The organism is Aliiroseovarius halocynthiae (assembly GCF_007004645.1).
Taxonomy (GTDB): Bacteria; Pseudomonadota; Alphaproteobacteria; order Rhodobacterales; family Rhodobacteraceae; genus Aliiroseovarius; species Aliiroseovarius halocynthiae.
The window spans coordinates 111,824-325,932 of the sequence record NZ_ML660020.1; the positions used below are offsets into that span (position 1 = coordinate 111,824).

The window sequence follows — 214,109 nt, forward strand, 5'->3', positions numbered from 1 at the left end:
GCCTTCCGTGCCGTGAAGCGCGAAGACCCGAAGGGCGAGTTCGTCAAGAAATACGATCTGAGCTGCCTGAAGCAGGTCTATCTGGCCGGTGAACGCGCCGACCCTGACACAATCGTCTGGGCGCAGGAACAGCTGAATGTTCCCGTCGTGGACCACTGGTGGCAGACTGAAACCGGCTATGCCATCGCGGCCAATCCAATTGGCATCGAGGAGCTGCCGATCAAGCTGGGCTCGCCCTCGGTTCCGATGCCGGGCTTTGACGTGCAGATTCTGGACGAAGGCGGCCACCCGATGCCCGCAGGCGAGCTGGGTGCGATTGCCATCAAGCTGCCCCTGCCCCCCGGCACACTGCCGACCCTGTGGAATGCGGAAGAGCGGTTCAAGAAAAGCTATCTGAACACCTTCCCCGGCTATTACGAGACAGGCGATGCGGGTTACATCGACGAAGACGGCTATGTCTATATCATGGCGCGCACCGATGACGTGATCAACGTGGCGGGCCACCGCTTGTCCACCGGCGCGATGGAAGAGGTCCTGGCCTCACACCCCGACGTGGCCGAATGTGCCGTGATCGGCGTGACCGACCAACTGAAAGGCCAATTGCCGCTGGGCATGGTCTGCCTGAACGCAGGCACCGACCGCCCCGACGAGGAAATCTCTGCCGAATGCGTCAAACTGGTGCGCGAGAAAATCGGCCCGGTTGCCGCGTTCAAGCTTTGCGTCGTGGTGGATCGTCTGCCCAAGACGCGCTCGGGCAAGATCCTACGGGCCACGATGGTGTCGATTGCCGATGGCAAGGAATACAAAATGCCCGCGACCATCGACGATCCATCCATTCTGGACGAGATCAAGGACGCGCTGGCCTCGCTCGGATACTAAGTCTGACCTGACAAACAAAAAACGCCCCCGATCTCGGGGGCGTTTTTTGTTACACGAACTGCTCGCGGATCAGGCGTTCTTCCAGCCCATGTCCGGGGTCAAACAGGATACGATGCGCGATATCCCCGCAGGACCGGATCTCGACCGAGACCACGTTCGGAACACTTCGGCTGTCCGCATCGGCCATCACGGGGCGTTTGTCGGGCTGCAGAACATCAAAGCGCACCACGGCATTCTTTGGCAGAAGGGCACCACGCCAGCGCCGCGGTCGGAACGCGGCCATCGCGGTCAGCGCCAACACATCCGATCCAATCGGCAAAATCGGTCCGTGTGCGGAATAGTTGTATGCGGTCGAACCCGCAGGCGTACACAAAAGCGCGCCGTCGCAGACCAGCTCGCCCAGACGCACGCGCCCATCGACGCTGATCTGAAGTTTCGCAGCCTGTGGACCGGCACGCAGCAGGCTGACCTCATTGATCGCAAGCGCCTCGTGTACTTCGCCATCCACACATTCGGCCCGCATCGACAGCGGGTTGATGACCTCTTCTTCCGCGACGATCAGGCGATCGATCAGCCCATCAGGCACGTATTCGTTCATCAAAAAGCCAACCGTGCCGCAGTTCATGCCATAGACCGGGGCCGGAAGGTGCTGTGTATTGTGAAGCGTATGCAGCATGAAACCGTCGCCACCAAGGGCGACAATAATGTCGGCCTGATCCTCGGCAATATTCCCATAGCGCGACACCAATTCGTCAAGTGCTGCCTGCGCGATGGTCGTATCACTGGCAAGGAACGCGATTTTTCGACTCATGCTAAATGTCCCGATTGGCGGTCTTCGTTTCCGAAACAATCACATGTTTCCACAAATCACCAGATAATGCCGCGTCTTTCCGCCGCCGCGTCGCTTTCTGGTCTTTGCGACAGGTAGTGTTTCCGATAGGAAATCCACAAATCGGACCTTAATTGAAGGAAGACGCGCATGACTGCCACCCGTGACCAAGGTTTCTTTACCGAATCCCTCGCGACCCGCGACCCCGAGCTGTGGGGCTCGATCACAAATGAACTGGGTCGTCAGCGCGACGAGATCGAGTTGATTGCATCCGAGAACATCGTTTCCGCCGCCGTAATGGAAGCGCAGGGTTCGGTTCTGACCAACAAATACGCCGAAGGCTATCCCGGACGTCGTTACTATGGCGGCTGCCAGTATGTTGACGTGGCCGAGAACCTTGCCATCGACCGCGCCAAGGAACTGTTTGGCTGCGAATTTGCCAACGTTCAACCGAACTCGGGCAGTCAAGCGAACCAAGGTGTGTTCCAAGCGCTGATCAAGCCCGGCGACACCATTCTGGGGATGGACCTGTCGGCCGGTGGTCACCTGACCCACGGGGCACGTCCGAACCAGTCGGGCAAGTGGTTCAACGCCGTGCACTACGGTGTGCGCAAGCAAGACAACCTGATCGACTATGACCAGATCCAGGAACTGGCGACCGAGCACAAGCCCGCACTGATCATCGCCGGCGGTTCGGCCATCCCACGTCAGATCGACTTTGCCAAGTTCCGCGAGATTGCTGACAGCGTTGGCGCTTACCTGATGGTCGACATGGCCCACATCGCGGGCCTGATCGCGGCTGGCGAGCACCCCTCGCCCTTCCCGCACGCCCATGTGGCCACCACCACCACCCACAAGACCCTGCGCGGTCCGCGCGGTGGCATGATCGTGACCAACGACGCCGACATCGCGAAGAAGGTGAACTCGGCCATCTTCCCGGGCATCCAGGGTGGTCCGCTGATGCACGTGATCGCCGGCAAGGCTGCCGCCTTCGGTGAAGCGCTGCGCCCCGAATTTAAAGCGTACCAGAAACAGGTTCGCGCCAACGCGGTTGCCCTGGCCGATCAGCTGGTCAAAGGCGGTCTGGACATCGTCACCGGCGGCACCGACACCCACGTTCTGCTGGTGGACCTGCGCCCCAAAGGCGTGACCGGCAACATCGTGGACGCAGCCCTTGGTCGTGCCCACATCACCACCAACAAAAACGGCATTCCGTTCGACCCGGAAAAGCCCACCGTGACCTCGGGCATTCGTCTGGGTACGCCCGCTGGCACCACCCGCGGCTTTGGCGAAGCCGAGTTCCGCGAAATCGCTGATCTGATCATCGAAGTCGTTGACGGTCTGGCCGCCAATGGTCCGGACGGAAACGCCGATGTAGAAGCTGCGGTGCGCGGCAAAGTGGCCACCCTTTGCGCCCGCTTCCCACTGTATCCGAACCTGTAACTCAGGTCTCAAACAACAAAAAGCCCCGGAGAGATCCGGGGCTTTTCTTTTTTCAAGGCTGCTTACTTGTCGTCGGAAATAAACTCTTCCAGCAGTTTTTCGTGCTTTGCATCCTCAATCCGCTGAATGCGATCTTCGCTGGCGCGCGTGTCAAAACGATATTTTACAAGGTTAATCAGCGACAGCGTCAGCAGCACGATCCCCATGCCCCAATAGCCCTTCGTCGCAAGTGGAACATCCACCGATTTGTACAGTGAAAGTGCCAACAGAAGATAGGCAGCAATCACTCCACCTGCGTTCAAAACCATAATCAACCAAGTATCGTTGTGTGTCTTTTGCATTGTCTTATTCCTTCAGGTCCAAGTTCGTTACTTCGCGGCTTTCAAGCGTTCCAAAACGCTTGCGCCAGTTGCTTTTGTCCGGTCGCCGAAACCCGCATCCTCAAGCCGGTCGGCGACATTGTGATGGGCCAGGTCCTGATCAATTTCCCGCAGGATCTCGGCCTGTTCGAACGGGTCATCTTCGTTCAGCACGTTGTGGATCAGCTCTTCCGCCTCTTCCAAGGCTCCTGCCCCAGACAAGGTTGTCGCCAGCTTGTGATGTACGCCTGCCTCGACCCGTGAAGCACGCGCTGCAATCGCACCCTGTTTCAAATCTGTGATACGCCGGTTCACCGTTTCGACTGAGGCACGCAAACGGATCACCCGCGCCTCTAGCCGTTCCTGCGTTGCCAAACGTGTGGCACGTTCGTTTTCCAGTGACGCGATGGCCGTTGCGGCCTCTTGCGCCAGCTTGTCGCGCTTGGCTGCCAGCGCCTCGGTCGCGCGTGTTTCAAGATCAGTGATGCGACCGGTCAGCGTGTCGACCATCCGCTCTTCCGTGCGGGCGCGCTGGGTCAAGGCGGCCAAACTCATCTTCGCAGCTTTGAGCCCCTGATTGGCTTCTCGAATTTTCTGGTCGATCAGCTCGATCGAGTATGTCTCTCGCACCCGCTCTTCTGCGCGGGCGTTTGCCCCATCAAAAAGTGTCTTCAAAGTTCTGAACATCTGCGCCTCCAGTCTCGTGAACAACGTTCATACAATACAGATAGCAAATCATGAACATCGTTCAAGAACAATTTTGAACGATGTTCATAATTTTTTAGGAATAGCTTTAATGTCAGATACTTAGTTCGCAGAACCTGTCAGTTCGGTCAGGGTTTTCTCGATCATCAAGGCAATCATTTCCTTCGGAACACCCGAGATTCGCTGTTCCAGACCCAGCAAAACGATTCCATGGACCGACGAAAACAGCGCGCGCGTCATTAAGGCAATTTCCTCTGCACCCCGCGTAGGCCACAAATCGGCCAGCGTTTCCGAGATATTGGCGAACAGCTTGTCCAACTCGGCCTGATACCAATCGGGCACCTCGGCAACTGTCATGTGCAAATCGAACAGCGCTCGCCAGAGGTTGGTGTGTGCGGCGGCAAAATCCAGATATGTCTGCGACATCGCAATCAACACCCGCTGGGGTGATTGCCCCCCTGCCAAATGACGACTTTCAGCAATGTCCCGCCCCATCGCCAGGAAAGTTCGACCATTCACGGCCATCACCAGCGCATTCAGATCCTCAAAGACATTATAGATGGCACCTGTTGCACAGCCGACATCCTTTGCCAACTCGCGTGCTTTGATCGCGCCCGCTCCATCGCGCTTAATGCGCTCTTCTGCCGCCTCAATCAGGGCCAAACGCAATGCTTCGCGCCTTATTTCGCTTTTCCGTACCATGCATGCCCCACATTTGAACCACGTTCAGAAATAGCGGGACATCAAATCAGAGCAAGGGAAAATTCACTCAGCTGCCCAGATACCACATAAAACATGCCACCAATCCTGCCACCAAAAGCAGATTGAACGACAGGCTTGCGGTCCAGTTCAGAAAGATGTTCTTGCGGCGCCGCCACGGGTCAATTGACAGAAGATACCGCTCTATATCGGATGCAGCCAGATCCAACGCCGCCTCATCCAATTGGCGCAGCAACCGGGGATGCTCTGCCCGCGATGTTGCATCAACCAACATCTGGCCCTTCACCCGCAAATGTCGTGGCAACAAGCGCCCTGCCCGGCGCAGCTTGGCATCGAAGCTTTTGCCCCGAACATCCAACCGCTCCTCCAATAGCTGGGACAGCCGCTCTGTTCGCGCTGCAATATCCAATTCTATCCCCGATATGCCTTCCTCAACGGCGGCAAGCATAACTGCATCTCACATGGATCGAAAACCCAAAAGCGATATGCGTCAGTTCCGGGTTCAATCCGTGTGCGCATCACGGTATCAGAGCTTATGCTTACGATGCAGACATTCGGGGAAGACACCACCCGCCCGCCCATCCTGATCGTGCACGGGCTTTTCGGCTCGGGCCGGAATTGGAATGTGATTGCCAAGCGCCTGTCGGATGAACGGCGCATTGTTTCCGTTGATATGCGCAACCACGGCGACAGCCCGCAATTCGCGACGCAAAGCTATTACGACATGGCCGAGGATCTGGCGAAGGTTGTGCGCCAGATCGGCGGACAGGCCGATGTGATCGGACATTCCATGGGGGGCAAGGCGTCGATGATCCTTGCGCTTGATAACGGTGCCTTGGTGAACCGGCTTCTGGTGGCCGACATCGCTCCGGTTCCGTATGCCCATAGTCAGCAGTCGATGATCGAGGCGATGCGCAGCATTGACCTGAGCCGTGTGAACACGCGCGCAGACGCTGATCAACAGTTGGCACAGGTTCTGGATGACGTGTCGGTGCGGGCCTTCCTGCTACAATCCCTGAATGTAAAGGCGCGTCAGTGGAAGCTGAACCTGAACGTGCTGGAGGCTGAAATGGCCAAGATTGTTGGCTTCCCGGATGTCTCGGGCACGTTTACTGGGCCCACATTGTTTCTGGCGGGTGCAACCTCGGACTATGTCCTGCCTGAACATCGCCCCACAATCAAAGCGCTGTTTCCAGCCGCCAGACAGGCCAAAATCCCGGGTGCGGGCCACTGGCTGCATGCAGAGAAACCGCGCGAGTTTGAAGCAGCCGCGCGCAGTTTCTTGAATCACCCCGCCTAGCAAAACAAAACCCCGCATCAAGGCGGGGTTTTTTAGATGCGCTTACGATTGACGTGTTGTCTTAGTGCGTCCACGGACCACGGCGGTTGGTGGCAAAGTTTTCACCATAGCCGCCAGCACGGATATTCTGTTTGCGTTTATGCGGCTCTGTGACCGTCGCTTCGATCCCATGCTCTTTGGCATAGTCCAGTGCGGCGGCCTTACTTTGGAACTTCAGGCGGACTTGGCTTTGCGTGTCCGACGATCCTGTCCAGCCCATAAGTGGATCAATCTCGCGCGTCTCATCAGCGGCATATTCCAGCACCCAAACCTTGGTCTTTCCCATACCCGACGACATTGCATTGCGGGCGGGCTGATAAATACGAGCACGCATTCGGCATCTCCTTGCAGATCTGGGATGGTTATCCGTCAACCGCGCCTGCATTTCAAGGCGGAATCAAAGGCGTGCAGCAGCTGAACGTTTACGCTGCGATAATCTCGGTCAATTCGATATCCGTGAGTGCGGCGATGAGGTGAGAGCAGAGTGACTGCCGGTAACGACGAGGGAGCGAGGGGTGGGGTGGGTGTATCGTCGCCACCGGCAGTCCGTTCTGCTGCTTGCCTAATCACGCTAGCGCAGCGGTTGCACGACCACAAGCGCTAAATACACTTCGAATTGAAAAAATTCACACGCAAAGTGCATTTTTTATTCTTTTTTTACAGATGCTTAGCTGGCTCTCTTGCAAATCAAGAACCACGAGATGATTGAAGATTACATCATCTTATGATTGCTAGGAATTGTAACATCCAAGCAATCTTTTAGCTTTGTGCCACCATACTCTTCCAATTTAGTTAACACGGCAATTCACCAAAAATGGGGAGATACGCGAGGTTTCATAGCATCGCCCACTTGAAGAAGAACAAAAAGTGACCATTCTGGAAGGAACGGAGAGATTCGCATGACCCATGACGCACAGCCCCACAGCCCCCTGACGAACCCAACCATGGCCCCGATTGCCCGCCCCAAGTTGGAAGGCGGCAAGCGGTTTGTCATGCATACACCTTTCCAACCAGCGGGGGATCAGCCCACGGCGATTGCCGAATTGAAAAGCGGCATTGAAAATGGCGAGCGCGATCAGGTGCTTTTGGGGGCGACCGGCACAGGCAAAACCTTCACGATGGCCAAGATCATCGAGGAAACCCAGCGCCCTGCGATCATCCTAGCGCCCAACAAAACCCTCGCCGCCCAGCTTTATGGCGAGATGAAGGGCTTCTTCCCTGACAACGCGGTCGAGTATTTCGTCAGCTACTACGACTATTATCAGCCCGAAGCCTATGTCGCGCGATCGGACACCTTCATCGAGAAGGAAAGCCAGATCAACGAACAAATCGACCGGATGCGCCACTCGGCCACGCGGGCGCTTCTGGAACGTGATGACGTGATCATCGTGGCGTCGGTCAGCTGCATCTACGGCATCGGCTCGCCCGAGACCTATACCGCTATGACCCAAGACATCACGGTGGGCGAGGAATACGACCAACGCGCCATGATGCGCGATCTGGTCGCCCAGCAATACAAACGCAACGACAACGCGTTTCAGCGCGGATCGTTCCGCGTTCGCGGCGATAGCCTTGAGGTCTGGCCCAGCCACCTTGAAGATCGCGGTTGGCGCTTTTCCTTCTTCGGGGAAGAGCTGGAAAACATCACCGAATTTGACACGCTGACCGGGGCCAAGACCGATACGCTGGACAAGGTGCGCATCTATGCGAATTCACACTATGTGACGCCGACGCCCACGCTGAAGCAGGCCATCCAAAGCATCAAACAAGAACTTGCGCTGCGCCTGAAGCAGTTCGAAGACGAAGGCAAACTACTGGAAGCCCAGCGCATCGAACAGCGCACTAAGTTCGACCTTGAGATGCTCGAGGCCGCCGGGTTCTGCAACGGGATCGAGAACTATTCGCGCTATCTGACGGGCCGCGCGCCGGGCGAACCGCCCCCCACCCTGTTTGAATACATCCCCGACAACGCGATTGTCTTTGCCGACGAAAGCCACGTGTCCGTGCCGCAAATCGGCGGCATGTATCGCGGTGACTACCGGCGTAAATTCACTCTGGCCGAACATGGGTTCCGTCTGCCGTCCTGCATGGACAACCGCCCCCTGAAGTTCGAGGAATGGGACGCCATGCGCCCGCAATCCGTCTTCGTGTCCGCAACACCCTCGAATTGGGAGCTGGAGCAGACCGGTGGCGTCTTCGCTGAACAGGTCATTCGCCCCACGGGCCTTCTGGACCCCGAGGTCGAAATCCGCCCCGTTGAAATGCAGGTCGACGATCTGCTGGATGAGGTGCGCAAGGTGTCGGCCAACGACATGCGCACGCTGGTCACCACGCTGACCAAACGCATGGCCGAAGACCTGACCGAATACCTGCACGAACAGGGCATCCGCGTGCGCTATATGCACTCGGATATCGACACGATCGAACGGATCGAAATCCTGCGCGACCTGCGTCTGGGCGCGTTCGATGTGCTGGTCGGCATCAACCTCTTGCGCGAAGGCTTGGACATCCCCGAATGCGGGCTGGTCGCCATTCTAGACGCGGATAAAGAGGGATTCTTGCGCTCTGAAACCTCGCTGGTGCAAACCATCGGCCGTGCCGCCCGAAACGCCGATGGCCGCGTCATCATGTATGCCGACCGCATCACAGGATCGATGGAGCGCGCCCTGAAGGAAACCGAACGTCGGCGCGAGAAACAACATGCCTATAACGTTGAACATGGCATCACGCCCGAGACGGTGAAGAAGAATGTCGAGGACGTGCTGGCCGGGCTTTACGACGGCGACACCGACATGTCCCGCGTCACCGCCACCATCGACAAACCCATGGTCGGCGACAATCTTCTGACCCATCTGGAGGGCCTGAAAGCCCAGATGCGCAAAGCGGCCGAGAACCTCGAATTCGAAGAAGCCGCCCGCCTGCGGGATGAGGTGCATCGCCTGGAGGCCGTAGAGCTGGCCGTGGCGGATGACCCCCTTGCGCGGCAGTCTGCGATTGAGGCGGCTGGCGAGGCTGCGCAGAAGGCCAAGGGGCGCTCAACGGCAGGGAAGCCGGGGCAACGGGCTGGGCGTGGGAAGAAGAGATAAAGTAACTTTAGTTTCGAACAAGGAACCAAGCTTTGGAAATTTTGATTTTTGTTCTGCTTCTTGTTGTCGCTTTCGCAGGCCTCGATACGCTTCACCCTAGAGCTTCAGAAGCATTGTCCAAAGTCTTGCGCGCCGAAGGCATCTCCTCCACTCGAACCGGGGACCCCATCGACGGAATAATCGGTAAAAGCGCGTTCATTATCTCGCTACTTTTCAGCAATAGAACTGGCATCTCGATTAGAGCATGCATGGTTTTTGTACTACTTGTCACAATCCTGTCCGTCCGTCTGTCCGTCTCCGCAGGAAACGTAGAATTTCGCAGCCTGGGCGAAATTCTACGTCACTACACATGGTCGAATACTCTTAGTACAGCGCTCATCTTCCTATTCGCCACCATAAACTGTTGGTTCAGCGTTTTCATAATGACTGCCGTTCATTTCATTTGGCGGACCCGGAACATAGCAGGGATTTGGCGCGTGATAATCGAGTTTCTCATATCGAGTTCTCCAAACGTGACCATTATGATGGTCTCGCTGGCATTTTCTGGGTATATGGGTATTGATATCAACAGCGGCCTTAGTGGCGGGTTTCAGATTGCCCGAAGCAGCATAGAAAATAACTCACTGCAATTTGTACACATTATTCTTTTCATCGCGAGTGGCGCGCTCGTCGGGCTGTCCGTTCCTGTTGCAACAACATCAGTACATATACTGGGAATATGTTTAGTGATTGGGGCAAGAACAGCGGTAAAAATACTACAGCCAGTATTCGTGCTCGGCCATAAATTAGAACTCAGCGTTTATCGTTTTCCTTTCACGTTTCTAGCAATGCTCGCCTCAGCTAGTGTCGCGCTCCTTGATTTGGTCTGGGGCTAGCCAGCGCCGCAATCAACTAACAGCATCAAAACATGGCCGGAAACACCACCCCTCACGCAAGCCCAAACCACCCCGAGCGGCACCTCAACCGGCCTCTCGCCTGTCGCCCGGAAAATCGCCTCGGCCAGAGCAGGCGCTGCGGGCGGAACGGGCAACGCCCTCACCAACGGATTGTATGTTTATGATCCCAGCTGTGGAAAGTACCTATGCGCGAAGCGCCAAAAAACTAGGCTCACAGCGTGAGCCACCAGATACCATGAGGGCGCGCCGCAGCGCGCCCACTTTGTAAAATCAGATCTTAGCTTACGCTGGCCATACGCAAACCTGCGCGCGATGCGGTGGGCAGGTCCTTTAGCATCGCAGCGATCGACGACCGCATGGTGGTATATAGCTCCAGCGCGTCTTCGATGTCGTCAAGATCCTTGCCGCCGTCCACCGACGGGTCCGTCTCTTGCGCGGCGATTTCCTTTAATCGCAGGGTCACGGTTTCGTTGCCGATCTCTTTGCCCTTCATCTCTTTCAGATAGGCCTCCAACGACGGAGCAGCCGGGCGTTTCGCGCCTTTCGCGATCGCATCCCAATAGACACCCAGAACAATCGCATGGGCGCGATGCAGGTGGAACGCGGCAGCCGTCGGCATATCAAACGCAATGCAGCGCATCGCCTGATCCAGATCTGTCACCGCATCCGGAGCCTTGCCGGTCACGGAAGCCGGAAATGCCAGATGGCCGCGCTCGATCAGGATAGACGTGTCAAAGGCAGATTTCTGGTCGACGATGAAAATCTCGGCCTCGGACAGAGTGGCTTCCAGCTCGGCCTGGAACGCCATATAGCAATCGCGGACATCGACAACCAGTTCGGGCGTAGGTGGGGTCGCCCCCGCACCGTCACGCATGCAGAATTGAAGCAGTTTCTGCATGCGGCTGTATAGCTCTACCGACACAGCTTCGAGGTTCGGAAGTTGCTCGACACTGCTGGCAACGAACTCCTCGACGCCCTTCATGGCGTCCTGCACAATCGCACGCACTTCGTCGCATGTTTGCGGCTGACCGCCTGCGTCCTGACCGGTTTGCAACTTCAAGATATCGGCGGTGCTTTGCCCCAGAGCGTACAGATATCCAACTTTGATCTTATTCATGTGAGCAATCCTCTCTTCGTCCGGCGCAGAACAATACGATGAATTCATTTCGTCAATGAAATCAAATAGCGTGTGCAATGGCGGCGTTCACTTTACACTAAAGTGATACACTTTAGACGCACCTGCATGCGGCCACACACAACCATAGGATCAATCAGCGGTGTGGAATGCCACCCTCCATCGAGCAAGAATCACCACAAAGCACGCCTCCATTTCTGAAGGCGCACCATCATGTCGGCCATGCTAAAGCTTGGAATCCAGCTGACTGCGATCATGCGAAGTCGAAGGACTCTCCGAACGGCATCTGGGTTGGGCGCTCTCCGGTCGCCCGGAAAATCGCCTCGGCCAGCGCAGGTGCGGCTGGCGGGACCGGGGGTTCGCCGACGCCGGTCACATAGTCCCGGTTCTCCATCCCGCGCACGAAAATCTCAGGCGCTTGGTTGTTGCGCAGGCCTTCGAAGTCAAAGAAGTTCTCTTGCTCGGCCATGCCATCGGCATAGGTGATCTGGCTGTTGATCGCGTGGCCCAGCCCCCAGATCACGCCGCCTGCGACGAGGTTCTCAAAATTCACGGGGTCCACGACTTTGCCCACTTCGGCAGCGACCCAGACTTTGTCCAGCTTGATGCCGTCCTCGCCATTGGTGATCTCGATGATCTGCGCGCAGGGGGTACCGAAGGATAGGCAGAAGGCCACGCCGCGGGCTTTGTTTGCGGCCAGATCTCCGCCCCAGCCCGACATCTCGGCCACGGCTTCCAAGGTCTTGCGCGAGGGGTCATCCGTCATCAGGCGCAGGCGTTCCTCGACCGGGTCCGCGCCGGCCTCGTGGATCAGCGCATTCAGGAAGTTTTCGTGGAAGAACCCGTTCTGCGACGCGCCAACAGAGCGCCACGAGCTGACCGGCCCAAGCTGCGGCGCGCGGTATCCTGTCACGCGATAATTCGGGATCGCATAGGGTTGATCCCATAAGGCCTGCGTGATTGTGGTGTCGGGACCGGGAACCGGAAAGCCCTGCCGTTCCACCATCTGACTGTCCATGACCGAGGGTGAGGCGACCTTGATCTCCATCGCGGTCACTTTGCCGTCAGCCACAGCCCCCCGCCCGCGCATCATCGCGATTGGCCGGGTGAAGTCCTGAAGCGTATCTTCCTCGCGCTTATAGGTCAGTTTGACCGGCGTGCCCTTCATCGCCATCGCAAGTTCGGTCGCGCGTTTCACCACCTCGTCTTCCAGACGATGTCCGAAACTGCCGCCCATCATCAGGATGTGCACATGCACGTCATCGGCGTCCATGCCGGTCATCTTGGCGACACTGGCTTGCGTCATGCGCGGGATTTGGTTGCCGGTCCAGACATCGACGCGGCTGTCCGTCACCAGCACGGTGGCGTTCATCGGTTCCAGCGGTGCGTGGGCCAGATAGGGTGCGCGGTATTCGACCTCGACCGTGGCGTCTGCCCCGTCTAGATCGCCGTCATCGCGCGGGGTTGCATCCGCGTCGCCAGTGTCGATTGTGTCTGCCAGCACCTGCCAGTGTTGATCTTGTTCCGCCGGATAGGGGGCACTGTCCCATTCCACTTCAATCGCGTCTACCGCCTGAAACGCACGCCACGTGTTGTCGGCAATCACGCCCACACCGCCGGTGACAGGGATCACCTTTTGCACGCCGCGCATGGTTTCAACCTCGGACGCGTCGAACGAGATCATCTCGCCGCCCTTGCGGGGGTTCACGCGGACGGCAGCATGCACCATGCCATCCATCCGCATGTCGATGCCATAGCTTTGCGTGCCAGTGGATTTCGCCACCATATCCACGCGTTGCATGGGCTTTCCGACCAGACGCCATTGGGTCGAAGGGCGCAGGGTCACATCTGTCACCGGTGCGATCTCGGCAGCCTTCGCAGCCAGCGCCTGATACGGGATCCGTTTGCCGTCTGGCAGCACCACCGCGCCGCGTTCAGTCTTCAGCTGCGTGACCGCCAAGCCAGACATATCGGCCGCGGCGGCCTTCAGTGTCTCGCGAGCGACGGCGCCCGCGGCGCGAAGCTTTTCGAACCCGTCAGGCACAGTGGTCGAGCCGCCGGTGATCTGCATCCCCATCAGTTTGACGACTGCCCCCATAAAGCCGCGCATCCCCTCGGCGACCGCGCCACGATCTGTCGATGGGAAGGGAACGCCCTCGCCCGCGATGGCAGTGTTCCAATAGGCGGCTGAAGGTGGGCCGGGATCGACGTTGATCTGGTCAAGCTCGATGTCCAGTTCTTCGGCGATCAGCGCCGCCTGAACCGAATACGCCCCTTGCCCTTTGTCAGCACGTGGCGTGATCAGTGTGACGCCATCGGCATTGATCAACACATAAGGCGTCAGCGCAGCTTCGCCCTGCGCCAGATCATCATCCAGCGGATTATCCACGGGCTGTTTGTATTTGTAATAGCCAAAGGCGACCCCGCCCAGAATGGCGGCCGAGCCGACAAGAAAGGTGCGGCGGGCGATGGTTCCGATACGTCCCATGATCAGCCCTCCTGCAGCGATTGCGCGGCGGTTTTCACAGCTGCACGAATACGGGGATAAGTGCCACAACGACACAGATTGCCAGACATTGCATCGTCAATGTCTTCGTCCGTCGGGGCCGTGTTGTTCGCCAGTAAATCAGCGGCCTGCATCATCTGCCCACCCTGACAATAGCCGCATTGCGCGACTTGATGCTTCAACCACGCCGCCTGAACCGCGTGCATCTCGCTGGGGTTACCCAGACCTTCGATTGTTGTGACAGGCCCGTCAATGTCCCCAACCAACGTCTGACACGACCGCACAGCAACCCCGTCCACATGCACCGTGCAGGCCCCGCAGGCAGCAACACCACAGCCATATTTAGGCCCGTCCAGCTTCAACTCGTCCCTAAGTACCCACAAAAGTGGCATGTCATCTTCGACATCCACATCGTGCATGACACCGTTCACAGAAAGCTTCATCGCGTTGATCCTTTGGCTAGTGGGGTTACACATCGCGTCAACTTGAGCGGTCACTTAATGACCCTCGGTCATTTACATTGTTCATAGAAGAATCGTTAACGCAACCCCCAAATATCAGGCGCGACTAGATGACGAACCGGTAATTGCGATGGTCTCGAACCAGGCAACTGGCGAGAAAACTGAGGTGTTCGTGACCAGCCTCCCCGCGCGCGCCTCGCTCATGAGGAGAGTCTGCAGGTCGGATTTTCCTACTCCTCGATTTCGGCTTGGGTAAGCTTGGTGGGCGCAGGGTCCTCAAATTGTTCAAGCGTCCGACACGTTCCTGCGGACGCCTGATTTCCGAACGATGAGTGCAGTCTGGCATTGTTGTGTTCCTAGCGTCAAAACGCCTGCTTTCTGCATGCATTATCTAGGCTTCAAACATCTCTTGGTTCAGCGGTTCAGCGCGCAGGATGCCGTTGAATAGCGTGATGAACGCATTCTGCTGCAGATTGCCCAGGTCGATGTTCAGATTGGATTAGCCATCTTGATCAAGTGTTGGGTGATTGGCTTTCCAGTTGGCTTTGGGCTGACTTTTTCTGTTGAGCCTGCTAAGTGCATGCCTTTGCAACAAAGGTTTGAACAATGACACTTTCAAGAACCATAGCCGAGGAGCTTGTTCGTTCGATCCACAAATTTTCAGACAGGTGCGCATTGTCGGATACGCAGCGCCAAATCAGTTACGCAAGGCTTGGCCAGTATGTTTCTGATTTGAATCTGCGCCTTCATGGCCATCAGGTGATCGGAATCTTCGGAGCGCCTGGCCTGGCAATGTCAGCCAGCGCTGTAGCCTGCGTCATACATGGTCGCCCGTTCGTGCATCTCGACCCGGCGATGCCGCAGATGGTGCTGCACAACATCCTGTCTGAGCTCAAGGTCAGCCTGGTGATCACCTGTGAGGGCCTGGAAACCGGCCAACTGCCACGTGACTGTATAACGATTGAAGCGAAAGCGCTTTTGGCTGAGGCGCCGGCCGCACATGCTCCAATTTTCACCGAACCTGTTTTGCCCACCGACCCGATTTACCTCGTAGCGACCTCTGGCACCACCGGACGCCCGAAATGTATCCCAGTGTCGCAGGACGCGGCCTTCTTGTCTTATGAATGGCGCGACACCTATACTCCATATACACCTGACACCCGCGTTGGCATTTATGTCTTTGCCATCTGGGAAATGCTCCGCCCCCTTCGCAAGGGAGCAAGCCTGTGGTTTCCGGACGCAGGAACTCTGTTTGCCCCGGCCAATCTGGCGGATTTCCTGATCCAGAACAGCGTCGACGAAATGCTGTTCACACCCTCGTTCTATGGCACCTTCCTGAACGCATTGCCTGCGGACAAAGCCACTGAACTGCCTTTGTCCCGCGTCATCTTAAATGGAGAGGTCGTCAACGACGATCTGATTGCGGCGTCTCTGCGTAAACTGCCAAACGCTGCGTTGTGGAACCTCTATAGTATTTGTGAAACGCATGACATCTGCATATCACAATTAACCAGTCCAACCGGCGACGCACCTGCGTCAGTAGGCATCCCCATGCAACATCTGCGTGCTGTCATTCTGGACGAGTCCGAAATCCCCTGCCCTATTGGCACCTCTGGTCAGCTTTACTTCGAAGGGCCGCGGATGCTTGGCCAAGGCTATGTAAACCGCCCGGAAGAGACCCGGCTTCGATTTCGGGAAATGACGATAGAGGGCCGTGAAGTCCGGCTTTACGATACGGGGGATCAAGCAAAGCAAACCGAAGATGGTACGCTTTATATCGAGGGCCGCATTGCGCATATGCTCAAGCTACGGGGTTTCTCGATCCAAACACGCGAACTTACTGACACAATGCGAGAGCGGTTGGGATTTTCGAGCGCGGCACCTTGGGTGGCAGAAGTTGGTGAGCGGGGGCAAAGCCTGATCTTCTACTTTGCCGCAGATACCGCGCAAGCTGCCCGCAACGCAACCAAGTGGGGGCTTGAGTTTGGCATCAACCGCATTCCCGCAACGCTGGCTGCAGAGCTGCGTGAGGCGCTGCCGCATTATTGTATCCCATCCTATCTTGTGCAGATGGACGCGCTTCCTCTTCATCCGGTTTCTGGCAAGGCTGATGTGCGTGCCCTGCCGCAAATCACGGACACCTTGCGTGGGGGTCATTCTGAGGACGCTGTGATCCTTGCCGCTGCACGTGCACTGGCCTGTGCACCTGCCGATATCGACCCCGCATTGAGTTTCCACGCCCAGGGCGGCGACTCGCTGATGTGTGTAAACCTGATGTTGGATCTTGAGAACACCTATGGCTTGCCGATTGATTTCGATCTGGCAATGAATGTCCCCCTGCACCGGATTGACCAATTACTGACACAAGAAGCTGACGCGGCCTCGCCTGTCGAGAACTTCGATCGACCCGGCATTCTATTGACCGGTGCCACCGGTTTTTTGGGAGGACACGTGCTGGCGCAAGCGGCGCGTGGTTTGCCTGAGGACGAAATCGTCTATTGCCTTGTGCGCGATAAAAACCGGAGCGCCCGGGATCGGCTCGACCAAGTAGCCAAAACCTTTGGTGTGGCTCACAGCCGCTATGTAATTGTACATGGCACGTTGGATGCGCCCTATTTCGGACTGGCACGCGAGAGTTATTCTGAGCTCGGGCAAGCGGTTACAAAAGTTGTGCATTGCGCCGCGATGGTGAACCTCGCAATCGGGCGGCAAGAAATGTTGGATTGGTCCGCACGCGGAATGACCACAGTGCTAGAGTTTTGTCGCGACGCTCAGGCAGATCTGCGGTTCACGTCTTCAACGGCGGTGTTCCCAGATCGCGGCGGGCCTTGGCCTGAGGGCTTAACACCCGTTTGGGAGGGGTGCACAGGCTATGGGGCGGCCAAGATTGCCGCCGAGGACACCATCCGCGCGTCTGGTATTTCATCGGCGATTGTGCGCTTGCCGTCGCTTTATGATCTGAACACAGCGAACCAAAGGGACATCTACGAGATCATCTTAGCTGCGTCGTTCAACGCGGCGCATATGCCGAAGGGGCTGGCTTTTCCAATGGTCGACGTTACCGCCGCTGCGGCGTTCCTGCTTGGCGACATAGCAACCTCAGAAGCGCCGATTTACAATCTACTTCCTGACCAACGCATCACGCCCCAAAGCCCGCACACTCTGGAAACGGGTGATTGGCTCGACGCTGTGGAACTGGACGCAGGAATTAAGAAAGTTATCTCCGAATTCCCGGACACAATGTGTGCTGATGCGCGGTTTGAAAATGCCGCCGCCCGCGCCGCCTGGAAGCGGATCAGCGATAAACCATTCGAAAGCATCAGCGACTCCGAGACCCTGCTCACGCTCCGTCAGAAAGCCTACCAGGGCGAACCTGCGTTGACCTCGAAATCCGACATCGTCAAAGCGCGCGCCGCGTCACTGGCCAAATAAGCGGCAAGCTCGGCGACTTCTTCTGGTTGCACCAATTGGTTTTGCGGGTTGGATTTGGCATATTCCGCACGCACCTCTTCAAGGCTTTGGCCGGTTGAGGCAACATCAGCGTCGATGAACTTGCGCAGCATCTCGGTCTCAACCCAGGTTGGGCTGATCGACACACAGGTCACGCCATGTTCAGCGCCCTCGAGGCTGACACTGCGTCCCAGCCCCAAAAGGCCAGCTTTTGAGGCGCAATAGGCCGCGTTGTTCGCCATGCCTGTATGAGCTGCCATGGAGGCGAGGTTGATGATCCTACCCCAGCCCGCAGATGTCATATACGGCATCACCGCACGGATCATACGAAAGGTTCCGCTGAGATTGATGTCGATTTGATCGTCCCAAACATCATTTGGGTGATCAATTATTGCGGCCTCGTCATAGACCCCCGCAGCGTTGACCAAAATGTCCACGCCCCCTTGCTTTGAAACGACGTCAGCAACGAAGTTGTCCACGCTGTCGGGCAATTGCACGTCTAACTCCGCGGCGGTGATACCCGCGGACCTCGTGCCGAGTTTCTCAGCAACATAGGCTGTATCCGCCGCACGGCGTGCACCGACAAACACCGATGTTCCGTCGCTCGCGAGCCTGCGTGCGATTGCCAACCCCATGCCCGACAGTCCGCCCGTTACGATTGCGGTCTTGGATTTCAATGACATTCTGTTCCACTTTTTTACCGGTCTGCTCTTGCAACACCTTAAGCTAGAAAGATGCAGGACTTACACCGCAATTCGACCCGTTGTGGGTGAAGTGGGCAGAATAAGTCACCTCGTTAGGTGTTTGACCAACCTTTCAAGCCCCACAAATCGAATCTGCTCACATCCTATCGTTTCTTCCGTTCCGTATTCCTCGTGGAAAGAGCCTTGTGGACACCGGCAAGGATTGTGCATCCGATCCCGCAACCGGTTTTTGATCAAAAGTCCAGGGACATCCGCCAGATTCGAGCAGGGTTTTAAGTCAGCCGCGAAGGCGCCCTTTTCGATTCGCGCTCTAGACTGGGCGGCCCGCCCAAATTTGGGGGGCCGAACCAATCCGGAAAATGTACTTCATTTTCCCCTACATGAAGAGCATTGGGTGTCATTCGAAAACAGCCAATTACTATATCGAGTTACGTCTTTAGCCTCCACTAACCGAGAGATGCGCAACTTGTGAGGCCGCCATCCACAACAATTTCCTGTCCGACGACAAAAGAGCTTCGCTTTGATGCTAAGTACAGTACTGCATCTACTTGATCAGATACTTCGCCCATGCGATTTGCTGGAGTGGCTGCGGATACAAAAGCCCTCGTTTGTTCGATTGCCTCGCCCGTAAGCCCCAACTTGTTGAAGATTGGAGTGGCAGTCGGACCCGGACTGATAGCGTTCACGCGGATACCTCTCGGCGCAAGCTCCGTCGATAAAGTTGAAACAAGCGACTTTACCGCTGCTTTGCTCGCCGCATATGCAACTGAATTTGGTTCGCCCATTTGATTGGCGACTGAAGTAGTCAAAATAATGCTAGCTCCGTCATTTAGATGCGGTAATGCAGCAGCAATCGTATTCACCGTGCCATGAAAATTGACGTCCATAACTTGCTTGAAATTTGCGGGGTCATGGCCTTCAAAGGGCGTAAACGCGGCGATGCCAGCATTTGCAAATAAGACATCAAACTGACCATTATGATGGGCTGCATCAGCCATGAAAACCTCAAGAGCCGAGCGATCGGTGACATCGCAGCTCCGACCAAAAACCTCCAGCTCCGCAACGCTTTGCGCAAGAGTCGCCTGATCACGACCTAGAATTGCGACCTTAGCGCCATCGGCTCGGAATGATTTAGCGGCGGCACGGCCGATGCCTGAATTTCCGCCAGTTACAACAATGGATTGGTTCTCAAAGCACATGGTTCTGTTCCGTTCTTTGGTTGATTTTGAGGATGACTACTAAGCGCAGCGCAATAATTGAAATTCATAGACATGATCTGTACATTCACACCATGAATGACAAACGCCGATTACGTAGCCTTGACCTCAATCTTCTGGTGGTCTTTGAAGCCGTTTATCGCGAACGGCATGTGACGCGTGCTGCGGAAAAGCTGGGCATGTCCCAACCTGCAATGTCAAACGCCTTGCAACGCCTAAGATCCACCCTAGGCGATGAGCTGCTAGTTAAATCACCCGCGGGAATGGAGCCGACAGAGCGTGCAGTCGAGCTAGCGGTGCCCATTCAAGGAATCCTTGCAGAGCTAGAAGATCTGCTCGCCAATCGGAGATTCGATCCTGCGACTGCGAAGGGTACCATAACGATAGCTGCAGTTGACTATTTCAACGTCATTCTGTTGCCGCCACTGATGCAAGTTCTCTCGGATCAAGCACCCGGCGTCTCTTTGCGCATCACCCCGACCAATGGCCGATCCTACGAGCTTCTTGACGTGAGCGAAGCAGATCTTGCGTTGGCAAGCTTTGGCGACGTGCCAGTTCGCTTCCAAAAGGATGTCCTGCGAAATGAGGGATATGCCTGCGTTTTGCGTCGCGACCACCCCGCACTTCTGTCGAACGGATTAACGCCAAAACGGTATGCCGAACTACGCCACATCCTTCACAGCCCTGGGAAAGACACACGTGGGAGCACCGATCAGGCGCTTGCGGTCCTCGGCAAGCAACGCCATGTTGCCCTCACGGTAAGCAGTTTCATCCACGCCGAAAGCATCCTAACTGTGACTGATATGATTTTGACAGCACCTCGAAGTGTTGCGGCAAGGCTTGCAGAAAACCCGGCTCTCACGACCATACCTTGCCCGGTTGCGGTTGATGCAAATGTCCAGCAGTTAGAGATGCTTTCTCATACAAGGCTTGGGAAAAGACCCCTGGTCGCCTGGGTGAGGCAGGTCCTTTTGGAGATAGCTGCTGTTGATCCGCAATAGGTGACGTTGAAACTCTCAAAGAACGCATAAAGCGGGATTGAGGAAGGCGTTCCCGATCAGAGTTGCGAGATAAACGCAGACCCTCGCGCGCGCAAAGTCGGTTTTTGAGCTCTTCGCGTTCATCAGATACGAAGCAGCATTGCACTAAGGAAGCTGGAGTAAATCTGGGTGGCAATCGAAGAGAAATGAAAAGCAACAATGAATGCAGATAGATCAACAAAAACAGCCCCATAAGGGGTTAAATGAGTACCAACAGAATTGAATGAAGATGGCGGGTGGCGGAGACGAAGGGATTCGAACCCTCGAGACGGTTTCCCGCCTACTCCCTTAGCAGGGGAGCGCCTTCGACCACTCGGCCACGTCTCCGTCGACCCGTTTAGCTTTGTCGCCCGGCAGGGGCAAGGGTCAAATAGCACTTTTAAGTCGGATTTCCGATTTGGATCTGTTTCAGCAAAACTGCCCAGCGCTTGACCCGCCGCCTATTGAAGGCTTTCCTAGGGGGAACGCCCACCACGAGCAGGGCTAATTTTCTTATCTGGTAAATGATTGCGAGGGCACAATGACCGCTGAATTCATGCTGATTACGTTTACCCTGTTTCTGGCAGGGGTGATTGCCGTTCCCATCGCCTCGCGTTTTGGGTTGGGGTCGGTGCTTGGCTATCTTGTGGCAGGCATAGCGATTAGCCCAATTTTACATTGGGCGGGTGCGGATGTGATTGCGCTTCAGCATTTTGCGGAATTTGGCGTGGTGATGATGCTGTTCATTGTCGGGCTTGAGATGAATCCCAAATCATTGTGGGAGATGCGCAGTCGAATCTTTGTGCTGGGCGGACTGCAGATTGGCATCACGACCGGTGCGGTTCTGGCCATCTCGCTGGCTTTTGGGCTGCCGATGACCGTCGGGCTGGCAATCGGTTTGGTGCTGGCGCTGTCTTCGACCGCGATCGTGAACCAGACTTTGCGCGAAAAGGGGCTTCTGCGTTCAGATGGTGGGCAGGCCAGTTTCTCGGTCTTGCTGATGCAAGATATTGCGGTGATTCCAATGCTGGCGCTGATCCCGTTGTTGGCGATGCCTGAACTGGGGGACGCATTATCGCACGCTGCGGATCATGGCGATGGTCATGGCGGTGGGCTGAACCTTAGCCTCGTCGACGGATTGAACGGCTGGCAAACGGCGCTGGTCACATTAGCCGCGATTGCCGGGGTGATCTTCATCGGAACCTATCTGACCACACCCATCTTCCGATTCGTCGCCAAGGCGCGCCTGCGCGAGCTGTTCGTCACCACGGCACTGATGATGGTTCTTGGCATTGCGCTGTTGATGACGATGGTGGGCCTGTCCCCCGCGCTTGGTACGTTCCTGGCGGGCGTCGTTATGGCGGGCAGCGAATACCGGCACGAGTTGGAAAGCGATATCGACCCGTTCAAGGGCATCTTCCTTGGCGTATTCTTCATCACCGTGGGTGCCGGGATTAACTTCGGGCTTCTGGGCAGCAATTTCGCGCTGATCATTGGACTAACCCTTGGCCTGATTGCGCTGAAGGCCGGCGTGTTGATGGTGCTTGGGCGAGCATTCAAACTGCAAGGGGGCGACAAGTGGCTGTTTGCCCTTGGACTGGCGCAGGCCGGTGAATTCGGGTTCGTGCTTTTGTCCTTCACCGTGGCAAACGCGGTGATACCGCAGGACATCGCAGACCTTCTGCTTCTGGTCGTCGCGCTGTCGATGCTGCTGACCCCTGCCCTGTTCATCCTCTATGATCGTGTAATTGCCCCAAGATACAGCAACCAAGACGAACGCGAAGCGGACGAGATCGAAGGCGAAGCGCCCATCATCATTGCGGGCCACGGCCGCTTTGGCGGTATCGTGAACCGCACGCTACGTGGGGCAGGCTATGACACGACCGTTTTGGACTATTCGTCCGAGCAGCTGGAAATGCTGCGCCGCTTCCACATCAGTGTCCATTTCGGGGACGCCACCCGCCCCGATCTGCTGCACGCTGCTGGCATTGACGAGGCAAAAGTCCTGGTCATCGCCATTGATGACAAAGAGGCAATCACAGAACTGGTCCGATATATGGTCGAACATCACCCGCATGTGCATCTGGTTGCCCGCGCCATCGACCGCAATCACGTCTATGACCTTTGGTCTGTTGGGTGTCGCGACATCATTCGCGAGACCTATGACAGCTCGATCCGGGCCAGCCGCTCGGTCTTTGAAGCGCTTGGCCATACGCGCCCACAGGCAGAAAAGCTGTTGGCCGAGTTTGAAGCTGCCGACCGTGAAGTCATGCTGGATCTGGCTGGGCTTTACGACATCAACATCCCACCATTTGAAAACGAGCCCTACATGGCGCGCGTCGACGAGATGATGGAGGAATGGGAAGAACAGCTGCGTGGTCGGATGCAAGACATCAAGGCAGACAAGCCCACGGAATCACCCGCAGAATAACGCGGTGTGTATCGTTGTTCAGATATGATTCTGGGGATGGTGCGGTCGGCGGGAGACAGCACACCGCACCTCAAGTATCTGATTTCATTTTCATATTCCCTGCCCGCGATACTCCTTTTGTAGCGTGACGTTGTAGCGCTTCGCAATAGAAAATGACCGCTCAACCTAATTGTTGGTGGACCAAGCTTGGATCGCTTTGTTGGGTGCGCAGGAGAGGAACCGGGGCTGACAAACATTTCAAACCTAGCGGAAAGCGCGTCAGATGACCGCTGCACGCGGCCATTCACCCAGCTTCATTTACCAATCGCAATGGAAGCGACAATCAACGAACCAAAGGAAACAATTGCCGCCACGACGGCGAGGAATTCCATTCGCCGCTGCGCTGCTATGTTCTCTTTGGTCCCGATCGCCGAACTCATTTGATTCAAAAACTCTCGAGTGCCTCGGTCGTCTTCGAGAAGCTTCCGTGAAAGGCGCTCTGTAAATGATCTTAAACCATCCGCGCTCTCTAGTTTTTTATCGGCACCGAACCCAGAGTGATAGCTAAAACCACTTGCGTTTATGCGGAAAGACACCTCATCTTTCGCCAACGCCAACGCCTCTTGAGCTACAGCGGGTATGCCTACGAACCGCCTGAAGAAGCTACTGATTCTGTCAACATCCTGAGTTGACCGCCGCGCCTTTGAAACCGTCGCAAAAGACTGGCGTGTCTCTTTCAGGTCCCTCAACAGCTCACTGAGATAGGCAGTGAACGCATAGTGCGGGATAATTCCTTCCAACTCATTCAAGGCAGTCATCGCCTTCCTGTTAAGTGAGATTTCCACCACCTCTTCATTGGGTTCACTCGACGCCTCCCAGCGTTGAGCGACAGTAATATGATTCGGCAAAGTTTCTTGATACCCATTACGCATGGCATAACCCAAAGAGGGATTTTCGTTGTTCAGCCAAAAATCTGAGCTTCGTCCAATCCCCACGAACCGAGACCAGTGCCTCCAACCTCGTTTTATTTCAGTGTCATGCTCAAATGGAGTAAACCCATCGAGAGACAAGAACTCCGCTGTAGGAAACCGTGTATCTTCGCAATGCTTCGTGAAAAACCCGGGGAAGTTTTTTGCAAACCAAGCAATGCCTAGGTTGCGGTATTTTTCTCTGACTAGTCCGACTCGTGTCTCTTTCTCAACTTCTACGCCCTGCACAGCGTATCCGCCTGTTCTACGATTGGGGGAGTAACGAGTTTCTGCAGGTCGATTGATTTCATGTAGGTAATCTCGTGAGGCTTCATCTGATAGCATAAACGCAACTGTCATGCACGTAACAGAAGGAGTGAGCTGTGTAAGGCGAACCCAAAGTGACGAAAACTCGATTGGAAAATCCGCGGTATAACAAACTCCTAAGAAGTCCTTAACTTCCCGTGGTCGAACTACGTGACCCAAGGATAGCCATCCCCCATGACCATAAAGGCGCTGCTCTTTGATCCACTCAATATTCACGTCAGTTAGGGTCGAAATCCTATCTTTGCCCCAACCGATCTTGATGAGGTCTTCATATAGGGCTTCAATCTCATTGGGGCCAAAAATCTCGCTCACAACGATACATCCGAGTTGAAGGTTCTCACCCTCTTTCAAACTACTTTCCAGATTAGCCTGAGCATCACGTTTTCTGATGGACTCCTTTTCACGACGGTATGGATTGGGAACCGTATTCGGGAAGCGCGCATGGACTCGCCAAGCTAGTCTATTAAATCTGCGTCTCCACTTCTTCTCTGGGACCTTTTCAACTCCGGCATTCTTTTCACGCACAGTACTGTCTATTTCGTTCGACACTTCGTCATTCATATCAAAAACCATCTGCTAAAACTGATCGCGTTACTTTCTCATCCAGATTCGCAACCGGAAAAGGTGTTTAAAATTAGTTTAGACAATCTGGAAGAGAGAGACGACCACCCGAAGGTGGCCGCGTTTGGTTTAGTGAGAGAACCTCGGAAGTTCTCCTCCTATCGTGTTGAGCACATTCCGAACCACGAAGGCGTTCTGAAAGAAGAGCGTGGAAGTCAGCGCCCGGTAGTCCTGTTGGCTGAAGTCATAGTCCGACCTCAGGATTGACGATGTGACACCCGAAGCTCCCTTCCGAAGGTTCACGATAAGGTCATATGTAGGGTTCCCTAGGATGCCCGAAGCAAGGCCTCTTGAGCGATACGAGAACACCGGGTCCAAACCACCGAACCCGACGACCTCATCCACCCCCATAGGGATGAACGAAGAGAACGCAGCTCGCTGGAAGCCAGCCTTAGCGATCTCTTCAGGAGCCAGTCGCTTCTCCAACCACTCGCCCTTATCCGCCCTTCCCTGCGCATTCACGGCCTGTTGAGCCGCGTAGAACAGGGAACCGAACAGCATGGACGTTGCATAGCTCGAGAAGGTTTCCCAATCCCGGTGATGCAGGCCCGAGAGGAGCTGCTTGGTGTAGGCTGCCAGCATGAACGAACGGAACTGCGCGATGGTCTTGTACATCTCGTAGCTCATGAAGTCAGGCATGTTGCCGATGTCGTTCTCTTGAACGGACTTCTTAGCCCAGCGGTCCACGCCGTTGATGAACGTGTTCTTGGCGTCGAGATCGTCCCATTGGTCGATGTTGATCTTCGCCACCTTCTTCCCGAGGAGACCTTGAGCTTCCTTCACGTGCGCTTTCAACTGCCCGTTAATTCGCTCGATCATCTCATCGGAAATGCCCATCACACGGAGACGCTTGGTGTTGATCTTTCGACCGCCATTAGCGTTGTCCATGAAGCGCTGTACGAGAACCCGAGAGTTCATCCGTTGAAGCACCATGTTGACGTGAGCCATGCCGGACGCCACAGAGGTCACCTTCTTACCCTGTTGAAGGGCGTAGTCGGCTTTCTGCAGTTTCGACGCGGAGTGGTTTCGTCCTTCGAACGTACTGCCGTGGGCATCGTCCATCTTCACGCTAGGGCTGTGACGGGTCAGGTCAGTGCCGAAACCCCAGACCGCTTCGATCTCGTTGAACAGCTCATCCTTGAACTCACCTTTACGCATGCCCTTAAAGACACCCCGAAGGGCTGGCATGTGCTGCAGCATGTTCTTCATACCGCCCTGTCCGAGGACGTTGCCGATCTCAGCCAACTGAGCGACACCCAGCTGACCGCCAATGCGGATGAAGTTGTAGTCCCGAAGGAACCGCAGTGCTTCACGCGAGTTGGATGGAGGCTCGACCGCAATCCCCTTCACGGACTTGTAAAGGTTATCGAGACGGCGGAACTCAGTAGCCTGAGCTGACTGAGACAGCTTCGAGTTTTCTGCGATGTAGCCCTTAACGGTTTCCCATGAGGGAGCGTGTTGGGGCATGTCGCCGTTCTTCCCGGCCACCTTGAAGTGACTGAGGGCTTCTTCGATGAACCCCGCCCCGAGGACGGAGCGTGCGTAGTTCGTGAAGAGCTGTTCGACATCGTTCTCAAGGAAGTCTTCAATACGGATTGTTGAAGTGGTCCCATCGGCGTTACGCAGGTCGAACGTCGTGGTCTCATCCAAGTCCAGACGCATCTTGGCGCTTGCCATGCGGCCTTCTTCGCCAGTGTCGCGGGTGAACCGTACCTTGTCGCTGATACGGGCAACCTCATCGGCCCCCATTCCGGCATCCAATAGCATCTCCTGAAGAACTTCTGTGTCTAGGCCGCTCAGTGCTTGGTTCATGTCGAAGTGACCATACTTGCGGGAGCGTATGGACTTCACGTAGGCGGCACCAATATTCAGAGCATCCTCATAGTCGAGGGCTTCCGTCGCCATGGCACGGCCTGCATTCCGAACGCGCCATTTCTCATCGGCACTCAGAAGAGACTTCGCCATGAGTTGGTTAACGTTCCCCTGCCCTACACGTTCAATGAGATCGTCAAGCGCCTCTACGCGATGTTTACGGGTCAGGTAGTTGTAATTGTCCTTGATGTCGTTGAACCCTCGAATGTTCTTCTCGCGTCCGAACTCCAAGAGCGACTTCATCTCCGCCTTCACTGTGGCCGCAACCTTCTGGATGTGCGGGTCGAGACCAGCGTCCAGCTCACGGCGCACGGCACTACCGACAGCGTTGTTGAACTTGGCACGGGAGGCAGGACCACGTTGATACCAGCTAAGGCCTTGCTCCTTCGCCCACGCATTCCACTCGTCATTGTAGACGTTGTAGAAGCGAGCCATACGAACGCGCATCTCACGGGCGGTTTGCTCGGAGGCACTACGCACGTTGATGGTGCCGTTGGCATTCCCGACACCGTCCTCTGCGAGAAGGCCCGCAACTTGACGGGTGATGCCGTTATCGGATTGCTTCAGGATACCCACACGGTCGATACGGGCTTTACCCATGGCAGACTTCGGAGCGTCGTAGTTGTCCAGAGCCACTTGTTCTGCAGCCGTCAGGTCCACGTCAGGTTGCACCCGAGCCGCCCCAACAGAGCCGTCAGGAACGCCTGTGATTGCCGCGCGAGCTGCCAGAGGGGCTTCCACCTCTTCGGCTGCGCTAAGGGCTTTCTCAAAGGCACCCGAGAGCGCGATGTCGTCGTAGGTTCGACCAAAGGCACCTACAGCGCCGCCCAGCACGAAGCCAGCCGCAGCTGCAAAGCCCACATTTTCCCACTCTTGGAGCGGGTTCTGTGAAACCAAGTAGCCTTCGATACCAGCGTTGACCGCAGCGCCCGCTGTACCAGCACGAAGAAAGCGGCCCAGCTTACCAGCCTTTGCAGAGTAGATCACAGGAGCAGCTGTGCCCTCAGTGGCGATAGAAGCCAAGATAGCTGCAGGGTCCAAGAGCGCCGCGCCGAAACGTAGGCCTGTACCTGTCCAGCCCATCTCATTGAGCTTCTGGTCGATCACGTAGGTCCGTTTGATTTCCTGCGACAACGCCTGAGCGTGTGCTTCTGACGTCGCCTCTGACAGAGCCATCTGGTAGTCTTCAGGGAGACCCGCAGAGGCTTGTGCCCAGAGGTCTTCGGAGAACTGGAAGTTGGAGGTTCGAACTCTTCCCGGTTCATCTGACGCAAGACGCTCGAGCTGATAAAGCCCTCGTCCATCGCCATCTCAGCACCTTCCCAGAAGGTCGGTGTCCAGTGGGGGGCGACAGCTGCGTCCTTCTCGTCCTGCTTCGAACGATACCGCGCAGTGGGCTTGTTCACGCCTTCCAAGTCAGCGCCGTTATACGTGGTTGAAGGGTCCAGTTCCGAGAGCATGAGGGCACGCTCGTCTTGCGCTGAAGCCACGCCACCACGGGCAGCAGGCATTCCAGCCTTTGCTGTCGCCCCGAAGTCGAAAGGCGTGCCGTCGCGGGAAGCGTTCATTGCCTGCTGGACAACGTCAATCGCCACACGGGAGGCGTTAAGGCCATCCTTATCGTAGTGGCTACGGCCTCGTTTAGGTCCGGTGAAGCGGGGGAGCGCCGCCCATTCCATTGAGAGGTTGTCTGCGAAGTGGCTGTCGGACATTTGTCCCGAGGCCCACTTACGGTAGCCGCGACGGTTCAACAGGTGCATTCCCATGCGGTCCTGCATCGCCGCGTCAAACATCTCGTCGCCTGTCAGGGCCATCTCTTCCACGACGCCGTTGAACGTCTTGGTGATCATCTGATAGCCGCCGATAGCAACACTTTTGGAACCCGCGCGAGCCGCCTTACGTTGCCACTCTTGGACTTCGCGGACGGTCATTTGAGTTGGGGCTTTAGGGGGTGTGAGGGTGGCGTAACGGGAGTAGTCGTCATAGCCGTGTTCGGTCTCCGCCCCTCGAATGAGTTGAAGGAGCGCAAGATTGGTTGGAGTATCGGTCATGTGAGGAACCTTGTGTGTGGAAAAACTGTTATTAGCTTTGGTCTCGATCAGCAGCTTCGCCGCCAAAATCTTCGCGTTTGAGGAGGATGTGCAGGCCTTCAGCAATGGCGGCACTCATCACCTCAGGCTTGCTGATTGGACGACCCGTTGCAGCAAGGAAGCGGGCGCGGATAAGTTCAATGACCGCTATATCTGAAGCGCGCACGGTCATTGCCACCCAGCCACGTTTTGCCGGGTCTCGCGTTTTAGAACGGTCGATTACATCCTGTTGGGCTGTCTCAACTGCCTGCGCACCAAACAAGCCGCGCGCCTTTTCCGCCAAGCTTCGTGAGAATTTTGAGCGAAGTTCGTATGATCTTTTCATGTAGGAGTTCCATAGCAATGCCACCCCAACTGAGGACAGCTAGGGCGGCTAAAGGGTTACGTTTTGAGGTGTGCGACTAAGCGTTGGTCGTTCGGATATGATCGAACGTGCCTTGGGCAATCAGACCCTGAAAGTGTTCTGCTCCCTGCTTGGTAATGAAGGTTTGCGGGAAGCCTTGAGCCGTGTCGCGGCGGACGAAGAGTTCATCCATGTGCTTTGCATAGGGAATATTCCGACTGCTCCCCCGGTTAAACAGGTAGTCCATTTCCCTGAGAGCTTCTGTGAACTTGTTCTTTCTGAGGCCCGATTGTTCGGCAAATTGGGTTAGCCCTATGGTGTCGTGACGGGACCACCGGGCCTCGTAGTCAGCAACCTTCGGGGCTTGTTCGGCGACCTTTACGAGGGCAGCATCGCGCTCTGCGGTAATTCGTTCGACCTTACGTGAAAGAATTTGCATCGCCTTCATGACGAACTCATCTTCGCTCATCTCGCCGGACGCCACCTTCTCCTCATCTAGAACATACGCGCCATCTTTGCGAACTGCTGGCAAGACGTCGGCAGTGACCCATTCCTGAAAATCTTTGGCAACAGACTTATCACTGCGCATGAGTAAGGTGTATAAACCGCTCTCGGAGATCACAGTCATAGGCTGTGGCCCGCCCGGGGTATGAAATCGTTTCTTATCCTTGTCAGCGCGTCGGAGTTTCATCAGCCAGTTCGCGCGGTTATTCTTTTGCACGCCGAAGATATTCAAGACGTCTGCAGCGACGAACCACGGCTGACCTTCATCCTCACAGACGCGGATGTCATGGTCGTGGAAGTTGAAGATGTGCGGTGATTGTGTGTGGATTCTCATGCGGTGGTTTCCGTTGAAGTGTGAAAAAGGGATACCCGAGACCAAGGCTTTCGGTTCTCTAAGGGCATTGTTGGGGGATAATTGACGGGGCCTGAGGGTGGTCTGAATGTCTGATAGGAACTGATCGCCCTGCCAAAGGCGTAAGCAGACACAGATGCAGTTAAGCGTACACAGCTTCAGGGGTGACCTAAGCCACCCCATCCACCGTCACACACAGAGGAACCAACTCTGAGTACAATGTCCGACCTTGCAGACACTGGACACAATGTTGGGTTGGATTGGTGGTCTGCTGACACCAACACGTCCTCAGGAAGCATCGCCTTTGCTGTGTTGCCTTGGTGGTGATCTTGGAGGAGGAGAACACCTCTACTCCACCTTCATCACATCGCTCGGTACACCAGCATCCCACTTGCTGACTAACCAGATGCTCTGGGGCACCAGCAGGTACACCTTAAGGTAACCTTCACAGGGACTTAGGGCATAGATGGGTGAGAATTGATAAGTTGTTTCTTATCAAGGCGTTGCGGGGCGTTATTGATGCCTCACAGCCTCCTGTCTAAGCCATTGATATCATTGAACTCCGCCAACGGCGGAACTCAAAGCCCCCAGCGATCAAGTGAAGCCTCCGCCTTGGCCGGGTTTTCAGCAATGCGGATAACTGCATGGCGATTCAAACCAGTCACCTTAGCAATCGCCGAGTGCCCTTGCCCCGCGTCGATTAGCGCCTTCACATGCTCGAAGGTGTCTCTCGTGAAGCTGGGCTTCCGTCCCTTGAACTTCTCGGGCGAAACGGCCTTGTGGTGCGCAATGCCAGCTGCCTGAGCCTCTTTTGTGACTTGCGCTTGCACCGCTGCCTGCGCCGCCATGAAGCCTATCAGAGCGTCTCTCACAGCCATGTCCGTGGGCGTCTGAGGGCTAGCGTCAAAGACCATACCATTGATCACCGTCTTGATGGTCACCCCCCGCCCTAGGAATTCCCGTATGGTCTCCGTCACGTCGCCGTAGTTGCGCCCCAAACGGTCCACCCAGCGGACCACTAACGTGTCCCCGTCACGAAGCATGTCAAAGAGGCGTTTACCGTTTTCCCTCTCAGCTAATCGGGTGCTGACACCGGAAGTGCCATGGTCAACCACCACATCATCAATCTGAAAGCCAGCTTTTCGCGCCTGTTCGAGCTGATGCTCGCTGGTCTGTTCTGACGTGGATACGCGGGAGTAAAGGATGGTCTTCGACATGGGAGCTTTCTGTTCGTTAGGGTTATGCTCGCTGAGCTAAGGTGTTCACAAGCTGATTGCAACCCTAACGAACAAAAATTGTCGGGCGTTCAGATATGTGCGCTACAGCATACTCTAGTGAACAGCCAAGCACACGGCATCGTCTGCTACGTTATGGTTGGTGAAGATCAGGCTACTACGAGGAAAGAACATCATGACCTCCCCTACTTCTTCCTGAACAATGCGGAACCGAGAGCGAGTTGCCTCACGTAACACTACTAAACCGAAGCGACCGAGACGAATTGAGAAGAGAACCATGATGTGAATCCTTATGGGTTGTATGAAGGCACGCCGATGGTGCCCTTAGAATCCATATGATTCATGTGCGATTGTCAGTCAACCCATTGTTTTATATACACTTATGGAGACTTCCCGCCTTCGAGAACACTCCGCAACAAACATCGCATTCTGTTGTTTCGTGAGAACACCGCCACCCCCACCGGGGGGATTTCGTAGGCCCCTATATATATCTCGGGGAGACAGATTTTTGCGGTGAAATAAAACGGAACCTGAAGATGCGCTATACTTGGGGCGTTCACGGCTTGGGCAACTTCAACCAGACTATGAAGCTTACCATGAACAAGGCTCCAAAGGCTTGAGACACGAAATGCGAGTAGCTGTGTGCGAGCGCGCTGGCTACCAAGAATCCAAAAACTGCAAACTCCGCCTGCTTTTGTCGTCTTTCCTGTCTTTCTCTCACCTCAGGGCTTACCTTAAACCGAGATAAAGGGGTGGCGTTCGTGTCTTTCGGCAATGTGTCGTCGGGAAACGTACCGCCAGTGGTTTGGTCTGATGCAACCGCTGTGAAGCTGCAATCGTCATGGCGCGGTCTGCAATCGGCCAGAAAATCTTCGAGTCGCTCAAAGCCTCCACTAACCTTTAGCGCCAGACCTTCTGGCAACGGCTTCTTCAAGTCTTGAACAATATCGAAAGGGACCCCGAGCTTCACCTCGGTCCCACTGTAGTCATAGTTTTCCTTCCAGAAGCTGACTGTACGGGCACCCCTAATGGCTTTCTTCAGGCTTGAGCCTTGAGGCACCTCCACTCGCTTAACGCCAGCGTAACGGTAACAATCAACCGCCGACAGGTACAACTTGAACCCATCATGCGCCCAGCGGATATAGTCGTTGGTCTTTGGGTCGGTAAATGCACCAATATTGCGCTTTTCGGTTTTCAACACAGCACCTCGCGTTCTTGGACATTGGATATTCCTTACAAGAAGTTCAGACTTAAGAGATTTTCAGGATGTTCAGAATGCGTTGGAGGTTCTCCTCCGAGAACCCGTAGGTATGTTGGATTGCGCACTCGATTACGTTGAACGCTTCCCGACTTCGTGGGGCCTTCTTCAGGGCCACCTTCGTCAAGCTTTCAGACAGCTCTTTAGTCGTCAGCTGCTTGGCCTGCTTCTCAGGCTCCACCTTCCCAATCTCTTTCTCGATCTCGTCAAGTTTCCTTTGGGCATTGTTACGCTCCCCTTCCGTGGCCGATGGGTCGTCGCGAAGGGCGCGTAGACGTTCGACCTTACGGAGGTCGTCAAGAGTGGCTGAACGGGTTTGTTGAACGGGGGCCTTAGGGGTTTTCCCGAGGGCGAGGACTTCGCGGATGGAGGCGCAGGCTTCGAAATCGGCAACGCGTTTCCGTTTTGTGTCTGCGATCTTGATATAGTTACGCGCATGGCGCTCGCTGAACGAACACCACTGCTCGACCCATGGGATGAACTCCCCGTGTTTCAGCTCTGCCTTCTTCTCGATGAGCATTTCGCCAATGTCAGCCGCGATCTTCTTCATCGACCTCTCGTGCGCAGCGATAACTCGATGTTTGGCGTTGATGATCGACGCTATGGCAGCGTCAGGGGTTAGGGCCAGACGTGTATCCATCGTCCTCTCCTTCGGTTTCGGGATTGAGGTGCAATGGTCAAATATGTAGAGTTCCGCCTTCTTCCCGATCAGCCTCCGCCAAATGACTTAGCCATCCCACCACAAAACGCCCCGAATGCATCTGCAATCTTCCAGTAGGAAGAATCAGGGGCGGGCGGTCGTTCCACAGCCATTTTTTCGACTCTCGCCACACGTTCGTCGATGTTGTCCCCTTCGGGCACTTCGATCTCAAACTCGTCTTCGGTTACCGCAACCATTGCGCTCAACGCAGACAAGCGTTCGTCTCGCTCCTCATCGGTTTGGGAATGCCCTCTGACAAAGTCAGGGAGAGAAGCGAATTCGTTATCGGCAGGAAGTCTCTTTAGGGTAGTAGAGACCTCTCTAGAGTCTTTGATCAAGTTTGCGACACGCTTGCTGTTATTGAGGAATTTGGCGACTTTCTCTGCTTCATGCTTACTGTTAGCCACTACGGAGAATGTCAGTTTGAAAGTTCCATATCCAACACTGCTGCACCTGTATGTTACATTGGACAGCTTTGCCGCGAAAGCCATTTGAAACGCTATGACACCTGCGTCAACATCACGACAGGAGTTGAAGTGTAGGGTGAACACCGGCCCGGGGTCAGTCCTGAAATACAGGGTCTTCTTTTCTCCCTCCAAATACAGATAGTTCTGAATGAATTTTTTTATATCTGTGTATCGGGACAACGCAGTTTGATAGTTAGACATGATTTTCTCCACGGCACCTTAGAGCGCCTAGCAAAAATTCAAAAACAATGGAAGCAGCAGCTCCGGTCTTCCTTTGATCAACTAGGGTCGAGCAGCCCCCCCAATACTCTGTCGAAAGTTACGTGCACTTGTAGCGCTGAAACTCAACCATTGCGCACGCCATATCCTGTAGCGTCGGAGTCTCGTAAAGCGCCCCTACACGCCCATCGGAATGCCCACACATTGCATCCCGAATACGCTGCTCAATTCCTGCCCTTGCGGCCCGCCTTTTGAAAGTATGACGCCAAGCATGGTTTGGGCTAATCCGTTTATCTGTGACTCCCTGCTTCCTGACCCAAGCTCCTAGCTTATTGCGGACAACTACATGCGCTGGGCGTGGTGGCTTTAATGGGTCAATCGTTTTGGCCTTCGTCCCGTCATGAAAGAGTGGCCCGGGGCTGCTTTGCCGAACGAATTCTATTACGCCCTGTTCTATAAGGTGGCTGTGAAGGGGCACTTTACGGAAGGACCCGCCTTTCACCGTACCTGCGTCAGGCGTAATTTCTATGAACCAGAAGCCATCCTTGTGCTGATGGAAGTCTTGCTTGCGGAGCTGAGTTATCTCGCCGCTTCGGGCACCAGTATAGGCACACAGCCAAGGGACCCATCTATATGCAGCCCTGAGCTTCTCTCCAGTCCTCTGGGAGACAGGTTTAAGGCTGGCGTTAAGGAGGGTTGATATTTCCTCATCCGTGAACTCCCGGTCGCGGGTTTCAACCTTCTTGCCGCCAGCAACCTTCAACCCGTCGAACGGATTGTCTGCAATCTTCTTCTGGTTTCGCACCCATTCGAACACGGTGCGTGCAGAGGACAACCAGATTTCGTTGATAGTGCGCGTCCCTCTACCATCACCGACAAGCGCATTTTTCCACTCAACGGCGTTGGCATCCGAAAACAAGACGATGTCGCGTCCCTCATGATATTTATCCAAGTTCTCAAAAACACCGCGCCAACGGTTCACTGTCGATACAGCAGGTTGTCTCTCCTTCACCCACCCCTCGAACGCACCCCAAATAGTCAACCCAGCCAGAGTCTCGGAAGCAGGTGCTTTAGTGAAGGGAGTGGGGCGCGGATACTTTGCTACACGTTGGTCTGGGCCATAATCACCACCCGCACGCCTTTTAAGCACATATAAAGCTGCGTCAAAGTCGCCCTCCATTGCCGCCAGCAGCTCCGCCTTCTCGTCACCGACAAGCGTTATGCCCTCGCTCGCCAGAAAGATGTCGATTTCAGAACGAGTGGCAATGAACGCAGCGACCCTAGCAGCGTGTCTTGGAGAACGCTCTTTCGCTTCCTCGCGGTCAATATCCAATGACGAAAGCGGACCTGCAACGCTATCGACCACCTGAAGGTATCCTTCATGGATACTTTCCAGTGCCTCCAAAGGTAGTTCGATATGCTCATCGTTCTTGGCCGTAAACCACTCATACCAGCGGCCAATCAGGGCGTGCTGCTGGCGCATTGATAGCTTCTTAATCTCCGAAGGGTTTGATGCTCGTAGACGTTCAATTCGCTCTTCGACTTCAGCAAGCCAGTCTGAGAACTCGATCTTTGCGCGATGGACGGGAAGTTCCGCAGGCCGCCGAAAGCGTTCTTCCTGAGAGCGACCGAAGGCAAGCTTATAGGATTCCCGCACAGCTGAAGGGATGCCTTTGCGGGCAAACCAATCGCCGTTCTTATCGCGTTTCAGAGAGGTCATTTTGATCGTCATTTGTAGCGCCCTTTGTAGCGGGCGGGCAAACACAAACACCTGAAATAGCTTAACTATTTGCAATCTCAGGAGAAACCAGAAGCCTTGGTGCGGTCGGCGGGACTCGAACCCGCACGAGTGTTACCTCACAGCGACCTCAACGCTGCGCGTCTACCAATTCCGCCACGACCGCATGTCAGGCTAGGTGACGCGCTTCATAGCGAAGGGTCCGGTTGTTGTGAAGACCAAAACCGACGCAGGAAAAGAATTTCGTCAGGCTTTTTGACATGTGCCCCCGCAGGTGCCAAATGACAGGGATGAACAACGCTTTGGATATGCCCCCCGTCACGTGGGAAGTCGCCACCGATCTGGTCGACTACGAGACCGCCGTCGCGCGAATGGAAGCCCATGCTGATGCCATGGCCCGCGGCGAAGCAGAAGAGTTGATCTGGCTGTTAGAGCATCCGCCGCTTTACACGGCGGGCACCTCGGCAAACCCGCGGGATCTGGTCGCGCCGGACCGCTTCCCCGTCTACGAAAGCAAGCGCGGCGGACAGTATACTTATCACGGCCCGGGTCAGCGGGTGGCTTATGTCATGTTGGATGTCGGAAAACGCGGGCGTGACGTGCGTGCCTTTGTTGCCGCGCTTGAAGAGTGGGTGATCAAAACACTGGCCGAATTCAACGTTACCGGCGAACGGCGCGAGGGGCGCGTGGGTGTTTGGGTCGTGCGCGATGACAAACCACTGACTGCGCTGGGGCAACCACCTGAAGACAAGATCGCTGCAATTGGCGTGCGCTTACGTAAGTGGATCAGCTTTCATGGCATTTCGATCAATGTGGAACCGGACCTCGAGCATTTCTCGGGTATCGTGCCCTGCGGGATTAGCGAACACGGGGTGACCAGCCTTGTGGACCTGGGTCTGCCAGTGACCATGAGTGATCTGGATGTTGCCCTGCGACGTATCTTTGATGACGTGTTTGGCGCAGAACAGCAGTGAATTCAGCTATTCTCACCTGCGACATAGGTACACCTTCCAATTCAGGTGAATATGTCGCAGGTTCCCCCAGAATTCGCGTCAACTGGCGCATGTGATCAAGCAAGAGGACTACTATGAAAACGATTCTCTCATCCGCAGCCATGATCATCGCTCTGTCCGGCACTGCGTTTGCCGAAGGCGATGCCACCAAGGGCGAAAAAGACTTCAAGAAATGCAAATCTTGCCACGCCATTGTCGATGACGCAGGCGAAGTGATCTTCAAAGGCGGCAAGACTGGCCCGAATTTGTATGGTGTTGTTGGTCGTCAGGCCGGCACCGTGGAAGGCTTTAAATATGGCAACTCGATCGTCGACGCCGGTGCGGCGGGTCTGGTTTGGGATGCTGACAACCTGGCCACCTATATTAAGGACCCCAAAGGGTTCCTGAAAGAAACCACCGGAGACAGCAAAGCCAAATCGAAGATGACCTTCAAATGGGGCAAGCCTGAAAACATCATCGCCTATCTGGCCACTTTCTCGGCTGAAATGCCAGCCGAAGGCGAAGCCGCGGAAGCCGAATCGGCCACCACCAACTAAAAACTCGGCCAGCCGGTCGCGTTATTGCGCTAACGGTGCGTCCCGAACCGAAATTCCCGGTTTGGGACGCATTTTTTTTGGCATTTCGCTGTAATGCAGCGTTGCCCCTGACCCGCCTCGCATATTACACACGTTAAAAAGCCGGGTGGGGTGACTCCCTGCCCTGTCCTCGTTAACCCCAAAGGGAGGGATATATGGCGGACGCAGCCATCCACGACCATGACCACCACGATGATCGTGGTTTCTTTACCCGGTGGTTCATGTCGACCAACCACAAGGACATTGGTATTCTGTACCTGTTCCTTGCAGGTCTGACGGGTTTCATCTCGGTCGCATTCACCGTCTTCATGCGCATGGAGCTTATGGAGCCCGGTGTTCAATACATGTGCCTTGAAGGTGCTCGTTTCATCGCAGACGCAACTGCGGAATGTACGCCAAACGGACACCTGTGGAACGTGATGATCACGTATCACGGCGTCCTGATGATGTTCTTCGTCGTCATTCCGGCGCTGTTCGGCGGGTTCGGCAACTATTTCATGCCGCTGCACATTGGTGCACCGGACATGGCCTTCCCTCGCATGAACAACCTGTCGTTCTGGCTGTATGCCACGGGTGTTGCACTGGGCGTTGCCTCATTGCTCGCTCCGGGTGGTAACGACCAGCTTGGGTCTGGTGTCGGTTGGGTTCTGTACCCGCCGCTGTCCACGACCGAAGGCGGATACTCGATGGATCTGGCGATCTTCGCGGTCCACGTTTCCGGCGCGTCGTCAATCTTGGGTGCGATCAACATCATCACCACGTTCCTGAACATGCGTGCCCCCGGCATGACCCTGTTCAAAGTGCCTCTGTTTGCTTGGTCGATCTTCGTGACCGCATGGCTGATCCTTCTGTCGCTGCCAGTTCTGGCGGGCGCCATCACCATGCTTCTGATTGACCGTAACTTCGGCGGGACATTCTTTGATCCTGCTGGCGGTGGCGACCCGATTCTGTATCAGCACATCCTGTGGTTCTTCGGACACCCAGAAGTGTACATCGTGATCCTGCCGGGCTTCGGTCTGATCAGCCACGTCATCGGCACCTTCGCCCGCAAACCGATCTTCGGCTACCTGCCGATGGTTTGGGCGATCATCGCCATTGGCGCCATCGGTTTCGTTGTGTGGGCACACCACATGTACACCGTTGGTATGTCGCTGCAGCAGCAAAGCTACTTTATGCTGGCCACGATGGTTATCGCGGTGCCAACAGGCGTTAAGATCTTCTCGTGGATTGCGACGCTTTGGGGTGGTTCGATCGAATTCAAGACACCGATGCTGTTCGCGTTCGGCTTCCTGTTCCTGTTCACCATCGGCGGCGTGACCGGCGTGGTTCTGTCGCAGGCTGGCGTCGACCGTCTGTATCACGACACCTACTATGTGGTTGCACACTTCCACTATGTTATGTCGATTGGTGCGGTGATGTGTATCTTCGCAGGTATCTATTACTGGATCGGCAAAATGTCCGGACGTCAGTACCCTGAATGGGCTGGTAAGATCCACTTCTGGACCTTCTTCATCGGCGTGAACCTGACCTTCTTCCCGCAGCACTTCCTGGGCCGCCAAGGCATGCCCCGTCGTTACATCGACTACCCGGAAGCATTTGCCTACTGGAACAAGATCAGCTCGTATGGCGCGTTCATCTCGTTCGCTTCGTTCGTGTTCTTCATCGGCATCGTGTTCTACACGCTGACCCGCGGCAAACGCGTGACCGAGAACAACTATTGGAACGAATACGCGGATACGCTGGAGTGGACACTGCCCACCCCGCCGCCAGAGCACACCTTTGAAATCCTGCCGAAGCAGGAAGAGTGGGATAAAGGCCACTCGCACTAAGGTGAAACTGAATAAAGAAAAGGCCCGGATCTTCCGGGCCTTTTTTTGTTTCTGATGGGTCAGTCGATTAAGGCAGATCCAACTGGTACAGATCCTTTCCCCAGCCATCTGCGCTTGTCCGCGCTCGAATCACGATGGCGGTCGTCCCTTCGGGCACGACAACTCCGGACAAACTGCGGGTAAAGGGCTGCTCGTTCACATGCGGATGAGCGAGCACGCGAGTTCCTAGAACTTCGCCATCCTCGGTTTCGACCCGCCAACCGTCTGCATAGTCATCCCATCCCGTTTCGGCATGGCGCAGTGTGACGCTGAAACTCCACCCCGACGCGCTTGCCCGCGCCGCCGCCCCTTCGATCACCGCGTCATCTGCAAACGCGGGACCTGCCATGAGGGCCAGCCCCAGTAATACTGTACGCATCGCACTCTCCTGTCTTTGCCTCACCTTGCCCCCAGTAAGACACAAAGACCAATCACAACGCAGCGAGCATTCGACCTGACAGGCTTGCCAAAGGCTCGTCACATTTGCGAAAACTTACCTGTTCAGAAAGAGGTTCCCGATGCCCTATGAATGGGTCCAACCCGACGGGCCAGACGCCCCCAAAGCCGAGCTTCACCTGTGGCCCTATCGGTCCCTGCCCCGGCGCGGTTTTGTGTGGATCATGGGGATGGGGTTCGGACTGATGCTGCTGCCCCTGTTAGGCGTGGTGGGAACGATGGCCCTTTGGGGGCTCCTTCCCTTCGGACTGGCCGCTTTGGGCGCGTTATGGTTCTTCATCGAAAAAAGCTATAAAGACGGCGAAATCCTTGAAGAGCTGCGCATCTGGCCAGATCACATGACACTGACCCGTCATGGCCCGCGCGGCGATCTACAGGAATGGGAGGCGAACCCATATTGGGTCACGGTTCACCTGCATAAGAACGGCGGGCCCATCCCGGACTACGTCACGCTCAAGGGCAATGGTCGCGAGGTCGAACTGGGCGCTTTTCTGTCAGAAGAAGAACGCCCTGCCCTGCATGATGAGCTGTCGCAGCGCCTGGTCGAACTCAGATCATACTAAAGCCCCATACGCGCTTCGTCCGGTGTGCGATAGAAAATACACTCGTACCGCGCTTCCATCGTCTGTTCGACGTTGTCCCAGTAGCTCTCCATATCTTTAAGCAATTTTGCACGCTCCTCGACATTCCTTTGATCGATCACGTCCTTAATTCGTGGAAGGAACAACGGGTAATACTCTTTGCGCTGTTGGTTCGCATACCCGTGCGCTTTTTCACCTCGCGCCCAAACTTCCTCGTCGCTGCTGCCCGGCTTGCAAAGATAGTGGAACACTTTATTTGGCTCGTTCGCTTTGAACGTTACGCGCTTGTATCCGTCATAAGGTGGAACTTTATAGGTTGGGGTTACACAAGCGGTTAGTGCAAGCCCGGCGACAACAAACAACAATTGCTTCAATTTGATCTCCAATAGAAAAAGGCGCCCAAATCCAGGCGCCTCCACTATCAATAAAACTTAACGATCCACAACCCAATTCAACCCAGCTTGGCCTTCACCATTGGTCCAGCTTTACCGAAATCCATCTGGCCGGTGTATTTGGATTTAAGTTCACCCATCACTTTACCCATGTCTCGGATGCTTTCAGCCCCCACTTCTGCAATGGCTGCAATCACGGCGGCTTCGGCTTCGTCATCTGAAAGCTGTTTTGGCAGGAAATCCTCGATCACCTTGATTTCGGACAGTTCCTTTTCGGCCAACTCCAGACGTCCACCTTCTTCATAGGCCCGTGCGCTTTCCTGTCGCTGCTTAACCATCTTGCCAAGAATCGCCAAGACATCCGCATCCGAAACTTGCGTGTCTTCGCTTTTCCCCCGCAGGGCGATGTCCTGATCCTTGATTGCGGCATTGATCAGCCGAAGCGTCGTCAGCCGCTCGGCATCCTTGTTTTTCATGGCCGTTTTCAGGGCGTCATTCACCCGGCTGCGCATGTCCATGGGTCCATCCATATTCTGTGGCATTCACGAAGACCGATCTTTACCCAAAACCGAGATGTCAATCAACAGCTCTGTTAGACGCTAACAATGTAAGGCCATCGGACGTGAGACTCCGGTCGTCAAACGCAGTATGGAATGCTCGACCAGAACAAGCCTTGCTAACCCGCGATAACTCTCCAAGTGGAAGCAACCCTGAAATTCATAGTCGCCTTGGCATCAATGCAACTGCCACTGCTGCAACGATGATCATGATCATCCCCGCCCATCCCATAAGATGTGGCAAAGTAGCAAATAGCAAGAAGTCGAACGTCAGCGCCCAAATGAGACCCGTATAGTCGTATGGCGCGAGCATACTGACCCGAGTACGGGCCACAGCTTCGCTTGATGCAATATGCCCTGCACCGCCCAATAAACCTGCAAGCGCCAACCAGCGCATTTCGGTCCAGTTCAACTCGGACCAACCAAATAGCAACGTTGACAGGCCAACGCATGCAGAAATGATCGCAAAGGAAAATGCGATCGCCGACGCGCTTTCAGTATGGGTCATTTTCTTGATGTGGACCCGCACAAACGCCATAGTCAATGCATAACCAAGGGCTGCAGAAACGCCAATCCACATGCGTTCTTCGGGGGCCTCCAGCGCGTCCCAAAGCACGAAGAGAACACCAACAAAACCAATGGTAACCCAGATGTACAAAGACTTGGGCGGATCTTCCTTGAGAAGAAATGCCGCCAAAGGCACGGTCAATACCGGCGCAAGATACGCAATGGCCTGTACATTGGCGACCGGGAGGTAGGCCAAGGATACGAAGGACAGAAACATAGAGAATGCCCCAAAAAGGCCGCGCGTAACGTGAAGCCCCAAGCGTTTGGGTACAACGCCGTGTGGGAAAGCCCCAATCAGCCAAACATAAAGAGTGATCGGAATAAGGGCCGTGATCGAGCGCCAGAACATGATCTGGCCCACGGGAACGGTCTGAGCCGCGGTGTGTACAGCCGCCGACATCGCCGTCATCAGAAAGACCGATAACACACGTAGAGTAATTCCTGAAAAGTGGCTCTGCTCCATCTATACTAATCCCTTGAACAGCCACATGTTAGCGCTACCATAATCATTGTTACCGTTTTGTGTCGCTGGATACTTTTAGCCAAAGAATTACTCTTTATTGGCCCGACCTCTGTCGGGTGGGCCAGTTAACGAGTGTGATGGACAAAGGCCCACTCGGCTTTCACAGTATTTAGCGTGAAACACCGCAGCCAATGGGGCGGCCAATATATCAAGACCTACAATCGCAGCATTACCGCCGATCAATGCATCAATCAGAGTGGTTAACTGATGCGTCGTGAAAATCAGTACATTGCAGCCCTTGACCCGCCCCGGCCGCGACACTAGGTTCGCGCCAATTTGTCGATCGGGAGTCGCCCAATGTCCGCTGCCACCGCCCTTTCTCAGGAAAATGCCAAACCCACCGCCTGTCTTGCCCTTGCTGACGGCACGATCTTCTACGGTCACGGGTTCGGAGCCACCGGCATCACCACCGCCGAGCTGTGCTTCAACACCGCCATGACCGGATATCAGGAAATCATGACCGATCCGTCCTATGCCGGGCAGGTTGTGACCTTCACCTTCCCTCATGTCGGAAATGTCGGCGTGAACCCGGAAGATGATGAAACCACCGACCCGGTTGCCGCCGGGATGATCGTGAAGTGGGATCCGACCGAGCCGTCGAACTGGCGTTCGACCGAACGACTGGTCGACTGGCTGGCCAAGACCGGCCGCATCGGGATCGGAGGCGTAGATACACGCCGCCTGACCCGCGCCATCCGCCACCAAGGTGCTCCGCACGTTGCAATTGCCCATGACCCGGACGGCAATTTCGACATCGAAGCCCTGATTTCCGAAGCCCGCGGGTTCTCGGGTCTTGAGGGGTTGGATCTGGCCAAGGAAGTCACTTGCGCCCAAAGCTATAAGTGGAACGAGATGCGATGGGCATGGCCGGATGGCTATCCCAAGCAGGAAAACCCGCGCCACAAGGTCGTCGCGCTGGACTTTGGCGCCAAGCGCAACATCCTGCGCTGTCTGGCGTCGGCTGGCTGCGATGTCACCGTCCTGCCCGCCACTGCAACGGCAGAAGAGGTTCTGGCCCAAAATCCCGACGGCGTATTCCTGTCGAACGGCCCCGGCGACCCGGCTGCCACTGGCGAATATGCCGTACCAATGATCAAGACCATTCTGGGCACGACCGACCTGCCCGTCTTTGGCATTTGTCTGGGCCACCAGATGCTGGCGCTTGCCCTTGGCGCACGCACGATCAAGATGAACCACGGCCACCACGGTGCTAACCACCCGGTCAAGGACAACGACACTGGCAAGGTCGAGATCACATCGATGAACCACGGCTTTGCGGTCGACACGGCCAGCCTGCCAGAAGGTGTGATCGAGACGCACGTGTCGCTGTTTGACGGCTCGAACTGCGGGATCCGTATGGAAACCCGCCCTGTCTTCTCGGTTCAGTATCACCCCGAAGCAAGCCCGGGGCCGATGGACAGCTATTACTTGTTCGAGCGGTTCTCGGATGCGATGGACGCCCGCGCGGGCGCGTGAAGGGCAGCGTGGCCTGCAGGACGCGCGAACTTATATAAAATTGCACTTTTTACACATGATGGCGGGTTGGTTAACCCGCCATTAACCATTCTGGACCCAAGCTCGTCGGGTCTGACAGCCTAACGAGCATAAAATGCCATCCTCAAAATTGCGTATCGTCCATTCGAATGATGCGGTTTCGGTTCAGGCAGGGATCGAAGAAGCACGTGCATTCGGATCGCACAGGGCCCGCCCGGCCACCCCAGTGCAGCCTTCTAACGCGCCTGCGCGACGTAAACCGCTGGGTCAGCTTCTTGTGGAAATGGGCGCTTTATCTCCCGAAAACCTAGCCATGGCCGTGGCCTTGATGGCACGCGAAGATGCCCGTTTTGGCGATATTTTGCTGTCCAACGGATGGATCAGGAAGCCCGATCTTTATGCAGCGCTGGCCCTTCAATACAATTGCGATATTGCCGACCTGGCTACCCAACACCCAGACGTGCGTCTGATCGACCAAATCGGGGCTGAATTTTGCATCCAGAATGGCATCGTTCCCTGGAAACGCGCCGGGGCTGCGACCATTGTAATCTGTGCGCGACCCGATCAGTTTGAGAGCCTTTCAAAGTCATTCCCTGCCACGTGGGGTGAATGTTATCTGGCGATCGCACCCGAGGAAGACATCCATTCGGCTTTGATAAACCTGCGCCATCGCAGCCTTGCACAACGCGCCGAAAGCCGGGTGGCCGAAGAAGACAGCTGCCGCAACTGGCGACAAGCTGCGGTGATGCGGTATGGGCTGGCCGTCATTGCTGCACTCAGCGCAGTGTTCATCGTGTCCAGCTTTGCAGGCTTTGCAGTCTTGGTCGGCTGGGCGGTGCTGACTTTGATTCTGAACTCGTCCTTGAAAGCCATCGCAGCCTGGCAATTCTGGCGCCGCAAACACGACCCTGAAGCCACATTCGTTACAGCGCGATCAACGCAGGGGTTCTTGAAACTGCCGACTGTCTCGATCCTTGTCCCGCTCTATAAGGAACGCGAGATCGCCGGTCGCTTGGTGAAGCGGCTGGAACGTCTGTCATACCCGCGCGAGCTTCTGGACATTTGTCTGGTGGTGGAAGAGGACGACGCACTAACACAGCAGACGCTTGCGCACTCTGACCTGCCACGCTGGATGCGCCAGATCGTTGTGCCCCGTGGCATGGTCAAGACCAAGCCACGCGCGATGAACTTCGCATTGGACTTCTGCAAGGGCTCGATCATCGGTGTATATGACGCCGAAGATGCCCCTGACCCGGATCAAATCCACAAAGTCGTTCGCCGGTTTTCTGAACGCGGGCCTGATGTGGCTTGCTTGCAGGGGAAACTGGATTTCTACAACGCCCGCACAAATTGGCTAAGCCGTTGTTTCACCGTGGAATACGCCACATGGTGGGGTCTTGTTCTGCCGGGCGTCGAGCGGATGGGGTTTGCCATCCCACTGGGTGGCACCACGCTGTTTTTCCGCCGTGCCGCCCTTGAGCAACTGGGTGGCTGGGACGCCCATAACGTGACCGAGGACGCGGATCTTGGCATTCGTCTAGCCCGGCGCGGATATCGGACCGAGTTGATCGACACCGTGACCGAGGAAGAAGCCAATTGTCGTGTCTGGCCGTGGATCAAACAGCGTTCGCGCTGGATCAAGGGCTATGCGATGACCTATGGCGTCCACATGCGCAACCCGCGCCAGCTGCGCAAAGAGCTTGGCTGGTGGAAGTTCGCAGGCTTTCAGATCCTGTTTCTGGGCGCGCTGTCCCAATTCCTTCTGGCCCCAATCCTGTGGACCTTCTGGGCCTTCCCACTGGGCCTGCCCCACCCGCTGCGCGGGGTCGCGCCGCACAATCTTCTGGTCGTCTTGGGAACGGTTTTCATGGCAGCCGAACTGCTGACAATCACAGTCGGCGTGCAGGCGGTCAGCAACACGAAGCATCGGTGGCTAAGATACTGGGTCCCAACCCTGCACTTCTACTATCCGCTGGCGTCACTGGCCGCGATGAAAGGGTTTTTCGAAATCATGACCAAGCCCTTCTACTGGGACAAGACCCAGCACGGAAAGTTCGATCAGCAACCAGCCACCAAGCCGCCCGAGGTCGAGATCACTCTGACAGCGACGAATCCAGCTTGATCCGTGTCTCGAACGCAAGCGAAATGTGTTTGCGCAAAGCGTCACGCGCAGCATCCTGATCGCGGGCCTCAATTGCCGTCACAATGGCATCATGTTCGGAAATTGCATCCTCGCTGCGCCCTTCGGCGGCCAGAGATGTTGTTGCCAACAAAGCCATCGAGCGATGCACCAGATCCAGCTGCTGCACCAGATAGCGGTTATGGGATGCAAGATGCAGCTGCTTGTGAAACCGTCGGTTGGCGCGGGCCAGCGCGGCTGGGTTGTCCAACAAAAGCCGGTCTTCCTCGACCATTTCACGCAGAACGCGAATTTCTTCTGGGGCAGCGTGCTGTGCAGCCAGTGATGCTGCCAACCCCTCAAGTTCGGACCGCACGACGTAAAGTTCCGCCAACTGGTTGTGATCCAAAGACGCCACAATCAGGCTGCGACCGTCACGGGTCAGAAGCGACTGAGTTTCCAGACGCTGCAACGCTTCGCGGATCGGCGTGCGTGAAACACCAAACCGTTCCGCCAGTTCGTTCTCGACCAAACGATCGCCGGGTTTATAGGTCCCCGTATCAATCGCTTCGAGGATCATCTCGTACGCGTCGCGCTGCCCTTGTTTACCCTCAGCCAACATCTATTCCTTCCCGGCCCGTCTTGATCCGCACAGATAAGCACGCCGCCCCGCCCATGGCAAACACAACCACGTGTCGCGTCGTCGCATGGGGCACTTTCGTTGAATAAGACCTTTAACCTGCCATCACGGCGGACTACCTTCAGCGCATGATCGCAGATCTTTTTTCACATGTCAGTCACTGGGTGTTCGACTTGGACAACACGCTGTATCCCCCGCGGGTTCGGCTGTTTGACCAGATCGAAGTGCGCATGACCAACTGGGTCATGAATGAACTTGGCGTTGATCGTGCCGAGGCTGATCGCCTGCGGCAAACCTACTGGCGCGAACACGGCACGACGCTGGCCGGCTTGATGCGCGAACATGATGTGGATCCCGGCCCCTATCTGCACGACGTGCACGACATTTCCTTTGATGCGCTCGAGCCTGACCACGATCTGGCCAGCCACATCACCAACCTGCCGGGGCGCAAAATCGTCTATACCAACGGCTCTGCCCCTTATGCCGAACAGGTTCTTTCTGGGCGCGGATTGTCGGGGCTTTTTGATGCGGTTTACGGTGTCGAACACGCGGATTTTCATCCAAAACCCGACCGCGCCGCATTTGAGGCCGTCTTCGCCCGAGACGGCGTGAAACCCGATGTCGCGGCCATGTTCGAAGACGACCCCCGCAATTTGGCGGTGCCGCACGAACTGGGTATGAAAACCGTTCATGTCGCACCGGCGCCGGAACCGGCGGATCACATTCACCACCACACGGATGACCTGACTGCGTTTTTGAAGCAGTTGGTAAGATAGCCGAAGGACACGCCATGACCGAACATCGTGCTGACATCTTCATTTCTGGCGGCGGGATCGCCGGTCAGGTCACGGCAGCGGGCTTTGCCGCCGCCAGGTTCAGCGTGGTCATGGCCGACCCCTTCGTGCCCGTCACCACAGCAAATGAAGAAAAATCCGACCTTCGATCGACCGCTTTCCTGCGCCCAGCACGTCAGCTTTTCGACCGCGTGGGCCTGTGGCCGCGTTTGAAAGATCACGCCAAGCCGCTTGATCAACTGGCGGTCATCGACACGACCGGCTGGCCACCCGAAATTCGGGATCGTCGCGTATTTCGCTCGGACGATATGGGCGACGATCCCTTTGGTTGGAATCTGATGAACTGGGTCGTCCGGCGCGAGATCTGGACATATCTGCAAGAGCAACCTCTGATCACGCCTCTTTACGGCACGGGCTTTCGTTCGATCGTCCAACGCACAGACGAGATCATTGTCACGCTGACCAATGGCGACCGCGTTCGCGCCCGCATGGGAATTGCAGCGGATGGCAAGTTTTCCCCCCTGCGTGAGACGGCGGGGATCACCGTGTCCACCACGCGCTATGGGCAGAAATCACTGGCCTTCACCGTCACGCATGACCTGCCGCATGGCAACATCTCGACCGAGATTTATAACGAAGGCGGACCATTCACCATTGTGCCCCTGCCCGACATGGGCGGCAAACATGCCTCGGCGATCGTGTGGATGAACCAAGGTCCACGTGCGGTCGAATTGATGAATATGGACGTGCCAGAATTCGAAGACGTGATGTTCCAACGATCAACCGGGCTGTTGGGGCGGATGCATCTTCAGGGCAATCGCTCGGTCTGGCCGATCATCACGCAGACGGCAGACCAGCTGACCTCGGGTCGCGTGGCCGTGGTCGCCGAGGCCGCCCACGCGCTCCCCCCCATCGGGGCGCAGGGGCTGAACACCTCGCTGAACGACGTGATCGCCCTGCTGGAACTGGCCGAGGCAACTCCAAACGCCCTTGGTGATCCCGCGATGATGAAGGCCTATGACGCGGCACGCGGCCCCGACATCGCACGTCGCGCCCGTGCCATCGACCTGTTCAACCGCGTCACGCGCTCGGGCGATGGCGTGATGCAAACCGTGCGGCTTCTGGGCTTGAAAGCGGTGCATGATGTGGGGCCCATGCGCAAGCGCGTGATGCGTGCAGGGCTTGGCCCAAACTGACCTGCCTGCGGCACGCCGCCACATGACTGGATTGTCGCATTCCCTTCCTGAACACATGCAGGATACGCATCGCGAAACGTGAACAGGAGACATCAACATGGCCACTGAACTGACAGCCGAACAGAAAGCAAAAGACGCGCGCGCCGAGAAGGTCGCGTGGCTGATCATCGTCGCGATCATCGCAACCCTTGGCGGTGGATTTCTAGCCTTGGGACTGGCCGGAGTGGGTTTGGTCGCCGTGGGTATGGTGCCCGTTATTTATCTGCTTTTGATCATCATGGCAGGCGGCAAGGGGTAAACCCGGCTTCCAATTTGAAAACGGCGCATCACAGGGATGCGCCGTTTGTCTTTACAGAACTTTTGTCAGCACATCCTTCAGACGTGCGACACTGGCATCGACATCGTAAAGCTTGTCCAGACCAAACAGCCCAAGACGGAAAGACGAATAGTCATCGCCTTCGTCCACCATCAGGGGCACGCCTGCGGCAATCTGCACACCTTCTGCGGCGAAGGCCTTGCCCGCCTTGATGTCAGGATCTGCGGTATAAGACACGACCACCCCGGGTGCCTCGAACCCTTCGGCGGCCACAGATTTGATACCGTTATCAGCCAACAGGGCGCGGACACGGCGGCCTTGCTCCCACTGGGCATCGCGCAGTTTTTCGAACCCGTATTCCTTGGTTTCCAGCATCGTATCGCGGAAGGCGCGCAGCGCGTCGGTGGGCATGGTCGCGTGATAGGCATGCCCACCACCTTCATAGGCTTCCATGATCGACAGCCACTTGCCCAGATCCACCGCAAACGAGGTCGAGGTCGCGGCTTTCGCCATATCCCGCGCGGTGTCGTTCATCATGACAATCCCGGCAGACGGCTGCGCCGACCAGCCTTTCTGCGGGGCCGAAATCAACACGTCCACACCGGTCGCCTTCATATCAACCCAAGCACAGCCCGAGGCGATGCAGTCCAGCACAAAGATCCCGCCAACCGCATGCACGGCGTCGGCCACGGCAGAGATATAGTCGTCCGGCAGGATCATGCCCGACGCGGTTTCCACATGCGGGGCGAACACAACATCCGGCTTCTCGTCCCGAATTCTCGCAACGACCTCATCGATCGGGGCTGGGGCAAATGGCGCATCCGGGGCGTTGCCCACGCGGCGCGCTTTCATCACGGTCTCTGCGGACGGGATACTACCCATCTCGAAAATCTGGCTCCAGCGGAAGGAAAAGAACCCGTTGCGAATGACCATTACACGCTTGCCGGTTGCAAACTGGCGGGCCACGGCCTCCATCGCATAGGTGCCCCCGCCGGGAACAAGCGCGACGGCATCAGCATTATAGACCTCTTTCAGGGTGGCCGAGATGTCGGTCATCACGCCCTGAAATGCCTTCGACATATGGTTCAGGGATCGGTCGGTAAATACGACCGAAAACTCAAGCATCCCATCGGGATCAATATCGGGCAGAAGTGCGGACATATTGGAGCTCCTTCACAGTTCGTGAACAGCGTGACCCAGATTGCCGGCACAGGGAAGAGGTCAAATAGGCCCAGGGCGCCGTTCTTCGGACAAAAGCACGTTGGCTTCGACGTCTCCGACGCCGGGCATGGTCATGATCCGGCGGCGCAGCACCCGTTCGAAATCCGAGATGTCGCGGGCCACGACACGCAGCCGATAGTCATACAAGCCCAGCACATGTTCGACCGTCTGCACTTCCGGGATCGCCGACACCGCGCGTTCGAAGTCGTCCAAACTGACGCGCCCCTTTGTGGCGAGTTTTACACCCAGAAACACGGTCACACCAAACCCCAGAGCCTCGCGGTCCAGATCCAAACGCCGTCCCGCGATCACCCCTAGGTCCGACAAGCGCTTGATGCGCCGCCACGCTGCCGGTTGGCTCAGCCCGACCTCGCGCCCCAAGGCACCGGCCGATTGGGTGGCGTCTTCGGCAAGAAGGCGCAGAAGGGCCATATCTGTCTCGTCAAACTCGGTCATAGCGGTAGGCTTTCGTCCGATTTGATCCGCGCCACATGCATCAAGGCTTCGATATCTGCGATATGCGGAAGTGCTAAAATCTGATCGCGATAGATACCTTGGTAATGCGGCATGTCGCGGGCGATGACGGACAGGCGGACATCGACACGACCAACAAAAGTTTGGATCTCGATCACTTCCCGGATATCACGCGCGGCATCGATGAAGTCATCAAATGCGCGGGGCTGTGTCTTGTCGAGCGTCACGCGCAGACTAACCTCGACCTCATACCCCAAGGCACGCCAATTAATCACGGCACGTGGGCCGCGCAGGATCTTCTGATCACGCAGTCGCTCGACCCGACGCGATAGGCGCGCGGCGGACAGACCCATCCGGTCTGCCAGCTCAGTCCCGCTCAAGCCCGGGTCCGCCTGCATTTGTCTCAGAATACGCCTGTCGAAGTCATTTAGCATGATTCTGTCATTATCATACTATCTGACGAATAGTTAACCTCAATAATGCGCGAAGTTTACCACCCAATCATCTCGAACACCGCAAATTCATGCCTATGATGCGACCCAGAACGAAAACCCATGCAACGGAGCACCCGATATGCGCGTTTACTACGATCGCGATTGCGACATTAACCTGATCAAAGACAAAAAAGTTGCCATCCTGGGCTATGGCTCGCAAGGCCACGCCCACGCGCTGAACCTGCGCGACTCGGGTGCCAAGAACCTTGTTGTGGCCCTGCGCGAAGGCTCGGCATCGGCCAAGAAGGCGCAAGCTGAAGGTCTGGAAGTCATGGGCATCGCCGAAGCGGCTACTTGGTGTGACGTCATCATGTTCACCATGCCCGACGAACTGCAGGCTGAGACTTATAAGAAATACGTACACGACAACATCAAACCTGGTGCAGCCATCGCATTTGCCCACGGCCTGAACGTCCACTTCGGCCTGATCGAGCCGAAAGAAGGCGTCGACGTGATCATGATGGCCCCGAAAGGCCCGGGTCACACCGTTCGTGGCGAATACGTCAAAGGCGGCGGCGTTCCTTGCCTTGTCGCTGTTGACACCGACGCAACCGGCAAAGCGCTGGAAATCGGCCTGTCGTACTGCTCGGCCATCGGTGGCGGCCGCTCGGGCATCATCGAAACCAACTTCCGCGAAGAGTGCGAAACCGATCTGTTCGGCGAACAGGCTGTTCTGTGCGGCGGTATCGTTGAACTGATCCGTTGTGGCTTTGAGACTCTGGTTGAAGCCGGTTACGCACCGGAAATGGCTTACTTCGAGTGTCTGCACGAAACCAAGCTGATCGTTGACCTGATCTATGAAGGCGGCATCGCGAACATGGATTACTCGATCTCGAATACCGCAGAATACGGCCAGTATGTCACCGGTCCGCGCATCCTGCCCTATGAAGCCACCAAGAAAGCCATGAAAGAATCGCTGGAAGACATCCAGACCGGTAAATTCGTGCGTGACTTCATGCTGGAGAACGCTGTTGGTCAACCCACCATCAAGGCATCGCGTCGTCACAACGACGAGCACCAGATCGAGGTTGTCGGTAAGAAACTGCGCGACATGATGCCTTGGATCTCGGCTGGTAAACTGGTTGATCAGGAAAAGAACTAAGACCTGAACACGGTCACGCGATGGGTTGATTTCCATCGCAACAAAAGATCAAGTGGGGCGTCCGATTGCGGGCGCCCCTTTTTCGTTGAGAGCACCAATGACAGACAACCCTACATCCCGCGATTGGGCGGGCGTCGTGACACTTGGCCTGATCTGGGGCGGCACATTCATGGTCGTGGCCATAGCGCTAGAGGGTTATGGCCCAGTGACCGTTGCCACCGCGCGCACCACGCTGGGCGCATTGGCGCTTTGGGTGCTGATGCGTGCCACGGGAAAGAGGATGCCGGAATTCAGTGCAGCCCTTTGGTGGTCGATTACGATCATCGGGATACTCTCGACAGCCTTGCCGTTCTTGTTGTTAAGCTGGGGGCAGCAATACGTACCGTCGGCCTTTGCCGGTCTCTCCATGGCAGCGATCCCTTTGATGGTGTTGCCTTTGGCCCATTTCTTCTCGGACGAGCCGCTCAACGCGCGTAAATTCATCGGCGTGACGCTTGGATTTAGCGGCGCTTTGGTTTTGATCGGACCGGGCCTTGCACAATTGGGGCAAGGCGCTGAACCGTTGGCGCAGCTGGCCTGCATTGGTGCGGCGTTCTGCTATTCTGTTGCCTCGATCCTGACCCGGCGCTGCCCCCCGATTGATCCGGTTGTCTTGGCCACACTGACGCTTGTGGTTGGGTCGGTGATCCTACTGCCCATCATGCTGGCAACAGAAGGCTGGCCCGCGTGGGAAGGCACGCGACCCGGCCTTGCCATCGTCGCATTGGGGCTGCTCCCCACAGCGTTGGCCACCCTGCTGCGGGTGGCAATCATCCGCAGCGCCGGTTCGGTCTTCATGACGCTGGTGAACTACCAAGTGCCCGCATGGTCGATGGTGTTCGGCGCTTGGATCCTATCCGAGGCCCTGCCCCTGCGATTTTTCGCGGCCCTTGCGCTGATCTTGACCGGGCTGGCCATCAGCCAGTGGTTCAGCCTGCGCAAGATGCTGGTCGGGCGTTAAGCGGTCGCGGCTTCGACCTCGGCCACGATCCCGTCCACGACTTCAGACAGAAGCGCGTCATCTTCGCATTCTGCCATCACGCGGATCAGCGGCTCGGTGCCGGACTTGCGGATCAACAGGCGCCCCTTGCCGTCTAGCTTCGCCTCGGCATCGGCAATCGACGCTTTGACGCGCTCTGCCTCAAGCGGGGTCTGACCCAGCGTATAGCGGACGTTCTTTAGAAGCTGTGGCACCGTCTCGAACACCTGACACAGCTCAGAGGCGGGCTTGCCTGTTTCGATCATACAAGCCAGAAACTGGAGCCCGGCCAGAAGGCCATCGCCTGTGGTGGCATAGTCGGTCATCACGATATGGCCGGACTGTTCACCACCAAGATTATAACCACCGGCGCGCATCGCCTCGACCACATGGCGATCGCCCACTTTGGTACGCAGAAGTTCCAGCCCCTGCGCGGCCATGTGGCGTTCCAGACCAAGATTCGACATCACGGTCGCGACCAGCTTTCCGCCGCTCAGGCGACCCTCGGACGCCCAATGTGACGCAAAAAGCGCCATGATCTGATCACCGTCGGCCACACGGCCTTTTTCGTCGATGATCATGATGCGATCCGCGTCGCCGTCCAAGCAAATGCCCAAATCCGCGCCCGTTTCGACCACAGTACGCGCGGCAAGTGCGGTGTCTGTTGACCCGCAGCCTTTGTTGATGTTGGTCCCGTCGGGCGAGACCCCGACCGGGATAATGTCGGCGCCCAGCTCCCACAACGCATCTGGCGCTGCGCGATAGGCCGCACCGTTTGCGCAGTCGATCACAACCTTGATCCCGTTCAGACGTTTATTCTGTGGGAACGTGGTTTTCAGATATTCCATATAGCGCTGGCGAGCTTCCTCGATCCGTTTGGCGCGGCCGATATTCTGGGACTGCACAGGATCCACGCCCTCATGCACCAGCCGCTCGATCTCGGCCTCGTCCTCGTCCGACAGCTTAAAGCCGTCAGGTCCAAAAAACTTGATGCCGTTGTCATGGAAAGGGTTGTGTGATGCCGAGATCATGATCCCCAGATCCGCGCGCATGGAATGGGTCATCCGGCCCACAGCGGGCGTCGGCACAGGCCCCAACAACAGCACGTTCATCCCCGTCGAAGTCAGCCCCGCAGTCAGTGCATTTTCCAGCATATAGCCCGACAAACGCGTGTCCTTGCCGATCACCACCCGGTGTCCGTTCGAGTGGTCACGGCGGAAGTGGCGCCCCGCAGCGGCCCCCAGCTTCAACGCCATTTCGGCTGTCATAGGCCACGAGTTTGCCAGCCCGCGAACCCCGTCGGTTCCGAAGAGTTTTTCGACCATTCTGCTGCCCTCGTTCTTACTTTTTATCGGTCATGGCTGCATGAAGAAGCAACGCCTGCCGTGTTTCAAATGTGTCATGGACCCGCAAAATCTGCATGCCTTGCGCAATGCCGTGCATCGCAACGGCCACGGATCCGGCGACCCGATCACGGGCCACTTCGGCCTGCCCGATCGTGCCAATGAACCGCTTGCGCGAGACACCCAACAGCACCGGAAGACCCAGATCATGTAGCAGTGACAGGTTACGCAGCAAAGTCACATTGTGTTCCAGAGTCTTACCAAAACCGATGCCGGGATCGGTGATAATCCGCTCGCGCTTGATGCCTTTACCCTCGGCAAAGGTGATGCGTTCTTCCAGATAATCCATCACATCGAACAGCACATCGTCATAGCGCGGATCGTTCTGCATATCCTCGGGTCGCCCCTGCGAATGCATCAGGCAAACGGGCACGTCGCGTTCGGCCACAAGGTCTGCAAGCTCGGGATCGAAGGTAAATGCCGACACGTCATTCACGATATCCGCGCCCGCATCCAACGCAGCCTCTGCCACACGAGCCTTCCGCGTATCGATCGAGATCGGCGTGTTCACCCCCGCCGCGCGGATCGCTTCGATCACGGGGGCAGTTCGGCGGATTTCTTCTTGAACATCAACCTCTTCGGCGCCCGGACGGGTGCTTTCCCCACCGATGTCCAGAATATCCGTATCGCCCGCCATCTGACGTGCGCGGGTGACTGCGGCCTCGATCGTATCCAGTTCGCCGCCATCCGAAAAACTGTCAGGTGTGACATTCAGAATGCCCATCAGGCGCGGCTGATCCATGGTCAGCCCGCACAGCGTTGGGCGTGGTGCGCTTAGGCGGGTGATCGCTGCGTCTTCAAGATCTGACAGATCGACAATCGTCTCTGCCCCTCCGCGCTGGCGTTCAAGGGCCTGGTCAAACCACAGACTGCGATTGCCACAGAGTTTATGGCCAGAAAACGGCCGTCCTGAACGGGCGATCGGTTGAATGCGCCGGGTCATAGTAGATCCTCCAACATCACAGATTGTGACGAGATACCGGGAATATCGCGCGCCGGACAGCCCACCCAAAGAATCTGGCAGGCGTCAACCTGTTGCGCAAACCAAAGCGTCAGGTCCGCAAGATCGGTCGATACGGGGGCGTCCACCGCATCCAGCACCATCTTTGATGGCGCCCACACGCTGAGCTGCCCATTTTTCAGGCCCCAGTCCAGCTCTGTCCGCGTTCCTACGGGCACAGAACGCGCGTCGTCAGCCGCCAGTCGCCACGCTGCCTGATCCGCCTGCAAAAGTGCAATGTTTCGGGCGGGCCAGCTGTCTGTCGCAGTGGGCAGATCGGCATCGACCACCAAAATGGTTGGCACGCCGTCTTGTTCCAGTTGATCAAGGAATGTCCCCAACCCATGCGACTTCAGGGCAGTCGATGACAGAAAAGTTAAAATCGGAGCGGGCGTATCATCTGTCCCAGCCGTGCCCGATTGACCGGACCGGTCGCGCACGATCTCGACCCCTAGTTTTCCGGGGCCGCGATCCAGCTTTTCGATCCGTACGAACACGCGCTGCGGTTGCGGCGCGTGCAGCAACCGTTGCGCAATCCGTTCCGCCAGCGTTTCCAGCAGGTTCAGACGTTCCGCATCAAGCTCGGCCATGATAGCTTCGGTAATTGTGTCGTAGGACAGGATGTCATCCACGTCATCCGTCTGGGCACCGCCATGATCCGAGACCTCGACAACAACACTGAAGCTTAAGCGCTGCGTCACGCCACGCTCGGCCTGAAAGGCGCCAATTTCCACGTCAACCACGTGATCACGCACCGAAATACGGTCTGCTGGCACATCGCCGGCCATAGCCCGCGCGCGCGCCTCAAGATCAGAAAAAGCCAAGCTGGCGTCGGTCATCACATGTCCCCTTTGAACTTAGCCGGACCATGCCTTGAACACGCCGCGAAACGCCAGCGTAAAGCGACGGATCGGCGTGATCAGGCGTCTTTAGCCAGGCATCCGGTAAAACCGGTGCACCCCAATCGACGCGGTTTTCTGGAAGCTGCGCGCCCAGCGGGGTGATACTGCAGTGGTGTGGTAATGCGTTGCGCCATCGGTCAGATCGCGCGGCGCACCATCTATCATTGCGCGCGCAATGCGGCTCAGGCGGTCATAAATGGCATGTTCGCGGATCACTTCGGCACGTCCATCACAAGTATAGGTAAACTGACAAGCGTATCGCTTGCCCGTCCCTTGATTGATTACACCACAAATAGTGCCTGGGAAACGAACATGGTCCACACGGTTCAAAATGACCTCGGCCACGGCGAACTGCCCCTCGATGGTCTCGCCCCGCGCTTCGAAATAGAGAGCTTCCGCAAGGCACTTAAGTTCAGCATCTTGTGTAGGTGCGGGTTGTGCTGTCAGCCAAGCAACCGAGCGTTCAAACCCATTCGCAGCCTCGTCCGAAACTTTGGGAAGTATCGAAATCGCGTTCAGTTTCTCGCCACCCATCACGCCAAGGCCAAAATGCTCCTGCAGCAGCGCGTCGCGGAATGGGTTCGGAGCGATGTCGGATTCAGATGCTTGAAGAGGCGCGACCACCCCCACGACAATGACGACAAAGGCACATAGTTGAGGTTTCCACTTGATACGCATCGAACAATACTTCCCAGACAATTGCGTCGGGACACTTAGGTACTTGTCGCCCTTACGTCTACCCCTCGCACCAACTAGGTTTCAGAAGGTTTCGGAGATGTGATCGCCAAATGCGCCGCCGCCAAACGTGCCACTGGCACCCTGAACGGCGAACACGACACATAGTCAAACCCTGCATCGCGGCAGAAACGGATGCTTTCTGGATTGCCCCCATGTTCGCCACAGATAGAAAGGGTCAGGTCAGAATTCTCGGCCCTGCCGCGTTCCGCACCCATCTGAAGCAACTCGCCCACGCCATCCGCGTCCAGCATGTGGAACGGGTCTTCGTCATAGACCCCCTGCGCCACATATTCGCCCATGAACCGCCCCGCATCATCGCGCGACAGGCCATATGTCATCTGGGTCAGGTCATTCGTACCGAAAGACATGAAGGCCGCGTGTTGCGCAATTTCGCCGGCCCGCAACGCCGCGCGGGGAGTTTCCACCATGACGCCCAGTCGATAGTTGAAATCTGCCCCTTGCTCGATCCGAACCGCCGCAGCGACCGCATCGACACGTGCTTTGACGATCTCGACCTCGCGCTTGGCCGAGACCAGAGGGATCATCACTTCGGGCACCACCGGGTCGCCAGACTTTGACGCCTCGATCGTCGCCTCGAAAATTGCACGCGCTTGCATGTCATAGATCTCGGGGACGGTTACGCCCAAACGCACTCCCCGCATACCCAGCATCGGATTGAACTCACGCAGGCCCGCCACACGGCGTTCGACGTCTTTCATCGGCAGATCCAATGCCTCGGCCAATTCACGCAGACCTTCGCGCCCATGGGGCAAGAATTCGTGCAAGGGTGGGTCAAACAGGCGGATGCAGACAGGTTGCCCCTGCATGATCTCAAACAGCTCGGTGAAATCCGCGCGTTGCATCGGAAGCAGGCGGTCAAGCGCCGCACGCCGGTCGTCGGTGTGATCGGCAAAGATCATCTCGCGCATGGCCAAAAGGCGGTCGTCATCAATGAACATGTGCTCGGTCCGGCAAAGGCCAATCCCTTCGGCGGCAAACATCCGGGCATTACGCGCATCCGGCGGCGTATCCGCATTCGCGCGCACGCCGATATCGCGCAGATCATCGGCCCATGTCATCAGGGTCTGGAAGCTTTCCCCCAATTCCGGTGGCAGCATATCGACACCACCTACAAGGGCCTCGCCGGTGCTGCCATCAATCGTGATCACATCGCCTTCGCGCAGAGTTCGGCCATCTGCGGTCTGCACGCGTCCCTTTCGCTTGTCCAAAATCAAATCGCCCGCACCGACCACGCAAGGCAGACCCAGCCCGCGCGCAATCACCGCTGCATGGCTGGTGATTCCGCCGCGAATGGTTAGGATACCGTTGGCAGCGTGCATCCCACGGATATCCTCTGGGCTGGTTTCACGGCGTACCATAATACAATTTTCACCCTGTGCAGCGAGCGTCTGAGCAGCGCGAGCGCTGAATACGATCTTGCCAGTTGCCGCACCCGGGCTGGCGGCGATGCCTGTGACGAAATGGTCGCGTGCGCCTTCGGGATCAATCTGATTGTGAAGCAACTCGGTCAATGCGCGGGGCGGGATGCGCAACACGGCATCTTCCCGGCTGATTATCTCGTCCTTGGCAAGCCCAACCGCAATGCGCACATTTGCACGCTCGGACCGCGGGACGCGCACAGCATCCAGAATGAACAGCTCTTCGTTTTCAATGGTGAATTCGATCACCATCTCTTCGCGCAGCCGGGCGCGGCAAAATTCTCCGTACCGGACGAGGTCTGCGAAATTCTGGGGCAGAACCTCTTCGATCGAACGGCCACGCGGATCCTTGGTCAGATACATGACGTCACGATCTTCAGCATCCGCCAGCGCGTCGCGCCCTTGGCTTTTGCACAGATAGCGTCCGCGGATTTCACGGTGCCCGGTGGTGCCGTTCACAAACTGAATGACCCCTGAACCGCAAATCCCTTGCCCGACGCCCAGCACCATCTTCTGCACCACAAGCCCAAGCCCTGCATCAGCAGGCGCACCTTTGGCCTGACGCAGCAGGCGCGCAGTTGTGCCCTCCCATGCGCGCGCCATCGAACGCAGGATCTCACGCAGCTGCTCGGCAGGGTCTTGAGGGAAATATTCGTCGGTCTCTTCTTCGTACAGGTCCAACGCTTCGCGCAGCGTATCCGCGGTGGGCGTCGTCAGTGCGTCGAATTCGTCCGGGTCCAGACGCCCGACATTGACCGCATAGGATTGGATGAAACGCAGATAGAGTGCGTTTGCCGCCGTTTCGCCATGGGATTCAATCAGGCGTGCATGAACCTTGTCATTCATGCCGATGTTCAAAATGGCACCCGGCCCGCCCCAGTCAGGGTCTTCCGAAGACGGGCGAACCGAGACCAGCGGATCGTCGCCAAATAATGCAAGCATCGCGCCCAAATCGGGCAGATCCCCGGCAGACACGCCGTGTACCGCATCAAAATCCAGTGCCACCGTACGCGGAACTGGCATGTCCAGCCGGATCAGCCGTTGCAGGCACTTCGCCCGCCCGCCATGACGCGCGGTGTCAATCGCCGCCGTTGGGGTGATTTCCGTGAAGCCCAAATCTCGATTTTTCTGCACTGCAGCACCGCCTTTCACCCACACCATAACGCGGATCATCTGTCACACAAGGGTTACATGCTCAGTGCGGATGGATACAGGGATGGGGGCGCTGCCCCCGCCTGATTTCCGGGGGAATTCAGGCTCCCCCGGGATATTTTCGACAAGAAAAAGCGGTTAGCCTTCGATCTTGGACAGGTGAGCCACGCCGGACGTGATCGTGCGGATGCGTGATAGCAGGTTCAGGCGGTTGCGCCGAATGACCTGATTGTCCGCGTTGATCTGCACGGCTTCAAAGAAGGCATCAATCGGCGCGCGCAGGGCGGCCATAGCGGTCATGGCGGTGGCGAAATCCTCGGCCTTCATCGCGGGGGTGATGGCGGCCTCGGCTGCGTCAAGGGCTGCGAAAAGCGCCTTTTCGCTGTCATCTTCCGCGAATTTCACATCCGCACCATAGGAGTATTCAACCCCGTCTTTTTCTTCGGCTTGCGTCAGGATGTTGGAGGCGCGCTTCACGCCTTGGATCAAGTTCTCGCCGTCGTCGGTGGACAGGAAGGTGGCCAGCGCCTCGGCCCGTTTCACCAGCAGCGTCAGGTCATCATTTCCGGGCATCGCAAGGCAGGCGTCGATCACGTCGTGACGGATGCCTTTGTCTTTGAGGTAGACTTTGAGGCGGTCGTGGAAGAAGCCCAAAAGATCGCTGGACGTATCCGGCAGGCTTTCTTTAACCGCTTCCAGATGTTTGGACAAATCGCCATCAAAGTGATCCAAGATTGTGCGAATGGCGGCGCCGAACACACCGTGATCTGCAATTTCATTGTCCAAATCGCGCAGCAAAGCTGTACGGACATCTCCGTTTTCGTTCAGCGCGATTTCGTGCCGCAGCAGTTGCGCGTCAAACAATTTATCCAGCTCGATGCGCAATCCGTTGTCCAGTACCAGCCGGATGACACCCAAAGCCGCACGACGCAGCGCAAACGGGTCTTTCGAGCCGGTTGGCTTCTCGTCAATCGCCCAGAAGCCCGTCAGCGTGTCCAGCTTGTCAGCCAACGCGACGGCAACAGACACGGGTGCGGACGGCACGTCATCGGACGGACCAAGCGGCGAGCGATGTTCGCTGGCTGCATTCGCAACCTCGACCGGGTGGCCGGCGGGACCCGCATAGTATTTGCCCATCAAGCCCTGAAGCTCTGGAAATTCATAGACCATTTCCGAGGAAAGATCAGCCTTGGCCCAGCGAGCAGCTTTTTGGGTCAGATCAGCATCAGCAGATACGGCAGGCGCCAGAGCGCTGGCCATGGCGGCGATACGCTCAATCCGATCAGATTCTGTACCCAGCTTGTTGTGGAATGTCACGTTGCTCAGGCTGTCCAGCCATGGCTGGCCGCCAGCTTCGGCAACGCGAATGTCATTTTCCCAGAAGAACTTGGCGTCTGCCAGACGGGCAAACAGCACTTTCTGGTTCCCGGCCAAAATGGTCGCGCCATTATCGGCGGTTTCAATATTGGCGACAGTGATGAATTTTTCGATCCGGTCGGTTTTCGGGTTCTTGACCGAGAAGAACTTCTGGTGCTCGCGCATCGAGGTCTGAAGCACCTCGGGCGGCAGGTTGATGAAATCATCCGCAATGTCGCCCATCAGCACAACGGGCCATTCGACCAGACCGGCGACTTCGGCCAGCAGGCCTTTGTCGTCAACGATTTCCAGCCCTTGGGCAAAGGCGGCGTTCTGGGCTTCGGCCCAGATGTGATCGGCACGCTCGGACGGCGACAGGATCACCTTTGCGGCTTTCAGCTTGGCCTCGTAGTCGTCGAACCCGGTGACGGAAATTGCCCCTTTCGACATGAACCGGTGGCCCTGTGTCGTGTCGCCGGATTTAATCCCGTCAATGTTGAGCGGCACCACCGAAGCACCTGCCTCGTCCGACAGGATGCACAGGATCGAATGCAGCGGACGCACCCAACGCAGGCTGCCGGTGCCCCAACGCATCGACTTGGGCCATGGGAAGTTGCGAATGGCAGCTTCCAGCACCTCGGCGATGATGTCAGCGGCCGGACGCCCCTGCTTTTCAATGGTGGCGAAATAGACCGGGCCTTTGGGGGTATCACGCTCTTCCAGTTGCTCGCGGGCCACGCCTGCACCGCGCAGGAAACCTTCGATGGCCTTGTCCGGCGCACCCACTTTAGGGCCTTTACGCTCTTCGCGCGTGTCAGGCGATTGCGCCAGCAAGCCTTCGACCGCCAGCGTCAGGCGGCGCGGCGTCGACAGGGAAGCGGCGCCCGCATAGGTCAGGCCAGCCTCGACCAGTCCATCGGTCAGCAGTTTTTTCAGGTCCTCGGCCGCCCGCACTTGCATGCGCGCCGGGATTTCTTCGGAAAAGAGTTCAATCAGCAGGTCAGGCATGGTGCTTACTCGCTATATTTTTCGTTCAGCTGGTGCCAGGCATAGCCGCGGCCATCGGGGAAGATTGCGACCACGCGGTCGACCCCGTCACGGATGTTGCGTTCGCCCAGAAAGGCCAGTGCCTCGCCATTCTCAAGCGCAGCGCCAATGGCTGTCGCGTCGAAGCAGTCAAACCAACCGGGGGCGGTCAAAGGGGTGGCTCTTTCGTAGGGCTCGAAAGTTTCGGTGAGCATGGCAAGGCTCATCGTGGTGGTGAAACAGCTGCGATAGCGCAGGGGAGAGCTGTCGGCGTCGATCCCTTCAAAGCTGTCATACAGCACGATTTCAGGCTGTCCGGTCACCAGATTGGTCATCCGAACGCCATCCTCGGCCGAGACTTCGTCGTAGAAGGCGTAAAGCTGCAACCAATAGATCGCAGCGCCAGCAACAAGGGCAATTCCCACTATAAATATCCCTACCAGACGGCCGCTCACGCCGCGTCCCCTTCGGCGGTCCAGCCACCGGCGCTGGTTTGAACAAAGGCATCGGCACAGAGTTTGGCCAAAGTACGCACGCGCCCGATATAGGCCTGACGCTCGGTGACCGAGATTACGCCACGCGCATCCAGAAGGTTGAACAGGTGCGAGGCCTTGATGCACTGGTCATAGGCCGGGTGCGCCATGATGATCCGCTTACCCGTTTTGGGATCCACATGCTCTTGCGCGAGGATCGCCTGACATTCGGCCTCGGCCTCTTCGAAATGGCGTAGCAGAACATCCGTGTTGGCCACGTCGAAATTCCAGCGCGCGTATTCTTCTTCGGTCTGCTTGAACACGTCACCATAAGTCAGCGCAATCGGTGTTTGCGGATCGTTATAGGGCATGTCCATCACGTGATCGACGCCCAGCACATACATGGCCAGACGCTCCAGACCGTATGTCAGCTCGCCCGAGACTGGTTTACAATCGTGGCCGCCGACCTGCTGGAAATAGGTGAACTGGCTGACTTCCATCCCGTCGCACCAGACCTCCCAGCCCAGCCCCCAGGCGCCCAGCGTGGGGCTTTCCCAGTCGTCCTCGACGAAACGGATATCATGTATATCCATATCGATGCCGATCGCTTCCAAAGACCCAAGATACAGCTCTTGCAAATTGGGCGGGCTGGGTTTGATCAATGTTTGGAACTGATAGTAATGCTGCAGGCGGTTCGGGTTCTCGCCATAGCGACCATCCGTCGGGCGGCGCGACGGCTGTACATATGCTGTGGCCCACGGTTGCGTTCCCAGCGATCGCAATGTGGTTGCCGGGTGGAATGTGCCTGCGCCGACTTCCATGTCATAGGGTTGCATCACCGCGCAGCCTTGCTGTGCCCAGTAATTCTGAAGCCGCAGGATGATGTCCTGAAAGCACTTTGGTTTCGTGTCGGTCTTGGCCATGGCGCTGCCCTGAGCTGGTTTTTGCAAAGTCTGCCACTCAATAGGCGTTGGGTGTGTAAGGGTCAACGCGGGAAACGGCCCAAAGGGTTGGGTTTTCCCGCCCCATGAACCTATTAATTTCCGAAAGGCGGCACCGCGATATTGACCTAGCAGGGGGCCGATGTGTTACTTGCGCGAAATTCAGACAATTTCGCCTTTATGGCCACGAGGATCCATGACCAAACAATTTGCCTTTGCATTGGCCACCGGCCTTCTTCCTGCAGTATCAACGGTCGCGGCCACCAGCGTCACCGCCTTTGTTGCCGCACAGCCCGCCATGGCACAGCAAGTATCGAACGCACAGTCGGTGCGCTGGATCCAGGTCGAGGCACAACCAACCTTGCGTGAAGCCGAGGCGCGTGCACGTGCCTATGCTGGCCGGCTTGAAGGCGTAAACGGGTTCCGACTGGGCAGTAATTGGTATGCAATCGTTCTTGGGCCCTACACCGAAAGCGCGGCTGAACTGCAACTGCGCAACCTAAAAAGTGCAGGCCTTATTCCCGCCGACAGCTTCATCGCGTTCTCGAACCAGCTCCGTCAGCAATATTGGCCTGTTGGAGCCTCCAGCCTAAACGTCGCCCCGGTCGAGGCACCTGCACAGACGCAGGAAGCCCCCCAGCCCGAACCGGTTGCGGTTGCCCCGACCACGTCAACAGAAGCGGTCGTCGGGCTACCTGACGAAACCAAACGCGAGGCGCAAGTCAGCGAACGCGCACTGGATCGGGACGCGCGCAAAGCACTTCAAGTCGCGCTGCAATGGGAGGGCTACTATACCTCGACCATCGACGGTGCGTTCGGCCCGGGCACCCGGCGGTCTATGGCCGCGTGGCAAACCGACTACGGCTACGAGCCGACCGGCATTCTGACCACTAGGCAGCGCGCTGTGCTTATGGACAATTATCAATCTGTATTGGCTGTCCTTGGCATGGCCCCGTACGAGGACCAGACCGCAGGCATCTCGATGGCCATCCCCGCAGGTATGGTTGAATTCGACCGCTATGAAGCACCCTTTGTGCACTTCAAAACCAAAGATGGCAGCGATGTGCAGCTTGTTATGATCAGCCAGACCGGCGATCAGAACACTCTGTTTGGTCTCTATGACATCCTGCAAACGCTCGAGATCGTCCCCACCGGTGGGCCGCGCGAGCGTGGCAAGAACGGGTTCACCATCGAAGGTGAGAACGACAAGATCAGCTCGTTCACGCAGGTCAAACTTCTGGATGGCACCGTAAAAGGCTTCACGCTGGTCTGGCCCAAAGGCGACGACAAACGTCGGGCTCTGGCGCTTGGCGATATGCGGGCAAGCTTTTCGTCACTCGGCGAACAAGCACTAGCTGACGACGCTGGGCTGGACGCGTCCACACAAAGCTTAGATCTTTTGTCGGGCCTTGAAATTCGCACGCCTGACCTGTCCCGCTCGGGCTTCTATGTCGACAACAAGGGCCATATCCTGACCACCACCGAGGCCGTTCAGTCCTGCGCCCGCGTGTCGGTCAATGACGCGTTTGATGCGAATGTCATCGCCTCGGACGAGGCACTGGGTCTTGCCCTTCTGGAACCGGCATCGGCCCAAGCTCCGATCGCGTTCGCATCTTTTGTAAACGCCGAGCCGCGTTTGAAATCTGACGTGGCCGTTGCAGGCTTCTCGTACGAGGGGCGTCTCAGCGCGCCCAGCCTGACTTTCGGCACGCTCTCGGAATTGACTGGCCTGAACGGCGAAAGCGAGCTGACACGTCTGACGCTTGCCGCCCTACCCGGAGATGCGGGCGGACCGGTTCTGAGCACCAGCGGATCGGTCATGGGTATGCTGTTGCCCGCAAGGGGCACAAATAGCCGAACCCTTCCAGCGGACACCAGCTTTGCAACGGATGCGAACACGGTCGCCGCATTCCTGTCCGCCCATGGCATCACGGCCAGCACCACGGACAGCGTTGCATCGGTCGATCCGGTCGAACTGAACATGAAAGCCGCCGACATGACGGTACTGGTCAGCTGCTGGAACTGAGCGCCCCCTAACGTCAGATACACAAAGGCTCGGGCATGTTGCACCGGGCCTTTTTTGTTCAGCAAAGCGTCAACCCCGCCAGAACGTCACCGTAAACAAGACGAAAACGGCCAACAGCTCGAGCCGTCCGATCAGCATCGCCGCGATCAGTATCCACTTGGCGGTGTCGCTTAGCCCCGAGAAATTTCCGGCAGGCCCGATCTGGTCGCCTAAGCCCGGGCCGATATTCGCCAAAGCTGCCGCTGCTCCAGAAATAGATGTGGTAAAGTCCAGCCCGGTCAAGCCAAGCGCTACGGCGGTCACCCCCAAGGTCGCAACAAAGAACACAAAAAACCCCATGACCGAGGACAGAACCTCTTCATCCACACGGCGACCGCCATAGCGGGGCGTAAAAATGCCGTGGGGGGAATGGATCGACTGGATCTGCGCTTTGATCGATGACAACAAAAGCTGATAGCGGAAGATCTTGATGGAACAGGCGGTCGATCCAGCGCATCCGCCGATCAGACCGACGAAAAAGAACATTACCACCGGGAAGCCGCCCCACAGCATATAGTCTTGCGAGGCATAGCCGGTGCCCGTCAGGATCGACGTCAGGTTGAACAGAGTTTTGCGCAAGGCTTCTTCGCTGAACTGCCCGGCAGCCAGCCAACGCCACAGCGCCATGATCAGCACGATCACCACCAGCGTCATGAAAAATGCGCGCACCTGCGGGTCGTGCAACAACGGGCGCGCTGTGCCCTGAAGGATCTGAACATAGCGCACAAAAGGAAGTGCCGCCAAAAGCATGAACACAACGGCGGCGTATTCCGCCCCTGCCCCAAACGCACCGAACGAGGCATCATAATTAGCATACCCACCTGTCGCGATGGTCGTCATGGCATGGGTGATTGCATCGAAAAAACCCATGCCCAGCGAAAAATACACCAACGCGCACAGCGCTGTCAGTGTGAAATAGATGACCGAGATACGTGACGAGATCTCGGTCGCGCGGGGCAGGATTTTCCCAAACGTATCAAAGCCCTCGGACCGGAAGATTTGCATGCCGCCAACGCGCAGTTCCGGCAGAAATACCATTGCCACAACAATGATGCCGATGCCGCCAAACCACTGCAAAAGCCCACGCCAGAACAAAAGTCCCTTGGGAAGATCATCCAGGCCCGACAGAACGGTTGACCCGGTGGTGGTCAGACCTGACATGGCTTCGAAAAACGCGTCCACCGGGCGGGCGTCCAGCTCGCCCAAAGCAAAGGGCAGCGCGCCGAAGATTGGCAGAGCGACCCACACCCCGGTGGTCAGAAGGAAGGTCTGCTGAATCGTCAGCCCCTTGCCGACGCCGTTAGCCGTCGACAGGGCCATCGATCCACCGATTAGCATGGTCACCATCGCACTTTGCAGAAAGACCTGCCAATCCGGATTGCTATCCAGAAGGTCAACCACAACAGGGATCAACATCGTGACCCCAAGAACGGCGACAAGAAGCCCGATAACATAGATAACTGGTCGCAAATCCAACATAATCGCAGGGTTGGCCCCCTGCGCCTGCGGTGTCAAGCGTCGTTAGTGTCGTCGCGGCTTAGACGTACATCAAATCCTTGAACACATGGCGGACGATGTCATCGCGCTTCAAGCCAAGCTTCGCCAGTTCGTCGTCACTCATGGACCGCAGAGCATCAACTTGACGCATACGCGACGAGTTTTCACCTGCAGCGATCATGGCGCGGCCGAATGCCGCGAAAAACGTGCGGAGAGCCGAACCCAGTGAAAATGCCGGAGCTTGGATGGTCGTTGTTTGCGTAGCCATTGGAAACCTCTTGAAAAAGCTATTAGGTTTCCTCCCTGCTTGCCAATTTAGGTAAGCATCCCTGACACAACAATTGCAAATTCCACAACCCTGCTATGCGCGAGGTATCAGCCGACGTGAAACAGGGTCGAGAACAGCTTCGGATCAAAGCTTTCCGCTTCGAACGTGTCGCCTTCGATCAAAATCGACACGGCGTCATGACTATGCAGGCTTTCCTGATGGCTGGCGACGATGCGGAAATCTCCGATCCGGTCATCCTGCTGCAATTGCTCGCAGAACAGGCGCGCGGCGTCTTCCACGAAAATCGGATTTGCGGCGTTCAGCTCGGCAAAGGCCTGTTCGTCTTCACGCTTGACCATTACCTGCGTTTCAGTGGGAACAGCGATGCGGCACAGATCAATCAGATCTTCAAACCAAAGCGTGCCGGTGGGCTGATGGATCTTCTCAACCGAGATCCGCGCGACCGAGCGCTGCGAATGCGGCGTGGCCAACTGCCCGCGCATTTGGCGTGCGTGCTCAGACAGCTCCAGCGAACAGGGGCAAGTCGAGCTGTACACATAGTCCAGATGGATGAACTTTCGGCGCTTACCACGGTGCTCAACCAGCTCCAACGCAATGTCGTAATACTGATAGCCAGACAGGCCCGAGCGCAGGCTTTCCACCCGTGCAGGATAGGAAAAGCGCATTTCGATCCGCGCGTCCAAGCTTTCCAGATCCGTCTTGTAATCGTCCAGCGCGGCTTCGATCACATCAAAGCTGAAGGTCTTTTCAGCATGGCCATAGAAGCTGCGCATGATGCGCGACATGTTGATGCCCTTCTTGCCGGCCTCAAGACTGACTGTCCCGGTGACAGCGGTTTCCAGTGTGACGTCCGATCCGTCACGCGTGTGATAGCGGATGGGCAGACGGAAATTGGAAATGCCGACGTGCTGGATGTGCCGCTTCGCCCCTTGGATCAGGCTGGCGGGGCCGTTCTGCAGGTCTGGCATCGACGCCTTGTAATCCGCATCCGGCGCAAAATCGTCCGGATAGATTCGGCTGAGTTCAGGATAGTTCGGAAGATCGGCTGATGGCAGAAGACGCGCAATGGCCGGGTCCAGCGCGGCCACTTCCACCGGGTCCGCCTTGGCAGCCCAGTTGCGCAAAACTTCAAGAGCATCCTGTGCCTGCGCGGTATCCACCGCGTCCCCGCCCTTGCGCTTCATTTGGTTCATAGCGAACCCCCATCCTGCTGCCGCACGCCTATAACATAGTCATTTGACACATAAACGCCAAACGCGATGGGCGAAATGCGACAGATCAGGCTGCGTCCAAGCCGTTCGAAAGATCCGCGATCAGATCGTCGACGTCTTCAAGCCCGATCGACAGGCGCACCAAACCATCCGAGATGCCCAGCATATCTTTCTGGTCTTGCGGAAGGCGCTGGTGGGTCGTGGTCGCCGGATGGGTCGCGATGGATTTGGCATCCGCGAAGTTGTTCGAGATCGTGAAGATCCGAAGCGCGTTCAGGAAGCGGAAACAGGCCTCTTTGCCGCCATCCACCTCGATGGCCAGCACTGTCCCGCCCGAGGGCGCCTGCTGGATTGCGATGTCGTATTGCGGGTGCGACGGATGGGTCGGATAGCTGATACGCGACAATTTCGGATGACCCTGCAGCGCATCGGTCACTTTCAGCGCAGCATCCGCCTGCGCACGCACGCGCAAGTCCAGCGTTTCCAGCGCTTTCAGATGGGTCCACGCGGCGAAAGGATTGATCGCGCCGCCAGTGTGTTTGACATAGGTCTCGATCGGGCCACGGATCAGCTCGCGTGAACCACAGATGGCGCCACCCAACATGCGGCCTTGGCCATCAACGTGCTTGGTCGTTGAATAGACCACAAGATCGGCGCCCATTTCCGTCGCATAGGAAAAGATCGGTGTCGGCATGGCGTTGTCCACCACGACCAGAGCACCGTTCGCATGGGCCAGCTTTACCACATGGGCCAAGTCGATCACTTCAAGCGTCGGGTTCGAGATCGCTTCAAGGAAAACAACTTTGGTGTCCGGACGGATCGCGTTTTCCCACGCCTGATTGTCGGTGCCGTCAACCAGCGTGATTTCCACGCCGAACCGACCCAGAATATCTTCGAGCACATAAAGACACGAGCCAAACAGCGCGCGCGAAGACACAACGTGATCGCCTGCCTGCGTCAGCGCCATCAGCGCACCGTTCACCGCAGCCATGCCGGACGCACAGGCGAACGCGTCTTCCGTGCCTTCCATCGCCGCAATACGGTCTTCAAACATACGGTTGGTCGGGTTGCCATAGCGTGCATAGATGAACTCGTCCGGGCCGCTTTCGATAAAGCGCTGCTCGGCAGCTTCCGCCGTCGGATAAACAAAAGCCTGCGTCATGAACATGGCCTCGGACAGCTCATTATACTGGCTGCGACGTACACCACCATGCACGGCTTCGGTGCGTTTACCCCATTTTGTCATCGCGCGTTCCTTTCGCACAAAAAAACCCCCACCGCAGCGAGCGTCGGGGGATTACAGCACGGGATGCCCCGTCTACCCTGACCTCTTTAGCAGAATGTTTTACGAGGCCCGCAATCCGGTGGACAAATCGCCTCGGGCATAGCCCTAGCGCCTGCAAACTAAGGCGTCAAGAGCCACCAAAGAAAGGCTCGCCACATCGTGAAAACTGCATGCTTGCCATTTCGCGGAGGAATGCCATGTTCTGAAGGACGCGAAAGGAAACACGATGTCCAACCCCATTGAACTTTACTATTGGCCGACACCTAACGGCTGGAAAATCTCGATCGTATTGGAAGAGATGGGCCTGCCTTATGAGGTGAAGCTGATCAACATTGGCGCGGGCGACCAGTTTGCGCCCGGGTTTCTGAAGATCGCACCGAATAACCGGATGCCCGCGATTGTCGATCCGGACGGGCCAGATGGCGCCCCCATTTCGGTGTTCGAGAGCGGGGCAATCCTGCAATACCTCGCCCGTAAGACCGGACAGTTCTATGGCGAAACTGAACGTGATCGCGTGGCCGTCGAAGAATGGCTGATGTGGCAAATGGGAGGGCTGGGGCCGATGGCCGGTCAGGCGCATCACTTCCTGAAATATGCCCCCGCAATGGATCCGCCGCAGGATCTGCCCTATGCCAAAGACCGGTATCGGGCCGAAGTGGCCCGTCTTTACGGTGTCATGGATCGGCGTCTGGCGGGGAACCGCTATCTGGCAGGCAATTTCTATTCAATTGCGGATATGGCCTGCTGGGGCTGGGCATCGTTGTGGGAAGGTCAGCAGCAGGACCTTAGCGACAAGCCGAACTTAACGCGCTGGCTGGACGAGGTCGGCGCACGCCCTGCCGTTCAGCGTGGTCGCGCCGTGGCGGCCGATAATCGCAGCAATTTAGAAGATGACCGAAAGGCGCAGGACCTTCTGTTCAAGCGCTAAGCGCGCTCATGGTACCGGGTGGCTCACAGTGTGAGCCTGGGGGGCTCTGCCCCCAGCGCTCGCCGTCCGGCAAGCGCTTCCCCCGGGATATTTCAGACAAGAAAAAGTCAGGAGATCTCTTCGTCGCTTCCGAACCGTTTGAACAAGCCGGCCTGCGACATGAAAAATCCGAACGTGGCTGCGGGCAGACCAAACGTTTTGAAGTTCACCCACGCATCGGTCGACATCATGCGCCAGATCGCCTCATTCGCGACGGCGAGCAGCAGGAAGAAGATTGCAAGCCTCTTGGTCAGAAGCATCCAACCCTCGCGCTCTAACGGCAGGGCTTTGTCCATAACCGCCTCAAGATAACTTTCGCCCCGCATCAAGCCAAAGCCCAGAAGGCCTGCAAACAGCAGATAGATCATGGTGGGCTTCATCTTGAAAAACCGTTCGTCATTGAACCAGATCGACAACCCGCCGAAGCCGACAACCAGAACAAGCGTCACAATCTGCATTTTCGACAGATGGCCGGTCAGTTTCCACATGGCCAGCGTGGTCACGACCAGAACCGGGATAAACATAGCTGTGACGGCAACAAAACCCGAATACTCGGTGCCTGCAACCATAAAGCTCTGGTCTTTTAGGAACGTGTAGGCCGCGAAGAACAGGATGATTGGTCCATATTCCAATGCGCCACGCAGGGCGGGATTTACCTGTTTCTCTGACATGGGGTCTCCTTCATCCGCCCATTTCCACTAGCACGGCACCTGCCGCGATCAAAGCCATCATCACCAATCGGCGCGGGCCCACCTTTTCGCCCAGCACGATCCAGCCGATCAGGGCCGCAAACACCGTCGAGGTTTCGCGCAACACTGCTGCTTCGCCAACGCTGTCCAGCCGTGTGGCCAACATGATCGAGCCGAAACTGGCAAACGCCACAAACGCCCCCAAAATGCCGCGCCCCATCAAGGGGGAAAGTGCAGGACGCGCGGCCATTCCCCTGTATCTAAGGGCTGCGATGACTGGCATGAAGAACCCGTCGATAAAAAAGAACCACGCAAGGAAGGTAAACGGGTCCGCCGTTGCCCGGATGCCATAGGCGTCATAGGTCGTATAGGCTGCGACAAAGCCCCCCGTCAGAACAGCCATCGCGAGCGCGGGTTTCAGTTTGTCACGGCCAAGCGGCCAGTGGCGCAGGTTATAGGCGGCAAGCGCGAATATCCCGGCAACAAGGGTCAGCACGCCACCCCATTGGATCAAGGTGAACGTCTCTCCGAACAGAAACCCGGCGCCGATCACCGTGAACAGCGGGCCGGTACCGCGCACCACAGGGTAAACGACGGTGTAAGATCCAAGCACATAGGTATAGCTTTGCGCCAGCTTGTAGCCCACGTGGATCAGCCAAACGACGGCGAAGATCGGCCACATATGCGGTTCAGGCCACGGAACCACAAACAGCGCAAAAGGCGCGGCGATCAGGCCATAGCTGAAATCAATCGCGCCACGCGACAGCCACGGATCATGGCGTCCCTTTTGAAGCGCACCAAAAAGTGCGTGCAGAAAAGCCGCCGAAAGAGCGAGGATCAGCGCGAGCGTCCGCCCATCCGCCGTCCCCTCGAGCGAGGTGAGCCAAGCGCTCATCCCGGATCAGTCCGTGATGCCGATCAGCGCGCGGGCAAATTCTTCGGGATCGAAGGGGGCCAGATCGTCGATTTGCTCTCCCACGCCAATCGCATGGATCGGAAGTGCGTACTTGTCGGCAAGCGCCACCAAGACGCCCCCCTTTGCGGTGCCGTCCAACTTGGTCATCACAAGGCCCGACACATCCGCGAGATCCTGGAACGTACCGACTTGAGACAACGCGTTCTGGCCCGTCGTCGCGTCCAGAACCAGAAGTGTATTATGCGGCGCGGTATCGTCTTTCTTCTTGATGACGCGGACAATCTTGGCCAGCTCTTCCATCAGGTCCGAACGGTTTTGCAGACGTCCCGCCGTGTCGATCATCAACAGGTCGGCGCCGTCCGCTTCCGCCTGCGTCATCGCATCAAACGCCAACGATGCGGGGTCTGATCCTTCGGGCGCGGTCAGCACCGGCACGCCGGCGCGGTCACCCCAAACCTGCAGCTGCTCGACCGCAGCGGCACGGAACGTATCGCCCGCCGCAATCACGACCTTCTTACCGGCGGTAGTAAACTGACTGGCCAGCTTCCCGATGGTGGTGGTTTTGCCTGCACCATTGACGCCGACAATCAAAACGACCTGAGGGCGTTTTGGATAAAGCGGAAGCGGCACGGCCACGGGCTCCATGATCCGTGTGACTTCCTCGGCCAGCACGGCCTTGATCTCATCCACAGAAAGCCTTTTGCCCAGATACCGTTCCGAGATATTGGCGGTCACACGCATTGCGGTGTCGACGCCCATATCCGAGGTAATCATCAGGTCCTCAAGGCTTTCCAGCATATCGTCGTCAACGGTCCGACGCACGACCTTCTGTGCTTCGCGACGCCCAAGCATACGGCCCAAAAGACCGGGTTTCGCAGTGTCCTGAGGCGCGGGGTCAACAAGCGCATCAACCGGTTCCGGCGAGACTTTAATCGGCGTTTCAACGACGGCAACAGGCTCAGGCTCAGGCTCAGGCTCAGGCTCAGGCTCAGGCACTGCATCTTCGACAGAAACGGGTACGTCAACAGGCGCGGGGTCCGGCGTCTCGGCGGTGGCATTCGCCTCTACCGCGGGCTCGTTGGCCTCGATCAGCTCTTCCTCGCCGCCGTCATCGACGATCGCCTCAAGCCCTTCTTCAAGCTTCGACGACGATTTGAACAACCGGTCCTTCAGTTTCGAGAAGAATGCCATGCGAGCGCCCCCATAGTCCCTTTGCTTTCCAAGTAAGGTACATTGAGGGCGGATGGAAGGGGGCAGACTAACTGATCGTGGGGGGCGCAATTCCACCCAGAAGGATCAGCACCTGCCCAGTGATATAGAAGCCCCAGATCGCATAGCCCGCTTTCAGTCGGTGGTGATAGGTGTCTGACATCCGAAACAGGCTGATGGCCAGAATAACGTCCGAGATGATGAACAGCCCTGCGCCAATCACCGTCCAACCTAAGGGCAGAGCCAGAGCGGTCAGTCCCATCACGCCAATGATGATCACATAGATCCGCACCGGCCATTGCAAATGCCCCGTATGGGTCGCCAGCCACAGCTCGGTCGAGACCATCAGACCAACCAGCACAAGTGCTGGAATGGTTGCGGTCGAGAACGCCTCGTAGATCGGGGCACCAGACAGGCCCAGAAAATGCAGGATGTACAGCAGATGCGCCAAGGCGAAGGCGGACAGGCCGTACAGAAACGGGCCGTCCCCGTCGCGTGACAGGCCGAAATCGCCAAGGGCCGACAGAAACAATCCGGCGACCAAATAGGCGGATCCCCCCCCCAGATAGGCCGCCAGCGAGAAAGCCAGAAGCGGCAGGGTCTTGATGATCGAGCGCGGCCATGTGGGCGCGCGCGATGTCAGCGGGAAATAGGCCAGCGAGATCAGCAGACCAAGGATAAGGGGCAGTTGGGCCATATCTTTGCGTAGTCCAAGTCAGTTAACGACGCGTTGACCACCGCCAACACGCGCCCAGCCAACCCGCGCATGACGCGCGGGTCAAGCTTGACGTAACCGCAATTGGAAGATCAGACTTCGTTCGGGAAGTGCTTCATGGTCAGTCGGATCGGGTTCGGCGCAGCCTGCCCCAAACCACAGATCGACGCATCAACCATGGTCTGGCTTAGCTCTTCCAGCAGATCTTGATCCCACTTATCCGCCTGCATCAGCTTCACAGCTTTCTCGCAACCGACGCGGCAAGGGGTACACTGACCGCAGCTTTCATCCTCGAAGAAGCGCAACATGTTCAGCGCGGCCTCTTTCGCGCTGTCCTTGTCGGACAGGACCACAACGGCGGCCGAGCCGATAAAGGTGCCATGCGGCTGCAGCGTGTCGAAATCCAGCGGGATGTCGGCCATCGACGCAGGCAGAAGACCCGAGGAAGGACCGCCCGGTTGATAGGCTTTGAAGCTGTGGCCCTCTGCCATGCCACCACAGGCTTCGATAATATCGGTGATGGTCGAGCCTGCGGGCAAAAGATGTACGCCCGGATTGGCCACGCGGCCGGATACGGAATACGAGCGCAGACCTTTGCGGCCATTCTTCTCGACCGAGGTCAGAATTTCCGGCCCTTCGCGCATGATGCGCGCAACCCACAGCAAGGTTTCGACGTTGTGCACCAAGGTCGGGCGATTGAAGATACCGACCTGCGCCACAAAGGGCGGGCGGTGGCGTGGTTCGCCACGCTTGCCTTCAATCGATTCGATCATCGCGCTTTCTTCGCCGCAGATATAGGCACCCGCGCCCCGGCGCAGATCGATATAGCCGGGTTCCACGATGCCAGCGCCTTCCAGCGCCGCAATCTCGCAACGCAGAATTTCCAGCACAGCAGGGTATTCGTCGCGCATATAGATAAAGCAGGTCTCAGCCTCGACCGCCCAAGCGGCGATCAGCATGCCTTCCAGCATCAAGTGCGGGGTACGCTCTAGATAGTAGCGGTCTTTGAAGGTGCCGGGCTCGCCTTCGTCGCCGTTCACGGCCAAATAGCGCGGACCTTCATTGGCGCGCACAAAACCCCATTTGGTGCCCGACGGGAAACCCGCACCACCAAGGCCACGCAGACCAGCACTCAGAACGGTTTCCTGCACGTCCTTCCAGTCACCACCATCGCGCAGCTCGGCCAGTTTGGCGTAGCCGCCTTCAGCTTGATAGGCTGCCAGATCCTGATAGTCGGGGATATGGGCGTGAGTGTCATCCGATTGGATCGCAGCTACGGTTTTGTCAAACGTGGCGTGATCAATGTGGTTGTGGCCCAGTTCCAGAACCGGCGCAGTATCGCAACGGCCCATGCAGGGCGCACGCACGACGCGTACCTCTGAGGCATCCAATCCGTCTTCAAGTGCCTTTTGCAACGCCTCGGCACCGGCAAGCTCGCATGACAGGGAATCACAGACCCGGATGATCAGCGCGGGCGGTGGGGTTTCGCCTTCTTTCACCACATCGAAATGGGCATAGAAGCTGGCGACTTCGTAAATCTCGGCCTGCCCAGTACCCATTTCCTGCGCCAGTGCGCGGATATGATCGGCCGACAGGTGGCCGTATTCATCCTGAATCAGGTGCAGGAACTCGATCAGCAGGTCCCGCCGACGCGGTCGGTCACCCAACAGCGCCTGCACACGCTCCAGCGCATCCATATTCAGCTGACGGCCCTTGGGCGTCCGGCGCCCTTTGCCTTTGCCCGATTTCCAGATGCCTTTTTTCTCGTCCAGCGCCATGATGTTCCCCTTGAAGCACAAGAATATCATACCGTCCGCCTCAAAAGACGCGCCATTCAAAAACGACACACCCACGACGGATTGCGCAGAACATGATTTTCAAGTTTACATGCAGTACCAAACATTAACCGTCCGAGGTGACAAGTGTCTCATCCACTTAGGCTTTTCGCCATCGCAACAGGAATTCCTGCAGCTCTAATCATCGCCGCCAGCTTTCTTGGCGGCTTTTTCTGTCTAATTTTAATACTTTACATGACAGTCATAGCCGCTGTTGCAGATCTGGCTCTACGTCGCACCGCCCCAGCGCTGACTGAAAGCAGCGTTGCCAAGGACGCCGATCGGCTGTCCCTCATCATTGCCGCGTCGCACACGATCACGCTTGTCCTTGTAATTGTCGCATTTTCCGGCGTCACAGGCCTGTCGGGGTGGGAACGTCTGGGCCTGTTCCTAGGGGCCGGGATGTACTTCGGGAAGGTCTCAAATGCCAATGCGCATCTGTTAATCCACCATACCGACAGGCGAATGCGTTGGCTGGGAATCGGAATTTTCACCTCGTTTCTCGCTGGGCACCTCAATTCGTCACACCTGAAAGTACATCATCATTTTGTTGCAACTAAGGATGACCCCAACACCGGACAGATCGACGAAAACTTCTATCACTTCCTCCAACGCGCGTGGGTTGGCGCATTTATTGCTGGATATGAGGTCGAAACACACGAGCTGGAGCGCGCCGGGCGTAGCACACTACGGAACCCGTATATCGTTTACGCAGCAGGCGGGCTGACTATGGTAATTCTGTCGATGATCCTAGGCGGCTTCTTTGGTTTCGTAGGGTATCTGTTCCTATGTGCCTATGTACAATTTCAGCAGTTACAAATTGACTTTGTCCAGCATTACGGCCTGCAGCGCGCCGAGCTGGCGGATGGCACACTCGAGCCAGTTAGCCAACAACACAGCTGGAACTCGTGCCACTGGTTTACGTCCCATATGATGCTGAATGCACCTCGCGCCTCTGCCCACTATGCCCAACCGACACTTCGGCACCCGGCGCTGCAACCGCCTGAGGCGTCGTCGGTTCCGATGCTCCCATATTCACTGCCATTCATGACTTTCCTAGCTCTTTTCCCGCCAACATGGGACCGCATCATGGATCGGGCTTTGCTTAAATGGATTGAAATGAAGCCACAAACACCGTCACCGGAAACCACGAATAACCTGGTGACACCAGCACCAGTTAGGGACGCCGCAACGCCTGAAATAGAAATGTCTGATATAGACAAGACGATATCGGACATGATGATGCGCCAGTAATTACCCGCCAAGGGGGAGCCTTGAATAGCATTCCCCCTTGTTAATCAGCAATCCGGGCTTATTCTTCCAACTGACATAAAAGATGGAACATTGTGTTCTAATAGGCTGCTAGGCAAGTCAAAGGCACAGCGCTTTGGACACCACAGACAGCGAATTTTCAGGGGGCCTGAACGTGTCAGAAAACGGATTGCAGAAAACTGCGTTCTTCATGCTGGTTGCGCTGATCCTCTATGTGTCGATCATGGGGGGCGCGTAATGGCACAGCGATTTGGGGGCGAATTCAGCCCCGGCGGACAGCCAAAGAAAGCCCCACCCGCGCGTGGCCCCTTTGATGGGCAAGAACCCGCGCGCAGCGCTGGGCGGGTGAACTTCCTGTTTCTGGCGCCCCTGCCCCTTGCCATCCGTGCGTTTTTTCAGCCACCGGCTGAAATGGCTCTGACGCTTGTTGCGTTCGGCCTTTTGATCGCTTCGGCTTGGTTGACCCGCGACGGAGTCATTGCGCATCAAGCCTATGACGCGCGTAAGATCGCCCGCCGCCCGGCCATTCCCCGCAAGCTTTTCGGGGCTGCCCTGATGGGGGCGGGTTTGGCTCTGGTCGGGTTTGCCGGGGGCTCGGTTCTGAATGCCGTGATCTTTGGCGCGCTTGGCACCGGTCTGCACCTGGCTGCCTTTGGTCCCGACCCCATGCGCAACAAGGGTGCCGAGGGCGTTGACGAGTTTCAGACAGACCGTGTCGCCCGCGCCGTGGGCGAAGCAGAAAAGCACTTGGACGCTATGCGTGACGCCGTGTCCCGCATTCGCGATCGCCGGGTCGAGGCGCGGCTGAACCAGTTCATCGCCACCGCCCGCGACATGTTCCGCACCGTGGAAGACGACCCGCGTGACCTGACATCGGCCCGCAAGTATTTGGGTGTCTATCTGCTGGGTGCACGTGATGCGACGACCAAGTTCGTCGATATCCACCTGCGCGACCCGCATGGCGGCGCTCTGACAGACTATGAAACCCTACTGGATGATCTCGAGGCGAATTTCGCCGCGAAAACCAAGCAATTCCTGAACGACGACCGCAGCGACCTTGATGTCGAAATCGAGGTGCTACGCGAAAGACTGGCACGCGAAGGCGTGCGCACCGAAGAATAAGTGACGAGGACAATTTCATGACCCAAACCACCCGCGAAAAAGCACAGGCCGTGCTGGCCGAAATCGAAGAAGCCACTGCCGTGGTCTTGCCCGAACCGTCGACTGCCCTGGTTCCGCTGACTGAAGCAGACAAGCCCACCAGCGCTGAAATTCAAAAGCGCATGGACGAGATTGACATGGCCAACAGCCAGTCGATCATCGAATTCGGCTCGGCCGCGCAGTCCGAGTTGCAGGTCATCAGCCAAGACATGCTGCAAGGTGTGCGCAACAAGGATGCGGGCCCGGCGGGCGACAGCCTGCGCAACATCGTCACCACCATCCGTGGGTTCTCGATCAGCGAGTTGGACATGCGCCGCAAGCGCAGCTGGTGGGAGAAACTACTGGGTCGCATGGCGCCAGCAGCCAAGTTCATGGCACGCTATGAAACTGTGCAGGGTCAGATTGACAAGATCACCGACAACCTGCTGAACCACGAGCATGTCCTGCTGAAAGACATCAAGTCCTTGGACAAACTCTACGAAAAAACACTCGATTTCTACGATGAGCTGGCGCTGTATATCGCGGCGGGCGAAGCCAAACTGGCCGAGCTGGACGACACCATCATCCCTGCCAAAGTGGCAGAGGTTGAAGCCGCCCCTGAAGATCAGGGCGTTGTCAAAGCGCAAGAACTGCGCGACCTGCGTGCCGCGCGTGACGATTTGGAACGCCGCGTACACGACTTGAAACTGACCCGTCAGGTAACAATGCAGTCGCTGCCCTCGATCCGTTTGGTACAGGAAAACGACAAGTCCCTGGTAACCAAGATCAACTCGACACTGGTGAACACCGTACCGCTGTGGGAAACTCAGCTGGCGCAAGCCGTCACCATCCAGCGTTCGGCCGAGGCCGCGGCTGCGGTGAAAGACGCAACCGACCTGACCAACGAACTGTTGACCGCCAACGCCGAAAACCTGCAAGAGGCCAACCGCATGGTCCGTCAGGAAATGGAGCGCGGCGTCTTCGACATCGAAGCCGTCAAGTCGGCCAACGCCACCCTGATCGCCACGATCGAGGAAAGCCTTGCCATCGCGGACGAAGGAAAGGCCAAACGTGCCGAAGCCGAAGAAGAGCTGGTGAAGATGGAGGCCGAGCTGAAAAACACGCTGGCCGCCGCCAGCGCACGCGGCACCGCATCTGGCCACAATCTGGCCGAAAGCGTGTCGGGCAGCTAAGGCCGGCACACCCCAGAAAGGCAACGTGGTGAGCAGATCCGCATTCCAGAACCTTGTAAGGGCCGTCGTTGCATCGACGGCCCTGACTGCTGTGGCGGCCTGCACTCTGCAACAGACTCCGCCTACGCCTGCGCCTCCTCCTGCGCCTGAAAAACCCATTCCGCAATTGGTGATCGACACTCCAAAAGACAGCAGCGCCTATCTGCGAAACTATTACGCAAGAATTCAGGCCACCCGTCTGGTTCATGATCAATTGCGCGGCGATGGGGGGGGACCGGATACGCCCTTCACAGAAGCGATGTTGGCGCGCAACTTTGAACGCATTGCCTTCAACAGCGAATACAGCAAAGTCGAAGAGCGCCGGATCACCAAGGAACATCCGGTGAAACTGACCCGCTGGTCCAAGCCGGTACGCTTCGCACTTAGCTTCGGGGACGGCGTATCCGAAGAACAACGAGGCGTCGACCGACAGGTTTTTACGCCCTATATCGCTCGTTTATCGCGATTGACGAACCACCCCATCAGTGCGGTGTCCGAAACCGTTCCGCTGGGGGTGAATTTCACTGTCTTCATCCTGACCGAGGATGACCGCCGCGCCATCGCACCCGCGTTGCGCCGCACAATGCCAGATATCAGCGACGCGGACCTGCATGACGTCATTAACATGCGCCGCGACACTCAATGCGCCGTGTTTGCACGCGATCGCGGCAACGACAACCGCATTGACCGCGCCGTGGCCGTGATCCGGGCCGAGCTGCCAACCCTGATGCGCGCGGCTTGCCTGCACGAAGAGTTGGCGCAAGGACTGGGCCTGCCCAATGACAGCCCGTCCGCCCGCCCCTCGATCTTCAACGATTCCGACGAATTCGGGCTTTTGACAAACCATGACGAGCTCTTGCTTCAGATGCTCTATGACCCGCGCCTTCAGCCCGGGATGGGCGCAGACGAAGCCCGCCCGATCTTTACCAAAATTGCAGCCGAACTTATGAGCGGCTCTGTGTGACCCCATTTGCCCCCTAGGAGGATTTGACCATGGGTATTCTTGATTTTCTGACCGGTGAATTCATCGACGTCATTCATTGGGTGGATGACAGCCGTGACACGATGGTCTGGCGGTTCGAACGCGAAGACCACGAGATCAAATATGGCGCGAAGCTGACTGTGCGCGAAGGTCAGGCGGCTGTGTTCGTGCATGAAGGTCAGCTGGCGGACGTCTTCACGCCGGGCCTGTACATGTTGGAAACCAACAACATGCCGATCCTGACGACGATCAATCACTGGGACCACGGCTTCAAATCGCCCTTCAAATCCGAGATCTATTACGTCAACACGACCCGCTTCAATGATCTGAAATGGGGCACCAAAAACCCGATCATGCTGCGCGATCCCGAATTCGGCCCGACCCGTATCCGCGCATTTGGTTCGTATTCGGTGCGCGTCTCTGATCCGGCACGTTTCTTGGTTGAAATCGTCGGCACCGATGGCGAATTCACGATGGACGAGATCAGCTTCCAGATCCGCAACATCATCGTGCAGGCGTTCAGCCGCGTGATCGCAGGCGCTGGCATTCCCGTTCTGGACATGGCCGCCAATACCGCCGATCTGGGCAAGATTGTCGCAGCCGAGATCACGGGCATTGTCGCTGAATACGGCTTGTCGATCCCCGAGTTTTATATCGAGAACATCTCGTTGCCGCCGGCTGTGGAAGAGGTCTTGGACAAACGCACCTCGATGGGCATCGCAGGCAATCTGGACAACTACATGAAGTTCAACGCAGCCGAAGCGATGGGTGCCGAGAACTCGGCCATGGCGTCGTCGATGGGTGCTGGCATGGGGGCAGCCATGGGTATGGGGATGGCAGGTCAGATGCAGTCTGGCCCGTGGGGCGCTGCCCTTGCCGCCCCGCGCGCACAAACGCCACCGCCTCCCCCACCCGTTGAACATGTCTGGCATGTCGCCGAAAACGGCGAAACCAAAGGACCATTCTCAAAGGCCGCGATTGGCCGCATGGCCGCTGCAGGCAGCCTGACCCGCGACAGCCACGTTTGGACACCGGGCCAAGACGGCTGGATGCGGGCCGAGGATGTGGCCGAGCTGGCGCAGCTCTTCACCATTCTGCCCCCGCCCCCGCCGGGTGCGTGATCTGGTTCAAGAACGAAAAGGGGCGGCCTGTCGGGTCGCCCTGCCCTACGCATATCTCTGACAAGGTTTCCCCGGATGGCCTTTCCGCGCGAAGACACCCAGACACCGATCGAAGAACACCGCTTTCCCTGCGACCAGTGCGGGGCAGATCTGCGGTTCGACCCTGAACACAACCAGCTGACCTGCGACCATTGCGGTTTCAAAGCTCCGATCGAGGATCGCCAGCCCCCGCAGACGGTCATCCGCGAGCTGGATTTGAAACGCGCACTGTCGGCTGATCTGCCTGATCACGAACTGGAAGAAACCCGCGTGGTGGCCTGCCCCAACTGCGCGGCTCAGTTTGAATTCGACGCGGCCACCCATGCCGCCGAATGCCCGTTCTGTGCCACGCCCGTGGTGGCGGACACGGGCACGCACCGGCATATCAAACCCAAAGGACTTGCCCCGTTCGAGATCGAAGAACGCGAGGCCCGCAAGGCCATGACCAATTGGTTGGGACGGCTTTGGTTTGCACCAAATGGGCTTCAGGACTATGCCCGCAAAGGGCGCAAGATGACGGGCATCTATGTGCCCTACTGGACCTTCGATGCGGACACGAAGACGCGATATGCAGGCCAACGTGGCACCGTACACGAGCGCACCCGCACCGTCACCGTGAACGGAAAACGCGAACAGCGCACCACGCGGCACGTTCGGTGGACATCCGTATCAGGCCGTGTTGCGCGCTTCTTTGATGATGTTTTGGTGTTGGCATCGAAAGGCCTGCCGAAGAAATATACAGACGCGCTGGAGCCATGGGATCTGTCGCGCCTTGAACCCTATCGCCCCGAGTTTCTGGCCGGTTTCCGCGCCGAGGGCTATACCGTCGAGCTGGATGAGGGCTTTACCGAGGCACGCGATTATATGAATCGTATCATCCAGCGGGATGTGAGATTTGATATTGGGGGGGATCGCCAGCGTATCACCTCGATGGATACGGATATGTCCGGCCTGACCTTCAAACACATCCTGCTGCCGGTTTGGCTGGCGGCCTATAAATACCGCGGCAAGACCTATCGCTTCGTGGTGAACGGGCAAAACGGCCGGGTGCAGGGGGAACGCCCCTATTCGGTCTGGAAAATTACCTTTGCCGTAATTTTGGGACTGATCGTGGCCGGCGTCATCGGCTATCTGTCCGCCCAAAACCAATAGAGAGCATTCATGGATCCCGATCAATTTGACGCACTGATGCGCGCGCGCCATTCATGCCGCGCGTTTCACCCGGATCCAATTCCGTCGCCGGTGATTGAACAGATCCTGTGGTCAGCGCAAAAGGTACCAAGCTGGTGCAATGCGCAACCGTGGCAGGTCGACGTGACCACCGCGCCCGAGACTGACCGCCTGCGCGAAGCCTTCTATGCCCATGCGATGGACACCGCGCAGACACCAGATGTCGACTGGCCCAGCGCCTATACCGGACTGCATCAACGCCGCAGCAAGGCTTGTGGCTTACAACTTTATAGAAGCGTCGGTGTGACACCCGGGGATCGTGCGGCATCAGGTCAGCAGATGCTTGAGAACTTCCGCTTTTTCGGTGCGCCCCATATCGCCCTGATCACCGCGCCTGTCGAACTTGGCCCCTATGCCTATCTGGATTGCGGAGGTTTCGTGACCGGGTTCTGTCTGGCCGCAACCGCACAGGGCGTCGCGACGATTCCGCAAGCCGCCGTGGCCGCTTTCGCGCCCTTTCTGCGCGACTGGTTTGACCTGCCCGAAGATCGCGTGATCCTGTGCGGTATTGCGTTTGGGCGCAGTGACGACGACCACCCTGCCAACAGCTTCCGCACCAAACGGGCGGAGTTGGGTGAATGGGTCCATTGGCATGGAAAGGACACCGAATGAGAGCTTTGATACAGCGCGCAAGCGAGGCTTCCGTCCGCGTTGACGGCGAGATCGTTGGAGAGATCGGCCCCGGCCTTCTGGTTCTGGTCTGCGCGATGGAAGGCGACACCGAGGCGAATGCAGACACGCTGGCGGCCAAGATTTCCAAGCTGCGGATTTTCAAGGATGACGCAGACAAGATGAACCGGTCTTTGCTGGACACGGGCGGCGCGGCTTTGGTGGTCAGCCAGTTCACGTTGGCGGCAGATACGTCACGCGGGAACCGTCCGGGGTTTTCAACCGCAGCCCGCCCGGATGAAGGCGAACGGCTGTATGCGTATTTCTCCGATCAACTGCGCGGGCATGGAATCGAGGTCGCACAAGGTCGTTTTGGTGCCGACATGAAGGTCTCTTTGGTGAACGACGGACCTGTCACGATTTGGATGGAATTTTAGGCTGATGGTGGCTCACGTTGTGAGCCTTCGGGGGGCGTTGCCCCCACGCGAGGCCCATCTGGCCCTCGCGCTCCCCCAGGATACTTTCGACAAGAAAATGAAGACCTAGTATCCCGCCTTCTTATCGACCAGATGCAAATAGGGTTCCTTGGCTTCGCCGCGGCGGATATTTTCAGCAATGACTTTGGCGGCTGTATCAGGCCGAGTATCTGACGCGATATGCGGCGTGACGGTCACTTTCGGGTGAGCCCAATAGGGATCGTCATCCGGCAAAGGTTCAACCCGGAACACATCCAGTGTCGCATGACCGATATGGCCGCAATCCAGCGCATCCAGCAAGGCAGCGTCGTCGATCAAGGGGCCACGGCCCGGATTGATGATCACCGCGCCTTTCGGCAGCATGGAAATTCGTTCGGCATTCAGAACATTCTCGGTCGCTTTGGTGGCGGGCAGCAGAAGGACCAGGATGTCCGAGCTGCGCAGCACCTGCTCTAACCCGTCATCGCCGTGCAGGCAGGTCACGCCGTCGATGGACTTGGCACCTCGGCTCCAGCCTGAGACTTGGAAGTTCAGATGGGTCAGTGCTTTGGCGGCAACCCGCCCCAGCTCTCCCAACCCCAGAATGCCAACGCGACGATCCCGCGCCAGCGGCGGCGCCAGACGCCCCCAAGCGGGGATGGAGTTGTGAATATCCTGATCCATCTCCAGATGGTGACGCAGGACATGGCCGACCACCCATTCAGTCATGCCCTCGCTTAGCCCCTGATCCACCATGCGCGCATAGGGTTGGGTCAGCGTCGGATTATAGACGATCCGCTCGACCCCAGCCCAAAGGCCCAACACGGCCTTGGCGCGGGTGAAAGGCGTGAAATCCTGAAGCGCGCTATTGGGATCATAGACGATATAGTCCACCTGATCAGCGGGCAGATCACAGGTCAGGGTGGCTTCGATCTGGATGGCGTTCAGCGCATTGGTGATTTCACGCTGATAGATCTCCCACCGTTTTGGGTTCCCTGCGTACAGGATATTGATGCTCATCACTTTTGTCTCGCTCTGTGCACATGCGCGCTTTGAACCAAGCCGAAACCGACCAGTAGAACCAGCATGGCAGATCCGCCATAGCTGACCATCGGCAAGGGCACCCCAACCACCGGGGCAAGGCCCATCACCATGGACATGTTCACCGCAAAGAACAAGAAAAAGGTGACCGCGACCCCAAGGATCAGAAGCGAGCTAAACCGGTCTTTGTTCTGGAAGGCCGAAATGGCGCAGAAGGCCAGGATCAACACATAAAGCGTCAGAAGCGACACACCGCCAAGAAAGCCAAACTCTTCCGCCAAAGTGGTGAAGATGAAGTCGGTATGCTTCTCTGGTAAGAAGTTCAGCCGAGACTGCGTGCCTTGCATGAAGCCCCGTCCGGTCCATCCGCCAGATCCCAAGGCGATCTTGGATTGGGTAATGTGATAGCCCGCCCCAAGCGGGTCTGATGACGGGTCAAGAAATGTGTCGATCCGGCGAAACTGATAGTCTTTCAAAAGCTGCCAATCCGTGCCACGGGACATGAACACAGACGTCACCAGCCCAACACCCGAAGCGATGACCGCCGCGAAGTACCACAGGCTGACGCCTGCCAGAAACATGATGACGCCTCCGCCTGTGACCAGCAAAATCGAGGTCCCCAGATCCGGCTGACGCAGCACCAGAAAAGTGGGCAGCATGATCAGAATGACGGGCAGCAGTACCCAAAGTGGTCGCGAGACCTTCTTGACATCCAGCCAGTCGTAATAAGCAGCCAGCATCATCACCAAAGTGATCTTCATCAGCTCAGACGGCTGCAATCGCATGAAGCCAAGGTCGATCCAGCGCTGAGCGCCCATGCCGACCGATCCTATGACCTCGACCAAAACCAGCAGAACAAGCGAGATCAGGTATCCCAGCCCGGCCATGTTGCGCCAGAACCAAATGGGCACCATCGCGATAACAAACATCAGAAACATACCAAGGGCAAAGCGCTTCATCTGCGCCATTGCCCATGGATCCATCTTGCCCCCGGCAACCGAGAACAGCATCAGGAAGCCGACGCTTGCAACAGCCGTCAACAGCAGCACCAAAGACCAATTCAGATACAGGACTTTCCGCAGACCGGACGGGACGTATTTGACGTTGTATTCAAGATAGCTCATGCGCGCCCCTCGGCGGCTTTTTCCCGCTCAGCATGGGGCATTTCCAACATTTCTTCGATATCGCGCTGGCGCGACCGGATCGTTCCACGCTGGTTTGAGGGATACGCTTCAAGCGGAGGCTGGCCCTGATAGGCCGCCTGCAACATCACGTCACGCGCGATGGGGGCAGCGGCCTTTGACCCGCCGCCGCCATGTTCCACAACGACCGTCACAGCATAGCGCGGGTTGTCGTGGGGCGCATAACCGACAAACAGCGCGTGATCGCGCCGTTCCCACGGTAAATCTTCGTTGCGGAACACACCCCGCGCGCGCTCGGCGGTGGTGATGTTACGCACCTGACTGGTGCCGGTTTTACCTGCCATACGCATATCATCGCCGACGATCTTGGACCGTCCCGCCGTGCCGCGCCGGGCATTCACAACTTCGTACATGCCTTGGCGGATCGCTTCTAAATGACTGGTGCTAATATCCAGCGGACCATCATTGCGTACCGGAGTTTCAACCCCGTTGACCGACCGCACAAGTCGCGGATGGATCGCCTGCCCGGTCGCAAGGCGGGCCGTCATTACCGTCAGTTGCAGTGGTGATGCCAAGACAAACCCCTGCCCGATGCCGGCATTCAGACTGTCCCCCACGACCCAATCGGCCCCGCGTGCTTCGCGTTTCCAGGCTTTGGTCGGGATCAGCCCCTGCGCCACAGCGGACAGAGGAAGGTCATGACGCTCGCCCAATCCCAGCTTGCGTGCCATGGCCGAGATTTTCTCGATTCCAACTCGTTGGGCGATTTCATAGTAATAGATATCACAGCTTTCACGCAGGCTTTTTGCCAGATCGACGGGCCCGTGCCCTGCACGTTTCCAGCAATGGAAGCGACGCGAGTGAACTTCGACATGGCCATTGCAACGGATGGTTTCATTCAGGTCAATCACGCCATCCTCAAGCGCGGCAAGTGCCGTCACCATCTTGAAGGTCGAACCGGGCGGATAGGTGCCCTGCGCCGGTTTCGCGGCAAGCGGGCGGTAAATGTCGTTGATCAGCGTGTTGTAGTCCTTGCTGGAAATCCCACGCACAAATTTGTTGGGGTCGAAGGTCGGTGCGGACCCGATCGCCAACACGTCCCCCGTTACCGTATCCATCACAACAGCGGCCGCACTTTCCCCGGCAAGACGCGCCTGAACATAGGCCTGCAGGTCTGCATCCACGGTCAGCTGGATGTTGTCGCCTGCGCGACCTTCCTCTCGGCCAAGCTCGCGCATCTCGCGACCGACCGCGTTCACTTCAACCTCGCGCGTGCCGGCAGATCCGCGCAGATCCAGCTCCATCTTTGCTTCAACGCCGCTTTTCCCAATCTGGAAGCGCGGGATTTGCAAAAGAGGATCCGGGTCAACCAGTTTAGAAAGATCATAGTCCGAAACCGGTCCGACATAGCCGATCACATGGGCAAAATCATTGGCCCGAGGGTAAAGCCGGGACAAGCCGACTTCGGCAGTGACACCGGGCAGCGCAGGGGCGTTCACCGCGACCTCAGCGACGTCTTCCCACGCGATGCGGTCGGCGACTGTGACGGGAACAAATGGGCTGCGGCGGCGCATCTCGTCCAAAGCGCGCCTCACGTCTGCGTCGTCAATCCAGACGATCTTGCGCAGGCGGGTCAGCACGGCTTCGGGGTCGCCAGCATCTTCGCGCACCATCACGATGCGATAGTTCTGCTCGTTTCCTGCAATCAGCACCCCGTTTCGGTCATGGATCAAGCCACGCGCCGGCGGGATGAGCGAAAACTTCACGCGGTTTTCTTCCGCCAGATCACGATATTCGTCGGCCTGCTCGACCTGCATATAGCGCATCCGCCCGACAAGCATCGCCGCGAATGAGACTTGCAGCCCGCCCAAAAGCAAGCCACGCCGTGTGATTTTTCGGGCGCTGGCTTCAGTATCTGCGGGGGAACGCTTCACGCGGCCTGTCTCCTTACCGGGTCGTCACCGGGTTGCAGCTTTTGCACCCCAAGCACGAAAACTGACAGGAACACCACCAACGGATAGATCGCAATAGTGGTCAGGAACTGTAGCAATGCGCGACCAACTGGGATCTGTTCGACAAAAAAGACCATCAGCAAGATCCGCTCGCCCAGAAGCATCCCCAGAAGAACAGCAGCAACTACGCCGAGTTCGATCAGGAAGGGTTGCTCGCGCAGGCCAGGTTCGCGACGGCGCAGCACCTCAAGCCCAATAACCGCCATCAGCGCGCCGACGGCTGGGATGTCCTGATACATCAGATCCGTCAGGAAAATCAGCATGGCAACCAAAAAAATCGGAACGTAATCCGGGCGGCGCAGCATCCAGGCCATCACGAAAGCCATGAAAATGTCCGGGCCGGGAAAACGCCCCGCGCTGAGGTCCAGCGGCAAAAGTCGCACGAACAAAAGGCCGGCTGAGATCGCGACCAACAGCCCCCAAAAAGCCCAGCGCAAAAGCGTGACGCGGTCGGTCATTCACTACCTCCCTCCTCAGAGGTCGCGGAGGCGTCTGAAGCAAGTTCGTCTTCGACAACAGGGGTTGGCGGCGCAGCGGGCGTGGACACGATCAAACTGCCCTCGCCTTCAACCATCTCGCCGGGGTGGCTGCGCAACACGCGCAGGAACTCCATCCGTTCGTAATCCGCAGACAGCCGCACGCGCAGGCGACGGTCGCTGCCCAACGCCACATGGCCCACCAATAGACCCGCCGGGAACACCCCGCCATCGCCCGAGGACACAACGCGGTCACCGGGGCGAACTTTTTCAGGGCTTTCCAGAAATTCGATGGGAGGGGCGGCGGAATTGTCGCCCACCAACAACGCGTTCTGCCCAGACGGCTGCACCATAATCGGAATGCGGCTGTTGCTGTCGGTCAGAAGGATCACACGGCTGGTGCGTTTGCCAACACCGGCGATCCGCCCGGCCAATCCCAGCCCATCCGTCGCGGCCCAGCCATCAACCACACCATCCCGGGTGCCGATATTGAGCAGGACGGATTGACGGAAAGGTGATCCGCTATCTGCCAGAACAACGCCCGTGACAAAGCTGAGCTGCGCATCCAGCCGCACATTATTCAGGTTCAGAAGCTGAGCGTTCTCTTGCTCCAGCTGAAGCGCGGCTTCCTTCCACGCTTTCATCTGCTGAAGTTCGCGGCGCAGCTCTTGGTTCTGTTCGTAGATCCGGGTGTAGGACTGAAAATCCTCGACCATGCCGACCAGTTTGGTCACAGGCACAAGCGCCCAGTCGAAGCTGGGGACAACCGTGTCGATCAAATTGGCACGAAAGCGTTCAACCCGAGGGCTGTCGATCCGCCAGATCAGAAAGATCAGAAACAGGACCAGCATCAACAGGCCGACAAGCAGCCTGCGCAGCGGAGCGCCGTATTCCTCGGTCTGGTTTGGTTTGCGTGCCAATCTGGCCTCCGGTTACCCGACGGGCGCGCCCCACCGGCGGGGCAGACCCGATCAGCTGTCGTAGTCGATGACGTGGCGCAGCTGTTTTTCAAACTCAAGCGCTTTGCCAGTACCCAGCGCAACGCAGTTCAGGCTTTCATCCGCGACCGAGATCGACAAGCCGGTCTGTTCGCGTAAGGCAAGATCCAGCTCACCCAGCAACGCACCGCCACCGGTCAGCATCACGCCGCGGTCAACAATGTCAGCGGCCAGATCGGGCGGCGTGGCTTCCAAAGCAGTCATCACAGCTTCGCAAATCTGCTGCACCGGCTCGGCCAACGCTTCGGCGACCTGCGCCTGGCTGATTTCAGTTTCTTTCGGAACACCGTTCAGCAGATCGCGACCACGGATCTGGATTGAGGTGCCACGCCCATCATCGGGCATCCGCGCGGTACCAATGGTGGTCTTGATACGTTCGGCGGTGGTTTCGCCGACCAAAAGGTTCTGCTGGCGACGCAGATAGTTAATGATCGCATCATCCATACGGTCACCACCCACACGCACCGAACGCGCATACACAATGTCACCCAGCGACAGAACCGCCACCTCGGTCGTTCCGCCGCCAATGTCCACAACCATGTTCCCGGTCGGATCGGTGATCGGCATGCCTGCTCCGATGGCAGCTGCAATCGGCTCGGCCACCAGACCGGCACGACGGGCGCCTGCCGACATCACCGACTGGCGAATGGCGCGCTTTTCAACCGGAGTCGCCCCATGCGGGACACAAACGATAATCTTTGGCTTCGAGAAGGTCGTGCGGCGGTGTACTTTGCGGATGAAATTCTTAATCATCTCTTCCGCGCTATCGAAATCTGCGATGACACCGTCGCGCATCGGGCGGATCGCCTCGATCGAGCCCGGCGTACGGCCAAGCATCAGCTTAGCGTCTTCACCCACGGCCAAGACTTTCTTCACACCGTCCTTGACATGATAAGCGACCACCGAGGGTTCGTTCAGAATGACGCCTTTGCCCTTCACATAGACCAGCGTATTCGCGGTCCCAAGGTCAATCGCCATATCCGACGAAAACAAACTCGAAAGCCCTGCCATTTGGATGCCTATCCCGTTCATATGTACGTATTCGCCCGCGACTCTACCCGAATGCAGACCCATGGATGTATAAGCGTCGAAGCGCTGTGGTGAAAGCCCTAATAAAGACACGCAAGCGGCTTATCGCCAAGAACGAAGGAAATTCGTACAATTGGCGAACGGCTCCCCATAGATGAAGCACCGGGCTTTCACTTCTCGAACAAAATGCTCATGCGGGCAATTTTCATCGCCCGCATGGGGATTTCTGATCAAACGCCCTCGGGCTTGGTTTTATCGCGGCGCGTGATCAGGTTGTTCAGGGCGTTCACATAAGCCCGAACCGATGCCAGAATCGTATCCGTGTGCGAAGATTGGCCCGTTACGATCTTGCCGCTCTCTTCCATCCGCACAGACACAGTGGCCTGCGCATCCGTCCCTTCGGTTACGGCATGCACCTGATACAGCTGCAACTTGGCTTCATGCGGGAAGATCATTTTCACACAGTTGAACGCTGCGTCCACCGGACCATCCCCATCCGAAGTCACTTTGTGTTCGACCCCGTTTACGGTCATGGTCAGGTCAGCAGTGTTCTTTTCTTCACCGCCCGCAACCACACGCAGGGATTTCACCTGCAACTGGTCGTTGGCATCGTCGGTGCCGTCGGTCATCAGGGCGACCAGATCGTCGTCGAACACCTCTTTCTTCGTGTCGGCCAGATCCTTGAAGCGCACAAAGACGTCTTTCAATTGGTTGTCGCCCACCTCAAAACCCAGATCATTCAGCTTGGCCTTCAACGCCGCGCGGCCCGAGTGCTTGCCCAAGGGCAAGGACGTCCCGGCCAGACCGATATCCTCGGGACGCATGATCTCGAAGTTTTCGGGGTTCTTCAGCATGCCGTCTTGGTGAATGCCGCTTTCATGCGCGAAAGCGTTCTTGCCGACGATGGCCTTGTTATATTGCACCGCAAAGCCCGACACCTGCGCCACGCGACGCGAGATGTTCATGATCTTCGTGGTGTCGATCTGTGTCTGGAAGGGCATGATGTCGTTGCGCACTTTCAAGGCCATCACGACTTCTTCCAGCGCGGTGTTGCCGGCCCGTTCGCCCAGACCATTGATGGTGCATTCGATCTGGCGCGCGCCAGCCTCGACAGCGGCCAAGGCGTTGGCGGTCGCCATCCCCAAGTCGTTGTGACAATGGGTGGCAAACACGATTTCATCCGCGCCCGGCACACGTTCCAGCAACATACGGATCAGGTCAGCACTTTCACGCGGGGCGGTATAGCCCACGGTGTCGGGGATGTTGATCGTCGTGGCACCTGCTTTGATGGCAATCTCGATCACGCGGCACAAATAGTCATGCTCGGTCCGGGTTGCATCCATTGGCGACCACTGCACGTCATCCACCAGATTGCGCGCGTGGCTGACGGTTTCGTGGATCAGGTCGGCCATTTCATCCTGCGTCAGGTTGGGAATGGCGCGGTGCAGAGGAGAGGTGCCGATAAACGTGTGAATGCGCGGCTTGGCTGCTTTGCGCACGGCCTCGGCACAGCGGTCGATATCTTTGAAGTTCGCGCGGCTCAGGCCGCAGATCACCGAATTTTTGGAGTTTTCCGAGATCTCGGAAACAGCCGCGAAATCGCCTTCAGACGCAATCGGAAAGCCAGCTTCGATAATATCGACGCCCATTTCGTCCAGCATTTCAGCGATTTCCAGCTTCTCATCATGCGTCATGGTCGCGCCGGGACTTTGTTCGCCGTCACGCAAAGTTGTGTCGAAAATCAACACGTGATCCGAAGGATTGGTCATGGTCTTGGTCTCTTTAAATAGAAGTTCTTAGCCTTGGTGGCCCATAAGGTTCGGGCCGGTTCGTGGCGCGGTCGGCGTGTCCCCTGAGCGGTCGCGCCTAAACGGCACGCTCAGAGGCGGCTAAGTAGTAGCAGAAGGCCCACAGCAGGGCGGAACGTGATATGTTTCTGCGTATTCATGGCCGCGACTATACGGAGGTTTGATCCAAGTTAAAGCCCTTTTTTCGCGAACTCGCACGAATGGGCATACGGGATCGCGGGCAATCACTCGCCCGCTGCCGTCTCTTCGGCGGGGTCCTCTGTTGCGGCGGTGTTGGTCCCAGCCGTCGACGCGGCCCCCGCTGCAGCGGCGGCCGCAGCCGCAGCTGCGCTGTCCAACGCCGGGGGGGGCGCGGCCGTGACGGCGTCGGCAAGCAAGCCATTCACCCAAGCGCCTTCGTCCCGGCTTCCGTCCGCGCGGATCACAACACCCTGGCCGTTGCGCTTGCCGTCCTTGAACGCACCTTCATAGCGGTCACCACCTGGATAGGTGGCAACGCCCTGCCCATCAAACAGACCCGCACGCCAGTCGCCTTCATATCGAAATCCATCCTGCGTCACGAACACGCCGCGCCCGTCGCGCTTGCCGTCCACAAATGAGCCCTCATATGTCGAGCCATCCGCCAATGTTGAAACGCCTTGCCCATGGAATTGGCCGGCTTTCCATCCGCCAGAGTAATTCGCTCCATCCAGGGTCACCAAGGCGCCCTCTCCGTCAAAGAGCGCATCTTTGAATGTCCCTTCATAACGGGAGCCATCGGTAAGTAGGGCTACGCCCTTGCCTTCGATCACACCACGGGCCCACGCGCCCTCAAAACTGCTACCGTCAGGATAGGTGATCATGCCCTTACCATCGGCCAACCCAGAACGAAACTGACCTTTATAAATCGAACCGTCGGGATAAGTGACTGTGCCCTGACCTTCGATCACGCCAGCCACCCAGTTGCCTTCATAGCGATAACCATCCGTACCAGTAAAAACACCATGCCCGTGCCGCTGATCGGCATCAAAGCCGCCTTCGTAGCGATCTCCGTTCGCATAATTGACGGCCCCCGCACCCTGACGGGAACCGGCTTGGAACGCGCCGGAATAAACGTCTCCATTTGCTTGAGCCAGCGTGCCTGCACCATCCATCTGGCCCTGCGCCCAACTGCCCTCATAGATCATGCCGTCAGGCTGGGTCAGCTTACCCTCACCGTCGCGCTCACCTCCGCGCATTTCGCCTTCATAGACAGATCCGTCAGCATAAGTCGAGCGTCCCCTGCCCTCTTTCACACCAGCAACCCAGTCACCTTCGTAGACATAGCCCGAAGGGCTTTGCAGGCGGCCTTGTCCGTGATGCATCGCGTTGCGAAAGCCGCCCTCGTATTGAATGCCATTGGCGTAGATCGCCTGCCCCGACCCGTTGATCTTGCCATCCACCCAGTCGCCTTCGAAACTTGCACCGTCTGCAAAGGTAATCTTGCCGAACCCTTCGGGTTTGCCCTTCACAAAGCTGCCCTCATAAACCGAACCATTGGGAAAACGCGCGATACCTTGGCCCAAGATTTCGCCGTCGATAAACTCGCCTGTGTATTGATAGCCCGAGGGCAGGGTCAGCTCGCCCATCCCGTGCTGCAACCCGCCCTTGAACGTCCCCTCATAGACCGAACCGTCTTCGTATTGCCTGGTCTCAACCTGAGCCACAGCAGCTGCTGGCATCAAAAGCGCGAGGGTCAGCATTCTGCGAAGACCGATCAGGGGACGTTGCATCTGAAACCTCGTGCAATTTCTGTGGTTTGTTCTTGGACGGCCGAAGCACGTTTGCGCACAGACTATGCCGTCCCCCAAGCCGAGACAACGCTTTTCCCGCGCCACCTCTTTAACCTGCGGCCAAACCTGCTACATCTGTCGCGAAGGATCCCCGGCCCGTTGTCGGGAAAAGGACTGCGCGATGAGTGATACTTTCCGCCTGACACTGGCACAACTGAACCCGACCGTGGGTGCGATTGCAGCGAACTGCGACAAGGCGCGTGCGGCATGGCATCAAGCCAAAGAGGCTAGCAGCGAGATGTTGGCCCTGCCCGAGGCGTTTGTGACCGGTTATCAGACACAGGACCTGGTCATGCGCCCACAGTTCTTCCGTGACGCGATGAGCGCGGTCGAGACGCTGGCAAAGGATTGTGCGGATGGGCCAGAAATCGGCATCGGCGCGCCCTATCACGATGGCGAAAATCTGTATAACGCCTATTACATCCTGAAGGGCGGCAAGATCGCGACGCGCATTCTGAAACAGCGCCTGCCCAATTTCACCGTTTTCGACGAAGAACGCCAATTCGCTTCGGCCGACCCGCAAGGCCCGTATGCGCTGGGTCCAATCCGCATTGGCACCCCGATCTGCGAGGATGCCTGGTATGCCGAAGACGTCTGCGAAACGCTGGCCGAAAGCGGGGCCGAGTTCCTGCTGATCCCCAATGGCTCGCCCTATTACCGCAACAAGTTTGACGTGCGACTGAACCACATGGTGGGTCGCGTAGTCGAAACCGGCTTGCCGCTGATCTATCTGAACATGGTTGGCGGGCAGGATGATCAAGTCTTTGACGGCGCGTCCTTCGCGCTGAACCCGGGCGGCGAGCTGGCATTCTGCATGGCCGATTTCGACGAAGAGATCCGCCATGTTGATCTGATCCACACGGATGACGGCTGGCGCATCCAACCGGGACACATCACGCCTTCGATCGATGAGTGGGAGCTGGACTATCGCGCCATGGTCGAAAGCCTGCGCGATTATATGGGAAAAACCGGGTTCAAGCAGGTGCTGCTGGGCCTGTCCGGCGGGATCGACAGCGCCATTGTGGCGACCATCGCGGCAGACGCGCTGGGACCAGAGAACGTGCGCTGCGTGATGCTGCCCTCGGAATACACCTCACAAGCCTCGCTGGATGACGCCAAGGACATCGCGACCCGTCTTGGCTGCACCTATGACTTTGTTCCGATCAAAGAGGGCCGCGACGCGATCACCAATACGCTTGCCCCTTTCTTCGAAGGCACCCAGCCTGACGTGACCGAAGAAAACATCCAGTCCCGCCTGCGCGGGCTGCTTTTGATGGCGCTGTCCAACAAGACCGGCGCGATGCTTTTGACCACCGGCAACAAATCCGAGGTCGCCGTGGGTTATGCCACGATCTATGGTGACATGTCGGGCGGCTATAACCCGATCAAGGACCTGTATAAGACACGCGTGTTCGAACAATGCCGCTGGCGCAACGCCAATCACCGCGATTGGATGAAAGGCCCGGAAGGCGAGGTCATCCCGGTCTCGATCATCGACAAGCCGCCCTCAGCCGAACTTCGCCCGGACCAAAAGGACGAGGACAGCCTGCCGCCATATGACGTGCTGGATGCAATCCTTGAAGGGCTGATTGATGTCGAAAAATCCGTGGCTGAATTGGTTGCGGAAGGGTTTGACAAGGCAACGGTCAAAAAGATCGAGCACCTTGTTTTCATCAGCGAATACAAACGCTTCCAGTCCGCACCCGGCACCCGCCTAACCATGCGCAGCTTCTGGCTGGACCGCCGTTATCCCATTGTGAACCGCTGGCGGGACGACAGCTAGGACGTCCCTGCATGCACTTACAAAATGTCGGCGAACTCGTCTGGAAGCTTCACGATCGAGTTCTTTCGTATGCTACCCGGCTTATTCCACGCATGAATCGGACGCAGGACTGACATTTTTCGGCGCGCGCGTGTGAATGCGGCGTTGCCGTCTTCGGCTGGCTCTTTGCGAATCTGCTGAAATACTTTTTCGCGCCGCTCTTGATGCGCGCTCCAACCTTGGGACACACGATCGTCGCCCATCCCAATAACCTTTGCGATTTTAGCATCGATCATTCCGGTGTGGATCATGAAAAGATTCGGATCGATACGGAAGTTCCTGCCCTTAATCCGGTGCATTCCACTGCCCCAATTGAGGGGTTTAAACGTGATACTTGGCTTCGTATACCGCGACGCAAGTTGCGCATATTTGCGTTGCGCCAACCAGTTGCTTTTCGGATCAATCTCGCCTTCATTATCAAGATGTTGAATCACATCCAGACCAAGCGCCGACAAGCTTTCGACCCCATCCACAGCACTCAGATACTCGGCCAGCGACACATTCGCCCGTGGATCCACCACTATGAATTCGTCAATATCTGTAGCAATTACCGCGTCATACCCTTGCATGAATAAAGTCCGCGCCTGTGCTGAAAGATAAGCAGCGCGGCGTTTTTCGCCAGGCACACGTGGCATCGGGCGATGAGGGATCGCAGTGAAATTCACATCCGTATCACGGGGGTGCGATTCATCAGCACCATCCAGGGTCACAAACAGGTTTTGCTCACCGAACTGTTGGCCATAATAGTCAATCCATTTTGGCAGAAAGATCCCACCATTCCGAACCGTCGCAATTACCGCGATGTGTTTCATGTCAAACCAGCCCCCAAGGCGATTTAGGTCGCTTGCGTTTTCAGATAATTCCACTTCGCCTGCAACCCTAGACTTCAAAATACGCTAGGGATGGTGTCTTCGAAGTCATAAACTGGACCATTTCGGCAGATTTGAGCTAGAATTCCCCTATGTCAGGAAACAAAACCCAACCAAATGACGCCGATGTCTCGCGCTTCATATGTGGCGTAGAACCCGCCGCGAAACGCTACGACGCTGAAAAACTCGACCAGCTTTTTCGCGACATCACCGGGTATCAGCCCGTGATGTGGGGACCGTCCATCATCGGCTATGGGCAGTATCATTACACCTATGACAGCGGGCGCAAGGGTGACTTTCTGGCCACAGGATTCTCACCCCGCAAGGCGCGCCACTCGATCTATATTATGCCGGGATATGCAGATTACGGCGACGTCCTATCGCGTCTGGGCAAACACAAAATGGGCAAGTCCTGCCTTTACGTGAATAAGCTGTCCGATGTTGATTTGGACGTTTTGGCCGAACTGATCCGCACGGGACTGTCGGACCTGAACAAGAAATGGCCCGTCCAACCGACCTGATTGGCGACTATTGCCACCAGTGATCAATGGCCGAGACGTCCGCTGTCGACCAACCGAAATGATGTGCAAACTCGCGCACAACAATATGGGTCACGAACTCGGACAGCGTGACGTCACCGCGCACAGAGTATTCATCCAAGATGGGCCGCCTAAACAGCCAGATCGCATCCGTTCCCATCTGCTGATCACTGGCGGTTTTTTGGGCCAAAGGCACACCAACATACGCACCCGTCAGCCCATAACTATCCGCGACATCCAGATCGGCCAGCACGCGCGCATCCGGGATCTCGGCCACGTGGATTGAAACCCGAAGGGCCGCCTCGGCAAATTGGTCAGGCAGATGGGCACGGGCCTCAAGCGCCAAGTGCTCGATCTGCGCCAAACTGGGGGCAGAAAATGTCACCATAGGGAATATTATGGACAATTATCCGCCAATATGAAAGAGGGACCGGCAAGGAGATCAACCATGACCACCACCCGTTTCGCCCCCTCGCCCACCGGCTATATCCACGTGGGCAACCTGCGCACCGCGCTGTTCAACTATCTGATCGCTGCCAAATCGGGTGGCCAATTCATCCTGCGCTTGGATGACACAGACCCTGAACGCTCGAAGCAGGAATATGCAGACGCGATCATGGAAGATCTGGAATGGTTGGGCCTAACTTGGGACCGCGTCGAGAAGCAATCGGACCGTCTGGGCCGGTACGAGGCCGCCGCGCAAGAGCTGCGCGACATGGGCCGGTTCTATGAGTGTTTCGAGACCCCGACCGAGCTGGACCTGAAGCGTAAGAAACAACTGAACATGGGCAAGCCGCCGGTCTACGACCGCTCGGCGCTGGCCCTGTCGGAGGATGAAAAGGCCAAGCTGCGCGAAGAGCGCGGTCAGGGCCACTGGCGTTTCATGTTGGATCACGAGCGGATCAACTGGACCGACGGCATTCTGGGCGACATCTCAATCGACGCGGCATCTGTGTCGGACCCGGTGTTGATCCGCGGTGACGGGCAGTTTTTGTACACGCTGGCCTCGGTCTGTGATGACATCGACTTCGGCATCACCAACGTGGTGCGCGGGTCCGATCACGTGACCAACACTGCAACGCAAATCCAGATCATTCAGGCACTTGGCGGAGCCCTGCCAAGCTTCGCGCACCACTCGCTTTTGACCGGACCACAGGGTGAAGCCCTGTCCAAACGTCTTGGCACGCTGGCCATCCGCGATCTGCGCGAGCAAGGCGTGCAGCCGATGGCACTGCTCAGCCTTCTGGCCCGTCTGGGATCGTCACAACCTGTCGAGCTGCGCAGCTCTCTGGAAGAAATCATCGAGGGTTTCGACCTGTCGACCTTCGGCGCGGCCCCGACCAAGTTTGACGTGCAAGACCTGTTCCCACTGACCGCCCGCCACTTGGCTTCTCTGCCGGTTGAGGCCGTGGCCGATAAGCTGGATGCGATTGGTGTTCCCGCTGATATGGCCGAGGCCTTCTGGTCCGTCGCCCGCGAGAACATCACCACGCTGGGTGATCTGGAGGGCTGGTGGGTCCTGTGCCGCGACGGCGCCGAGCCACTGATCGACGAAGAAGATCACGAGTTCATCGCGCAGGCCATGATGTTGCTTCCCGACGGCCCCTATGATGGCGATAGCTGGTCGAACTGGACCAAGGACGTGAAAGAAGCCACAGGCCGCAAAGGCAAAGGCCTGTTCATGCCGCTGCGCAAAGCCGTCACCGGCATGGAACGCGGCCCGGACATGTCATCCCTGATGCCGCTGTTGCAAGTGGTGCGTGCCAAAGGCTGATCGCACAATCGAACCCAAAGAATTCGCCGCGCCTTGTGTGCGGCGTTTCTTTTTTGCGGATCAATGTTAATCCTTTTAAGATTCACCTTGATTGCGCTAACAAATCTCGCTTAGGATGTGTCCAGAACAAAGCCGACACCCATTGATCACCTCTTAGAAGAAGAAAACGCGATGAATCAGACTGCGTCAAACTTGCCCCGCCTTGGCAGCATCGCTGCCTTCATTTGCGCCGCGACCTACATCTATGGCTTCGCAGTTTTCCTTGCCGTGCTCGAACCTGCCGGGTTCTCTGCACCCGAAACGAATGCCGAGCAGTTGATCGCGATTCTAACCCAAAATGCCGCGCTGATTTCGTCGTGGTACCTTATTATCTACGTCCTGAACGCCATCGCGCTGACCGTGCTTGTCGTCGCGCTTTACGCCACAAGCCATGCAACTCAGCCTGACTTGGCCAAGCTGTCCGGCGCGTTTGGATTGATCTGGTGCGTTCTGATCCTTGGGGCGGGCATGATGGCGAATGTTGGGCTAAGCACCACGCTTGGCATAGAAGACCCGGTTGAAGCCGCGCGCATGTGGCGCGTCGTCACGACCGTCGAGAACGGGATTGGCGGCGGCAATGAAATCGCCGGGGGCGTTTGGATCATCGTGACCAGTCTGGCAGCGCGCGCTTTTATCTCGCCTGCTCTTCGCTGGACCGGAATTGTTATCGGCGCTTGCGGTTTGATGACCATGATCCCACTGCTCGAACCCGCTGGCATGGTCTTTGGCCTTGGTTTCATCGCATGGTTTGTCTGGATGGGATTTGCCTTGCGCCGTATCTAAAGCGTTCTTAGGCACGTATACGCGCCGCTGCTGGTACGGCTAAGAAGGTGCACAGCCGCACAATTCCTGTGCGCTCTTCTCTCTGGTACCCATCGTCTATCTGCGTCATGCTGGCCGACAGCAAACAGGTAAGGTGACGATCATGGCTGAAGCACAGGCGAAATTTCTGGAAGGCAGCCTGCTGAGGCACATCACCGTGATGTCTCTGACATCCTCGGTCGGGCTGATGGCCATTTTTTTGGTCGATCTGGTCGACATGATTTTCATCTCGATGCTGGGTCGGGACGAGCTGGCCGCAGCGGTTGGCTATGCGGGCGCGCTCTTGTTCTTCACCTCATCCTTCGGGATTGGCATGTCCATCGCAGCGGGCGCATTGGTGGCGCGGGCCTTGGGTGAAGGAGAACCACATACAGCGCGTCGTCGGGCCGCAACTGCGCTGTTCTATGGCATGATCATCGGGGCGGTCTTCGCGGCCGCAGTCTGGTATTACACCCCCAACCTCGTGGCTCTTCTGGGCGCATCTGGGGACACGCTGGAACTTGCAACATCCTATCTGCGGATCATTCTGCCAAGCCTGCCCATCTTGATTGCAGGTATGGTCGGTGGCGCAATCCTGCGTGCGCATGGCGACGCAAGGCGCGCCATGATGGCCACCATCGGCGCAGGCGTTGTGAATGCGATCCTAGATCCCATCCTGATTTTTGGCCTTAACCTGGATCTGACAGGGGCCGCACTGGCGTCTGTGGCCGCACGCCTGACGATGGCAGCAATGTCGATTTATCCGATTTTCAAGTTCTACGGCGGGCTGGATCGCCCCACACAGGCCGAGTTCCGTGTGGATTTTCCCGCCATCGCCACCATCGCCCTGCCTGCCATCTTGACCCAGTTCGCCACACCTGTGGGACAAGCTTACGTCACCAGATCCATGGCCGAGTTCGGGGAAGATGCCGTGGCAGGGATGGCGATCATCGGGCGTCTGGTTCCCGTTGCTTTCGGGACCATCTTTGCGCTGTCCGGGGCAATCGGCCCGATCGTTGGGCAAAACTACGGCGCGGGAAAAATGGATCGGGTGCGTGGGTCGATCCGCGACGGGCTGCTGTTTGTCTTGGTGGTCACGCTGGTCGTCACGGCGATCCTCTATTTGGCGCGTGGCCCGATTGCGGATCTTTTCAACGCAGAAGGCCTAAGCCGAGAGCTGGTCTTCTTGTTTTGCGGTCCGCTGGCGCTGGCATGGTACTTCAACGGCGTGATTTTCGTCACCAACGCGAGCTTTAACAACCTTGGACACCCTTTCTATTCGACGTGGGTAAACTGGGGTCGCCAGACCCTTGGCACCATCCCATTGGTGATGATCGGTGCGGCCTATTGGGGTGCACCCGGCGTGTTGATCGGGCAAGCCATTGGCGGCGTGGCCTTCGCGGGGATTGCGATGATCCTGTCAGCCCGTGTCCTGCGCAAAGCCGAGGCCGGTCTATACTCCGGCACCGCGCATCCGTACCAGCGACAGACCCGCCTAATCTCGCTGTTTCACAACCGCCGATAAGCGCGACAGGCCCGCGTCCACCAAGGCAGTTTCCTCGGCGCTTAACACCTGCGCGCGCGGATAAACCGGGTCCGTCCGGTCGTTCAGGATGGGCGCATGCCATCCCTCGGTCGTTTCGAAGAAATGGGTAACGCCATCCAGACCAAATTCGCGAAAATAGCCCTGCACCACCACATCCAGATAGGACAGCAATACCGGATTATCATCGGTCGGCGCGTGGTGTTCGCCGGGTGCAATGGCATAGATCGCCACGTCCAGATCCCCGCCATCATGGCGTATCTCTGATCCCAACGGCACCCGTGCATAGGCCCGTTCGCGTTCGTCCAATGCCGTCCAATCCGCGTTTGGAACCGACGCGATCAACCCCTCGATATACTCGGCACTGTCCGGCACCGCCGTCAGATAGCACAGCGCCCGATGCGGCGACCTGCGCCACGCCCGATGCCAACCCGTCACCTTGGCGGCACGCGCATTCGAATAGCCATGCGTCTGCCGGTTCACCAACGAACCATAGCCAAAGAAATGCGGGTCAGCGGAAACGTCTTTCATTCCGACACCATGGCACCCGCATGCCACGGAATACAAGCACTTGCCGCCCCGGCAGCGCGGCGATACGTTTAGACCAAATTCCCTGAGGAGGCCCCCAAATGAAATTCACCGAAGAACATGAATGGCTGCGCGAAGAAGACGGTCTGTACGTTGTTGGCATCACCGCCCACGCGGCCGAGCAGCTGGGCGATGTTGTCTTTGTCGAACTGCCCGAGGCGGGTGACACTGTCTCTAAGGATGACGAGGTTGTGGTGATCGAAAGCGTCAAAGCCGCATCCGACATTCTGGCCCCGCTGGACGGCGAAATCGTCGAAGTGAACGAAGCCATCGTGGACGAGCCCGGCAAGGTGAACGATGATCCAGAAAACGACGCGTGGTTCTTCAAGATCAAAGCCTCGGACACCAGCCCGCTGGACGACTACATGGATGAAGCGGCCTATAAGGACTTCATCAGCTAAATCCGGCAGCTAGACGGAAAAAGGCGCGAACCAGATCGGTCCGCGCCTTTTTTCATGTCAGCTTTTCGAGCGTTCCAGCATTCCAAACAGATCGCGAGGATCATCAGGGTCTGCCAGCATATCAAGGCGGGTGAAAAACGCCGTTCCTTCGATCGCTTTCGAGATATAGCGCAGGGCCGAGAAATCCTCGATCGCGAAGCCCACGCTATCAAACAGCGTGATTTGCTTGTCACTGGTGCGTCCTTTGACCTGCCCCGTGATAACCTGCCACATCTCGGTGACGGGATGGCCCGCATCCAGCTGCTGAATCTCGCCCTCGACCCATGTCTGTTCCGGGTACTCCACGAAAATGTCCGAGCGCAAAAGGATATCGCGGTGCAGTTCCGTCTTGCCGGGGCAGTCGCCGCCAATCGCGTTGATATGCACCCCCTCGCCGACCATGTTGTCGGTCAGGATCATGGCGTTTTGCTTGTCTGCGGTGCAGGTCGTGATGATCTGCGCGCCCTCCATGCTTTCCTCGCCGCTTTTGCAGGGCACGACATTCAGGCCCAGCCCCGCCAGATTCCGCGCGCATTTCTCGGTCGCAGCAGGGTCGATGTCATACAGCCGGACCGTGTCGATGCCGCAGATCGCCTTGAAGGCCAGACACTGGAATTCCGACTGCGCCCCATTGCCGATCATCGCCATCGTGGTTGCGCCCTTGGGGGCCAGATGCTTGGCCACCATTGCGCTGGTCGCTGCCGTGCGCAATGCGGTCAGCACTGTCATCTCGGTCAACAGTTTCGGATAACCCGTATCCACATCCGCCAGCAGCCCGAACGCCGTCACGGTCTGCAACCCTTCCTTAGTATTCTTGGGGTGTCCGTTGACATATTTAAACCCATACATCTCGCCGTCCGAGGTCGGCATCAGCTCGATCACACCCACATCCGAGTGGCTGGCCACGCGCGGCGTCTTGTCAAACAGCTCCCACCGTTTGAAGTCATTTTCGATCTCGGTCGCGATGTCACGCAGAACCGTTTCGATCCCGATATGATGAACAAGGCCCATCATGTGCTCGACAGACACGAAAGGAACATAGGCAAGTTCGGAAGGAAGAGGCGGCATTGGGCGCTCCTTAATAGCTGGTTGTGAAACGGTCGAGCACCCGGCGGCCAAACAGGCTTGCCGTCAGATCGACCATCAGGCGCGCGGTGCGGCCACGTTCGTCAAGAAAGGGGTTCAGCTCGACCAGATCGAGCGAGGTGACAAGGCCGCTGTCATGGAGCATCTCCATGATCAGATGCGCCTCGCGGAAGGTGGCGCCGCCGGGGACGGTGGTGCCGACGGCGGGCGCGATTTCTGGCTCGATGAAATCAACATCCAGACTGACGTGAAGCAGCCCGTTTGCCTGCGAGACCTCGTCAAGGAATGGACGTAAGATCCGCGCCACGCCATGTTCGTCAATCGCGCGCATATCATGGGCTTGTACGCCCGAGCTTTGCAAAAGCTCGCGCTCTTCGCGGTCGACGGATCGCAGCCCCATCATGCACAGTTTCTGCGGATCCAGTACGGCAGGCAGCGGCTTACCCAGAAGATCAGGGAATCCGTCCAGCCCACAGGCAAACGCCATGGGCATCCCGTGGATATTCCCGCTGGGCGAGCTGGCAGGCGTGTTAAAATCGGAATGCGCGTCCAGCCACAGTACATATTGCGGACGCCCCATCTGGGCCGCTGCGGCCACATGTCCCGTTACCGTACCAAGGGCCAGCGCATGATCGCCACCCAGATAGATCGGCAGCGTATCCGCCCCCGCCAACGCAAAGGCATGATCATGCAGGCTTCTGGTCCAGCCGGCGACCTCGGGCAGGAATTTCAGGTGGTTATGCTCGGTCTCGATCGGGCCGGTGTCCACCCGTTGCGCATCACCTAAATCGGTGACGTTGTGCCCCAGCGCGGCCAGCTCTTCTGCCAGCCCTGCGGTGCGATAGGCGTCTGGCCCCATGATACATCCGCGTCGCCCGGCGCCTTCCTCAAGCGGGACGCCAAGAAGGTGAATATTGGTCATGCGGTGGCTCCTTCAGGTCTGGGGCTAAGATGAATACCGGCAATGGTGCAGCGCACGGATCCCCCAGCCATTTCAAGGGTGGGGATATCCAAGGGCAGGATTTTCAGGCTGGCTTCGATCCGCCAGCGTTGCTCGGGCTCAAGGGCTGCCAGCGCACGCGAGGACATGGCCAAGATACGGCCATCCTTGCCCTGCAACTCAATCGCATTGCCCGCAAATTCCGCGATCTGCTTTTGCGTCAAAGCAATCACGTCGCGACCGCCCCGCGCCAACCGCTCGTGCACCACGTCGCGCCGGGCGGGATCAAGGATTGTGTCCAAGCCAATCAGTGCAACCTCGGTGCCAATGCACATCAAAACGTTGGTGTGATAGATCGGCAGGCCATCCCCGTCATAGGCGTCAAACACCATAGGTTCATAGTTGAAATGCGTGCAGAACCGTTCCAACAGAACTTCGCTGGTGCGCTTGGACCGCGCGGCATAGGCGACGCGTTCCACGTGATCCAGCACCATTGCGCCAGTACCTTCCAGAAACAACTCGTCCTGTTCCAGCCCGGAATAGTCGATGATATCTTGCACCCGGAAGCGCGTCTTGAGCATCTCAAGCACGTCCTGCCGCCGCTCGATCCGTCGGTTTTGCGAATACATTGGATAGACAGCAACATGTCCGCCGGGATGGGTCGAAAACCAGTTGTTGGGGAAGACCGCATCGGGGCGATCATCGCGCGGGTCTTCAAACAGGTTCACCTCGATCCCTTCTTGACGCAGGGCTTCGACCATACTGGTCACTTCATCATAGCCACGTTTGACAAGATCCTTTGACGCGACATCACTCGGCGCGGTCTGAAACCCATTATCCTGCGCCGTTTCCGCATTGGGCTGGAAATGGTGCGGGCGGATCATGATGACGGCACTTGGGGCCTGAAGCGATGTCTGAGGCATTATGGTCTCTGTTCGCGGAAGAGGTTGTGAACAGTCTAGCAACCGATAATTTTTCAGAGATATGTCACTAATGTTCTTTTGAAGCGTATATTTTTGACAATTTGCTATTACCAACTTAACAATTTGTTATGCATATCTTTGATGACCTCGACCGTGACCTGATCTCGATCCTACGTGAAGACGGGCGTGCCCCGATCTCAAAACTTGCAACCATCCTTGGCGTATCCCGCGCAACGGTTCAGTCACGTCTGGATCGACTGCTCGACAGCGGCGCGGTGCTGGGCTTCACCATCCGCGCGCGTCAGGATCATGGGCCAGATGGGGTGCATGCGATTATGATGATCGAGGTTTCAGGTCGATCCACAACCGCCGTGATCAAGCGCCTGCGTGGGCTGCCCGAACTTCGGTCTCTGCATTCAACCAATGGAAAGTGGGATCTGGTGGCGCAATTGACCGCTGACAGCCTGACCGACTTCGACCGCGTCCTGCGCGACGTCCGTGTGGTCGAAGGGATCACCAACAGTGAAACCAGCATCTTGCTGAGCACCGTGTGACCTTGACCTGCCCGTCTGCAATAATCATATGCGTATAGCGGAATATGAATGGAGCCCAAGATGTCCAACGCTTTGAAAATGACCTGTCTGGAATGTGGCGCGGTGAATCGCGTGCCGAAAGACAAACTGTCGGCAGGGCCAAAATGCGGAACCTGCGGGGCCAAACTGAATGACGGCAAGGTCAGGCAGCTGGATCCAGCGACACTGGTCAAGGCTCAGCGCAATGACGATACGCCGCTTTTGGTGGACTTTTGGGCACCGTGGTGCGGGCCGTGCCGGATGATGGCGCCCGCGTTCGAGCAGGCTGCGCGGGCGGTCGCGCCTCATGCCCGGTTTGCCAAGATCAACACGGAAGACCACCCAAATGCCTCGCGCAAGTTTGGCATTCGCGGAATCCCCGCGCTGATCTTATTCCAGAACGGCAAGGAAATCGCCCGCCAAGCTGGCGCTGTCCCCGCCCCAGCGATCGAGCAGTTCGTACGCAATAAGGCACGATTCTGACCAGCGCCATCGCGGACATCACTCTACTGGATTTGTGCGGTTGGGAGCTATAAAGCTGCCGCAGCACTTATCAGAGTATTTCTGTCAGCTACCTTTACCTTACCCGGCCCACGCCCTACAACGCCGGGAAACAGGAGCCGCCAGATGCGCAAAACATCTTTCCTGATGGCCCTTGCCGCCGTCACATCGCCATGTCTCGCCGAGGATCTTGGCCCGTGGGGCGAACCGCATTTGACACCCGCACCGCGGACCCAGGCTGAACGTGAGCGCATTCAGGCGGCCACAGCTTCACCGACCGACTTTTCAGCCCCGAACAGCTTCGAGGTCCGAAGCGCAGGGGCAGCGACGCAGATGGATCCGCAGCCGCGTGCGCTGTTTTCGACCCCCTTCCCAAATTTGCCAGCCGATCAGAAGCTCGACTTCACCTTGGGCGAGGCGATGTTTGAGAAGCTTTGGGTTCAGGCACCTGCCTCGACTATTTCATCCGACGGGCTTGGCCCGCTGTACAACACCCGCGCCTGTTCGGCATGTCACGTGCAGGACGGGCGCGGTTTTGTGGCAGATCCTCAGGATCACAAGGGGCTGGTTCTGCGTCTTTCTGTCCCGGGTAAGGGCATGCAGCCCGAACCAAATTATGGCTTTCAGCTGCAAACCCGTGCCATTTCGGGCCACCACGCCGAAGGGCAGCTTTCCATCACCTATCAGGAAACGCCTATCACGCTGGGTGACGGCACAATCGTGATGCTTCGCGCCCCACATTATGCGGTGCACGATGGTGCGCATGGGGATCTTGCCCCGGACGCTATGACATCGCCCCGGATCGCACCACAAATGATCGGGCTGGGCCTTCTTGAAGCCATTCCCGAAGCTGACATTCTGGCACAGGCCGATCCCGATGACGCGGACGGAGACGGCATCTCGGGGCGTCCAAATGTTGTCTGGTCACACATATTTGACCAACCGATGCTGGGCCGCTTTGGTCACAAGGCTGGCAACCCAACCCTGCGCCAGCAATCTGCCGATGCAGCAAACGGGGACATCGGCTTGTCCTCGACGTTGTTCCCCAATCATTGGGGCGATTGCACGCAGGCACAGGTGGATTGCCGCACCGAGCGTCACGGTGGAACGGAAGCGCAAAACGGTGTCGAGCTGGGGGACAAAGCGCTTGACGTTCTAACCACCTATGTCGCCGCATTGGCACCGCCTGCGCGACGAAACGCAAGCAACCCCGACGTCCTGCGTGGCAAAGAGCAGTTCCACGTCGCTGGTTGCGCGGCGTGCCACACTCCGGCTTTCGTCACCCATCGCCTGCCCGACGATCCGGCACGATCCTTTCAACTGATTTGGCCCTATAGCGACATGTTGTTGCATGACATGGGAGAGGGGCTGGCAGATCACCGCCCAGAATGGCAAGCTAGCGGGCAAGAGTGGCGCACGCCGCCTTTGTGGGGAATCGGCCTGACGGGCCAGGTGAGCGAGCACTCGACCTTTCTTCACGATGGGCGCGCGCGCTCACTGCTTGAAGCCATCCTGTGGCATGGCGGCGAAGCGAAGGCCGCGCGGGACACCGTGCGCTTTATGGACCCGTCTGACCGTGCTGCGCTGATCACATTTCTGGAGTCGCTCTGATGCGCCTGCTTTCCATCGTTGCTGCCTGCATTTTGCCCGCACAGATATTGACCGCTCAGGTCGCCCCCCGTGTAGACCATTCCGAAATCGCGGATCGCGTATTGACGGTGTTCGACCGCCAGTTCGGCGCGTTTCGTGATGAAAGCGCGGCGCTAGCCGACACTGCTGTGACCTATTGTGACGGTGGCGCACGTGAACCGGTTCTAGACGCCTTCGATGCCACATGGTTGGCTTGGGCCCCGCTGGATGCCTATCAGTTCGGCCCGATCGAACAGCAGGCCGCCGCCCTTACCGTTAACTTCTTTCCAGACAAGAAGAATTTCACCGGCCGCGCGCTGCGTCAGCATCTGAAACGGCCCGAGGCCGAGCAGGGCGATGCAGCCATCGTGGCAGGATCAAGTGCAGCATTGCAGGGGCTACCTGCAATCGAACGTCTGCTGTTTGAGGATCTGCCAACGTGCCCTTCTTTGGTTGGTGTGACCGGCAATCTGGCCCGGATCGCGCAAGACCTCCATGACGGGTGGTTCGCATCCGAAGGCTGGGCAGAGCTGGTGCGCGCTGCGGGGCCTGAAAACCCTGTCTATTTGTCAAATACCGAGTTCACCAAACAGATCTACACCGCACTCGGCTTCTCGATCCAGCGACTGCGCGAGCACCGTTTAGGCCGCCCGCTTGGCACCTATCAACGTGCTTTCCCAAAACGGGCTGAAGCTTGGCGTTCCGGGCTGACCAACCAGATCATGATTGCCCAATTGGACGGTATGATCGAGGTGATCAATCTTGGCTTCGCGGGCGCGGTTTTCAATCCGTCGCGCGCATGGGTGGTGAAGGTCATCAAAGACACGCAGACCCGCGTGGACGCCATCGGCGCGCCTTTGCTCGACGCTGTTGAGGATCCGCAAATGCGCGTGCGCATCGAGGGCATCATGTCCAAGCTGGAATACCTGCGCCTTCAGATGGACGAGGATATCGGACCCGGCCTTGGGGTCGAAACCGGCTTCAGCGCAGGCGATGGGGACTGATCCATGGATCGCCGTAATTTCTTTCGCAGCGTGGTGGCAGGGCTTGGCACCGCCGCCCTGCCCTTGCCCGGCTGGGCCGACGCAGGCGCACCCGATTTCGTGACCGCCGGGAATAAACCCGACAACTCGACTTGGTTGGTTGGGCTGACTGCCACGGGAGATGTACGTTTCCAGATCCCAATCCCCGGACGCGGCCATGCCGCTGCACTGCATCCAACCGGCCCCCAAGCGGTTGCCTTCGCCCGGCGCCCTGGGCGTTTCGCCGTTATTATTGATTGCGCTGAGGGGACCGAGGTCGCACGCCTGAACAGCCTTGATGGGCGGCATTTCTATGGCCACGGCGCGTTCTCATCCGATGGGTCTTTGCTGTTCACGACCGAGAACGACTTTGATGCACCTGCTGGTGTGTTGGGCATCTGGGACACGACCGACGGGTATAAACGGATCGGAGAGGTGCCATCCGGTGGCATCGGGCCGCATGAAATTCTGGCTCTGCCGACTGGCGGCTTCGTGGTTGCCAATGGCGGCATTCAAACCCATCCCGACATGGGGCGCGCGAAGCTGAACCTGCCCCAAATGCGCACCAACCTGACCTATCTGGATGCGGCAGGTAAGATCACGGCACAAGCAGAATTGGCGGGCGAATTGCACCAGAATTCAATCCGTCACATCGCCTTGGATCAGGACGGTGATGTGGTCGCAGCGCTGCAATGGCAAGGACTGCCCACCAAGAATGTGCCCTTGGTCCTGCGCCACACACGCGGCGAAGACTTGAAGCTGCTCACGCACCCGGACGAACGTCAGTTGAAGCACTATGCAGGATCAATCGCGACCTGTGCCGAGACGGGCGAAATCGCTGTGACTGGTCCGAAAGGCAGCCATGTGCTATTTTTCAACAAGGATGGCACGCCCAACGGATCGTCACAGCACGGTACAGCAGCCGGCGTCGCGCAATCCCGAACCGGCGGTCTAATGATCACCCGTGATGGCGGGTTGGTACTTCGCATGAACGGCACGGAAACGCTGATCCCCGTCGGGGGCGACTGGGCGTGGGACAATCATCTGGTGCCCATATCCGTCTAGCAAAACGGCGCGTGGGTACGAAATCGCCCGCATTCCCCTTATGTGGCGACCACCGATGCATCATCTTGACCACAACTCAAATAAGGAGAACACCATGTCCCTTCTACAATTGCTGCAACAAGCGCAAAACGGTCAGGGCCTGTCGGCACTGGCAGAACAGGTTGGTCTGGATCAGACACAGGCCGGGGATCTTACCAGCCTTTTGGCACCTGTGATCGGCAAAGCTGCCAAACAGCAAGCCGAAAGCGGCGGGCTGGACAGCATTCTGGGTGCGCTGAAAGGTGAAGCACAGGCAGGAATGTTTGACGATGTTGCACAAGCTGCCAGTCCCGAAGGTGCTGCGCAGGGTGCAAATTTCCTGAACGGTCTGTTGGGCGACAACGGCACCAATGCGCTGGCCGAACAAGCAGCTGAACGCACTGGTATTGGTATGGAACAGATCATGGCCTTCCTGCCTGCACTGGGTGCGATGGCACAGGGTGGTCTGCAAAAACAGATGCCCGATGCGTCGATCGACGCGCTGCAAGCGGCGCAATCTCAGGGCTCGAGCGGCGGCTTGATGGGGCTTGTCGGCGGTCTGCTTGGTGGAAACCAGCAGGGCGGTCCTGACCTGTCTGCTTTAACATCGCTTCTGGATGCTGATGGCGACGGGTCCGTCGTCGACGACATCATGGCAAAGCTGTCAAAGTAACCGCTAGTCCAGAAACTCCCAACTGTCTGCCCCGTCAAAGTGGCGGACAGTTAGCGCGTTCATGACCTCAAGCGGGGCCATGCGCAAATTGACCGCGATCCGGTCCTGATCGGTGTTCTTGCCCGGCCCCCAATGGGTAATGCACCCACATGTTTTACAGGCATGGAAGTCGATCATGTGATCGCCCCAGCTGTAGGTTTTCGTGTGGTTCTGCCCAGATAGGATGGCACCTTCATTTGGAGGGCAATGCGCCCACAATGCGCCATATCGGCGGCACATCGAACAATTGCACGAAACGACAAATTTAGGCGCGCTAACCTCGAATGTGACCGCACCACAATGACATGACCCACTGATTTTCTCCTCCATCTTTGTCTCCTCAAAATGTCAACGGGACGGTCGCAAAAAAGAGAACAAAAGACAAACAAATAATTGGGTGGCCGTCTCGCCATCAGTGTTTCGACAGCAACAAACGCGCTTCCAGATCGCTGATAAGATAGCTGTCGTCAGCACTGAATCTTTCAATCAACAAGCGATGCAGATCTTCGAAATTTGCGGGATCAATCCAACCGATATGCCAATTCGTTTCATGATCTTCGCCCTCTTCAATCGCGCTGACAAAACGCCAATAGTCAGCAACGACCGCTTCAGGAACGCCCAGCACAATTAACGCACGCTTGTGTGTTTCCAACCATTTTTCGCGTTCTGTCGGGGCTGACCTTCGATAGCTCATAGTGGTTCTGTTTTTTCAGTTATCGGGCATGGCTCATCCGATCACAGCCCCGCAACGAGGGCAAACAAAAAACGGCCCCACTTGGGGGCCGTTCTCATCCAGTTTTCAAAGCGATCAGCCGTTGACGCGGATCGTTTCGTTTTTCGGGTCATAGGGGCTGTCTACGGTGACTTCAGCGTCATACAGTTCGCCCATGATTTTCACCTTCAGCTTCTGTCCCGAAACTGCCAGCTCGGGCGAGACATAGCCCATTCCGATCGACTTCTCGAAAGCCACCGAATAGCCACCCGAGGTCAGACGGCCCACTTTGACGCCATCCAGGAACAGCGCTTCGCTGCCCCACGGATCCGCATCATCCGGCCCATCGATCAACAGCGTGCAGCATTTGAAACGCACACCGGTTTCGACCATGGCTTCTTTGCCGTGGAAGTCTTTTTCCAGATCGATAAAGCGCGGCAGGTCGGCTTCGGCGGGGGTCGCATCGCGGCCCAGTTCGTTGCCGAATGCACGATAGGATTTTTCCTGACGCAGCCAGTTCTGGGCGCGGGCACCAACCAGCTTCATGCCGTGCTTTTCGCCTGCTTTGTTCAGCAGGTCCCACAGATAGTTCTGCATCTCAATCGGGTGGTGAAGTTCCCAACCCAGCTCGCCGGTATAGGCCACACGGATCGCGTTCACCGGGCACATGCCCAGTTCGATCTGCTTGGCGGACAGCCATGGGAACGCTTTGTTGGTCAAAGCGTTTTCAGGGTCTGCATCGACGATAACCTCTTTCAGAACGTCACGCGATTTCGGACCGGCGATGGCGAAGACGCCCCACTGGGTCGTCACGTCCTGAATCTCGATGTAGCCAAACTCGTCCATCTTGTCCTCGGCCGCCTTGCGCAGGAAGTCGGCGTCGTACTCGGTCCATGCACCGGCCGAGACGAGGTAGTAGTTGTTCTCGCCGTTGCGCACGATGGTGTATTCGGTGCGGGTGGTGCCTGCCGATGTCAGCGCATAGGTCAGGTTGATGCGACCAATACGCGGCAGTTTGTTACAGGTGAACCAGTCAAGGAACTGGGTTGCACCGGGGCCTTTGACAACGTGCTTGGTGAAGGCAGTTGCGTCGATCAGACCAACGCCTTCACGGATCGCTTTCGCCTCGTCCACAGCGTGCTGCCACCAGCCACCGCGACGGAAGCTGCGGCTTTCTTCATCATAGTTCGCAGGCGCGTCAACCGGGCCGTAATAGTTGGGGCGTTCCCAGCCGTTGACCCAACCGAACTGAGCACCTTTTGCTTTTTGGCGGTCATAGGCGGGCGCGGTCCGCAGCGGACGACAGGCAGCACGTTCTTCATCCGGGTGGTGCAGGATATAGACGTGCTCATAGCATTCTTCGTTCTTGCGCGCTGCGAACTCGGTGGTCATCCAGTTCGACGAATAGCGCTTGGGGTCAAGCGACGCCATGTCGATTTCGGCTTCGCCATCGACCATCATCTGGGCCAGATAATAGCCAGTGCCGCCAGCCGCGGTGATACCAAAGCTGAAGCCTTCAGCCAGCCACATGTTGCGCAGACCCGGTGCCGGACCCACCAGCGGGTTGCCGTCAGGGGTATAGCAGATCGGTCCGTTGAAATCGTCTTTCAACCCGCTTTCCGCACAGGACGGCACGCGTTCGGCCATCGCCATGTACTGATCCGCGATCCGGTCCAGATCCAGTGGGAACAGGTCCGCACGGAAGCTGTCTGGCACGCCATGTTCAAAACGAGCCGGCGCGCCGTGTTCATAGATGCCAAGGATCCAGCCGCCGCGTTCCTCACGGGCATAGCTTTCGTTGTCGGCGTCGCGCACAACAGGGTGCTCGGGGTTGCCAGCTTCGCGCCACTTCACCAGCTCGGGATCGGTGTCCATAACGATGAACGTGTGCTCAACCGGGATGGCGGGCATCTTGATGCCCAGCATCTTCGCGGTGCGCTGTGCGTGGTTGCCCGAAGCGGTCACGACATGCTCGGCAGTGATCACGACCTTCTCGTCGCTTTCGATCAGATTGCCACCTTTTTCGACCATCTTGGTGCAGGTGACTTCCCAGTGCGTGCCGTTCCAGTGGAAATCATCGGCCTGCATCTTGCGCACGATTTCAACGCCACGCTGACGGGCACCTTTGGCCATCGCCTGCGTCACGTCTGCCGGGTTAATGTATCCGTCTTCGGTGTGATACAGCGCACCCTTCAGGTCGCCGGTTTCGATCAGCGGCCAGCGCTCTTTGATCTGATCCGGGGTCAAGAATTCGTAGTTGATGCCAACCGTATCTGCGGTCGAGGCATAAAGCTTGAACTCGTCCATACGATCTTCGGTTTGCGCCATACGCAGGTTGCCCACAACGGCAAAACCAGCATTCAGGCCTGTCTCGGCTTCCAGCTCCTTATAGAACTTGACCGAGTAGTCGTGGATGTGGGTCGTCGCATAGGACATGTTGAACAGCGGAAGCAAACCGGCGGCATGCCAAGTCGAGCCCGACGTCAGTTCGTCACGTTCGATCAGCATCACATCGTCCCAGCCAGCTTTGGCCAGGTGGTAGGCAATCGCCGTGCCAACGGCACCACCGCCGACGACAAGCGCTTTTACATTGGTTTTCATGGGGCGACTCCCTTGGGAAAAATCTGTTGCATTATAGATGCCGAAAGGTGGGGCCAAGGTCCGAACCTGCCCGACCTTACACAGAATGAAAACGACATGAGCGGCGGATTCAACGCTTTAGGGCGTCGGCCAACTGGTCCACCGGGATCACGGGGGTGATCAACGCCTCGATTTCCTTTCGCCGTGGATGGTCCGGCACGAACAGCGTCATACAGATATAATCCTCGACCAGCGCGGCCTGCCCTTCGAAATTGTAAGACAGATAAGCGCCGGGTTCGCGTCCCGGCCAATAATAGGGGTCCCCCGGCTGGAAGCTTTCAGCACCTGATTTGAAGGGCGTATAGCCAGTGCGCTCGCGGTTTTGCCATTGCCAGACATGGACCAGTTCATGCGCCATCAAAAGCGCATGTGGCATCGGCAGGCTTTTCGGCCAGCCTTCGAACATGTCGTCACGGTAAAAGTCGCGTTTCAGATAGATCTGATTCCACAACACGAACCCCGCCGGGAATGTCCATTTCCGATCGGGTTGCGCCACGCGGTCACAGATCGTTTTCGGCAGCTTGCGCGGATCGGCTTTGGGCGCACTTGCCGGAATGGGTTCTGGCTTGGGAAGCGGCAGAACCCCGATCCCCGCACGGACGCGCACCTTGCTGGTGTCCAAAGATTCGCCGAACAGGACACGAGACATCTCGACCTCGTTCTCAGATAACGGGCGCGAGCAGGCCGCCAAGCAGACAAACGCGACAAGAATGACGTATCTGATCATCTCAACGCCCCTCTGACTGGGGTTTCAATGCGTTCCGACGGGCGGCGCGCACCTTGGCGCCAGTATAGATCAACCCAATGACCAGCCCGATCATCCCACCCAGATACGAAGTGTCGTGCAACATCGCCGCGCGCCCGTATCCGATGGGATCCTTGGCAGCGGTTGGCACCGGGATATGGTCCATTGGTGGGTCAAATGCCAAGCTGACCAGGCCAAGCGCAAAGGTGATCGCAACAACAAGCATGGCAGCACGAAGAAAGACGCGCCGTGTTTGCGCAGACGACGGGATTCCCAGCGACATGACCGCAATCGGAATGCCGATCACCAGGCCCATCCACCAGCTGGCCTGCCATCCAACATAGGCGGCACCCACGCGACTTTGCAGCAAGTCAGGGATACGGAACTGCGGAAATTTCAGCGCATAGAAATAGTCAGGTCCGATCGTAAAACTGATCTGGTTGTGCACGATGCCATAGGCCCCAGCCAGCACGCAGGCAAAGCCAACCATCAGGGGAATGACCAGAAGGCGGCGCATGGCGGATTACAGCGTCCCCGGCACGACCTGATCGGGTGGACGGTGGCCGTCGGCGAAGGTTTTGATGTTGATCAGAACCTTCTCGCCCATCTCGACGCGCCCTTCGACGGTGGCGGATCCCATATGCGGCAAGGCCACCACGTTGGGCAGGTCGCGCAGACGGGGGTTGATCTCGTTCCCGTGCTCGTACACGTCCAGACCAGCGCCTGCGATCTCGCCCGCGCGCAGCATCCGGGTCAATGCGTTCTCGTCTATCACTTCCCCGCGCGACGTGTTCACAATCACAGCCTCTGGCTTCATCAGCTTAAGTCGGCGTGCGTTCATAAGATGGAAGGTCGAGGGCGTGTGCGGGCAGTTGATGGAAATCACATCCATCCGCGCCACCATCTGATCAAGGCTTTCCCAATAGGTCGCCTCGAACTGCTCTTCGATCTGCGGATGCAGGCGACGTCGATTGTGGTAATGCACCTGCATACCAAAAGCACGCGCGCGGGTTGCGACGGCCTGACCGATGCGGCCCATGCCCAGAATGCCGACGCGGCGTCCCTGGATACGGTGGCCCAACATGGCGGTTGGAGACCATCCGGCCCATTCGCCGGACGCCATGGTGCGAATGCCTTCCGGAAAGCGGCGCGTGACCGCAAGAATCAGCGCAATGGCCATATCCGCCGTGTCATCTGCCGACACGCCGGGCGTATTTGACACCAGAATGCCGCGCTGTCGGGCTGACCCGACATCAATATGATCGACACCAGCACCGTAATTGGCGATCAGACGCAGCTGTTCGCCAGCCCCGGCCAGCATGTTTGCGTCGATGCGATCATTGATAGTCGGTACCAACACATCGCACCGTTTCATCGCCTCTGCCAGCTCGGCTTGGCTCATCGGTTGATCATCATCCCGAAGCTCGACATTGAAGAGTTCCATCATCCGGGTCTCGACAACCTCGGGCAACCGTCGCGTCACAACAACACTTAGACGTTCAGCACTCATGCAAGCCCTCCCTACGGCTTTTCTTTTGCGCGTGTCCCTGCCAAAGTGACAAGGAACGAGGCAAGGTACAAGCTCTCTCCGGATCGCAGACGAAATAAAATTGCGCGAACGGGGTAGGCAGCAGGAGATCAGCGTGAGACTTCGAATAGGCATCCGTTTTGCGGCCCCTGTTTTGGCTGTGTGTATGGCTGTGCAGGCCGGATTTGCGCAGTCAAACGCGACGGATGAACGCGGCGCGGTCACCAACCTGCCAATCCCCCGTTTCGTGTCCCTGAAAGGGGGCGAAGGCAATGTCCGGCGCGGCCCATCGCTGCGCCACCGGATCGACTGGGTGTACAAACAGCGCGGCATGCCGCTGCGCGTCATCGGCGAATACGAACATTGGCGACAGGTGCAAGATCGCGACGGCGTCGGCGGATGGGTGCATTATTCGCTTTTGTCGGGCGCACGTACGGCGATTGTGGATCAAGATCTTATGCCGCTTTACAGCCGTGCTGACCCTGAAAGCCAGATTAATGCCTATCTCGAGGCGGGCGTCATTGCGCGGATCGAAAGCTGCGGGCCGGTTTGGTGCCGCCTGAAGGCAGATGGCATTCGGGGATGGACCACCAAAGAAACGATCTGGGGCGTCGGCCCGGATGAAGAGATCAAATAACCGCCAAAGCTTGCACCCCCTGCCCCTGTAAGCTAGCCCAGAGCAATGAGCAGACCCGAGAACACCAAACTGAACCTGTCCGCAGGTGCCGCATCTGCGCTTGTTGCGGTCACGCTTGTGGCGTTGAAGCTGTGGGCGCTAGGCGAAACGCAAGCGTTGTCCGTCGCCGCGTCGCTGGCCGACAGCGCAATGGATCTGATGGTGTCTTTGGGGGCGCTCACCGCGATTTGGTACGCCGCGCGCCCGGCGGATGAGGATCACGCCTTCGGCCATTCTTCAGCCGAGGATCTTGCAGCACTGGGGCAAAGCCTTTTCATCATGGTTTCTGCCGGGATCATTGCTTGGGCGGCCGTCGCGCGCCTGCTGTCGGGCGAGCCCGCCCCGATCATGTCCCATGAAAGCGGCATTGTTGTCATGGTGATATCCATCGTGCTGACGCTGGCCTTGGTCTTGTGGCAGCGCCATGTGGCGACACGCACCGGGTCTGCGGTGGTCAAGGCGGATAGCCTGCACTATCTGGGCGACCTTATTCCCAATATCGGCGCGATCCTGTCCTTATGGGCCGCCGCCTGGTTCGGGATGGAACAGATTGACAGCGTCGTGGCCATCGGCGCAGCCCTCATGTTGGCGGTTGGCGCGTTGCGTATCTTCAAGACCGCATGGGATGGGCTGATGGACCGCGCCGCCGATCCCGCCGTGATCGAAGGGGTCGAGGCCATTGCCCGCGACCACCCCGGCATCCACGGCTTTCACGATCTAAAGACGCGCCGGTCGGGCTCGATCACCTTTATCAACATGCATATCGAGCTGGATGGCAAGCAAACGCTGGACGAGGCGCATTCCATCGGCGCCAGCCTGCGTCGCGCCATCCTGCGCGCTTATCCGAATACGGATGTGCTGATCCACAAGGATCCGGTGGGGGTCGAAACGCATCCGGACGACCCCCAAAAAGGTTAAGCCAACCCGCGACCTTTCAGAAGCGGTTCAACACCGGGCAAACGACCCCGGAACGCAGTGTACAAGTCCGCCGCATCCACCGACCCACCTTTCGACAGGATATGGTTTTCCAGCTTTTCGGCCATCGCCGGATCGAAGGCATCACCGGTTTCGGTAAAGGCATCAAAGGCGTCTGCGTCCATCACTTCGGACCACATATAGCTGTAATAGCCCGACGAATATCCGTCGCCTGCAAAGACATGGGCGAAATGCGGCGTGGCATGGCGCATACGGATGGCAGACGGCATGCCAATGCGTTCCAACGTCTCTGCCTGTGCCTGCATTGGGTCAGCGGGCGCTTTACCGTCATGGAAATCCAGATCCACGATGGCCGAGGACAGGAACTCGACCGTCTGGAACCCGGTATCATGGGTCGACGCCGACAGCAGCTTATCCAATAGTACTTTCGGCATCGCCTCGCCCGTCTTGGAATGGGTCGCGAACTTGCCCAACACCTCGGGGACTTCCAACCAGTGTTCGTAAAGCTGGCTAGGCAGCTCGACAAAATCACGCGCAACCGAGGTGCCCGAGATCGACGGATAGGTCACATCCGACAGCATCTGGTGCAGCGCATGGCCGAACTCGTGAAACAGCGTCCGCGCGTCGTCCCAAGACAGAAGCCCGGGCTGGCCATCCTCGGGCTTCGCGAAGTTGCAGACATTCACCACGATGGGGCGGATATCACCCGCCAGTTTCTGCTGGCTGCGCATCGCCGAACACCACGCACCCGAGCGCTTCGACCCACGGGCAAAATAGTCACCCACGAAAACCGCGATATGCTGGCCATTCCGCGTCACGTCCCAAGCGCGGGCGTCCGGGTGATAAAGCGTCACGTCCAAGGGCGCGAACTCCAATCCGAACAGGCGGTTGGCGGTGTCAAACGACGCCTCGATCATCCGGTCAAGCTGCAAGAACGGCTTGATCTCGGCTTCGTCCAGATCATGCTCTGCCTCGCGCCTACGTTCCGCGTAAAAGTGCCAGTCCCATGGCTCCAGATCGCCGTTATGGCCATCTGCATGCAGCATGTCTGTCATTCGCGCCGCGTCTTTGTTCGCGGCATCCCGTGCTGGCTCCCACACCTGCATCAACAAATCACGCACCCGGTCGGGCGTACCTGCCATCTCGGTTTCCAACTTGAACGCCGCGAAACTGTCATACCCCAGCAGGTGCGCCCGTTCCTCGCGCAGTTTCAGCGTTTCCGCCGCAATCGCACGGTTATCGGTGTCGCCTCCATTCGCACCGCGGGCGGTATATGCCTCGTACGCTTTCTGACGCAGATCACGGCGCGTAGAGTGCTGCAAAAACGGGGTGATGACCGAACGCGAGAGCGTCACAGCAGGCCCATCAACGCCCTTCTCCGCACCAGCGGCACGGGCCGCGTCCAGCACGAACTTAGGCAATCCGTCCAAGTCGCCTTCGCCCAAGGGCATGAACCAACTGCGTTCATCTGCCAGAAGATTCTGCGTGAACTCGGTTCCCAAGGTCGCAAGGCGCTCCAACACCTCTTTCAACCGATCGCGATCCGCCCCTTCCAAAAGCGCGCCCGAGCGCACAAAACGGCGGCGAGTCAGCATGAGCACACGGGCCTGTTCATCCGTCAGACCCAACGTCTCGCGCGATTGCCACAAGGCTTCGATCCGCTGAAACAAATCCGCATTCATCGTCACCTCGGACGAAAACACCGCGAGCAGCGGGGAAAACGTGCGCTGCAACTCTTCCCGTTCGGGCGTGCTGTCGGACCCCGCCACATTGTAAAACACTCCCAACACCCGATCGAGCGGCGCGTCTGCAAGTTCCAACGCTTCAATTGTGTTACCGAATGTCGGCGCTTCCGGATTGTCTGCAATCGCAGCAATCGCCCCGCGGGTTTCGTCCAATGCGGCATGAAACGCCGGTTCAAAATCGGCATCCGAGATCAGATCAAACGGCGGCAGCTCAAAGGGCGTGTCCCAAGCGGACAGAAGCGGATTGGTCATAAGTGTCTCCTTTGAGGGGAAGCTAGTGGGAGCAGCTGGGGATTGGAAGGGGGGGCTGGCTTGAACGATGTTTCGAAAACGCCGCCCTCTCGATAGCTTGTCCGAAATGCGATCCATGATCCATAAATCAAAATCACGCTAGCTTGGATGGACACCCTTACGCTCAAGCTCCGCTTCCCACCTATCCAATCGGCGCTGCGCAAAATCGCGAACCGCAGAGTTCTCGGATCGGGCAAGCCGTTCAAGTGCAGCCAGTGCGTCAGTCGTTCCAATATCCGCAAGCGCCCATGTGCATTTACGCGAGAACGAAAAACCGTCATCCCATTGAAGGTGCTCCGGGATATCGATGGCCCGTTTTTCAAGCACAGCCACCGCATCGCAGCAGCGCAATTCCTGAATATACTGAACTATGTCCTCATGCGGAAAGAACCAGTCTTCTTCAAGCGCGCGTGTCAGCAGGGCACAGACTCTGTCTCTTGGCTCAAATGTTGGCGCATCTACCAAGGCTTCCTCGAAAGCTAAAGGATTCTTGTCTGCAAACGCCGCTTCCAGGGCTTCGATCTTTGTACGCACGACCACATCTGGCTGTGTTGCGCAATCAAGGACCCCAGTTGTCACATCCCGGCCCGGAAGCCGCCCGAACTTTTTCCGTTGTTTTTTGAGCCAATTCACCCACAGCATACGCACCCATCCCGCCGCTTCGTCTTGATCACCCGCGTTTCCGCATACATCGCATCATAGATCAGCATCCGGCCGCGCAGTCCTTCGCCCGCGCCGGTGATCTCTTTCACCGCTTCCGTCGCCATGATCCCGCCGATGATAGCGGGCAGCGGGCCAACAACGCCAGCTTCGGAACAGCTGGGGGCCAGACCCGGCGCGGGGGCTTCGGGGAAGATGCATTGATAGCACGGGGCACCATGGGTCGGATCGAAGGTGGACACCTGCCCTTCCCACTGGCTGAGCGCACCGCCAATGACGGGTTTTCCCAGTTTCGCGGCCACGCGGTTCACCAAATAGCGTGTCTCGAAATTGTCCGAGCCTTCAAGGATCAGGTCATACTCGGCCAATAGTTCAACTGCGATGTCTTCCGTCAGGCGGCGGTTATAGGGGCGGACCTTGATCGCGGGGTTTTGGGCCTTCATTGCGGCTTCGGCCGAGAAGACCTTTGGCGTGCCAATATCGGCATCGCGGTGGATGACCTGCCGTTGCAGGTTGGAATTGTCGACCACATCGTCGTCGATCAGACCAATGGTTCCCACGCCCGCCGCGGCCAGATACAACAGCACTGGCGAGCCAAGACCCCCGGCTCCAATGACCAGCACGCGGGCCTCTTTCAGCGCAACCTGCCCCGGCCCTCCGATCTCGCGCAGGACGATATGGCGGGCATAGCGGTCCAGCTCGGTATCGGTGAAGGGCCCATCATCTGTGCCTGCCGTTGGTGCAGCGGGCACACGGGATTTCAACCACGCCAAACCGCGCCCATACAGTGCAGCCAGACCAATGGCCGCGAAGAACACGGCCCAGATTGTGAAGTTCCCCCCCAACCCGGCTGTGATCGGGTTGCCCTCGGGCAGAACCGAGAAGCTCAGCAGAATGACCGCGGCCAGCAACCCAGTCAAATACCAGCGCTGCGACTTGGTGAACCGCAAATATGCGCCGCCAAGCCAAATCAACGCCAGTGTCAACAGCACCCAAGCCATATCAGCCGCGCCCTGTGGACCCAAATCCACCTGCACCGCGCTGGGTGTCACCCAAAGCGTCAACCAACGCATAGTCCGCCTGCACGACGGGCGCGACGACGGCCTGCGCGATGCGATCACCATGACCGATTGTAAAGGGATCGGCACCCAGATTGATCAAGATCACCCCAAGCGGCCCGCGATAGTCGCTGTCGATCGTGCCCGGCGCATTGGCCAGCGTCACGCCATGTTTCGCAGCCAAGCCGGACCTCGGGCGGATTTGCATCTCGAACCCATCGGGAATTTCCACGCGAAGACCCGTGGGCACGATGCGGCGCTCCATCGGGGCCAAGACCCAGCCAGCGGCGCGGTCCGTTTCAGGAAGATTGGCACGAAGATCGGCACCTGCGGCCCCAGCGGTTTCATAGGACGGCAGCGCGATGGATACATCCGCTCCCTCGTCACGAACTAAATTGATCTGTGGCATCAGCCCCTCGTTTTTCTTGTCTCAAATATCCCCGCCGGAGGCACAGACCTAACCCGCTAACGCATCCGCAATGCGCGCGGCCAACTGGCGGGCGACATCATCTTTGCCCATGCGCGGCCACACATCAGCACCATCGTCCGAAATCAACGTCACCGCATTTTCCGACCCGCCCATGATCCCCGTCTCGGGACTGACGTCATTGGCCACAATCCAGTCACAGCCCTTGCGCACCCGCTTCGCTGTGGCATTGGCCATCACATCATCCGTTTCAGCAGCGAAACCCACCACCAGCGGCGGGCGCCCTTTTTTCATTTGGCTGACAGTGGCCAAGATGTCCGGGTTTTCAGCGAACTCCAACACGGGCAGGCTGCCTTTTGCATCTTTCTTGATCTTGCTGTCGGATGCAGACACCACGCGCCAATCAGCGACGGCTGCTGCAAATACGGCTGCATCCGCTGGCAAAGCGGTCTGAACTGCCTCCAGCATCTGTTGCGCAGATTGCACTTTGACCACATTCACGCCGTCGGGTGGCGGTACATCCGCCGGACCAGTCACAAAGGTCACGTCCGCACCCAACGCCGACAATGCACGCGCCAAGGCGGTGCCCTGCGCCCCGGATGAACGGTTGGCGATATAGCGCACCGGATCAATCGGCTCGTGCGTCGGGCCCGAGGTCACAAGCACATGCTTACCCCTCAAGGGACCATCCATCAGCGCGGCCTCGACAGCCGCCACGATTTCCAGCGGCTCGGACATGCGGCCCGGGCCGAACTCGCCACAGGCCATCGCGCCTTCATTTGGGCCAACGAACAGCACGCCGTCACCTTTCAGCAAGTCAACATTGCGCTGGCACGCAGGGTGTTCCCACATCCGCACATTCATCGCAGGCGCAACCAACACGCGTTTATCGGTCGCCATCAACAGGGTCGAGGCCAGATCATTCGCCAGCCCCCCGGCCATCTTGCCCAGAAGATCCGCCGTCGCCGGGGCAACTACCACCAGATCGGCCGCGCGGGACAGTTCGATGTGGCCCATCTCGGCCTCGTCCGTCAGATCAAACAGATCCGTATAGACCTTGTTCGCCGCCAACCCGGATGCAGATAGCGGCGTCACGAATTCCTGCCCTGCCTTGGTGATAACTGGGGTCACCTCGGCCCCGCGTTCACGCAGACGCCGGATCAGGTCCAGAGATTTGAAGGCCGCAATGCCGCCGCCAATAATCAGAAGGATGTGTTTGCCTGCCAGCATGAGGATCCCCTTTGAAGTACATCCAAACAGTTACGGGAGCACGGCCCGCCTTTCAATGGGCGGTTTTATTTGAACTGCGCGCATGGGTCGTCGCGTTCGGGCGCAAGGGCGTCCAGAATGATGTCAAACCCGCCCTCTGGTGCAACGTCATCTTCGCCCTGTCCAACCACAGCCACTGTCACATCCGGTGCAACCCGCGCCAGATAGCTTGGCACACCCCAATCCCTTCGTGCGTGGCCGTTGCCGGTGATGACCACGACAGGCCCGCCAGTGTCGCCCAGCGCCCGCACCACACCCGCTGCCAATGTGGCATCACGCAGGCGCTGCACCTCGATCATGCCACCCATCATCTCGCGCGGCATGGCTTCGCAATGGGCTTGGAATTGAAGTTCGATTCGTTGGGCCTGCTGCGCCTCTGGCAACGCCTCGGTCAGGCCATAGGCCATAGCATCCCCTTGAAAATGCGCCTCAACCCCGTCGGAATAGGTTGCGCGGGCTGCATCGCGATCCACACCAGCCCCGACAATCGGACCGGCATGGGCCCGAAAAACCGGCAGATACATCTGATAATCCGGCCAACCGCTCTCGGCCCAGGCATCCGCATAGCCCGCCGGATCTGCTGCCAGCTTATCGGCCTCGTCCTGCCCCAGCATTTCGACCACAAGCGCATTCGGGACCAATGCCTGCACGATCTGCGCCTGCACCTGATGATGCGTCGGGTTGTCATGCACCTCACCCACGATCACCACGTCAGCCCCTTTCAGGCGCGACAGATCATCGGCGGACAGGGTCGCATCTTGGGCGAAAACTGGGGCGGCAAGCGGGATCAAAGCGACGAAAGCGTATTTCATGAGGCGACGCTAGAACGACCCGCCACATGTCTCAAGCGCTTTCACCTTGACGCAGTATGGGTCGCGATGTCACGTCAGATGGATGAGCATGACACTTCCTCCATTGACCCTTGTTCTGGGCGGCGCAGCATCCGGCAAATCGGACTATGCCGAGCAGTTGGTCGCGGCCACGGACCGCCCCATGTTGTATATCGCGACGGCGCAATCCTTTGACGCCGAGATGGACGACAAGATCGCCCTTCATCAAGCGCGGCGCGGCGCGGGCTGGCGCACGATCGAGGCTCCGCTGAACGCGGCTGACGCCTTTGCCTGCGCCGAAGAATCCGAGGTTGTTTTGTTTGATTGCGCAACCATGTGGCTGTCCAATCAGCTATTCGCCGAGAGTAATTTAGGTGACGCAGAAGTCGCTTTGTTCAGCGCAATTTCGGATTGCAAGGCCCCTGTCGTCATCGTCTCGAACGAGGTCGGCGCGGGCATCGTGCCCGAAAACGCCTTGGCGCGACGCTTTCGTCAGACGCAGGGCGAGCTGAACCAGCGCATCGCCCAGCGTGCGGATCTGGTCGTGACCGTGATGGCCGGGCTGCCCTTGGCTCTGAAGGGTACCATGCCCAGCGGTGCATCATGAGCACGCCGGTCACATGGTGGTGGGTGCGCCACGGTCCGACGCATGCCAAAAACATGGTGGGTTGGCGCGATCTACCGGCAGATCTGTCCGACACGGAGGCTTTGGCGCGTTTGTCAGGTCACCTGCCCGACGGTGCGGCTGTGGTCTCAAGCGACCTCATCCGCGCGGTGGCGACAGCTGATGCCATCGACACAGGGCGCACACGCCTGCCGCACACCCCGGACCTGCGCGAGTTTCACTTTGGCGACTGGGACGGGCTGGGCTGGAAAGAGGTCGCGGACCGCGACCCCGAATTGTCACGCGCCTTTTGGGAAACGCCGGGCGATCACGTCGCACCGGGGGGGGAAAGCTGGAACCAGCTGGCCGCGCGGGTGTCGGGCGTCGTGGACGGGATGAACCGCGCAGGCCACGCAAACATTGTTGCGGTGGCCCATTTTGGCGTGATCCTGACCCAGATTGCACGGGCGGGTGGGATGACCGCCTATCAGGCGCTGGGGCATAAAATCGACAACCTGTCCGTGACGCGTTTGCACTGGGATGGGGCTGATTGGTCAATCGGGGCAATCAATCACCTGCCGTGAAGACGCACGTCACAAATTTGAAATTGCGCACTGCAGTCATCACGCTAGGTTAAGCGTATGCGTTATGACCTTTATATTGGCGACCAGACATTTTCCAGTTGGTCGCTTCGCGGATGGCTGATGTTCGAAGCGTTCAACATCCCCTTCCGCACCCATATGGCAGGCCTGTATAGCGGCTCGTTGAAAGAAGATTTGGCCGAACTGGCCCCGGCGCGGTTTGTCCCCGCCATGCAGACGCCCGAAGGTTTTCCAGTGGGCGACACGTTGGCCATGGCCGAAACATTGGCCGAGAACCACCCCGAGGCGGGCCTGTGGCCCAAAGATCCTGAGGCCCGCGCCTTAGCGCGATGGTTGGTGGCCGAGATGCATTCGGGTTTTGGCGCGTTGCGCGGCGATTGCCCGATGCAACTTTTGGGCTTCGTTGACGGCTTCAAACCATCGGACGCCGTGATGGCAGATCTTGCGCGGATCGAGGAACTTTGGTCGATCGCCCGCAAAAAATTTGGTCGCGAGGACAGTCCGTGGCTGTTCGGAGACTATTCGCTGGCGGATGTGTTCTATGCGCCGGTCGCAGCGCGGATCGCAGGGTTTGGCCTGCCGGTCAGCGCGGATGCACAAACGTATGTGGCAGCACATCTGGCCGACCCGGTGTTCCGGCGCTGGCGGGCGGTGGGGCTTTTGAAATCCTATGATCCCGTTCCGTATATCGATGGTATGGCTGTCTCGGCGTGGCCCGGCCCGACCCCGCTTGCCGCCAAAGCCTGTGACGGTCCATCGATCAACGACATCTGCCCTTATTCGGGCGATCCGGTTACGGACTTTATGGAACTTGACGAGCAGGTATGGGGCTTTTGCAACCCCGGATGCCGCGACAAGACCGTGAATGATCCCGCAGCCTGGCCTGCCTTTATGGACATGGTGTCTGCACACAACAGTTAGCCGACGGTTAACCTTTTGCTAACCATGCCGATCTAGCCTGCCTGAAAAAGGGCAGGTTGGATCATGGTGGCACGCATCAGCACGGTGGCGTTTGAAGGGATCGACGCCAAGATTGTCGAAGTCGAATGCGCCCTGTCACCGGGTCTGCCCAGCTTCGCCATCGTAGGGCTGCCAGACAAGGCAGTGTCTGAAGCCCGCGAACGGGTCCGGGCGGCACTGGCGGCAATGTCAGTCGCCCTGCCCCCCCGCAAGATCACCATTAACATGTCGCCCGCAGACATGCCCAAGGAAGGCTCGCATTTTGACCTTCCGATAGCGTTGGCCCTGTTAGCCGAAGCGGGATTGGTCCCACGCGAAGAATTGTCGGGCACGTTGGCCATCGGAGAATTGTCGCTGGACGGATCCTTGATCCCGGTCTTAGGGGCACTTCCAGCCGCTTTGACGGCTGCTGAGAACGAGCTGGACCTGATCTGCCCCAAAGCCTGCGGGGCAGAAGCCGCGTGGATTGACGCCACCAAGGTTCTGGCTGCCGACAGCCTTGCGGGCGTTTTGCAGCACTTTACCGGGCAATCTCCCATCGCACCTGCATCGGCCGGACACGTTACGACGTCTGTGACATCAAAAGACCTGTCTGAAGTCAAAGGACAAGAACGGGCCAAAAGGGCGCTCGAGATCGCCGCCGCAGGACGTCATCACCTGCTCATGGTTGGGCCACCGGGTTCGGGCAAGTCAATGTTGGCGGCACGGCTTTCCGGTATCCTGCCGCCTTTATCCGCGCGCGAAGCGCTTGAGACCTCGATGATTCACTCTGTATCGGGCCTGTTGGATGCAGGCGGCATTTCGCGGACGCGCCCCTTCCGTGCGCCGCATCATACGGCGTCAATGGCGGCAATTGTCGGCGGGGGGCGTGGCGCAAAACCCGGCGAGATCAGTCTGGCCCATAACGGCGTCTTGTTCATGGATGAGTTCCCCGAGTTCAACCGCCAGACACTGGAAACGCTGCGCCAACCGTTGGAAACCGGAGATGTCACGGTTGCACGGGCCAATGCGCATCTGCGCTATCCCAGTCGGTTCCTTCTGGTGGCCGCCGCCAACCCCTGCAAATGCGGGTATCTGACCGATGCTGGCCGTGCCTGCAATCGCGCCCCCAATTGCGGCGCGGATTATATGAATAAGATATCAGGGCCGTTATTGGATCGGTTCGACCTGCGGCTTGAAGTGCCCCCAGTCAGCTTTCAGGATCTTGATCTGCCCGCAACCGGCGAGCCATCCGCCACCATCGCCGCCCGCGTCGCCGAGGCACGGATGCGACAGACCGAACGCTATGCCGACCAGCCCGATGTCACGACAAATTGCGATATCGAGGGGGATCTTCTGGCGCAGGTTGCGACACCTGATCAGGATGGGCGCGAAATTTTGAACAAAGCGGCTGATCGCTTTGGCCTATCGGCGCGTGGATATCACCGCGTGCTTCGCGTGGCGCGTACGGTTGCGGATCTGGACGGGGCGGATCATGTGGGTCGCAGCCATGTCGCCGAAGCCTTGGGCTATCGTTTGGTCGGTCCAGCCGTGTGATCGTCAATGGCCGCTTTGATGGCCTGCGCGATGGATTGAATGGATTTATTGGCCTCGGGTAACTGCCCCGCAAACATCTGCCAAACATGAGGCAGACCGTCGGCTTCTTGCAGATCAACGCGCACGCCCTGTTCTTCAAGGACGTTTGCCATGCGGCGGGCATCGTCCAGAAAAATCTCGGATCGGCTGACTGTGATCAGCACCGGCGGCGCCCCCGTGAAATCCGCAAACAAAGGGCTGGCACGAGGATCGCGGGGATCGGCACCATCCAGATAGAAGGCGGCCAATTCCTCCATCCGCTCGGCCGGCAAGACAACCTCGGTGGCGTCATTATCGCGGATGGATGCACCACTTGTGGTCAAATCCGTCAATGGCGACAAAGCTATCGTCAGCAACGGCTTCGGCAGGCCCAGCGCCATGATCTGCGACAGCAGAACAAGTGCTAGACCGCCACCGGCGCTGTCTCCACCCAGCACAATCGCGCGATCGGGATGGGCTTCAATCACGTCACGATAGATTGCAAGCGCATCGTCGGGTGCTGCGGGGAACGGATGTTCCGGGGCCAGTCGATAGGCGGGCAAAAGCGCGCGCAGCCCGGCAGAGCGGGCCATTCGCGCGACCAGGTTGCGCACGGTTCTGGGTGACCCGAAGAAATAACCACCGCCGTGGAAGTACAGCAAGATCGGCGCATTATCGGGTGCTCGGGAGCCGATCTCCATGACCGGGCGGGACATATCATGCCACGTGTATTTTGTACCGCGTGGCGGATGAAGGGAAAGCCGCGCCACACGTTCGAACCGTTTCCGTACCCGGCCAACGTTATCGGGCGAGGCACGGGTCAACGCCGGGCGTTCCGTCAGGCGCAGCCAAAAGTTCAGGGGGCGACGTAACCAGCTCATGCGCAGCGCGCTTCAATAGCCTGCCAAATCTTCTCGGCAACATTTGTGCCGTCGAAACGTTCAAGCTCTTGAATGCCGGTCGGCGAGGTCACGTTGATTTCGGTCAGATAATCGCCAATCACGTCGATGCCGACGAAAATCTGGCCTTTCTCGCGCAGAAGCGGACCAATGGCGGCGCAGATTTCAAGGTCGCGTTCGGTCAGGCCGATCTTCTCGGGCCGTCCGCCCACATGCATGTTCGAGCGCGTCTCGCCCGCCGCAGGCACCCGGTTGATCGCGCCGACGGGTTCGCCATCCACAAGGATCACACGTTTGTCGCCATTCGACACGTCAGGCAGAAATTTCTGTGCAATCAGCGGCTCGCGGTTGATGCCAGCGAACAGTTCGTGCAGCGACGCAAGGTTGCGGTCGCTTTCATCCAGACGAAAAACGCCCGCGCCGCCGTTGCCGTAGAGCGGCTTCAGGATGATGTCGCCATGCTGCGCTTTGAAGGACTTCAGCGTCTCGTAATCACGGGCGATCATGGTGGGGGGCGTCAGGTCGGGGAACTGAAGCACCAGCAGTTTTTCGGGATAGTTGCGCACCCAGAACGGGTCATTCACCACCAGCGTCTCTGGGTGGATCATATCAAGGATATGTGTCGTGGTGATATAACCCATGTCGAAGGGCGGATCTTGGCGCAACCAGACCACGTCCATCTCGGCCAAATCCATGTCTTGCAATTCGCCCAAGGTGAAATGATTGCCCTGCTCGCGGCGAACCGTCAGCGGCCAGCCACGCGCGATCACGCGACCCTCGCGATAGGACAGCTGATCGGGCGTATAGTAAAACAGCGAATGCCCGCGTGCCTGTGCCTCTTCCGCGATGCGAAACGAGCTGTCGGCATTGATGTCGACATGGTCGATCGGGTCCATTTGAATGGCAATTTTAAGCGACATGGGCGGGCTCCGTCAAAATTCAGTCCCCCATAAATGGGGCAGAGCGCCCTGTGGTGCAATGGGCTTCCCGCCCGAAACTTTTTTAGATCAATGTCCCAATGCGTTCTCTAGGATTTGAACTTCGCCCGCGCCGTTCACAAGGGCCACGTCAAACCGACTGGGGGTCAGATCGCCCTTGGGTTCGTCGCACAGGAATTCAGCCGCTGTCTGATACAACCTTTTGATCTGGGCCGCAGACAATGCTTCTGCAGCGCGCAGGAAGTCACGGGATTTCTTGACCTCGACAAAGATCACTTCGTCGCGGTTGCGCACGATCAGATCAATCTCACCCCGCTTACCACGCCAACGTCGACCAACTACTTGCTGCCCACGCCCCTTGTAGATACGCGCCACACTGTCTTCGGCAGCAATGCCAGACAGATATGAGACCTTTCCGCTCATCCATCCCGGCCCATGGTCAGGGCGGTCTGATAGACTGTGCGTCGCGGTAAGCCGGTGGCCTGAGTCACCATCGCGACGGCATCTTTCATGCTCATCTCTTTCAACGCAGTCCCCAGCATTTGTTCCAGATCCACATCTTCCGTATTCTCTTCTGCCTGCCCCAGCACCAACGCAATTTCGCCCTTCAGGGTCATGTCAGAAATCTGGTCGCTTAGTTCCTGCACGGTTCCGCGCCGAATTTCTTCGAACTTCTTGGTCAGTTCCCGGCACACAGCAGCGGGGCGTAGTTTGGCGTCAGTCGAACATAAATCGGTTAGCAGCCGGTTAATGCGCTTGGGGCTTTCATAAAGGATAAGCGTTGCGGGGATGGCCAGCAGATCGGCCAGCCATTTCTGGCGTGCGCCTTTGGCGGCAGGCGGAAATCCCGCAAAGCAGAACCGGTCCGAAGGCAATCCCGACAGGCTGAGTGCCGTAATGGCAGCCGTTGCCCCCGGAAGCGCCGTTACAAGAGCGCCGCCTTGCGCCACGTCGCGCGCCAAGGCAAAGCCGGGATCCGCCACAAGCGGGCTGCCCGCTTCGCTGGCATAGGCAACAGATTTCCCCTGCGCGATCAGCTTCATTATCCCATCACGCCCCGCTTGCCCAGAATGATCGTGATAGGCAATCAACATGCGGTCGCCCAAAGCAATTCCATGGATTTCCATCAGCTTACGCGTGGTCCGCGTATCCTCGGCCGCGATCACATCTGCCGAGGCCAGCACATCCAACGCCCTAAGCGTGATATCGCGCGCATTTCCGATTGGGGTCGCCACCAGATAAAGTCCGGGCTCAAGGGGAGTTCTGTCGGGTTTCACACTGGACCTGTCTGTTCTGAGGGTTATTATGTCACTGTCTGTCGGGGTGCGAAATGCCTCGCCCGGGAAAGGAATTTATATGTTCGCTGTTTTCGCACGCACCCGCAAGGCGCTGGGTGCATTTACCATCTTTGCATCACTCACTGCCCTTGCTGCCTGTAACGTTCCAAATTCGACAGGCGGTCCAAGCATTAACACCAATAAGCCCGTGCCAGTGGCCCTTCTGGTGCCGTCAGGGTCCGGATCCGCCAACGATGCCAGCCTTGCCAAATCGCTTGAAAACGCGGCCCGTCTTGCCATGTCCGAACTGTCCGGCGTGACCATTGATCTGCGCGTATACAGCACAGCAGGGAACGCGAATCAGGCAGCTTCGATGGCGACCAAAGCGGTTAATGACGGGGCAAAAATCATTCTTGGCCCGGTCTTTGCACAAAGCGCCAACGCAGCAGGTGTCGCGGTCTCGCGTCGCAATGTGAATGTGCTGAGCTTTTCGAACAATCCCAGCATTGCAGGTGGCAACGTCTTTATTCTGGGCAACACGTTCCAGAACACCGCCAATCGCCTGACACGCTATGCTGCCCGTCAGGGTAAAGGGAAAATCCTGGTAGTGAACGGCAATGATCAGGCCGAAGCACAAGGCCGTGCCGCCATCCAAGCTGCGATCCAGAATTCGGGCGCCTCGCTGGCAGGTACAACGTCATTCGAGCTGTCGCAAAACGGTATCGTGAACGCCCTTCCAAAGATCAGCGCACAGGTGCGCAGCTCGGGCGCTCAGTCGATCTTCCTGACCTCGGGCACGTCTGGTGCACTGCCATTCTTGGCAGGACTTCTGCCAGAAAACGGTGTGAACCCTGCAAACATCCAATATATCGGCCTGCAACGCTGGGACATTCCCGCCAATGCGCTGTCACTGCCCGGCCTTCAGGGTGGCTGGTTCGCAATCCCGGATCCCGCGCTTAGCGGTCGTTTCTCGGGCCGTTACCAAGCCCGCTATGGCGCTGCGCCGCATCCGATCGCCGGGTTGGCCTATGACGGCATCGCTGCAATTGGTGCGCTGGTCAAAGCAGGCAAAGCCAACGCGCTGACCACGACCGCACTGACACAACCGCAGGGCTTTGTGGGCGTGAACGGGATCTTCCGTCTGCGTGGCAATGGCACCAACGAACGTGGCTTGGCCATCGCTCAGATCCAAAACGGTTCTGTTGTGATCATTGACCCTGCGCCCAGAAGCTTCTCCGGTGCCGGATTCTAAGGCCGACCGGATACATCCGGACCAAACGGTGGGGCGGCTTATCTGCCCTGCCGATGACATTCTGAACGAAGCTGCCCTGTGGCAACGTCTTGACGGCGCATTCGAAGATGCCAAGGACGCGGCCGCAATCCGCAAGTTGACCGTGGCCGAGCTGCGCGCCTGCATCAAAGCAGGCCGCACCCGGATCGCAGAATCCCTTGCCGAAGCGCCCCTTAACGCCCATCCGGCCACAGCAGCTTATAGCCATCTAACCGATTGCATCGTGCGCTGCGTCCACCGTGTCGCGACCGAGCGTTTGCACCCCCTGCCCGTCCCGACCAAATCTGAACGGATCGCCGTGATTGCTGTGGGCGGCTATGGGCGCGGCGAAATGGCGCCGCAGTCCGATGTCGATCTGTTGTTCCTGACGCCCTACAAAATCACGCCTTGGGCCGAAAGCGTAATCGAAAGCATGCTTTACATGCTGTGGGACCTTCGACTGAAAGTGGGGCACGCTTCGCGCACGATCGACGATTGCCTGCGGCTGGGGCGCGAAGACTACACCATCCGCACAGCGCTGTTGGAACAACGCCCTGTTTGCGGTGACGCCGAACTTGCCCATGATCTGGATGATCGTCTGTGGAAAGACCTGTTTGACGGCACCTTGGCCGAGTTCATCGAAGCCAAACTGGCAGAGCGGGATGCGCGTCACGTCAAGCAGGGACAGCGCTATGTGGTTGAACCCAACGTGAAAGAGGGCAAAGGCGGGCTGCGCGATCTGCAGACGCTTTTCTGGGTTGCAAAGTATCAATACCGCGTCGCACACCAGTCCGAGCTTGTCTCGAAAGGTGTGTTCACCGAGGACGAGTTTGAAACTTTCCGCGACGCTGAAAGCTTCCTGTGGGCGGTGCGTTGCCAATTGCACCTTCTGACCAATCGCCCTTCTGACCAATTGTCATTCGATCTGCAGGTCGAGGTCGCCGACCGGCTGGGCTTCAGAGACACGGAAGGCCGCCGCGCGGTAGAACATTTCATGCAGGCCTATTTCCGGCACGCCACTCAAGTCGGCGATCTGACCCGGATCGTGCTGACCGCGCTGGAAGCGCAGCATCTTAAGAAAGAGCCGCGCCTGCTGCGCATTCTCAAACGGCGTCGCAAGCTGAAACACGGCTTTGTTGAACGACAGGGGCGCTTGGATGTAGCGGACGAGGCCGCGTTTCTGTCAGACGGCTTGAACCTTTTGCGTGTGTTCGAGGAGGCCTTGCGCACCGGAATGCTGATCCATTCGCATGCGATGCGCCTAGTCTCACATAATCTACACCTGATTGATGACGAGACGCGGCAAAACAAAGAAGCCATCCGCATCTTCCTTGACCTGCTTCTGAAGCACGGCAACCCGGAACGCGCGCTCAGACGGATGAACGAGCTGGGCGTTCTGGCCGCGTTCATCCCTGAATTCGAACCCATCGTCGCGATGATGCAGTTCAACATGTATCATTCCTACACTGTGGACGAGCATACGATTCAGGTGATCTCGAACTTCGCGCAAATCGAACGGCACGAGCTGGATGATGAGCTGCCAATCAGCTCGGAGATCCTCGACAAAGGCGTCAATCGTAAGACCCTGATGGTTGCGATGCTGCTGCATGATATTGGCAAGGGCAGGTCGCAGGATCACTCAGTTTTGGGCGCCAAGATTGCCCGCAAAGTCGCCCCGCGTCTGGGGATGACACAAAGAGAGTGTGAGACGGTCGAATGGCTGGTGCGCTATCACCTGTTGATGTCCGATATGGCGCAAAAACGCGACATTGCCGATCCGCGCACAGTGCAAGATTTTGCTAAGGCGGTACGCTCGGTCCGGCGGCTGGATCTGCTGACCGTGCTCACCGTCTGTGACATTCGCGGGGTCGGTCCAGACACATGGAACAACTGGAAAGCTACGCTGATCCGCACGCTCTACAACCAAACGCGTCGCGTTCTGGAAGACGGAACTGAAGCGCTGAACCGCGAAAGCCGCGGGGCTGACAGCAAACGTGCATTGCGTAAAGCGCTGGCCGACTGGAAGCCAAAGGATCTGAAGACAGAAACCGCCCGGCACTATGACGCCTATTGGCAAGGTCTGCACGTTTCGGCACATATCGTCTTTGCCCGTCTTCTGCGCGACATTCCGGACAACGAAGTCCGGATCGAACTGGAACCGGATCAGGATCGCGACGTGACTCGCGCCTATTTCGTTCTGGCCGACCACCCGGGCATCTTCTCGCGCCTTTCGGGCGCGCTGTCATTGGTCGGCGCAAACATCGTGGATGCACGCACGTATACATCGAAAGACGGCTATGCGACCGCCTGTTTCTGGGTGCAGGATGCCGATGGCAATCCGTTCGACGTGGCAAAGCAAAAGCGCCTGACCCAGATGACCCATAAAATCTTGAAGGGCGAGGTCGTCGCCCGCGAGGCCATCGCAGGGCGCGACAAGATCAAGAAACGCGAACGCGCCTTCAAAGTGCCAACGACCATCACTTTCGACAATGACGGGTCCGAGATCTATACGATCATCGAGGTCGACACCCGCGATCGCCCCGGCCTGCTGTATGATCTGACCCGAACGCTGGCCGATGCGAATGTCTATATTGCTTCGGCCGTGGTTGCGACCTATGGCGAACAGGTGGTCGACAGCTTCTATGTCAAAGATATGTTCGGCCTGAAATACTATGCCGAGCACAAGCAAGACCTGCTGGCAGGCAAGCTGCGCACAGCAATTGAAAAAGGTGTAGAAAGGGCGACCGCATAATGGCATCACGACTGGCGCGCGGGTTTATGACGGTCGGTGGCTGGACCATGGCCAGCCGCATCCTTGGCTTCGTGCGCGACATCATGATCGGCGCATTTCTGGGATCGTCCGCAGTGGCCGAGGCCTTCCTGATTGCCTTCTCGCTGCCCAACATGTTTCGCCGCTTCTTTGCCGAGGGCACGTTGAACGTGGCCTTCGTGCCGATGTTCGCCAAGAAACACGAAGGCAATGACGGCGCGCTGGAGTTCGCGCGTGATGCCTTCGCTGGACTGGCCTTCATTCTGGTGATCTTTTCCATCGTGGCCCAGATCTTCATGCCCGCATTGGTCTATGCCATGGCCTCGGGCTTCACAGTGGATGACCGCTTTGATTTGGCGGTCACCTATGGGCGCATCGCCTTTCCTTATATCCTGTTCATCTCGCTCGCGGCCCTTCTGTCGGGCGTCTTGAACGCCACGGGGCGCTTCGTGGCGGCAGCCGCCGCGCCGGTGCTTCTGAACGTGATCTTCATCGCCGCCATGCTGGTTGCAGATCTTGCTGGGTTCGACATTGGCACCGCTCTGGCGTGGACCGTCCCCGTCGCAGGGATTGCCCAAGTGGCGCTGGTCTGGATCGCCGCCAGCCGCGCCGGATACCGCTTGATCCCGCGTATGCCGCATATGACGCCCGAGCTGAAACGACTGGCCATCATCGCCGCCCCCGCAGCGCTGGCGGGTGGCGTTACCCAGATCAACCTTCTGGTGGGCCGTCAGGTCGCCAGCTTCTTCGAGGGCGCGGTTGCGTGGCTTTATTATGCAGACCGCCTGTATCAACTGCCCTTAGGCGTGGTGGGCATCGCCATCGGCATCGTGTTGCTGCCAGAGCTTTCGCGCAACCTGCGCGCGGGCGACATGGCCGCCAGCCGCGAAGCCCTGAGCCGCGCGGGCGAGATGTCGCTCGCGCTAACTATTCCTGCCGCTGTGGCCCTGATTGTGGTCCCGACCCAATTGATCGAAGTGCTGTTCCAACGCGGCGCTTTCACTGCAGACGACACTGCCCGCACCGCATTAGCCACCGCCATCTATGGCGTCGGCCTTCCCGCCTTCGTGCTTCAAAAGGTGCTGGCCTCTACTTATTTCGCACGCGAAAACACCCGCACACCCTTCCATTTTGCGCTGGTCGGCATGGTGGTCAACGCTGTACTCGCCATTGGTCTAAGCTATCATCTGGGCTTCATCGCCGCCGCCATCGCGACGACGGTCGCGGGATGGACCATCACAGGCCTGACATGGGTCGGATCCGCCCGCATGGGCGAAGACACCCGCTTTGACGCCCGCTTCTGGTCACGCTTCTGGCGCATCATTGCGGCCAGTTGGGCCATGGGGGCCGCGCTGTGGGGATTGCTGATCCTAACGGGTCCCATGTTCGGAATCGCGGGCCTGAAATTCGCCGCACTTGCCATCCTCGTCTTAGGCGGCATCGCGCTTTACGGTCTGTTCGGTCAGTTGTTCGGAGCTTTCCGCTTGTCGGAAATCAAAGCTGCATTCCGCAAAGACTGAACCAACGTCGCATTTTCTTGTCGTAAATATCCTGGGGTGAGCGCCAGCGGCGTGAGGGGCAAAGCCCCTTAAAGGCTCACAACGTGAGCCACCTTAAGCCCTATCGCTGACGTAACCGCTGTACAACCCGCGCCCAGCCCCCGGGACTGACCAGAAAGCTCAGACCAAATCCCGAGACAAACCCAGCAACCTCAGAAACCCAGTTCAAACCGGCACCAAACAGCAGGCTAAAGATCAGCTGTATGCCCAGCAAAAATGCGATCAAACGAAAGGCTGACACCTGACTGGCCCCACGCGCGCCAAGCTCGGCCCACAAAATAAACGTGTACGCCCCGATCAATCCATAAACCGCTGGATAGCCGCCAAACAGGACGACACCGGTGTCCCAGACCAGCCAATAGGCCAGCGCGCCCGCAATGGCCGATCCAAAGAAGACGACCAGAAACGCAAAGGCCGAAAACACCTCGCCCACCATTTTTCCCAAGGCCAGCAGGAACACGAGCACAAACAGAAGATGGGTAAAGCTGAGATGCAGGAAAGGATAGGTGACAAAGCGCACAAGCTCGCCGGGCAGAAAGCGTCCGTTTTCAATCATCCATGCAAAAAGCGGCTCGCGAAATCCCCAGTTCTCGATCATGGTAATACGCCAGCCAGCGGCCTCGGGCCCGCCAATCAGGCCGGAATTACCCGCCACGAACACCAGCTCGACCCCCACCAAAAAGACTGACAGCGCGATAACCACTGGCGGCAGGGGATTAATGGGGTTTTCATCATGCGGATGGGTCACTGGCTGCTCCTTTGCCCGCGTTTATCCGGGCTTTCCTTGACGGTCTCTGCCCAGCTAGGTAATCGACATGAGCACAGAATTCCAGACGGAGTACACACATGACCAATCACACGCCGCGCGTATTTTCGGGGATCAAACCCTCGGGCGGGCTGACGCTGGGCAACTACCTTGGCGCCATCAAGCGTTTCGTGGACATGCAGGCACAGGATTTCGAGACCATTTACTGTGTCGTCGACCTGCATGCCATCACCGTCTGGCAAGACCCGAAAGAGCTGACCGATGCGACCCGCGAAGTGGCCGCGGGCTTTCTGGCTGCGGGCATTGATCCCAGCCAGTCGATCCTGTTCAACCAAAGTCAGGTTGCGGCGCATACCGAGCTTGCGTGGTTGTTCAACTGTGTGGCCCGCGTGGGTTGGATGAACCGGATGACCCAGTTCAAGGACAAAGCAGGTAAGAACGCCGAGCAAAGCTCGCTTGGGCTTTATGCCTACCCGTCACTGATGGCGGCTGACATTCTGCTGTATCATGCGACCCACGTGCCGGTGGGCGAGGATCAGAAGCAGCACGTGGAGCTGACGCGCGACATCGCTGCGAAGTTCAACCACGACTTCAAGGCCGAAGATTTCTTCCCGCAACCCGAGCCGATCATCGAAGGTCCGGCCACGCGCGTTATGAACCTGCGCGACGGCACCAAGAAGATGTCGAAATCGGGTGAAAGCGACATGGAACGCATCAATATGACTGATGATGCAGACAAGATTGCCAAGAAGTTCAAGAAGGCCAAAACCGATCCCGAGCCTCTGCCCGAGACGTTGGACGGCCTGAAAGATCGCCCCGAGGCGAAGAACCTTGTGGACATCTATGCGGGCTTGTCGGGTCTGACAAACGAACAGGTGATCGCGGAATATGCGGGCGCGGGCTGGGGCAAGTTCAAGCCTGCTCTTGCAGATCTTGCCGTTGAGAAATTGGCCCCGATCTCGTCCGAGATGTCGCGGCTGATGAACGACAAGGCCGAGATTGACCGCATTCTGGGCGAAGGCGCCGACAAGGCCGAGGCGATTGCCCAACCCATTCTGGATCGTGCCTATGACATCACGGGCTTCCTGCGCTCGCGCAAGCGCTAGGCTGTTTCGGTGGCTCACGATGTGAGCCTGAGGGGCTCTGCCCCTTGAGCGAAGCCTGCGGCTGCGCTCTACCCCGGGATATTGATGACAAGAAAAGCAAGGCGTTGGGAAACCGGCGCCTTTTTTCGTGATTTTGTGAATTCGCGGGGCTGGGCTAGGCTGAAAGAAGCCAGCGAGGGAGCCAGCCATGAAACTTAAAGAGTATGCCGGACAGGACATTACTGTCACATTCGACCTGAAGCGCTGCATTCATGCGCGCAACTGTTTTCTGCAACTGCCCGAGGTGTTTGACCCAACAAAACGCCCGTGGGTCCAGCCAGACAATGCCAGCGCCGAAGAAGTCGCTGCGATGATCCGCACCTGCCCATCGGGGGCATTGGCGTTTCGCCGGAATGCGGGCGTTGAAGAGCGCGCGCCCAAGATCAACCGGCTTGCGGTGCTTGAAAACGGTCCATTGGTTTTGGCCGGCGATGTCGGCGTCGAGGGGCACGATCGAGAAACACGCGTCGCCCTGTGCCGCTGTGGGCTGTCGAAGAACAAACCTTATTGCGACTATAGCCACGTGGAAGGCGGGTTCGTGGCAACTGGAGAGCCAGATCCAACCACGCCGCCCGAGACAAGCGAGGCGGGTGGCCCAACAGATGTCTCGCGCCGACCAGATGGTCCGCTTGTGATTGATGGCAATCTCGAACTCTGCTCTGGCACTGGGCGCAGGATTGGAACGGTCGGCAAAGCCTTCCTATGTCGCTGCGGGGCATCTCAGAACAAGCCCTTCTGTGACGGCAGCCACAAGGCGGCAGGGTTTTCGGATCCGGTCGACCCGGCATCATGACGTGGTTCAGCGGTGAAACCCTGTTGTTTCTTCGCGACCTGTCAAAGAACAACAGCCGCGACTGGTTCCAAGCCAACAAGTCGCGCTATGTGACCCATGTAAAGACGCCTGCAGCGCAATTTTCGGATGCGCTGAACCAAAGGCTTGCGACGACCTATGGGACGGATGTGAAAACGCGTGTCTTTCGAATGCATCGGGATCTTCGGTTTTCCAAGGACAAGACACCCTATAACACGCATATCCATATCGGGTTGGTCGACGCCCAAACCGGGGCCAGCTGGATGGTCGGGTTACAGACAGATCATCTTGTTGTGGGGTTCGGGCGCTTTGCGTTTGAACGCGAGGCTTTAGCGCATTGGCGCGAGACCGTTGCGGGACCTCAGGGGGAAATCCTGCAAGAGCTGCACGCCAACGCCGAGGCAGCTGGGCTGCGATTGTCCGAGCCAGAGTTGAAGCGCATCCCGCTTGCGTGGGCAGCGGATCATCCGCAGGGCGATTTACTGCGGCGCAAGGGGATCGTCTGGTGGAACGATCACGTCGCGCAGGATGAAATCATGGGGCCAGATGCGCCGGATATCATCGCAAGAGAATTGCAAGCTATGGACCCGCTGCGCAATTGGATGAAGCTGGCGCTTGGGCCGATGGCCTGACTTAGGCCCGAAGCCCAAGTTTTTCTGTCAGCGCATTCAACGTGGCACGTGTATCTTCGTTCCAGTCGGCATTGCGCGACTTGAATAAAGTCGCTTGCGATTTGTGTACCGGTTTCCCAGCTAGGATCTTCAGGTGATTGGCACGCAGAGTTTCCCCGGTCGACGTGATGTCAGCCACAGCTTCCGCAGTTTCATTCTTCACCGTACCTTCGGTCGCACCCTGGCTGTCCACCAGCTGATAATCCGCCACGCCATGGTCGCGCAGGTGATCGCGGATCAGGCGGTGGAACTTGGTCGCGATGCGCAAACGGAATCCATGCTTGGCACGGAAGGCGGCGGCGGCGGCGTCCAGATCGTCCAACGTGTTCACATCCACCCAGCATTTCGGCACCGCGATGATCAGATCAGCATGGCCAAAGCCCATCAACGCCAGCTCTGACACTTTGTCCTGCCATCCCCCCAGTTTTTCGCGCACAAGGTCGGACCCGGTGACGCCCATATGAATGCGCCCTGCGGCCAGTTCGCGCGGAATTTCGCCCGCTGACAACAACACCAACTCAATCCCGTCGATCCCGTTCACCGAAGCCGAATACTCGCGGTCCGACCCCGTGCGGGCCAGCTCGACACCACGGGCGCCGAACCAGTCAAAGGTCTTTTCCATCAGACGACCTTTTGAGGGCACACCAATCTTTAGGGTCATGCGTCACCCCCTGCGGTCAATTCCAACACGATCTCGGGGCGAATGACGCCTCCGACGGCGGGGATCTCGTGCCCTTTTGCACGCCCCAGAACGCGGGTCAGCGCGTCATAGCGCCCACCTGTGGCCACCGGGGGCAGATCGGGGCGGGTTTCAGCGTAGAAGCCGAAAACAAACCCGTCATAATATTCCATCGAAGTGCGACCATAGCTGCCTTCGAAATCCAGATGCCCGACATCCACACCGCGTTTGGCCAAGGCTTCGGCGCGGGTTTCCAAACGATCCACGGCATCGGCAATGGCAGGCATGTCGACGGCAATGTCGCGCAGATGCTCCAGTACATTTACCGTGGTCTCACGCAAGGCAAGAAGATCGTCCAGCAGCTCGACCTCTTGCGCCGAAATCGGCGCGGCGGCGGCATCTTCACACAACGCCGCGATGCGGTCGGCGATTTCAGAAGCCGAGCGCAACCCAATCTGAGGGCCAGCATCCTGCATCGGGTCTTCTTTGGCCAGCATTGCCTCGCGGCCCTCGGGCAGCGGCGCACGTCCGGCGAACCGATCCAGAAGCGCACGGAACCGACGAGGGCGCCAGACATGGCGCAACAATGCAGCCTTGCGACGATCCGTGGTTTTCAAACCGCGAACGGCAGCCAAAAGCAGCCCCATATCGCCTGTGGCGGCACGCAATGACAGAGGGGCGAGCGCCTCTTGGATCAGGGCAAAAACCTCGGCATCTGCTTCGATGGGGGCGTCGCGGTCAAAGACCTCGTACCCCACCTGAAAGTTCTCGGCGGCCCGGTGCGCGGCTTCTTCCTGAGCCCGGAAAACCTCGCCCATATAAGTATAGCGGGCAGGTTCAGCCCCATCGGCCATATGCATCTGCACAACAGGCACAGTGAAGTCGGGGCGCAGCATCGCTTCGCCCCGGATGGGGTCTTGGGTCACGAAGGCGCGGCCCCGAATATCTTCACCATAAAGGTCCAGAAGCGTGCCTGCGGGTTGCAGGATGTCCGCTTCGACTGCGGTGGCACCTTTGGCTTCAAAGAATGCCATCAGGCGCGCAGCTTCAGACCGAATCTGTGCCTTGTCAGCCATCAGAAGCCTCGATGATTTCGCGGACCTTTGTGACCATGTCTGCACGGTCGCATTCGAACTGGCTGGGGCGTTCTTTCCACTCTTCAAGCGTGGCGCTTTCGGAGATCTTGGCCCCCAGCACCAGATCCTTGATCTGAATCTTGCCCCCGTCGAACTCATCCGACCCGGCAATCACCGCGACGGGCGAGTTGCGCTTGTCGGCGTATTTCAACTGGTTGCCGAAGTTCTTGGGATTGCCCAGATAGACCTCGGCCCGGATGCCCGCATTGCGCAGGTCCGAAACCATTGCCTGATAATCTGCCAGCCGCGACTTATCCATCACGGTAACGACGACCGGCCCAACAGCCTTGCCGCCCATCCGGCCCTTGGCACGCAGCGCGGCCAGAAGGCGGTCGACACCGATCGAGACGCCCGTCGCAGGCACAGCCTGCCCGGTAAAGCGCTTGACCAGATCGTCATATCGCCCACCACCTGCGACCGAACCGAACTGACGCGGGCGGCCCTTTTCATCTTGGATTTCGAAGGTCAGCTCGGCCTCGAACACAGGACCGGTATAATAGCCCAGACCGCGCACGACGGACGGGTCAATCTCGATCCGGTCGGGGCCGTAGCCCTGTGCGGCCAGAAGATCGGCGATCTGCTCCATCTCGGCGATGCCTTCCGCACCAATTGCGCTTTCACCCACGGCGGCGCGCAAATTGGTCAGCGTTTCGTCGGCGGTTGCACCTTTCGAGGTCAGGAACGCAAGCACCGGTTCTGCCTGTTCATCCGACAGGCCCACGCCGTCGATATACGCGCCCGAGGCATCCAGACGCCCCTTGCCCAACAGCTCGCGCACCCCCGCTTCACCGACCTTATCGAACTTGTCGATGGTCCGCAGAACCGCGTCACGTTCGGGACCTTCGCCCACGCCCATGACCTCCAGCACGCCATTCATAACTTTGCGGTTGTTCACCCGCACCAGATAGTCGCCACGCGGGATGCCGACGGTTTCGAGCGTGTCGGCCAGCATGGCGCAGATCTCGGCATCCGCCGCCATCGAGGCCGTGCCCACGGTGTCCGCATCACATTGATAAAACTGACGAAACCGTCCCGGACCGGGTTTTTCATTGCGCCAAACCGGACCCATCGCATAGCGTCGATAAGGCGTCGGCAGATCATTGCGGTGCTGCGCATAGACGCGGGCCAAAGGCGCGGTCAGGTCATAGCGGAGCGCCATCCAATCGCCATTATCTTTTTCATCGAACTCCTGCCACGCGAAGACGCCCTCGTTCGGGCGATCCACATCCGGCAGGAACTTGCCCAACGCCTCGACCGTTTCCACTGCCGAGCTTTCCAGCGCGTCAAAGCCATAGCGATGATACACCGCCGCAATCTGGTCGAGCATATGTTTACGCTCGTCGACTTCCGCTCCGAAATAGTCGCGAAATCCCTTGGGCGTGATTGCCTTGGGGCGGGGCTGTTTTTTCTGCTTGGCCATGTCTGGTCCCGGTTCACAATAGTATCGCGGGCGGTCTAGCGGATGGGGCCGCCCGGGGCAAGGAAAGCCTGTGTTTCTTCACAAATTCCCGCGCAATCGTCACCATTTGCGGATTTCGCTAGGCGCGATCGGCCTGCCACGCTATCACGCGTCCATGACCCAAGATCGCATAACCCAATTGGAAGAGACCATCGCCCACCTGACCCGTCAGATTGAGGAGTTGAACGAGGTCGTCGCCCGTCAGGACACCGAGTTGTCAAAAATGACCCACCGCGTGAAAATGTTGATGGAGCGCGAAGCCCAGCGCGAAAGCGCTGGAACAGGTGGCGTTATCCTTGGAGACGAGCGCCCACCGCATTACTGATGCCGACTGCTCCCGCCCCGATTTGCCCTGACGGGCGCATCAGGTTGGGGGTAGCCTCGCTTCGCTCGGCAGGTTCGAGGTCTCCGGCGGGGATATTTTTAACAAGAAAAAGACCAGTGCGCGTTTTTCTTGTTAAAATATCCTGGGGTGAGGCCGAAGGCCGAGGGGCAAAGCCCCTAGACCTCTTCTACATCCATCACGTCATTCAGCGACTTCAGCGCACCTTTAACCAGCGGGTTCAACGGGAAGGATTGACCCAATGTCATTTCAACCTCGCCAGGTAGGCTAGGATCCATCAGGCAGACCGAGACTTCGCCAGGCCGGGCATTCCGCGCATTTTGGGTAGCATTTTGCAATACCGAAGCCACCTGCGGCAGCGCTGCTGCGCTTTCCAGATACAGTTTCAACGCCATCCCCCCCACATCTGACACCACATTGTCGATGGGCGAGATCGAGCGAGCGAGAAGTTTAAGCTGATCAGCCTCCATAGTGGCTTCGACCGTCACAACGACATTGGCACCGGTTTCCAGATGATCGCGGCATTTCTCCAAAACGTCCGAGAAAATCGTGACCTCGTATTGTCCGGTGGGGTCAGTTAGCTGAGCGAAGGCAAAGCGATTGCCCCGCGCAGATTTACGCTCCTGCCGGCCAGCGACGGTGCCAGCAAGCTTCGCCACCATAGCCCCACGTTCAGATTTCTTTTCAAGCTCTTGCAGGGATAGTACCTGTTTACGCTTCAGCGCGGCCATGTAGTCGTCCAGTGGGTGGCCGGACAGATAGAAGCCAATGGCCTTCTGTTCTTCCGCCAGCCGTTCGCTGGGTAGCCAGTCGCCCACGGGGGACAGGCGCGGTTCGGGCAGGTCGTCGCCAGCTTCGCCAAACAGAGATACCTGATTAGACGCGCGCTGCTCGAAGATCGCGGCCGAGTAGCTGACCAAACCATCAAGGCTGTCAAAGATGCGGCGGCGGTTTTTGTCGAGCTGATCGAAAGCGCCGGCACGGGCCAGCATTTCCATCGGGCGTTTACCGACGCGTTTCAGGTCAACCCGACGGGCGAAGTCAAAGAGCGTCGCGAAGGGCTTGTCGACGCCATCCACTTTGCGACCCTCGACGACCAGTTTCATCGCCTCGATGCCCACGTTCTTCAATGCACCCAGACCATAGACAACCTTCCCGTCCTTCACGCTGAAAGTTTCGAGCGAGCGGTTCACGCAGGGCGGCACGATCTCGATATCCATGCCGCGCCGTACTTCGTTGGCGTAAACTGACAACTTGTCGGTCAGGTGAATATCGCAGTTCATCACGCCAGCCATGAACTCGACAGGGTGGTTGGCTTTCAGCCACGCGGTCTGATAGCTGACCACCGCGTAGGCGGCGGCGTGGGATTTGTTGAAGCCGTAGTTGGCGAATTTTTCCAGAAGGTCGAAAACTTCCGACGCCTTCTTGGCAGGTACGCCGTTTTCGGCAGCACCCTTTTCGAACTTCGGGCGTTCGGCGTCCATCGCCTCTTTAATCTTCTTACCCATCGCGCGGCGCAGCAGATCGGCGCCGCCAAGCGAATAGCCCGCCATGACCTGCGCAATCTGCATAACCTGTTCCTGATAAACGATAATACCCTGAGTTTCCTCAAGGATATGGTCGATCAGGGGGTGGACGGATTCAATCTCGCGCTGGCCATTCTTGACCTCGCAATAGGTCGGGATGTTCTCCATCGGGCCGGGACGATAAAGCGCCACCAGCGCCACGATGTCCTCGATACAGGTGGGTTTCATGCGCCGCAGCGCGTCCATCATGCCCGTTGATTCCACCTGGAACACGGCGACGGTTTTCGCGGCGGCGTAAAGTTTGTAGGTCGGTTCGTCATCCAGCGGGATGGCGTTGATTTCATTCACCGCGCCTTCGGGCGGATCGTAGAGTTGATCGCCATTCGGACCCGTATGGATGTCACGCCCCTGCCCCCGGATCAGATCCACAGCATTCTGAATGACGGTCAGGGTTTTCAGACCCAGAAAGTCGAACTTCACCAGCCCGGCTTGTTCAACCCATTTCATGTTGAACTGTGTCGCGGGCATGTCCGACCGCGGATCCTGATAGAGCGGGACCAGCGCGTCGAGCGGTCGGTCGCCGATCACAACACCCGCCGCGTGGGTCGAGGCATTGCGCAGCAGCCCCTCGATCTGTTGGCCGTATGTCAGAAGGCGGTCGACGACCTCTTCCGCGCGGGCTTCTTCGCGCAGACGGGGCTCGTCTTTCAACGCTTTCTCGATGGAAACGGGCTTTACGCCCTCGACCGGGATCATCTTGGACAGGCGATCCACCTGCCCGTATGGCATCTGCAACACGCGGCCCACGTCGCGCACGGCGGCTTTCGACAAAAGCGCACCGAAGGTGATGATCTGCCCCACCTTGTCGCGACCATACTTCTCTTGAACGTAGCGAATGACTTCTTCGCGCCGGTCCATGCAGAAGTCGATGTCGAAGTCCGGCATCGATACACGTTCAGGGTTCAGGAAGCGTTCGAACAGCAGTGAATAGCGCAAGGGATCGAGGTCGGTGATCAACAGGGCATAGGCCACAAGGCTGCCCGCACCCGAGCCACGGCCCGGCCCCACCGGGATACCCTGTTCTTTGCCCCATTTGATAAAGTCGGCAACGATCAGGAAGTAGCCGGGGAAGCCCATCCCTTCGATGATGCCCAGCTCAAAATCGAGCCGCTCTTTGTATTCCTCGACGCTGACCGCATGCGGAATCATTGAAAGGCGATATTCCAGACCTTCTTCAGCCTGTCGACGCAGTTCGGCCACTTCGTCATCTGCGAATTTCGGCAAAATCGGATCCCGGCGATAGGCCATAAAGGCGCAGCGCTTTGAGATTTCCACTGTGTTTTCAATCGCCTCGGGCAGATCCGCAAACAGCGTGATCATTTCTTCGGGCGTTTTGAAATAGTGCTGAGGCGTCAGACGGCGGCGGCCGTCCTGTTGGTCCACATAGGCGCCTTCCTTGATGCAAATCAGCGCATCATGGGCTTCGTAAAGTTTTTGTGCGGGGAAATAGACATCATTGGTCGCAACCAGCGGAATGCCCATCTCATAGGCCATTTCGACAAAGCCACGTTCCGTCAGACGCTCGGGTTCCGCGGGCTTGCCGCCCTCGCCCGGATGGCGCTGAAGTTCGACATACAGGCGGTCGCCATAGGCCGTGTGCAGGCGGCGCATCAGAGCCTCGGCCTTATCGCGCTGGCCGTTTTGCAGGAACTGACCCACTGGGCCTTCTGCACCGCCGGTCAGACAGATGACACCGGCGGAGTTGGCCTCGAGATCCTCCAATGTGACCTGAGGAAGCCCACCGTCCTTATCTACATAAAGGCAGGTGTTCAGACGCATCAGGCCTTCATAGCCTTCCTCGTTCTGAGCCAGCAGAACCACAGCGGCGGGGGCTTTGAGCGCCTCGCCGGGCGCGGCAGGATCAAAGCAGACATCAACCTGACATCCGATGATCGGCTGCACACCTTCGTCTGCGGCAGTGACCGAAAACTCCAACGCCGCGAACATGTTGTTCGTGTCCGTCATGGCAACTGCGGGCATATCATGCGCAGCACAAAGGCCGGGCAACTTCTTAACCGGGACTGCGCCTTCCAGAAGCGAGTATTGCGTATGGGTGCGAAGGTGGATGAATCGGGGTTGGCTGCTCATCTGACCAAGTTAGACCAGCACCGGGTTGGACGAAAGAGAGAGTGCGTTATCCTGCCGATAGAATTTCGATCCGGTTGCCAAATGGATCGTCGGTATAGAACCGCCGCATTCCAGGCAGGTTATCATCCCAGCGCACCGCGTACCCAGCGTCGAGCAGCCTTTCTGCCAGACGATTGATTTGATCACAGCACATGGCAGGGTGTGCTTTGCGGGCGGGGGAGAACGGCGTTTCAACACCAAGATGCAGGCGGATAGCGCCCTGCTGAAACCAGACGCCTCCTCGGCTGGCCAAAGGCTCGGGTTTTGGTTCCTCATCCATCCCAAGCACATCACCATAGAAGGCGCGGGCTTTCTTTCCCTGACCAGCGGGCATCGAAAGTTGTACGTGGTGCAAGTTGGTCAGCATGTTGAAACCTAACATCAATTTCGCACAATGCTTATTGCATACAATTGCATACAAAATCAACCACTGCATCACAGCAAACCCAAGACTTGACCCCACCCCCCTTTCCCGGCTTTCCTATAGGACACAAAAACATACCCCCGCGCGCCTTCTACGCCGCATCGAAGACGCAGATACCGGGGCCACCAACAGGGTATGGCGGCAGGATGAAACACATGAACATCACCTTTCTTCTGAACGGAGAGAGCGTGACCCTGCGCGATGTTGATCCCACGCAATCCACATTGAACTGGCTGCGCGAAGCCAAGGGTCTGACCGGCACGAAAGAAGGCTGTAACGAAGGCGATTGCGGGGCCTGTACGGTCATGCTGCGCGACGCGGATGGGGCGCGAGCAGTCAATGCTTGCATCCTGTTTCTGGGACAACTGGACGGGAAATCTGTCACCACGGTCGAAGCATTGGCTGACGGCAAAGACCTGCACCCTGTGCAACAGGCGCTGGTGGACGAACATGGATCGCAATGTGGGTTTTGCACACCGGGAATCGCGGTGTCGCTGGCGACAGCACACTTGAACGGAGACCGGGCGCATGATGATGTTTTGGCCGGGAACCTGTGTCGCTGCACAGGCTATGCGCCCATTGTGCGGGCGGCAGAAAAGGCCGCCACGGCCCCCGTTCCCAATAGTTTCGCACAGGCACCTAACCTTCCTGACACGGCTGCGGATGCGATGCGCCCCAAAAGCTCGGACGCTTTGGCACAGGCGCTGATGCAGCATCCTCACGCAACCTTGGTGGCAGGTGCAACAGACGTCGGCCTGTGGTCGACCAAAGCCCTGCGCGACATTCGTCCGGCCATCTTCCTGAATGGCGTCGACGATCTGAATAAGATCGACCTCACAGAGCAGCACATCCATGTCGGCGCAGGTGTCAGCCTCGAAGCGCTGCGCCACGTGATGCAGGATCACCACCCGCATTTCGCCGAGATGCTGCGCAGGTTTGCCTCGCTTCAGGTGAGGAATGTCGCGACGATCGGCGGCAATATCGCCAATGGCTCGCCGATCGGGGACGGGCCGCCGCCTCTGATCGCCCTGGGCGCAGTGCTGCATTTGCGGCGCGGGGATGTCAGACGGCAGATCGCACTAGAGGATTTCTTCATCGACTATGGCAAGCAGGACCGCCAGCCGGGCGAATTTGTCGAGGCGATCTCGATCCCGCGCGGCCCGGGCAATCTGCGTGTCTATAAACTTTCGAAGCGGTTCGATCAGGATATTTCCGCCGTATTAGGCGCATTCAATATTGCGGTCGAAGACGGCAAGGTGTCGACGGCGCGTATTGCGTTTGGCGGCATGGCCGGCACACCAAAGCGGGCCAAACATGTTGAAGCGGCGCTGATCGGGCGGTCATGGGAGCTGGAAACAGTTGAAAACGCCGCACAGGCCTTCACCAAGGATTACACACCCATGACAGACATGCGTGCCTCGGCCGACTACCGGATGCGTACCTGTCAGAACATGCTGATCCGCTGTTTCCATGAAGGTCACGGGACCGAAACCTCGGTACTGGAGGTGTCAGTATGAGCGCAGGAACCTCTTTGCCCCATGACGCCGCCGCCCTGCATGTGACAGGTGCCGCGCGCTATGTGGATGACATTCCGATGCCCGCGAACTGTTTACATCTGGCGTTTGGACTTTCGTACCAAGCGCGGGGGGTGATCACCCACGCTGACCTGTCAAAGGTGCGCGACGCCGACGGCGTCGTCGCAGTCCTGACCGCCGCCGATCTGCCGTTTGAAAATGACGTTTCGCCCTCGATCCATGACGAACCTTTGTTGGCGCAGGGCGAGGTCTTCTATCACGGACAGCCGATCTTTCTTGTCGTCGCAACCAGCCATCTGGCGGCACGCAAGGCCGCGCGTTTGGGGCAGATCACAATTGATCCGCGCCCGGCGATCCTGACCATTGATGACGCGATGGCCGCAGACAGTCGTTTTGAAAACGGACCTGTGATCTGGTCACGCGGCGGCGCAGCCACGGCAATGGAGACCGCCCCACATATCATCGAAGGCCAGTTCGAGATGGGCGGGCAAGAGCATTTCTATCTTGAAGGTCAGGCCGCATTGGCAGTGCCGCAAGATGATGGGGATATGCTGGTCCAAAGCTCGACCCAGCACCCGACAGAGATCCAACACAAGGTCGCCCATGCCATCGGCGTCCCCATGCACGCCGTGCGGGTCGAAACGCGCCGGATGGGCGGCGGCTTCGGTGGCAAGGAAAGCCAAGGAAATGCGCTGGCGGTCGCCTGTGCGGTGGCTGCGCGTCAGACCGGTCGCCCTTGCAAGATGCGCTATGACCGCGACGACGATATGGTCATCACCGGCAAACGGCACGACTTCCGCATCAGCTATCGTGCGGGCGTGGATGATGACGGCCGGCTGGTCGCTTTGGACGTCACGCATCTGGTACGCTGTGGCTGGGCGCAGGATCTTTCGCTGCCTGTCGCGGATCGGGCGATGTTGCATGCGGACAATGCCTATCACCTTCCGGATGTGCGGATCGAAAGCCACCGGTTGAAAACACACACGGCCTCGGCCACGGCGTATCGCGGCTTTGGCGGACCACAGGGTGTCTTCGGGATCGAACGCATTCTAGACCATGTCGCCCGCGCGCGTGGGTTGGACCCGATGGATGTGCGGCGAGTGAATTATTACCATGACGGGCAGACCACCCATTATGGGCAGGAAATCAACGGGTTCCACATCCCGGCAATGACAGATGCCTTGCTGGAACGCGCAGGTTTTGCGCAGCGCCGGGTAGAGGCCGATGCATTCAACGCCGAAAATCCTGTGTTGAAAAAGGGGCTGGCGCTGTCCCCTGTGAAATTCGGGATCAGCTTTACGCTAACGCACCTGAACCAGGCGGGCGCGCTGGTGCATGTGTATCAGGACGGCTCGATCGCAATGAACCATGGCGGGACCGAAATGGGACAGGGCCTGTTCCAGAAGGTCGCGCAAGTGGCCGCGCGGTGCTTTGGTGTTCCAATGGATCTGGTAAAGATCACCGCGACAGATACAGGGAAAGTGCCCAACACCTCGGCCACGGCAGCGTCATCTGGGTCGGACCTGAACGGGATGGCTGTGCAGAAAGCCTGCCTAACTATTCGCGAGCGGATGGCCGAGCATCTGGCGCAAATCTGGCAATGCACGCCTGCGGAAGTCACATTTGCTGACGGTCAGGTCCATGGCCCCGCGCAAAGTGTCACCTTCCAAGAGGCTGCAAAGCTGTCCTATGAGGCGCGGGTCAGCCTGTCGGCCACTGGGTTCTATAAGACGCCCGAAATCACATGGGATCGCGTCAAAGGACAGGGGCGGCCGTTTTTCTATTTCGCCCATGGTGTGGCGTTGACCGAAGTGGTGATCGACACGCTGACCGGCGAAAACCGTGTTTTGCGCGCGGATATCCTGCATGACGCGGGCACCAGCCTGAACCCGGCCTTGGATATCGGGCAGGTCGAAGGCGGCTATGTGCAGGGTGTGGGCTGGCTGACAACCGAGGAACTGGTCTGGGATGACAAGGGCGTCCTGCGCACCCATGCGCCGTCAACCTACAAGATCCCGGCCTGTTCCGACCGTCCGCGCGTCTTTAACGTGGACCTGTGGGATCAGCCCAACCACGAAGACACGATCTTCCGGTCCAAGGCAGTAGGCGAGCCACCCTTTATGCTGGGCATCTCGGCATGGCTGGCTTTGGCCGATGCTGTGGCGGCCTGTGGCCACGGGTTCCACGGCATGAACGCACCCGCGACAGCAGAAGAGGTTCTGTCCGCCGTGGAAAGGGTCCGCGATGGCGATTGATCTGCCTCAGCTAGACCGCACCATACAAGCGCACGGCCCGGTCGCACGGGTCGTCGTGGCCGATACCTCCGGTTCCACCCCGCGCGAAGTCGGTGCGGCGATGTTGGTCTGGGACGGTGGGCAATCCGGCACGATTGGCGGAGGAGAGCTGGAGTATCGCGCAGCCCAAGACGCCCGCGCGCAGCTTAAGAAAGGGCGGCCCGCTAGCACGGCCCGCCTGCCACTTGGCCCCGCGCTTGGACAATGCTGCGGCGGAGCCGTCACTATCGTGACCGAGATTTATCAGGCGGAAGACGTGGCGCGATTGGCAGACCTTCCTATTCACGCACGCGCGGTCAGCGGTCCCGACAATGCGCCGCTGGCTGTCACGCGGGCCGTGGCGCATGCCCGCAATCAAGGCGTGATGCCGCCCCCCGAATTCATCCAGGGTTGGATGGTCGAACCCGTTGCGCGCCCTCAAGCACCGGTTTGGATCTATGGGGCGGGTCATGTCGGGAGCGCGCTGGTGCACACCCTTTCCCCCCTGCCCGATCTGGCCATCACTTGGATCGACGTCGACACGCCACGGTTCCCGGACGACGTGCCCGAAGGCGTCACCTGCCTGCCTGCGCCCGACCCAACCAAGGCGGTTTCTCTTGCCCCCGCTGACGCGCATCATCTTGTTCTGACCTATAGCCATGTGATGGATCTTGAGATCTGCCATGCGATTCTTTCGCATAAGTTTGCCAGCGCCGGATTGATCGGATCCGCCACCAAATGGGCGCGTTTCAGAAAGCGGCTGGTCGATTTGGGCCACGGTTGCACAATAATTGATCAAATCGACTGCCCAATCGGGGATCCGAGCTTGGGAAAACACCCGCAGGCCATTGCTCTGGGGGTTGCGACCGCGCTAGTTAAATGCGTGGCACAAAAGAATAATCATGACAGGGGACGTGCTTTTGACAGGGGATACGCGCCATAAGAATGCGCTAATGACGTTAGAGGGGCTAACCAAAGCCTATCCCGGCGTCGTGGCCAACGATCAGGTTTCCTTTTCGCTGCTACCCGGCGAGGTGCATGCGCTATTGGGTGAGAACGGCGCGGGGAAATCCACGCTTGTTAAAATGATCTATGGGCTGGTGAAGCCTGACGCGGGTCAAATGACCCTGAATGACGCGCCCTTCAGCCCCGTAAATCCAGCCGCCGCCCGCGCCTCTGGCGTCGCGATGGTATTTCAGCATTTCAGCCTGTTTGAAGCCTTGTCGGTGGCGGAAAATATCGCGCTTGGCATGGACAACCCGCCCTCGACGCGCGAACTGGCCAGCCGCATCCGCGAGGTTAGCCAAGCCTATGGTCTGCCGCTGGACCCTGACCGGATCGTGGGCGATCTGTCGGCAGGGGAACGCCAGCGGGTCGAAATCATTCGCTGTCTTTTACAAAACCCCAAGCTTCTGATCATGGACGAACCAACCAGTGTTCTGACCCCGCAAGAGGTTGAAATCCTGTTCAAAACCTTGCGAAAACTGACCTCGGAAGGCACATCGATCCTGTATATATCGCACAAGCTGGAAGAAATTCGGTCACTGTGCGAACACGCCACGATCCTGCGTCATGGCGTGGTGGTCGACACGTGCGACCCGCGGGAAAAATCGGCGCGTGAGCTGGCCGAGCTGATGGTCGGTGACAAATTGCATGTCCCCACACGCGAGGCGGCAGAACCCGGCGCGGTGGCGTTGTCTTTGTCCGGCGTCTCGATGCCGTCGCCAAGCGAGTTCGGCACCGATTTGCGCAATGTTACGCTTGAGGTCCGTAAGGGCGAAGTGCTGGGGATTGGCGGCGTGGCAGGCAACGGGCAGGACGAACTGCTTGCGGTCATGTCAGGTGAAGCTCGGGCCCGCGAGGGATCCATCACGCTGGCCGGGGACGAAATCGGAACCCTGCCGCCGGGCGCAAGGCGCGCGCGCGGGTTGCTGACAGCCCCCGAGGAACGGCTGGGCCATTCGGCAGCCCCTGAAATGAGCCTGACCGAAAACGCGCTTTTGACTGGGGCCGTCCGTGAAAAGCTGGTGGATCGCGGGTTCCTGCGTTGGAACAAGACCGAAAAATTCGCGCGCCGTATCATCGAAGCCTTCGACGTCCGCACCCCCGGCCCAGACAATGCGGCCGGTTCTCTGTCGGGCGGAAACTTGCAGAAATTCGTCATCGGTCGCGAAGTATTGCAAGACCCGGATGTTTTGGTGGTGAACCAGCCCACGTGGGGCGTGGATGCTGCTGCGGCAGCGGCCATCCGGCAATCTTTGCTGGATCTGGCGCAAAAAGGCGCGGCGGTGATCGTGATCTCGCAGGATCTGGACGAGCTGATGGAAATCTCGGATCGGTTCACAGCATTGAACGAGGGACGGCTGGCCCGCCCGGTGCCCACGCAGGGGCTGAGTGTCGAAGAAATCGGCCTGATGATGGGTGGCGCAGAAGGTGACGAGGTGGCCGCATGATCCGTTTAGAGAAACGCCCGCAGCCGTCTAAATTCTGGGCCGCTGTCACCCCGATCTTGGCCGTGATCGCAACGATGATCGCAGGCGGCATCCTGTTCTGGATGCTGGGCAAAGCACCGCTGGAAGCCATTCGCACGATCTTCTGGGATCCGCTGTTTCACGAAACTTTCGGCCCCTATTCGCGCCCGCAATTGCTGGTCAAAGCGGGCCCCCTGATCCTAATCGCCATTGGCCTGTCGCTGGGCTTTCGCGCAGGCATCTGGAATATCGGGGCCGAGGGTCAGTACATCATGGGCGCCATCTGCGGCGCGGCTGTGGGGTTGGCCTTCTACCCTTCGGATAATGTGTTGATCTTCCCCGCCATGGTGCTGGCAGGCGCGATGGGGGGCTGGGCGTGGGCGATGATCCCCGGCGTCTTGAAAGTGAAGTTCGGGACCAACGAAATTCTGGTCAGCCTGATGCTGGTCTATGTGGCCGAGAACATCTTGGCGTCTGTCAGTCAGGGGCTTTTGAAAAACCCCGACGGCATGGGTTTTCCCGGCTCGCGCAACTTCCGTGACTTCCCCGCAGCGCATAATACCGACCTGATCGAGGGCACCGGGATGCATTGGGGCGTCGCAGCAGCGCTGATCGCAGTGATCTTTGCCTATATCTTGCTGACCCGCCACATGCTGGGCTTTCAGGTCCGCCTGACCGGCGAGGCGCCCCGCGCGGCGCGCTTTTCTGGCGTAAGCCCGACACGGCTGATCCTGTTCTGCCTTGGCGCATCGGGCGCACTGGCGGGACTTGCGGGCCTATTCGAGGTCTCGGGCCCATCCGGCCAGATCTCGATCGATTTCAACGCGGGCTATGGCTTTACTGCAATCATCGTGGCCTTCCTGGGCCGCCTGCATCCGATCGGCATTCTGCTGGCGGGGCTCTTGATGGCGCTGACATACATTGGCGGAGAGCTGGCGCAGCTGATGCTGGGTCTGCCGGGTGCGGCTATTCAGATGTTCCAGGGGATGCTGATGTTCTTCCTGTTGGCGATGGACGTGCTGTCACACTATCGCGTGCGGTGGAAAACCCCGGCGGCGGCGCAAGAAGGAGCGAAATAATGGATCTTGGACAGATTAACCCGATCTTGCTTCTGGCCTCGCTCATGGTGGCGGCAACCCCCATCCTTCTGGCCGCAATCGGCGAAGCCGTGGTCGAAAAATCCGGCGTGCTGAACTTAGGCGTGGAAGGCATGATGATCACAGGCGCGGTGGTCGGCTTTGCGATTGGCGTCAACACAGGGGCGCCGTCGATTGGCTTTGTTGCAGCGGCCTTCGCTGGCGCCGCGCTGTCGATGTTGTTCGGCGTGCTTGTCCTGTATCTGAAGTCGAACCAAGTGGCGACGGGCCTTGGCCTGACGCTGTTCGGGTTGGGACTGTCCGCGCTTATTGGCAAGCCCTTTGAAGGGATAAAGGCCCCCACAATGGCCAAATACGAGGTCCCGCTTCTGTCCGACATTCCGGCACTGGGACCGATCCTGTTTCGCCATGACCCGATGGTCTATGTCAGCCTGATCATCGTCGCTTTGACATGGTATGTGCTGGCGCGCACCCGAGCGGGTTTGATCCTGCGGGGCGTGGGTGAAAACCATGATGCCGCCCATGCGCTTGGATACAAAGTCATCCGCGTGCGCTTGATGGCGATTGCCTTCGGTGGGGCCTGTGCCGGGCTGGGCGGGGCCTATATTAGCCTTGTCCGCGTCCCCCAATGGGTCGAGGGGATGACCGCGGGCGCGGGCTGGATTGCCCTTGCCATCGTGGTCTTCGCCAGCTGGCGCCCGTGGCGCGTGCTTTTGGGGGCGTATCTGTTCGGTGGGATTTCGGTGTTGCAGCTGAACCTTCAAGCTGCAGGCGTTGCCATCCCGGTCGAGGTTCTTGCAATGAGCCCCTACCTGATCACCATTCTGGTGCTGGTCGTGATCTCGCTTCGCGGCAATCACGGCGCACCCGGATCCTTGGGACGTGAATTCCATGCAACCCATTAAGGCAACCACATGACCAAAGCCGACATTCAGGACATTCTTGACGGACACAAACCGCTGGGCGGTGTGAATGTCGCGCGTGTCATGGATGTGCTGATCCTGTTGTCGGCCATTTCCATCAGCCTTGAAACCATGCCCGAACTGCCAGATCATCTGCGCGGGCTTTTGTTCAAATTCGAGGTGCTGCTGCTGGTGATCTTTGCCGCCGAGTATGTTCTGCGGCTTGTAACATCCCCGCGCCCATTGCGCTATGCCTTCAGCTTTTGGGGACTGGTTGATTTCCTGTCTTTCGCCCCGGCCATCGCACTTCTGACACCGCAATGGCAGGTCGTGCGCACGTTCCGCCTGCTGCGCCTCGTCCGACTGTTAAAGCTTTTCCGGGGCAGCCACGCGATGGAACGACTGGTTGTCGCCTTCCGTGCCGTCCGAGGCGAACTTATGATTTTCGGCGTCATCGCGGCGCTTATGCTTTATGTTTCCGCAGTGGGAATTTATATCTTCGAGCATGACGCGCAGCCGGAAGTCTTCTCGTCTATTCCCAACAGCCTGTGGTGGGCGGTCGCCAGTTTCACAACCGTGGGATATGGCGATATGTTTCCCATCACCGCAGGGGGACGGATCTTCACAACTTTCGTCCTGTTCATCGGGCTGGGTGTGATTGCCGTGCCCTCTGCCATCGTCACAACTGCGCTTCTTGAAAGCGAAACCAACATCCAGCGGCGGCTTCGGGAAGACCGCGAAAACGCCGCTGATGAAACCGATAATTCTGCTCAAAACACCAAGGGAGATTAACATGCGTGTATTGAAATCACTTCTGGCAACGGCCGCGTTGGCGACCGGATTGGCCGGGGCCGCCATGGCCGAAGACAAGACCAAGGTCGGCTTTATCTATGTCGGCCCCGTGGGTGACGGCGGCTGGACCTATGAACATGATCAAGGTCGTAAAGCTGTCGAAGCTGCCTTTGGCGATAAGGTTGAAACCGTCTATGTGGAAAGCGTTTCGGAATCGAACGCCGAAGGCCCGATCACGCAAATGGCGCTGTCGGGTGTGGATCTGATCTTCACCACGTCGTTTGGTTTCATGGATGCAACCGTGGCCGTGGCCGAGAAGTTCCCGAACGTAAAATTCGAGCACGCCACCGGATACAAGCAAGCCGACAACGTATCGGTCTATTCGGCCCGCTTCTATGAAGGTCGTGCCGTTCAGGGTCACATCGCAGGCAAGATGACCAAGTCGAACATCATCGGCTACATCGCGTCGTTCCCGATTCCGGAAGTTATCCGTGGCATCAACTCGGCTTACATCCACGCCAAGAAAGTAAACCCGGACGTTCAGTTCAAAATCATCTGGGCCTACACTTGGTTTGATCCGGCCAAAGAAGCCGACGCTGCCAAGGCTCTGATCGAGCAAGGCGCAGACGTAATCCTGCAACACACCGACTCGACCGCTCCGCAGGCAGCTGCAAAAGAGGCTGGCAACGTTGTCACCTTCGGTCAGGCTTCGGATATGGGTGACTACGCCCCCTTCCCGCGCGTCTCATCGATCATCGATGATTGGGCACCGTACTATGTGGCCCGCACCCAAGCCGTGATGGACGGAACTTGGGAAAGCGTCTCGACCTGGGACGGCATCGGCGCTGGCATGGTCGGCATCGGCGAGATCTCGGACGCTGTTCCAGCAGGCGTGAAAGCCGAAGCAGAAGCTCTGCGTGACGCGCTGGCCTCGGGTGAATACCACGCCTTCACCGGCCCGCTGAACAAGCAGGACGGCAGCGTATGGTTGGCAGAAGGTGAAACTGCTGCTGACTATGGCGACAACGGTCTGGCTGGAATGAACTTCTATGTTGAAGGCATCGACAGCGAGATCCCGTCGAACTAATCCGACCCGGATCCAAAGCTTTCGGACCTCGCCTTCGGGCGGGGTCTTTTTCTTTTCAAACCATCGTGGCAATGTCGCGCCATGACCGATCTGATTTCCCTTGATGGCACCCCCGCACCGCGCTTTGCATTTGGCACAATGCAGTTTGGCGGCACCGCCGACGAAACCGCCTCGCGCACGATTTTTGACGCTTGCATTGACGCGGGCATCACCCATTTTGACACGGCCAATCTGTATACGGGTGGCGCATCCGAAGAAATTCTAGGGCGGTTGATTGCGCCGATGCGCGAACGTCTGATTATCGCAACCAAGATCGGCTATGATGCGCCCGACACAGTCGCGGCCCTGCGTGCGCAATTCGATACATCCCGAACCCGGATGGGGCTGGATGCAGTGGACGTCCTCTATCTACATCGGTTCAATCCAAACCTTGCAATGGACGCCCAGATCGAACTGCTGGCCGAACTTCAATCGAGCGGGCAGACCCGATATCTGGCACTGTCCAACTTTGCCGCATGGCAAGTGATGAAAGCGCAGTCGATCGCGCAAAATCTCGGCACGAAAATCGACGTGATCCAACCCATGTACAGCCTTGTGAAACGTCAGGCCGAGGTCGAACTTCTGCCTATGTGCGCGTCCGAGGGTATGCTGGCGGCAACCTACTCTCCGCTGGGCGGGGGGCTGTTAACCGGAAAATATGCCAAAGGTGGCACGGGCCGATTGTCGGAAGATCATCGCTATGCCGCGCGCTATGGTCTGGACTGGATGCACAAGGCTGCGGAAGCGTTGCCCGAAATTGCGCGCGAAGCGAACATGCACCCGGCAACACTTGCTGTGGCCTGGGTGGCAGGCCACTCGTCCAGGCCTGCACCCATCCTGTCGGCACGATCGTTAGAGCAACTGCAACCGTCTTTGGACGCGTTGTCGTACGAGATGCCCACCGACCTGCGCGCACAGCTATCCACCCTGACGCCAACCCCTGCCCCCGCAACAGATCGGATCGAAGAAAATGGATGATTTCCTGATCATTGGCGGCGGCGTCGCCGGAACTTCCGCCGGGGCGCGTCTGGCAAAGCTGGGCCAAGTACGACTTCTGGAAGCCGAGGATGCGCTGGCCTATCACGCCTCGGGCCGGTCGGCTGCTCTGTTTGAAGAAAGCTATGGCACCCCCGCTGTGGTGGCGATGAACCATGCCTCGCGCCGCTATCACGAGGACGCAGGATACCTGACGCCACGTGGGCTGATGGTGGTTGGGGCCAAGGGGCAGGATGCGCAACTGGTCGACGATCTGAACAAGATGAAATTGGACGCTATCAGCGTCGACGAGGCGCGTGCATTCATGCCGATCTTGAACCCGGATGCGCTCTGCGGCGCTGGCTATCACTCCGATGCGCTGGACATCGACACCGATCGGCTTGTGCAGGGATACGCTGGTGATTTGCGTACGAACGGAGCCATCGTGACCGGCGCCAAGGTCACAGCGATCACAAAAAAATCCAATGGCTGGCAGGTCGAAACAGCAAAAGGGGTGTTCCAGGGGCGCCACTTGGTCAACGCGGCCGGGGCTTGGGTGGACGACGTCGCCACAATGGCAGGCGTGGTCCCAATCGGTATCCGCCCCCTGCGCCGTTCGATGGCGCGCATCCCCGCACCGGGTGGGCTGGACGTATCCGGCTGGCCCATGGTGCTGAACGCGGGCGAAACGTGGTATGCGAAACCCGATGCCGGCGCGTTGATCGTATCACCCGCGGATGCAGAATTGACCACGCCCCACGACGCGTGGGCCGATGACATGGTGCTGGCCGAAGGGCTGGCGCGTTATGAGGAAATGGTGACTGAACCCGTCACCCGCGTGATTTCGAACTGGGCAGGTCTGCGCAGCTTCACCCCCGACGGCAACCTTGCCATTGGCCCCGCTGCGGATGATCCAAGCTTCATCTGGTTTGCCGGGCAAGGCGGCTATGGCATGCAGTCCAGCCCAGCAGCGTCGCAGTTGCTGGCAGATATCGTGGGCGGCACCCCGTCCGAGCTGGACGCAAAGACTGTCGCCAGCCTAGCCGCCGCGCGGTTTGGTTAACCCAAAAGAACGTCCAGATGCTTCACGACTGAACGCGCCAGCACGTCTGGCTCGTACCCACCTTCCAGCATCGAAACGATCCGACCCTCGGCGAATTCATCCGCGATGGATTTCAGCTCGCGCGTGACCCATTCATAATCCGCGTCCGTCAACTGCACGCTGGACATGTCGTCAGCGACATGGGCATCAAAGCCAGCAGAGATAAACACAAATTCCGGTTTGAAGTCGCGTAGATGCGGGATCCAGTGGCCTGACACGGCCTCGCGGAACTCCGCGCTGCCTGCACCGGCAGACAGGGGGATATCGACAAGGTTGTCGGTCTCTTTCTCGTGACCGGTGAAGGGATAGAATGGATGCTGGAAGCTGGAACAAAACAGCACGCGCGGTTCCGCTTTGAAGATTTCTTCGGTGCCATTGCCGTGATGCACATCGAAATCGATGATCGCCACGCGCGACAGCCCGTGCGCTTCAAGCGCGTGGGCCGCGGCCACCGCGATATTGTTAAACAGGCAAAACCCCATCGCCTTGTCACTTTCCGCATGGTGGCCGGGCGGGCGGACCATGCAAAAGATCGGGTTGGCTTCCTTGGACATGACCAGATCAACACCCATGCAGCCCGACCCGGCGGAGCGTTCGGCTGCACGCAGGGTGCCCGGGCTCATCACGGTATCCCCATCCACCTCGACGCTTTCCATCCCCTGCCCAGGCGCCAGCGCATAAACGCGATCCAGATAGTCGCTGTCATGCACACGCTCTAACTGCTCGCGGGTGACCAGCGGCGCATCGTGATGGCGCACCACATAATCCATACCCGACATGATCAGCTGATTATTGATCGCATCCAGCCGCGCCTTGCTTTCCGGGTGCAATGGCCCGGCGTCGTGGTCACGACATTCGTTGTGCGAAATGATGGATAGCATTTGCTCTCTCCCCCCAATTCCTTCTCAAAGCCAGCGTTCGACGATGACCACATCGCGATCATCGGGGTCTGGCCGCTGGGTAAAGCCCAGCTCTTTCATCAGGCGTAACATCGGGTCGTTCTTCTTCAGAACCGTCCCTTCAATCACGTCCAATCCGTGATCCTGCGCCGCGCTGAACAATCCCTTCATCAGACGTGTCCCCAACCCCTGATGCTGGATCCGGTCCGATACGACGACTGCAAATTCACAGCTTTTCTGATCCGGGTTGATCACATAGCGTGCCACTCCAACCAACACGTCCTTTCCATCAATTTCAGCCATGGCACACAAGGCCATTTCGCGGCGATAATCGATGGCGGAAAACTGGGCCAGCATTTCGGGGCTCAGTTCGTTCACCGACCCCATGAAGCGCATCTGCTTGGCCTCCGGTGACAAATCACGCATGAAGGATTGCAGATACTCGGCGTCTTCTGGTCGAACCGGTCGGATTACAAGCAGCGTGCCGTCCGACAGATATGCCTCGCGTGCCAGATGGCGCGGATAGGGGTGGATGGCCATATGGTCATAGGGACCGTCTTTGGCAGGTGCCCGCTGGATCGAAATACGCGCATCCACTGCCAGAACACCATCCGGGCTGACAAACAACGGATTGATGTCCAGCTCTGTGATCTCGGGCAGTTCGCTGACTATGATAGACACGCGTTTCAGCACGTCGACCAGCGCATCGCGGTCGACAGCATCGGAATCGCGGAAGCTCTCAAGCGCTTTTGAGACGCGCGTTTTGTTAATCAGCCGTTCGGACAGAACCGCGTTCAGGGGTGGTAACGCGACCGCGCTGTCCTTCATGACCTCAACCATAGTGCCGCCAGCACCAAACAGAACAGTGGGGCCGAATACCGGGTCGCGACTGGCGCCGATCACCAGCTCGCGCGGGTCTTTCAAACCGGCCATCGGCTCGACTGTGACTCCACTGATCTGCGCGTCGGGCCTAGCGGTCTTGGCAGATTTGACCAACTCGTGAAACACCCGAGAAACCGACGTCGCATGCGCCACGTTCACACGCACCCCACCCACATTGGTTTTATGCGTGATGTCGGGCGAGGAAATTTTCATCGCGACCGGATAGCCAACGGTTTCGGCAGCGACCAAAGCCTGCGAGGGCGTCGTCGCCTCGATCGTCATGTTCACGGGGATGTTGAACGCTTTCAGCAACGCTTTGCTTTCCGTGTCAGACAGCATTTTGCGCCCTTCTGACAGGGCAGATGCAATGATCAACCGCGCACCGTCCAGGTCCAACCCCTTCTCGAATGCACGGGCGCGGGGGACTTCCAGCGCAAGTTTGCGGTTACGTCGGTGTTGCACCAGATAGCTGAACCCCTCGACCGCACGTTCAGGTGTTTGGAAGTCCGGCACACCCGCCTTGGATAGGATCGTACGGGCCTCGGCCACGGACGGCTCACCCAGCCAGCACGCCATGACGGGTTTCTTCCGCCGCTGGGGCAGTGCATCCACAACGGCCTGCGCCGTGGCCACGGGATCAGTCATGGCTTGCGGCGTTAGCAACACCAGAATGCCGTCATTGTCGGGATCCGAAAGCGCTGCTTTCACGGCAGCCGAATAGGTCGCCGCGTCGGCATCGCCCAAAATATCGACGGGGTTGGCGTGGCTCCAATATGCGGGCAGAACCTTGTCCAATGCGGCTTTGGTCGCGTCTGAAAGTGGCGGCAAATCAATTCCCAGATCGCCCGCCCGATCCGCCCCCAGCACACCCGCACCACCACCATTGGTGATGATGCACAAACGATTACCGCCAACTTTTCGCGTATTCGCCAGCACTTCGGCCGCTGCGAAAAGCTGGCCCAATGTGCCAACCCGCACCGCCCCGGCACGTTCAAGCGCTGCGTCGAACACATCATCCGATCCGATCAACGCACCCGTATGCGTATGCGCCGCTTGCGAGCTGGTCGCATGGCGCCCCGATTTCAGCACGATCACCGGTTTCAAACGCGCGGCACGGCGCAGGGCCGACATGAAATTCTGAGCGTCCTTTATGCCCTCGATATACAGCAAGATAGCATCGGTGCGCGGGTCCATCGCCAGAAAATCCAGCACATCGCCAAAGTCGATATCAGTAGAATTCCCCAAGCTGACCATCGCCGAGAAGCCCGAATGGTGCGGCCCAGCCCAATCCGCAATCGCCGAGACCAGCGCCCCGGATTGCGACACAAATGCCAGCCGTCCCTTGGGCGGGTCTGCGCGCAGAAAACTTGCATCCAACCCAAGCCATGGACGCACCAGACCAACGCAATTCGGCCCCATGAAGCGGATGTCGCCCTTGCGCGCCGCCGCGGCGACCTGCGTCTCGTAATCCTTGCCCCGCCCATCACCTTCGCCGAAACCCGCCGACAGGATGATGGCGGATTTCACGCCGGCCTCGGCGCAATCGCGCATGATGCCGGGAACGGTTCGCGCAGGTGTGGCAATCACTGCCAAGTCTACCTCGTCGCTCACATCCGAGATGCGCGCGTGGCAGGGGGTGTCCCCGATGCTCTTGTGCTTGGGGTTAATGGGATAGAGCGGGCCGTCGAAACTGCCTGCGATCAGGTTACGCCACGCCATCGCGCCGACCGAGTTGCCGGTCGGGCTGGCACCGAACACGGCAACCGAGGACGGATCAAACAGTGGGGTCAGCGGGCTTTTGTCCATCGGATAGATCCTTGAAAGGCGGCGCGATACACGCGCCCGGAACATGGGTTCGGGTAAACGCCAACAAGACTGCGGCGTCTTTGATTTGCCTCAAGCTTTTACCGATGACGTGGTTTCAATGCCTTTAAGGATCGGGCAATCGGGGCGGTCATCGCCTGCACAGGCCTGTACAAGATGTGACAGCGTATCGCGCATGGCAATCAGATCAGCGATTTTCGCCTCGATTTCGTTCAGATGAGTGCGTGCGATGCGTTTTACATCAGCACTGGCGCGGGATTGATCTTCGTACAAAGCCAGAAGCGTGCGGCAATCTTTGACCGCAAAGCCCAACGCACGGGCGCGTGCCAGAAAGGTCAGTTTGTGCAACTCGGTCTCGCCGAAAACGCGATAGCCGTTGGTGTCACGTGGCGGCGTGACCAGCCCGATCTCTTCGTAATAGCGAATGGTTTTTGCAGGCAGGCCAGTGTGTTTGGCGGCGTCCGAGATGTTCATGTGGCCTCCTTCAGTGTGGGCTTGATAAACCGCAGACGCAGGGCATTGGTCAGCACCAGGACCGAAGACGCAGCCATGGCCCCTGCCCCCAGCATTGGTGATAATAGCACACCCCAGATGGGATAAAGCACACCGGCAGCGACGGGCACCAAGGCGACGTTATAGCCAAACGCCCAGAACAGGTTCTGGCGGATATTGGTCATTGTGCGGCGGCTGACCTGAAGTGCGTTGACCACGCCAGACAATGCGCCCGAGGACAGAACCACATCCGCCGCCTCGATGGCCACATCCGTACCGGTGCCGATGGCAATCCCCACATCCGCTTGAGCCAAAGCGGGGGCGTCGTTGATGCCGTCGCCGACGAAGGCAACTTTCAGACCTTGGCCCTGCATCTGGGCGATCGTGTCCAGCTTTTCACCGGGGATGACGCCCGCCACAACGCGGTCCAAATGCAGCTGGCCTGCGATCGCTGCTGCGGTGGTCGGATCGTCGCCTGTGATCATAGCCAGCTCTTTTCCCGCGTCACGCAATGCGTCAAGCGCTTCAAGCGTATCGGGTTTTACCGGATCCGCGACACCAATCAGAGCGGCAAGCTGCCCATCATGGGCTGCGAAAAATACGGTCTGACCGTCCGCGCGCATGGGATCGGCCCGGTCGACAAGATCCGTCAACGCCACCCCCTCGCGTGCCATATATTGTTGTGATCCAATCAACAGACGCGTGCCTTCGGCGTCGGCGGACAGGCCAAAGCCCGTTTCGGTTTGGACATTGCTGACCTTTGCTGGGATCAGCCCACGGCCCGTTGCACCAGACAAGATGGCTTGCGCAAGCGGGTGCTCGCTTTGTGCTTCAGCGCCAGCGATCAACGATAAAAGCGTGTCTGCAGCCTGCCGCTCCGTCACCTCAAACGCCACCAGCTTGGGCCGCCCTTCGGTCAACGTGCCAGTCTTGTCGAACGCCACCACGTCCACCGATTGCAGCGCCTGAAGCGCATCCCCGCGCCGGAAAAGCACACCCAGCTGAGCGGCCCGTCCAGTCCCCACCATAATCGAGGTCGGCGTGGCCAGACCCATCGCACAGGGGCAGGCAATGATCAGGACAGAGACGCCCGCGACCAGCGCAAGACCCAATGCCGGATCGGGGCCAACCAGCAGCCACACAGCGACAGTCAGTGCAGCCACAGCCATCACAACCGGTACGAATACAGCCGTTATCTTGTCTACCAGCGCCTGAATAGGCAGGCGCGCTCCCTGCGCGTCTTCGACCATCCGCACGATCTGGGCCAGCATCGTGTCCGGGCCAACCGCGGTCACCCGTGCCTTCAGGGCGCCTGTGCCGTTCACCGTGCCACCCGTGATCGGACTGCCCTTGGCTTTCGCGACTGGGATCGGTTCGCCGGTGATCATGCTTTCATCGACAAGGCTTTCACCCTCGATAACCTCGGCATCCAAGGGCACGCGTTCTCCCGGGCGGATCACGATGACCTCGCCCGTAATGACCTGCGCAACGGGGCGGTTCATTTGCTGGCCGTCGACATCGACGATGGCCTCATCCGGCGCAAGCTCGACCAGCGCGCGGATGGCTTCGCCGGTGCGTCCTTTGGCACGGGCCTCCATCCAGCGTCCCAGAAGGATAAGGCTGACAATGACTGCGGCGGCTTCGAAATACACGTTCACGGTGCCCGGGGGCAGAATGCCCGGGGTAAGGACCGACACAACCGAATAGAGATAAGCGGCGGAAGCCCCCAACGCGACCAGCGCGTTCATCTCGGGTGCGCCACGAAGAAGGGCCGGAATGCCCTTGGCAAAGAACAGGCGACCCGGGCCGAACAAGACAATCGTCGTCAGGATCAATTGAAGCCAATGCGACACCCCCTGCCCAATATTGTGCATGACCCAATGGTGGAATGGCGGAAAGAGGTGCCCGCCCATCTCGACCACGAAGACTGGCAAGGTCAGGGCTGCGGCCAGCAACGCTTTGCGCTTCAACGCGCGTGCCTCGTCCGCTTTATCGCGCGGCCCGGCAGAACTGCCGTCAGTGCGCGGCGCGGCCGGAAACCCTGCCTTGGAGATCTTGGCAGACAGCAGATCAGGCGTGACCGATCCGGTCAGGAAGGTCACAAACGCTCGTTCCGAGGCAAGATTGACCCGCGCGTCCAAAACGCCCGGCGTGGCTTTCAGCATCCGCTCGACCCGACCCACGCAGGCAGCGCATGACATGGACCGCACATCCAAAACCACCGTGTCCCGCCGTGCGGGATAGCCGGCGCGATCAAGGGCGTTTGAAAGAACTTCGGTTGTCGCGGGCGCAGCAAAGGAAACCCGCGCAGTTTCCGTGGCAAGATTGACAGGCGCGGCATCGACCCCGTCGACGGCTGCCAAGGCACGTTCAGCCCGCCCGACACAGGATGCACAGGACAGGTTTTCCAACTCAAGCGACAGGGATTTCAGGGCGGCCATGGGATTCTCCGAAGGTTCGCCTGACAGATAAGGGTTCTAGTTACTGGAAGGTCAAGAGGTCACATCATCTTTGTCGCATTGACCCATCCGTGATCCGCGCTATGCAAGGAAAATCAAAACCTAAAGGACCGTCCATGACCACTTTCCACATCCCCGATATGAGCTGCGGCCACTGCAAAGCCGCGATCACCGATGCACTGGAACGGTTGGGCGAGGTCACGTTTAGCTTCGACATGGATGCCCGCGAGGTGCAGCTGGACGGGCTGGAGCCCGCCGCCGTGATCGATGCTTTGGACGAAATCGGGTTCCCGACGTCGGTCAGGTAAGGAAAGTAAAGGCGGCGCAGTCACCCGCGCCGCCCGACAATCTTACGCCTGAGGGGTCAGGCGATGGATGTCCTCGATCGAGTCGTGCTCCTGAACGACATGACCGGGGGCCACTTGTGTCATACCCGGCATCTCGACCGAGCCCTCTTCAGGCTTGCGGCTGGGCAGGAAACGCCACATCGCGCCTGGGTCCATCGGCGAAGGCAATTCGCCCGGCAGACGGATACGCTGGCGCGAGGCCTCGACCTTGGGGTCAGGCACCGGCACCGCCGAAATCAGCGACATCGTGTACGGGTGCTTAGGATCATCAAAGATCTGATCGCGCGAGGCCATTTCGACCACCCGCCCCAGATACAGCACCATGATGCGGTTCGAGATCGAGCGCACCACCGACAGGTCATGGCTGATGAACAGCATGGACATGCCGAATTCAGCCTGAAGATCCTTCAACAGCGTCAGGATCTGCGCCTGAATGGATACATCCAACGCGGATACAGCCTCGTCACAGATGATCAGGCGCGGCTTGTTGATCATGGCGCGCGCAATACCGACACGCTGGTTCTGACCACCGGACAGTTCGTGCGGGTAGCGGTTGATCATGTTGGCCGAAAGACCCACACGCTCCATCATATCCGCAACAACCTCAAGCCGCTGGGTTCGTGTCAGGCCGGGCTGAAACTCTTTCAGCGGCTCTTCAATCGAGGCCGAAATGGTCATGCGCGGATCAAGGCTGGCCAACGGATCCTGAAACACGATCTGCAAATCCTTGCGATGCGGCTTCAGTGAACTTTTGGACAGCCCCACCAGATCGCGCCCCAACCAAGCGACCGAGCCTTGCGTTGGATCGATCAACTGCAACACAGCGCGGGCCAGTGTGGATTTGCCACAACCGGATTCACCCACGATACCCAGCGTTTCACCCTCGGCCAGATCGAAAGACACGCCACGCACGGCACGCAGCGGCAAGGTTCTGGGGATCAGGCCGCCGGGCTTTTTCACGTCGAACGTGACCTCGACATCCGTCACATCCAGAACGGTCCCCGCATCGGGCGAGATATCCGGGCGCACGTCGTCGCCGTCGATGCGCGGCATCGCCGACAGAAGCTCTTGCGTATAAGCCTCTTGCGGGTTCGAGAAGATCTGATCGGTTGTACCGCCTTCGACAAACTGACCGTGCCGCATGACCTGCACATCGTCACACATACGGGCCACGACGCCCATGTCATGGGTGATCAGTGCAATCGCGGTGTTCTCCTCGGTCTTCAGCGTATGCATCAGGTCCAGAATTTCCGCCTGCACGGTCACGTCCAGCGCGGTCGTCGGCTCGTCTGCGATCAGCAGTTTGGGTTGGTTCAGCATAGCCATAGCGATCATGACACGCTGACGCATCCCACCCGACAGCTCGTGTGGGTACTGACCCAGACGGGCGCGGGCTTCGGGAATGTGGACACGGTTCATCCAGTCTAGACACAGCTTCTTGGCCTCTGCTCCACGAATGTTGGAATGCAGGTTGAGCATTTCCTCCATCTGGATGCCGATTTTCATATGCGGCGTCAGGGCAGTCAGCGGATCCTGAAAGATCATGGACATGTCACGGCCACGGATCTGGTTCAGCTCATTTTGCGAGCGGCCCAGAATCTCTTGCCCTTCAAGCATCACCGACCCCGAGGTGCGTGCGTTCGGGGCCAAAAGCCCCATCGCCGCCATGAAGGTCTGGCTTTTGCCAGAGCCGGATTCGCCCACAACCCCCAGACATTTGCCCGGCTCGATATCCAGCGATATAGACTTCACCGCCTCGACCGTGCCGTCCATGGATTGAAAGTTCACATTGAGATCACGAATTGAAAGCAGCGCCATGTCAGCGGTCCTTTGGGTCAAGGGCGTCGCGCAGACCATCCCCGATGAAGAAGAAACAGAAGATGGTGACGACGAAGAAAAACAGCGGGAAGGCCAATTGCCACAGCATCCCATAGTTCATGGTCTTCGTGCCTTCGGACAGAAGCGCGCCCCAGCTTGTGAAGGGTTCTTGCACACCAAGGCCCAGGAACGAAATGAAGCTTTCCGTCAGGATCATCTGCGGCACCAGAAGCGTCGCGTAAACCACCACAACGCCCAGCAAGTTCGGAACGATGTGGCGCAGAATGATGCGCCATGTAGGAACGCCGGTTGCGACTGCGGCTTCCACGAACTCGCGGTTTTTCAGGGACAGGGTCTGGCCACGTACGATGCGGCTCATATCCAACCATGCGGTCAGGCCGATGCCGACAAAGATCATGGTGATCGAACGGCCCGCAACGACAAGCAGCAGGATCAGCACGAACATATACGGGATCGACATGAAGATATCGACCAGACGCATCATGATGCTATCCACGCGACCACCAAGATAGCCCGCAGTTGCACCATAGATCGTTCCGACGACCACCGCGACAAGCGCGCCAATGACGCCCACCGCCAGCGAGATCCGCGACCCTTGAACGACGCGGTTATACAGGTCACGGCCATTTTCGTCGAAGCCAAAGAAATGGCCATTCGACAGCGACGGCTGGCCAGCATTGGCAACGTTGCCAAGGATATCCCAGTCGATCGTCTCGATGTCATATTCGCTGATACTCTGCCCGAAAATCGAGAACAGCACGATCAGTGTCAACAAGACGACCGAAACCATAGCCGCTTTGTTTCCGATAAAACGACGACGCGCATCGGCCCAAAGCGAACGCCCTTGGACGTTCTCGACCATGCGTTCGGCAGCATCGGCGGTTTTGGGCTGCTGGAAGGGTTGAGCAAGTTTATCTGTCATGATCTTGCCCCTCACAGACGGATCTTGGGGTCGATCCACGCATAGAGGATATCAACCACCATATTGAACAGGATCGTCATGGATCCCAGAAGGATTGTCAGGCCCATCATCACCGCATAGTCGCGGTTGAAGGCAGCATTCACATAGAAATAGCCAATGCCTCCGGTGCCAAAGATCGCATCAATGATGAACGATCCAGTGACCATTCCGACAAAGGCCGGGCCCAGATAGGATACGACGGGCAGAAGCGAAGGCTTCAGCGCGTGACGCCAGATGATCGTGCGTTCGGGCAGGCCTTTGGCACGTGCGGTCCGAATGAAGTTCGAGCGCAAGACTTCCAGCATGGACGAACGCATCAGACGCGCGATCGAGGCCATATAGCTGGTCGAAAGCGCGATAACTGGCATAATGATGTGCTGCCATTGACCGCCGTTCCAGCCGCCACCGGGCAGCCAGCCCAGCCACAGCGTGAAGACAAGGATCAGGATCGGCGCCATGACAAAGTTCGGCAGCACCTGCGCGCCGATAGTCACACCGACCGCGAAGTAATCCAGCCAACTATTCTGGCGGATCGCCGCCGAGATACCCAGCGCGCCGCCAACGATGATCGCCACAAGGAACGAAATCACGCCATAGGTCAGCGTCACCGGGAAACCCTGTGCGATGATGTCATTCACAGACCGGTCTTTGTATTTATAACTCGGACCAAAATCGAACTGGGTCAAGATACCCACGACATAGTCCCATAGCTGCTTGTATACGGGCTGATCCAGCCCATACTTCGCCTCGATATTGGCGAGGACCTGCGCTGGCAGGGGACGCTCTGAGGTGAACGGCCCGCCCGGTGCGGTCTGCATCAGCCAGAATGAAGCGATCAGAAGAATGATAAGTGTCGGGATCGCGACGGCGATCCTGCGTATGATGAAGTTGAGCATCTTTACCCCTGAGATGTGCGAACGCAAAATCCAGTGTAGTGTCTGTGCGACTTCCGGATGGCGACGGATACGCGCCATGGGTGAAGTTGACAATATACGCTTTGGTTTGGATTTGATACGCAGATGCGGATGGGGCACCGCAGCCGATGCGCGGTGCCCCTATTTCGGAACGGATCCGGGTTACTTGGCGACCTTATACAGGTCTTTCGAGTACCAGTTCTGTTCAACATTGTTCACCGGCCAGCTGCCGACGATCTCGGGGCTCAGCATATAGTCTTCCGAGTAGTGGTAGATCGGGATGATCGGCATATCGGCGGCGATGATTTCCTCAACCTTCGAATAGTTCGGCTGCGGATTGTCCATCGTCTTGGCGTCTGCCAGCAGGCTATCGACCATCTCGTTCGCGTACTTGGCGTCGTTATAACCCGATCCCGACTGAACCAGATCCAGGAAGGTGGACGCTTCGTTATAGTCGCCACACCAGCCAGCGCGCGCGACCTCGTAGTTCTGCTCGCCGCGAGTGGTCAGATAGGTTTTCCATTCCTGATTCTCGAGAGTAACCTTCACACCAAGGTTCTGCTTCCACATCTGGCTAACCGCCAAGGCGATTTTCTTGTGGGCTTCCGAAGTGTTGTACAGCAAAGTCAGGTCGATCGGGTTGTCCGCGCCATATCCAGCTTCGGCCATCAGTTCGACCGCTTTTGCGTTACGCTCATCTTGGCTCCAGCCAGCATAGTCAACAGCAGGCACTTCGAAGCCAGCGGTTGCGCCCGGAGTGAAAGTATAAGCCGGGATTTCGCCCGCCTGCAGAACTTTCTCGGTGATCACATCGCGGTCGATCGCATAAGAAAGCGCCTGACGCACACGTACATCTTTCAGGAACTCAGGCGCGCTGTCCGACACGTTGATCGTATAGTAATACGAACACAAACGCGGGAAGATAACGGCTTCTTCTGGATGGCTCTGCTCCAGCGCCGGATATTGGCCAGCAGGGATCTCGGTCCGGTCCAGCTCGCCTGCCTGATAACGGGTCAAGGCGACGTTCTCGTCGTTGATCACCAAGGCAACGGTTTTGTCGATGATGGTGTTCTCATTGTCCCAATACATCGGGTTACGTTCGCGCACCGAGCGCTCGTTTGCCACATGTTCTGTCAGCGTGTAAGCGCCGTTCACAACGATGTTCTCAGGTTTAATCCAGTCCGTGCCGTGCTCGTCAATGGCCCATTTAGGTGCCGGGAAGGTCGACGCGTGCGTGGTGGTTTTTGCGAAGTAAGGCAGCGAACTTGCCAGCGTCACTTCCAGAGTGTGGTCATCAATGGCTTTCACCCCCAGATCAGACAAAGGCGCTTCACCTGCCATCACTGGACCAGCATTTTTAAGGTTCATCACCTCAACATACCACTGATACTCAGAAGCCGTCGCCGGATCGGCCAGACGTTGCCAAGCATATACAAAGTCCTGTGCGGTCACAGGCTTGCCGTCGGACCATTTAGCATTGTCACGCAGCGTGAACGTATAGACGGTTTTGTCGTCGTTGGTGGAATAGCCAGTGGCCACGCCCGGCACCAAGTTGCCGTCTTTGTCTTGGTTATAGAGACCTTCGAACAGGTCGCGGACGATCTCCGAACCTGAAACGTCTTCTACGATCTGCGGGTCGACCGAGGTGTGTTCGTCCAGAACCCGATAGGTGAAGGTCTGGTCTTCAGCCAGCTTTTCGCCTGTGGTCGGGTGCATCTTGTCTGCGAAGGCCGGGCCCGCTAACGCAATGGCCGAACCCAGCAGGGCAGCTTTGATCGAGATGTTCATGAAAGTTCTCCCTAGTCAGTTTTACAGTAGGACAGGTAGATTCTGTTTGTTCAGGAACCACGAAAGACTCAGGTCCTGTTCTCCTGTCGATGGAGCATCCTAAGCGCAAGACTAAGTTGGAAACAACCGTTTACGGCGCGACAAGACATCCACCCATGTTCCCCGTTTTTTCGGCGTTATTACCACATCTTTTCGTCGTTATGACGGGCAACATCGTCAATTCAACGGTTGTTTGCGTCACCACCTCTGACGTAACGGTGATTATTGCCATTCGGCGTTTCGCATGCGACCATTTGGTAAAACTATGAACACATCAAATGCCCAAGGGGTGAAATCCGTGAAAAGCGAACCGCAGGTATCCTCGGACGAGGGGATGAAAGCGTCGTCTGACCAGCTGCCGCAGCTGGCCTTGCCACGCAATCCAGGGATGGACCTGGATATGAACTGGGTGCGGGCTGTACAAGCCAACACATCCGCCATTGAACGTCGCTGTGCGTCCCTGTCCGGGCGACGCAGTGTGAAGAAAGCGCATCAGGCCGCGTGGCTTCTGAAGGCGATCACCATGATCGACCTGACCACCCTTTCGGGCGATGACACCGAGGGCCGCGTACGTCGCCTGTGCGCCAAAGCCGCTCAGCCCGTTCGCCCCGAGATCATGGCCACCTTAGGTATGGAGCCGGTCACGACAGGTGCCGTCTGCGTCTATCACGATATGATCGAGACCGCCGTCTCTCAGCTAAAGGCGCTTGGAGCATCGATGCCTGTGGCCGCCGTGTCGACAGGTTTCCCGGCTGGCCTTAGCCCCTATCACCTGCGGGTCGAAGAAATCCGTGAAAGCGTGCGCGCCGGTGCCGAGGAAATCGACATCGTTATCTCACGCCGCCATGTGCTGACCGGCAACTGGCAGGCCCTGTATGACGAGATGCGCGACTTCCGCGAGGCTTGCGGCGAAGCCCATGTCAAAGCCATTCTGGCGACCGGAGAGCTGGGCTCCTTACGCAATGTCGCGCGTGCCTCGCTTGTTTGCATGATGGCGGGTGCTGATTTCATCAAGACCTCGACCGGCAAGGAAAGCGTCAATGCCACCCTGCCCGTCAGCCTTGTGATGATCCGTGCCATCCGCGATTACTACGACGCCACCGGATATAAGGTAGGCTATAAGCCCGCTGGTGGCATCTCGAAAGCCAAGGACGCGCTGGTTTACCTGTCGCTGATCAAGGAAGAGCTGGGCGATGACTGGCTGAACCCGCACCTGTTCCGCTTCGGCGCAAGCTCGCTTCTGGGCGATATCGAGCGCCAGTTGGAACACCACGTGACCGGCCACTACTCGGCCACCTACCGCCATCCGATGGGTTGAGGAATACGACATGACCGTGAAAGAGATATTCGAGACGATGGATTACGGGCTTGCACCGGAAAGCGCCACAGAAGCGTTGGATTGGATCAGCGCGCACAATGGCGCGTTTGGGCTTTATATCAATGGTGCGATGACCGCACCGGGTGCGCTGTTTGACAGCCGCAACCCAGCAACCGGCAAGGTATTGGCGCAGGTCACGCAGGCCAGCGCTGATGATGTGGACGCTGCTGTCGCTGCCGCCCGCAAGGCGCAGAAAGGCTGGGCCGCGCTGCCCGGCCATGCCCGCGCGAAATACCTGTATGCTCTGGCACGTCTGGTGCAGAAGCATTCGCGCCTGTTTGCGGTGCTGGAAAGCATGGATAACGGGAAGCCAATTCGTGAAAGCCGCGACATCGACATCCCGCTGGTGGCCCGCCACTTCTATTACCATGCTGGTATGGCGCAGCTTCAAGATGCCGAACTTCCCGACCGCGAGGCTTTGGGCGTCTGTGGCCAGATCATCCCGTGGAACTTCCCGCTTCTGATGCTGGCGTGGAAAATCGCGCCTGCGATCGCGATGGGGAACACCGTGGTGCTGAAACCTGCGGAGTATACCTCGCTGACTGCGCTTCTGTTCGCTCAGATCTGTGACGAGGCTGGCCTGCCCAAAGGCGTGGTGAACATAGTGACCGGCGACGGTCAGGTGGGCGAAGCCATCGTCACGCATGACGACATCAACAAGATTGCCTTCACGGGCTCGACCAATGTTGGGCGTCACATCCGCCGCGCAACCGCCGGATCAGGCAAGTCTCTGACGCTGGAACTGGGGGGTAAGTCGCCCTATATCGTCTTTGACGACGCCGATCTTGATTCAGCTGTCGAAGGTCTGGTCGACGCGATCTGGTTTAATCAGGGACAGGTCTGCTGCGCAGGCTCGCGCCTGATTGTGCAGGAAGGCATCGCGGATCGCTTCTACACCAAGCTGAAAGCTCGGATGGGCAAGCTGCGCATTGGCGACCCGTTGGACAAATCCATCGACGTAGGCGCGGTTGTGGACCCGATCCAGCATCAGCGCATCACCGATATGGTGAACGCAGGTGCCGCGGAAGGCGAGCTGTACCAAGCCCCCTGCCCACTTCCGGATCAGGGCTGCTTCTATCCGCCCACGCTGATCACCGGGCTATCCTCGGCCTCAACTCTAATGCAGGAAGAGATCTTCGGCCCGGTTCTTGCCGCAACCACTTTCCGCACGCCATCAGAGGCGGTCGAGATCGCCAACAACACCCGCTATGGGCTGGCAGCCTCGGTCTGGTCCGAGAATGTGAACCTGACGCTGGATATCGCGCCGAAACTGGTGGCTGGCGTTGTTTGGGTGAACGGCACCAACATGTTTGATGCGGCAGCTGGCTTCGGCGGCGTCCGCGAAAGCGGCTTTGGTCGCGAAGGTGGATGGGAAGGGCTGCAGGCATATACCAAGCCACGCGGTAAAGCCGTGGCGGTAAAGCCCATCGCTCCGATCGCCGCCCCGAAAGACGCCAAAGTGGACGCGCTGGACCGCACCGCCAAATTCTATGTCGGCGGCAAACAGGCGCGGCCTGATGGTGGTTATAGCCAAGCGGTCTGGTCGAAGTCCGGCACGCTTCTGGGCCATGTGGGCATTGCCAACCGCAAAGACATCCGTAACGCCGTGGAAGCGGCGACGGGTGCCAGCGGCTGGGCAAAAACCACCGGCCACGCGCGCGCGCAGATCTTGTATTATATCGGCGAAAACCTGTCCGCCCGTGCGGACGAGTTCGCCGCGCGGATCGACGCCATGACAGGCGGCAAGTCCGGCAAGACCGAAGTCGAGGCCGCAATCTCGCGCCTGTTCACCTATGCGGCTTGGGCTGACAAGTTCGACGGGGCCGCCAAGCCGGTTCCGATGCGCGGTGTTGCGCTGGCGATGAACGAACCGGTCGGTGTGATCGGCGGGTTCTGCCCAGACGAAGCACCGCTTCTAGGTCTGGTATCGCTAATGGCCCCGGCAATCGCCATGGGCAACCGCGTGATCCTGGCCGCATCGCAAGCTTATCCGCTGGCGGCAACGGACTTCTATCAGGTGCTCGAAACCTCGGATCTTCCGGGCGGCGTGGTGAACATCGTCACCGGTGATCACGCAACGCTGGCCGCGCCATTGGCGGGTCACTTGGGCGTCGACGCCGTCTGGTCGCATTCCGGCGCAGATATCTCGGCCACAGTCGAGTTGGAGAGCGCAGGAAACCTGAAACGTAGCTGGGTCAACAACGCCCATGCGCGCGACTGGATGGGCACCGATGGCGAAGGAAAATCCTTCCTGGGTCAGGCAACCGAGGTGAAAACAGTGTGGGTACCTTACGGAGAGTAATTGGATCACTACACTGCATGAGATAATTTCAGGCCGGACCTTTGGATATTCGGCCTGGAACACGCAATTGTTATCTATTCTCTACCAAATTTCTCTATTTCTTACGAGATTCACTACTGATTTAGCACTGATCATGTATAGATGCGCTCTAAGCAACTTATTCAGTTGCTGTTGGGGAACACTTATAGAGCAAACTGAGGTAGGCAATGCCGACCACATTCAATGTAATTTCACTTGGGGTCCAAACATTAATTGACCCAACGGAAGGCAGCGACACAATCGAGAACGCTTCGGCCCTAGTTGGTTTGACCGTAGGTGCGCTTGGTGATCCGTTGCTAGATAATTTCGTATCGTTATCGTCGGCCGGCGCTGGGTTCACTGGCGGCAACAACACGGCTTACGACAACAACAATAACAACTCGGACGACCAGTTTTCGATCGACGGCGGCCCTGCGCAAACCTTCGATGCGGTGGCCCCTTACAACGCTACGATCACCTTTACCGACGGCACAACAGCCAACGTGACCGCTGTCGTCTTTCAGGACACGGCTGGCAATACATACCTAGCGCCCGAGTTTTCTTCAAATGCGGATCAGGCATTGTATGAATCCGGTGCATTACGGTCGATCACCTTGGACAGCCTGATTGGCGGCACTTACTCGGGCCTGACCGGAACACGTCAAGCGTGGAACTTTGTGACGTGCTTTGCGCAAGGCACGGGAATTCTGACACCGGATGGTGAGGTTTCAGTAGAACAGCTGTCTCCGGGGGATAAGGTTTGCACCCTTAACAGCGGCGACCAGACCATACGGTGGGTTGGCATTCGAAGCGTTCCGGCGATCGACAAGCTGGCCCCAATACGGATCAAAGCGGGTGCTTTGGGTCAGGGCCTGCCAAAACAGGACCTTTGCGTGTCGCGCCAACATCGCATGTTGTGCCGGTCCAAAGTTGCGAAACGGATGTTTGACACACCCGAAGCACTGATCTCGGCCAACAAGCTTACGGTGCTATCCGGTGTCCGGCAGGACGACAGTTTTGGATGGATTACGTATTGCCACATTCTGTGTGACACTCATGAAGTGGTGTATGCCAACGGAATGCCCGCGGAAACTCTGTATCTGGGCACACAGACTAAGCACAGCATGACGCCCGAGGCACTTGAAGAGATCCGCGCGATTTTTCCCGAGCTGGTCGAGGGCGCGAAACCGCCCACACCTGCCCATTTCATGCCCGGCAACGCACCGCAGCGCAATTTGATGCGGCGCCTGCGCAAAAACAGGCACCCCTTTTACGAGACGAGCTAGCGCTTACTTACTGCGCCAGCTTCCCAGCCAACGCGAGAACCGGCCCTTGGCCTGATCAGCGCGGGCATCGACGGCGTCCCATGCCTCGCTTGCGTCTTGCAATGCAGGGTCAATGGACCGTTGGCGGAATTGACGCCAAAGCGCCCGTACGAATCCCAGTGCGATAGCAACGAACAGGAAGAAGAAGATGTTGAACCAAGGGATAATGGTCACGTCCGGCCCCGCAACGGGTCGAATAGCCACTGCATTTGGGAAGGTCGAAATCAGTTCGTTCCGCCATCCGTAATGGGTGATCACGGCCCATTTCGGCTCTTCCGCAGTCGAGCGCAGGTCGTCGACCTCGGTCTGAAGGCTGGCGGTGTCGAATTTGAAATAGAAGGGCCACGACCAGCCGGTATCTTCGTTACGATACACCATGACTTCGTCCGCATCAGTGCGGATGAAACCCAAAAGGTAGGTCTTCTTTTTAACGGTCTGGATGAACTGAACATCGCGGTTGATCAGCCCGCTGGCCTGATCATCTGGTTTCGACCAGAAAATCCGAGTCCAGTCGCCAAGGTCCTGCCGCTCTTGATAGGTGTTCACAACGCGGACGACGTCATGTTGCGGCAACGTGTAATGCAGCACGCCAAACAGGATCAGTGCGATCAGGCTGCGGATGATGATACGGAAACGGCGCATATTGAACCTCAGTTAATAAGAATAATCGACAGCAGAACCAGAAGAGCGGGCACGACATAGACCAGCAAGATCAACTTGGGGCGAAAGCTCTTCTGATAGTCCGCCATCCCCTCGCGCAACCATGCCTCGCGGTCGCTTTCATTCCCGTCGGGATGATCTTCCAGCCATTTCTCTTCCAGCTTTTCCAGCCGGACCGAACGGGAGTACAGGCTGACCAAGACATACACGATGCTTAGCCCAATGAACCCAAACACGATCAGTCGTAACGCAGCAACCATTAACCCCTCCCCTTAACAGCGCCCCATGGGCCAACCATTTCGATCACCTGCTCGCGCGTACGCTTGCGCGATGTGCGCGGCACTTTAAGGCTTTCCTTGCGCCCACCAAACAGCTTATCCCGCGCACCGGCCTTATTTGCCATATAGTCACGATGCAGGAATTCTGCCACAAATTCGCGCTTTTCGTCAGGCCATGTGGCGTAGGAAGCATAGAAAAGCTCTTTATGGCATATAAACAGCTGGCGGAAATCCATCGGAGCCAATTCGGACAGCAACCGGTTGATCAGATCGCGATCCGGGTGGTCAGGGCGTGCGCGCAGAGTATAGAAATACGCCGGGTGACGGCTGTCAATCCGGGGCCACTGCCCGCCGGCCTCGGCCCAGCGCACCAGTGCTGCCAGCCCGTGGAAAGCCTGCGGAAGATCCCGCCCCATGCGTTGCGCCACATGTCGCAACGTGCGCGAGGACATGTCGCCTAGCTCCATCCCGGCCGAGGTTGCGGCGTCCACCAAAATGAACTCCATCTTCTGACGCAGAATGCGCGCGCCAACTTCGCCACGCGAGGACACCAGCGGTTCGACCAAATCGTTCTTGCGCAGAAAACTGGCGATCCGGTTGGGTTCAGTCGTGTCGATAAACGGCAGACGCGGGAACCGCTCCATCCGGTCCTTGTCGCCCGAAACCACCACGCAGGGGCTTTCCACATCACGGAAGATGTACAGCCCGCCGAAATGCGCGGTCCAGAAGTTCCCCTGCTCGTATTCCTGCACGCCCAGATCAACCGGAACCTTGGTCACGTCCCCGGTTTCGCGAGCCAGATCAATCATCTGAGCAATCAGATCGTCATCATACCACGCGTTCGGCGCGGTCTGGAAATGGTCGATCTTCTCGGCCAGCTCGCGGGCGTTTTTGACGTGGCTTTGGGTCGTGTCGGCCTCGATCACGATCTTGCGGATGTCAAAGAGACGCGCGGGGTCCGAGATGTCGTAGACCGAGTTCATCAACTCGCCCGCCACCGCGTCATGGGCGGTCAGGGCAAAGAGCTTCGCCTCGTTATCCGCAATGAACTGCCGCAAGATCCCGCGCGAGGTCGAGAACATGGCACCCAACAGCGGCGCCTTCTTCTGGTCCACCGTCAGAATGATGAACTGCCGGTTGCAGCCATTGGGGTTGAGGTAGAGCGGGTCTTTGAATTCCTCGCCAATCTCGGGCGAAAAACCAGAGACATCGATATGAAATTCTTTAAGCTTTGTTTGCTTGCCCGCCAACCCCTTGAGCGCACGGTTATACCGCTCGATCAGCGCAGGGCTGTCGACCCGGATCAAATTGCCAAACATAAGGCCGCGTTGGATGAGGCGTTTCATTCAAAGCTCTCTTTCGCAATGTGCATCTGAAAACGTTTCCACAGAGCATACAGCATCACCGGGATCCAAAGCCCCAGCAACCACATTGACCATCCCCAATTCTCGATAGCTTCGCATTTGTTCGTAGTTGTTAGAAGCTCAGGGCAGAAGGCCCCTGCGGAATATAGAAGGGAGATCAGGCTAAGTGATGCCATCAATGCCGAGGTGCACAAAAGGCTGATCGACAGAGACAGATAGGGGCTAATCTTCGAAGCCCAATCCCACCAAAAAGCAGCAACAAACGCTATACTTAGAACGCCTAGGACTAGTGAAACGATTGAGAAAGTCAGAACAAACACAATCTGTTCCTTTCATGACGGTTCCCCAAATCAAACGCATCAGAGTCTACGCTATAGCGATGCGCCCGGCCCGAGGGTGGGTGCGGAACGCGCCCGCCCTGTGGGGCGGGTCGGGCGCGTCGCGGCGTTGCCGCGTAAAAACCACTATGCTCCCATTCCACACTCATCCGACTTTCACCTTTAATCGAGAACGATAAACCAACCAAAACGCGCCTTGGCAAACAAGAACAGGAACCAAAACGCAGAGAGCACCGATCACCAAGATCAGGACAAACTGCGAGGACACCGTCGTGTCCAGAGCATTGATAATCGCCAGAAGCGAAAGGGCCCCATAGTAGATCACTGCAAACAAAACTGAGACCCATACACCAATGCGAACACGTCTCTTGGAGCATTCACCCCAAACCGCTAACCAACCCGCTGCAACTGATACTAACAACGGCGGGAGCAGGATTCCGAAGACTACGGCCTGATGTAGCACGATCTCACCCTTTCCCCTCCAAATACCGCTTCTTCGCCTCTTCCTGACGACCGAAGTCGCGGACCATCGCCTCGATGGCGACCTCGTCTGATTTGTCGGCATAGCGGAATTCTGAGTCGGCGTAGCGGTTGACCTCTTGGATCACCATGTCGGTGGTGATGGGCACGCGCAGTTCGGCGATCATGTCTTTCTTGGTGTCATAGTCTTTCACCAAGAACAGCTCGGGGTTTTCCATCCATTCGTCGGGCAGTTCAAAGTCCATCGCGCGGACTTTCACCGCGTCGGTGATGTTTTTGATCGAGCGGCCCGTGAAGCGTTCGTCGGCCTCCTGAATACCTTTCAGATAGGTGCCGATTTTGGCGATATCGTCGAGTTCCCCGATCTTGTCATGCACGCGGTCGAACACGTTCATCAGCCCCGTTTCCTGCGGCTTGTTATGCGCCTCGAAACTGCGCGCGACGGCGGATTTGATTTCCTGCGCGCCGTAAAGGTCATGCTTGCCCAGCGGGATGTCGTGGTTCTTGCCCATCAGCAGATGCAGGATGTCGATATAATCCTCGCGCGTTTGGGGGCCATCGACCAAGAAGCGCGCGCCGGCGCGTTGGCGCAGGGCGTCGTCCACATTCTCGGGATAGTTCGAGAACATGCCGAAGGTGCAGTTCCCGCGCACCACGGTGTTGGCGCCCGCGAAGCTTTCCATCAGGACCGCTGTGACTTCTTGCTGGCCCGCGCTGGATTGGCGATCCCCGCGTTTGCCCGCAATCTGGTCGATGTCATCCACGGTGCCAAAGCCGATCACATTGGGGTCGAGCACATTGTTGATGAATGCCTTCGCGTTCTGGCCCGATTTACCCTGATAGCTGTCGATATTGTCGATGCCGAAGTTTTGGTATCGGAACGGATAACCCGCCACCGCGCAGTAATCATTGACCAGCCCGGCCATCATCTGGATCAGCGTGGTTTTCCCCGTACCCGGCGCACCGTCGCCCATGAAGGTGAAGATGAAGCCGCCGAGTTCCGCAAACGGGTTCAGCTTGCGATCGAAGTCATATGCCATCAGCATTTTGCTGAGCTTCATCGCTTGGTATTTGGCGATGTGGTTGCCCACGACCTCGTTCGGCTTCTTGAAGGTCATCGTGATCTTGGACCCACGATGGGCGCGCGATGGCGTGAAGCCCGAGATCGTCAGCTCATCTGCCTCGACCCGGTAGTTGGCCGAGGTGAACGGGCCAAGATGGCTGGCAGTTTGCGCACGTAGCGCAACTTTTTCCATCAGCTGTTCGACATAGGCAAGCACCGTGGGGACGAGCTTGTCTTCGGATGTCACAAAGGTGGCGAGTTCCTGATCCAGCTCCCATAGGGCACCGTTCAAAGCCAGCGGAGCGTTGTCCGTCAGGATTTCCTCAACAGCGCCGACTTCGATAGGTGTCTCGCTGGCGTGTTCAGCCAACATGTACGACGTCGCGTTGCCGAAGACATAAAGGACGATCAACGCCTCGGCGGTCAGGAGTTCCGAGAACGCGGCGGATTTGTCCGCGCCCAACCGGCCTTCAAGGTTTGCACGGCGAAGCGCGGCGAGTTCGGTCTGCTCTGCAAAGCCCTCGCCCACGGCAAGCGCAATCGCGATGGCACGGCGCAGGGTGTGCAGAACGGTCGCCTGAAGCGGAGACACCAGCGGGTCGTCCCCGTCTGATCCTTCGATCCGTTCCACCAAATGCACACCTTCGGGCCGCGCGGTTGATCGTGTCACCAGACCCGGCGTCGTGGATCGGAATCGACGCGCCCGCCCAATGCCCGGGCTGCGCTCTGCCTTGGGCGCTTCCTTCGGCTTGGCAATCCGGGGCGTATGATCAAACCCATCCAGATGCCCCGCAGCAGCAGCGTAATGCGCGCGGATTTCTTCTTCGCGAAGCTCCATCAGATCAACAGGCAGGCTCATTTGTCTTCTCCAAACGCAAACTTCAAATAAAATGGATCTTGGGTTTTGATTATCTGCAAGCCATTCGCGCTTGCCGTCGCCAGTAGATCCACACAGCACAAACACGCATCCAGAGTGAGCCTTTGTGGATCGTAAGCATCATCGTAGACAATCTGATCAACCGATTTGGCAAGCGAGGCCAAATCATCTGCGACCATCCCGTTAATCTCAATCTCAACGCACATCTTCTTTACCGATAGCTCAAAACCCGGCCACCCGGGCTGACAACAAATTTACGTACATCGTGGAACCCGGCGGGGTTCTTTTCGGCCAGCACCTGAAAGGGACGTTCAGGCATGATGATGGCGCGTTCCATGCTGGTGGCACCGATGTTCGAGCCGGACCCGGCGAAGGGATCCAGCGCAAAAATTTCACGCTCTACCTTGCCGAACCAGCCAGACTTTTCTTCTTTGACCGAGGCACTTTTCAGCTCTTCCACGGTCCAGGCCAGCGCCCAGTCTTCGCCGGGCGGGCTTTTGGCCTGCTCCAACACCTCGCGCAGGGGGCCTGTCTGGCGCGTGAACGTGTGGCTGTACATCGGGCCGACATGGAAACGCCGCAGACGTTTCGGATGCAGGTCATCGAAATCCTTGTCAAATCCGGTGGCAATGGTCACCAGTTGCAACCCGGCCATGGATTGCGCCATCAAATGTGACTGGACCTGAGGCCAGCGGCGTTCATCTTTGGGCAGCGCGGTGCGGCCCGTATCCTCAAGCTCCATCAGATAGATGGTGGGCAGATTCACTTCGCTGTCATAGACGGCCCAATGGGTCAGATAGGTGCGACGAGGGTCGCGCGCTTCACCCTGATTGCGCAGCCAAATCACATCGGGATGCATCTGCGGCCAGAACAGCTCGCCCTTTTGCAGCTCTTCATAATAGAGCCGTTGCGACAGTGCGTATTGCAGCCGTTTTGGAACCGACAGGTCACCGACAATCTGACTGACCATCTGGCTTTTGAGGTCCTCGACCGAGGCCATGCCCTTTAAATGCGTACCCGCCTGTGCGGCGTCGGATGCCATCTGCAAAAGCTCGGCATGGATCGGAAACCCGCTGTCACGCCGATCAAAGGTCAGCGTCGCCCCGCCCAGCCCATAGGCCGTTTCGGACATGTGGTACTTGTTGGCCAGCGCCTTAAAGCTAAGACCCAGCTTGATCACGTAACGGGCCAGCACATCGACCTCGTCGCGTGTCAACTTGCCCTCGACCTCCATCTGCCCAGCCACACGGGCCAGATGCGCGGTGATCTTCTCGAACTTCGAGAAATAGCGCCGCGTGATCTGCGTGTCCGTCAGCTCGGCATGATCCGGGCGGGCGAAGCCTGCCGAGGCGCGTTCAGTGGTTTTGATGTTATCGCTCATCGTTGACTTCATCTCTAGGTTTTCTGAACAGCCAAGGGCGATGCTCTCTCTGAATTTGTTGGTATTTTTGCCGTGTCCTTGCCAATTCCGACATAGCAAAAACTATCCAAAACGCGGTAGCAACCAACACCAACACCCTACCAAAGCTAGTGCCAAGCCCAAAATACTCGTCCGCCAAGATCACAAGGCTGAGAAATAAGGCCACTCCAATGGAGCCGCGCAAAAGAGTCACCAAAAGCAACCTGACAACTGCGCTTCTCTCACTCATCTCAGTTAGCTGTTTCGATGCCTTCGTGTCGTTCGTCATAGCTTCCAATCAAACCGATGAGGGCGGCGCCTGACCGTGGGTGGGTGCGAAGCGCCCTCCCGTGGGGAGGGTCGGGCGCTGCCCGGTCTATCGACCGGGCGATACTTCATATGGCTTTGGCTTTGCACTTTGGCCTCTTCGTTGCTCCTTCCTTAAACGAGTTGCCGAAATCGCAAAGGCAGATGCGCTAATCGCCCAGAACGGCGCTGACGGCAGTAAGGTAACTACGTCAAGAAGGATCATTATCGGAAGGAAACAAACAAGATCCACAAACCAATCACGCCAGCTCCGCGGCGGTTGCGTGAATGGGTATCGCATGCGCCCTACCCCCCATAAAGGTTCTTGTCATGCTTCTCGACGATCTCGGCAAAGCGGCGGGCGAAGCGTTCGTCGGCTTTGGCCTTCTGTTCCAGCACGTCGCGGGCAAAGACCATCTGGTCTTCGTGGGCTTCCATCATGTCCGCCATGCGTTGGTTCGTTGCCGTGCCAATCGCGGCCATCGCGGCTTGGGCTTCTTTGTCGGTCTCGACGCCGATTTCGTTGATCCGGTGCGCCACATCTTGCTGCTGCGCGGTTTTCAACGACTTGGTCAACGCGTCATACAGCACCACGCGCTGCTTGGTGTCTGTCTGCAGCTTGTTGATCAGCACCATTTGCGTCGCCGCTTGGTTTTGCAGCGAGTCGACCCAGGTCTTGCCCTTCTCGATATAGCGCTCAAGCGTCTGCGACTTGGCGAGCTTCACTTGTTCTTCCTGCACCATCTCGTTGTATTGGCTGTTCAGATCGGCGAGTTCAGTCTCGAGCTGCGTGCGTTTGGCGGCGTCCTGCTCGTTAGCGATCTTCCCCTCAAGCTCGATGATCTTTGGATCCATACCAAGGATCTCGGAACGCAGGGCTTCCAGCTCGCCCACGGTCATTTCGCGCTCGTCCAGCGTGGTGGTCAGGTTCGCACCCACCTTTTCCTTCTGCTCGTTCAGCATGGCCAGCTGACCTTCCAGAAGGTTCACAATCGAATCCGACTGCGCAATCAGCTCTTGCAACTTGTCGTCGATGGACGCCGTGCGCATCCGTTCCTGGCGCATACTTTCGGATTTGCCCTTCGAAAAGATGCCGACAAACGTCTCCCAACCCGTCTTCGACCGCATCTGGTCAAAGTCCGACGAAAACCCCGAGGTCACATCATCCAGACCCATAATCAGCTCGGCGATGTTGGCATTCATCGCTTCAGTATGGGAATGCACGTCGTCCAGCGTCGCATTTTCAATGTCGATTGAAATATCTTCACCCGTCGCGGCCTTTGCGCGCGCGGTTTCGATCCGCGTTGTCAGTTCCGAGATCTTGGACTGCGCTTCTTGAACTTGCGCTTGGCTCTCACGAATCTGTTTATCAAAGCTGGACATGTGCCCTCCTACGTTCCGTCAATTCTTCAGCAAGGTCTTACCGCCCGCGCAAAAAATGTTAATGTTTATTACATTGGTATTTAGGTCGAGCTTACCGCGAATTAAAGACCCGCAACAGCGTTTTCCGTCGCGTTTTCCGGGAAATTCGGCTGGGTTGATATCCACCATTGAGATAGGCGCGCTGCACGCCTAGGCTTTGTCCATGACTGATCACACCGCCCCGCTTCTTGCCGAAATTGCGCGCCGTCAGGATGACCTGATTCGGCTGACCCAAGACCTGATCCGCATCCCAACGCTGAACCCGCCCGGCCGCGAATATCGCACGATTTGCACCTATATCGCCGAGCGTATGGGCGCACAGGGCTGGACGGTCGAACTGATCCGGGCGGAGGGCACACCGGGTGACTGCACCGACTATCCGCGTTGGAATGTCATCTGCCGACACGAAGGCACGCAGCCCGGCGAATGCGTGCATTTCAACAGCCATCACGACGTGGTTGAAGTTGGGCACGGCTGGACCAAGGATCCGTTTGGTGGCGAACTGGAAGACGGGCGCGTGTATGGGCGCGGGGCGTGCGACATGAAAGGCGGGTTGGCCGCGTCAATCATCGCGGCCGAGGCCTTCGTGGCGCTTTACCCCAACCATAAAGGTGCGGTCGAAATCAGCGCCACAGCAGACGAAGAAAGCGGCGGCTATGGCGGCGTCGCCTATCTGGCCGAAAAAGGCTATTTCGACCCGGACCGCGTGCAACATGTGATCATCCCCGAGCCCCTAAACAAGGATCGGATCTGTCTGGGTCATCGCGGCGTCTGGTGGGCCGAGATCGAGACAAAAGGGCGGATTGCCCACGGATCTATGCCGTTTCTGGGCGACAGCGCCATTCGCCATATGGGCGCCGTGCTGGAAGAGATGGAGCGCCACCTTTTTCCCCTGCTGGCCACCAAGCGCACGGATATGCCCGTCGTACCGGAGGGCGCGAAGCAATCGACGTTGAACATCAACTCGATCCACGGCGGAGAAGCGGAGCAGGATCCCAACTTCACCGGCCTGCCCGCGCCCTGCGTGGCGGACCGCTGTCGCATTGTAATCGACCGGCGCTTCCTGATGGAAGAAGACATCACTGAGGTAAAGGCCGAGGTTACCCGGATGCTGGAAGCAATCCGGGCCGAACGCCCCAATTTCGAGTACGAGATCCGCGACATGCACGAAGTCATCCCGACGATGACCGACAAGAACGCGCCTGTCGTGACGTCGACCGCGGCAGCGATTGAAAAGGTGTTGGGCGCACAGCCATCCTATGTGGTTAGCCCGGGCACCTATGACCAAAAGCACATCGACCGGATTGGCAAGCTGAAGAACTGCATCGCCTATGGGCCGGGCATTCTGGATCTGGCGCATCAGCCCGATGAATGGGTGGGCGTGCAAGACATGATCGACAGCGCGGGCGTGATGGCCCTGGTGTTGAAAGAGCTGTTGGGATAGCACGCAAGGCTACTCGCGCGCGCGCAAGACGCGTGCGGGTTTTGCGGATAGCGGACGATAGGCGAAGAACAACCCTGCCAAAACCGTGGCGATGACACCGCCTGACACGATCGCAAGCGCATTTGGAAGATCGAAGACAAAGCGTTCTTCCATGATGTAATGCGTCACGGCCCAACCTGCGATGCCGCCCGCAATCACCGCAACGACACCAGCAGCAGCGCCCAGCATGGCCGAGCGTATGGCAAAGTTCAGCAAGATCCCAGCGCGGGACGCTCCCAGAGTTTTCAGGATTGCGGCCTCGTAAGTGCGGGCACGCTCGCCTGCGGCGGCGGCCCCCATCAGCACCACGAAGCCCGTGACCAGCGTGGCAAGTGCGCCATAGGTGATCGCAGCAGCCACCTGCCCCATCAGCCCGGTGATCTGGGTAATCGCATCGCGCACCGAGATCAGGGTGATATTCGGGTGGGCGTTGCCCAAGTCGCGCAGGATTGCGGCCTCGCCGTCCTGCTCAGAATAGATCGTAGCGATATAACTATGCGGTGCGCCAGCCAGCGCCGAGGGGTTCATGGTAAGTATAAATCCCATCCCCGCTTGGCTGAAATCGACCTCGCGCAGGGATGTGATTTCGCCAGTGATATCACGGCCAAGAATGTTGACGGTCAGGACATCGCCCAGACCAATCCCCATCTCGCGCGCCTCTTCTGCTGCGAAGCTGATCTGGGGCGGGCCTTGATAATCTTCCGCCCACCATTCACCCTCGACCACAGTGGTGCGCGTGGGGTGGGCCGAGTAGGTCAAACCACGATCACCCTGGATGACCCAATGGCCGCCAGCGACGTCGCGCGCGGGGCGGTCGTTGATCTGCGTGATGATGCCGCGCAGCATGGGTGCTGTGTCGATACGACTGACGAAGGGATCACCCTCGAGTCGGGATTTTACGGCCTCGATTTGATCGGGCTGAATGTCCACAACAAAAAAGCTGGGGGCCACATCAGGCAAGTCACGCGAAATCGCACCGCGCAGATTGTTGTCAATCTGGCCGACTGCGGCCAGCACCGCCAACCCAAGACCAAGGGACAACACAACCGCGCCGGCCTCTCCGCCCGGCCCTCCGACTGCGGTAAAGGCCATCCGCAAAGTTGGGACGCGGCGCAGGATCTTTCGGTGACCCAGCCAGCGCGCAGCGTATTTAACTGCAACGCCGGTCAAGACCAGCGTCGCGAAGGCTCCGCCCAAACCAACGAAGCTCCACATCGCCAGTCCCGGCATGCCTGAGAACCGCGCAGCCACCCACACGAGCAGCGCCAGAATGGCAATGCACAACCCGATGAACAAAGGCCGAGGAAGACGGTTTGACCCAAGAGCCGCATCGCGAAACAAATCGGCGGCCTTGACCTCTTCCGTGCGGGCGAGCGGCCAGAGTGTAAATAGCAAGGCGGCCAGAGCCCCATATAATGCGGCTTCTGCTAACGCGCTGGAATAGATGGTCAGCTCGGTCGAAATCGGCAGGGATTGTGCGATGATCGGGACCAGAAGCGCGGGGATCAGCGCACCCAGCATCACACCCAAAAATAGCCCCAGCAAGGTCAGGATACCGATTTGCAAGAAATAGGTCAGGAAGATCACCTGACGCTCGGCCCCCAAGGCGCGCAAGATCGCAATCGTGCCGGTTTTTTCATCCAAATACGACCGGATCGCCGCCGAGATCCCGACACCGCCAACCGCCAGCCCCGCCAGCCCCACCAGCACCAGAAAGGCACCCAGACGGTCAATCAAGCGGCGCATTCCGGGCGCACCGTTACGTGCATCCTGCCAACGCGCGCCACGCGGCTCCAACTGGGGCACAAGCTGCGCATAAGCTGGTACAATGCCCCCTTCAGGCAGGCGCAAACGATAGTGGCTGTCAAAAAGCGTGCCTTCAGACAGCAGGCTTGAACCATCCAAGGCCGTGCGGCGTAGGATCGACCGAGGACCAAGGCCAAAACCAGCCGTAGCATTGTCAGGTTCGCTCACCAGCTCGGCCATCAGGACAAATGGGACTTCGCCCAACGTTAAACTATCCCCGATCTGAAGCCCCAGGCGGTCGATTAACAGGTCATCCATCACGATGCCTGAAAGACCGTCCCTACCATCCAGCGCGGCGGCCATGGGCATCGGCGGATCCAGCTTCGCCTGCCCATAGAGGGGATAGGCATCATCAACCGCCTTCACCTGCGTCAACGCGCGTTCATCGCCCACCACGATCATCGACCGGAAATCCGCGATGACCGAAAGCGCGTCCGCCGCGTCTTCGATTAGGGCCAATTCATCGTTATCTGCAAACCGATACGTAAAGGACACGGACGCATCCCCGCCCAACAAAACTGCTCCTTGGCTGGACAGTCCCGCGCGCAGGGCTTCGCGCACAGATCCGACGGCAGCAATAGCCGCGACACCCAAAATCAGGCAAGCAAGGAAGATGCGGAAACCCTTAATCCCACCCCGCAATTCGCGCCGGGTCAGACGCCACGCCATTGCAACGTTCTGGATCATGCAATCAGCCCATCCTGAATGTGGATCACGCGGTCACATCGCTCGGCCAATTCGGGCGCGTGGGTAACAAGGATCAGCGTCGATCCGTGTCGGTCGCGCAGGCCAAATAGAAGGTCCATGATGGCCGCACCGGTGGCGCCATCAAGATTGCCCGTGGGTTCATCTGCCAACAAGATTTCGGGGCGCGGTGCTGCGGCGCGGGCCAACGCGACACGTTGCTGTTCCCCCCCTGACATCTGGCTGGGGTAATGGTGCAATCGATGGGACAGGCCAACTGCCTCAAGCTCTTGCGTGGCGCGGTCGAACGCGTCCGGCACACCTGCCAGTTCTAATGGGGTTGCGACGTTTTCCAGCGCAGTCATGGTTGGGATCAGGTGGAAGGACTGAAACACGACGCCCATATGATCACGGCGAAATCGTGCCAGCCGATCTTCGCTCATCGCGCCAAGGTCTTGACCCAGCGCTTGAACAGTCCCACCTGTGGCCTGATCCAGCCCGCCCATCAGCATCAAAAGCGAGGATTTGCCCGACCCGGATGGCCCCGTCAGACCAATGGTTTCGCCCGTGGTCACATTTAGGTCAACGCCCTTGAGGATCTCGGTCCGGCCTGCACTATGGCCAAGCGTCAGGCGCACATCGCGCAGGGAAAGAACCAGAGACGTCATCGGCGAACCTTCTTTAGGAGTACAACATGGTATCACGTGCATATGGGGTTTTGACCAGCGGTCTCAAGGGACTCATCGCGGCAGTTTTGATGAACTGCGCTGCACATGCAGAAACTACGACCATCCTTGCGATAGGCGACAGTCTGACTGCTGGGTACGGCCTTCCACAAGGCGAAGGCTTTGTACCACAGCTGGAAGCGGCGCTAAATGCACAGGGACTGAACGTTCACATTGTGAACGCCGGCGTGTCCGGGGATACATCGGCAGGCGGGGCTGCGCGACTGGGATGGATCCTGACAGACGAGGTCGACGTCGCACTTGTCGCGCTTGGCGGCAATGACATGCTGCGCGGAATCTCGCCCGAAGAAACACAACGCAATCTGTCAAAGATACTGACCGAACTGGGCAACAAGGATATTCCAACACTGCTGGTCGGAATGTTGGCTTCAGCCAATTTCGGGGAAGTTTATCGCACTGAGTTCCAACAAGTCTTTCCGGACCTTGCGGAAACCTTCGATGTTGCTTTGTTTCCAGATTTTCTAGAAGGCATCGCCAGCGCTGGCAGCTTCGCAGATGCCCAACGCCTGTACTTGCAGGCCGATGGGTTGCATCCTAACAGGGAAGGTGTCGCCCTGATCGTGGACAAAATGGTCCCTGCTGTGGTATCCTTTCTGAGATAATTTCTCCGCGACGCCACAATAAGTTGAGCGTGACGGGATTTACTAAACGGGTAGCAGTAAAACCTATCCCTTGAGACACCTATCGGGGGGTTCCTTACTGTGACAATCTGACGTCCCGTTGTAGCAGTTCGAGCGTTCAGGCTCGACGCGAAGGTGCGGAGCGCCGCTTTGAAGATACTGATCGCCTCTGACGATTCTGCGCTGCAGCGCAAGGCTCTCGCAGCCGCTGATATATGTGACATGCCGACTCCAACCGGGGTCCAATCTATGCAGCGCGCCCTCGATATCTTAGAAAAATCCACCAGCTTTGACTGCGCGATACTGGACTATCGTCTTCCCGATCTTGGCGGCTTGAAAACGGTAGAAAAGCTTTGCCGTCGCGACAAGCACTTGGCTGTCGTTCTGCTGCTGCCAGAAAAGGAAACTGAGGCCTCTCGACAGGCGCTGCGGACCGGCGCTTGCGTCGGTGCTCCAGTTGAAATCTCGGAAAGTGCCTTGGCCAGTATTCTGAATCTGATCTACGAAGATTTCGGCCTGATGGTCTATCCCAATGCACGTCAGTCCAGTTTCAAACGAGACGAGACCGGATTGTCGCGCCGCGAGATGCAAATACTTGAAAGCTTGTGCGAGGGGCAACAGAACAAGGAAATCGCGCATTTGTTCGGCATTCAGGAAGTGACCGTAAAGATGCATATGCGATCAATCATCAACAAGCTGGGGGCGAAGAACCGAACCCATGCAGCCATGATTGCACTTAGAAACGGGATCGTCTGACCCGACTATTCTTCAGGCGGCTTGTCGTCCCACCGATCGCTTAAAATGCGATGACCATCCCCTTCGGGATCGTCATATTGCTCGGATTTCAAAGTCCAGAAGAACGCGGCCAGCCCCAATCCGCCCAGAAGCAGGGAAATCGGGATTAGGTACACAAGGACGTTCATTAGCTTAGCCTTTCTTCAAACGCAGAGCATTCAGTGACACTGTCACCGATGAGGTCGACATGGCAAGCGCTGCAGCCAATGGCGTTGCGAACCCCATCAATGCGATCGGAATGGCAATGGCGTTATAACCTGCAGCGATGGCAAAGTTTTCCTTGATCCGGCGGGTGGCGGATTTCGACATGTCGATGGCCCCCGAGAGCGGCTCCATCGATTTCCCCAGAAGCACGATATCGGACACCACGCGCGCAGCCTCGAGCGCCGAGGCGGGCGAGATGGACACATGAGCGGCCGCCAATGCCGCCGTGTCGTTCAGACCATCGCCAACCATCAAAACCTTACGACCGGATTTGCCCAGACGGGCCACGTACTCGGCCTTGTCTTCAGGCAGCGTGTCAGCTTTCCAATCCTCGATGCCCACACGGCCAGCAATGTCGGCCACGGCGGCGGGTACGTCACCCGAGATCAGCGTGACGCCCATGCCCTTGGCTTTCAGGGCTGTGATCGCCGCTTCCACGCCGGGGCGAAGTGCGTCGGTAAACGTGAAAGCTATGGGCTTGGCACCCGAGATCGACAGATACGTTGCGGTCTGTCCGACGGCATTAGCGCCCAGCCATTCCGCGCGGCCAAGGCGAACAGTTTTGCCGTCCCATTGACCTTCGATGCCCTTGCCCGGCACTTCGGTGACTTGTGTGACCTCGGCAGGCTGCACACCGGCAGCGCGCGCGGCTTGGGTCAGAGATTGTGCCAGCGGGTGGCTGGAACCCTCGGCCAACGCAAGGGCAACCTGCAAGTCTCGGTCCTTGTGACGGCTCAGCGCGTCCAGCGCGGGTTTGCCTTCGGTCAGCGTGCCGGTCTTGTCAAAGACGACGTGATCGACCTCGGCCAGACGTTCCATCGCGGTGGCGGACTTCAACAGCATCCCTTGCTTAAAAAGACGGCCCGAGGCTGCGGTGGTCACCGCAGGGACCGCAAGGCCCAGCGCACAGGGACAAGTGATGATCAACGTGGCCACGGCGATGTTCATCGACATGCGCCAGTCGCCAGAATACCAAAACCAGAACAGGAAGGCCGCAAAGGACAGCAGATGCACGACCGGCGCATAGACCGCAGCGGCCTTGTCTGCCAACGACGTATAACGGTTGCGCGCGGTTTCAGCGATCGCAACCAGATCAGCCATTCGGTGCAGTGAGCTGTCGCGCCCGGCGGCGGTCACACGCACCGTCAGGGGGCCGGTCAGATTCACTTCGCCTGCTGACACAATGCTGTCAGGTGATGCAGCCACAGGCAGGCTTTCCCCCGTCAGAAGCGAGCGGTCCAGCTCGCTTTCGCCACCAGTAACGATACCATCCACGGGTACGCGCGATCCCGGCACGACGCGCACGATGTGACCCGGTTCAAGCTCGGACACGGGGACTTGCTCGTCGGCTTGGCCATCCACCGCACGGAGCGCGCGGGGCACTTCAAGCGCGGCCAGTTCCTCGGCGGCAGACCGCGCCACAGCGCGGGTGCGATAATCCAGATAGCGTCCCGCCAGCAAAAAGAATGTCAGCGACAAAGCCGCGTCGAAATAGGCATGTTCGCCTGAATGCATCGTCTCGTATATCGACATTCCCAGCGCCAAAAGGATCGCCAGAGAGATCGGCACGTCCATGTTCAAGCGGCGTACCCGAAGGGCCGACCAAGCGGACTTGAAGAACACTTGGCTTGAGAAGCCCACCGTCGGAATGGCGATGGCCGCGCTGATCCAGTGAAACAGATCGCGCGTGGCGTCAGCAGCACCGGACCAGACCGCAACACTCAGCAGCATCACGTTCATCATGGCGAAACCCGACACGCCCAAGCGCATCAAAAGATCTTTGCCGTGTTTGTCTGTGGCAGTCGCGGTCAGTTGACCCGGATCCAGCTCGTAAGCTTCAAAACCGACACCGGTCAAATAGTCGGCCAGATCCCGTGCCTCGACATCGGGATCCACATCAACAACAGCGCGTTTCAGCGTCAGGTTCACCCGCGCAGCCCGTACGCCATCCTGATTGGCAAGCCCACGCTCGACCCCCGCGATACAAGCCGCGCAATAGATCTGAGGCAGCGACAAAACGATCCGCTTCGCCTCCATCCCATTGCCGTTATACCCTTTGCCCGCCTGCGCTTCTGCAAGCGGGGCGGCATCACAGGCCGGACAGGCAGAGATAGGAGCAGCCATAGCGTTTTCCCTTTTACACCTCAGATGACGACCTAGTTGGCCTTCAGATGGATCTGGATACGTTGTTGAAAGCTGGTGCCGTCATCGGCGACCGCATTCATCCGCAGGTTCCAGTTGCCCTCACCCAGCTTGCCCACCTGTGCAACATAAGCGCCGGTCGAGCTTTGGTGAAAGTCAGGTTCTTGATCTTCGTTCACATGCGTCGCACGGCCCAGAAGGCCGTAAAGCGACGCGACGGTCACGGAATCTCCGTTCACGTCTTTGATGTCCAAAACCAGCGTCTCACCTTCGATCCGGGCCGAGACATCCCAGCCAAGGGCTTCTTGTGCGGTACGCTTGGCGTCAAACTGCTGGCTGGCAACGTAGGAATTTTTGGTTTCCAAGCCGGGGAATGTCCCCACGGCCGAATAGGCCATGAAAACATTCACTCCGATGATGATCGAGAATGCAGTGACCACGATGGCCAGAACATGTTTGCCAGTCAGTTCGAACTCTTTCTTCTCGGACTTGTCTGCCATGGCTTAGCGCCCTTTCCCGTTAAAGACAGTGTCAAGATGGGCACGGTCTCCGGTCACACCATCCACGACCCAGATGCGCAGGTCAGAACGATCAAGCTTTGCGGTTTCCGAACCCGGAGGCGCAACAACGTACAGCCGTTGTTTGGCCTCGGTGTCAGGCGGAGCTACTAGCACAAGTTTGTCCGACCCTTCCAGTTCTACCGTCAGATTGCTGCCGTCGGTCAGGGTAAAGTAATAGGGCCATTCTTCACCGTGACGGTTGCGCACGCCGACATCATAGGTGTTGCGGATCGAGCCGTCCGACAGCGTCACATAGGTCGGGTTGCGCACGGGGCGAATGGTGACGTCCACCTTGGGACGGGCAAAAATAGCCACGGTCAGAGCGACCCCAACAAGCGTCCAAAGCGAGGTGTACAGAATGGTGCGCGGACGCAGCAGGTGCTTCATCACCGGGATTTTCTGGTTCCCAGCACGCTCGTATGCTTCATCTTTTAGTGCAAGATAGTCGATCAGGCCGCGTTCCTTGCCGACCTTCACCATCATCTCGTCACATGCGTCGATACACAGACCGCAAGTGATGCATTCCATCTGCTGGCCATCGCGAATGTCGATGCCCATGGGGCAGACCGCGACACAGGCGTTACAGTCGATACAGTCGCCCAGATCGTCCCGTTTCTTACCACGGCCTCGTGGTTCGCCCCGCCATTCGCGATAGGCGATGGTGATGGTGTCTTCATCCATCATCGCGGCCTGAATACGTGGCCAAGGGCAGGCATAGATACAGATCTGTTCACGCGCGATGCCGCCGAAGAAGAAGGTCGTCAGGGTCAGCACCAGGATGGTCGAATACGCCAGCGGGTGCGCCTGACCTGTCACCAAATCCATCAAAAGCGTCGGTGCATCCGCGAAATAGAACACCCACGCACCACCCGTCGCGACCGCAATCAAAATCCACGCGATGAACTTAACGATACGTTTGCGGATCTTCTCGGCATCCCATTTCTGGCGGTGCAGACGGATCCGGGCATTTCGGTCGCCTTCGATCCAGCGTTCTACAAGGATCATCAAGTCGGTCCACACGGTTTGCGGACAGGTATAGCCACACCACACGCGCCCGGCAGCCGAGGTGAACAGGAACAGCCCAAGCCCCGCCATAATCAGAAGGCCCGCAATGAAATAGAACTCGTGCGGCCAGATCTCGATCCAGAAGAAGAAGAAACGGCGGTTGGCCATATCCACAAGGATTGCCTGATCGGGCAGATTTGGCCCACGGTCCCAACGGATCCAAGGGGCAAGATAGTAAACGCCAAGGGTAAGCCCCATGATCCACCACTTGAGGCTTCGGAAGGTGCCCTTTACCCGTTTCGGGAAGATTGGCTCGCGCGGGGCGTATAGCTGTTCTGGGGCGTCAGACATGACTGTTTCTCGGATCCTGTGTTTCGCTTGATATTCCAAGTAAGAATAATTCCAGATCATAGCCTTGATGTGGATCAAGACATCATTTGGCCGATCTGCGCGACAGCCCTATCTAACCCTCTGAGAAACCGCGAGATTGCAGAGTGACGCAGTGCAAAAAGGTCGCAGGACCTTAATCTGGCGCAGAAGGCAGGGCCCGCTGTGAATTGCGTACCGCATCGGCAAACGATTCTGGATCATCCACGTGCACACAGATTTTGTCTGACATCCGCGAGAAGCCGTGGGTGAAACTGATCTGCGACGGATGCGACAATGTTATCACCACGTTCTGCTGCTCCATACCCGGCAATAAGGCCAACTGTAGGGCATCCGATGGCACAGAGGACACTACGTCAATTGCGACGATGGATTCGTAGCGAACCGAGACCGACCCGAATAGTCCACTTCGCAGGTGAAGCTGGTCATGCGCTGCGACGTGTGGACGGCGCGACAATGCCCGCGCATGACCGATCAAGAACACACACAGCATCAAGCTTGATCCTGTCAGAACCCAGGCAAACAGCTCCGAGATCAAAGCGGCCGCGAAATGCACCGCAACGGCTTCCAGCAGGACAACGCTTGCCAACGCACACAGAATTGCCCCGAATCCAGTGGATTGGTGACTGCTGAACTGGTCAATCCGAAGTGAGACGGGTTTGGGTGCCCAGAAGCAATAGAGCAGCGATGCGATTTCGGATGCGAATATCTGTGCGACACGCTTGTTTTTCAAAACATGAAGGGATGACGCCTGTAGCCGTGTGTACAGATCTGAACTGCTTTGCTTGGGAAGCGTCCAAAGCCCATAAGCGAGCCCCGCGACGACCGCCAGCTCGATCGCAATTGGTAACCCGACAGAGAGATGTTCAAACACCTGGCGATTGTCGACAGGAAGCGTAAGCCAAGCCACCCCAAGTGCGATTGCAAAGACAAGCGCAAAGGCCCATCTGGGAAGGTCGCGCTTTCGGGAACAAAACCAGTAAGCAAAGGGAGCTGTGATCAAGAAGTCCAGCGTGACCGCAGTCGCAAATGCTGGGCTGGTTTGAGCAAGCTGTGTCATTGCCAAGAATGCCGATACAGCCACGATGCCACACGCCAAGAGTTCGGGCCAGAATACAGAGTTCGCGTTTCTCATCGATCGTCCCTCAATCCATAAATCTACCATTTGCAGAATGGAACGTGACAACTCCCCCGATAAAAGTCACGCAATTCATTTTGGGACACTCGAATAGGCAAAAACCCGGATGCGTTGGCACCCGGGTTTTCAATTAGGACGGCACCGACCTCGGAGAAACGCGCGAACAGGATCAGAGGTCGGTGCCTTTGACCGGGGAGTGAGGCCCCGGATCTTGGGCTGCCCCGGCGCAGCTGCGCGAGGGCAAATTTCTTTGGCCAAAGGCCGAGGCTTATTCGCCGCCACCCAGCTGGTGGACATATGCCGACACAGCGTTGATCTGACTGTCAGTCAGCTTGCCGCTCCAGGCTGGCATCACGCCATAGGGGCCTTCCGACACGATCGAGGTGATCGTGTCTTTGTCGTCGCCGAACAGCCAGATCGCGTCGGTCAGGTTCGGCGCACCTTGGCTGCGATCACCCGTGCCATCTTCCATGTGGCAGGACGAGCAGTTATCGGCGAAGACGACAGCACCATCCGCAACCAACGACATGTCAGCAGCATCTTTGGTCTCTGGCGACAGCGACATGGCATAGGCCACGACCTGTGCGATTTCTTCGTCGCTCAGATAGTCGTCGCCAAAGGCGGGCATCTCGGAATAACGCGTGTCGTCGTCATCTTCCGAACGAATGCCGTGGGCAACAGTTGTCTGGATATCTTCCAGCGCACCGCCCCAAAGCCAGTCATTGTCCAACAGGTTGGGATAGCCAACGTTACCAGCTGCTCCCGAACCGTGACACTGCGAACACCAGGTGGCGAAGGTCGCACGGCCCGACTGAATGGCATAGTTGTGCAGATCCGAACCTTGCTCCAGTGCAGTCAAGTCAGCGGAAGCCAGTTGAGCTTCCAGTTCGCTGTTCATGCCCTTGAAGCGGTCGATCTCGTCAGCAACTTCCGCACGGGTCGAGAAGCCAAGGTAACCAGCCGTGGCCCCTTTGATCATCGGCCATGCAGGATAGGCGATTGTGTACCAGATCCCCCAAACGATGGTCAGGTAGAACACCCAGACCCACCAACGAGGCAGCGGGTTGTTAAACTCCTGAATGCCGTCCCATTCGTGGCCCGTCGTTTCGGGCTCTTTCTTTTCAACAGGTTTTTTACTCATTGCCGCAACTCCTTTTGAGCTGAGCGCCCGGGACATCAGTCCCGGTCACCGGCAGGTTTGTCTTCGTGGCGGAAGGGGATGTTCGCAATGTCCTTGTGGATCTTGTTGGATCCCGGTCGGAACGCAAACAGTGCTGCCCCGACGAAAAAGGCGAACATCGCGATCAGGAACCAGCTGTCAGCGAAGGCTCGCATAATGCCATAGGTGTCCATCATCCCTACTCCTTACCGGCTTGCGTCAGGTGTGAAGGTCGAGAAGTCGACCAGAGTACCCAACATCTGCATATAGGCGATCAGAGCGTCCATTTCGGACACACCCGGCTTGCCATCGAAATTGCGCGCTTGCGCTTTCGGATAACGAGCCTGGAGCGCATCGACGTCCGAATTGTCGCCGTCCGGGTCAGCTTGGCTAAGCCAGTCTGCTTCCGCATTCGCGATCTGTTCGTCAGTGTAAGGCACACCCACGATCCGGTTCGTCTTCATCACATCCTGGATGTATTTCGGCTCGATCAACTTATCCAAAAGGAAAGCGTATTTCGGCATCACCGATTCCGGCACGACCGACTGCGGATCCGCCAAGTGGTCCACATGCCATTCGTCCGAGTAGCGGCCACCGACGCGGGCAAGGTCAGGCCCTGTCCGCTTCGACCCCCACTGGAACGGGTGGTCGTACTGGCTTTCAGCTGCAAGGCTATAGTGGCCATAACGCTCTACCTCGTCGCGCATCGGGCGGATCATCTGCGAGTGACAGACATAGCAGCCCTCGCGCACATAGATGTTCCGGCCCTCAAGCTCGAGCGGCGAGTAGGGGCGCATGCCTTCCACATCCTCGATGGTGTTTTCGAGATAGAAGAGCGGTGCGATCTCTACGATACCACCCACGGTGACAACCAGAAGGCTACCGACCAGAAGAAGCGTTGCGTTCTTTTCAAGAACAACGTGTTTGTCGAGAATTCCCATCAGTCATTCCCTCCTTATTCTGCCGGTGCCGCTGCTGCGTCGCCTGCTGCTTCAGCAGCCGGTGCACGCTTCACGGTCATCCAGAGGTTGTAGCACATGATCACTGCCCCCGTGAGGAACAGAACCCCTCCCAGGCCACGGACCACATACATCGGGAACTTGGCGGCAACGGTGTCAGCGAACGAGTTCACCAAGAAGCCCTGCGCATCAACTTCACGCCACATCAGGCCTTCCATGATACCGGTGACCCACATCGACGCGGCGTACAGAACGATACCGATCGTGGCGAGCCAGAAGTGCCAGCTGACCAGTTTCAGGCTGTAAAGTCCTGCGCGGTTCCACAGTTTGGGGACCAGGAAGTACAGCATCCCGAAGGTGATCATGCCGTTCCAGCCAAGTGCACCCGAGTGTACGTGACCAATGGTCCAGTCAGTATAGTGCGACAGCGAGTTCACGGCGCGGATCGACATCATCGGACCTTCAAAGGTCGACATGCCGTAGAAGCCGATGGACACAACCATCATACGGATCACCGGATCGGTGCGCAGTTTGTCCCATGCACCCGACAGGGTCATCAGACCGTTGATCATGCCACCCCAGCTGGGCATCCACAGCACGATCGAGAACACCATGCCAAGGGTCGACGCCCAATCCGGCAGAGCGGTGTAGTGCAGGTGGTGCGGACCAGCCCAGATGTACAGGAAGATCAGCGCCCAGAAGTGGATGATCGACAGCTTGTACGAGAACACGGGGCGTTCAGCCTGCTTCGGCACGAAATAGTACATCATGCCCAAGAAGCCCGCGGTCAGGAAGAAGCCCACTGCGTTGTGGCCATACCACCACTGTGTCATGGCGTCTTGTACACCAGCGAAGACCTGAACAGATTTCGAACCGAAGAGCGAAACAGGAATCGACAGGTTGTTCACAACGTGCAGCATGGCGACGGTGACGATGAAGGACAGGAAGAACCAGTTGGCCACATAGATGTGCGGCTCTTTCCGTTTCATCAGCGTGCCCATGAAGACCAGAAGATAGGCCACCCAGACGATGGTCAGCCAAAGGTCAGTATACCATTCGGGTTCAGCGTATTCTTTTGACTGAGTTGCACCCAGCAAATATCCGGTCGCTGCCAACAGGATAACAATCTGATAACCCCAAAACACAAACCAAGCCAGATTGCCGCCCCAAAGACGCGCGCCCGAGGTGCGCTGCACCACGTAGAACGAGCTGGTGATCAGAGCTGTACCACCAAACGCGAAAATTACCGCTGATGTGTGCAGCGGGCGCAGGCGGCCAAAGTTCAAATAGCCCTCGGCCCAGGCAAAGTTCAGATCAGGAAACGCCAACTGGAACGCAATAAACGTTCCAACCAAGAAGCCTACGACGCCCCAAAAGGCAGTCAAGGCAACGCCCACGCGTACGGGCCCATCCATATATCCGGTTTCAACGACCTTTTCGTTCCCCACACCTCGCAGCGTATAAACAAACAGGCCTGCCGCGATCAGAACCACCAGAATAGCATGTACTTGGTAGGCTACGTCGCGGGCATAGCTTGCGGCGATAGCGGCCAATACTGTGATCAGCGCGAAAATCACCAGTTTGAGGTAATCCCACATTTTGCGTCCCTTCGTCATTGTCATATGTCTTCTCACCCCAGCACGAGGCAGAGACACCTTTCGACTTGTGTCGGTTTGGACCTAACCCCGGGACCATGCCTTGATCCATGTCAAAACTTGACGCACCCGGCCGGTTTTCGGCGCTTGACCCATGTCAAAGCGTCGCAACCGAAGGCTTGGCACCCTCATTAGGACAATGGCTGGAGACCTGACATGAACTACAAAACGATCATGACTATCATCTCGGACGATTCGCGGTATCGGCCCGCGCTGGACACTACGCGCTGCCTGTCCGAGCGTTTCGACGCCCATCTAGATGCCCTTTGTCTTGGCATAGACCCTTCACGGCAAGGGTTTTACTATGCCGGTGCCTCGGCAATGATGGTTCAGGATAACTTGGTTCAAGTTCGTACGGATGTCGAAAAACTCGAAGGTGAAGTCCGTCAGATTTTGGCCTCGAACGTGTTGCCTTGGTCCACCACGGCATTGGCAACCCAATCGGTCACGCTGAACCATATTGTATCACATCGCAGTCGATTCGCAGATTTGATTGTACTGCCCCGCCCCTACGGTGAAGGGCGCGGCCATAATGCCGAAGCAATCATCGAAAGCGCTTTGTTTGATGGCGGCGTGCCCGTTTTGGTGCTGCCCGACGGGCATTCTTTGACGCATGCACCAACCAACGTGGTGATCGCGTGGAATGAAAGCTCCGAATCGCTTCGCGCGATTCGTGCGGCCATGCCATTTCTGAAAGCCGCGACGTCAGTTTCGATCGCCATCATAGACCCACCTCAGCACGGGCCAGAACGGTCAGACCCGGGCGGATCCCTCAGCCAAATGCTGGCGCGTCACGGCGTGCGGGCCGAGGTATCGGTGCTGGCGAAAACCATGCCGCGCGTGGCAGATATTCTGAACCGCCATGCCAGCGACAAGGATGCAGATCTGATCGTGATGGGGGCCTATGGCCATTCGCGCTTCCGCGAATCCATTCTTGGGGGCGCGACACGGCATATGCTTGAGGTTGCAGAAGTTCCGGTGCTGATGGCGCATTAACGCCATCGCAACAGCACACATATTGGCGGCCTAGAAGATATGGCCGCCATCCACATCATCCCCAGTCTCGCCTATCAATTTCTGAAGGTCTGGGATGTGCACCTGACGCTTGCCCTGCAAGTTTATCACTTCGGATTTCTTCAAGGCCGAGATCTGGCGACTAACCGTTTCCAATGTCAGTCCAAGATAGTCTGCCATCGCCTCGCGCGTCAGGGGCAGATCGAAGCTCATCCCGTCCTTCGGCAAACGCTTGTGAAGCGCCGCATCCCGGCGGGCAATGATCAAAAGCAAGCTCGCAATCTTTTCGCGCGCAGTTTTCCGACCCAGAACCAGCATCCACTCGCGCGCGCTGTCCAGCTCGTCCAGCGTCATCTGCAACAGCCGCCCACCAATCGACGGCGTCGACCCCATCAGCGATTCAAACGGCTTTTTGCGAAAGCAGCACAAGGTCAGATCAGTCACGGCAACCACATCAAACGGGGCATGCTCACGACCGGGGCGGCCAATAAAATCAGACGGTAGCAAAAGGCCCACCATCTGAGTGCGGCCATCCTCCATCGTCTGGCTCAATGTTGCGATTCCCGTCACTACACTGGCCACGAATTCCATAGGGTCGCCAGCCCAGATCACGGGCTGCCCCGCTTCATAGGTTCGGTAATATTTAATGTCGTCCAGATGATCCAACTCCTCTGGTTCGCAGCGCGAACACACGGCACGGTGGCGGATCGGGCAGGTTCCGCAATCTCTGGGGTTGAAACTGGTGTCGTTCATGGCTTCCTGAACAAGAGAAGTATCTTGCTTTGATCCTGATCAATGTCAGTGGCGCGTTTGGTGTTACAGCGTATTCGAATGCAGACACTTACGCAACTCAAACGCCTTGGTCTTTTTGACGCGCGGGTACCCCGCTACACCAGCTATCCGACTGCGCCGCATTTCAAGGCAGGCTTCGAGGCCGACACGCTTACCAACTGGATCCGCGCGATTCCAGCAGGTGATAAGATTTCGCTTTATGTGCATATCCCGTTTTGCCGACGCCTGTGCTGGTTCTGCGCCTGCCGCACCCAAGGCACTTCGACCGCCGAGCCGGTGGCCGCTTATGTCGACACCCTGAAAGCTGAGCTGGCCACGATCAAATCGCTTCTGGCCCCGGGGATCGAGATCGAGCATCTGCATTGGGGCGGCGGGACGCCAACGCTGTTGCAGCCCGAGATGATCGCCGATCTGACCATGGCCATTCTGAACACGATGCCGCTTGCCGACGGGGCGCAGTTCTCGGTCGAGATTGACCCGTCGGAAGTCGACGACACCCGTCTGGACGCGCTGGCCGCAGCAGGAATGAACCGCGCATCGATCGGGGTTCAGGATTTCGACCCTATGATCCAAGAGGTCATCGGACGCCCGCAGAGCTATGAAATCACAAAGGACGCTGTGGACGGGATACGCGCGCGCGGGATCGACAGTTTGAATATGGATATCCTCTATGGCCTGCCGCATCAGAACACAGCCCGGATCACAGATTCAGTTGAGAAGCTGATCAGCCTTGGCCCGGACCGAGTCGCCTTGTTCGGTTACGCCCATGTTCCGTGGATGGCCCGCCGTCAGACCCTAATCCCGACCGAGGCCCTGCCCTCGGCTGAAGAGCGGTTAGAGCTGTTCAACACCGCCCGCGACCTGTTTGTCGCCAATGGCTATGACGAGATCGGCATCGACCATTTTGCCCTGCCAAGTGACGGTCTGGCGCAGGCCCATAAGGCGGGCACGATGAAACGGAACTTCCAAGGCTACACCGAAGATGCGTCTCAGGTGCTGATGGGTATCGGCGCAAGTTCTATTGCGCGCTATCCGCAAGGCTATGCGCAAAACCAGCCGGCCACCGCCAAATACCAAGCCGCTGCACGGGACGGGATTCTGGCCGCAGCCAAGGGACATAGTTTCACAGGCGAAGACATCGCACGTGGCCGCATTATTGAAGAGCTTCTGTGCTATTTCCGGGCTGATTTGGCGGCGCTGGCCAAGGAGCAGTCCCTGCCGGTAGAGACCCTTCTTGAGTGGGTCAGTGGGCTTGAGACCGCGATGCCCGGAACCACGGACCTGATCGATAACGTCCTGACCATTCGTGACGCATCCCGGCCACTTGCCCGTATCATCGCCCGCCACTTTGACGCATATGATATGAATGAAAGCGGGCATAGTCAGGCGGTGTAGTTCCCGCCTGATCCATCGAGGAAACGCAAAGTCGCTAGGGTGATTTTTTGCGGTATCCTGCCTCGGTGGCGATGCGGTCCAGCACATCCGTCCAGGTCAGGCCGTGTTCAAATTTCCCATCGCGCAGAAAGCTTTCAACCTGCGCGATGACCAACGGGTTCACCATCATAAACGTGTGCGTCACGGGTAGGGTGATGTGGTCCTCCATACCGTCGATCCGCGTGCTTTCGACCGAAACCTTGCCGTCATCCTCACCCTCGATCACAGCAGAATAGATCGGATTCAGCGACCGGTTACCCGCAATCACGCCCAGCTCGAACCGAGGGCGGCCGGTCTGATTGGGAACCGAGTTCTCTCCGGTGCCCAGCTGCAATCCAGCAGGACCATTGATCCATTCGAACGGTTCCAACTCGGCAAATTGATCGACCAGTTCGGACCCCTTGTTGGGCGGGGCCAGCATCACCACGCGCCCCAGATTGGCTGGGCGGTTTTTCTCAAGCCAAACACGCGCCAGAATGCCGCCCATCGAATGCGTAACGAAGTGCATTCGATCTTTCCCACATTGGGCCACGGCAGGCGGTATAGCGGCCTCGACCAAGACCGAGATCTCGGCCTTGGTCGAAGGATAGCCCAAATTAACAACCTTATAGCCCTCGGCCTCGAGCGCTTCTTCCATCACCCATAAGGATGATTCCGAGCGGGCCAACCCATGCAACAGCACAACGCAATCTGCGCGGGCTGGAAGCAGGCCACCTAGGGTGATCAGAAGGGCGAATATAGCGGTCAATCTCATGAGACCAGAATACCCGTATCAACATTAAGGTTCGAGCCGATCGGCCAGTTATCCACCCAATGGGCGCTGTTCAGCGCACTTCGGTGTGAAAGCCTGGGGCAAACCAGCGAATGATCAGCGCCCCTGCCCCGGCAATGGCCACAGCCAGAACGCCGATCCAACCGATCACAGGGATCATTGCCAGAACCGTAACCGACACCGCACCCACTGCCGCCGCGATCGCGCGTTCGGTCAGAGTCTCCGGCAATGGGCGGTTCATCGCGCTCAGAACGGCAACGCCCAGAATGTAGGTGCCGATCACATAGCCTGCGACGCCCAACAACAACGCCAGTACGATCGACGCCGGGACCAACAAGATCCCATAGCCGGTCAAGGCAAACAGGAACAGCGATCCCGCAAGGGCCGAGATCGACAAAAAGCCCATCCACACGGCGCGCATTGGTGTCTCCAACGTGCGTTCACGCAGGTTTATCAGGAATGCTGGGGCCAGCGCTGCGATCAACGTTGCCAGCGCCGCCAGGATCAAGATGCTGGTGAATTGGCCGCTCAACCAAGCCATCCAACCGCCCGAATTGGGTTCGGCGGTCGCGCCGCCTTCCGGGTCGACCGAGGGATCAAATGCTTCTGTGGCGTGGCGCACGATGCGGTCGGCGGGCACAACATGGGCGGGAACTTCAACGGCATCCTCTGAATTCACATAAAGATGCAATGTGCCCTCGATCTTGGCATTCTCTCCAAAACTAATGGTCTTGGTCGAAAAACTGGCGTCACCAGCGATCACGCCGGTCAGCAAAATATGCTCGGCGCCAATGAGCGCATCATCACCGATAGATGCTGTAATCTCGGCCCGCTGGGCGGCCAGGCGCAGATCTTTCCCAATCGGTGCCGTCACAAGAACAGTGTCGCCAAACAGCTGAACGTCTCCGTCTACAGGCCCCGAAATATTCACGTTCATCCCAGCCGCATAGACGTTGTTGCCCACGGGTCCTGAAATCGAGACTGAGCGACCACCCGCATGGGCCGTCCCATTCACAGGCGCCGAGATCACCACGGTATTACCAGCCACGAAAGCGTCGTCCACGGCGTCACCCGACAGCGTGACATTGTCACCAGCGATATACGCGTCTTCGCCGAAACGATACACTTCGTCCGCGAGGCTGGGGGTTGCGATCAAAGTGGCGCACAGAAGAAGGAATGAACGAAGCATGGCTGTCCCTTGCCGATAGAGATGATGTTATCAACCTTAACATAGGAGGTGTTATCGGATTTGTAAGTGAGGATCGCAAGAAATCCAACGGAAATCCGGACGGCAACCCATGCGTCATCCCGCAAGCAAAGGAGCCGCCCCTCAAATGCAACAAAGGCGCCCCGAGGGACGCCTTTGTTTATTGTCGTATGGTTGGATGGCTCTCGGCAGATTGGCCTGACGGCCAATCGCCTGTCGCATCAGAATTCGCATAGCGAATTCTGATTACATCATGCCACCCATGCCACCCATGCCGCCCATGTCGGGCATGCCGCCAGCTGCAGCGCCGTCTTTTGCCGGCTTGTCAGCGACCATGGCTTCCGTGGTGATCAGAAGGCCAGCAATCGATGCTGCATCTTCCAATGCGGTACGTGCCACTTTGGCCGGGTCGATCACACCGAACGAGAACATGTCGCCATATTCTTCGGTCTGTGCGTTAAAGCCGAACGAAGTGTCGTCGCTTTCGCGCACTTTGCCAGCAACAACAGCGCCATCAACACCAGCGTTTTCAGCGATCTGACGCAGAGGCGCTTCGATGGCTTTCTGAACGATGACAATACCAGCGTTCTGGTCAGAGTTTGCGCCTTCCAGATCAGCCAGTGCTTTACCAGCCTGAACCAGAGCAACACCACCACCAACGATGACGCCTTCCTGAACAGCAGCACGCGTTGCGTTCAGAGCATCGTCGACACGGTCTTTGCGCTCTTTCACTTCAACTTCGGTCATGCCGCCGACGCGGATAACAGCAACACCGCCGGCCAGTTTGGCAACGCGCTCTTGCAGTTTCTCGCGGTCGTAGTCCGAGGTGGTTTCTTCAGCTTGGGTGCGGATCTGAGCAACACGTGCTTCGATCTCGGCTTTCTCGCCAGCACCGTCAACGATGGTTGTTTCGTCTTTGGTGATTTCGATTTTCTTGGCGGTGCCCAGCATGTCCATTGTGACGGACTCAAGCTTCATGCCCAGATCTTCCGAGATCACTTGACCACCGGTCAGGATCGCGATGTCTTGCAGCATGGCTTTACGACGATCGCCGAAGCCCGGAGCCTTAACAGCAGCAATTTTCAGGCCGCCGCGCAGTTTGTTGACAACCAAAGTTGCCAGCGCTTCGCCTTCAACGTCTTCTGCGATGATCAGCAGCGGTTTCTGCGACTGGATCACCTGCTCGAGCAGCGGAACCATCGACTGCAGCGACGAAAGCTTTTTCTCGTGCAGCAGAACCATGCAGTCTTCCAGATCTGCAATCATCTTGTCAGGGTTGGTCACGAAGTAGGGCGACAGGTAGCCGCGGTCAAACTGCATGCCTTCAACAACAGTGGTCTCGGTTTCCAGACCCTTGTTCTCTTCAACGGTGATGACGCCTTCGTTGCCGACTTTTTGCATCGCGTCTGCGATCTGCTGGCCGATTTCAGTTTCGCCATTGGCCGAGATGGTGCCAACCTGCGCAACTTCGTCGCTGTCTTTCACGTCACGGGCAGACGCTTTGATGCCTTCAACAACCTTGGCAGTTGCCAGGTCGATGCCGCGCTTCAGGTCCATCGGGTTCAGGCCAGCTGCAACCTGCTTCAGACCTTCGCGAACAATCGCTTGGGCCAGAACGGTGGCAGTGGTTGTGCCGTCGCCAGCTTCGTCATTGGTGCGCGAAGCCACTTCTTTGACCATCTGCGCGCCCATGTTTTCGAACTTGTCTTCCAGCTCGATCTCTTTGGCAACCGACACACCATCTTTGGTGATGCGGGGTGCGCCGAACGACTTGTCCAGAACCACGTTACGGCCTTTCGGGCCCAGGGTCACTTTGACAGCGTCAGCAAGGATATTGACGCCACGCAGCATTGCATTGCGGGCATCGGTGTCGAACTTTACGTCCTTAGCAGCCATTTAGCTTACTCCAGTAAATTCGTGTAATTCAGATAATTCAGTCAGCAGACGATCAGGACAGGATGCCCATAATGTCAGCTTCTTTCATGATCAGCAGCTCTTCACCGTCGACGGTGATTTCGGTGCCCGACCATTTGCCGAACAGGATCTTGTCGCCTTCTTTGACGTCCATTGCGATACGATCGCCATCGTCGTCCTTGGCGCCAGCGCCCACGGCCACAACCAGACCTTCGGCGGGTTTTTCTTTAGCGCTTTCCGGAATGATCAGACCGCCAGCGGTTTTTTCGTCGCTCTCTACGCGGCGAACAAGCACGCGGTCATGCAGCGGGGTAAAAGCCATATTCTAAGCTCCCTAAGCTCAGTTAACGTTCCATTAGCACTCACCTGTTGCGAGTGCTAATGGCGCATAGTTAGGAGTCACCTGTAAGGGAGTCAACAACGACCCGTGTTTTTTCGACGCCGCGACGCAGCAAGCATCTTAATCTTCCAATAAATGCTCGTATCGCTGATCCGTCAGCGTCTTCATGAATGCAACAAGCGCATCAATCCGTCGATCATCCAATGCGGGGCCTTCAGTCAACTCTGTAACCGACAGATTTTGCGGAATCTCGGGCATGGCCCATGGCTGCCCGGTTTCCGGGTTGATCTGACGCTTGGGGTTGGTGGTGTTGTATTTGTTATAGAACAACACCACCGTGCGCAGGTCTTTGAACACGCCATTATGCATATAGGGGCCAGTCACAGCAACGTTGCGCAGCGTCGGCACCTTGAAGCGCCCGGCCGCTTCGGCTGCATTCACGGCTGGGTTCGCTTTCAACCCCACATCTGGCCCTTCGACCCCATTTACACCGCGCACCTCTGCGTTCACCGGCGTTCCGATGTTGTGGTATTCATAGTTCGTAAAAGTCTCGTCCGCTGCGATCGGGGACGTGCGCAGTTGGTGGCACAGATTGCAGCTTGTAAACTGCTGCGAGGTGAACAACACGCGCCCTAACTCTTCTTCAGAGGTCAACTCGACCTGGCCCCGCAAGTAGCGATCATATTTGCTGTCAAACGGCGCAAAAAGCGGCGTGGTTTCAAAGGAAGCGATGGCCTGTGTCATCGCGTCATACACGCGCTCATCAGACGCCCAGACATCATCGCCGAACAACGCCTTGAACGCCGCGATATATACATCATCTTCTTTCAGGCGCTCAACGACGGATGCCTTGTCGGGCATGCCCATCTCGATCGGGTTCAAGGGTGGCCCGCCCGCTTGACCGGCCAGCCCGGCCGCGCGCCCATCCCAAAACATACCGCCGCGCCAAGCGGCTGTATCAAGCTGTTCGAAGTCCGGAGTGAACATAGCATAGCCTGCGGTCGGCGCGCTGCGGTCCCCAAGGCTTTCACCATCATCCCCCAGCGACACTGCGCGGCCTGCATCCGTCTCTCGCGGATCTACAAACGCGAATTCCGGATCATGGCATGTCGCGCAGGACTGCGTGCGGCTCTTTGACAGGTTCACGTCAAAAAACAGCGCCTCGCCCAGCTTTTCCATGGTGTCAAAAGCTGCTGCAGGCGAGGCGAAGGCAGTCAGTATGGCGGCAGTCAGAAGCAAGCGCATGCGAAAATTCCTTAGGTTGGCCCCGCCGTTCTAGCGCAGAAGACTGAGAGCGCAACTTGATCCCGATCAAAACAATCAGATTAATTGCACAACATAATACACACTTTGCGCGACGGTTTTATGTCTGATCGCGCCCGGTCTGCGTCAGGCCATAGACCCCGTGCGAGACCCGCTCGAACCAGCCATAGTGGTTTATCGCCATCATGTTTGTTGCCTTCGCGACCCCTGTGGCTTTGGCAACGTCAGCGCCGCGACTGGGTCCGCTTGCATCCAGATAGGCGCGCAGTTTTTCCGCATCCTGTCGATATGCAGTCACCAACTTACCATTCGTACCGCCAATGTTCGGGTCCCCTTCACGTCGCGCAAATTCGGACAACAACCGCCCTTTTCTAACCTTGGATTTACGCGGCTGGAACGGTCCGGGATCGGCATGTACTTGCACAAACCCATCATTCAGACGAACCGAGACCACGCCCAACCCCAGCCGCTTGCACAATCCGACATTGCCCTTGAAAGACCGCCAGCCTGCCTTTCCGGCCCATCGCGGCACCGCAACATAGACCAGATCACTGATGGCCTGCCGGGCGACAGCCTGTTGCAGCAGTGTCAGTGAAAACCCCGCCTTCAATTCAACTATCACCGGGACATCATCACCCGCCCGCAGCGCAACCACATCGGCCGCCCCAATCTCGGCTTTGACCTCATAGCCAAGACCTTCGAGCCACGATTTGATCGGGGCGTACAGCTCTGTTTCGGCAGGTTTCGTCATGCCCTCTTTCTATCCGCCACCCCGCTGCACGCCAAGCGGTTTACATCTGACGCATTTGCTGGCATCGTCGCCCCAGAAAGAGGAGTGCCCTGACAGTGATCAAGTAAGCCATCTGCATCAGATACCCCAATTGGGGAACGTTTACTTACACATGACAGGAGATCCCTCATGCGAGAGATCATTTATGACGTGGCCGTCAGCTTGGACGGCTTTATCGCAGCACCGGGCGGTGACGCCTCGGCTTTCCCGCAAACCGGCCCACACGCAGATGCCTATTTTGAACGGTTGGGCAGCTATGGCACCGTGATCATGGGGCGCAGCACCTATGAGTTCGGATACGCGTTCGGGTTGGAACCCGGCGCACGTGCCTATCCGCATATGGACCACCACATCTTCTCGACATCACTGAAGGTGCCAGAGGATGCTGATGTCGCGGTGATACGCGATGACTGGCTCGCGCAGTTGACTGCGCTGAAAAAGACCGGCGGCGCACCGATTTATCTGTGTGGCGGCGGGATGTTCGCCGGGTGGGTGGCCCAAAACGGGCTGGTTGATCGGCTGATCCTGAAACGCGCGCCCATCGTGCTGGGACAAGGCATTCGCCTGTTCGAGGGACTGACCGACCCGACGTCATGGGCAGCCGGTGCGGTGACCCCATACGACAACGGTGTCACCTTGCTGGAATACGCGCGCGCATAACAGGTATGCCCGCCCATCTTGCTGCGTTGCAGCAGGTGACAAGGGCGGGCATGCCCCCTATAAGGCGGCAAACTTGTCGCACAAAATAATGGATGACGCATATGACAACCCTCGTTTTTGGTCACAAATCACCTGACACGGACTCGACCGGTTCGCCGCTGATCTGGGCTTGGTATCTGAATGAAGTGAAGGGCGTTGAGGCAAAGCCAGTGCTGCTTGGCCAGCCCAACACCGAAGCCGCCTTCATGCTGAAGCGCTGGGGGTTCGATATGCTGGACATCATCGAAGACGTGGCTGACGACCAGCCCTGCGTCATCGTCGACACCAACAACCCGGCCGAGTTGCCCGCCAACATCAATGGCGCAGACGTTCAGGCCATCATCGACCACCACAAACTGGTCGGTGGTCTGGAAACCAAAGGCCCGATCGACATCACCATCCGTCCGCTGGCCTGCACCGCAACCATCATGTACGACCTGATGGGTGACGACGTCGCAAAAATGCCGGAGAATATCAAAGGCGCTGCCCTGACCTGCATCCTGTCGGACACGCTGGAATTCCGCTCGCCCACCACCACCGACCGCGACCGCGAAGTGGTGGCCGCTCTGGCCGCCGATCTAGGTGTGAATGTGTCCGAATACGCCGCCGAGATGTTCGCCGCCAAATCGGACGTGTCCGAGTTCTCGGACGCCGAACTGATCCGCATGGATTCGAAAGAATACGAAGTGTCGGGCACCAAGTTCCGCGTGTCGGTTCTGGAAACCACCGCGCCGGAAATCCCGCTGGGCCGTAAAGAAAGCCTGATGGAAACCTTCAAAACCGTCGCAGCCGAAGATGGCGTAGACGAGGTTTTGCTGTTCGTCGTGGACATCCTGAAGGAAGAAGCCACCCTGCTGATCCCGAACGACGTGGTAAAGGACGTGGCCGAAAAGAGCTTCGGTGCAACTGTCGAGGGCGACGCCGTGGTCCTGCCCGGCATCATGAGCCGCAAAAAGCAGATCATTCCGAACCTGGCTGTGTAAGCCGACTATGGCGCCATAGATCTGAAAGCCCGCGCAAACGCGCGGGCTTTTTTATGCGCCAGTACAAGCGCATGTTACATCGCACAAAATGCGGCCTGCGTTCTAGAGTTCACACAAAAAGACTAACAACCGCATAGCTGGCCAACCCATACAAAGAAACGAGACTAAGGCTCATTGCGAAGCCTCGTGCATTGTCGTTGCCAACCAAATAGAAATACGTGTGGGCCAATCTGCCCACCGCAAATCCCAAGATCCACACTTGGGCAGCAATAGTCACCGGCGAAATAAGACCAACTAGGATAGCCAGAAACACAAAATGAACTGTGTTCTCGGTCGCATTCCTATGCGCGTTATGGCGCCGCTGAAGCTCTTCCAGAGCTTCATCTGAAACGTCGTCTTTCGAGTTCGCACTCGCCGCCCATTCCTCGGGTGTCGCATGCATATCATACCGCAGGCGTGTAAGCTCGGTGCTGGTCATTAGCCATGTATGGTTTATCAACAGCAACACCGCCGCAAGAACCATCGCCACTGTTACCGCACGAGACGGCAATGCAACTACAAACCCATCAACTCCGGAAAATATTATATTTATCAGAAGACTAGCGATAATTAGAGCAACTGGATAAACAAGGATAATCTTGGTGTACTTCTTCTTTCTTTGCTGATCTTGGGACATCTGAAACTCGGTTTGTGAAGAATGATAAGTTTCTGAGATAGTAAGCAGCGTGTCCGCGTACAAGGAGTGGGGTGCATGAACGCAAGCCAATCTGAACGAGTATTCCGCAGATCACGACGCTTTGTTCATCAACATACGCGCTGTGCATTTAACGTGATCACAGCGCTGCAAGAAAACCTAGATCAGCTTTTTGAAAGCCCGTAACGCCAATGCGCAGC

193 protein-coding genes, 2 tRNA genes and 1 riboswitch (1 of these 196 cut by a window edge) are annotated in these 214,109 nt (G+C 57.9%); of the genes, 76 read left to right on the forward strand and 119 right to left on the reverse strand.

From position 1 onward, the window contains the following. Positions 1 to 879 carry the 3' end of a propionyl-CoA synthetase gene (locus tag FIL88_RS09535; RefSeq protein ID WP_142853623.1) on the forward strand. Its footprint begins 1,005 nt before the window's first position, so 879 of the gene's 1,884 nt are visible here — the last part of the coding sequence; its start codon lies off the left edge, out of view; the stop codon is at positions 877 to 879. A gap of 49 nt (positions 880 to 928) precedes the next feature. On the opposite strand, the gene FIL88_RS09540 is transcribed toward FIL88_RS09535, so the two are convergent. Further along, on the reverse strand, positions 929 to 1,690 hold the full coding sequence (locus FIL88_RS09540) for an NAD kinase (protein ID WP_142853624.1): 762 nt from the start codon (positions 1,688 to 1,690) through the stop codon (positions 929 to 931). 168 nt (positions 1,691 to 1,858) lie between these two features. Between FIL88_RS09540 and glyA the strand changes: the two genes are divergently transcribed. Continuing rightward, positions 1,859 to 3,151 carry a serine hydroxymethyltransferase gene (gene glyA / locus FIL88_RS09545; RefSeq protein WP_142853625.1) on the forward strand — a complete coding sequence of 431 codons (1,293 nt, stop codon included), beginning with the start codon at positions 1,859 to 1,861 and terminating at the stop codon, positions 3,149 to 3,151. 62 nt (positions 3,152 to 3,213) lie between these two features. Here the strand turns inward: glyA and FIL88_RS09550 are convergent, their stop codons facing one another. The 4 genes from FIL88_RS09550 to FIL88_RS09565 all read right to left on the reverse strand — a co-directional run bounded on the left by FIL88_RS09550 (position 3,214) and on the right by FIL88_RS09565 (position 5,383). After that, the gene (locus tag FIL88_RS09550) at positions 3,214 to 3,492 is read right to left on the reverse strand and encodes a hypothetical protein (protein ID WP_142853626.1); all 279 of its coding nucleotides are present in this window, start codon (positions 3,490 to 3,492) and stop codon (positions 3,214 to 3,216) included. 27 nt (positions 3,493 to 3,519) lie between these two features. Continuing rightward, complete coding sequence (locus FIL88_RS09555) at positions 3,520 to 4,197, reverse strand: PspA/IM30 family protein (protein WP_142853627.1); 678 nt, start codon at positions 4,195 to 4,197, stop codon at positions 3,520 to 3,522. A gap of 120 nt (positions 4,198 to 4,317) precedes the next feature. Continuing rightward, positions 4,318 to 4,917 carry a TetR/AcrR family transcriptional regulator gene (locus tag FIL88_RS09560; RefSeq protein WP_142853628.1) on the reverse strand — a complete coding sequence of 200 codons (600 nt, stop codon included), beginning with the start codon at positions 4,915 to 4,917 and terminating at the stop codon, positions 4,318 to 4,320. Between the two features lie 67 nt (positions 4,918 to 4,984). After that, complete coding sequence (locus FIL88_RS09565) at positions 4,985 to 5,383, reverse strand: hypothetical protein (RefSeq protein WP_142853629.1); 399 nt, start codon at positions 5,381 to 5,383, stop codon at positions 4,985 to 4,987. An 87-nt stretch (positions 5,384 to 5,470) separates the two neighbouring features. Here FIL88_RS09565 and FIL88_RS09570 point away from each other — a divergent pair, with 87 nt between their 5' ends. Then, the gene (locus FIL88_RS09570; protein ID WP_142853630.1) at positions 5,471 to 6,235 is read left to right on the forward strand and encodes an alpha/beta fold hydrolase; all 765 of its coding nucleotides are present in this window, start codon (positions 5,471 to 5,473) and stop codon (positions 6,233 to 6,235) included. 61 nt (positions 6,236 to 6,296) lie between these two features. Here the strand turns inward: FIL88_RS09570 and FIL88_RS09575 are convergent, their stop codons facing one another. Continuing rightward, the gene (locus FIL88_RS09575) at positions 6,297 to 6,608 is read right to left on the reverse strand and encodes an ETC complex I subunit (protein ID WP_142853631.1); all 312 of its coding nucleotides are present in this window, start codon (positions 6,606 to 6,608) and stop codon (positions 6,297 to 6,299) included. Positions 6,609 to 7,173: 565 nt separating this feature from the next. Between FIL88_RS09575 and uvrB the strand changes: the two genes are divergently transcribed. Both uvrB and FIL88_RS09585 read left to right on the forward strand, forming a co-directional pair. Further along, positions 7,174 to 9,360: an excinuclease ABC subunit UvrB gene (gene uvrB / locus FIL88_RS09580; RefSeq protein ID WP_142853632.1), complete on the forward strand. Its 2,187-nt coding sequence runs from the start codon at positions 7,174 to 7,176 to the stop codon at positions 9,358 to 9,360. A gap of 32 nt (positions 9,361 to 9,392) precedes the next feature. Beyond that, positions 9,393 to 10,235, forward strand: a complete 843-nt coding sequence (locus FIL88_RS09585; protein ID WP_142853633.1) for a hypothetical protein — start codon at positions 9,393 to 9,395, stop codon at positions 10,233 to 10,235. Between the two features lie 298 nt (positions 10,236 to 10,533). Here the strand turns inward: FIL88_RS09585 and FIL88_RS09590 are convergent, their stop codons facing one another. The 3 genes from FIL88_RS09590 to FIL88_RS09600 form a co-directional block, all read right to left on the reverse strand. After that, positions 10,534 to 11,373 carry a hypothetical protein gene (locus FIL88_RS09590; RefSeq protein WP_142853634.1) on the reverse strand — a complete coding sequence of 280 codons (840 nt, stop codon included), beginning with the start codon at positions 11,371 to 11,373 and terminating at the stop codon, positions 10,534 to 10,536. 271 nt (positions 11,374 to 11,644) lie between these two features. Continuing rightward, a complete protein-coding gene (locus FIL88_RS09595) occupies positions 11,645 to 13,879 on the reverse strand; it encodes a xanthine dehydrogenase family protein molybdopterin-binding subunit (protein WP_142853635.1) in 2,235 nt (744 codons plus the stop codon). 2 nt (positions 13,880 to 13,881) lie between these two features. Continuing rightward, on the reverse strand, positions 13,882 to 14,340 hold the full coding sequence (locus FIL88_RS09600; protein WP_142853816.1) for a (2Fe-2S)-binding protein: 459 nt from the start codon (positions 14,338 to 14,340) through the stop codon (positions 13,882 to 13,884). Positions 14,341 to 14,964: 624 nt separating this feature from the next. Here FIL88_RS09600 and FIL88_RS09605 point away from each other — a divergent pair. After that, the gene (locus FIL88_RS09605; protein ID WP_142853636.1) at positions 14,965 to 17,790 is read left to right on the forward strand and encodes an AMP-binding protein; all 2,826 of its coding nucleotides are present in this window, start codon (positions 14,965 to 14,967) and stop codon (positions 17,788 to 17,790) included. Here the strand turns inward: FIL88_RS09605 and FIL88_RS09610 are convergent. Together FIL88_RS09610 and FIL88_RS09615 are read right to left on the reverse strand one after the other, a co-directional pair. Continuing rightward, positions 17,718 to 18,491: an SDR family NAD(P)-dependent oxidoreductase gene (locus FIL88_RS09610; protein ID WP_142853637.1), complete on the reverse strand. Its 774-nt coding sequence runs from the start codon at positions 18,489 to 18,491 to the stop codon at positions 17,718 to 17,720. The genes FIL88_RS09605 and FIL88_RS09610 overlap by 73 nt on opposite strands. 467 nt (positions 18,492 to 18,958) lie before the next feature. Further along, positions 18,959 to 19,711 (reverse strand): SDR family oxidoreductase, encoded by a 753-nt coding sequence (locus FIL88_RS09615; protein ID WP_142853638.1) that lies wholly within the window; start codon positions 19,709 to 19,711, stop codon positions 18,959 to 18,961. A gap of 92 nt (positions 19,712 to 19,803) precedes the next feature. On the opposite strand from FIL88_RS09615, the gene FIL88_RS09620 reads away from it, so the two are divergent. Continuing rightward, positions 19,804 to 20,730, forward strand: coding sequence for a LysR family transcriptional regulator (locus FIL88_RS09620; RefSeq protein WP_185960901.1), 927 nt, complete (start codon positions 19,804 to 19,806; stop codon positions 20,728 to 20,730). A 276-nt stretch (positions 20,731 to 21,006) separates the two neighbouring features. Here the strand turns inward: FIL88_RS09620 and FIL88_RS09625 are convergent. After that, positions 21,007 to 21,096, reverse strand: a tRNA-Ser gene (locus tag FIL88_RS09625). Positions 21,097 to 21,289: 193 nt separating this feature from the next. Between FIL88_RS09625 and FIL88_RS09630 the strand changes: the two genes are divergently transcribed. After that, on the forward strand, positions 21,290 to 23,179 hold the full coding sequence (locus FIL88_RS09630; RefSeq protein ID WP_142853640.1) for a cation:proton antiporter domain-containing protein: 1,890 nt from the start codon (positions 21,290 to 21,292) through the stop codon (positions 23,177 to 23,179). Positions 23,180 to 23,472: 293 nt separating this feature from the next. On the opposite strand, the gene FIL88_RS09635 is transcribed toward FIL88_RS09630, so the two are convergent. The 11 genes from FIL88_RS09635 to FIL88_RS09685 form a co-directional block, all read right to left on the reverse strand. After that, positions 23,473 to 25,014 (reverse strand): hypothetical protein, encoded by a 1,542-nt coding sequence (locus FIL88_RS09635; protein ID WP_142853641.1) that lies wholly within the window; start codon positions 25,012 to 25,014, stop codon positions 23,473 to 23,475. Positions 25,015 to 25,143: 129 nt separating this feature from the next. After that, complete coding sequence (locus tag FIL88_RS09640; RefSeq protein ID WP_142853642.1) at positions 25,144 to 28,122, reverse strand: hypothetical protein; 2,979 nt, start codon at positions 28,120 to 28,122, stop codon at positions 25,144 to 25,146. Further along, positions 28,050 to 28,877 (reverse strand): lysozyme family protein, encoded by an 828-nt coding sequence (locus FIL88_RS09645; RefSeq protein WP_185960902.1) that lies wholly within the window; start codon positions 28,875 to 28,877, stop codon positions 28,050 to 28,052. The genes FIL88_RS09640 and FIL88_RS09645 overlap by 73 nt, the downstream gene beginning before the upstream one ends. A 151-nt stretch (positions 28,878 to 29,028) precedes the next feature. Next, the gene (locus tag FIL88_RS09650) at positions 29,029 to 29,319 is read right to left on the reverse strand and encodes a hypothetical protein (protein WP_142853644.1); all 291 of its coding nucleotides are present in this window, start codon (positions 29,317 to 29,319) and stop codon (positions 29,029 to 29,031) included. Between the two features lie 118 nt (positions 29,320 to 29,437). Beyond that, positions 29,438 to 30,217, reverse strand: a complete 780-nt coding sequence (locus FIL88_RS09655; protein WP_142853645.1) for a BRO family protein — start codon at positions 30,215 to 30,217, stop codon at positions 29,438 to 29,440. A gap of 596 nt (positions 30,218 to 30,813) precedes the next feature. Continuing rightward, positions 30,814 to 31,452 carry a recombinase family protein gene (locus FIL88_RS09660; RefSeq protein WP_142853646.1) on the reverse strand — a complete coding sequence of 213 codons (639 nt, stop codon included), beginning with the start codon at positions 31,450 to 31,452 and terminating at the stop codon, positions 30,814 to 30,816. A gap of 574 nt (positions 31,453 to 32,026) precedes the next feature. Continuing rightward, entirely contained in the window at positions 32,027 to 32,668 is a 642-nt protein-coding gene (locus FIL88_RS09665; protein ID WP_142853647.1) for a hypothetical protein, read from the reverse strand. A 52-nt stretch (positions 32,669 to 32,720) separates the two neighbouring features. After that, entirely contained in the window at positions 32,721 to 33,368 is a 648-nt protein-coding gene (locus tag FIL88_RS09670; RefSeq protein WP_142853648.1) for a DUF3102 domain-containing protein, read from the reverse strand. 68 nt (positions 33,369 to 33,436) lie between these two features. Then, complete coding sequence (locus FIL88_RS09675; RefSeq protein WP_142853649.1) at positions 33,437 to 34,096, reverse strand: hypothetical protein; 660 nt, start codon at positions 34,094 to 34,096, stop codon at positions 33,437 to 33,439. A 118-nt stretch (positions 34,097 to 34,214) separates the two neighbouring features. Continuing rightward, complete coding sequence (locus FIL88_RS09680) at positions 34,215 to 35,846, reverse strand: tyrosine-type recombinase/integrase (RefSeq protein WP_142853650.1); 1,632 nt, start codon at positions 35,844 to 35,846, stop codon at positions 34,215 to 34,217. Positions 35,847 to 35,931: 85 nt separating this feature from the next. Beyond that, positions 35,932 to 36,018 (reverse strand) — tRNA-Leu (locus FIL88_RS09685). Positions 36,019 to 36,133: 115 nt separating this feature from the next. On the opposite strand from FIL88_RS09685, the gene lipB reads away from it, so the two are divergent. From lipB to FIL88_RS09700, 3 genes are all read left to right on the forward strand, one after another. Next, complete coding sequence (gene lipB, locus FIL88_RS09690) at positions 36,134 to 36,826, forward strand: lipoyl(octanoyl) transferase LipB (RefSeq protein WP_407642359.1); 693 nt, start codon at positions 36,134 to 36,136, stop codon at positions 36,824 to 36,826. Positions 36,827 to 36,939: 113 nt separating this feature from the next. Continuing rightward, a complete protein-coding gene (locus FIL88_RS09695; protein ID WP_142853651.1) occupies positions 36,940 to 37,401 on the forward strand; it encodes a c-type cytochrome in 462 nt (153 codons plus the stop codon). Between the two features lie 194 nt (positions 37,402 to 37,595). Next, positions 37,596 to 39,269 (forward strand): cytochrome c oxidase subunit I, encoded by a 1,674-nt coding sequence (locus tag FIL88_RS09700; RefSeq protein ID WP_142853652.1) that lies wholly within the window; start codon positions 37,596 to 37,598, stop codon positions 39,267 to 39,269. 67 nt (positions 39,270 to 39,336) lie between these two features. Here FIL88_RS09700 and FIL88_RS09705 read toward each other — a convergent pair whose 3' ends face one another. Then, complete coding sequence (locus FIL88_RS09705) at positions 39,337 to 39,687, reverse strand: hypothetical protein (protein ID WP_142853653.1); 351 nt, start codon at positions 39,685 to 39,687, stop codon at positions 39,337 to 39,339. 139 nt (positions 39,688 to 39,826) lie between these two features. Between FIL88_RS09705 and FIL88_RS09710 the strand changes: the two genes are divergently transcribed. Continuing rightward, positions 39,827 to 40,327: a DUF2244 domain-containing protein gene (locus FIL88_RS09710; RefSeq protein ID WP_142853654.1), complete on the forward strand. Its 501-nt coding sequence runs from the start codon at positions 39,827 to 39,829 to the stop codon at positions 40,325 to 40,327. Here FIL88_RS09710 and FIL88_RS09715 read toward each other — a convergent pair. The 3 genes from FIL88_RS09715 to FIL88_RS09725 all read right to left on the reverse strand — a co-directional run bounded on the left by FIL88_RS09715 (position 40,324) and on the right by FIL88_RS09725 (position 42,324). Further along, positions 40,324 to 40,719, reverse strand: a complete 396-nt coding sequence (locus FIL88_RS09715) for a hypothetical protein (protein ID WP_142853655.1) — start codon at positions 40,717 to 40,719, stop codon at positions 40,324 to 40,326. The genes FIL88_RS09710 and FIL88_RS09715 overlap by 4 nt on opposite strands. Positions 40,720 to 40,796: 77 nt before the next feature. Further along, positions 40,797 to 41,255, reverse strand: a complete 459-nt coding sequence (locus tag FIL88_RS09720) for a GatB/YqeY domain-containing protein (RefSeq protein WP_142853656.1) — start codon at positions 41,253 to 41,255, stop codon at positions 40,797 to 40,799. 199 nt (positions 41,256 to 41,454) lie between these two features. Beyond that, the gene (locus FIL88_RS09725) at positions 41,455 to 42,324 is read right to left on the reverse strand and encodes a DMT family transporter (protein ID WP_142853657.1); all 870 of its coding nucleotides are present in this window, start codon (positions 42,322 to 42,324) and stop codon (positions 41,455 to 41,457) included. Between the two features lie 357 nt (positions 42,325 to 42,681). Here FIL88_RS09725 and carA point away from each other — a divergent pair, with 357 nt between their 5' ends. Next, on the forward strand, positions 42,682 to 43,860 hold the full coding sequence (carA, locus tag FIL88_RS09730) for a glutamine-hydrolyzing carbamoyl-phosphate synthase small subunit (protein ID WP_142853658.1): 1,179 nt from the start codon (positions 42,682 to 42,684) through the stop codon (positions 43,858 to 43,860). Between the two features lie 133 nt (positions 43,861 to 43,993). Further along, positions 43,994 to 46,000 carry a glycosyltransferase family 2 protein gene (locus tag FIL88_RS09735; RefSeq protein ID WP_142853659.1) on the forward strand — a complete coding sequence of 669 codons (2,007 nt, stop codon included), beginning with the start codon at positions 43,994 to 43,996 and terminating at the stop codon, positions 45,998 to 46,000. On the opposite strand, the gene FIL88_RS09740 is transcribed toward FIL88_RS09735, so the two are convergent. After that, on the reverse strand, positions 45,972 to 46,616 hold the full coding sequence (locus FIL88_RS09740) for a GntR family transcriptional regulator (protein WP_281281302.1): 645 nt from the start codon (positions 46,614 to 46,616) through the stop codon (positions 45,972 to 45,974). The genes FIL88_RS09735 and FIL88_RS09740 overlap by 29 nt on opposite strands. A 149-nt stretch (positions 46,617 to 46,765) precedes the next feature. On the opposite strand from FIL88_RS09740, the gene FIL88_RS09745 reads away from it, so the two are divergent. The 3 genes from FIL88_RS09745 to FIL88_RS09755 all read left to right on the forward strand — a co-directional run bounded on the left by FIL88_RS09745 (position 46,766) and on the right by FIL88_RS09755 (position 48,925). Further along, positions 46,766 to 47,413, forward strand: coding sequence for a pyrimidine 5'-nucleotidase (locus FIL88_RS09745; RefSeq protein ID WP_142853661.1), 648 nt, complete (start codon positions 46,766 to 46,768; stop codon positions 47,411 to 47,413). A 14-nt stretch (positions 47,414 to 47,427) separates the two neighbouring features. Then, positions 47,428 to 48,627, forward strand: a complete 1,200-nt coding sequence (locus FIL88_RS09750) for an FAD-dependent monooxygenase (protein ID WP_142853662.1) — start codon at positions 47,428 to 47,430, stop codon at positions 48,625 to 48,627. A gap of 97 nt (positions 48,628 to 48,724) precedes the next feature. Beyond that, entirely contained in the window at positions 48,725 to 48,925 is a 201-nt protein-coding gene (locus tag FIL88_RS09755; RefSeq protein WP_142853663.1) for a hypothetical protein, read from the forward strand. A gap of 51 nt (positions 48,926 to 48,976) precedes the next feature. On the opposite strand, the gene FIL88_RS09760 is transcribed toward FIL88_RS09755, so the two are convergent. Genes FIL88_RS09760 through FIL88_RS09770 form a run of 3 tightly spaced genes read right to left on the reverse strand, consistent with a single transcriptional unit; the run spans position 48,977 to position 51,072 of the window. Beyond that, positions 48,977 to 50,104 carry an aminotransferase class V-fold PLP-dependent enzyme gene (locus FIL88_RS09760; protein ID WP_142853664.1) on the reverse strand — a complete coding sequence of 376 codons (1,128 nt, stop codon included), beginning with the start codon at positions 50,102 to 50,104 and terminating at the stop codon, positions 48,977 to 48,979. Positions 50,105 to 50,164: 60 nt separating this feature from the next. Beyond that, on the reverse strand, positions 50,165 to 50,620 hold the full coding sequence (locus FIL88_RS09765; protein ID WP_142853665.1) for an Lrp/AsnC family transcriptional regulator: 456 nt from the start codon (positions 50,618 to 50,620) through the stop codon (positions 50,165 to 50,167). Then, complete coding sequence (locus tag FIL88_RS09770) at positions 50,617 to 51,072, reverse strand: Lrp/AsnC family transcriptional regulator (RefSeq protein WP_142853666.1); 456 nt, start codon at positions 51,070 to 51,072, stop codon at positions 50,617 to 50,619. The genes FIL88_RS09765 and FIL88_RS09770 overlap by 4 nt, the downstream gene beginning before the upstream one ends. Positions 51,073 to 51,211: 139 nt before the next feature. On the opposite strand from FIL88_RS09770, the gene ilvC reads away from it, so the two are divergent. Together ilvC and FIL88_RS09780 are read left to right on the forward strand one after the other, a co-directional pair. Next, on the forward strand, positions 51,212 to 52,234 hold the full coding sequence (gene ilvC, locus FIL88_RS09775) for a ketol-acid reductoisomerase (RefSeq protein WP_142853667.1): 1,023 nt from the start codon (positions 51,212 to 51,214) through the stop codon (positions 52,232 to 52,234). A 97-nt stretch (positions 52,235 to 52,331) separates the two neighbouring features. Then, entirely contained in the window at positions 52,332 to 53,234 is a 903-nt protein-coding gene (locus tag FIL88_RS09780; RefSeq protein WP_142853668.1) for a DMT family transporter, read from the forward strand. On the opposite strand, the gene glmM is transcribed toward FIL88_RS09780, so the two are convergent. The 8 genes from glmM to FIL88_RS09820 form a co-directional block, all read right to left on the reverse strand. Beyond that, on the reverse strand, positions 53,231 to 54,577 hold the full coding sequence (gene glmM, locus FIL88_RS09785; protein WP_142853669.1) for a phosphoglucosamine mutase: 1,347 nt from the start codon (positions 54,575 to 54,577) through the stop codon (positions 53,231 to 53,233). The two genes, FIL88_RS09780 and glmM, sit on opposite strands and share 4 nt — an antisense overlap. Before the next feature lie 16 nt (positions 54,578 to 54,593). Next, positions 54,594 to 55,598 (reverse strand): dihydropteroate synthase, encoded by a 1,005-nt coding sequence (gene folP, locus FIL88_RS09790; protein WP_142853670.1) that lies wholly within the window; start codon positions 55,596 to 55,598, stop codon positions 54,594 to 54,596. Next, entirely contained in the window at positions 55,595 to 56,494 is a 900-nt protein-coding gene (locus tag FIL88_RS09795; protein ID WP_246066676.1) for a dihydroneopterin aldolase, read from the reverse strand. Before FIL88_RS09795 ends, folP begins: the two co-directional genes overlap by 4 nt. Positions 56,495 to 56,584: 90 nt before the next feature. Further along, entirely contained in the window at positions 56,585 to 57,235 is a 651-nt protein-coding gene (locus FIL88_RS09800; protein ID WP_142853672.1) for a cell wall hydrolase, read from the reverse strand. A gap of 74 nt (positions 57,236 to 57,309) precedes the next feature. Further along, a complete protein-coding gene (locus FIL88_RS09805) occupies positions 57,310 to 59,895 on the reverse strand; it encodes a putative PEP-binding protein (protein WP_142853818.1) in 2,586 nt (861 codons plus the stop codon). Positions 59,896 to 60,024: 129 nt separating this feature from the next. Continuing rightward, on the reverse strand, positions 60,025 to 62,250 hold the full coding sequence (gene glyS, locus FIL88_RS09810; protein WP_142853673.1) for a glycine--tRNA ligase subunit beta: 2,226 nt from the start codon (positions 62,248 to 62,250) through the stop codon (positions 60,025 to 60,027). A gap of 5 nt (positions 62,251 to 62,255) precedes the next feature. Beyond that, positions 62,256 to 62,693 (reverse strand): DUF6446 family protein, encoded by a 438-nt coding sequence (locus tag FIL88_RS09815; RefSeq protein WP_246066677.1) that lies wholly within the window; start codon positions 62,691 to 62,693, stop codon positions 62,256 to 62,258. 26 nt (positions 62,694 to 62,719) lie between these two features. Next, the gene (locus tag FIL88_RS09820) at positions 62,720 to 63,664 is read right to left on the reverse strand and encodes a glycine--tRNA ligase subunit alpha (protein WP_142853675.1); all 945 of its coding nucleotides are present in this window, start codon (positions 63,662 to 63,664) and stop codon (positions 62,720 to 62,722) included. A 214-nt stretch (positions 63,665 to 63,878) separates the two neighbouring features. Here FIL88_RS09820 and FIL88_RS09825 point away from each other — a divergent pair, with 214 nt between their 5' ends. Next, positions 63,879 to 65,708, forward strand: a complete 1,830-nt coding sequence (locus FIL88_RS09825; RefSeq protein ID WP_142853676.1) for a trypsin-like peptidase domain-containing protein — start codon at positions 63,879 to 63,881, stop codon at positions 65,706 to 65,708. 69 nt (positions 65,709 to 65,777) lie between these two features. Here the strand turns inward: FIL88_RS09825 and FIL88_RS09830 are convergent, their stop codons facing one another. The 4 genes from FIL88_RS09830 to metZ form a co-directional block, all read right to left on the reverse strand. After that, positions 65,778 to 67,226: a TrkH family potassium uptake protein gene (locus tag FIL88_RS09830; RefSeq protein ID WP_142853677.1), complete on the reverse strand. Its 1,449-nt coding sequence runs from the start codon at positions 67,224 to 67,226 to the stop codon at positions 65,778 to 65,780. Positions 67,227 to 67,284: 58 nt separating this feature from the next. Then, positions 67,285 to 67,512 carry a DUF1127 domain-containing protein gene (locus FIL88_RS09835; RefSeq protein WP_142853678.1) on the reverse strand — a complete coding sequence of 76 codons (228 nt, stop codon included), beginning with the start codon at positions 67,510 to 67,512 and terminating at the stop codon, positions 67,285 to 67,287. A gap of 107 nt (positions 67,513 to 67,619) precedes the next feature. Then, positions 67,620 to 68,726: a GTP cyclohydrolase FolE2 gene (folE2, locus tag FIL88_RS09840; RefSeq protein ID WP_142853679.1), complete on the reverse strand. Its 1,107-nt coding sequence runs from the start codon at positions 68,724 to 68,726 to the stop codon at positions 67,620 to 67,622. Between the two features lie 85 nt (positions 68,727 to 68,811). Next, positions 68,812 to 69,990, reverse strand: a complete 1,179-nt coding sequence (gene metZ / locus FIL88_RS09845) for an O-succinylhomoserine sulfhydrylase (RefSeq protein ID WP_142853680.1) — start codon at positions 69,988 to 69,990, stop codon at positions 68,812 to 68,814. Positions 69,991 to 70,055: 65 nt separating this feature from the next. Then, positions 70,056 to 70,134: riboswitch (SAM riboswitch) on the reverse strand. Positions 70,135 to 70,255: 121 nt separating this feature from the next. On the opposite strand from metZ, the gene FIL88_RS09850 reads away from it, so the two are divergent. Beyond that, positions 70,256 to 70,957 (forward strand): glutathione S-transferase N-terminal domain-containing protein, encoded by a 702-nt coding sequence (locus tag FIL88_RS09850; protein ID WP_142853681.1) that lies wholly within the window; start codon positions 70,256 to 70,258, stop codon positions 70,955 to 70,957. A 107-nt stretch (positions 70,958 to 71,064) separates the two neighbouring features. Here the strand turns inward: FIL88_RS09850 and FIL88_RS09855 are convergent, their stop codons facing one another. The 5 genes from FIL88_RS09855 to FIL88_RS09875 form a co-directional block, all read right to left on the reverse strand. Next, on the reverse strand, positions 71,065 to 71,667 hold the full coding sequence (locus tag FIL88_RS09855) for an inner membrane-spanning protein YciB (RefSeq protein ID WP_142853682.1): 603 nt from the start codon (positions 71,665 to 71,667) through the stop codon (positions 71,065 to 71,067). 10 nt (positions 71,668 to 71,677) lie between these two features. Further along, positions 71,678 to 72,580 (reverse strand): EamA family transporter, encoded by a 903-nt coding sequence (locus FIL88_RS09860; RefSeq protein WP_142853683.1) that lies wholly within the window; start codon positions 72,578 to 72,580, stop codon positions 71,678 to 71,680. 6 nt (positions 72,581 to 72,586) lie between these two features. Then, positions 72,587 to 73,792, reverse strand: coding sequence for a signal recognition particle-docking protein FtsY (gene ftsY / locus FIL88_RS09865; protein WP_142853684.1), 1,206 nt, complete (start codon positions 73,790 to 73,792; stop codon positions 72,587 to 72,589). Positions 73,793 to 73,859: 67 nt separating this feature from the next. Beyond that, positions 73,860 to 74,507, reverse strand: coding sequence for a lysoplasmalogenase (locus FIL88_RS09870; protein ID WP_142853685.1), 648 nt, complete (start codon positions 74,505 to 74,507; stop codon positions 73,860 to 73,862). Between the two features lie 110 nt (positions 74,508 to 74,617). Then, positions 74,618 to 76,333: an NAD(P)H-dependent oxidoreductase subunit E gene (locus FIL88_RS09875; protein ID WP_142853686.1), complete on the reverse strand. Its 1,716-nt coding sequence runs from the start codon at positions 76,331 to 76,333 to the stop codon at positions 74,618 to 74,620. Positions 76,334 to 76,555: 222 nt separating this feature from the next. On the opposite strand from FIL88_RS09875, the gene FIL88_RS09880 reads away from it, so the two are divergent. The 9 genes from FIL88_RS09880 to dtd all read left to right on the forward strand — a co-directional run bounded on the left by FIL88_RS09880 (position 76,556) and on the right by dtd (position 84,422). Beyond that, on the forward strand, positions 76,556 to 77,614 hold the full coding sequence (locus FIL88_RS09880; protein WP_142853687.1) for an alkane 1-monooxygenase: 1,059 nt from the start codon (positions 76,556 to 76,558) through the stop codon (positions 77,612 to 77,614). A 133-nt stretch (positions 77,615 to 77,747) separates the two neighbouring features. Further along, positions 77,748 to 77,870 (forward strand): hypothetical protein, encoded by a 123-nt coding sequence (locus FIL88_RS17030; RefSeq protein ID WP_281281303.1) that lies wholly within the window; start codon positions 77,748 to 77,750, stop codon positions 77,868 to 77,870. Next, positions 77,870 to 78,754: a 5-bromo-4-chloroindolyl phosphate hydrolysis family protein gene (locus FIL88_RS09885; RefSeq protein ID WP_142853688.1), complete on the forward strand. Its 885-nt coding sequence runs from the start codon at positions 77,870 to 77,872 to the stop codon at positions 78,752 to 78,754. The genes FIL88_RS17030 and FIL88_RS09885 overlap by 1 nt, the downstream gene beginning before the upstream one ends. Before the next feature lie 17 nt (positions 78,755 to 78,771). Then, positions 78,772 to 79,965 carry a toxic anion resistance protein gene (locus FIL88_RS09890; RefSeq protein WP_142853689.1) on the forward strand — a complete coding sequence of 398 codons (1,194 nt, stop codon included), beginning with the start codon at positions 78,772 to 78,774 and terminating at the stop codon, positions 79,963 to 79,965. Between the two features lie 28 nt (positions 79,966 to 79,993). Beyond that, positions 79,994 to 80,968 (forward strand): DUF2927 domain-containing protein, encoded by a 975-nt coding sequence (locus FIL88_RS09895; protein WP_142853690.1) that lies wholly within the window; start codon positions 79,994 to 79,996, stop codon positions 80,966 to 80,968. Positions 80,969 to 80,997: 29 nt separating this feature from the next. Then, positions 80,998 to 82,107 carry an SPFH domain-containing protein gene (locus FIL88_RS09900; RefSeq protein WP_142853691.1) on the forward strand — a complete coding sequence of 370 codons (1,110 nt, stop codon included), beginning with the start codon at positions 80,998 to 81,000 and terminating at the stop codon, positions 82,105 to 82,107. Between the two features lie 75 nt (positions 82,108 to 82,182). After that, positions 82,183 to 83,298, forward strand: coding sequence for a TFIIB-type zinc ribbon-containing protein (locus FIL88_RS09905; protein WP_142853692.1), 1,116 nt, complete (start codon positions 82,183 to 82,185; stop codon positions 83,296 to 83,298). 9 nt (positions 83,299 to 83,307) lie between these two features. After that, positions 83,308 to 83,988, forward strand: coding sequence for a nitroreductase (locus FIL88_RS09910; protein ID WP_142853693.1), 681 nt, complete (start codon positions 83,308 to 83,310; stop codon positions 83,986 to 83,988). Continuing rightward, the gene (gene dtd, locus FIL88_RS09915) at positions 83,985 to 84,422 is read left to right on the forward strand and encodes a D-aminoacyl-tRNA deacylase (protein WP_142853694.1); all 438 of its coding nucleotides are present in this window, start codon (positions 83,985 to 83,987) and stop codon (positions 84,420 to 84,422) included. The genes FIL88_RS09910 and dtd overlap by 4 nt, the downstream gene beginning before the upstream one ends. Positions 84,423 to 84,527: 105 nt before the next feature. On the opposite strand, the gene FIL88_RS09920 is transcribed toward dtd, so the two are convergent. From FIL88_RS09920 to FIL88_RS09955, 8 genes are all read right to left on the reverse strand, one after another. Beyond that, on the reverse strand, positions 84,528 to 85,460 hold the full coding sequence (locus tag FIL88_RS09920; RefSeq protein ID WP_142853695.1) for a 2-hydroxyacid dehydrogenase: 933 nt from the start codon (positions 85,458 to 85,460) through the stop codon (positions 84,528 to 84,530). Continuing rightward, positions 85,460 to 86,605 carry a rod shape-determining protein RodA gene (gene rodA, locus FIL88_RS09925; protein WP_142853696.1) on the reverse strand — a complete coding sequence of 382 codons (1,146 nt, stop codon included), beginning with the start codon at positions 86,603 to 86,605 and terminating at the stop codon, positions 85,460 to 85,462. The genes FIL88_RS09920 and rodA overlap by 1 nt, the downstream gene beginning before the upstream one ends. Continuing rightward, on the reverse strand, positions 86,602 to 88,557 hold the full coding sequence (gene mrdA, locus FIL88_RS09930; protein ID WP_142853697.1) for a penicillin-binding protein 2: 1,956 nt from the start codon (positions 88,555 to 88,557) through the stop codon (positions 86,602 to 86,604). The genes rodA and mrdA overlap by 4 nt, the downstream gene beginning before the upstream one ends. Next, on the reverse strand, positions 88,554 to 89,093 hold the full coding sequence (locus tag FIL88_RS09935) for a rod shape-determining protein MreD (protein ID WP_142853698.1): 540 nt from the start codon (positions 89,091 to 89,093) through the stop codon (positions 88,554 to 88,556). The genes mrdA and FIL88_RS09935 overlap by 4 nt, the downstream gene beginning before the upstream one ends. Then, positions 89,090 to 90,031: a rod shape-determining protein MreC gene (gene mreC / locus FIL88_RS09940; RefSeq protein ID WP_142853699.1), complete on the reverse strand. Its 942-nt coding sequence runs from the start codon at positions 90,029 to 90,031 to the stop codon at positions 89,090 to 89,092. Before mreC ends, FIL88_RS09935 begins: the two co-directional genes overlap by 4 nt. A 51-nt stretch (positions 90,032 to 90,082) precedes the next feature. Further along, positions 90,083 to 91,120, reverse strand: a complete 1,038-nt coding sequence (locus FIL88_RS09945; protein ID WP_142853700.1) for a rod shape-determining protein — start codon at positions 91,118 to 91,120, stop codon at positions 90,083 to 90,085. A gap of 248 nt (positions 91,121 to 91,368) precedes the next feature. Then, entirely contained in the window at positions 91,369 to 92,907 is a 1,539-nt protein-coding gene (locus FIL88_RS09950; RefSeq protein ID WP_142853701.1) for a 2-isopropylmalate synthase, read from the reverse strand. 263 nt (positions 92,908 to 93,170) lie between these two features. Beyond that, on the reverse strand, positions 93,171 to 94,697 hold the full coding sequence (locus FIL88_RS09955; protein ID WP_246066678.1) for an MORN repeat-containing protein: 1,527 nt from the start codon (positions 94,695 to 94,697) through the stop codon (positions 93,171 to 93,173). A 181-nt stretch (positions 94,698 to 94,878) separates the two neighbouring features. Here FIL88_RS09955 and FIL88_RS09960 point away from each other — a divergent pair, with 181 nt between their 5' ends. Continuing rightward, positions 94,879 to 96,540, forward strand: coding sequence for an NAD+ synthase (locus FIL88_RS09960; protein ID WP_142853702.1), 1,662 nt, complete (start codon positions 94,879 to 94,881; stop codon positions 96,538 to 96,540). 17 nt (positions 96,541 to 96,557) lie between these two features. On the opposite strand, the gene FIL88_RS09965 is transcribed toward FIL88_RS09960, so the two are convergent. Further along, positions 96,558 to 97,391, reverse strand: a complete 834-nt coding sequence (locus tag FIL88_RS09965; protein ID WP_142853703.1) for a glycosyltransferase family protein — start codon at positions 97,389 to 97,391, stop codon at positions 96,558 to 96,560. Between the two features lie 149 nt (positions 97,392 to 97,540). Here FIL88_RS09965 and FIL88_RS09970 point away from each other — a divergent pair, with 149 nt between their 5' ends. Next, complete coding sequence (locus tag FIL88_RS09970) at positions 97,541 to 97,969, forward strand: DUF1801 domain-containing protein (RefSeq protein ID WP_142853704.1); 429 nt, start codon at positions 97,541 to 97,543, stop codon at positions 97,967 to 97,969. 7 nt (positions 97,970 to 97,976) lie between these two features. On the opposite strand, the gene FIL88_RS09975 is transcribed toward FIL88_RS09970, so the two are convergent. Next, complete coding sequence (locus FIL88_RS09975) at positions 97,977 to 98,375, reverse strand: metallopeptidase family protein (protein WP_142853705.1); 399 nt, start codon at positions 98,373 to 98,375, stop codon at positions 97,977 to 97,979. A 60-nt stretch (positions 98,376 to 98,435) separates the two neighbouring features. Between FIL88_RS09975 and gltX the strand changes: the two genes are divergently transcribed. The 3 genes from gltX to FIL88_RS09990 all read left to right on the forward strand — a co-directional run bounded on the left by gltX (position 98,436) and on the right by FIL88_RS09990 (position 102,126). After that, a complete protein-coding gene (gene gltX, locus FIL88_RS09980; protein ID WP_142853706.1) occupies positions 98,436 to 99,761 on the forward strand; it encodes a glutamate--tRNA ligase in 1,326 nt (441 codons plus the stop codon). Between the two features lie 171 nt (positions 99,762 to 99,932). Then, positions 99,933 to 100,583: a hypothetical protein gene (locus FIL88_RS09985; RefSeq protein WP_142853707.1), complete on the forward strand. Its 651-nt coding sequence runs from the start codon at positions 99,933 to 99,935 to the stop codon at positions 100,581 to 100,583. Between the two features lie 142 nt (positions 100,584 to 100,725). Beyond that, entirely contained in the window at positions 100,726 to 102,126 is a 1,401-nt protein-coding gene (locus tag FIL88_RS09990) for an MATE family efflux transporter (protein WP_142853708.1), read from the forward strand. Here the strand turns inward: FIL88_RS09990 and FIL88_RS09995 are convergent. Next, positions 102,097 to 102,675, reverse strand: coding sequence for a gamma-glutamylcyclotransferase family protein (locus tag FIL88_RS09995; protein ID WP_142853709.1), 579 nt, complete (start codon positions 102,673 to 102,675; stop codon positions 102,097 to 102,099). The two genes, FIL88_RS09990 and FIL88_RS09995, sit on opposite strands and share 30 nt — an antisense overlap. Positions 102,676 to 102,773: 98 nt before the next feature. Between FIL88_RS09995 and gcvH the strand changes: the two genes are divergently transcribed. Continuing rightward, complete coding sequence (gcvH, locus tag FIL88_RS10000; RefSeq protein ID WP_142853710.1) at positions 102,774 to 103,133, forward strand: glycine cleavage system protein GcvH; 360 nt, start codon at positions 102,774 to 102,776, stop codon at positions 103,131 to 103,133. Positions 103,134 to 103,190: 57 nt separating this feature from the next. On the opposite strand, the gene FIL88_RS10005 is transcribed toward gcvH, so the two are convergent. From FIL88_RS10005 to ctlX, 3 genes are read right to left on the reverse strand one after another with little or no spacing between them, the layout of a single operon-like run. After that, the gene (locus FIL88_RS10005) at positions 103,191 to 104,240 is read right to left on the reverse strand and encodes an ornithine cyclodeaminase (RefSeq protein ID WP_142853711.1); all 1,050 of its coding nucleotides are present in this window, start codon (positions 104,238 to 104,240) and stop codon (positions 103,191 to 103,193) included. Between the two features lie 10 nt (positions 104,241 to 104,250). Beyond that, a complete protein-coding gene (rocF, locus tag FIL88_RS10010) occupies positions 104,251 to 105,180 on the reverse strand; it encodes an arginase (protein ID WP_142853712.1) in 930 nt (309 codons plus the stop codon). Beyond that, positions 105,177 to 106,121, reverse strand: coding sequence for a citrulline utilization hydrolase CtlX (ctlX, locus tag FIL88_RS10015; protein ID WP_185960906.1), 945 nt, complete (start codon positions 106,119 to 106,121; stop codon positions 105,177 to 105,179). Before ctlX ends, rocF begins: the two co-directional genes overlap by 4 nt. Positions 106,122 to 106,249: 128 nt before the next feature. On the opposite strand from ctlX, the gene FIL88_RS10020 reads away from it, so the two are divergent. From FIL88_RS10020 to FIL88_RS10045, 6 genes are all read left to right on the forward strand, one after another. After that, positions 106,250 to 106,675 (forward strand): Lrp/AsnC family transcriptional regulator, encoded by a 426-nt coding sequence (locus tag FIL88_RS10020; RefSeq protein WP_142853713.1) that lies wholly within the window; start codon positions 106,250 to 106,252, stop codon positions 106,673 to 106,675. Between the two features lie 60 nt (positions 106,676 to 106,735). Beyond that, positions 106,736 to 107,176 (forward strand): thioredoxin TrxC, encoded by a 441-nt coding sequence (trxC, locus tag FIL88_RS10025; RefSeq protein ID WP_142853714.1) that lies wholly within the window; start codon positions 106,736 to 106,738, stop codon positions 107,174 to 107,176. 144 nt (positions 107,177 to 107,320) lie between these two features. After that, positions 107,321 to 108,805 carry a di-heme oxidoreductase family protein gene (locus tag FIL88_RS10030; RefSeq protein ID WP_142853715.1) on the forward strand — a complete coding sequence of 495 codons (1,485 nt, stop codon included), beginning with the start codon at positions 107,321 to 107,323 and terminating at the stop codon, positions 108,803 to 108,805. Further along, complete coding sequence (locus FIL88_RS10035) at positions 108,805 to 109,827, forward strand: imelysin family protein (RefSeq protein ID WP_142853716.1); 1,023 nt, start codon at positions 108,805 to 108,807, stop codon at positions 109,825 to 109,827. Before FIL88_RS10030 ends, FIL88_RS10035 begins: the two co-directional genes overlap by 1 nt. Positions 109,828 to 109,830: 3 nt before the next feature. Then, on the forward strand, positions 109,831 to 110,910 hold the full coding sequence (locus tag FIL88_RS10040; RefSeq protein ID WP_142853717.1) for a DUF1513 domain-containing protein: 1,080 nt from the start codon (positions 109,831 to 109,833) through the stop codon (positions 110,908 to 110,910). A gap of 94 nt (positions 110,911 to 111,004) precedes the next feature. After that, complete coding sequence (locus FIL88_RS10045) at positions 111,005 to 111,601, forward strand: DUF937 domain-containing protein (RefSeq protein ID WP_142853718.1); 597 nt, start codon at positions 111,005 to 111,007, stop codon at positions 111,599 to 111,601. Between the two features lie 3 nt (positions 111,602 to 111,604). Here the strand turns inward: FIL88_RS10045 and FIL88_RS10050 are convergent, their stop codons facing one another. The 6 genes from FIL88_RS10050 to FIL88_RS10075 all read right to left on the reverse strand — a co-directional run bounded on the left by FIL88_RS10050 (position 111,605) and on the right by FIL88_RS10075 (position 117,247). Continuing rightward, a complete protein-coding gene (locus FIL88_RS10050) occupies positions 111,605 to 111,970 on the reverse strand; it encodes a GFA family protein (protein ID WP_142853719.1) in 366 nt (121 codons plus the stop codon). An 82-nt stretch (positions 111,971 to 112,052) separates the two neighbouring features. After that, positions 112,053 to 112,334: a hypothetical protein gene (locus FIL88_RS10055; protein ID WP_142853720.1), complete on the reverse strand. Its 282-nt coding sequence runs from the start codon at positions 112,332 to 112,334 to the stop codon at positions 112,053 to 112,055. A gap of 114 nt (positions 112,335 to 112,448) precedes the next feature. After that, complete coding sequence (locus tag FIL88_RS10060; protein ID WP_142853721.1) at positions 112,449 to 114,953, reverse strand: GcvT family protein; 2,505 nt, start codon at positions 114,951 to 114,953, stop codon at positions 112,449 to 112,451. Positions 114,954 to 115,062: 109 nt separating this feature from the next. Then, entirely contained in the window at positions 115,063 to 115,719 is a 657-nt protein-coding gene (locus FIL88_RS10065; RefSeq protein WP_142853722.1) for a hypothetical protein, read from the reverse strand. 1 nt (position 115,720) lies between these two features. Then, entirely contained in the window at positions 115,721 to 116,254 is a 534-nt protein-coding gene (locus FIL88_RS10070; RefSeq protein ID WP_142853723.1) for a hypothetical protein, read from the reverse strand. 6 nt (positions 116,255 to 116,260) lie between these two features. Next, a complete protein-coding gene (locus tag FIL88_RS10075; protein WP_142853724.1) occupies positions 116,261 to 117,247 on the reverse strand; it encodes a 2-hydroxyacid dehydrogenase in 987 nt (328 codons plus the stop codon). Between the two features lie 184 nt (positions 117,248 to 117,431). On the opposite strand from FIL88_RS10075, the gene FIL88_RS10080 reads away from it, so the two are divergent. Together FIL88_RS10080 and FIL88_RS10085 are read left to right on the forward strand one after the other, a co-directional pair. Next, complete coding sequence (locus FIL88_RS10080; RefSeq protein WP_142853821.1) at positions 117,432 to 117,902, forward strand: SH3 domain-containing protein; 471 nt, start codon at positions 117,432 to 117,434, stop codon at positions 117,900 to 117,902. Between the two features lie 45 nt (positions 117,903 to 117,947). After that, positions 117,948 to 118,859: a cation diffusion facilitator family transporter gene (locus tag FIL88_RS10085; RefSeq protein ID WP_142853725.1), complete on the forward strand. Its 912-nt coding sequence runs from the start codon at positions 117,948 to 117,950 to the stop codon at positions 118,857 to 118,859. Here the strand turns inward: FIL88_RS10085 and FIL88_RS10090 are convergent. The 6 genes from FIL88_RS10090 to FIL88_RS10115 all read right to left on the reverse strand — a co-directional run bounded on the left by FIL88_RS10090 (position 118,856) and on the right by FIL88_RS10115 (position 125,139). Beyond that, a complete protein-coding gene (locus FIL88_RS10090) occupies positions 118,856 to 120,874 on the reverse strand; it encodes a M3 family metallopeptidase (protein WP_142853726.1) in 2,019 nt (672 codons plus the stop codon). The genes FIL88_RS10085 and FIL88_RS10090 overlap by 4 nt on opposite strands. A gap of 138 nt (positions 120,875 to 121,012) precedes the next feature. Beyond that, positions 121,013 to 121,447 (reverse strand): hypothetical protein, encoded by a 435-nt coding sequence (locus FIL88_RS10095; protein ID WP_142853727.1) that lies wholly within the window; start codon positions 121,445 to 121,447, stop codon positions 121,013 to 121,015. A 95-nt stretch (positions 121,448 to 121,542) separates the two neighbouring features. Then, positions 121,543 to 122,574 (reverse strand): HesA/MoeB/ThiF family protein, encoded by a 1,032-nt coding sequence (moeB, locus tag FIL88_RS10100; protein ID WP_142853728.1) that lies wholly within the window; start codon positions 122,572 to 122,574, stop codon positions 121,543 to 121,545. A 1-nt stretch (position 122,575) separates the two neighbouring features. Continuing rightward, the gene (gene dut, locus FIL88_RS10105; protein ID WP_142853729.1) at positions 122,576 to 123,040 is read right to left on the reverse strand and encodes a dUTP diphosphatase; all 465 of its coding nucleotides are present in this window, start codon (positions 123,038 to 123,040) and stop codon (positions 122,576 to 122,578) included. A gap of 48 nt (positions 123,041 to 123,088) precedes the next feature. Further along, on the reverse strand, positions 123,089 to 124,288 hold the full coding sequence (gene coaBC, locus FIL88_RS10110) for a bifunctional phosphopantothenoylcysteine decarboxylase/phosphopantothenate--cysteine ligase CoaBC (RefSeq protein WP_142853730.1): 1,200 nt from the start codon (positions 124,286 to 124,288) through the stop codon (positions 123,089 to 123,091). Positions 124,289 to 124,353: 65 nt separating this feature from the next. Then, positions 124,354 to 125,139, reverse strand: a complete 786-nt coding sequence (locus FIL88_RS10115; protein ID WP_142853731.1) for a ChaN family lipoprotein — start codon at positions 125,137 to 125,139, stop codon at positions 124,354 to 124,356. 88 nt (positions 125,140 to 125,227) lie between these two features. Between FIL88_RS10115 and cobU the strand changes: the two genes are divergently transcribed. The 4 genes from cobU (at position 125,228) to FIL88_RS10135 (ending at position 128,859) form a co-directional block, all read left to right on the forward strand. Beyond that, entirely contained in the window at positions 125,228 to 125,764 is a 537-nt protein-coding gene (cobU, locus tag FIL88_RS10120; protein WP_142853732.1) for a bifunctional adenosylcobinamide kinase/adenosylcobinamide-phosphate guanylyltransferase, read from the forward strand. Next, complete coding sequence (locus FIL88_RS10125) at positions 125,761 to 126,345, forward strand: histidine phosphatase family protein (RefSeq protein ID WP_142853733.1); 585 nt, start codon at positions 125,761 to 125,763, stop codon at positions 126,343 to 126,345. The genes cobU and FIL88_RS10125 overlap by 4 nt, the downstream gene beginning before the upstream one ends. A gap of 57 nt (positions 126,346 to 126,402) precedes the next feature. Then, positions 126,403 to 127,284 (forward strand): glutathione S-transferase, encoded by an 882-nt coding sequence (locus tag FIL88_RS10130; RefSeq protein ID WP_142853734.1) that lies wholly within the window; start codon positions 126,403 to 126,405, stop codon positions 127,282 to 127,284. Positions 127,285 to 127,347: 63 nt separating this feature from the next. Next, entirely contained in the window at positions 127,348 to 128,859 is a 1,512-nt protein-coding gene (locus tag FIL88_RS10135) for a YifB family Mg chelatase-like AAA ATPase (RefSeq protein WP_142853735.1), read from the forward strand. Here the strand turns inward: FIL88_RS10135 and FIL88_RS10140 are convergent. From FIL88_RS10140 to rsmI, 4 genes are all read right to left on the reverse strand, one after another. Continuing rightward, positions 128,832 to 129,758, reverse strand: a complete 927-nt coding sequence (locus FIL88_RS10140) for an alpha/beta hydrolase (protein ID WP_142853736.1) — start codon at positions 129,756 to 129,758, stop codon at positions 128,832 to 128,834. The genes FIL88_RS10135 and FIL88_RS10140 overlap by 28 nt on opposite strands. Beyond that, entirely contained in the window at positions 129,755 to 130,696 is a 942-nt protein-coding gene (gene gshB / locus FIL88_RS10145) for a glutathione synthase (RefSeq protein ID WP_142853737.1), read from the reverse strand. The genes FIL88_RS10140 and gshB overlap by 4 nt, the downstream gene beginning before the upstream one ends. A gap of 87 nt (positions 130,697 to 130,783) precedes the next feature. Next, a complete protein-coding gene (locus tag FIL88_RS10150; RefSeq protein ID WP_142853738.1) occupies positions 130,784 to 131,137 on the reverse strand; it encodes a YraN family protein in 354 nt (117 codons plus the stop codon). Beyond that, entirely contained in the window at positions 131,134 to 131,949 is an 816-nt protein-coding gene (gene rsmI, locus FIL88_RS10155; RefSeq protein WP_246066679.1) for a 16S rRNA (cytidine(1402)-2'-O)-methyltransferase, read from the reverse strand. Before rsmI ends, FIL88_RS10150 begins: the two co-directional genes overlap by 4 nt. A gap of 121 nt (positions 131,950 to 132,070) precedes the next feature. Between rsmI and FIL88_RS10160 the strand changes: the two genes are divergently transcribed. From FIL88_RS10160 to murJ, 3 genes are read left to right on the forward strand one after another with little or no spacing between them, the layout of a single operon-like run. Further along, the gene (locus FIL88_RS10160) at positions 132,071 to 133,243 is read left to right on the forward strand and encodes a penicillin-binding protein activator (RefSeq protein ID WP_142853740.1); all 1,173 of its coding nucleotides are present in this window, start codon (positions 132,071 to 132,073) and stop codon (positions 133,241 to 133,243) included. Further along, a complete protein-coding gene (locus FIL88_RS10165) occupies positions 133,230 to 136,013 on the forward strand; it encodes a [protein-PII] uridylyltransferase (RefSeq protein ID WP_283401489.1) in 2,784 nt (927 codons plus the stop codon). The genes FIL88_RS10160 and FIL88_RS10165 overlap by 14 nt, the downstream gene beginning before the upstream one ends. Continuing rightward, the gene (gene murJ, locus FIL88_RS10170; protein WP_246066680.1) at positions 136,013 to 137,551 is read left to right on the forward strand and encodes a murein biosynthesis integral membrane protein MurJ; all 1,539 of its coding nucleotides are present in this window, start codon (positions 136,013 to 136,015) and stop codon (positions 137,549 to 137,551) included. Before FIL88_RS10165 ends, murJ begins: the two co-directional genes overlap by 1 nt. A gap of 100 nt (positions 137,552 to 137,651) precedes the next feature. Here murJ and FIL88_RS10175 read toward each other — a convergent pair whose 3' ends face one another. Then, entirely contained in the window at positions 137,652 to 138,338 is a 687-nt protein-coding gene (locus tag FIL88_RS10175) for a rhomboid family intramembrane serine protease (RefSeq protein WP_142853743.1), read from the reverse strand. A gap of 98 nt (positions 138,339 to 138,436) precedes the next feature. Between FIL88_RS10175 and trpS the strand changes: the two genes are divergently transcribed. From trpS to FIL88_RS10190, 3 genes are all read left to right on the forward strand, one after another. Next, the gene (gene trpS, locus FIL88_RS10180) at positions 138,437 to 139,462 is read left to right on the forward strand and encodes a tryptophan--tRNA ligase (RefSeq protein WP_142853744.1); all 1,026 of its coding nucleotides are present in this window, start codon (positions 138,437 to 138,439) and stop codon (positions 139,460 to 139,462) included. Positions 139,463 to 139,649: 187 nt separating this feature from the next. After that, on the forward strand, positions 139,650 to 140,294 hold the full coding sequence (locus FIL88_RS10185) for a CDGSH iron-sulfur domain-containing protein (RefSeq protein ID WP_142853745.1): 645 nt from the start codon (positions 139,650 to 139,652) through the stop codon (positions 140,292 to 140,294). Continuing rightward, positions 140,291 to 140,944, forward strand: a complete 654-nt coding sequence (locus FIL88_RS10190; RefSeq protein ID WP_142853746.1) for a TIGR02453 family protein — start codon at positions 140,291 to 140,293, stop codon at positions 140,942 to 140,944. Before FIL88_RS10185 ends, FIL88_RS10190 begins: the two co-directional genes overlap by 4 nt. A gap of 1 nt (position 140,945) precedes the next feature. Here the strand turns inward: FIL88_RS10190 and hisG are convergent, their stop codons facing one another. The 3 genes from hisG to hisS are packed head-to-tail and all read right to left on the reverse strand — an operon-like array spanning position 140,946 to position 144,218. Further along, complete coding sequence (gene hisG, locus FIL88_RS10195) at positions 140,946 to 141,644, reverse strand: ATP phosphoribosyltransferase (protein WP_142853747.1); 699 nt, start codon at positions 141,642 to 141,644, stop codon at positions 140,946 to 140,948. Continuing rightward, entirely contained in the window at positions 141,641 to 142,738 is a 1,098-nt protein-coding gene (locus tag FIL88_RS10200; protein ID WP_142853748.1) for an ATP phosphoribosyltransferase regulatory subunit, read from the reverse strand. The genes hisG and FIL88_RS10200 overlap by 4 nt, the downstream gene beginning before the upstream one ends. Further along, entirely contained in the window at positions 142,731 to 144,218 is a 1,488-nt protein-coding gene (hisS, locus tag FIL88_RS10205; protein ID WP_142853749.1) for a histidine--tRNA ligase, read from the reverse strand. Before hisS ends, FIL88_RS10200 begins: the two co-directional genes overlap by 8 nt. A gap of 154 nt (positions 144,219 to 144,372) precedes the next feature. Between hisS and FIL88_RS10210 the strand changes: the two genes are divergently transcribed. After that, positions 144,373 to 144,582, forward strand: coding sequence for a SlyX family protein (locus FIL88_RS10210; protein WP_407642364.1), 210 nt, complete (start codon positions 144,373 to 144,375; stop codon positions 144,580 to 144,582). Between the two features lie 176 nt (positions 144,583 to 144,758). On the opposite strand, the gene dnaE is transcribed toward FIL88_RS10210, so the two are convergent. Together dnaE and FIL88_RS10220 are read right to left on the reverse strand one after the other, a co-directional pair. Further along, positions 144,759 to 148,274 carry a DNA polymerase III subunit alpha gene (gene dnaE / locus FIL88_RS10215; RefSeq protein WP_142853750.1) on the reverse strand — a complete coding sequence of 1,172 codons (3,516 nt, stop codon included), beginning with the start codon at positions 148,272 to 148,274 and terminating at the stop codon, positions 144,759 to 144,761. Between the two features lie 46 nt (positions 148,275 to 148,320). Next, entirely contained in the window at positions 148,321 to 148,749 is a 429-nt protein-coding gene (locus tag FIL88_RS10220) for a VOC family protein (RefSeq protein WP_246066681.1), read from the reverse strand. A 143-nt stretch (positions 148,750 to 148,892) separates the two neighbouring features. Here FIL88_RS10220 and xdhA point away from each other — a divergent pair, with 143 nt between their 5' ends. The 10 genes from xdhA to FIL88_RS10270 all read left to right on the forward strand — a co-directional run bounded on the left by xdhA (position 148,893) and on the right by FIL88_RS10270 (position 160,971). Then, complete coding sequence (gene xdhA, locus FIL88_RS10225; protein WP_142853751.1) at positions 148,893 to 150,254, forward strand: xanthine dehydrogenase small subunit; 1,362 nt, start codon at positions 148,893 to 148,895, stop codon at positions 150,252 to 150,254. Further along, positions 150,251 to 152,527 (forward strand): xanthine dehydrogenase molybdopterin binding subunit, encoded by a 2,277-nt coding sequence (gene xdhB / locus FIL88_RS10230; RefSeq protein ID WP_142853752.1) that lies wholly within the window; start codon positions 150,251 to 150,253, stop codon positions 152,525 to 152,527. Before xdhA ends, xdhB begins: the two co-directional genes overlap by 4 nt. Then, positions 152,517 to 153,488, forward strand: coding sequence for a xanthine dehydrogenase accessory protein XdhC (gene xdhC / locus FIL88_RS10235; RefSeq protein ID WP_142853753.1), 972 nt, complete (start codon positions 152,517 to 152,519; stop codon positions 153,486 to 153,488). Before xdhB ends, xdhC begins: the two co-directional genes overlap by 11 nt. Then, complete coding sequence (locus FIL88_RS10240; protein ID WP_246066682.1) at positions 153,448 to 154,998, forward strand: ABC transporter ATP-binding protein; 1,551 nt, start codon at positions 153,448 to 153,450, stop codon at positions 154,996 to 154,998. The genes xdhC and FIL88_RS10240 overlap by 41 nt, the downstream gene beginning before the upstream one ends. Further along, the gene (locus tag FIL88_RS10245) at positions 154,995 to 156,095 is read left to right on the forward strand and encodes an ABC transporter permease (protein ID WP_142853754.1); all 1,101 of its coding nucleotides are present in this window, start codon (positions 154,995 to 154,997) and stop codon (positions 156,093 to 156,095) included. The genes FIL88_RS10240 and FIL88_RS10245 overlap by 4 nt, the downstream gene beginning before the upstream one ends. Then, on the forward strand, positions 156,095 to 157,018 hold the full coding sequence (locus tag FIL88_RS10250) for an ABC transporter permease (RefSeq protein WP_142853755.1): 924 nt from the start codon (positions 156,095 to 156,097) through the stop codon (positions 157,016 to 157,018). The genes FIL88_RS10245 and FIL88_RS10250 overlap by 1 nt, the downstream gene beginning before the upstream one ends. A gap of 9 nt (positions 157,019 to 157,027) precedes the next feature. Next, on the forward strand, positions 157,028 to 157,807 hold the full coding sequence (locus FIL88_RS10255) for an ion transporter (RefSeq protein ID WP_142853756.1): 780 nt from the start codon (positions 157,028 to 157,030) through the stop codon (positions 157,805 to 157,807). Between the two features lies 1 nt (position 157,808). Further along, the gene (locus tag FIL88_RS10260) at positions 157,809 to 158,894 is read left to right on the forward strand and encodes a BMP family ABC transporter substrate-binding protein (RefSeq protein WP_142853757.1); all 1,086 of its coding nucleotides are present in this window, start codon (positions 157,809 to 157,811) and stop codon (positions 158,892 to 158,894) included. Between the two features lie 81 nt (positions 158,895 to 158,975). Next, a complete protein-coding gene (locus tag FIL88_RS10265) occupies positions 158,976 to 159,911 on the forward strand; it encodes an aldo/keto reductase (protein WP_142853758.1) in 936 nt (311 codons plus the stop codon). Beyond that, entirely contained in the window at positions 159,904 to 160,971 is a 1,068-nt protein-coding gene (locus tag FIL88_RS10270; RefSeq protein WP_142853759.1) for an NAD(P)/FAD-dependent oxidoreductase, read from the forward strand. The genes FIL88_RS10265 and FIL88_RS10270 overlap by 8 nt, the downstream gene beginning before the upstream one ends. Here the strand turns inward: FIL88_RS10270 and FIL88_RS10275 are convergent. From FIL88_RS10275 to FIL88_RS10290, 4 genes are all read right to left on the reverse strand, one after another. Beyond that, entirely contained in the window at positions 160,968 to 161,891 is a 924-nt protein-coding gene (locus FIL88_RS10275; RefSeq protein WP_142853760.1) for a histone deacetylase family protein, read from the reverse strand. The two genes, FIL88_RS10270 and FIL88_RS10275, sit on opposite strands and share 4 nt — an antisense overlap. 24 nt (positions 161,892 to 161,915) lie before the next feature. After that, complete coding sequence (locus FIL88_RS10280; protein ID WP_142853761.1) at positions 161,916 to 164,597, reverse strand: bifunctional acetate--CoA ligase family protein/GNAT family N-acetyltransferase; 2,682 nt, start codon at positions 164,595 to 164,597, stop codon at positions 161,916 to 161,918. Between the two features lie 90 nt (positions 164,598 to 164,687). Then, complete coding sequence (gene cueR / locus FIL88_RS10285) at positions 164,688 to 165,089, reverse strand: Cu(I)-responsive transcriptional regulator (RefSeq protein WP_142853762.1); 402 nt, start codon at positions 165,087 to 165,089, stop codon at positions 164,688 to 164,690. After that, entirely contained in the window at positions 165,086 to 167,548 is a 2,463-nt protein-coding gene (locus FIL88_RS10290; RefSeq protein ID WP_142853763.1) for a heavy metal translocating P-type ATPase, read from the reverse strand. Before FIL88_RS10290 ends, cueR begins: the two co-directional genes overlap by 4 nt. Before the next feature lie 134 nt (positions 167,549 to 167,682). On the opposite strand from FIL88_RS10290, the gene FIL88_RS10295 reads away from it, so the two are divergent. Further along, positions 167,683 to 167,874: a heavy-metal-associated domain-containing protein gene (locus FIL88_RS10295; RefSeq protein WP_142853764.1), complete on the forward strand. Its 192-nt coding sequence runs from the start codon at positions 167,683 to 167,685 to the stop codon at positions 167,872 to 167,874. Positions 167,875 to 167,916: 42 nt separating this feature from the next. Here FIL88_RS10295 and FIL88_RS10300 read toward each other — a convergent pair whose 3' ends face one another. The 4 genes from FIL88_RS10300 to FIL88_RS10315 form a co-directional block, all read right to left on the reverse strand. Beyond that, a complete protein-coding gene (locus FIL88_RS10300; RefSeq protein WP_142853765.1) occupies positions 167,917 to 169,731 on the reverse strand; it encodes an ABC transporter ATP-binding protein in 1,815 nt (604 codons plus the stop codon). Between the two features lies 1 nt (position 169,732). Next, positions 169,733 to 170,614 (reverse strand): ABC transporter permease subunit, encoded by an 882-nt coding sequence (locus FIL88_RS10305; protein WP_246066688.1) that lies wholly within the window; start codon positions 170,612 to 170,614, stop codon positions 169,733 to 169,735. Positions 170,615 to 170,685: 71 nt separating this feature from the next. Next, entirely contained in the window at positions 170,686 to 171,609 is a 924-nt protein-coding gene (gene oppB / locus FIL88_RS10310; RefSeq protein WP_142853767.1) for an oligopeptide ABC transporter permease OppB, read from the reverse strand. A gap of 180 nt (positions 171,610 to 171,789) precedes the next feature. Then, positions 171,790 to 173,415, reverse strand: coding sequence for a peptide ABC transporter substrate-binding protein (locus FIL88_RS10315; protein WP_142853768.1), 1,626 nt, complete (start codon positions 173,413 to 173,415; stop codon positions 171,790 to 171,792). 373 nt (positions 173,416 to 173,788) lie between these two features. Between FIL88_RS10315 and deoC the strand changes: the two genes are divergently transcribed. The 3 genes from deoC to FIL88_RS10330 all read left to right on the forward strand — a co-directional run bounded on the left by deoC (position 173,789) and on the right by FIL88_RS10330 (position 178,438). Continuing rightward, positions 173,789 to 174,772: a deoxyribose-phosphate aldolase gene (gene deoC / locus FIL88_RS10320; protein ID WP_142853825.1), complete on the forward strand. Its 984-nt coding sequence runs from the start codon at positions 173,789 to 173,791 to the stop codon at positions 174,770 to 174,772. Between the two features lie 10 nt (positions 174,773 to 174,782). Next, on the forward strand, positions 174,783 to 177,134 hold the full coding sequence (locus FIL88_RS10325) for an aldehyde dehydrogenase family protein (protein ID WP_142853770.1): 2,352 nt from the start codon (positions 174,783 to 174,785) through the stop codon (positions 177,132 to 177,134). A 206-nt stretch (positions 177,135 to 177,340) separates the two neighbouring features. Beyond that, the gene (locus tag FIL88_RS10330) at positions 177,341 to 178,438 is read left to right on the forward strand and encodes a Hint domain-containing protein (protein WP_142853771.1); all 1,098 of its coding nucleotides are present in this window, start codon (positions 177,341 to 177,343) and stop codon (positions 178,436 to 178,438) included. Between the two features lie 3 nt (positions 178,439 to 178,441). Here the strand turns inward: FIL88_RS10330 and FIL88_RS10335 are convergent, their stop codons facing one another. The 8 genes from FIL88_RS10335 to FIL88_RS10365 form a co-directional block, all read right to left on the reverse strand. Next, the gene (locus FIL88_RS10335) at positions 178,442 to 179,119 is read right to left on the reverse strand and encodes a DUF1523 family protein (RefSeq protein ID WP_142853772.1); all 678 of its coding nucleotides are present in this window, start codon (positions 179,117 to 179,119) and stop codon (positions 178,442 to 178,444) included. Between the two features lie 8 nt (positions 179,120 to 179,127). Continuing rightward, positions 179,128 to 179,397 carry a hypothetical protein gene (locus FIL88_RS10340; protein ID WP_142853774.1) on the reverse strand — a complete coding sequence of 90 codons (270 nt, stop codon included), beginning with the start codon at positions 179,395 to 179,397 and terminating at the stop codon, positions 179,128 to 179,130. After that, positions 179,397 to 180,761: a DUF6638 family protein gene (locus tag FIL88_RS10345; RefSeq protein WP_142853775.1), complete on the reverse strand. Its 1,365-nt coding sequence runs from the start codon at positions 180,759 to 180,761 to the stop codon at positions 179,397 to 179,399. The genes FIL88_RS10340 and FIL88_RS10345 overlap by 1 nt, the downstream gene beginning before the upstream one ends. 823 nt (positions 180,762 to 181,584) lie before the next feature. Next, positions 181,585 to 183,519 (reverse strand): ATP-binding protein, encoded by a 1,935-nt coding sequence (locus tag FIL88_RS10350; RefSeq protein WP_142853776.1) that lies wholly within the window; start codon positions 183,517 to 183,519, stop codon positions 181,585 to 181,587. Then, entirely contained in the window at positions 183,516 to 183,743 is a 228-nt protein-coding gene (locus FIL88_RS10355) for a hypothetical protein (RefSeq protein ID WP_142853777.1), read from the reverse strand. The genes FIL88_RS10350 and FIL88_RS10355 overlap by 4 nt, the downstream gene beginning before the upstream one ends. A 5-nt stretch (positions 183,744 to 183,748) precedes the next feature. Then, entirely contained in the window at positions 183,749 to 184,918 is a 1,170-nt protein-coding gene (locus tag FIL88_RS10360) for a hypothetical protein (RefSeq protein ID WP_142853779.1), read from the reverse strand. Beyond that, positions 184,908 to 185,225, reverse strand: coding sequence for a hypothetical protein (locus FIL88_RS16690; RefSeq protein ID WP_185960908.1), 318 nt, complete (start codon positions 185,223 to 185,225; stop codon positions 184,908 to 184,910). Before FIL88_RS16690 ends, FIL88_RS10360 begins: the two co-directional genes overlap by 11 nt. Positions 185,226 to 185,548: 323 nt before the next feature. Further along, a complete protein-coding gene (locus FIL88_RS10365) occupies positions 185,549 to 186,625 on the reverse strand; it encodes a hypothetical protein (protein WP_142853780.1) in 1,077 nt (358 codons plus the stop codon). A gap of 202 nt (positions 186,626 to 186,827) precedes the next feature. Between FIL88_RS10365 and FIL88_RS10370 the strand changes: the two genes are divergently transcribed. Further along, positions 186,828 to 188,108, forward strand: coding sequence for an acetylornithine deacetylase/succinyl-diaminopimelate desuccinylase family protein (locus tag FIL88_RS10370; protein ID WP_142853781.1), 1,281 nt, complete (start codon positions 186,828 to 186,830; stop codon positions 188,106 to 188,108). A 9-nt stretch (positions 188,109 to 188,117) separates the two neighbouring features. Here the strand turns inward: FIL88_RS10370 and FIL88_RS10375 are convergent, their stop codons facing one another. Together FIL88_RS10375 and FIL88_RS10380 are read right to left on the reverse strand one after the other, a co-directional pair. Continuing rightward, the gene (locus FIL88_RS10375) at positions 188,118 to 190,640 is read right to left on the reverse strand and encodes an ABC transporter permease (protein WP_246066683.1); all 2,523 of its coding nucleotides are present in this window, start codon (positions 190,638 to 190,640) and stop codon (positions 188,118 to 188,120) included. After that, the gene (locus tag FIL88_RS10380; protein ID WP_142853782.1) at positions 190,637 to 191,305 is read right to left on the reverse strand and encodes an ABC transporter ATP-binding protein; all 669 of its coding nucleotides are present in this window, start codon (positions 191,303 to 191,305) and stop codon (positions 190,637 to 190,639) included. Before FIL88_RS10380 ends, FIL88_RS10375 begins: the two co-directional genes overlap by 4 nt. 26 nt (positions 191,306 to 191,331) lie before the next feature. Between FIL88_RS10380 and FIL88_RS10385 the strand changes: the two genes are divergently transcribed. Both FIL88_RS10385 and FIL88_RS10390 read left to right on the forward strand, forming a co-directional pair. After that, a complete protein-coding gene (locus FIL88_RS10385; protein ID WP_142853783.1) occupies positions 191,332 to 191,985 on the forward strand; it encodes an arylesterase in 654 nt (217 codons plus the stop codon). Between the two features lie 153 nt (positions 191,986 to 192,138). Then, positions 192,139 to 192,759, forward strand: a complete 621-nt coding sequence (locus FIL88_RS10390) for a response regulator transcription factor (RefSeq protein ID WP_142853785.1) — start codon at positions 192,139 to 192,141, stop codon at positions 192,757 to 192,759. 5 nt (positions 192,760 to 192,764) lie between these two features. Here the strand turns inward: FIL88_RS10390 and ccoS are convergent, their stop codons facing one another. From ccoS to ccoN, 9 genes are all read right to left on the reverse strand, one after another. Next, positions 192,765 to 192,926 carry a cbb3-type cytochrome oxidase assembly protein CcoS gene (gene ccoS / locus FIL88_RS10395; protein WP_142853786.1) on the reverse strand — a complete coding sequence of 54 codons (162 nt, stop codon included), beginning with the start codon at positions 192,924 to 192,926 and terminating at the stop codon, positions 192,765 to 192,767. Between the two features lie 4 nt (positions 192,927 to 192,930). Further along, the gene (locus FIL88_RS10400; protein ID WP_142853788.1) at positions 192,931 to 195,126 is read right to left on the reverse strand and encodes a heavy metal translocating P-type ATPase; all 2,196 of its coding nucleotides are present in this window, start codon (positions 195,124 to 195,126) and stop codon (positions 192,931 to 192,933) included. Positions 195,127 to 195,158: 32 nt separating this feature from the next. Beyond that, positions 195,159 to 195,644 (reverse strand): FixH family protein, encoded by a 486-nt coding sequence (locus FIL88_RS10405; RefSeq protein WP_142853790.1) that lies wholly within the window; start codon positions 195,642 to 195,644, stop codon positions 195,159 to 195,161. A gap of 3 nt (positions 195,645 to 195,647) precedes the next feature. Beyond that, positions 195,648 to 197,060 (reverse strand): cytochrome c oxidase accessory protein CcoG, encoded by a 1,413-nt coding sequence (gene ccoG, locus FIL88_RS10410; protein WP_142853792.1) that lies wholly within the window; start codon positions 197,058 to 197,060, stop codon positions 195,648 to 195,650. A gap of 172 nt (positions 197,061 to 197,232) precedes the next feature. Then, positions 197,233 to 198,231: a hypothetical protein gene (locus tag FIL88_RS10415; protein WP_142853793.1), complete on the reverse strand. Its 999-nt coding sequence runs from the start codon at positions 198,229 to 198,231 to the stop codon at positions 197,233 to 197,235. Between the two features lie 271 nt (positions 198,232 to 198,502). Beyond that, the gene (gene ccoP, locus FIL88_RS10420) at positions 198,503 to 199,375 is read right to left on the reverse strand and encodes a cytochrome-c oxidase, cbb3-type subunit III (RefSeq protein ID WP_142853794.1); all 873 of its coding nucleotides are present in this window, start codon (positions 199,373 to 199,375) and stop codon (positions 198,503 to 198,505) included. A gap of 35 nt (positions 199,376 to 199,410) precedes the next feature. Further along, positions 199,411 to 199,590, reverse strand: a complete 180-nt coding sequence (locus FIL88_RS10425; RefSeq protein WP_407642362.1) for a cbb3-type cytochrome c oxidase subunit 3 — start codon at positions 199,588 to 199,590, stop codon at positions 199,411 to 199,413. Between the two features lie 9 nt (positions 199,591 to 199,599). Continuing rightward, positions 199,600 to 200,334: a cytochrome-c oxidase, cbb3-type subunit II gene (gene ccoO, locus FIL88_RS10430; protein ID WP_142853795.1), complete on the reverse strand. Its 735-nt coding sequence runs from the start codon at positions 200,332 to 200,334 to the stop codon at positions 199,600 to 199,602. Between the two features lie 14 nt (positions 200,335 to 200,348). Next, positions 200,349 to 201,950, reverse strand: coding sequence for a cytochrome-c oxidase, cbb3-type subunit I (gene ccoN / locus FIL88_RS10435; protein ID WP_142853828.1), 1,602 nt, complete (start codon positions 201,948 to 201,950; stop codon positions 200,349 to 200,351). Positions 201,951 to 202,163: 213 nt separating this feature from the next. Here ccoN and FIL88_RS10440 point away from each other — a divergent pair, with 213 nt between their 5' ends. Further along, on the forward strand, positions 202,164 to 203,003 hold the full coding sequence (locus tag FIL88_RS10440) for a universal stress protein (protein ID WP_142853797.1): 840 nt from the start codon (positions 202,164 to 202,166) through the stop codon (positions 203,001 to 203,003). Positions 203,004 to 203,033: 30 nt separating this feature from the next. Here the strand turns inward: FIL88_RS10440 and fnrL are convergent, their stop codons facing one another. Next, entirely contained in the window at positions 203,034 to 203,774 is a 741-nt protein-coding gene (fnrL, locus tag FIL88_RS10445; RefSeq protein WP_142853798.1) for a transcriptional regulator FnrL, read from the reverse strand. A 78-nt stretch (positions 203,775 to 203,852) separates the two neighbouring features. Between fnrL and hemN the strand changes: the two genes are divergently transcribed. Then, positions 203,853 to 205,208 (forward strand): oxygen-independent coproporphyrinogen III oxidase, encoded by a 1,356-nt coding sequence (gene hemN / locus FIL88_RS10450; protein WP_142853799.1) that lies wholly within the window; start codon positions 203,853 to 203,855, stop codon positions 205,206 to 205,208. Positions 205,209 to 205,242: 34 nt separating this feature from the next. Here the strand turns inward: hemN and FIL88_RS10455 are convergent, their stop codons facing one another. From FIL88_RS10455 to FIL88_RS10480, 6 genes are all read right to left on the reverse strand, one after another. Next, on the reverse strand, positions 205,243 to 206,001 hold the full coding sequence (locus FIL88_RS10455; protein WP_142853800.1) for a lipase family protein: 759 nt from the start codon (positions 205,999 to 206,001) through the stop codon (positions 205,243 to 205,245). Positions 206,002 to 206,071: 70 nt separating this feature from the next. After that, a complete protein-coding gene (locus FIL88_RS10460; RefSeq protein ID WP_142853801.1) occupies positions 206,072 to 207,208 on the reverse strand; it encodes a hypothetical protein in 1,137 nt (378 codons plus the stop codon). A gap of 264 nt (positions 207,209 to 207,472) precedes the next feature. After that, the gene (gene groL, locus FIL88_RS10465; RefSeq protein WP_142853802.1) at positions 207,473 to 209,122 is read right to left on the reverse strand and encodes a chaperonin GroEL; all 1,650 of its coding nucleotides are present in this window, start codon (positions 209,120 to 209,122) and stop codon (positions 207,473 to 207,475) included. Positions 209,123 to 209,174: 52 nt separating this feature from the next. Next, complete coding sequence (locus tag FIL88_RS10470; protein ID WP_108855428.1) at positions 209,175 to 209,462, reverse strand: co-chaperone GroES; 288 nt, start codon at positions 209,460 to 209,462, stop codon at positions 209,175 to 209,177. Between the two features lie 138 nt (positions 209,463 to 209,600). Beyond that, positions 209,601 to 210,725: a cytochrome-c peroxidase gene (locus FIL88_RS10475; RefSeq protein WP_142853803.1), complete on the reverse strand. Its 1,125-nt coding sequence runs from the start codon at positions 210,723 to 210,725 to the stop codon at positions 209,601 to 209,603. A gap of 118 nt (positions 210,726 to 210,843) precedes the next feature. After that, positions 210,844 to 211,494: a DUF2161 domain-containing phosphodiesterase gene (locus FIL88_RS10480; RefSeq protein ID WP_142853804.1), complete on the reverse strand. Its 651-nt coding sequence runs from the start codon at positions 211,492 to 211,494 to the stop codon at positions 210,844 to 210,846. Positions 211,495 to 211,662: 168 nt separating this feature from the next. Here FIL88_RS10480 and FIL88_RS10485 point away from each other — a divergent pair, with 168 nt between their 5' ends. Next, positions 211,663 to 212,193: a dihydrofolate reductase family protein gene (locus tag FIL88_RS10485; RefSeq protein WP_142853806.1), complete on the forward strand. Its 531-nt coding sequence runs from the start codon at positions 211,663 to 211,665 to the stop codon at positions 212,191 to 212,193. 101 nt (positions 212,194 to 212,294) lie between these two features. After that, positions 212,295 to 213,215, forward strand: coding sequence for a manganese-dependent inorganic pyrophosphatase (locus FIL88_RS10490; protein WP_142853808.1), 921 nt, complete (start codon positions 212,295 to 212,297; stop codon positions 213,213 to 213,215). A 109-nt stretch (positions 213,216 to 213,324) separates the two neighbouring features. On the opposite strand, the gene FIL88_RS10495 is transcribed toward FIL88_RS10490, so the two are convergent. After that, a complete protein-coding gene (locus FIL88_RS10495; protein WP_142853809.1) occupies positions 213,325 to 213,891 on the reverse strand; it encodes an MAPEG family protein in 567 nt (188 codons plus the stop codon). Between the last annotated feature and the right edge of the window lie 218 nt (positions 213,892 to 214,109).

Coding starts and splice junctions, on each gene's coding strand:
- FIL88_RS10355 (WP_142853777.1), bottom strand. CDS start 183,743: ATGTGCGTTGAGATTGAGATTAACGGGATGGTCGCAGATGATTTGGCC.
- FIL88_RS10030 (WP_142853715.1), top strand. CDS start 107,321: ATGCGCAAAACATCTTTCCTGATGGCCCTTGCCGCCGTCACATCGCCA.
- oppB (WP_142853767.1), bottom strand. CDS start 171,609: ATGCTCAACTTCATCATACGCAGGATCGCCGTCGCGATCCCGACACTT.
- FIL88_RS10485 (WP_142853806.1), top strand. CDS start 211,663: ATGCGAGAGATCATTTATGACGTGGCCGTCAGCTTGGACGGCTTTATC.
- FIL88_RS09695 (WP_142853651.1), top strand. CDS start 36,940: ATGAAAACGATTCTCTCATCCGCAGCCATGATCATCGCTCTGTCCGGC.
- gltX (WP_142853706.1), top strand. CDS start 98,436: ATGACCACCACCCGTTTCGCCCCCTCGCCCACCGGCTATATCCACGTG.
- FIL88_RS10300 (WP_142853765.1), bottom strand. CDS start 169,731: ATGGCGCTGCTTTCAATTCGTGATCTCAATGTGAACTTTCAATCCATG.
- FIL88_RS10075 (WP_142853724.1), bottom strand. CDS start 117,247: ATGAGTGCTGAACGTCTAAGTGTTGTTGTGACGCGACGGTTGCCCGAG.
- FIL88_RS10130 (WP_142853734.1), top strand. CDS start 126,403: ATGCGTTATGACCTTTATATTGGCGACCAGACATTTTCCAGTTGGTCG.
- FIL88_RS10365 (WP_142853780.1), bottom strand. CDS start 186,625: ATGTCCAGCTTTGATAAACAGATTCGTGAGAGCCAAGCGCAAGTTCAA.
- FIL88_RS10275 (WP_142853760.1), bottom strand. CDS start 161,891: ATGCTATCCATCATTTCGCACAACGAATGTCGTGACCACGACGCCGGG.
- FIL88_RS09920 (WP_142853695.1), bottom strand. CDS start 85,460: ATGAGCATCAATATCCTGTACGCAGGGAACCCAAAACGGTGGGAGATC.
- FIL88_RS10315 (WP_142853768.1), bottom strand. CDS start 173,415: ATGAACATCTCGATCAAAGCTGCCCTGCTGGGTTCGGCCATTGCGTTA.
- FIL88_RS09825 (WP_142853676.1), top strand. CDS start 63,879: ATGACCAAACAATTTGCCTTTGCATTGGCCACCGGCCTTCTTCCTGCA.
- FIL88_RS09675 (WP_142853649.1), bottom strand. CDS start 34,096: ATGTCTAACTATCAAACTGCGTTGTCCCGATACACAGATATAAAAAAA.
- FIL88_RS09670 (WP_142853648.1), bottom strand. CDS start 33,368: ATGGATACACGTCTGGCCCTAACCCCTGACGCTGCCATAGCGTCGATC.
- FIL88_RS10220 (WP_246066681.1), bottom strand. CDS start 148,749: ATGCAGTGGTTGATTTTGTATGCAATTGTATGCAATAAGCATTGTGCG.
- FIL88_RS09820 (WP_142853675.1), bottom strand. CDS start 63,664: ATGGCCAAGACCGACACGAAACCAAAGTGCTTTCAGGACATCATCCTG.
- FIL88_RS10035 (WP_142853716.1), top strand. CDS start 108,805: ATGCGCCTGCTTTCCATCGTTGCTGCCTGCATTTTGCCCGCACAGATA.
- FIL88_RS10020 (WP_142853713.1), top strand. CDS start 106,250: ATGCATATCTTTGATGACCTCGACCGTGACCTGATCTCGATCCTACGT.
- FIL88_RS10385 (WP_142853783.1), top strand. CDS start 191,332: ATGGTATCACGTGCATATGGGGTTTTGACCAGCGGTCTCAAGGGACTC.
- FIL88_RS09910 (WP_142853693.1), top strand. CDS start 83,308: ATGGATCCCGATCAATTTGACGCACTGATGCGCGCGCGCCATTCATGC.
- FIL88_RS10150 (WP_142853738.1), bottom strand. CDS start 131,137: ATGAGCGGAAAGGTCTCATATCTGTCTGGCATTGCTGCCGAAGACAGT.
- FIL88_RS10400 (WP_142853788.1), bottom strand. CDS start 195,126: ATGGCTGCTCCTATCTCTGCCTGTCCGGCCTGTGATGCCGCCCCGCTT.
- ccoS (WP_142853786.1), bottom strand. CDS start 192,926: ATGAACGTCCTTGTGTACCTAATCCCGATTTCCCTGCTTCTGGGCGGA.
- FIL88_RS10055 (WP_142853720.1), bottom strand. CDS start 112,334: ATGAGCTATCGAAGGTCAGCCCCGACAGAACGCGAAAAATGGTTGGAA.
- FIL88_RS10440 (WP_142853797.1), top strand. CDS start 202,164: ATGAACTACAAAACGATCATGACTATCATCTCGGACGATTCGCGGTAT.
- FIL88_RS09770 (WP_142853666.1), bottom strand. CDS start 51,072: ATGCTAAATGACTTCGACAGGCGTATTCTGAGACAAATGCAGGCGGAC.
- FIL88_RS09755 (WP_142853663.1), top strand. CDS start 48,725: ATGGCCACTGAACTGACAGCCGAACAGAAAGCAAAAGACGCGCGCGCC.
- FIL88_RS09855 (WP_142853682.1), bottom strand. CDS start 71,667: ATGTCAGAGAAACAGGTAAATCCCGCCCTGCGTGGCGCATTGGAATAT.
- FIL88_RS09885 (WP_142853688.1), top strand. CDS start 77,870: ATGGCACAGCGATTTGGGGGCGAATTCAGCCCCGGCGGACAGCCAAAG.
- FIL88_RS09635 (WP_142853641.1), bottom strand. CDS start 25,014: ATGAATGACGAAGTGTCGAACGAAATAGACAGTACTGTGCGTGAAAAG.
- FIL88_RS09640 (WP_142853642.1), bottom strand. CDS start 28,122: ATGGCTCTGTCAGAGGCGACGTCAGAAGCACACGCTCAGGCGTTGTCG.
- FIL88_RS10280 (WP_142853761.1), bottom strand. CDS start 164,597: ATGGACAAAAGCCCGCTGACCCCACTGTTTGATCCGTCCTCGGTTGCC.
- FIL88_RS10380 (WP_142853782.1), bottom strand. CDS start 191,305: ATGACGTCTCTGGTTCTTTCCCTGCGCGATGTGCGCCTGACGCTTGGC.
- FIL88_RS10305 (WP_246066688.1), bottom strand. CDS start 170,614: ATGGTCGAGAACGTCCAAGGGCGTTCGCTTTGGGCCGATGCGCGTCGT.
- FIL88_RS09575 (WP_142853631.1), bottom strand. CDS start 6,608: ATGCGTGCTCGTATTTATCAGCCCGCCCGCAATGCAATGTCGTCGGGT.
- FIL88_RS10200 (WP_142853748.1), bottom strand. CDS start 142,738: ATGGCTGACAAGGCACAGATTCGGTCTGAAGCTGCGCGCCTGATGGCA.
- FIL88_RS09800 (WP_142853672.1), bottom strand. CDS start 57,235: ATGCGTATCAAGTGGAAACCTCAACTATGTGCCTTTGTCGTCATTGTC.
- FIL88_RS10245 (WP_142853754.1), top strand. CDS start 154,995: ATGATCCGTTTAGAGAAACGCCCGCAGCCGTCTAAATTCTGGGCCGCT.
- hisG (WP_142853747.1), bottom strand. CDS start 141,644: ATGACCCTAAAGATTGGTGTGCCCTCAAAAGGTCGTCTGATGGAAAAG.
- FIL88_RS09960 (WP_142853702.1), top strand. CDS start 94,879: ATGAGTGATACTTTCCGCCTGACACTGGCACAACTGAACCCGACCGTG.
- glmM (WP_142853669.1), bottom strand. CDS start 54,577: ATGGTCGAAAAACTCTTCGGAACCGACGGGGTTCGCGGGCTGGCAAAC.
- FIL88_RS10425 (WP_407642362.1), bottom strand. CDS start 199,590: ATGATGGACACCTATGGCATTATGCGAGCCTTCGCTGACAGCTGGTTC.
- ccoG (WP_142853792.1), bottom strand. CDS start 197,060: ATGTCTGACGCCCCAGAACAGCTATACGCCCCGCGCGAGCCAATCTTC.
- FIL88_RS09655 (WP_142853645.1), bottom strand. CDS start 30,217: ATGAGAATCCACACACAATCACCGCACATCTTCAACTTCCACGACCAT.
- FIL88_RS09850 (WP_142853681.1), top strand. CDS start 70,256: ATGTCCAACCCCATTGAACTTTACTATTGGCCGACACCTAACGGCTGG.
- FIL88_RS10160 (WP_142853740.1), top strand. CDS start 132,071: ATGTTCGCTGTTTTCGCACGCACCCGCAAGGCGCTGGGTGCATTTACC.
- FIL88_RS10065 (WP_142853722.1), bottom strand. CDS start 115,719: ATGATCAGATACGTCATTCTTGTCGCGTTTGTCTGCTTGGCGGCCTGC.
- cueR (WP_142853762.1), bottom strand. CDS start 165,089: ATGAACATCTCGGACGCCGCCAAACACACTGGCCTGCCTGCAAAAACC.
- glyS (WP_142853673.1), bottom strand. CDS start 62,250: ATGCCTGACCTGCTGATTGAACTCTTTTCCGAAGAAATCCCGGCGCGC.
- ftsY (WP_142853684.1), bottom strand. CDS start 73,792: ATGGCATTCTTCTCGAAACTGAAGGACCGGTTGTTCAAATCGTCGTCG.
- FIL88_RS09600 (WP_142853816.1), bottom strand. CDS start 14,340: ATGAAGCTTTCTGTGAACGGTGTCATGCACGATGTGGATGTCGAAGAT.
- FIL88_RS10250 (WP_142853755.1), top strand. CDS start 156,095: ATGGATCTTGGACAGATTAACCCGATCTTGCTTCTGGCCTCGCTCATG.
- FIL88_RS10050 (WP_142853719.1), bottom strand. CDS start 111,970: ATGGAGGAGAAAATCAGTGGGTCATGTCATTGTGGTGCGGTCACATTC.
- FIL88_RS09615 (WP_142853638.1), bottom strand. CDS start 19,711: ATGTGCTTTGAGAACCAATCCATTGTTGTAACTGGCGGAAATTCAGGC.
- FIL88_RS10210 (WP_407642364.1), top strand. CDS start 144,373: ATGACCCAAGATCGCATAACCCAATTGGAAGAGACCATCGCCCACCTG.
- FIL88_RS09720 (WP_142853656.1), bottom strand. CDS start 41,255: ATGGACATGCGCAGCCGGGTGAATGACGCCCTGAAAACGGCCATGAAA.
- FIL88_RS10460 (WP_142853801.1), bottom strand. CDS start 207,208: ATGCTTCGTTCATTCCTTCTTCTGTGCGCCACTTTGATCGCAACCCCC.
- uvrB (WP_142853632.1), top strand. CDS start 7,174: ATGACCCATGACGCACAGCCCCACAGCCCCCTGACGAACCCAACCATG.
- FIL88_RS09970 (WP_142853704.1), top strand. CDS start 97,541: ATGTCAGGAAACAAAACCCAACCAAATGACGCCGATGTCTCGCGCTTC.
- lipB (WP_407642359.1), top strand. CDS start 36,134: ATGACAGGGATGAACAACGCTTTGGATATGCCCCCCGTCACGTGGGAA.
- FIL88_RS09830 (WP_142853677.1), bottom strand. CDS start 67,226: ATGTTGGATTTGCGACCAGTTATCTATGTTATCGGGCTTCTTGTCGCC.
- FIL88_RS09765 (WP_142853665.1), bottom strand. CDS start 50,620: ATGACCGAGTTTGACGAGACAGATATGGCCCTTCTGCGCCTTCTTGCC.
- hemN (WP_142853799.1), top strand. CDS start 203,853: ATGCAGACACTTACGCAACTCAAACGCCTTGGTCTTTTTGACGCGCGG.
- glyA (WP_142853625.1), top strand. CDS start 1,859: ATGACTGCCACCCGTGACCAAGGTTTCTTTACCGAATCCCTCGCGACC.
- carA (WP_142853658.1), top strand. CDS start 42,682: ATGTCCGCTGCCACCGCCCTTTCTCAGGAAAATGCCAAACCCACCGCC.
- FIL88_RS10190 (WP_142853746.1), top strand. CDS start 140,291: ATGACGTGGTTCAGCGGTGAAACCCTGTTGTTTCTTCGCGACCTGTCA.
- FIL88_RS09620 (WP_185960901.1), top strand. CDS start 19,804: ATGAATGACAAACGCCGATTACGTAGCCTTGACCTCAATCTTCTGGTG.
- metZ (WP_142853680.1), bottom strand. CDS start 69,990: ATGACAAAATGGGGTAAACGCACCGAAGCCGTGCATGGTGGTGTACGT.
- FIL88_RS10070 (WP_142853723.1), bottom strand. CDS start 116,254: ATGCGCCGCCTTCTGGTCATTCCCCTGATGGTTGGCTTTGCCTGCGTG.
- FIL88_RS09760 (WP_142853664.1), bottom strand. CDS start 50,104: ATGTCCGCACTTCTGCCCGATATTGATCCCGATGGGATGCTTGAGTTT.
- ccoN (WP_142853828.1), bottom strand. CDS start 201,950: ATGTGGGATTACCTCAAACTGGTGATTTTCGCGCTGATCACAGTATTG.
- FIL88_RS16690 (WP_185960908.1), bottom strand. CDS start 185,225: ATGACGAACGACACGAAGGCATCGAAACAGCTAACTGAGATGAGTGAG.
- FIL88_RS10045 (WP_142853718.1), top strand. CDS start 111,005: ATGTCCCTTCTACAATTGCTGCAACAAGCGCAAAACGGTCAGGGCCTG.
- FIL88_RS10060 (WP_142853721.1), bottom strand. CDS start 114,953: ATGAAAACCAATGTAAAAGCGCTTGTCGTCGGCGGTGGTGCCGTTGGC.
- FIL88_RS09550 (WP_142853626.1), bottom strand. CDS start 3,492: ATGCAAAAGACACACAACGATACTTGGTTGATTATGGTTTTGAACGCA.
- FIL88_RS09860 (WP_142853683.1), bottom strand. CDS start 72,580: ATGAGCGCTTGGCTCACCTCGCTCGAGGGGACGGCGGATGGGCGGACG.
- folP (WP_142853670.1), bottom strand. CDS start 55,598: ATGACCCGGCGCATTCAACCGATCGCCCGTTCAGGACGGCCGTTTTCT.
- FIL88_RS10480 (WP_142853804.1), bottom strand. CDS start 211,494: ATGACGAAACCTGCCGAAACAGAGCTGTACGCCCCGATCAAATCGTGG.
- gshB (WP_142853737.1), bottom strand. CDS start 130,696: ATGTCGCTTAAAATTGCCATTCAAATGGACCCGATCGACCATGTCGAC.
- FIL88_RS10370 (WP_142853781.1), top strand. CDS start 186,828: ATGACTGATCACACCGCCCCGCTTCTTGCCGAAATTGCGCGCCGTCAG.
- FIL88_RS10270 (WP_142853759.1), top strand. CDS start 159,904: ATGGATGATTTCCTGATCATTGGCGGCGGCGTCGCCGGAACTTCCGCC.
- FIL88_RS10475 (WP_142853803.1), bottom strand. CDS start 210,725: ATGCGCTTGCTTCTGACTGCCGCCATACTGACTGCCTTCGCCTCGCCT.
- FIL88_RS10255 (WP_142853756.1), top strand. CDS start 157,028: ATGACCAAAGCCGACATTCAGGACATTCTTGACGGACACAAACCGCTG.
- FIL88_RS10335 (WP_142853772.1), bottom strand. CDS start 179,119: ATGCGCCGTTTCCGTATCATCATCCGCAGCCTGATCGCACTGATCCTG.
- FIL88_RS09945 (WP_142853700.1), bottom strand. CDS start 91,120: ATGGCAGGGCTTTCGAGTTTGTTTTCGTCGGATATGGCGATTGACCTT.
- FIL88_RS10265 (WP_142853758.1), top strand. CDS start 158,976: ATGACCGATCTGATTTCCCTTGATGGCACCCCCGCACCGCGCTTTGCA.
- FIL88_RS09660 (WP_142853646.1), bottom strand. CDS start 31,452: ATGTCGAAGACCATCCTTTACTCCCGCGTATCCACGTCAGAACAGACC.
- FIL88_RS09805 (WP_142853818.1), bottom strand. CDS start 59,895: ATGGTGTGGGTGAAAGGCGGTGCTGCAGTGCAGAAAAATCGAGATTTG.
- FIL88_RS09780 (WP_142853668.1), top strand. CDS start 52,332: ATGACAGACAACCCTACATCCCGCGATTGGGCGGGCGTCGTGACACTT.
- FIL88_RS09680 (WP_142853650.1), bottom strand. CDS start 35,846: ATGACGATCAAAATGACCTCTCTGAAACGCGATAAGAACGGCGATTGG.
- xdhB (WP_142853752.1), top strand. CDS start 150,251: ATGAGCGCAGGAACCTCTTTGCCCCATGACGCCGCCGCCCTGCATGTG.
- FIL88_RS10295 (WP_142853764.1), top strand. CDS start 167,683: ATGACCACTTTCCACATCCCCGATATGAGCTGCGGCCACTGCAAAGCC.
- FIL88_RS09900 (WP_142853691.1), top strand. CDS start 80,998: ATGGGTATTCTTGATTTTCTGACCGGTGAATTCATCGACGTCATTCAT.
- FIL88_RS09735 (WP_142853659.1), top strand. CDS start 43,994: ATGCCATCCTCAAAATTGCGTATCGTCCATTCGAATGATGCGGTTTCG.
- dtd (WP_142853694.1), top strand. CDS start 83,985: ATGAGAGCTTTGATACAGCGCGCAAGCGAGGCTTCCGTCCGCGTTGAC.
- FIL88_RS09835 (WP_142853678.1), bottom strand. CDS start 67,512: ATGGCTACGCAAACAACGACCATCCAAGCTCCGGCATTTTCACTGGGT.
- FIL88_RS09870 (WP_142853685.1), bottom strand. CDS start 74,507: ATGGCCCAACTGCCCCTTATCCTTGGTCTGCTGATCTCGCTGGCCTAT.
- ccoO (WP_142853795.1), bottom strand. CDS start 200,334: ATGGGAATTCTCGACAAACACGTTGTTCTTGAAAAGAACGCAACGCTT.
- FIL88_RS09990 (WP_142853708.1), top strand. CDS start 100,726: ATGGCTGAAGCACAGGCGAAATTTCTGGAAGGCAGCCTGCTGAGGCAC.
- FIL88_RS10330 (WP_142853771.1), top strand. CDS start 177,341: ATGCCGACCACATTCAATGTAATTTCACTTGGGGTCCAAACATTAATT.
- gcvH (WP_142853710.1), top strand. CDS start 102,774: ATGAAATTCACCGAAGAACATGAATGGCTGCGCGAAGAAGACGGTCTG.
- FIL88_RS10115 (WP_142853731.1), bottom strand. CDS start 125,139: ATGAAATACGCTTTCGTCGCTTTGATCCCGCTTGCCGCCCCAGTTTTC.
- FIL88_RS09700 (WP_142853652.1), top strand. CDS start 37,596: ATGGCGGACGCAGCCATCCACGACCATGACCACCACGATGATCGTGGT.
- murJ (WP_246066680.1), top strand. CDS start 136,013: ATGGCATCACGACTGGCGCGCGGGTTTATGACGGTCGGTGGCTGGACC.
- moeB (WP_142853728.1), bottom strand. CDS start 122,574: ATGGCTTGGGTGCTGTTGACACTGGCGTTGATTTGGCTTGGCGGCGCA.
- FIL88_RS10125 (WP_142853733.1), top strand. CDS start 125,761: ATGAGCACGCCGGTCACATGGTGGTGGGTGCGCCACGGTCCGACGCAT.
- FIL88_RS09875 (WP_142853686.1), bottom strand. CDS start 76,333: ATGATATTCTTGTGCTTCAAGGGGAACATCATGGCGCTGGACGAGAAA.
- rodA (WP_142853696.1), bottom strand. CDS start 86,605: ATGAGCTATCTTGAATACAACGTCAAATACGTCCCGTCCGGTCTGCGG.
- FIL88_RS09935 (WP_142853698.1), bottom strand. CDS start 89,093: ATGACCGACCGCGTCACGCTTTTGCGCTGGGCTTTTTGGGGGCTGTTG.
- FIL88_RS09880 (WP_142853687.1), top strand. CDS start 76,556: ATGACAGTCATAGCCGCTGTTGCAGATCTGGCTCTACGTCGCACCGCC.
- FIL88_RS09630 (WP_142853640.1), top strand. CDS start 21,290: ATGACCGCTGAATTCATGCTGATTACGTTTACCCTGTTTCTGGCAGGG.
- xdhA (WP_142853751.1), top strand. CDS start 148,893: ATGAACATCACCTTTCTTCTGAACGGAGAGAGCGTGACCCTGCGCGAT.
- FIL88_RS09795 (WP_246066676.1), bottom strand. CDS start 56,494: ATGACCGACGCCAGCTTGGCTTTTTCTGATCTTGAGGCGCGCGCGCGG.
- FIL88_RS09890 (WP_142853689.1), top strand. CDS start 78,772: ATGACCCAAACCACCCGCGAAAAAGCACAGGCCGTGCTGGCCGAAATC.
- FIL88_RS10470 (WP_108855428.1), bottom strand. CDS start 209,462: ATGGCTTTTACCCCGCTGCATGACCGCGTGCTTGTTCGCCGCGTAGAG.
- FIL88_RS10005 (WP_142853711.1), bottom strand. CDS start 104,240: ATGCCGCCTCTTCCTTCCGAACTTGCCTATGTTCCTTTCGTGTCTGTC.
- FIL88_RS10375 (WP_246066683.1), bottom strand. CDS start 190,640: ATGATCCAGAACGTTGCAATGGCGTGGCGTCTGACCCGGCGCGAATTG.
- xdhC (WP_142853753.1), top strand. CDS start 152,517: ATGGCGATTGATCTGCCTCAGCTAGACCGCACCATACAAGCGCACGGC.
- FIL88_RS09995 (WP_142853709.1), bottom strand. CDS start 102,675: ATGAAAGACGTTTCCGCTGACCCGCATTTCTTTGGCTATGGTTCGTTG.
- FIL88_RS10290 (WP_142853763.1), bottom strand. CDS start 167,548: ATGGCCGCCCTGAAATCCCTGTCGCTTGAGTTGGAAAACCTGTCCTGT.
- FIL88_RS09725 (WP_142853657.1), bottom strand. CDS start 42,324: ATGGAGCAGAGCCACTTTTCAGGAATTACTCTACGTGTGTTATCGGTC.
- FIL88_RS09565 (WP_142853629.1), bottom strand. CDS start 5,383: ATGCTTGCCGCCGTTGAGGAAGGCATATCGGGGATAGAATTGGATATT.
- FIL88_RS10085 (WP_142853725.1), top strand. CDS start 117,948: ATGAGCAGACCCGAGAACACCAAACTGAACCTGTCCGCAGGTGCCGCA.
- FIL88_RS10415 (WP_142853793.1), bottom strand. CDS start 198,231: ATGAGAAACGCGAACTCTGTATTCTGGCCCGAACTCTTGGCGTGTGGC.
- FIL88_RS09605 (WP_142853636.1), top strand. CDS start 14,965: ATGACACTTTCAAGAACCATAGCCGAGGAGCTTGTTCGTTCGATCCAC.
- FIL88_RS09950 (WP_142853701.1), bottom strand. CDS start 92,907: ATGACCAATCCTTCGGATCACGTGTTGATTTTCGACACAACTTTGCGT.
- FIL88_RS09985 (WP_142853707.1), top strand. CDS start 99,933: ATGAATCAGACTGCGTCAAACTTGCCCCGCCTTGGCAGCATCGCTGCC.
- FIL88_RS10135 (WP_142853735.1), top strand. CDS start 127,348: ATGGTGGCACGCATCAGCACGGTGGCGTTTGAAGGGATCGACGCCAAG.
- FIL88_RS10140 (WP_142853736.1), bottom strand. CDS start 129,758: ATGAGCTGGTTACGTCGCCCCCTGAACTTTTGGCTGCGCCTGACGGAA.
- trxC (WP_142853714.1), top strand. CDS start 106,736: ATGTCCAACGCTTTGAAAATGACCTGTCTGGAATGTGGCGCGGTGAAT.
- dut (WP_142853729.1), bottom strand. CDS start 123,040: ATGCCACAGATCAATTTAGTTCGTGACGAGGGAGCGGATGTATCCATC.
- FIL88_RS09750 (WP_142853662.1), top strand. CDS start 47,428: ATGACCGAACATCGTGCTGACATCTTCATTTCTGGCGGCGGGATCGCC.
- cobU (WP_142853732.1), top strand. CDS start 125,228: ATGACACTTCCTCCATTGACCCTTGTTCTGGGCGGCGCAGCATCCGGC.
- ccoP (WP_142853794.1), bottom strand. CDS start 199,375: ATGAGTAAAAAACCTGTTGAAAAGAAAGAGCCCGAAACGACGGGCCAC.
- trpS (WP_142853744.1), top strand. CDS start 138,437: ATGACCAATCACACGCCGCGCGTATTTTCGGGGATCAAACCCTCGGGC.
- FIL88_RS09570 (WP_142853630.1), top strand. CDS start 5,471: ATGCTTACGATGCAGACATTCGGGGAAGACACCACCCGCCCGCCCATC.
- FIL88_RS10405 (WP_142853790.1), bottom strand. CDS start 195,644: ATGGCAGACAAGTCCGAGAAGAAAGAGTTCGAACTGACTGGCAAACAT.
- FIL88_RS10090 (WP_142853726.1), bottom strand. CDS start 120,874: ATGACCAATCCGCTTCTGTCCGCTTGGGACACGCCCTTTGAGCTGCCG.
- FIL88_RS10325 (WP_142853770.1), top strand. CDS start 174,783: ATGACCGTGAAAGAGATATTCGAGACGATGGATTACGGGCTTGCACCG.
- FIL88_RS10260 (WP_142853757.1), top strand. CDS start 157,809: ATGCGTGTATTGAAATCACTTCTGGCAACGGCCGCGTTGGCGACCGGA.
- groL (WP_142853802.1), bottom strand. CDS start 209,122: ATGGCTGCTAAGGACGTAAAGTTCGACACCGATGCCCGCAATGCAATG.
- FIL88_RS09610 (WP_142853637.1), bottom strand. CDS start 18,491: ATGTCATTGAAATCCAAGACCGCAATCGTAACGGGCGGACTGTCGGGC.
- FIL88_RS10185 (WP_142853745.1), top strand. CDS start 139,650: ATGAAACTTAAAGAGTATGCCGGACAGGACATTACTGTCACATTCGAC.
- hisS (WP_142853749.1), bottom strand. CDS start 144,218: ATGGCCAAGCAGAAAAAACAGCCCCGCCCCAAGGCAATCACGCCCAAG.
- FIL88_RS10350 (WP_142853776.1), bottom strand. CDS start 183,519: ATGAGCCTGCCTGTTGATCTGATGGAGCTTCGCGAAGAAGAAATCCGC.
- FIL88_RS09595 (WP_142853635.1), bottom strand. CDS start 13,879: ATGGGACGTATCGGAACCATCGCCCGCCGCACCTTTCTTGTCGGCTCG.
- FIL88_RS09705 (WP_142853653.1), bottom strand. CDS start 39,687: ATGCGTACAGTATTACTGGGGCTGGCCCTCATGGCAGGTCCCGCGTTT.
- FIL88_RS09590 (WP_142853634.1), bottom strand. CDS start 11,373: ATGAATAAGATCAAAGTTGGATATCTGTACGCTCTGGGGCAAAGCACC.
- ilvC (WP_142853667.1), top strand. CDS start 51,212: ATGCGCGTTTACTACGATCGCGATTGCGACATTAACCTGATCAAAGAC.
- FIL88_RS10490 (WP_142853808.1), top strand. CDS start 212,295: ATGACAACCCTCGTTTTTGGTCACAAATCACCTGACACGGACTCGACC.
- FIL88_RS09905 (WP_142853692.1), top strand. CDS start 82,183: ATGGCCTTTCCGCGCGAAGACACCCAGACACCGATCGAAGAACACCGC.
- FIL88_RS10040 (WP_142853717.1), top strand. CDS start 109,831: ATGGATCGCCGTAATTTCTTTCGCAGCGTGGTGGCAGGGCTTGGCACC.
- ctlX (WP_185960906.1), bottom strand. CDS start 106,121: ATGCCTCAGACATCGCTTCAGGCCCCAAGTGCCGTCATCATGATCCGC.
- FIL88_RS09540 (WP_142853624.1), bottom strand. CDS start 1,690: ATGAGTCGAAAAATCGCGTTCCTTGCCAGTGATACGACCATCGCGCAG.
- FIL88_RS10080 (WP_142853821.1), top strand. CDS start 117,432: ATGGCTGTGCAGGCCGGATTTGCGCAGTCAAACGCGACGGATGAACGC.
- FIL88_RS10495 (WP_142853809.1), bottom strand. CDS start 213,891: ATGTCCCAAGATCAGCAAAGAAAGAAGAAGTACACCAAGATTATCCTT.
- FIL88_RS09745 (WP_142853661.1), top strand. CDS start 46,766: ATGATCGCAGATCTTTTTTCACATGTCAGTCACTGGGTGTTCGACTTG.
- FIL88_RS10345 (WP_142853775.1), bottom strand. CDS start 180,761: ATGAAACGCCTCATCCAACGCGGCCTTATGTTTGGCAATTTGATCCGG.
- dnaE (WP_142853750.1), bottom strand. CDS start 148,274: ATGAGCAGCCAACCCCGATTCATCCACCTTCGCACCCATACGCAATAC.
- FIL88_RS10340 (WP_142853774.1), bottom strand. CDS start 179,397: ATGGTTGCTGCGTTACGACTGATCGTGTTTGGGTTCATTGGGCTAAGC.
- FIL88_RS09645 (WP_185960902.1), bottom strand. CDS start 28,877: ATGACCGTCCGCGAAGTCCAAGAGTGGCAACGTAAGGCGGCTCGCGCG.
- FIL88_RS09975 (WP_142853705.1), bottom strand. CDS start 98,375: ATGGTGACATTTTCTGCCCCCAGTTTGGCGCAGATCGAGCACTTGGCG.
- fnrL (WP_142853798.1), bottom strand. CDS start 203,774: ATGAACGACACCAGTTTCAACCCCAGAGATTGCGGAACCTGCCCGATC.
- FIL88_RS09955 (WP_246066678.1), bottom strand. CDS start 94,697: ATGCAACGTCCCCTGATCGGTCTTCGCAGAATGCTGACCCTCGCGCTT.
- FIL88_RS10240 (WP_246066682.1), top strand. CDS start 153,448: ATGACAGGGGACGTGCTTTTGACAGGGGATACGCGCCATAAGAATGCG.
- FIL88_RS09965 (WP_142853703.1), bottom strand. CDS start 97,391: ATGAAACACATCGCGGTAATTGCGACGGTTCGGAATGGTGGGATCTTT.
- coaBC (WP_142853730.1), bottom strand. CDS start 124,288: ATGCTGGCAGGCAAACACATCCTTCTGATTATTGGCGGCGGCATTGCG.
- deoC (WP_142853825.1), top strand. CDS start 173,789: ATGAAAGCGTCGTCTGACCAGCTGCCGCAGCTGGCCTTGCCACGCAAT.
- FIL88_RS10360 (WP_142853779.1), bottom strand. CDS start 184,918: ATGAGCGATAACATCAAAACCACTGAACGCGCCTCGGCAGGCTTCGCC.
- FIL88_RS09560 (WP_142853628.1), bottom strand. CDS start 4,917: ATGGTACGGAAAAGCGAAATAAGGCGCGAAGCATTGCGTTTGGCCCTG.
- rocF (WP_142853712.1), bottom strand. CDS start 105,180: ATGACCAATATTCACCTTCTTGGCGTCCCGCTTGAGGAAGGCGCCGGG.
- FIL88_RS09555 (WP_142853627.1), bottom strand. CDS start 4,197: ATGTTCAGAACTTTGAAGACACTTTTTGATGGGGCAAACGCCCGCGCA.
- folE2 (WP_142853679.1), bottom strand. CDS start 68,726: ATGAACCAAATGAAGCGCAAGGGCGGGGACGCGGTGGATACCGCGCAG.
- FIL88_RS09710 (WP_142853654.1), top strand. CDS start 39,827: ATGCCCTATGAATGGGTCCAACCCGACGGGCCAGACGCCCCCAAAGCC.
- FIL88_RS10455 (WP_142853800.1), bottom strand. CDS start 206,001: ATGAGATTGACCGCTATATTCGCCCTTCTGATCACCCTAGGTGGCCTG.